The organism is Anaerolentibacter hominis, from assembly GCF_032380675.1.
Taxonomy (GTDB): Bacteria; Bacillota; Clostridia; order Lachnospirales; family Lachnospiraceae; genus Anaerolentibacter; species Anaerolentibacter hominis.
Map to the genome: position 1 here is coordinate 1,384,117 of NZ_JAWDIX010000001.1, position 230,686 is coordinate 1,614,802.

Genomic DNA, 230,686 nt, shown 5'->3' on the forward strand with positions numbered 1-230,686 from the left:
TGCCTGCTGGCTTGCAAAGAAAAAGAATGTGGAGAAGAAGGTTCTTCGTATTGGGATCGGCCATGATTCCAGACTTACTGCTGACAGTCTGATGGAAGGAGCTATGATGGGGCTGATTCATCAGGGCGCTTCTGTGTATGACTGCGGGCTGGTTTCTACGCCGTCGATGTTTATGACCACCGTTTATACAGAAATGCAGTTTGACGGTGCAATTATGATTACCGCCAGTCATCTGCCTTTTAACAGGAATGGACTGAAATTTTTTGACCGGGACGGCGGTCTGGAAAAGGAAAACATAAAGGAACTGCTTGCCATTGCGGCAGAACTGGCGCCGGCCGGAGAGGATATGGAGGATGTAGAGAGGGTGGACAGTCTGTCCTACTATTGCAATGCCCTCTGCCGGAAAATCAGGGAAGGTGTAAAGGCTGAGGATTACAATCATCCGCTGACCGGGCTGAAGGTTGTCGTGGACGCGGGAAACGGAGCCGGCGGCTTCTTCGTGAAAAAGGTGCTAAAGCCTCTGGGAGCAGATACCGCGGGGAGCCAGTTTCTGGAGCCGGACGGCATGTTCCCCAACCACATACCGAACCCTGAGAATAAAGAAGCGATGGAGTCCATACAGAAGGCGGTTATTGACAATGCCGCTGATTTAGGTATCATTTTTGATACGGACGTGGATCGTATGTCGGCTGTGCTGCCGGATGGAACTGCGGTAAACAGGGATAAAATTATTGCCCTGATGGCGGCTATTATAGCGAAAGACTACCCCGGAGGAACGGTGGTAACCGATTCCGTTACTTCGGACCGGCTGACCAGGTTTATCGAGGGCAAGCTTGGTATGAAGCATCTGCGCTACAAACGAGGATATAAAAACGTCATAGATAAACAGATTGAGTTAAATAAGAACCATGTCGTTACACCCCTTGCGATCGAGACCTCCGGTCACGGTGCAATGAGTGAAAACTATTTTCTGGATGACGGCGCCTATATGGCAGTGAAGCTGCTGATTGCCGCCGCTCTTGCAAAGCGTGAAGGGGCTGATTTGGCTTCCTGCATTGCTGATATGCCGGACGGATTTGAGGAAAGAGAATACCGGTTCCGGATTGACGGAGATAATTATAAGGAATATGGAGATAGAGTTCTGGCTGAATTCGAGCAGAAAGCCAGAGCACGGGGATTATATGTGGTTCCGGAATCCTATGAGGGAATCCGGATTTCATTCCGCACGGAAGAAATCAGAGGGTGGCTTTTGCTTCGCATGTCGCTTCATGAACCGCTTATGCCCCTTAATATGGAAGGAGAACGGGAAGGAGACTGTGACCGGATGGTCGGTCTGGTCAGAGAACTGCTGGAGGATTATGAACAGCTCACCCTTCCGTTTTGAAAATAAGAAAGGGCCCGGGAGCTCACCCAGGGCGAAATGTGCCGGTCTGAAAGAACCGGTGCGGGAGGTTGACTATGGAAATAAAATTATGGCGTGAATTGCTGGAACCATACAGTATGGCAGTGGATGAGCTTGTACTGAAATTCCGTCATATTATGGAAAGCTATCACAGAAGGGGGCAGTACTCCCCCATTGAACAGGTGGATGGAAGAGTGAAAACGATTTCCAGTATCCTGGAGAAAGTACAGAGAAAGAAATTTGAACTGGATGAATTTGAAGAAAAGCTGGACGATATCGCGGGTATTCGTATCATCTGCCAATTTGTGGAGGATATTGACAAGGTTGTGGAGATTATCCGGAACCGGGATGATTTAAGCATAAAGAATGAGAAGGATTATGTAAAGCACAGCAAGGAAAGCGGATACCGCAGCTATCATTTGAATGTTTTGTATAAGGTTCAGACGGTCGACGGACCGAAGGAGATCAAGGCGGAGATCCAGATACGGACGCTGGCTATGAATTTCTGGGCGACGATTGAACACTCCCTGCAATATAAATACAAACAGGATATGCCGGAGGAAATCAAGGAGCGCCTGACAAATGCAGCAGAGGCGATTGTGGTTCTGGATAAGGAGATGTCTTACATAAGAGGTGAGATTATGGATGCACAGAACTCATTTCTGATTAAGGCAAATATTGTCTCCGATATCCTGACTAATATACAGAATCTTTATAAAGTTTCCAACAAACGGGAAGTTGTTAAAATACAGGATGAATTTTTCCGCATTTACAAAAAAGGTAATCTGGACGAATTGGAACGGTTCAACAAGGAACTGGATATTATTTCGGAAGGATATCGGGCACAGAGCCTGGGATAGACGATTGCGGGCCGTCAGAACTTACATTTTGGCGGCATAGATACCAGAGAAGGAAAGAAAAACATGATGAGAAGGCTGCCGGAACAGTTTGTAAAAAATATGAAAGCGCTTTTGGGAGAGGAATTTGAAGCCTTTTGGGAGTCCTTTAATAAGGACTCCTTTTCGGGTTTACGGATCAACGGAATGAAGATATCTCCCAAAGAATTTTATGATAAACAGCTCTTTGACTTAAATCCGGTTCCCTGGACAAAAGACGGCTTTTACTATGTAAAAGGCAGTGCAGAGGAAAGGATACCCTCTGCTCATCCTTATTATTATGCCGGTTTATATTATATTCAGGAACCGAGTGCGATGGCTCCGGCGGGTATCCTGCCGGTGGAAAAGGGAGACCGGGTTCTGGATATGTGCGCGGCGCCCGGCGGAAAGACCACGGAACTGGCCTCCAAACTATCAGGAACAGGTGTTCTGGTATCCAATGATATCAGCCCGTCGCGGGTGAAAGCCCTGCAGAAAAATATCGAAGTATTCGGTATTAAAAACGCTGTGGTATTAAGCGAGAATCCTGCCAGGCTGGTGCCGGTCTTTCGGGAGTATTTTGATAAAATACTGATTGATGCCCCCTGTTCCGGGGAAGGGATGTTCCGCAAAAAGCCTGCGGTGGCCAACTACTGGGAGGAACACGGACCGGACTATTATTCCGCTATCCAGAAAGAAATCATTCTCTATGGCGCGGATATGTTAAGACCGGGCGGTAAGATGCTGTTTTCCACCTGTACCTTTTCTCCGCTGGAGGATGAAGGGACCATTCAGTATCTGCTGGATAACCGTCCCGAGATGAGGGTGATCCCCATACCGCAGTATGAGGGATTTTCAGGAGGAAGGCCGGAATGGACGGAACATGGCAGCGAGTCGTTAAAGCAGTGTGTACGTATCTGGCCTCACCGGGCAAAAGGCGAAGGCCATTTTCTGGCATTGCTGCAGAAAGCAGAGGGGGATTGTATTCCCTGTGAAACGGCCCGAAGAACAGATACGAACCGGCTTCCGGAGGATGCCGATGCCTTTTTATCACAGCTTATCGGCTGGGACAGGAACCGGTTTCGGGTAAAGCGAGATATCGTTTCCTATCGGCCGGAAGAACTGCCGGATCTGCCCGGATTGCGGGTGTCACGGGAGGGACTCTTTGCCGGGGTGATGAAAAAGAACCGGTTTGAACCGACCCAGGCACTGGCGATGGCGCTGAAACCGGAGGAATATCCGCGGGTGGTTGATCTGGGGAGCACAGACCCTAACGTTATAAGGTATTTAAAATGTGAAACGCTCGATGTCCCCACGAAGGAGAAGGGCTGGTATCTGATCTGCACGGACGGGTATCCTCTGGGCTGGGGTAAAAGCGATGGAAACCGGATTAAAAATAAATATAATCCAAACTGGAGAATGATGTAAATGGGCGCAATAATGCGACTGGATAAATTTCTGGCCGAGTCAGGCATGGGAAGCCGCAGCCAGGTAAAGAAGATTTTAAAACAGGGACTGGTTACGGTGAATGAAGAAACCATAACGGGTGCTGAACGGAAAATAGACGTGGAGACAGACTGTGTTCGGTACAATGGACGCAAGATTGTCTATGAAAAGTATGTTTATTACATGTTAAATAAACCGGCTGGAGTGGTCTCCGCTACCAGAGATAATAATGAGAAAACGGTGCTGGATTGTCTGAAGCAGGGCCTGGGCGCTGCTCCGGGCCAGGATTTATTTCCGGCAGGACGACTGGATAAAGATACGGAAGGGCTGATGCTGATCACCAATGACGGCGGTCTGGCCCACTCGCTGCTCTCCCCCAGAAAGCATGTGGACAAGTGCTACTATGCCAGGGTTGACGGCAGGATCGGAGAGGAAGAGTGCAGGCTTTTTGAAAATGGGATTGTGCTTAAGGACGGTACAAAGTGTCTGCCAGCCCATCTGACAGTTCTGGAATCAGGCTGTGAATCTGATGTGCAGGTAATCATCCAGGAGGGAAAATTTCATCAGGTAAAACGGATGTTCCTGGCAGTCGGGAGAGAAGTACTGTATTTGAAAAGGCTTCGGATCGGAAGTCTTAAACTGGATGAGACGTTGGACGCAGGAGAGTTCCGCCTGCTGACACCAGAGGAAATAGCGGCTTTAAAACAGGAAAATAAAACAGATAGGATGAAGGAAGATTGAAAAAAGAACTGCTTAAGGATACGAGGGGCGTCATTTTTGACATGGATGGCACACTCATTGACTCTATGTGGATGTGGCGTGATATTGATATTGAATATCTGGGCCGTTTCGGCAGGAAATACGAAGAAACTCTGCAGAATGAAATTGAAGGGATGAGTTTTTCCGAGACAGCCTGTTACATAAAGGATAAATATAATATTCCGGACGCATTGGATAAAATAAAGCAGGACTGGAATGAGATGGCGATGGACAAGTATATGAACGAAGTCACCCTGAAAGAGGGGGCGCTGGATTTTCTGAACTACCTTTCCGAACATGGGATTCCGGCAGGGATTGCAACCAGCAATTCCAGAGAACTGACGGATGCCGTCTTAAAGCGGCTGGGCGTGCAGAAGTTTTTCAAGTCGGTGCGGACAGCCTGCGAAGTAGAAAGAGGAAAGCCGGCCCCGGATATTTACCTTTTAGTTGCCGGGGATCTGGGAGTAGCACCAAAACACTGTCTTGTGTTTGAGGATGTTCCTCAGGGAATTCTGGCAGGAAAGAGCGCGGGAATGAGAGTATGTGCTGTTTACGATGCGTTTAGTTCGGATATGGATACAGAAAAGCGCAGACTGGCGGACTATTATGTGAAGAGTATGAATGAACTGTGACGGGAGACAGAAGGTAACTGATGAGATATGACAGAGAAAGGCGGCAGGCAGAATCCGAATGAAACAGGACTTTTTACCGATTAGCAGAGAAGATATGGATCAGAGAGGCTGGGATGCCTGTGACTTTGTTTATATTACAGGAGATGCCTATGTGGATCATCCTTCCTTTGGACCGGCTATTATCAGCCGTGTACTGGAATCCCACGGTTACCGTGTGGGGATCATTGCCCAGCCCGACTGGAAGAGGGAAGAGAGTATTCAGATCCTTGGCAGGCCGAGGCTGGGTTTTCTGGTTTCCGGCGGTAATATGGATACAATGGTCAACCACTATACTGTGGCGAAAAAGCACCGGAGCAAAGACGCCTATACCCCGGGCGGTGAGATGGGAAAACGGCCTGACCGGGCGGTGATCGTGTACAGCAATCTGATCCGTAAAGTTTATAAAGGGGTGCCGGTTATTATCGGAGGCATCGAAGCGAGTCTTAGAAGAATGGCCCACTATGATTACTGGTCGGATAAAGTGCGCCGGTCGATTCTGCTGGATTCCCAGGCAGATCTGCTCTCCTATGGGATGGGCGAGCATACGATACTGGAAATAGCGGAGGCCCTGGAGGGCGGTATAAAGGCGGATCAGCTGACCTATATCAGGGGAACGGTGTGCCGGGTCAAAAACCTCGAGGGGCTCTACGATTATATCAGTCTGCCCTCCTATGAAGAGATTACGGCAGACAAAAAGACGTTTGCCAGAAGCTTTGCCATACAGTACCGGAATACGGACCCTTATGTGGGAAAGATTCTGGTGGAGCCTTATGAGGCAAGGTCGGAGTATATTGTGCAGAACCCTGCCGCCTATCCGCTCAGCACACAGGAGATGGATGACATATATGATCTGCCCTATATGCGTACCTATCACCCTTCCTATGAGAAGGACGGGGGAATTCCGGCAGTCTCTGAACTGAAATTTAGTCTGACCAGCAACCGGGGATGCTTTGGAGCATGCAGCTTCTGTGCGCTGACCTTTCATCAGGGCCGTATTGTCCAGGTAAGAAGCCACGAATCTATTTTAAAAGAGGCTGAATGGATGACAAAACAGCCGGATTTCAAAGGCTATATCCACGATGTGGGGGGACCTACCGCAAATTTCAGGTTTCCATCCTGTGAGAAGCAGCTGAATAAGGGAACCTGTCCCGGCAGACAGTGTCTTTATCCGGAACCCTGCAAGAACCTTCATGTGGATCATTCGGATTATCTGAGACTGCTGGAGGAGATAAGACACCTTCCCGGAGTAAAGAAAGTGTTTATCCGTTCGGGAATCCGGTTCGACTACCTGATGTGCGACAAAAGCACGGATTTTATAAAGAAGCTGTTTGAGAACCATGTGAGCGGTCAGCTTCGGGTGGCGCCGGAGCATATCAACAATAAGGTCCTGTCCCTGATGGGCAAGCCAAGGCATGAAGTATATGAGAGTTTTGTAAAAACATATAAAGAAGTAAATGAACGGACCGGCAAAGAACAGTATGTGGTGCCTTATCTGATTTCTTCCCATCCTGGGTCCACGCTGAAGGAAGCGGTGGAGCTGGCGGAGTATGTGAGGGATATGGGCTATATGCCGGAGCAGGTGCAGGATTTCTATCCGACGCCTTCTACCATCTCAACCTGTATGTATTATACCGGCTATGATCCCAGGACAATGGAACCGGTCTATGTTCCCGACAATCCAAGAGAAAAAGCCATGCAGAGAGCTTTGATTCAGTATCGGAAGCCGGAGAATTATGAGCTGGTAAAGGCGGCGCTGTTAAAAAGCGGGAGAAGCGACCTGATCGGTTTCGGCCCCAAATGCCTGATCCGGCCCAGGAAGCAGAAGAGTGCAGAGCCGGCAGCCGGACAGAAGGGGGCACGCCCGGACAAAAAGGATGTTCCGCGAAAAAAGAAGACAGCAATACGGAATGTGCACAAGAAAAAGAACCGGTAGCAGAATATTGCGCACAAGATATGCAAAACAGGACAGGAGGGTATTAGATTGAAGAATCATTCAGTTCAAAAAGGAGAATTTCAGTATCTGAAACAGGTAAAACGCAGAAAATGGCTCTTGATGATTGTATTACTGGCTGCCGCACTGACGGTATTTATCGCAGGATATTATATCTCCGGCCAGGATAAGGCTAACATATGGACGATATTTGCCGTATTGATGATGCTGCCGGCAGCAAAACAAATCGTGTCTGTCATTGTTACCTTTCCGTACCACTCACCGGAAAAGGCAGAGTATGACAGGCTGAAACAGACCGCGGGCGATTCCTGCACTGTCCTCTCGGATATGCTGATCTCCTCCCGGGAAAAGATGATGTACATGGATTTTATGGTACTGGGCGGAAAGGAAATCGTCTGTTATACGGATAATAAGAAAAATCAGGAGAAAGATATCTTTAACTATCTGGTGACCTGCATGAAGGAAAGAAGACTCAATTACAGAGTCAAGGTCATGACAGATTTTGATAAATTCTTAAGCTATGTAAAGGGAATTGACACTGAGGATCGGAATGAACCGGGAGAAGAGAAGGAAGCACTGGATTTTATAGAGTCTTTGATTTACCGGTAGGAAAGGAACCTGGACGTTGAGAGAATTAATGATAGGCCGGAATGAAGAGGGCCAGAGGCTGGATAAATATCTTTCCAAATATATGGACGGGGCGCCGAAGAGTTTCTTTTATAAGATGCTGCGCAAAAAGAATATTACACTGAACGGGAAAAAGGCAGAGGGCAAGGAAATCCTGAAAAACGGAGATATTGTCAAGCTGTTTCTGGCGGAGGATACCATAGGTTCCTTCCAGAAAAAAAGCAGAGCAGCAACCTATCCGGTAACGGAACTCTCCATTCTATATGAGAATGACCAGATTGCCTTTCTGAATAAGCCTGCCGGTATGCTGTCCCAAAAAAGCAAGCCGGAGGATCTATCTTTAAATGAATATTTTATCGGATATCTGCTGTCGGACGGCCAGCTGGCGCCGGAGGATCTGACTACGTTCCGGCCTTCCATCTGCAACCGGCTGGACCGGAATACCAGCGGGGTGGTAGCCGCGGGTAAATCACTGGCCGGACTCCAGTCTATGGCAGAACTTCTCCGGTCACGGAAGATCGACAAGTATTATTACGCGATTGTAGGAGGAAAGATGGAACAAAGCGGCATCAAGGATGCCTGGATTTTAAAGGATGAGTCAAATAATCAGGTGCTGGTTTTAAACCAGGAGCAGGAGGGAGCGCAGCGTATCCGTACCGGATATCGGCCGATTTGTTCCGATGGCAGGTTTACCTTTCTGGAGATTCAGCTGATAACAGGAAAAACCCATCAAATCCGGGCACATCTGGCCTCGATGGGACATCCGGTCGCCGGAGATTTTAAATATGGAGATACCATGGTAAACCGATTCTTCCGGGATCGCTTTCATGTGAGAAATCAGCTGCTGCATGCCCAGAGAATGGAATTCGGAGAACTGACAGGGCCTCTCGCAGAACTTTCCGGCAGGACGATAGCCGCCCCGGCCCCTCCGGTTTTTGCCCGGGCGGTGAAGGCATTATTCGGTACAGAGATTGAAACATATGAGGAAAGCGGGAAATAGATATGGCTTGGAAAACAAGGGGACTGAGAGGTTCCACGCTGGAGGAACTGGTTAATTTCACGAATGAAAAGTACAGGGCCAACAAACTGGCGTTGATTCAGAAGATACCCACACCGATCAAACCGATCAACATTGATAAGGATCACAGGCATATTACGCTGGCTTACTTTGAACAGAAAAGTACGGTGGATTACATAGGGGTTGTGCAGGGCATTCCGGTCTGTTTCGATGCAAAAGAATGTACAGCGGACAGCTTCCGGCTGCAGAACGTACATACTCACCAGATGGACTTTATGGAGCAGTTTGAACGGCAGGGCGGAGTCTCCTTCCTGTTGATTTATTATACCAATAAAGATATCTTTTACTATCTCACCTTCCGGAAATTGAAGGAATTCTGGGACCGCGCCCAGGAGGGAGGCCGCAAAAGTTTTCAGTTTACGGAGCTGGACCCCTATTTTCAGATTTCTTCCCATGACGGAGTCTTTGTTCATTATCTGGAGATGATCAATAAAGACCTGGGGGAGAGGGAGGAATGAGGAAGGGCAATGAAGAGTGAAGAATGAAGAAGGAAGAAGGGCAAGGAAGAAGGAATAGTGAATAGTGAGGAATGAAGAACGACGAAGAAGAAGGAAGAGGGAAGAGGGAAGAAGGGATAACGGGGTAAGAGTGAGTTAAATAACAGGGTTAGGTCCTTTTGTTGCTGTGTTCTTCGTTATTCCTTATTCATTTTTCATTACGTTCTCTTTGGTTGACATCTTTGTGCTTTTTGTATATAATATTTTAAGTTTTATGTGCTAGCAAGATATTACTGTGAAGATTTAGCGAGTTAAAGCAACGGAAGGTATGAGAATATGGGACAGTTTAGGATGGAGCAGGAGCTTTTGCATATCCCGGAGGGTGTCCGGGATATTTATGATACGGAATGTGCAAGGAAGAGGATGATTCAGGAACGGATGCACGGTGTTATGGAGTTGTATGGTTTTAAGGATATCCAAACGCCGATGTTTGAGTTTTTTAATGTGTTCAACAGGGAGAGAGGTACTGTTTCTTCCAAGAATATGTTTAAGTTTATAGACCGGGATGGAAGCACTCTGGTGCTGCGGCCGGATATTACCCCTCCCATTGCGCGCTGCGTGGCGAAATATTACGCGGAGGAAGAGTTCCCGATCCGTCTCTGTTATATTGGTGATACCTTTGTTAATACGGACAGCTATCAGGGAAAACTCAGGGAGACGACCCAGCTGGGTGTCGAGCTGATTAATGATTCTTCCGTGGACGCGGATGCGGAGATGATTGCACTGGTGATCGACAGTCTGCTCCAGGCGGGCTTATCGGAGTTTCAGGTGGAGATCGGCCATGCGGATTATTTTAACGGCCTTGTGGAGGAAGCGGGCTTAAATCAGGAGGAAGCAGAGGAACTGCGTTCTCTGATTGAGCGAAAGAATATTTTCGGCGTGGAGGAAATGGTTGGCCGAAAAGAGATTTCCGATGATTTGAAGGAATTGTTCCGAAGGCTCCCGGAGATGTTCGGCAATATGGAATCTCTGACGGAAATTAAGAGTAAAACCCAGAACGAGAGAGCCAGAAAGGCGATTGAACGCCTGGAAAAGCTCTATGATATTCTGGCGTCCTATGGATTTCAGAGTTATATTACGGTGGATCTTGGGATGTTAAGCAAATACAATTACTATACCGGCATCATATTCCGGGCCTATACTTACGGGACAGGCGATGCGATTGTAACAGGAGGACGCTACGATAATCTGCTGGAGCAGTTTGGCAAGCAGGCGCCTTCCATTGGATTTGCGGTGGTGATTGATCAGCTGATGGCGGCTCTTTCCAGACAGAAGGCAGGACTGCCGCCGGAAGAACCTATGACTATGATTCTATATCGCAGCCAGGACCGGAAAATCGCGATTGACTTGGGAAATCAGTTCCGGGCCCAGGGAATCAAGATTGAACTGGTGAGGATGAGCAGGGAGAGAAGCCTTAAAGAGTATATGGAATATGCGGCAAGGACAGGGGCCGGCGGTATCTTGTTTCTGGAGGATTCTGATACGATACAGGTGATTGATCTTGCAACCGGTGAAGCGAATGTGGCGAAGATCAGCGAAATACTGAAATTACAGGAGGACGCAACATGAGATATCTGACATTTGCGCTGGCCAAAGGCCGGCTGGCCAGAAGGGCCATGGAAATCCTGGAAGAGATTGGCATTACCTGTGAGGAAATGAAGGACAAAGATTCCAGGAAGCTTATTTTTGTCAATGAAAAGCTGAAACTGAAATTTTTCCTGTCCAAGGCCAGCGATGTGCCCACCTATGTAGAGTATGGGGCTGCCGATATTGGAATTGTGGGCAAGGATACGATCCTGGAAGAAGGGCGCAAGCTGTATGAAGTGATTGATCTTGGCATCGGCAGATGCAGGATGTGTGTCTGCGGGCCGGAGGAAGCGGCGGAGCTGCTGCGACATGGAGAATTGATCCGGGTGGCGACCAAGTATCCGGCGATCGCCAAGGACTATTTTTATAATAAGAAGCATCAGACGGTAGAGATCATTAAATTAAACGGTTCTGTGGAACTGGCGCCGATCGTTGGCCTTTCCGAGGTGATCGTGGATATTGTGGAGACAGGCACTACGCTGAAAGAGAACGGGCTTAATGTCCTGGAGGACATCTGTGAGCTCTCCGCCCGCGTGGTAGTCAACGAAGTAAGTATGAAAATGGAACACGAGAGAATTTCTGAACTGATCAGCCGGCTGCGGTCTTATCTAGCCGGGAGTCAGATTACGAATTGACATATAACAGGAGAAAGGATAGTGTATGTGCCTGCAGCATATACCGGTGGCTGATATGAGAATTGTAGAACTGACAGAGGAAACAAGAACAAATCTGCTGAACGACCTGTTAAAGAGAAGTCCTAGTAATTATGAAGGATATACAGAACGGGTGAATGCAATCCTGGAGCAGGTGCGGCGTAAGGGTGATCAGGCTGTCTTCGGTTACACGAAACAGTTTGATAAAGCGGACATTACTGCCGGGAACGTATTGGTTTCTGAGGAGGAAATAGAAGAGGCTTACAGCCAGGTGAATCCGGAGCTTCTGGATGTGATCCGCAAAGCCCTGGTCAATATCCGGAGCTATCATGAAAAACAGAAAAAATGCAGCTGGTTTGACAGCACCGGCAAAGGAACCATACTGGGACAGAAAATAACGCCGTTAGCCTCGGTGGGAGTGTATGTTCCGGGCGGAAAAGCGGCATATCCTTCTTCTGTGCTGATGAATGTGGTTCCGGCCCAGGTGGCGGGCGTGGAAAATATTATTATGACGACGCCTCCCGACCGGGAGGGAAAGATTACACCGGCTACGCTGGTAGCGGCAAAAGAAGCGGGAGTTACCCATATTTACAAGGTGGGAGGCGCCCAGGCAATCGGAGCGCTGGCGTTTGGAACGGAAAGTATTCCTAAGGTTGACAAAATTGTGGGACCGGGGAATATTTATGTGGCGCTGGCTAAAAAGGCAGTGTATGGACACGTGAGTATAGACTCGATCGCGGGACCCAGCGAGATTTTGGTGCTGGCGGATCAGACCGCCAACCCCAGATATGTGGCTGCGGACCTCCTGTCCCAGGCGGAGCATGATGAGCTGGCATCTGCTATTTTAGTCACGACCAGCAGGCAGCTGGCAGAAGAGGTGTCCGCGCAGGTGGATGTATTTGTCTCCCAGCTCTCCAGAAAGGAAATATTAGAGAAATCACTGGAGAACTACGGCTATATTCTGATCGCTGAGAATGTGGAAGAAGCCATTGAGACAGCAAACGAAATCGCATCGGAACACCTGGAAATTATGATGGAAAATCCCTTTGAGGTGATGACGAAAATAAAGAATGCAGGTGCTATTTTTATCGGAGAGTACAGCAGCGAGCCGCTGGGAGACTATTTCGCCGGCCCGAATCATGTGCTTCCCACCAATGGGACCGCTAAATTTTTCTCTCCGCTCAGTGTGGATGACTATGTAAAGAAATCCAGCATCATTTCCTATTCCAGGGAGGCGCTTAAGGAGATCCATGAGGATATTATCCGGTTTGCCAACGCAGAGCATCTCACCGCTCATGCCAATTCCATAGCAGTGCGTTTTGAAGAGAAGGAGTGATGAGAATGGAAAAGCGAACAGCCGCCGTAGAGCGAAAGACGAAAGAGACCGAGATCAGCATGACCTTTTCCCTGGATGGAGAAGGTAAAACCAGTATACAAACCGGAGTCGGCTTTTTTGATCATATGCTGAACAGTTTTGCACGTCACGGCTTCTTTGACCTGGACTTAAAGGTGAAGGGTGATCTGTATGTGGACGGACACCACACCGTTGAAGATGCGGGGATTGTACTGGGGCAGGCGATCAAAGAGGCTCTGGGGGATAAGGCGGGAATCCGCAGGTTTGGTTCTTTTCTGATTCCCATGGACGAGGCGCTGGTGCTTTGTGCAGTGGACCTGTCCGGACGCCCTTATTATGCCAGTGACGCAGAGTTTACCTGTGACCGTGTGGGATATATGGATACGGAACTGGTGAAGGAGTTCTTTTATTCCATTACATATGCGTGCGGCATGAATTTACATTTTAAGGTACTTTCCGGCACAAACAATCATCATATTATAGAAGCTATGTTTAAGGCATTTGGAAAAGCGCTGGACGAGGCAGTCAGCTTTGACCCCAGAATCCAGGGCGTTTTATCGACGAAAGGGTCGTTATAGAAAGGAATGAGCACAATGGCATATATCAGTATGATTCCGTCGTATGACGCGGGAGGAACTGAGATAGAAAACTTAAGTAAACTGGCCAAAGAAGCATCCTATCAGGGAGCGGACGAGCTTTATTTTTATCAGTACTCCGAGGATGAAAAGGTATTTGAGAGCTTTCTCCATGAGATGAAGGAGGTCTCCAAGCAGGTCGACATTCCATTTATGATCGGTATCTATGTGAGACGCTTCGAGGATGTTAAAAAGGCCTTTTATACCGGTGCTTCAAAGGTAGTATTAAATGCCAGAAAGTGCCAGAATACCGAGGTGATTCTGGAGGCGGTGGAGCGGTTCGGCGGCAGCCATATCGTGGTTGATGTTACCGAAATAGAGGTGACGGAGAGAATAGCCCAGGAGCTGACCCAGTTTGGTGTGAAATATCTTCTTTTGTCGGAGGAGAGTTTGAGCAAGGCGCAGGATCTGCTGGACGCAGGATTTTCTCTGTATCAGTTCCTGTGGGACTTTGATGAGAGGACTCTGGATCTGATCCGCGATGAGGGAATGGCCGGAATCTGTCTGAAAAATCCGGAGGGTGAATTGATGGGCCGCAAACAGGCTCTGAAAGCCCAGGGAATCCAGGTCAATACTTTTGACAGCTGTATGAAATTTTCAGAGCTGAAAACAAATACAGATGGTCTGGTGCCGTGCATTGTACAGGATTTTAAGACAGATGAAGTGCTGATGATGGCGTATATGAATCAGGAAGCGTTCGAAAAGACGGTTGCTTCCGGCAGAATGACATATTATAGCAGAAGCAGGGAATGTCTCTGGATAAAGGGCGAAACATCCGGGCATTATCAGTATGTAAAGGAATTAAAAATTGACTGTGACAACGATACGCTGCTGGCCAAAGTGGTACAGATCGGCGCGGCCTGCCATACGGGAAACAGAAGCTGTTTTTACCGGGACCTGATTGTGAAGGAATACAGCAAGGTGAATCCGCTGACGGTGCTGACGGATGTATATGATACGATCATTGACCGGCGGCTCCATCCCAAGGAAGGCTCTTATACAAACTATCTCTTTGACAAAGGGATAGATAAAATACTGAAAAAGTGCGGAGAAGAGGCGACGGAAATTGTGATCGCGGCCAAAAATCCAGATGCGGAAGAATTGAAATACGAAATTTCTGATTTTCTGTACCATATGATGGTTCTGATGGCGGAATGCGGACTTGACTGGAACGATATTATCAAGGAGCTTTCCCACAGAAGATAATCTTGTCATCCGGAGAATTTTCAGTTATAATACAACCATTGAGCAATGGGCTGATTTTGGCGTATATTCCCGGACGGTGTCATTGCCCGGATGAATTTGTTTGTAAAAGCCGAAGCGTTTTTTTGCGTTTCGGCTTTCAGACGGTACAAGGCCAGGGATCTCAGACACAAAATGGATGGTCCCGGAACAAAAATATGCAGCTGTTTGGAGGTGCTTTTTAATGTCATTCCTGCTGGGTTTTATTCAATATCTGATCAAGTACATTTTCTTTCTGGCGGTGGCCTTTGGCGGTATTATGCTGGGCAAGAAGGTGAAAGACGTCAGAACCGCCAGAAAAAGCGGACAAGATTAATGGGGAGGCTATGGTTTGAAAGCGTATGGTGTAAATGAGCTCAGGGAAATGTTCCTGAAGTTCTTTGAAAGTAAAGGACATTTGAGGATGAAAAGTTTTTCTCTGATTCCTCAGAATGATAATAGTTTGTTATTGATTAATTCGGGTATGGCCCCGTTAAAACCATTTTTTACCGGTCAGGAGATTCCGCCGTGCAAGCGTGTGACGACCTGTCAGAAGTGTATTCGTACCGGCGACATTGAGAATGTGGGAAAGACCGCCAGACACGGTACTTTTTTTGAGATGCTGGGGAACTTTTCCTTCGGCGATTATTTTAAGAATGAAGCGATTGCCTGGTCCTGGGAGTTTTTAACCGAGGTGATCGGGATGGACCCGGACAGGCTGTATCCGTCCATCTACCTGGATGACGACGAGGCCTTTGATATCTGGAATAAAGAGATCGGCATTGCGCCGGAGCGGATTTTCCGCTTTGGAAAGGAAGATAATTTCTGGGAGCACGGCGCAGGTCCCTGCGGCCCCTGTTCAGAGATTTATTACGACAGAGGAGAGAAGTACGGTTGCGGAAGTCCGGACTGTACGGTGGGCTGTGAGTGCGACCGGTATATTGAGATCTGGAATAATGTATTTACGCAGTTTGAGAATGACGGCAACGGAAATTATGAGGAACTGAGCCATAAAAATATTGATACCGGCATGGGATTAGAGAGACTGGCTGTTGTCTGTCAGGACGTGGACTCTATCTTTGATGTGGATACGATCAAAGCGCTCAGGGACAAGGTATGTGAGATAGCCGGAGTTACTTATATGACAGATGCAGAGAAGGATGTGTCCATCCGTCTGATCACGGATCATATCCGTTCCGTTACGTTTATGACCTCCGACGGTATCATACCTTCCAACGAGGGAAGAGGTTATGTGCTGCGCCGGCTTCTGAGAAGAGCGGCAAGACACGGAAGGCTGCTGGGAATTCAGGGACGTTTTCTGGCCAAACTTGCGGAGACCGTAATCGTGGAATCGAAGGACGGTTATCCGGAATTAGAAGAAAAACGGGATTATATCCTAAAGTTAATCACGATTGAGGAAGATAATTTTAATAAAACGATAGATCAGGGCCTGTCTATTCTGGCGGATATGGAGGCATCTCTGGTTCAGAACAAAGAAAAGACGCTGAACGGGGATGACGCCTTTAAGCTGTATGATACTTACGGTTTCCCTCTGGATCTCACGAAGGAAATACTTTCGGAAAAAGGCTTTGCCGTGGATGAAGACGGCTTTAAGAAAGCCATGGATGTACAGAGAAGGACGGCTAGGGAAGCCCGTGCCGTTACCAATTATATGGGCGCGGATGAGACGATTTATCAGTCTATTGATCCGGCTGTCACCTCAGAATTTGTGGGCTATGACCGTCTGACCCATACCTCTTCTATTCTTGTAATGACCACTGAGACAGAGATCGTGGAAGAGCTTAATGCGGATCAGAGTGGTACCATTATTGTGGCTCAGACTCCGTTCTACGGCACGATGGGCGGTCAGACCGGCGATGTGGGTGTTATTACAACGCCTTCGGCTATATTCGAGGTGGAAGATACGATACATCTCCAGGGCGGCAAGATCGGCCATGTGGGTTACGTGAAGGAAGGCGTTTTCAAAACCGGTGAAAACGTTACTCTCACTGTGGATGAAGCCGTTCGCAATGCAACCTGCAAGAACCACAGCGCGACCCATCTGCTGCAGAAAGCACTGCGCATGGTTCTGGGCAGCCATGTAGAACAGGCGGGTTCTCTGGTTGATAAAGACCATCTGCGTTTTGACTTTACTCATTTCTCCGCTATGACACCGGAAGAGATTGAGAAGGTCGAGGCTATCGTTAACGAAGAAATCGCCAGGGCACTTCCGGTCATGACACAGGAAATGACGATGGAGGAAGCCAAAAAGACCGGTGCGATGGCGCTCTTTGGAGAAAAATACGGCGATGTGGTGCGAGTGGTCCGTATGGGAGATTTCAGCACGGAGCTCTGTGGCGGTACACATGTGGCTAATACGGCTGCCGTAACCGCGTTTAAGGTTGTTTCTGAGACGGGCATCGCGGCTGGTGTGAGACGTATTGAGGCTCTGACCAGCGCAGGTGTATTCGCTTATTATAAAAAGGCTGAGGCTGAGTTAAATGAAGCGGCCCGCGCGGTAAAGGCAGAACCGGCTATGCTGGTGAGAAAGATTGAGGCGCTTCAGGAAGAGTTAAAGGGTTTGAAATCCGAGAACGAAAAGCTGAAGAGCAAACTGGCCGGAAGCGCGGCAGGAGATGCGTTGAGCCAGGTAAAAGAGATCAAAAATGTGAAATTCCTGGCGCTGAAGGTGCAGGATGTGGACATGAACAGTCTGCGTACGTTGGGAGACCAGCTTAAAGATAAACTGGGCGATGGGGTCATTTTACTGGCTTCTGCGGTAAATGGCAAGGTCAATCTGATGGCAATGGCTACGGAAGCGGCAGTGAAGCAGGGTGCCCATGCGGGGAACCTGATTAAAGGAGTTGCCGGCTTTGTGGGCGGCGGCGGCGGCGGCCGGCCGAATATGGCTCAGGCAGGCGGAAAAGATCCGTCCGGCATTGATAAAGCGCTGGCTGAAGCTGAAACTGTTCTGGCAGCACAGCTGTAATAAAATTTGAATAAATGATATTCAAGCGGAAGAGAGCCGCAAAGCCTTGTGTGATCAGGCTTTGCGGCTCAAAGTTTTTATCTTATAGGAAACTTAGAGTGATGCCCTCAGGCAGTCAGCGGTAAGTGTTTTGGCATGCCGTATCATGTCCGCAGGCGTTCCGGTAAAGACCACCTCTCCGCCGTTTTTACCGCCGTCAGGGCCGATATCTATGATCCAGTCGGCTTGTTTCATCACGTCAAGGTTGTGCTCAATCACCACGAGGGTATTTCCCTGAGAAACAATATGATCAAACAGCTTCAGCAGATTTTGAATATCCGACATATGCAGGCCGGTAGTCGGCTCATCCATCACGATGATGCCGCCCTTTTTTTCGAGATTTTTAGACAGTTTCATTCTCTGGCGCTCGCCGCCGGAGAGTGTGCTAAGAGGCTGTCCTAATGTGAGATAGGATAATCCAACCTGCTGCATCAATTTAAGCTTCTTTACTATCTTGCTGTCATCGAACAGCTCCAGTGCCTGAGAGGCGGTAAGCCGAAGCAGTTCTACTATATTTTTTCCTTTGTAAGTACAGGAGAGTGCTTCATTGTTATACCGGACTCCGTCGCAGGCCTCACATACAGTGACGATCGGGTCCATGAATGCCAGCTCTGTCACGATGACACCCTTGCCGCCGCATACGGGGCAGGCGCCGGCGGAATTAAAACTGAACAGGCTGTCCGGTTTGCCGTTCTCCCGTGCCATCAGCCTCCGTATTCCATCAAAAAAACCAAGGTAGGAAGCCGGGGTAGAACGGTTTGTGGCTGTGATGGGCCCCTGATCCACCATCACAATCTCGTTTTTATACTGTCCGGCAAATACCCGGGAAATCAATGTGCTCTTTCCCGAACCGGCCACTCCGGTTACGACAGTCATAATCCCCAGAGGAATATCTACATCCACATGCTTTAAATTGTGCAGATTTGCGCCCCGTACCGGCAGACTGGCAGATGAGGGACGAGGATTATATTTGACCGGCAGAGAATGAAGCATTGCTTTTCCGGTCAGTGTATCGGATTGAAGCAGTTCCTGGTAACTGCCTGTAAACATAATTTCCCCTCCGTGCTGGCCTGCCCGGGGGCCCACATCGACCACGTAGTCTGCGATGGAAATAACGTCCCTGTCATGTTCCACCACAAGCACGGTATTGCCCCTGTCCCGAAGCTGCTTCAGCAGGCTATTCATTCGGCAGACATCCCGGGGGTGCATACCGGCGCTGGGCTCATCAAAGATATAGGTCATGCCGGTCAGGCTGCTGCCCATGTAACGGACTAGTTTCAGCCTCTGTGCCTCGCCGCCGGACAGGGACGGCGTATCCCGGTTCAGATGGAGATAGGGCAAACCGATCTCGATCATTCTGTCCAGACCCTCTATAATCGTCTGAACAAGTATAGCCACTGTTTTATCTGTTATCTGCATTAGAATATCGCGAAGCTGGGTCAGTTCCATCCTGCACATGTCTGCAATGGAATATCCGGCAATTTTACACTGCAGGACAGCTGCATTTAACCGTTTTCCGTGGCAGTCAGGACATTCCATCTCAGCGATGAGATTTTGTGATTTTTCTTTGGTGTGTTTGCTTTTGGAGCTGATATCCCGATTAAGAAGAGTTTGCGTATATTTATGAAATATTCCGGTTACTTTTGGATTTTCCTGGCTCCCTTTGCCGTCCCTGGAACCGTAAAGAAGGAGATTATATTCCTCTGCGGAGTATTCTTTCACCGGTTTGTCAAGATCGAACAGTCCTGACTGCGCGTACTGTCTCCAGTACCAGGAACCCGGGCGATACAGGGAGTCTTTGATGCAGCCTTCCCTCCAGGATTTACTGGGATCTATTATGGCTTCTATATCCACTTTTGTGATCTTGCCAAGACCGGAACAGGTTTTGCACATCCCGTCTGGATCATTGAAGGAGAAGCAGGATGCTGTTCCGGCATAGGGTTTGCCGATTCTGGAATACAGCAGCCGCAGACTGGAATACAGGCCGCTTATCGTTCCCACCGTGGAGCGTGCGTTTCCGCCCAGAGGGGACTGGTCCACGATGACCGAAGGCGTTAAATTGTCGATCCGTTCCACCGCCGGCTTGGGATACTTGGGCAGCCGTGAACGCACGTATGCCGGATAGGTAGCATTCATCTGTCTCTGGGATTCGGCGGCGATGGTATCAAAGACAATGCTGGATTTGCCGGAGCCGGACACTCCGGTAAAGACTGTTATTTTTTCCTTTGGAATTTGAAACGTGACGTGTTTTAAATTATTTTGAGTCAGTCCCTGGACAATAATATCTGTCATTTGTTTATACCTTTTAACCTTTCCTGACTGTTTTTACTTCCATCTGCAGCAATGCATTACAGTATAGCACGGACATCCGTCCTATTCCTGACATTTTTTGCTTTCTTTTGTCTGTAGAGAGAGCATTGGTTATATGGTATAATTTTTAACAAAAAGGATAAATACTGCCTTGAGTCGATTATCACCAATAGAACGGGCAATTGAATATATCGAAGGCCATCTGCATGAAAATATCGGTTTAGACGATGTGTCGAGAGAGGTTGGATATTCTTATTATCACATGACGAGGCTTTTTTCGTCTGTATTAGGGGAGTCTGTCGGCCGATACATTAATAGACGCAGGTTATATAACGCCTCAGGGGAATTGCTCCATTCCAGCCGGCGGATTCTTGACATCGCGCTGGAAAGCGGGTTTGAATCACCGGAGGCATTTTGCAGGGCGTTTAAGGCTGCGTTTGGAAGTAGTCCTATTGAGTACCGTAAAGCAGGACTTGATCTGGTTGTGAGTGCTAAAAAGCAACTGGCCTCTGAGGATGTGGCTCATATCGCGAATAATATTTCGCGCACGCCTGAAATCCTTGTATTAAAAGAGACGAGGGTGGCAGGCATCAGGGGGACAGCCTCGCTTTTCAATAACCAGCTCCCTCAATTGTGGGAGCAATTTCTGCATCGTTACAAGAAAATATATGATACCGCGGGTATTGGATATAGTATTTGCGAGACACGTCGAACCGCATATAATGAGGAGGGGGATGTTTCTTTTGGGGTATTGGCGGGCTGTCCTGTGGGGGAGAACGACAGTATTCCTGAGGCATTGACCGAAAAAACACTGAGCGCGGGGAGATATGCTGTTTTTACACACCGGGGAACGCTGGCAAACCTGTTTAAAACTTATCAGTATATCTATGGGATATGGCTGACTGCGGCGAAAGAGGAACTGGATGACCGTGAGGATTTTGAAGTGTATGAACATGCGGTGCTGTCTTTAGATGATCCGGACAATGAAGTTAAAATATATATTCCTGTAAAATAGTATGGTCACTTTAGTTTGCTGACAGCCTGTAAGCAAGCTTTCTGTCGGTCACTATAATTTATTGGCACCCTGCAAGCTCGCAAATGCGCTGCATTTACTCGCTTTGTGGCTTGCGCCACATAAATCAAAAAACAGCAATAACCGCCCTGGAAGCAAGCTTTCTGTCGATCACTATAGTTTATTGGCACCATGCAAGCTCGCAAATGCGTTGCATTTACTCGCTTTGTGGCTTGCGCCACATAAGTCTAAAAAATGAATAATGCCCTCGGTGAACAAATTCCCCAATGCATCATTCATTTTTCATCCTTGCATGGTGCCAAGTTATAAAAAGTGGTTGACGAAATGGATTATTGTGATATAATTATCTACAGTGCTATTCAAATTACCCAAACAGTTGTATAGGCACAATACACAACTGGAGGGAGGTTAGGTGTGAGACTATGTCAAATGTAATCGTAAAAGAGAACGAGACTCTTGACAGCGCACTCCGCAGATTCAAAAGAAACTGTGCGAAGGCGGGTATTCAGCAAGAGATTCGTAAGAGGGAACATTACGAGAAACCAAGCGTAAGACGTAAAAAGAAATCCGAAGCTGCTAGAAAACGTAAGTTTAAATAAGTTCGTCATTCTAGTTAAGAGGGAGAAGCCCAAAGACTCAGGTCTTTGGGCTTTATTTTTTTGTTACATAGGAACGTTCTCTAAAGGTTCTTATGTAACAAAAAATATCCTACGCGCTGATCTGTCATTGACATTTGACCATGCCTAGCATACAATAAGAAAAAAGAGACCGAACAGTCGCTTTTGGAGGCGGAAGATGGGAAACAAAGGAGAAAATACCAGAAATCGTATTAGAGAGACGGCTTTAGGGCTGTTTTCAGAAAGAGGATATCTTGCAGTTTCCATGCAGGATATCTGCGCAGCCTGCGGGCTGAGTAAGGGAGGACTCTACCGTCATTATGAGTCCAAAGAGCAGTTGTTTATCGACTTACTTTATGAAATGCAGTCGGAAGAAATGGAACGGGAGAAAAACCGCATTTTGGAAAACGAATCTGCTATTTCTATTTTGAAGGCGCTTTTGGAACATACGAAAGCAGAATTGATGTCAGATATTCCAACCATCAATTTCGCACTTTACGAATTTTGCATGGATAAGAGAGGGGCTGGCACAGAATTCATCAGACAGCAGTTTGAACGAGGCAGGGAGTGCCTGGCACAGGTGATTGATTATGGCAGAAATCATGGTGAATTTCAAACCTCAGAGCCGGAAGAAGCGGCTGAGACCATTCTGATCCTGCTGGAAGGATTAAAGCTGATCCATGAGGCGGCTCCTTTTAAAACCGGTACAATGGAAGCCGTATTCAGCCAAATTTGGAGAATCGTGGGGGCTAAGGAGCTATGACTGGAAAAACCAGAATGTTACGAAGGATTCTTATCTTATTTCTGCTGTGCAGCGCCATCGAGTATACGGAATTTTTGTTTATCAAGACCGATCAGACTGTTCTGGGGGAAAATGTAATCTGTAAACTGGCTGTTATAGCCGTTATTGCCATATCTCTGTTCCGGCAGAAAAAGGGCTGGGGGGATCTGGGCTTTCGCAGAACCGGGATATTCAAAGGCATGCTGTATGGCTTTTTACTGGGTGCCGTCACCTTCTTCTTTTCTTATCTGATTGAATTTATCGTTTTATTTTCCATGGGAAGGCAGCCCCATCTGGAACTGTTCGTGACCAATTTTGCCCTGACAGGACAGAATGTCACCGGTCTGTCGGCAGGCGCGTTCCTTATCTGCATCGGCGGCAATATCCTCAATGTGTGGGCAGAGGAGGGCCTGTTCCGCGGACTTTTTTTCAAGCTGGGCAAAGAATCCTGTTCCCAGACTGGCGCTAACTTTCTGCAGGCCCTGCTGTTTGGTGTCTGGCATATCGTAATGGTGGTTCAGTGGTCAGCCGAAGGTCAGCTGGATATGGGACAGGCGCTGATCATGGCGGCGGGGTATGTGCTTCTCGCCGGGATACTGGGATATGAGTGGGGGCTGTGCGCCGCACTGACCGGAACACTCTGGACCGGTGTTTTTGAACATTTCTTTAATAACTTGATTGGCAACAGCCTTCACATGGTGACAGCGGGAGGGATTGACGAACTGCAGATTCTGCGCATTGTGCTTTCCAATATTCTTTCACTCGCCATTGTTCTGATTTTTGCCCGGAGGAAGTTTGAAACAAAAGCGGTTTCAAACTGCTTATGAATGCAATATCGCAGGTGAACCATATTGCACGGGTATAAGAAGGATAAATTCACTTTTTCACCTTTCAATCATATGATAAAGAAAACCCGAAAAACGTCATAAACGGCAGAAGGAGGGTTATGGAGGACCAATACCGGGAGCGGATGCTGAAACGGCTTCACTTGCCCGCCGACGTGATGGAGGGGGCACCGATTTTGACGATGATGGGAAAAAACCAGATTTATCTGGAAAATTACAGAGGAATTCTGGAGTACGACGACAAGCTGGTGAAGGTGCAGACGAAAATGGGAGTTCTGGTGATCAGCGGCAAAAATATCTGTATCGACAGTTTCGATGTGGACGAAATGGAGATAACGGGTACATTTCATGATATCTGCTATCAATAAAAGGTTGGCGGAAAAGTTTCCGGCGGGGATGCATATACTGTTCTGAGAAGATGATGAGGAGAGAGCAGATTGCGCGTTGAGGCTGTTCCATTCGGGGAAGGCTCAAAACGGAAATTGCAGAAATTTGTTTATGCTGAAACGGCTGTATTATTTTCTGTGCGGATATGTAACAGTCAGGGTCTGGGGCGGATACGGAGAACGATTCCTGAATTTGTGCTCTGGTAAAAATATAAAACTGTGGAAATTAAAAAGAAACCGGAAATACTTTGAATTTAGTATGAAAGCGGCACAGGTCAAGTCTCTGAAGCCTCTTCTGAAAAAAACCGGAATGAGGCTTAAAATACTGAAAAAAGCCGGGCTTCCCTTCCTGCTTCACCGATACCGGAAAAGGAAGGCTTTTTTTGTTGGATTTCTTGGCTTTTTTGCGGTTATTTATGGACTGTCCCTATTTTTATGGAACATAGAAATTCTGGGCAACTATCGTTACAGCAGTGAATTTCTTATGAAATATTTTGTTTCCGAGGGCTATTGTATCGGGCGGCGTCTTTCCGATATTGACTGCAACAGCCTGGAGCAGCAGATGAGAAAAGACTACAGTGATATTGGCTGGGTGTCGGCGGAAATAAAGGGTGCCAGACTGATTGTAAAGGTACAGGAAACCAATAAAACGGCAGAGGGAAAAACAGAAGGAGAACCATCTCATCTGGCCTCCAGTGTAACCGGAAAAGTCGTTTCAATTATAACCAGAAAAGGAACGCCACAGGTAAAAATGGGAGACGAAGTAAATCCGGATGATGTGCTCATCTCCGGCGTGGTAAACATTATTGGTGATAATGAGACGGAGGTTGGCACAGAACTTGTGGAGGCTGACGGAGACGTGTACATAGAAACTTCTGTCCGTTATTTTGATCATTTTCCGATGGATCATACCGTCAAACAGTTCACCGGCAAAAAGAAATATGCACTGCGCATAACCGCCTGGAATCAGCATTTATGGATTCCACTTTTTGTCAATCCGTATGAAAGCTGCGATATTGTAACAGACTATAAAAATGTGCCGGAAGAATTTAAGAATTTATTTCCGGTTGGCCTGTCGGTGTCAAAATATAGAGAGTATACGGAAGAAACGGTTCATTACACAGAGGAGGAAGCCAGAAGTCTGGCGGAGAAACGACTGGATCTCTACCTCCAAAAATTAATAGAAAAAGGGGTTTCAATTATTAAAAATAATGTTAAAATAGTTATGGACGAGACGACCTGTATCGCGGAAGGGGAAGTTATCGTGCAAGAAAAAATGGAGAAGCGGAAGGTGATAGCAGCGGATGAGTATCATAGAGACCTTGATTGATATTCCGGCCGAACACGAAAAGAATGTTTTTGGTGAGCTGGATGCTTATATAAAACTGATTGAAAAGACATTGAATGTGACTATTGTAATACGAAGCGGCGAGATCAAGCTGATTGGCGAGGAAGCGAACGTTGCAAAGGCCAAACGGGTATTTACCCGTCTGGTGGATTCATCCAAAAGAGGCGAAGAGATTACCGAACAGAAGGTGAGTTATGCAATCTCTTTGAATATGGAGGAAGGGGACGACGCCCTGGCACAGATTGACTCCGATCTGATCTGCCACACCATTCAGGGCAAGCCGATCAAGCCCAAAACCCTGGGCCAGAAGAAGTATGTGGATCAGATCAGGAAGAAGATGATTGTGTTCGGCATCGGGCCGGCCGGTACAGGAAAGACTTACCTGGCAATGGCGATGGCCATCCATGCGTTTAAGAACGATGAGGTAAGCCGGATTATTCTCACCAGACCGGCAATTGAGGCCGGAGAAAAGCTGGGTTTTCTGCCTGGTGATCTTCAGAGCAAAGTAGATCCGTACCTGAGACCTCTCTATGATGCCCTGTATCAGATTATGGGGCCTGAGAGCTATCTGAGAAATACGGAGAAGGGCCTCATTGAGGTGGCGCCTCTTGCCTATATGAGAGGGCGTACACTGGATAATGCATTTATCATACTGGATGAGGCGCAGAATACCACACCGGCACAGATGAAGATGTTCCTGACCAGAATCGGGTTTGGATCTAAAGTTATTGTGACCGGCGATCTGACCCAGAAGGATCTTCCTACCGGTACGAACTCCGGGCTTGACGAAGCGGTACGGGTTCTTGGCAAGGTCGACGATATCGGTTTTTCTTATCTGACCAGCCAGGATGTAGTAAGACATCCTCTGGTACAGAAGATTGTAAAAGCCTATGACGAATATGAATCGAGAAAGACAAGGCCGCAGCCGGCGGTTTATGACGGAAGAAAAAAGAAAACCGGCGGACCCGGCAGGAGAAAATAATGACAGTTCATGTAGAGTGGGAAGTAGAGGACGAGTTCGGTTTTGATGTGGAAGAACTGGCGGACCGGGTGGTGGAAGCGGTTCTGGATGCGGAGAACTGCCCTTATGAAGCGGAAGTCAATGTTGTAATTACAGATAATGAAGCGATCCGGGAAGTAAACCGGGAATACCGGAACCTGGATGCAGCGACAGATGTTCTTTCTTTTCCCATGGTGGAATACAAGCAAACAGCTGATTTTTCCGGTCTGGAGGAGGAACAGGCGGACTGTTTTCATCCGGATACGGGCGAGCTGATACTGGGGGATATCATGATATCCCAGGAGAGAGCCTTTTCCCAGGCACAGGAGTATGGACATTCTCCCTACCGGGAACTGGCTTTTCTGCTTGTACACAGTATGCTCCATCTGTGCGGATATGACCACATGGAGGAGGAAGAACGCAGGATTATGGAGAAGAGACAGGATGATTTGCTGGACATGCTCTCGATCCATCGCTGAACTTAGAAGGGGACATAAGATATGAAGAAATTTGGATATATCGTATTAGTATGCATTATGATGGCAGGACTGTTATCCGGCTGCAAGAAGAAGGAAGAGCCGCCTGTGCAGGATCAGGTTCAGGTGCCTGAGCCGGAACCCACACCCACACCCGTACCGGAGCCGGAGCCGGTACCGGAGGAACCAAAGCTTCCGGAGGGGATGGTATACAGCCAGCTCACCGGTGAACCGGTAAAGGAAGAACTGGCGAAGAAAAGGCCTTATGCCATTGTATTTAATAACATTTCCTATGCTAATCCCCAGAGCGGAACCTCTCAGGCTTCTATTCTTTACGAGGCGCTGGCGGAGGGAGGCATTACCAGGATGCTAGGCATCTATGAGGATATCGGGGGTCTGGAGCGGATCGGTTCCATCCGGAGTGCGAGACATTATTTTGTCAGCTTTGCGGACGAATACGATGCTATTTTTGTGCATTACGGTCATACTAAATACGCGACAGCGAAAATTTCAGATTTAAAAGTGAACAATTTAAGCGGTCTGTCCGGAATCGGGACAACTGTATTCTACAGAGATAATTCCATCAAGGCGCCTCACAATGCCTTTGCCAGCGAGAAGGGCATCCTTGCCGGTACCGAGAAGCTGAAATACCGCACGGACCGGAAGGAAGACTGGGAGAATCATTTTTCTTTCCACGAGGAGGATACGGAACTGACCGGAGGCAAGAAGGCAGAGAAGGTTACGCTGGGATTTTCTTCCTATACTTCGCCGTATTTTACATATGACAGCGAAAATAAAGTATATCAGCGCTTCCAGTTTAAAAAAGCTCATGTAGATGCAAATACAGGAAAACAGCTTACGTTTAAGAACATTATTATACAGCTGGTAAAAGAGTGGAATATTGATAAAAACGGCTACCAGACCATGGATCTTGAAAATTCCAAGGGAAAGGGCTACTATATCACAGACGGAAAATATGTTCCGATTACCTGGCAGAAGAACGAATCTACGAAAAAGATGAATTATTATGATGAGTCGGGAGAGCGTCTGACGATCAATCCTGGAAAGACGTTTATCGCAGTATATCCCAATAATCGGACGGAACAGCTTAAGATGGAAGGGGCGTCCGAAAAGTAGAAACGTCTGTACGGGGAATGTAATGAAGAGAAAAGCGGAAAGCGCACTGATCTCAATTTGATCTGTGCGGGAGCAGAAACATTATGAGTCAACGTAAAGAAAAAACAAATTTCCTGGCCCAGGGGTCGATTCTGGCGGTGTCCGGAATCATTGTCCGGCTGATCGGCCTGCTGTATCGGATTCCGGTAGTCAATATCATCGGTGAGGAGGGCAGCGGCTACTATACCATTGCCTTTGACATCTATAATATTGCCCTGATTCTATCTTCCTACAGCCTTCCGTTAGCGGTCTCAAAGCTGATGGCGGCCAGGGAAGTGAAGAGAAAGTACCGGGAATCTTTCCGGGTATTTGCCTGCGCCTTTTTGTTCGCAGCGGGCAGCGGCCTGGCTATGGCAGCCGTTATATTTTTCGGCGCGGACTGGATAGCCGCTAAGTTTTATAATCTTCCGGGAGTTGCAATCCCGCTGAAAATCCTGGCTCCGACGATTTTTGTCTGTGCTATACTGGGTGTCCTCCGGGGACTCTATCAGGGAAAACGGACCATGATCCCCACTGCGCTTTCTCAGATTCTGGAGCAGGTTGTCAATGCGGCGGTCAGTATCGGCATGGCAAGCTGGCTGATGAAGAAATATGCAGGGCAGGAGCTGGCGGCCTCCTATGGCGCCTCAGGCTCCACAATCGGCACAGGGGCGGGAGCTCTGGTTGCACTCCTTTTTCTTCTGTTTGTATTTGCAGTATACTGGCCGGTTTTAAACCGGCAGATGCGCCGGGACAGAAGCAGTACCACCCAGTCTTACAGCGGTATCTTCAAAGTGCTGGTCTGGACCATCATACCGGTTATACTGAGCCAGACGATCTATCAGGTCAGCGGTGTGATTGATAACTCCCTGTTCAGCAAAATCATGGAAGGGCGGGGGATGGCCTATGAACTGCGAAGTTCTCTGGTGGGTGTCTACGGTTCCAAATACCGTACGCTGATCAATGTGCCGATCGCCATTTCCCAGGCTGTTTCCACCGCTATGGTGCCGAGCATGGTGGCCTCCTGTGTGAGAAACGACATGAAGGATGTGGCTTCCAAGATAAAAAGCGCTATTAAATTTAACATGATGATTGCCATTCCTGCCGCGGTGGGCATGGGCGTGCTGGCAAAGCCCATTATCTCTATGCTGTTTGCAGGTTCCAGCGATATTGCCTATCAGATTATGGCGGCGGGGGCTCTGGCGGTTGTTTTTTATGCCCTTTCTACCGTAACCAACGGGGTACTGCAGGGAATCAACCGGATGAAGCTGCCGGTCATCCATTCTGCCATCGCCCTGGTGATTCATCTGGTGCTGGTGGTAGTGCTGCTTAAATTTACTGATCTGGGTATTTTTGCCCTGGTGATCGGGAATATGGTATTTCCACTGGTAGTTGCGATTCTGAACTGGATCGCGATTGACCGGGAACTTCCCTATCATCAGGAAATTTATACAACGTTTGTTGTGCCTTTTCTGTCGTCGATTGTTATGGGCGCAGCCGCTTATTTCTCGTATAAGGGGCTGTATGCACTGATTAAGAGCAATACGGCAGCCACGCTGCTGGCGATTGTGATTGCGGTGCTGATTTACGGCATCGGTATTATTTTACTGAAAGGATTTGAGAGAGAAGAGCTCAGCGCTGTCCCAGGAGGGCGGACTTTAGTCTCTCTGCTGGAAAAACTGCACTTGATGTAACGGATTCACCGGCCATGCATGGTGCCTTCCTTATGACTATGGAATAAACTAGTAATAAGTCGTCCATACTATAGCCATAAGGAGGTTTTGCGTATGAAAAGGACTTATATTGCTGTCCTCGGTGCTCTTGCTTGTCTTGCGCTGCTGGTAACCATTCTGCTGGTTACAGCGGATACAGACAGTGCGCAACAGGATCAGGCCGTACTGCCGGAACCGATTCCCGCACCGGCCACGCCGCTGGGAAATGCAAATGAAGAGATAAATGAAGCGGATCAGGATCAGGAACTGCCGGAAGGCGCTTATTATATACGGATGCAGGATGGATTTGTAACTGTTTTTTATAGTGACGGGAATACCATATATGAGGAGACTGGTATCCGGGTGGATACCCTGCCATTGCAGGAACAGGAAAAGATTAAAGCGGGTTTTTCGGTCTCTTCCGAGGAAGAACTATACAGCATTTTGGAGACATATTCCAGTTAGGAGTACGATAGGGATGCAAGCGGATACCATTGTCATCGGAGGCGGCGCTTCCGGTCTGATGGCTGCTCTGTCATGCGGAAAGCATGGGGAAAATATTTCGGGCAAAAGAAATATTTTGATATTAGAGCACAAAGATAAAATAGGTAAAAAGATACTGGCAACCGGCAACGGAAAATGTAATTATACCAATCTGGTGCAGAAGCCGGACTGTTATCACAGTCAGGACCCGGCTTTTGTGCAGAGGGTGCTGTCTGCGTTTGATGAACAGCAGACGATAGAGTTTTTTAAAGAAATGGGTTTGTTTCCGAAGGTGAAAAATGGGTATGTATATCCCATGTCGGAGCAGGCCCGTTCTGTCGTTGTGCTGCTGGAGACAGAGCTGAAACGCCTTGGTGTACGGATACAAACGGGTGTACATGTATCCGGAATCAGGAAAAAGAAAGGACTTTTTTCTGTTGAAACAGAGAAGGGTACTTATAAGGCAGGCCAGGTGATACTGGCAGCCGGCGGAATGGCATATCCGTCCCTGGGATCTGACGGGAGCGGATACAAGCTGGCCGAATCACTTGGACATCATATTACGCCGCTTGTACCTGCGCTGACCGGTTTTCAGTGTGCGGGAGGGTTTTTTAAGAAAACGGCAGGGGTAAGAACGGGAGGCAGAATTACATTTTTCCTTCCGGATCATAAATGTGTCTCTTCCCAGGGAGAGCTGCAGCTGACCTCTTATGGGATATCCGGGATACCGGTCTTTGAGGTTTCCTCCGAGGCGGGCAGGGCCATGGCCCATGGCGGAAAACTGCGGGCAGAGATCGACTTTCTGCCGGAATTTTCCCGGGAAGAGCTGACGGAACAATTAATAAAGCTGAACAGTGTATATCCCGGCAGGAATACCGAGATACTCTTAACCGGACTTCTCAATCAGAAGCTGGCCTGGGGGATTCTAAACGAAGCAGGACTTCTGAATGCAGACGGACTGACAGAGGATCAGGCCGGACTGCTGAGCAGATGGATCAAGCGCTTTCCGGTACAGGTACTGAAGGTAAATGACTTTGCCCAGGCCCAGGTGACGGCAGGGGGAATACATACGTCGGAGATAGATCCGGACACGATGGAATCCCGGCTGGTGAAGGGACTTTATCTGACCGGAGAACTGGTGGATGTGGACGGGACCTGCGGAGGCTATAATCTGCAGTGGGCCTGGAGCAGCGGATTTGTGGCCGGCAGGGCTGCAGGGAGGAACGAGATAATTTGATTCAGATTGCACAGCTTAAATTGCCTGTTTCTCATACAGAGGAAGATTTAAAGAAGGAACTATGCCGGATGCTGTCCGTGCGCACAGAGGCGTTGGTATCCTATGAAATAAAGAAAAAATCCATTGATGCAAGGAAAAAACCGGATATTTATTATGTGTACAGCCTTCTGGTGAAGGTACGGCAGGAAAAACAGGTGCTACATAAAATAAAAGATAAGACAGTCATTAAGGCAGAGCGCAGGGAATACCGGTTTGTGCCGTCCGGGGAAACACCTCTTTCCCATCGCCCGGTAGTGATCGGCAGCGGTCCTGCCGGACTTTTCTGTGGGCTTTTCCTGGCCAGGGCCGGCTTTCATCCGCTGATTCTGGAACGAGGGGAGAATATCGACGCCAGAACCCGCAGCGTAGAGGAATTCTGGAAGACAGGTATACTGCGTACGGACTCCAATGTGCAGTTCGGAGAGGGCGGAGCCGGAACCTTTTCTGACGGAAAGCTTAATACACTCGTGAAAGATCCCTATTTAAGGGGCAGAAAGGTTTTAAAGACATTCGTGGAATTCGGAGCCCCGTCTGAAATCCTGTATTTGAATAAACCTCACATCGGGACAGACCGGCTTCGGGAAGTGATTAAGAATATGCGGCAGGAGATTCAGTCCCTGGGGGGAGAGATCCGGTTTGGCGAGCAGGTAACCGGCTTCCTCATCCAGGCTGGCAGGCTGCAGGGGGTATTGGTAAATCAGGGGCAGAAAAAATATGACTGCGAGGCGGCGGTGCTGGCCGTAGGCCACAGTGCAAGGGATACCTTTGCGCTGTTAAGGGATATGAAGTTAGAGATGGAAGCAAAATCCTTTGCCATCGGGCTTCGGATTGAACATTTACAATCCATGATCGGCAAATCCCAATATGGAAGCGCGTACAATATGCTCCCCGCGGCGGATTATAAGGTGAGCTGCTCTGTGCCCGGAGGCAGGAGCGTGTATTCTTTCTGTATGTGCCCGGGAGGCTTTGTCGTGAATGCTTCCTCAGAACAGGGGATGACCGCGGTGAACGGCATGAGCAATTATGCGAGGTCGGAGAAAAATGCGAACAGTGCCCTGATTGTAACGGTTACTCCCAGTGATTTCCCCTCGGACGACGTGCTCGCCGGGGTGGAGTTTCAGCGTATGTGGGAGCGAAGAGCCTATGAGGAAGGGCAGGGCAGTATCCCGGTCCAGCTTTTGGAAGACTTTCGTCAAAACCGCCTGTCCACCGGATTTGGCCAGGTGCAGCCAAACTGCAGGGGCGGATACCGGTTTGGAAATATAAGAACTTGCCTACCGGGCTATGTATCTGATACAATAATACAAGGTGTGGCTGATTTTGGCCGGAAAATACCTGGCTTTGATCAGGAGGACGCTGTACTCTCCGGAGTGGAGACGAGAACGTCATCCCCGGTAAGAGTGAAGCGAAACGAGAGATTCGAGAGCAGTGTGGCGGGCATATATCCCTGTGGGGAGGGAGCCGGCTATGCAGGCGGCATTACTTCTGCCGCTATGGATGGCATCAAGGTGTTTGAAGCGATTGCCGGCGTTTACCGTCCGGCGTGATAGGAGTCGGGAGAATGAGAAGTACATTAAAGGACAAAAAGAGAATTGTAATTAAGATTGGAACATCCACGATTACCCATGAAAAGACAGGTAACTTGAATCTGGATAAAATGGAGAAGCTGATCCGGGTGCTGACCGATCTGCGTAACCAGGGGAAAGAAATTATTTTGGTGTCCTCCGGGGCAATCGGCCAGGGGCGTGCGGCTCTGGGGCTGAAAGAAAAGCCATCGGATACCGCCTTAAAGCAGGCCTGTGCGGCAATTGGCCAGGGCCGGCTGATGATGATCTATGAAAAGCTGTTCGCGGAGTATAATCAGATTCCGGCACAGGTTTTGATTACCAAGGATACCATGGTATATGATGTTAGCCGGGTCAATGCGCAGAATACTTTCCGTGAGCTTCTGCAGCTGGGAGTGATCCCGATTGTGAATGAAAACGATACGGTTGCCACAGAAGAGCTGATGTACGGCGACTTCGGGGACAATGATACCCTTTCGGCAATTGTATCGGCGCTGGTAGGGGCAGATCTTTTGATTCTGCTGTCTGATATTGACGGGCTCTATACCGACGACCCGCACAGCAATAAGGACGCGGAATTTATTGAGCTTGTTGAGCGTATTGACGACCGATTGTTTCAGATGGGGAAAGATACGAAAGGTTCCATGGGTACCGGCGGCATGGCCACTAAGTTAAGCGCGGCCAAAATCGCTACCGATTCTGGCGCGGATATGGTGATTGCCAATGGGGAGAACGTGGCGGTAATCAATGAGATTATCCAGGGGAAAAATCTGGGAACACTGTTTTTGGCTCATAAATCCGAGGATTTTGACCTGATGGACTATATTATGAATTCGCATAAATAAGACAATCCGGCCTGCCGGATCGTTTGTATGAATAAAATGCCGGCCCGTCAACCGGACCGCAATGACTGGAGAAACCGTATGGATGAAAAGAAGATCGCACGTATTAATGAGTTATACCACAAGTCAAAACAGATCGGCCTGTCTGAGGAAGAGGCAAGAGAGCAGCTGGATCTCAGAGCAGAATATCTGGCCGCGGTCAGAAACAATCTGAGAGGGCACCTGGACCGGATTTCTATTCTAAATCCGGACGGCACCGTGACTGATCTGTCAAAAGAGAAAAATTAACGGCAGGAGGCCGGCAGATATGACAGTTCCCGGGAAAAATGAAATTCGTATACAGATGAAGGAACAGAGAAGAAAGCTAACCCCGGAGGATGCCGCAGAGTTGAGCAGTTTCATGACAGAAGCTGTGCTTTCACATCCGGAGTATAAGAAACGCAGGGTTCTGCTTCTATTTTCCTCCATACGCAGAGAACCGGATACCAGAAACCTGGCGGTGCAGGCACTTGAGGATGGCCATGTGGCAGCATTCCCAAGAGTAGAAGGCAGGGAGATACGCTTTTACCGGGTCAGAGAGTTAAATGAACTCGTACCGGGAACGATGGGAATTCTGGAGCCGGACCCCAGGGAACTGGTTCAAGGGGAGAAGGCACTGATGATACTGCCGGGGCTTGCCTTTGACCTGTCCGGCAACCGGATCGGCTATGGCGGCGGGTATTACGACCGTTATCTGGCAGAACACGCAAACGATTTATATCTGCTGGCGCTTGCCTATGATTTTCAGGTTCTGGATCGTATTCCTGCGGAGGACACAGACTGGCAGATGGATGAAATTATAACACCGACGCGTCATATTGTGCCGCGGGAAGGGAGTAAGCGATGAATCATGAGTTAATTGCTATGGGGGAGCGTGCCAGAAGGGCCGCTGCGAAGCTGAATATACTCGGGCAGAATGAGAAAAACAGAGGACTTTCTGCTGTGGCAGACTGCCTGAAGAAGAACAAAGAGACTTTACTCCGGGCCAACGAAAAAGATATCATCGAGGCCCGAAAGCAGGGTATGAAAGAGGCCATGATTGACCGTCTCCGTCTCACGGAGGAGAGAATTGACGGGATTGCGGAGGGGCTTATGCAGGTCATCCTATTAAATGATCCCGTGGGTGAAATCCTGTCTATGGAAAAGCGACCTAACGGCCTCATGATTGGACAGAGAAGGGTCCCGATCGGTGTGGTTGGAATCATCTATGAATCCAGGCCGAATGTGACCGCAGACGCCTTCGGGCTTTGCTTTAAGACCGGTAATGCGGTGATCTTACGGGGAGGCAGTGATGCCATAAACTCCAACATGGAGATTGTGCGCCTGATTCGGGAGGGGCTTTTATCAGAAGGGCTTCCGGAAGATTCCATCTCGCTGATCACAGATACAAGCAGGGAGACGGCAGCGGAATTTATGAAGCTGAACAAATATGTGGATGTTCTGATTCCCAGAGGCGGAGCCGGGCTTATCCAGGCTGCTGTGCAGCAGAGTACGATTCCGGTCATTGAAACCGGGACCGGGAACTGCCATATTTATGTGGATCAGTATGCGGACTATGACAAGGCGCTGTCTATTCTGATCAATGCCAAAACCCAGCGGTACGGTGTGTGCAATGCCTGCGAGTCTCTGGTGGTGCACGAAGCCGTGGCTTCTTCTTTCCTGCCCCTGGCATATGAGGCGCTCCGCAGTGCGGGGGTCGCAGTGAGAGGAGATGAAAAATCCCGCGCCGTGTGCCCTGAGATGGAGCATGCCGCAGAGGCGGATTTTGGTACAGAATATTTGGACGCCATTATATCGGTGAAAGTTGTTTCTGATTTAACAGAAGCAATTGAACATATCAATTATTACAATACGAAACATTCTGATGCGATTATAACAGAAAACTATGATCATGCCATGCGTTTTCTGAATGAAATTGATGCTGCCTGCGTCTATGTAAATGCATCTACCCGCTTTACCGATGGATTTGAATTTGGATTTGGAGCGGAGATCGGCATCAGCACACAGAAATTACATGCGAGGGGGCCAATGGGTCTTAAGGCTCTGACCACAACAAAATACATTATTCTGGGTAATGGGCAGATCCGGAAATAGGAGGAAGAATCAACAATGCGCAATTATAATTACCGGCCTCAGAAACCGAAAAAACAAATCGACTTTAATCCAAAACATGTCGTGATCGGACTTCTGGTCCTCACAGTACTAAACATCTTTTTCATGACGGTAACAGGGGTGGACTGGCTTTCTATCATTTCCCTGGCGGCCTGTATCATCGGCCTTGTCTATGCGCTTCTGAAGTTCAGAAAGCCAAAGGAAAAAGGAGATTCTGCACCGAAGGAAAGAAAAAGAAAGTAAGCCCAGAATGTCAGCCGGCCATTTACATGTGCAGGCTGACATTCTTTCGCGGCAACGGCCGGATGGAGAGAAGATACAGGAGGAACACATGACACATAGAGAAGAAATGGAATTCCAGATGGAGCAGATTGATATAACAAAGCCAGTTCCGGCGGAGGAACCGTCCCGTCAATATTATTATGTTAAAAAATGCAGGGAATGGCTCTCGCAGAAACAGAAAGAGCTGGGCAGGCCGCTCACCTGTGCCACAATTACGTTTGGATGCCAGATGAATGCCAGGGATTCGGAAAAGCTGGAAGGGCTCCTGGAGGAAATCGGGTTCTGTCCGGTGGAGACGGAGGACGCGGATTTTGTGATCTACAATACCTGTACAGTGCGGGAAAACGCTAATGAGCGGGTGTATGGACGTCTGGGTGTGCTGAAAAACTACAAAAAGAAGAATCCACATATGCTGATTGCCCTCTGCGGCTGTATGATGCAGGAACCTGCGGTGGTGGAAAAGATCAGGAAGAGCTATTCCTTTGTTGATATTATTTTCGGAACACACAATGTGTTCAAGCTGGCGGAGCTGCTTTACAGCCGTATTCTGTCGGAAAAGATGGTTCTGGATATCTGGGAGGATACGAAAGCAATCGTGGAGGATCTGCCGGCACAGCGAAAATATCCGTTTAAATCAGGTGTGAATATCATGTTCGGCTGCAATAATTTCTGCAGTTACTGCATTGTTCCCTATGTGAGAGGCCGGGAGCGGAGCAGGGCGCCCGAGGATATCGTACAGGAAATAAAAAACCTGGTGGCAGACGGGGTAGTTGAGGTGATGCTCCTGGGCCAGAATGTAAATTCCTACGGGAAGACATTGGAAAATCCGGTTACTTTTGCCGAGCTTCTGCGGAAAGTAGATCAAATAGAAGGATTAAAACGAATTCGCTTTATGACGTCTCACCCCAAAGACCTTTCCGATGATCTGATCCGCGTTATGAGTGAATCAGATAAAATCTGTACTCACCTTCATCTCCCTGTTCAGTCGGGAAGCTCAGAAATATTGCAAAAGATGAACCGGCATTATACGAAGGAACAATACCTTGTGCTGGTTGATAAGCTCCGTAAGGCGGTGCCGGATATCTCTCTTACCACAGATATCATCGTTGGCTTTCCGGGGGAGACAGAAGACGACTTTCTGGAGACGATGGATGTGGTAAGACAGGTGGAGTATGACAGTGCTTACACATTCATCTATTCGAAGAGAACGGGTACACCTGCCGCGGCTATGGAAGATCAGATCCCACCGGAAGTAGTAAAAGACCGTTTTGACCGCCTGCTGGCTCTGGTGCAGGAAAAAGCGGCCGCAAGAGCGGCTCTGCACACAGGCAGGGTGATGGATGTACTTGTGGAGGGACAAAATGATCACGATCCGGAGATGGTGACGGGCCGCCTTTCCAATAACCTGCTGGTGCATTTTAAGGGGAGTGCGCAGCTGATCGGGCAGATTATTCCGGTGCGGCTGAAGGAGTGCCGGGGATTTTACTACATTGGCGAGGCTGTTTCCTGAAACGAAACAAAATAAGAAAATATGTGTGCTTAAAAAAAACAAGCTTCTGGGACAATATGTATAAATGAAACATTTCATTTTGTGGTAGAATGTACTATAGTGACAAACCTCATGAAATGGTTTCATTTTGCGGCTGAAAAGACTTGAAAAATGTTAGGGGTATTGTACAATAATCATGTAATAATCTTATCAGGAGGAAAAAAGAATGAATTACGATGAAAAAGCATTACAGCTGCGCAGAGACATTATCGAAATGCTTCATGCAGCAGGTTCCGGTCATCCGGGCGGATCTCTGTCCTGCGTTGAAATATTGATGTCTCTTTATTACAATGTGGCAAATGTAGATCCGAAGGACCCGAAGAAAGCAGACCGTGACCGGATTGTGATGAGTAAAGGACATGCCTGCCCTGCTCTCTATGCAATCCTTGCAGATAAAGGGTATTTTCCGAAGGAGGATTTAAGGACACTGCGTAAGATCGACAGCCATCTCCAGGGCCATCCGGATATGAAAAAAACACCAGGTGTGGATCTGAATACAGGTTCACTGGGCCAGGGCGTTTCCGTAGCCGCCGGTATGGCTTTGGCAGCGAAACATCTGAAAGCAGATTACAAGGTGTATGCCGTAATCGGTGACGGTGAGAGCCAGGAGGGACTGGTATGGGAAGCAGCTATGTCAGCCGCTCACTATAAACTGGACAATTTCACGGTTATGCTGGATCACAACGGTCTTCAGATCGACGGTTCCAACGATGAGGTAATGGGCCTTGGCAATATTGTGGACAAGTTCAAAGCGTTTGGCTTCGAGTGCTTCAAGGTGGACGGCCATGATATTAATGCTATTGTGGAAGCTCTGAATACGCCGGTTTCCGGTAAGCCTAAATTTATTTGCTGTGAGACAGTAAAGGGCAAAGGTGTTTCCTTTATGGAGAACAATCCAAATTGGCACGGTACACCGGTAGGGGATAAAGATTACGAGGCCGCCATGGCAGAATTGGGGGTAAACTAATATGGGAAAATCATTGAGAATTGCCTATGGTGAGGCGTTAAAAGAATATGCTGCAACAAACGATAAGATCGTGGTAATGGATGCAGATCTGGCACACGCGACGATGACCGGCATCTTTAAAGAAGCGTATCCGGACCGTTTCTATAATTTTGGTATCGCAGAGGCCAATATGGTCTGCGAGGCAACCGGTTTTGCCCATGCGGGACTGATTCCTTTTGTAAGTACATTTGCTCTGTTTGGGGCAGGACGGGCTTATGAGCAGATCCGTAACTCTGTGTGCTATGTAAATGCCAATGTTAAATTCGGACTGACTCATTCCGGTCTGTGCGTGGGTGAGGACGGCGGAAGCCATCAGTCCATCGAGGATATCGCCTTGATGCGTGTGCTCCCAAATATGACAGTATTTGTACCCTGCGATCCGATCGAGACGAAGAAAGCAGTAAAAGCTGCCATTGAAATTGACGGACCGGTCTACATTCGTGTGGCACGTCCTGTTGTGGATGATATCACCACAGAAGACGCTCCATTTGTTCCGGGCAAGGCCAATGTGCTGAAGGACGGAGAAGATGTGTGTATTATGGCTACCGGCCTTATGGTGAAGGAAGCTCTGGCTGCCGCTAAACTTCTGGAAGCAGACGGCATCAGCGCCGCTGTTGTAAACATCCATACCATCAAACCGATCGACAAGGAGACCATCCTGAACTATCATGCAAAATGCAAAGGTATCGTTACCGCGGAAGAGCATTCTGTTATCGGTGGTCTGGGAAGTGCCGTCGCTGAGGTGATCGCGGGTGTTTCCGGCGGAAAATTTGCTCAGGTAGGAGTGGAAGATAAGTTTGGCAAATCCGGAGCTCCGGATCTGCTCTTTAAGGCTTATGGGCTGACTCCTGAGAATATCGCAGCAAAAGCGAAAGCAATGCTGTAATATAAATATAATGTGATATGTGATAAAAGAAACAGCCGGAAGAGAACTCTTCCGGCTGTTTTTGTATGATCGATCTTACGTATCTATTTCAATGTTGATATCATAGAACTCTTCGGCGAGTTCTTCCAGAAAGGCATCTTCCTCATCAGGAAAATGTTCTTTCAGTTTCTCACCGATAAAATTAATCTTGTTCATCACAATAATTTCTTCACTCAGCTCTTCATCCTCGAAAGAGGTGAGCATATCCGGCAGGATATTTTCCGCCAGCCAGGCATGGATCTCATCGGTAATGGAATTTTCTTCTGTGATTTCTCCCTTGATGCGGGAGGCTCTTGACAGCGAGCTGACTCCTGCAAGAATAAACCCAAGCGCCATGGCAGACATCACAAGGAAGGGGAGCAGGCCTCCGAAGATGGGGAGTATTCCCGCATAATTCAATACGATCAGAATAACAGCCAAGACACCTACCCCGATCAAGGTATAACCGGACGATTTATAATCGTTATATTTCTCACCGGCAGATACATAGACGGTGGATTTTCGCTCCTGTGCCGCCTCTTTCTTTTCTTTTTCCTTTACCTCTTTTGCCTTTGCGTCTTCTTTTGCCATCCGAAACCCTACATAGAGCTTGCGAACCTGTTTTTCATCCTCCGGCCGGACATAAAACGGATATAAACCTGTCGTGGGATTTTCTTCAAAATAAGTATCTTCTATACCGGAATAAGAGACAAATTCCTGAAATTTGTCAGCATCTTCCTGATTATCCAGCTTAACATTTGTGACAAGCTGATACTTTTTACCATCTTCCATGGTGAAAATAAGAGCAGTGGCACAGTCGGGACAAATTTTCAGATGTTTCTCATCAACCTCTTTTTTACATTTTGGGCACCAGGGCATTGTCATCCTCCTTCCTGAAAGAACGGTCTATCCGATCAGCTGACAGTAAATTTGTGATAGCTTTTCTTGCCCTTCTTTACCAGAAGGCAGTCATCATCGTTAAAGTCGGAGGGTGTAAAGACTCTCTCAAAGTCCGTTACCTTTTCCTCGTTGACCGAAACGCCGCCCTGCTGGATATTTCTGCGGCCGTCGGAACGGGAGGAAACCATTTTCGCATCTACCAGAAGGGTGATCAGATCAATACCTGCCTCAAACTGCTCTTTCGTGTAGGAGGTTGTAGGCATATTTTCAGAAACAGCTTTGCTTGAGAAGAGTGCTCTGGCCGCTTCCTGGGCTTTCCCTGCTTCCTCTTCGCCGTGTACAATCTTGGTAATCTCATAGGCCAGAACTTCTTTCGCCTGGTTAATCTCAGAACCCTGAAGCGCACCGAGGCGGCGGACTTCATCCATCGGCAGGAACGTAAGCAGTCCAAGACATTCTTCCACCTTAACGTCCTCAATATTGCGCCAATACTGATAAAACTCATAGGGAGAAGTCTTGGCAGGGTCCAGCCATACAGCGCCCTTCATGGTTTTACCCATCTTAATTCCTTCGCTGGTGGTCAGAAGCTTGAAGGTCAGGCCGTAAGCCGGCTTCTGTTCCTTCCTGCGGATCAGGTCCACGCCGCCCAGAATATTGGACCACTGATCGTTGCCGCCCATCTCCAGCGTACAGCCATATTTCTTGTTGAGTACCCAGAAATCATAAGACTGCATCAGCATATAGTTAAATTCAAAGAAGGTGAGCCCCTTCTCCATTCTCTGCTTGTAGCACTCGGCGGTAAGCATTTTATTAACAGAGAAATGAACCCCGATCTCTCTTAAAAACTCCACATAATTTAAGTCCAGCAGCCAATCTGCGTTGTTTGCGATAATGGCGCCGTCATTGTCAAAGTTAATAAAGCGGGAGAGCTGCTGATAGAAGCAGTCCGCATTGTGCTGAATGGTCTCCCTGGTCATGATGGTACGCATATCCGATTTGCCGGAAGGATCTCCGATCATGGTAGTTCCGCCGCCTAACAGGGCGATAGGGCGGTGACCGGCCTTCTGCATGTGCATCATAGCCATAATGGTCAGAAAGTGGCCGGCAGTCAGACTGTCCGCGGTAGCATCAAAACCTATATAAAAAGTGACTTTTTCTTTGCCAAGCAATTCTCTGATTTCCTGTTCGTGGGTAGCTTGCTCAATAAAGCCTCTCTCCACTAAAATGTCATAAACATTTTCAGACATTTTCTCTTGTTCCTCCTTTAGTTAATTTCCTGTAACCCGGGCAGAACCCTTTTATTCAGGCCGTCCGTGAACTTTTTTAATCTTACCATAGGGATAGGAGAAAAGCAATTCTAAACTGGCATTTCACCGATCAGGCTGCGCATGGCAAGTATGGTTTTTTCAAACAGCTCATCCAGTTCCATCCCCATCATTTCCGCTCCATTTTTGATTACATCGCGGGAGCATCCGGCGGCAAAGCTGGGAGTCTTAAATTTCTTCTTAAGAGATTTTACTTCCAGATCAGATACGCTTTTAGAAGGGCGCATTCTGGCAACAGCGCCGATTAAGCCGGTCAGCTCGTCCGTGGCATAGAGAACCTTCTCCATCATCAGCTCTGGTTTTATATCGACGGTGAGCTGATAGCCATGACTGGCCGTGGCACGGATGATTCCTTCGTCAATATCCAGCTCCCTCATGATTTCCTGACTCTTCATGCAGTGCTCTTCCGGGTACTGCTCATAGTCCAGATCGTGGAGCATTCCGACTGTCTTCCAGTAATCCACCCGTTCCGGATCATATTCCCCGGCAAACCATCCCATAACGCCGGAAACAATTTTACCGTGCTGGATGTGAAAGTCTTCCTTATTATATTGTTTTAAAATTTCCTCTGCCTCTGATACGGTTGGTATGTAACTCACTTAAATTCCTCCTGTTCTATCCTTTGTAGTTTTGTCCTGAAACAAGCATATTTTCCTCATTTCCATTATAAACATTTACAAATGAAAGTCAAAGGAGGGACAGTTATGGATCGAAGTGAAAAGATCAGACTGGCCAGAGAAGGGATACAGGAACCGGGAATAAGAAGAAGCGATACGGGGCATCTGCCGGAGGTGCCTTATGCAAAACGGCTGCTGTTAAGATTCGTCTGTGCAGCTGTCTTATTTTTATGCGCGTGGGGAGGCGCCCGTTTCCTGCCGGCGGACGGGCCTGTCACCGAAACGAAGGTGAGAGAGGTCATTGCCTACAATGAGACCTTCGACAGCCTGGAAGAAAAGATTGCAGCCTTTGCCAACACAAAAATCATACCAGTATTTCAGAAGCTCAACGGAAGCGGAGAGACGAAAGAGTAATTGTGTTTTTCAGCCCCGCTGTTATACTTAAGCTATATTAGTAAGGCAACGTATTTCATGAGCGGAGGTGACTTTCATGAAGAATTTATCAATGAAAACATCAATAAGACTGACAGAGGTTTACTGGGAGATCCAGCCGGCTCCCGACAGCGGATACTGGCCGTTTGCAGACGAAAATGGGACGGAATACATACTTTTTACGATGCCGGACGGCAGTATCGGGTACTACAAGGAGGAGGACGGGGACAATCACTATTCAAGTCATACTCTGGGCATCCGCGGGACAATTGAAAGCATGGCAGGTCTGCCTCTGTCCTGGCAGGGGAAGGATGACGGACTGGCCTATATCTGTGTCCGGTCCATGGAGGGTAAAAGAGCCTTTTATCTGCTGCATATTAAGGGAGGCAGTCTGAACTGCTCTGCGCTCCGTTTCCGGGACGGTTGTGATATGGTTTCTGCGGCCGGAGGAATCCGGGCAGATAAGAAGGCAGGAATTGCAATATGTCTGTCACAGACTTCCGGCCCTCTATCGGAAAATACAATACTTTATGTAGATGAGCTGACACTGAAAGATGGAAAGATTCAGACTTATGCCTGTTCACCTGCTCTGAAGCAGTTTGGATACAAACCGATCGGCCCTGTAATGGTACCGGGAGATCCTCCCAGCGGTGATATGGATGTGTTCCTTCTCTGCCCTGAGATCAGCAATATTGCCGAAAAGAAGGGAGTACGGGCGGCAATCATGAGATCCGGGAGAATGGGCTGGGGTATTTGGGAGGTTCCGGACGCGATGTATCCTTCGAAGATTATTCAAACCATACAGGTGAATCTGTCGGAAACAGAAAGCTATAATTTGATGCTGATCGATCAGAATGGAAGCAGAAGCTTGTGGATGTCGTCGTTTAACGCCGCTCATCCTGTACGGTATTATCCGCTGATTCCGCCTGGCCATCTTGATCTTAAATCTTTTTCTGTGCAGGGAGTACGCAGAAATAATCAGGATATTTTGTCTGTTACCGGTATTGCGTGCAACCACCCAGGTACAATCTTTCACGACTTTCTAGAGCCGGGTATTCCCAGAGAGCTGAATATGATCCCGATCGCGGAGAACGTAATATCTTACAGAGAATGTGTGAACACGCAGAAGGAACATCTTCTGTATTATTCGACTCAAAATTCCGGGACGCGGGAGACGCAGCTGCACCGCCTCTGTTATGATGCATCAGACGATGAGTGGGAAGAAGAAATGATAGCGGGGGGAACTACGCAGCAATTCCGGGCGGTTCCGGTTTATGAGCACCGCGTCCGGGTGACGGATGAACATGGCCTGCCTGCCCCGGGGATTCAGGTAAAAGTCAGCGCAGACACTCACATGATTCTGGAGTCGGGAGGAAAATTTTGGCCGACAGATCCGAAAACTCCGGTTATGCTGCGAACCGATGAGGCAGGCTGCCTGGCTGTCTACCATGAGACACACAGCTTAAGTGACGGGGATATCCGGATGGAACTCTATCCCAATGCGCAAACCTTATACCATGTATTCAGCCCGGCCCAAATGCAAAGAAAGCGTTTTGCAGAATTACAACGACCCAGCCTTCAAAATGCGAAGGGGCCGGAGGGAAAGTATATTCTGACACCCGCCCGCCGTCAGGATACCAAGTCGCTTGACAACATTTGTACGTCTGTAAGAGATATTGCAGGGAGCAAGAAGGAAGGCCTCTTTGCCTCGGGCTGTGCGGCATTTGTCCTGGAGAAGAAAAAGGACGGATCGATAGAACGGAGGAAATTGACTTCAGAGGAATTTGAAGCAATGCGGCAGGAGATGCTTCAGCCGTTCAATAATTTCTGGACCGATCTGGCGGATTTTTTCCGCAGTGTTGCCAGAGGGATTGCCAAAGTGGTGAAGGCGGCCGTGAAAGCGATTGGGGATGCTGTCCGTGCGGTTGTAAACTTTATTATTGATGGGGTGGAGCATGTCATTGATTTTATAACAGATACGGTACACCATATCATGGATACGGTTGAGAGTGTTCTGGGTATGGTTCTGGAGGCATTTGACCCCCTGTTTTTATGGCTGGGAGAAATTATTGGGATCGACAGTATCCTAAGAACCCAAAAGGCCGTTAAGTTTCTTTATGAGGAGTCATTTTCCGTTCTGAAAGATCAGGCGGATAAGGGCATCCGTTTTCTGCGAGAGAATGTACAGGAAATAAGCAGCAAGCTGGACCAAACCATTGATCAGCTCTGCAGGTCGATCGGCGCCGATACGCCTTCTGCCTGCAATGCCAGGGTGGAGAGGGTAACGGGCGCCTATGGCGATATATCCGGCAATTATGTGACGGATATTCTGCTTGGTCAGGTGAACCGGAGCATCAAACTGCCAAAAGACTTTATGGAACCTCTCAGGGACCCGGCACAGGAACTTCTGGCTTACCTGCAGAGCATTCCGGACAAAATTCTGAATGAGCCGGATTTTCTTGAGGCGAAGCAGTATCTCCTGAGTATTTCAACCAGTCAGGGAAACTTTATGAACTATACCCTGGCGGCAATGTTAAAAGGGCTTTCGGGCCTGATGAAGCTGGTTCTCTCCATGACGGTTGATCTGTGTGAAACCGTAGTCAGGCTGGGAATTCAGTGCCTGGATGCGTTAAAAAGGATAGCAGAACAGAAAATATCCATTCCTGTCATTGGAATACTGTTCAAGAAAATATTCCGTCAGGATCTGACCCTGCTTAATTTGATCAGCATGCTGATCGCTCTGCCCGCCCATGCTGCCAAAAAGCTTGTGACAGATACGGTGCCATTTGAAAGTGAGAGTGCGCTTCTGCAATTTGAAAGAGAATACCATTCTATTCTTACGCAAAAGGGCGGTAATGATCGTGTGGCATCAGAAGAAACGCAGAATACGCTGACTGTTCTCTGCTGTGCTTCACAGTGCGTGGTGGCGCTGGGGGTGGGAATCAATGATGTCAGACAGAAAACCGGAACAGAGGAAGAATACGGCCCGGATCTGGTTAATTGGGGTACGATCTGGGATTTCACCGCCGTTCTGGGCAATATATGCTGGACAGCCTGTGGTATCCCGATGTTTAGTAAGGAAAATCCTTCTGTCGGGGCATACGGCGCCTGGATTGTCTGCTGTGTTAATATCATAATCGATTTGGGTATGATTAAAATATCTAATATGGGAACAGAAAGCTCTTCTACAGATTACATTGCCCCGGTTGTTGGGTGTATTATGGGAGTGGTATATACTGTTTTCGATATCTTAAATTGGGTTTCAGATGGAATCGAGGATGGGCTGCTCTTTGCAAATGAGATTTTTGTCTGTCTGCAGTCTGTATGCCGCATTCTGATGTTCCCGCCGTTAGTCAAGGTCAGCAAAGGAATTACAAAAGTTGTTGAATGCTGTATAGACAGCTTGATGGGTCTGATGGGTCTGATCACCGTCATTGTAAAAGCAACTGGTAATGAGGACGATATGATTTGTCTTTCACAGGCTTAATTCCGGAATCAGAAGTATATTTACTTGAAGTTTTTCCTCAAAATGTATATGATAAATAGGATTATATAAACCTGCCGCGCTTGCGGGAGGAAAGGAAATCCTGCATGGAGGAAAACATGAGAAAACTGGCGTTAAGTGATGATATACTGCTGAGTGTTGAGAAACCGGCCCGGTATATTGGAAATGAAATAAATATGATAAAGAAAAATCCCTCTGAGGCAGACATCCGGTTCTGTATGTGCTTTCCGGACGTATATGAAATCGGCATGTCTCATCTGGGGATTCAGATCCTTTATGATATGCTGAATCTGCGGGAGGATACCTACTGTGAACGGGTCTATTCCCCCTGGGTGGATCTGGACCGTGTGATGCGGGAGAAGAACATACCTTTGTTTGCGCTGGAATCCCAGGACCCGGTTAAAGAGTTCGATTTTTTGGGTATTACACTGCAGTATGAGATGTGTTATACCAATGTGCTGCAGATACTGGAGCTATCAGGGATACCCATCTATGCCGCGGACCGGTCGGAAGAGGACCCGATTGTCATGGGCGGCGGTCCCTGTGCCTACAATCCGGAGCCGCTGGCAGACTTCTTTGACCTCTTTTATATTGGGGAGGGGGAAACCGTTTACAATGAGCTGCTGGATATCTATAAAGAGAACAAAAGCAGCGGCGGAACGAGAAAGGACTTTTTAAAAAAAGCTTCCCGGCTTCCCGGCATCTACGCACCTGGGTTTTACCAGGTGACTTATCATGAGGATGGAACGATTGCTTCCTTTGAACCAACGGAAGAGGAAGCCAGCCCTGTTATCCTGAAACAGGTTCAGATGGATATGAGCGATACCTATTATCCGAAAAAGCCCCTGGTTCCTTATATTAAGGTGACTCAGGACCGGGTGGTGCTGGAGATCCAGCGGGGCTGTATCCGGGGCTGCCGGTTCTGCCAGGCGGGAATGATATACCGGCCGATCAGAGAGCGGAATATTGAGTTCTTAAAACAGCGCGCGGATGAAATGCTGCGCAGCACCGGACAGGAGGAAATTTCCTTAAGCTCCTTAAGTTCCAGCGACTATACCCATCTGCAGGAGCTGGTCTATTATTTAATTGACGAGTTTGGAAGCCGGGGCGTAAATATTTCACTCCCTTCTCTGCGGATTGATGCGTTTGCCCTGGATGTAATGAGCAAGGTGCAGGATATTAAGAAGAGCAGTCTTACCTTTGCGCCGGAAGCGGGTTCCCAGAGACTTCGGGATGTTATCAATAAGGGCCTGACGGAGGAGGTTATTTTGCAGGGGGCCTCGGATGCGTTTCACAGCGGCTGGAACCGTGTAAAACTGTATTTCATGCTTGGACAGCCTACGGAAAACCTGGAAGATATAGAGGGTATCGCGGTATTGTCCGATCTCATAGCCAGAGAGTACTATAAAATTCCCAAGGATCAGAGAAATGGCAAGGTGAGTATCGTGGCGAGTACTTCTTTCTTTGTACCCAAGCCTTTTACACCGTTTCAGTGGACAAGGATGAATTCGGCAGAAGAATTCCTGGACAAGCAGCGCTTCCTCAATCAGAAAATGAAGGAGCAGCTTAACTCTAAGAGCATTAAATATAACTGGCATGAGGCAGAGGTTACCATGTTGGAAGGAGTCTTCGCAAGAGGCGACCGAAAGCTCTCCAAGGTAATCTACGACGCATATAAACTGGGCTGCCTTTACGATGCATGGTCTGAGTATTACCGGGACGACCTGTGGCATGAGGCCTTCCGGAAGAATCAGATTGATCCGGATTTTTATACGGTAAGAGAACGGGAATACGAGGAAATCCTGCCCTGGGATTTCATTGACTGCGGTGTAACGAAACGTTTCCTCTGGAAGGAGTACGAACGGGCGAAAGAAGCGGAGATAACGCCGAACTGCCGGATGAAATGCTCCGGCTGCGGGGCAAAACGGTTTGGAGGAGGTGTCTGTTATGAAGGCCAGGCTTAAATTTACCAAGACAGGCTCTATGAAGTTTATCGGCCATCTGGACGTGATGCGGTATTTTCAGAAGGCACTCCGCCGCTGCGATTTTCCGGTGGCTTATTCCCAGGGTTTCAGCCCTCATCAGATGATTTCTTTCGCCGCGCCACTGGGAGTCGGCCTGACAAGCGACGGTGAATATATGGATCTGACCCTGACGGAGTGGCCGGGATCAACAGAAGAAATCCTGCAGCGTTTGAACGGTGAGATGAATGAAGAGATCCGTGTGACTGGCTTTGTCCGGATACCGGATGACGCAAAGCCATCCATGGCTCTGGTCTGTGCGGCAGATTATCTGGTGTCCTTAAAAGAAGGGGAGCTCAGGGATTTTGAAAAAAGTTTCGCTGAATTTATGGCCCAAAAGGAAATTATGGTACGGAAAAAGACAAAACGAAGTGAGGTTTTGATGGACATCCGGCCCTTTATCTATCAATTTGCGTTTGAACCCTTTTCCCCCATGGAAGACTCTGTGGCGGAATATCAGGAGGTACCGGCTAAGGTCTGGCTTAAGCTGTGTACCGGCAGTGTCACAAATATTAAGCCGGATCTGGTTATGGAAGCCTATTATAATTTTATGGACCTTTCTTATCCGCCCTTTGCATGGCAGGTCCACCGGCTGGAAGTATACACGGATATCGCGGAAGCGGAGACGGAACATGAATTTATCCCTCTGCTTCAATTTACGGCAGACAGTCCGGAGGGTGCTGTGCCGGGGGAAGTGACAGAATGAATCAGCAGCTCGTCATAACAGAACAGAATCAAATAATCTACTCTGCCTTATTTTCCGGTAAAGACCTGGTTCAGATCAATGTAACCGGGAAAGAGAAGGAAAATCAGATCGGAACTATTTATGTGGGCCGGGTAGCGAATATTGTAAAGAATATTAACGCTGCTTTTATTGAAATCGGTGAGGGCGTTATGTGCTATTATTCCATTAAGAATAATCCCTCTCCTATTTTCTGTAAAAAGCAGGGAAAGAAACCGCTTTGCATCGGGGATGAGCTTCTGGTCCAGATTGCCAAGGAAGGGACCAGGTTAAAAGAGGCGGTTGTGACTTCCTGCCTGAATCTGACCGGCAAGTACCTGGTTTTAACCCACGGAAAATGTTCCATCGGAGTGTCCGGGAAGATAACAGATGCGGCAGAACGGAGCCGGCTGAGATACATTATGGAGCCGTATCGGAATGAGGACTATGGTTTTATTATCCGCACGAATGCAAAAAATGTTTCAGAAGAATTGCTTCGGGATGAGCAGAAGCGCCTGACTGCACTCTATCAGAAACTGCGGACAGAAGATATCCATAAAACGGCATTTACCCAGGTGCATCGGTGTCCGCCCTCCTATATCTGTGACATCAGAGACGGCTATTCGGAAAATATAGAAAAAATCGTAACCGATTCGCCGGAAATCTATAGTGAAATATGTGAAATGCTGAAGGTGATCTCCTGGGAGGATGAGAAAAAGTTCTGCCTTTATGAAGATACCGAGCTGTCCTTAAGCCGCCTTTACGGCATCGAGACCAAGCTTGAGAAAGCGCTTGCAGAGCGGGTGTGGCTTAATTCCGGAGGCTTTCTGGTCATACAGCCCACCGAAGCCTTAACCGTTGTGGATGTAAATACCGGCAAGGCGGTCAAAGGAAGCCGTGATACGGAAGAAACATTTTTCAGGCTGAATATGGAGGCTGCGAAAGAAATTGCCCGTCAGCTCAGGCTGCGCAATCTTTCCGGTATCATTATCATTGATTTTATTGATATGGAGGAAGAAGCGCACAGGACAGAACTTCTGGAAAGTCTGCGCCGGTATGTATCCTTCGATCCAATCAAGACGACTGTAGTAGATATCACTGCGTTAAATCTGGTGGAGGTAACCAGAAGGAAGATACGCAGGCCCCTCTTTGAACAGGTGCGGGAAGCGTCCGCAGCGAAATAAGCAGAGACGTCAGGAGAGCAGAGGTATGGCTAAGAAAGATAAAACAAATGTAATGAGACTGCTGGACAAGGCAAACATACCTTACCGCACCGCTGAGTATGAGGCGGATGAGACAGATCTTTCCGGTGTGCATGCGGCAGAGCAGATCGGAATGCCAAAAGAACAGGTTTTTAAAACCCTGGTATCCAGAGGGGAGCACAAGGGAATACTGGTTTTCTGCATCCCGGTGGCAGAAGAGCTGAATCTGAAAAAGGCGGCGGCTCTGGCAGGCGATAAAAAAATCGAAATGCTTCCCCTGAAGGAGCTTTTAGCCGTCACCGGCTACATCAGGGGCGGATGTTCCCCAATCGGCATGAAGAAAAAATATCCTACCTGGCTGGATGAATCGGCATTTTCTTACGATGAGATTGCCGTGAGCGCCGGACAGAGAGGGCATCAGGTGATAGTAAATCCAGGAGAGCTGGCGGAGTACATCGGAGCGGAGAGCGGAAAGATTACGAAGAAGGAATAATGAAAAGTGAAGAGTGAAGAATGCAGTGAAGTAGGAAGAGGGAAGTTAAATCTAAAAAGCTGCAGTCCACCTTTCACTTTCCGTTTTTCATTCTTCCCTATTCATTTTTATTTCTCTTGACACCCTTTTATCGGTGTGATAAAATTCAATAGTGTGCCGCACAATGAGGTTTGTAAGTATTTTCCTGTACGATCCGGGGAGATCACCGTAGTTGGCGAGTAATGATAATAGGAGGTGCCGTATGTACGCAATTATTGCGACTGGTGGAAAACAGTACAAAGTGTCAGAAGGCGATATCATTAGAGTAGAAAAACTTGGCGTTGCAGCAGATGAGACCGTTACTTTTGAAAATGTACTAGCTGTAAATGATGGTTCTATGAAGGTAGGGAATCCTACTGTGGCCGGTGCGTCTGTTACTGCAACTGTAGTAAAAGAAGGCAAAGCGAAAAAAGTTATTGTTTACAGATATAAAAGAAAAACCGGTTACCATAAGAAAAATGGTCACAGGCAGCCGTTTACTCAGGTTAAGATTGACAAGATCAACGCATAATAACCAGAGGCGGGCTTTATGATTACGGTAACGATGTTCCGAAACAGTGATCAGGTTTTTACCGGATTTCAGGCGGAAGGTCATGCGGGATATGAGGACTACGGTTCTGATATCGTGTGCGCGGCTGTTTCCGTATTGACGATCAATGCGGTTAATTCGATTGAGGCTTTGACGGAGGATTCCTTTCAGGTGAAAAACCGGGAGGATGGTTTCTTGTATCTTCGGTTGGATGACGGCTTTGGTGAGAAGTCAGAATTATTATTGAATTCTTTGTATCTTGGTCTTCAGGATGTGGAGAGTTCCTATGGGAATGAATTTATTCGGCTTATGCTCAAGGAGGTGTAAGGTTATGTTGAACATGAATCTTCAGTTATTTGCTCATAAAAAAGGTGTTGGTTCTACAAAGAACGGCAGAGATTCCGAGTCAAAAAGACTTGGTGCAAAACGTGCTGACGGACAGTTCGTATTGGCCGGCAATATTCTTTACAGACAGCGCGGGACCAAAATTCATCCGGGCATCAATGTAGGACGCGGAAATGATGATACATTATTCGCACTTGTTGACGGAGTTCTTCGTTTCGAAAGAAAAGGAAGAGATAAAAAACAGGCTTCTGTTTATCCGGTGGATGCAGAATAAGATGAAAGACAAGCCCCAATCTTTATGAATTGGGGCTTTTTTTCAATTTAAGGGAATAATCCTGTCAGCAAGTATGCCTCGGCGTACTTGAAAAAAACAGAACTTTTGTTCCTTCATGGAGAAAATTATTTCTGTGAAGATTTTGAAAGGAAAATAATATGTTTGCAGATCGTGCAAAAATTTATATAAGATCAGGAAACGGCGGAGATGGACATGTATCCTTCCGCCGGGAACTCTATGTACCGGCAGGCGGGCCGGACGGCGGAGACGGCGGAAAAGGCGGAGACCTTATTTTTGAGGTGGACGAGGGGATCAATACCCTGAATGAATTCCGCCATATCCGCAAGTACTGTGCGGGAAATGGTGAGTCCGGGGGCAAGCGCCGCTGTCACGGCGCGAATGGCGCGGATATGATAGTAAAGGTTCCTCCGGGGACCGTTGTAAAAGAGGCGGAGAGCGGCAAGGTAATCGTGGATATGTCCCATGAAAATAACCGTGTGGTTCTGTTAAGAGGCGGAAGAGGCGGAAAAGGTAATATGAATTACGCCACTCCGACCATGCAGGCGCCCAAATATGCCCAGCCAGGACAGCCCGGCGTGGAGCTGAACGTGATGCTGGAATTGAAGGTGATCGCCGATGTGGGTCTGGTTGGTTTTCCAAATGTGGGAAAATCCACATTCCTCTCGTCGGTGTCCAATGCCAGACCGAAGGTTGCCAACTATCATTTTACCACCCTCAATCCCAATCTTGGTGTGGTGGATCTGGACGGTACGGATGGATTTGTCATTGCGGATATTCCCGGCCTAATTGAAGGCGCAGCGGAAGGAATCGGTCTGGGGCACGAGTTTCTGCGTCATATAGAACGTACCAGGGTTATCATTCACATGGTGGATGCGGCATCCTCAGAGGGTAGGGACCCGATTGAAGATATTAAGATCATCAACCAGGAGCTGGCTTCTTATGATCCGGAATTGCTGAAGCGTCCCCAGGTAATCGCGGCAAATAAAACAGATCTGTTCTTCGGGACAGAGGAGGATACGGTTGTTACCCTTCTGAAAGAAGAATTCGAACCCCAGGGGATTCGTGTATTTCCCATTTCGGCAGTAAGCAAAAAGGGGATTAAGGAGCTTCTGTACTATGTAAATGATCTGTTAAAGACGCTGGACCCGGACCCGGTTGTATTTGAACCGGAATTCACTCCGGACGATATTATCATGAATTCAAATGAGCCGTTCAGTGTAGTGAAGGAAGCGGAGGGGCTCTATGCGGTGGAAGGACCCAGGGTTGACCGTATGCTTGGCTATACGAATCTGGAGTCGGAAAAAGGGTTTGAATTTTTCCAGCGCTTTATGAGAGAAAACGGTATTCTGGACCAGCTGGAAGAACTGGGAATCCAGGATGGCGATACCGTCCGGGTTTATGGACTTCAGTTTGATTATTATAAATCATAAGAGAAGAGAGTATGGAGGATACTATGACGAGTAAGCAGAGAGCTTATTTAAAGGGTTTGGCGATGACGATGGACCCTATTTTTCAGATCGGAAAAGGCAGTTTGTCTCCGGAAATGACGGAGGGGGTTAGTCAGGCGCTGGAGGCAAGAGAGCTTATTAAGGTCAGCGTACTTCAGAACTGTACGGACGATCCGGGGGAGCTGGCCGGTATTCTGGCTGAGAGAACCAAATCACAGGTTGTGCAGGTGATCGGCAAGAAGATCGTACTGTATCGTCCTGCAAAGCAGGAAGAGAAACGTAAAATTAAGCTGCCGGAGGCAAAAAACAGGTAAGGTGTATCGTGAAGAAAAGAATCGGGATTATGGGCGGTACTTTCAATCCGATCCATACAGGGCATTTAATCCTGGCGGAGAATGCATATGAGCAGTTTGATCTGGAGACTGTTTATTTCATGCCATCCAAGCATCCTCCCCACAAAATCAATATTGATATACTGCCGGATAGGCTGCGCAGAGATATGGTCGAACTGGCGATTGCCGGAAACAGTCATTTCAGGCTTTCGGATTATGAGCTGAAGCGGAAGGGGACTACCTATACGGTGGATACTCTTGCCTCGCTGAAAGCGGAGCGCCCGGATGAACAGATTTATTTCCTGGCAGGCGCGGACTCCCTCTTTCAGATCGAAAGCTGGCGGGAACCGGGCAGGATTCTTTCTATGTGCCACCTGCTGGTTGCCAGAAGAGACTCTCTTTTATATGAGAATCTGGAAAAGCAGGCGGAATATCTGAAAGAAAAATATCACTGTGAAATCAGTCTTGTGGACATTCCGGAGGTGGATATCTCATCACAGGGTATCCGGGAGCGGCTGCGCAATGGAATGTCGATCCGGTATCTGGTCCCGGAAAAGGTGGAAGAGTATATCCGGAAAGAAAAGCTTTATCGTTCCTAAGTATGGCAATTGGAGGCAAGGATTATGGCGGCACTGACTCAGCTGCAGGAAAAGGTGAAAAATAAGATTACGGATAAGCGGTTCCGGCATACGCTGGGGGTTCGGTACACGGCTGCTAATATCGCCATGCGCTACGGCGCAGATCTGATAAAGGCACAGACCGCCGCTCTTTTGCACGACTACGCAAAATGTCTGACGGACAAGGAATTATTGTCGGAGTGCCGTCGGTATGGTTTGTCCATATCGGATATTGAGAGGAGAAATCCCTATCTGCTTCATGGAAAGCTGGCTGCCTGTTATGGGGCAGAAGAATTTTCTATAGAGGATGAGGAAATTTTATCGGCGGTCACGTGGCATACGACCGGCAGGCCGGGCATGAGCCTGATGGAAAAGATTATTTTTGTAGCAGACTATATGGAACCGGAACGCAAGATGATCCCGGGGCTTGTCCGTGTCCGTTCCATGACCTATCTGGATCTGGATGAAACGGTGTATCTGATTTATGAAAATATGCTGAACTATTTAAGCGGAAATGAGAATGGGCAGGAAAAAGAGATCGACCCCATCTCAATCGAAGCATATGATTATTATAGAAAGATTCATGACAAAAGGAAGGAATAAAAAGCAGGGAGGCAAGATGCGGATGAATGATTCGAAGAAAATGGTTAGACTGGCGTATGATGCGCTGGAGGAAAGAAAAGCAGAAGATATCAGGGTGATTGAAATAGGAGATATCTCCACAATCGCCGATTATTTCCTGATTGCCAACGGCACAAACCCCAACCAGGTTTCTGCCATGGTTGACAGTGTAAAAGATGTATTGGGCCGGGAAGGCTTTGACCCTAAGCGTATTGAAGGTCTGGGAAATGCCAGCTGGATTCTCATGGACTACGGTGACATCATTATTCATGTATTTTCCAAAGAAGACAGAGCCTTCTATGATCTGGAGAGAATCTGGAGGGACGGCAAAATGGTAGAGAAAAGTGAACTGGACGCAGAATAGTCTTTCAGGAAAAATTTGAGAAAAAAGACGAACAAAGGTTTGCATTTCATGTACAGGTATGCTATACTTTAAGAAAAAGAACGGAGGTTCTGGTATGGCGTACGGCAAGATCAGCAATAAGCAAAGAGAAATACTGGAATTTATTAAGCAGGAAATATTGAATAAGGGATATCCGCCGTCAGTCCGGGAAATTTGCGATGCGGTTCATCTAAAGTCTACCTCGTCCGTCCATTCCCATCTGGAAACGATGGAACGGAACGGTTATATTCGCCGTGACCCAACGAAACCCAGAGCTATTGAAGTGCTGGATGAAGAATTTGCGTCACTCAGACGAAGCGTGGTCAATGTGCCGATCGTAGGCACGGTGACAGCGGGCCAGCCGATTCTGGCTGTGGAGAATATTGAGGGATATTTTCCTGTTATGCGGGAGGCTTTACCGGAAGAGAATACGTTTATGCTCAGGGTTAAGGGTGAAAGTATGATTAACAAGGGTATTTTTGACGGTGATTTCATTATGGTAGAGCAGAAGCAGTCTGCTGACAACGGAGAAGTTGTAGTAGCGCTTCTGGACGATTCTGTGACTGTAAAAACCTTTTACAAGGAAGACGGACATTTCCGCCTTCAGCCGGAGAACGACTTTATGGCTCCGATCATTGTGGATGATGTGGCGATCCTGGGCAAAGTAATCGGCCTTTACCGAAGACTGCAGTAATATATTAACATAGGAAAGTTCTCCAAACTTTCCTATGTAATAAAACAAAAATGGTTCCGCAGCAGACCTGTGTTTGGTCTGTTACAGAGCCATTTTGTTGTTTTAAGAAGCAGTAGAGTACATTAGAGCGTCCGGCTGGTGAGCCTCTTCTGGAATATCAGATAGTCCTTTTTCAATTTTTTATAATAAAGCCGGCTGACCGGATGAATTTCTCTCCAGTTTTTTACCCCGATGGTAAGCTGGTATGCTTTCATGGATTTCACGTAGTATAAATTAACGATCAGACAGCCGCTTACCTGAAAAAACAGATTTTTTGGAAGCTTGGTCATCATCTTTTTCACCGTGTCATAGGTTACATATTCTATACCGTCCATCATCCGTATCGTGAGCCGGTTTTGGGATTTGATCATGTAGACAATTTTGGTCAGCTCCAATGGTATTGTTTTATAATCAGAGATCACCTCAATAAATCTCTTCTGGATTAACTGTTCTGCCTGTCTTCCGCGGATCAATGTCATCGCATTGTGAAGGACCCGGAACATTTTGTCATGGTCAATCGGTTTGACGATATAATACATAGCCTCAAGGTTGGCTGCGTCCATGCTGAAGGAATCGTGTATGGTGATATAGACCAGAACCACATCCGGATTTTCTTCTCTCAGTTTTTTGCCGATGGTAATGCCATCCATACCGGGCATCTCAATGTCCAGAAAAATAATGTCGAAGTGTTTCGCCGTGTCTGACGCGATCAGCGCTTCCCCCTCGGTGAAAACAGCCACTTCAATTTGTGCAGAAATCTGTTTTGCATATTCTTCAGCATAACTTTTAATAATATCAATATAAAAATTAATATCATCACAAATTGCGATACGATATTGCATAACCCTCTCCCCATTTCCCAGAATTTACCATTACTATTATTTTATTGTTTCTTGTCGAAATAATCAAGATAAGTTGTCTGAAAGATACGGTAATCTGTGACATGCTACAGTTTTTTTCTGTTTGTCTGTGTGACAATGTTACTGCTTTTTTGCCTCAGATCAGTTATAATAAACTTAAATCAAAAAGAGGTTTGCTTATTGCTTCTGGTTATTCGGGAAAGAAGGGCATTCAGAAGTTCTTCTTCCTGTTTCATTGTACATTCTGAAAGGAGTATAACGTTATGAAAGTAATTATTATAGGGGGCGTTGCCGGAGGTGCTTCCGCGGCTGCCAGACTGAGAAGGCTGAATGAGGAATGTGAGATTATTGTACTGGAAAAAGGCGATTACATTTCCTATGCGAACTGCGGCCTTCCGTATTATATCGGCGGTGTTATCACCAATAAGGACGCCCTGACGCTGCAGACGCCGGAGAGCTTCTTCAGCCGGTTCCGCATTGATGTAAGAGTCAGAAGTGAAGCTGTTAAAATCGACAAAGAGCAGAAAAAAGTAGTGGTCAGAAAACAGGATGGAGAAACCTATGAGGAGTCATATGATAAATTGATTCTCTCTCCCGGTGCATCGCCGATCCGTCCGGGCTTTGCAAGGATTGAGGACAGCCGGATATTCACCCTGCGCAATATTCCCGATACCTATGCCATCAGAGAATTCGTTGATACACAGAAACCGTCCAATGTACTGATTGCAGGCGGCGGATATATCGGAGTGGAGATGGCGGAGAATCTGAAAAAATGCGGCCTTGAGGTGACGATTGCGGAGATGGCGGATCATCTGATCGCTTCTCTGGACTATGATGTGGCCTGTGACGTTCACCATTATCTGCGCTCGAACGGGATCAAGTTAAAACTGAATACTCCGGTTGAGCGCCTGCAGCCGGAGACAGACGGAATACACGCCAGGATCGGGGAGGAAGAGATCATCTATGATATGGTTCTTTTATCCCTGGGGGTTGTTCCTGATACAGAGCTGGCGAAGGACTGTGATCTGGAGCGAAATAAAAGAGGCGCGATACTGGTGGATGAATCTATGCGGACATCCGACCCGGACATTTATGCTGTGGGTGACGCGATCGCGATACGCAATTATCTAACCGGACAGGAGGGGTATATACCTCTTGCGGGTCCGGCCAATAAGCAGGGCCGTATTGCCGCGGATCATATCTGCGGTTTGAATTCAACATACAACGGGACGCAGGGTTCATCCGTACTCCGGCTGTTTGATATGACGGTAGCCTCCACTGGATTAAACGAAACCGCCGCAAAGAGCGCGGGCATCGACTATGAGAAGATATATACATTTTCCGCCGCTCATGCCGGGTACTATCCTGGTACCACGAATATGGCTGTAAAAATGCTGTACCGGGCAAGTGACGGCCTTGTCCTGGGAGCTCAGATTGTGGGGTTTGAAGGCGTTGATAAGCGCTGCGATGTGATTGCCACAGCGATCAGAGGGAAGATGACGGTATTCGATCTGACCGGCCTGGAACTGTGCTACGCACCGCCGTTTTCATCCGCGAAAGATCCTGTTAATATGATCGGATTTATCGGGGAAAATATTATGACCGGCAAAGTGAAACAGTTTTACTGGAATGATATACCCTCGATTGAGGAGGGGGCAGTGAAGCTGGATGTAAGGACAGCCGCAGAGTATGGCAGAGGCCATATTCCGGGAACGATTAATATTCCCCTTGACAGCTTAAGGGACCATCTGGATGAACTGAATAAGGATAAGACGATTTATGTAAACTGTCAGAGCGGTCTGAGAAGTTATATTGCCTGCCGTATCTTAAAGCAGCATGGATTCGACTGCTATAATCTGGCCGGCGGATTCCGGCTCTATGAAACGGTGACAAAAGAGGTGGAATTTGATCCTTCTCCCCGTTACGACTGTGGTCTCACCATAGAAAAATAACTTCTCCTGGACGGGATTTCTGAGGAATATCCCGGTTATGTGATATTGTTACTGACATTGTATATAATAAATGATATAGTAAATGCAACAACGAGGAAAAAATAAATGGAGGTGCTTTCTTATGGCATTAAAGATAACGAAGGAAAATTTTGAGAGTGTTGTAGTAAATTCTGATAAACCTGTTCTGGTTGATTTCTGGGCAGAATGGTGCGGTCCCTGCAGAATGCTGGGTCCGGTAGTAGAGCAGCTTGCGGATGAGTTAAAAGACAGTGTGGTTGTGGGTAAAATCAATATAGATGAAGAACCGGATCTTGCCGCACAGTTTAGAGTACTTACCATTCCTACGGTGATTGCGTTTAAGAATGGTTCTGAAGTTAAACGCAGCGTTGGGGTTCAGCCGAAAGAGGCTTTAAAACAACTCTTAGACTAATGAATGCAGTATAATTATAATGAAAAAGCAGAGCCTCCGGTTTGAAACGGAGGCTCTGCTTTTTTGCCAATCTACTTTTCTTTTCTAAGCCGTACTACATTAGCCGCGCTGCGGCGGCGGCTGTCCTCGATGGCCGCATAGTGCTTTCGGGTCGTATTAACATCTTTATGCCCCAGAACGTCCGCTACCAGGTATATATCACCCGTTTCACGGTAGAGGTTTGTCCCGTATGTACTCCTTAGTTTATGGGGGGTAATCTTCTTTACTGTAGTAACCAGGCGAGAGTACTTTTTGACAAGATTTTCAACCGCCTTCACCGTCAGCCTGGTATTCTGCATAGAGAGAAAGAGGGCATTCTCATGCCCGGACTTGGCAGCAATTTTTCTTCTTTGATCCATATATTGCTTCAACGCGTCTGCGGCCTCATCTCCAAAATAGACGATGGTCTCAGATCCGCCTTTCCGGCGGATTTTTATACCATTATTCTTAAAGTCCACATCATTCAGATCCAGGCCCACACACTCGGAAACACGGATTCCCGTGCCAAGCAGGAGCGTCATCAGCGCCAGATCCCTTGCTTTTGTTTTCTCATGATACGCTTTCTGCCGCTCTGTCAGATTCTCACCGCTCTCTACCTGATCCAGCAGTTCAGCCACCTCATCCACATCCAGACGGACAATTTCTTTCTGATGCAGCTTGGGAATGTCCACCAGAGCAACAGGATTGGTCGTAATCCGCTCTTTCTTGTAAAAATAGTTGTAAAAACTGCGCAGGGCGATCAGCTTTCTTTTCTTGCCGCACTCGTCGTTAATATGTTCCCTGCCGTCCTTCTGGTAGTAGTTTAAGTAGGCCAGATATTCTTCGATATCAATCGCTTTAATCTGATCCAGAACCGATACTTTCAGATCCTGAACTTCCGTATTTTTCAGGGAAGGATTATTCTGCTTTAAATAGTTGAAAAAAACAATCAGATCGTAGGCATAGGCAATCCGGGTCCGGGAAGAAGTAGTGGGTTCAATACCGCGGAAAAATTCTCCCGCGAACCGGGGCAGATCCTTTTGTAGTTCGCGCAGCTTCAATTCATTCTTAATAGTAACCTGATCATGATAATTCCGTTCCAATGCTTTCCCTCTTTTCTTCCCAAACCGGTTTATAAGTATCCAGAATACCGTGGAAAATCCGTTCTCTGGTACCGGGATTTTCTGCCTCCAGCCGTTTTACCAGTTCCTTGATATATTCCCGCTTGGTATGTCCATCCACGGGACAGGGATTTTTCTGCACAGGGAGCTGATAGTTCTTCTTAAAGTTTATAATATCTGTCTCATGCAAATAGAAGAGAGGGCGGATCAATGTGATATCCATCCGGTCCAGGTACGTGACAGGTGAATAGGTATGAAAACGCCCCTCAAAGATCATAGACATCAGCATTGTTTCCACCATATCATCCATATGATGGGCATAGGCAATTTTATTGCAGCCCAGTTCAACTGCCCTGCGGTTAAAGGCACCCTTTCTCATCTTGGCACAGAGAGAACAGGGATTGGACTCCTGCCTCCGTTCAAATACGATGGATGCAATCTGTGTTTCAACCACATAAAACGGAACCTGAAGCTCTTCACACAGAGCGGCCACAGGGGCCAGATCCAGTCCCTCAAATCCCAGATGAACAGCGATAGCCACCAGCTCAAAGGAGTTGGGATAAAAGCGTTTCAGACCGGAAAGGGCATGGAGCAGCGTCAGACTGTCTTTTCCCCCCGAGATGCCTACCGCAATCTTATCACCTGCCTGTATCATTTGAAAGTCGTCCACGGCGCACCGTGTCAGACTGAGAAGTCTTTGTAATTTCATGTTGTTTATCAAACCCTTCATAGAATAGACGATAAAGTTACAATATAGTTATTCTAGCGAATCACAGGTAAAAGTGCAAGCAATTGTGGGGTTGACCGGCCTTCATAATAATTAAGAATAATTTCTTTGCTTTCTCTGGTATTCTATGTTAAGTTCAAAAGGCTGGCATATGTGGCCGGAAAAAATAATATTTTTGACTAATTTGTGACATGTTTGATTTATAAGATACTGATAGTGAATTCCTGAACCACGGTTCGTGAAAACGACCGTTTTTTTCTGGGATATCTTTTAAGCAGAACCTCGGCGCGGGAATGTGCTTCTGCTACATTCTTTGTTCCGTTCTGCCGGTCGGAAAAGACAACATCTGAGTATGACGTTACCGTTCGAGCGTCATAAATCACACCAAGGAGAGAGTGAAAATGAAGAACTGGAAGAAACCATTGCTAATCCTGTCACTGCTTTTTATTTGTGTTCTGCCGGTCGCTACCGCATCGGCGGCAACTCTGAAAATAAAATACGACGGCAAGAAGCAGGATTACAAAGGGACGCAGATTAAGTATCAGGTAAACGGAAAGAGCAAGAAGTATAACACGCCCGGCCTGCTGGTTAACGGCACGGCAATGGTGGGTGCAAAGGATGTATTCCAGAAAGCACTGGGCGGAACGTACAAATATACCAGCTCCAGCGGTAAAATTGTCATTAAGTTCAATGATAATACGGTGGAACTGAAGGTTGGAAGCAAGACTGCTTACATAAATGGAAAGAAGGATACACTTTCCGTAGCTCCCATGAAGATTTATTTTTACAGTACAAAGACGACGAAAATCTATGTGCCTTCCCGCTTTGTATCTGAGGGGCTCGGGGTGGACTATAAATGGAACGCCGGCAGCGGCACGGTCTCCTTATCAGGAAAGAAACAGGCCGCCAGCCTTAAGATTTATTATGACGGCGCCTGGAAGACCTATACCGGCACCCAGGGCCAGGTCAGCGTATTCGGCAAGGTACAGTCCACAAAGGCTCTGCCTCTGCTGATTATAGACAATACGACTATGATCCGGGCGAACCAGATATTTAAAGGAGCCCTGAAGTTGACCTATGAGTATGATTCTTCTGAGAAAACGCTGCTGTTAACAGATGGAGCGACTACAGTTGAATTTACCATGGACAGCAAAACGGCCTATGTTGACGGTGAGAAACAGACGATGTCAACGGAGGCGAGAGTTATTAAGAATGCAGACGGGGACGGATATGTTATGGTTCCCGGTGAATTTACCTGCGAGGCATTTGGATTAAATTACAAGTGGGACAGCAGTAAGAAGACGGCCTATATCACAGAAAACACAGGGGAAGAACCGCCGGAAGATCCGGAAGAAGAGGACCCGGAATACGAGGGACTTAAGATTTATTATGACGGCTCCTGGAAGGATTATACCGGAACCCGGGGGAAGGTAAGTGTATTTGGCAAAAAGCTTTCAACGGGGGCTATGCCTTCTATTATCATTGACAACACGGCTTTGCTTCGCGCTAAACAAGTATTTGCCACCGCAATGGGAGCGGACTATAATTATAACTCAGCCTCGAAGGTGCTCACACTGACGCTGAACGGCAATACAGTTATCTTTACCATGAACAGCGATACCGCTTATGTGAACGGTATTGCCAAAACGATGGATACCAAAGCCAGGGTGATCAAGAATGAGGAAGGAACAGGCTATGTCATGGTGCCTGGAAGATTTACGGCTAATAGTTTGGGCTATGAGTATGAGTGGAATGCCTCCTCAGGACTTTCTACTATCACAAAGCCGGGTTCTGATAATGGCGGCGGCGACATCACCGTAATTCCTACTACCGTTTATCTGACCGCCTCACCGGAACTTTCCTTCGCGGCCGAAGTCAATAAGATTAAGGGCCTGAAAGATACGGCAGAGATTGCCTCTGCTAATACGCAGACCGCTTCCATCATAAATGTGACGGAAGGGGCATCCGGACAGAAGAGTGAGCAGTATATCATTCGTACAAGTATGCCTATGGGAAATATATCGGCCACTGCAAACGCAAATGGTATCTTATCCATTAATCTGGCGAATACAACAACATCGGATGAAGTCTATAACTATAACAATACGCTGATTAAATATGTCAATACAGCCGGCGTGTCCACATCCAATTCGTCTGTTGTATATATCAATGCCAATGAGGCCGGGAAACTTACGTATGAACTGTCATTGTCACCGGACCGCTGCAGCCTTACCGTGACCGTTTACAGGGATTATCTCACAGAAGCCAGCGCAGGCGCCACATCCACCTACGAGTACGTCCGGCTGAACGGTATAAGCTCCTTTGATTATGATATAACCAATGATTCTTCCCATGTTTATGTAACCCTGAAAAATACGGTTAATGCCCTGGGGAATGTGAATCAGATCATTAACTCTCAGTATTATCTGAACAACCTTATGATCATTCAAAATGGGAATAACACGGTTATTACAATAACAAAGAAGGATGGAGTGCCATTTAAGGCAACGGCAATGTCCGACGGGCTGTTAATCAGCTTTTATGAGGATACGAAAAAATCGGTTATTCCTCTTCCGACAGGAGTGAGTTACTCCAGTATAACCGACGAAGATTTATACCTGAAGAAAAGAATACAGATTAAGATACCGGGAGACTATCTGAGCTTTTACAATGCCAATCCGGTCACGGTACTGGGTGAGAATGTTACGAATACATTCATGAGCTTCGACGGTTATAATACGGTTATCAATATAGACTGTTCCAGGGTGCAGGGATACCGTCTGAGCCAGACTGATAATGGGATCGGCATTACAATCGGTGACCCCGATGAAATATTTGACAAGATCATCGTTCTGGATGCCGGCCACGGCGGAACCGATCCGGGAAGTGTAAAAGGCGGCGTAAATGAAAAAGATGTCGTCCAGAATATCCTATATACTTACGGAAAGGAGATCTTCAACAGTTCCGACATTAAGGCATACTGGACCAGAACTACCGATGTTAAAGTAGATCTGTACGAACGTGCTGCTTTTACGGAGGAAGTAAACGCTGACTACTTCATCAGCCTGCACTTGAATTCCTATACCGGATCAGCCGCTGTCAACGGTTTGGAGGTATATTACTCCAGCAACAATAATTCACCTATTTATAACGGTCTGACCAGCAAGAAGATGGCTGAATTTATTGAAGAACGGCTTCCGGACATGATCGATATTAATCACCGGACCAATCCGATCCGTCAGGCTGGCTATGTGGTGACAAAATATAATTCGGTACCTGCTGTTCTGATCGAACTGGGATATATGACCAACTCCTCGGATCTGGCTAAATTCAAGAAGGAATCCTTCCAGAGAACGACAGCACAGGCATTGTTTGATGTGGTAGAACAGTTATTTGCAGCATATCCGACACAACGTTAATAAGATAGTAAAACAACAGGGAGGCAGGCACAATATGAAACGACACAGCATGAAGTGGCTTCTGCTTATGGCTCTTTGTATCTTTACGCTGCTCGGCCAGGGAAAAACGGCCGACGCAGCAAAGAAGGATACCAAAAAACCTACAGTGAAGGTCACAATGAGTAAAGAAACCCCTACGAATAAGAGTATTAAAATCACTCTTAAGGTTACGGATGCATCCGGAATCAGCAAAGTAAAATGGGCCAGCGGGTCCAGGACAGCTTCCTATTTTTCCAAGGAAGGTACAACGCTGAAATTATCCAAATCAACAGCCAGCGTTACTATTAAGAAAAACGGTACATATACATTTTATGCAAAGGATAAAGCCGGGAATGTAACGACGAAGAAGGTGACGGTTTCCAATATTGATAAAACCGTGCCTGAGATCACTATCAAGGCAAATAAAACCGCTTATACCAACGGCAGTGTAAAGCTGACGGTTACAGCAGGCGACGCCGATTCCGGCATAAAAGAAGTGAAATATCTGACCAGTAAAAAAGATGCGGCAGCGGTGGAAAAAGACGGCAAGGTCCTGAACCTGAAGGACGGAAGCGGTTCAGTGACTGTAAAGAAAAATGCCGTATATTCCTTCCTGGCAACGGATAAGGCGGGCAATCAGACATTAAAAACATTTCAGGTTAAAAATATCGATAAAACAGAACCTGTTGTAAATTCAGCAGATTACACCGTTATGAATCAGAAAGGAACGCTGACGATCGATGCGGAGGATTCCGATTCTGGTATAGCCAAACTTCTGTTAACCCCAGGAACGGTTGATAAGGCCACAGACAAACAGTGGGAGAGCGCTCAGGATGTGACAGCCGGCAGCGCTGAGATTACAGAATCCGGAGAGTATACGATACTGGCGGAGGATGAAGCGGGCAATACAACACTGTATCCCTTCCAGGTACAGCTGGAACTGAGAGCCGTCTGGATCTCTTACCTTGAGTTCTCAAAGAACGGCTATGAGGAAAAGGCGTTTAAAGATAAAATTGATACCATGTTTGACCGGGTCGTCGATCTGAACATGAACGCAGTTATCGTCCAGGTGAGACCGTTCAGCGATGCCCTGTATCAGTCGGAGTATTATCCCTGGTCCCGCTTTGTATCAGGAACACAGGGTGTAGATCCAGGGTATGATCCTCTGGAATATATGGTAGAAGCTGCCCATGAGCGCGGATTAGAGCTTCACGCATGGGTAAATCCGTTTCGTGTAACAGACGGCGGTTATATGACGTATGATGATCTGTCCGATGACAATCAGGCGAAAATCTGGAGTGAAGGCAAGAAAACAGCCAGAAACGTACTGCAGTATGGCGGTAAGCACTATTTGAATCCGGCTTCCGCCGATGCGCAGAAGCTGATTATAAATGGTATCAAAGAGATCGTTCAGAATTATGATGTAGACGGTATTCACATGGATGATTATTTTTATCCTAACCTGGGAACCGCCTATAAGAGCAATTTTGATGCTACGGAGTATAAAGCCTATCAGAAGGAATGTGAAGAAAAAGGCACAGCTGCAAAATCCATTGTCAACTGGCGCCGCGGCAATATCAACACTTTAATTAAAAAAATATATAAAGAAATTAAAGATATTGATTCCTCCGTTGTATTCGGAATCAGCCCGGCCGGTAATATTGATAACTTATATTCCAACAGCAGTTATTATGCAGATGTTAAGACCTGGATGGCTTCTTCCAGCTATATTGATTATATCTGCCCTCAGGTTTACTGGGATTTCAGTCATTCGGTCTGCCCTTACGATGAAACGGTTGACCGCTGGCTGAGTATCAGGACCAGTGAAACGGTTAATGTATACATTGGAATTGCCACATACCGGGCAGGAGAGAAGAGTGTGGGCGGTGAATGGGCAACCGATACCGATCAGCTGAAACGCCAGGTTCTGTATGGGAGAGGGACCGGAGAGGTAGACGGATACATGTTCTTCCGTTATGACAGCTTTAACCGTACGGGAACAAATGCAAAAAAAGAAGTGAAAAACTTACTCAGTGTTTTAGATTGATTCTAAACTTCGGGTTTGGTTTTGCCTCTCTGAAAAGATTAATTCTTTTCAGAGAGGCTTTTTTTCGATATTTAGCAAAACGCTACAGACTGGCTATCAAAGCCCAGATCACAGCCACCACAATAGACGGCAGCATATTAACCACTTTAAATTTCTTTTCCCAAATTAAATTGACGCCTACGCAGAAAATCAGAATGGAACCCACAAAAGACAGATTGTCAAGAGCTGCCGGAATCATCAGCGGTTCAATCAATCTTGCCAGAAGGGTGACGGAACCCTGAAAAACTGCAACTGGTATGGCAGCAAAGATGCAGCCTTTTCCCAACGAGGAGGTCATGATCAATATAATAATCAAATCCAGCACAGCCTTCAGGGCAAGGACGGAATACTCCCCTGTAAGACCATCCTGAATAGAACCTACAACCGCCATAGCTCCAATACAAATAGTAAGAGAAGCTGTGACAAAGCCCTCCACAAATTTCGCATCCCCGCTGTTGCCGGTTTTAATCTTCAGCCATTCCCCAAACTGCTCCATACGAAGATCAATATTGAGCCATTCTCCCAGGAGTGAACCAATGGCCAGGCTGCCGATCATCATCAGAGCGCCCCCGGATGTAAGCCGGTCTCCGCTGACAGCCAGCATTTTTTCCATCACGCCGCCCATCCCTACAAACATAACACAGACGCCGGTGGCTTTCATCAATGTATCCTGAAACCGTTTCGTTATAAACCGGCCAAACAGTAACCCGATCAGTCCGCCTATGATAATTCCGGCAGTATTAATTATCGTTCCTAAACCTATCATTTGTTATTAACACCTTCATTTAATTATTTTGTGACTGTGTCCATCGACGCTGCCCTAAAAAAATAATTCTGTGGGCAGAAAGAAGAAATACGGAGCGGTAAAAACAGCCAGGGAAAGAGCAATCTTTTTTCTGGACGCAATATCAAATTCTACTTGATTGAGTACCAGCTTTAAGTTAAAAAAATAAATACAGAGGCCTGCGATTAAAACAGATAAAGCAGTCCACAGGAATGAAAAAAGATTATCCAGAGGATTATATGTATTCCAGTTAAATATAGTTCGAAAAGCATCTACATTGTCCGCCACAAACATCATTCCGGTACCGGCAAAATCAGCCAGAAAACCATATCCCCAGGCGGGAAACAATATTTTCCCTGTCAGCCGGGAGCGATCAGGTAAATGCAGGCGCCTCATGGTGAGAATAATGACAACAAAATCAATGAACAGATTCGCCGGCAGTACCACAAGCCATGCTGCAGGAATCAGCCATAAGATCCATAGGGGAAAAATCAGATTGTATAATTTCAGTCCCTTCGTTTTTTTCATAACGTGTACCTCAAATAAAATATCACAGCAATACAATCATACAGTGACTGGCGGCTGATGACAAGTAGTATTTCAATGAAAGAAAGGAATTACAAAGAACAGCCTTCCGTGGCCTAAGATTTAATATAGGCCGGGACAAAAGCCCCGGCCTATATAAGGAAAAACAAATATAATAAAAGATGAAGAAACTCAATGTTAAATAGCAGGAAGTCTTCGTTAAACTTGTGTTTTGCGAATAGATAGAACAATAACTATAACGAAGAATACCTGTACTCACCTGCCTGCCGGCCAATGATCCAAACGTTTAAAACTTCTGTTCACTGATGATCTGCTCCAGCTGCAATATTGCTGCAGGTGATAAATCCTGAAATCTGAGATACTGCTGAATGAAATTCTCAACGGAGCCATTATACATTTTGGATATCAGCGCATCCGTCTCAATTCTCTGAACCGCCTGCTTATTGACCGCGGCCTTGCACATAAATCCCGGGTCCTCACGAATAACCGCACCCTTTTCGATTAATCGTTTAATTACGGTATAGGTCGTATTCTTTTCCCATCCGATGTATTCTTTGATTATCTTTGCAATGTCTCTGGCTGCTAAAACCTTGTTGGACCAAAGCAGCTCCATTACATTCAATTCGCCTTCGTGCAGCCTCAATTCCTTCACCGTCAGTACCCCACAAATACTTTACTCTATCTGTAGAAAATTGTCGAATTCATTCCTTTATTTTTTATATTCCTGTAGTAACAAATGTAAATGCTATACAAAAAAATACAAGATAAAATGGTGATTTTCAACTCTTCTCTGCAGGCATACTACACCCCTATAATAACGTGTATGCCTCTATACTACACGGCTAGAATGACTTTGTCAAGACTTTTGCCCGGAAATTGTAACATCTCCGGGCAAAAGTCTTACTAACCTCGTAAAATTCGTAATAAATTTGTAAAATATTCCGGCAAAGGGGCTTCAAACTCCATATATTGCTGCGTTGTGGGATGGATAAAGCCCAATATTCTTGCATGCAGCACCTGACCCTGGAGGGAATACGGCAGTCTGGCCCTTCCGGAAGCATATAACTCATCACCCAGCAGCGGATGATGAATACTGGCCATATGAACTCTGATCTGGTGAGTACGGCCCGTTTCCAGCTGACATTCGATATAAGAATACCTGCCGCCCAGATTTTCTACTACGTGATAATGAGTAACTGCCTCCTTGCCATTGCTGTAGTTCACGGCCATTTTTTTTCTGTCGGTGGGATGCCGCCCGATTGGAGCATTGACCGTCCCGTCTTCCGAGAGAATATTATATACAATTGCATTGTATTTTCTAGTAATTGAATGTTCTTTCAGCTGAGCCGCCAGGCTGTGATGGGCTCTGTCATTTTTGCAGGCCACCAGAACTCCGGTGGTATCCATGTCAATGCGGTGGACAATGCCGGGCCGCAGAATGCCGTTTATGCCGGACAGACTGTCCTTGCAGTGATACAACAGCGCGTTTACCAGAGTATGGCTGTAATGTCCCGCCGCAGGGTGGACAACCATGCCTTTGGGCTTATTTATGACGATAACATCCCCATCCTCGTACAAAATGTCTAAAGGGATATCCTCCGGCAGGATCTCCGGTTCCCGAATTTCCGGCATGGTAAAAGAAACGGCTTCACCGGCTTGTATCCGGTAATTTGCTTTCACCGGCTTACGATCTACGGTGACCATACCGTCCTTAAACTGTTTCTGAATAAAACTGCGGGATAAATCGGCCAGCTGATCGGCCAGATAGCGGTCAATCCGGTTTCCGGCCTGCTCCTCTTCTACGGTCAGTGTTATTTCATTCATCTTTTAGTTCCTGCTTGTGGTCTGTCTGTTCCTTTTTGGAAAACAAAACGTCAATGTCCGCTTCTTTATATTTAAATATCATCAGAATAACAAGTACGGCTATGGACATCGTCACGTAACAGTCCGCCAGATTGAAAATCGGAAAATCAATCAGCTCCAGATACAAAAAATCCACCACGTAATGATAAGACACCCGGTCAATCAAATTGCCGACCGCCCCTGACACAATAAACAACAGGATAATCTGTATCGGGACAAATTTCCGTTGTGCGGGAAGGCGGAAATATATAATGCCCAGCAGCACCAGAGCCGCCAGTGTAATCAATACAAAAAGCCAGATCCGATCTTCCAGCATGCCCCAGGCCGCGCCGGAATTGGTGTGATACCGGAACTGAAATACCCCTTTGATAACCGTAACCGGACCGTGCTCCTGGAGATAGGTTTTTGCATATAGTTTGGTCAGCTGATCAATCAGGACCAGGAGAGGAATCAAGAGTAAACCCAGTTTCTTTTTCATGGATCAAATACCTGCCTTTCCTTTATGGAACCGATATAAAATCGATTGCCGCCAACAGTTCCTGATCCGTAATATCCTTCATCATAACTGCTCTTCCGACCTGTTTGAGAAGAATAAATTTGATATGGCCGGCCTCCATTTTTTTATCGCTTTTGGACACAGCCAGAATGTCTGCCGGTTTTAAACCCGAGATACTGACAGGCAGCTTATAATTACGAAATGTTTCTATGATATCTTCCAGTGCGTTTTCTGTTATCATACCCCGTCTCATGGATAGATAGGCTGCGGCAACCGTACCGATGGAAACACATTCACCGTGAAGCAATTTAAAATCCATCAGTTTTTCAATGGAATGTCCCAGTGTATGCCCCAGGTTCAGCAAAGCACGCTCTGCCTTTTCCAGGGGATCAACTTCCACGATCCGCTTTTTGTCCAGACAGCTCCGATGGATCATTTCTTCCAGAGCGGACAGGTCTCTGTCCATAAGAGCCGCCCGATTTTCTTTCATCCAGTTATAAAGAGGCGCATCTTCCAGAAGACCATGCTTGATTACCTCTGCAAAGCCTGAATTAAACTGCTTTTCACTGAGCGTAAGCAGAGCGGACAGATTCATATAAACGGCTTTGGGCTGATGAAAAGCTCCAACCATGTTTTTATAAGCATTGAAATCCACCCCGGTTTTACCGCCGATACTGCTGTCTACCATGGCCAGAAGGGAGGTAGGAATCTGCACTACTCTCACACCTCTCAAATAAGTAGAGGCGGTGAATCCAGCCAAATCTCCTGTCACACCTCCGCCCAGAGCGATAATGACATCATTTCTGTCGTATTTATGCTGGATCAGGAACTCATATGCATCCATCACTGTATTTAAATTTTTGGATTCTTCGCCTGCCGGAAAAACAAAAGTATTCACTTCTGAAACAGCCGGAAGAAGCGTTTTTCCCGCCTCGCCGGCATACTGTTTTGCCACGTTTGAGTCCGCAATAATACAGACTTTGCAGGTCTTTAACTCCAGCCCCTTTAAAGACTCTGCCAGAGCATGAAAATCTTTTTCTATCGTAATATCATAAATCGGCGCTTCCTTGTAATGAATGGTTATTGTTTTACTCATACATGTCCTCCCTGCCTGTTATCCGTGAAAAGAATCTTAGCTCCCGTGTTCCTGGAACTAAGATTCCGGTATCTGGAATGAATCAAGCCATCATCCAGTCTGATATGTAATTTAATGTTCCTCTTCTGTTTTCTCAACCGCTTCCGCATCGGAAGGCTCCTCATCGTCCAGCTTATGCAGCATATTCATAATAGCCGCAGCATCTGCCTGTAGCCCCTGCTCTATCTCCCTTTCACCGGAAACTTCCTGCTCTGGGGCCGGCTCCTCCTGGTGATGCTCCCCGCGGAACCCATCTAATAATTCTTTAATGGAGATTTCTCCCTCTTCTTTCTCCTCTTCCTCCTCAGAAACGTCTGAAAAGTCATCCTCTCTCGCTGCACTTTCCTCATCCTCTTCGGCAATCTGTGCAGGTTCCGGCTCTTCCTCGTTCAAATCCTCATGAGCCAGAGCCACTTCGGTCAGAGCCTGTTCCTCCAGACGGGAAAAGGTATCCGTCATAGAGTACAGTTTATAATTGTCACTTTCCAGCAGCTCTAACTGCGTCTTTAATAAATGCTTGAAATTTAAACGGTAATGCTCGTACTCCTGGATTAATTTCTGAGACTTCGTTTCAAGTGATTTCAATTCATTCTTTGCATCTGCTATAATCATTCTGGCACGGTTTGTGGCATTTTCAATGATTCCCGCAGCCTTATCATCTGCAGATTTCCTGCTTTCCTCCGCTGTCTTTTCAGCCAAAAGAAGGGCTCCCTGCATGGTCTTTTCCATCGTCTTGTAGTACTGAATCCCCTCTGAGAGCACAGAAATTTTGTCTTTTTGCTCCAGATTCTTTTTATACAGTGCTTCGTAGTCCTGAAACAATTCCGCGATAAAGGAATCCACATCTTTTTTCTTGTAGCCCCGTCCAGCTTTCAAAGACTTGTTTTGAATGTCGATTGGCGTTAACATGGTATCTACCTCCAGATTTTATCCCACATATTTTTGTATTTCGATACCGAGCCTCCCCTTCCTGGTCTGCCCGGTAACCCCTCTGTATATAAACTTGCCAAGTCCCCGGACGGATACAACATCGTCCGTTTTCAACTGGAAACTGTTAGAATCAATCTGTTTCCCATTCACAAAAACTTTTCCGCTGCTGATATAAGAAGCAAGCAGTGTACGCGCACCATGATAGACGGCGGCCAGCACCGCGTCCAGACGGGCGGAAGCGACCGTTACGGTAATGATCTCCGTCTCAGGAGTATAATCAGCTTCTGTAAATTCAACCGTATGACAGGAAACGCATGTATGGCGGATTCGAAGCAGATTTTCTTCCAGAAACGCTGATAATTTAGCGGTACAGAATATATAACCGCACTTCTCCATAACGAGAATATCGCCGATACCGCTGCGATCCAGGCCAAGATTCAATATAGCCCCCAGATAATCCCTGTGGGTCAGCTTCTCCCCAAACTTGGCGTCCAGAGTGCTTACCAGCACCGTGTGTATGGGAAAATCCGGTTCAATCCCCGTATCCTCATTATAAAAACACACCATCTGTCTCTCGGCCTGTCCATATCCCCCGAACAGACGGAAACGGACTGGCGGGCGTATCTCATGCTCTGCCGAATGAAACAGGCTCTGTTCATGCAGCCCAAGAAATCCGGTGTAAAATGGAATTCCCTTACGGTCCGTAAATGCTGTCAATTCCCTCAGTCTGTTTAAAAACAGCTGATCTTCTTTTCCTATATTCAATCTCTGCCTCTGCTCATCTCTCTGTTTGTCTGTACGAATTAGAATTCTTTATTAAAGGTAGGTACTCCAAATCCGGACTCCTGGAAAAACTCGGCGAAATCTCCTGAAATATCTACAGAAGCCGGTGAGAAAATGAAAATATACTTTGCTACGGAATGCAGCTTTCCATTCATTGCATACACACTGCCGCACACAAAATCAATAATACGCTGTGCTTCGCCTGGATCAAAACCCTCCAGATTTACAATAACAGCTCGTCCGTTTAACAGCATGTCACAAATATCCTGTGAATCGCCAAAGGTAGTTGGCTTGATGATGCAGACTTCCATGCCGTGGGAAGTAGTACGGATCGGAACGATCTTATTATTGGTTGTACGTTCCATTCTGGTACTGCCCCTGCGGCTTGTCCGCTCTTCTGCCTCCTGCTGTCTGCCGCGCTGTTCTGCCCGGGAGGAAGTACGCTCCCCTGCGGCTGCCCTGGCATCCCGGTCGGCAGTTCGGGTATCTCTATCTCTGGAAGAATAATTACGATTATAATCCCTGTCTCTCCGCTCTCTTCTGGGTTCTTCTCTCTCATACCGGTCCTCATCCTCGTACCGGTCGCGTTTTCTCTGGGAACGCTGTGCCGCCCTGGCCCTGCGCTCTTCCAGCTCTCTCTCTCTGTTTACCTCATCTTCGTATTCATCATAATCATCAAATTCATCTTCATCGTTTAACCGTAAATAGTTCAAAAACTTATTAAACATGTTAACCATGCCATCCTCTCTTCAAAGACTCGGCCCCGTTAAGACCATAATACCACATATAGAAACCAGCCATACTGTCCCGGGGCCTTGCTCCGGGACAAGGGAAAATTTATCGTCCGTAACGTTTCATACCAGCTGCACACTATGAGATGCAGTACATATTATGTACATAAAAATAGGACGAGGGATTATTACTTATGATAGTCTCTCTCGCCGAAAATGCCTGTCCCTACCCGGACCATCGTAGCACCTTCTTCAATTGCCACTTCAAAATCACCGGTCATACCCATGGACAAAACATTCATATTAATATTATCAATGTTTTTACTTTTTATGTCAACATATAAATTGTGTAAATTTCGGAAATTCTCCCGATTTTCCTCAGCATCTTGTACATAAGGCGCAATTGTCATCAAACCAGTAACCTTAATATGGGAAAGTCTGGAAATATCTTCCAAAAGCCCGTAGATATTGTCTCTGGTCACACCGAACTTGGATTCTTCCTCCGCTATGTTGACCTCGATCAAAACCGGGCAGACCAGATTACGTTTTGCTGCCTCTTCATTGATCTGTTCGGCCAGACGCAGAGAATCAACGGAATGAATCAGGCATACTTTATCAATGATCATCTTTACTTTATTCCGCTGGAGATGGCCGATCTGGTGCCAGCGCACTGCTTCCGTGACAGCTTCGGCTTTCTGCTTCAGCTCCTGGGGATAGTTTTCACCAAAATCCCGAATCCCGCAATCCATCGCTTCCTGAATCATATTCAAAGGTTTTGTCTTGCTGACGGCGATCAGAGTCACCTCACTTCTGTCTCTTCCGGCCCGCCTGCACGCCATTTCAATTCTCTGTTCAATCTGCTTTAAATTCTCCGTAACCATACTGATTTTCCTGCCTTTCTATGCAATGTATCACCAAAAACAGCAGACAGCCCGAGAGCTGTCCTGTCCGTTAATATATGAAAGAGTCCTCATTGGCCATCTGTGCATCCACAACGATGTGATCATAAGCAGAGAGGCCATAGGGCGTATCATCCCTGACAATATAGTATTCTTCATTCTGGTATAGAATTTCCACCTGCCGGAAAACATAATAACCTTTGTTGACATTAAAGGCACCCTGGAGAGAATCCGACTGGTTGACCTGGAATTTTTCGCCGCTTTCCGGATGGATCACCCATTTTCCGGCCTCTATATAAGTAGTGTCAATATAGGCCATGGAAGTCTCTTCATTGATATCAAATATCTCCGTCTGAATGAATTCCGTGGAGGCCGCCCCGGTGTCCTGATCGTATACTTCTGTCAGTACCCCTGTATTGCCATTGTCATCTGTGGCAATGTAATCGGAAGGAACCAGATAGAACTTCTTATCCGTTACAGAAGTAACCGGAATCTTCAGCCCCTGGGCCGAATTGATATTCAGTTCCACCTCAATAAACCGGTCCTCCGTATAGCGGACAACATAACGGTTCAGGGACAGTTCCGCGTAATAAGCGCCTTCCTTTTCAAAAAGCTCCAGACCTGCATTAGCTGACACATTATCCTTGGTAAAGGTAATCCGGACAGTCGTTTTATCTTCCAGATTTTTATACTGCTCTTCCGTAAGAGGCACGACGACAGACCAGTTTTCGTCGGTTATCAGCTTGTAGGCCGGACTGTCCACCGCCACCGCTTCTGTGGTGCGTACAGAATGGGCTGCGGCCTGATAGGCCTCTTTGTCAAAAGACGCAGCCGTAATATCATCTTTCTTAAGATTTTCCATCCCGTCGACGATATAGCTGATAATGCCGCTTTTCGCTGCCGCCACCGTATAAAAGGAACCGGCATTTCCTGAATTTTCAAGATAATCATCCAGCTGGTCCATCATACTGGTATTGGCAATATCCAGCACCCGGTTATTCATGCTGGACTTGAAGTCGTACAGATTATAGTATCCGGAATCCGTATAGTTTGTCCGATAATCTGAAATATCAGAACGGATACCGGCTATTTCCTCCTCGGTCAGCTTGGAGTTGTAGTCCATGGAAGCCAGCGCATCGTAAATTTTACCGCTCTCATCGACCGCATAAACTTTTGAACTTTTGGCTATGCGGCTTCCTTCACGGTAAAAATAGTTAATGTAACCTGCCCGCTCCGTTTTATATACTTTTTCGGAACGGAGAGCGATACCGGTCACCCGGTTGTCATCCGCTATCTTTTTTTCCAATACCTCATAAATCGCAATATGGTCTTTACCCATGTAAATGACTACATTGACAATCAGATAGATAAATATAATTAAAAATATAACAGCCCCGATATTTATACGGATGGGCTTTCTATATTTTACTACTTTTTGACTGTTTCGTCTCAAGGTTGGTGCCTCCCAATTTCATTCACTGTGTCCTATTATACTTATTCTGTTCTTGATTTTAAACCCTTTTTTCAGATTTACGCAAAGAATTGTAAAAAAAGAAAGGACGGTGAGAAAGCAAACTTTCTCCTGCCCCTTCCTTTTTGTTATGTATGATATCAAAAAGCTAAGACACCAGCAATGTTTCCATTACTGATGTCCTGTATTCTAAACTATGTATTACAATGCTACGATTACCTTATCATGACAGCTGGCCGGCAGATCTTCTTTATTTCTCGAAACGCTCATAATCATATCCACATGGAACATATCAGAAATCTTACTCAGCTTCTCGAGAGCTGCACTCAGCATGTCGGCGTCTTTATCTTCCAAACAGGCGATATTCAGAAAACTATCAAGGTAAATTTCTTCCAGATCATGATCCTGAGAAATAATCCCGCAGATAAATCCAATAAACTCACTGGTATTTGTTACATAATAATCTTTGCAGTTAATGAGACGAACCTTGGTATTCAGTTCATACATATGCTTGACACTCTTGTCAAGATAGACAATGTTTCCATATTTTTCCTTTACCGAAGCATTTACTTTATCAAGAAGTACTTTTGTCTTTCCTTTTCCTTTTTCGCCTGCAATAATCTGTATCATGGCAATCTCCTCCTTGCGTGTTACGTATTTGTAGTATATGCATAAAAAACATATATCATTTTCTTAATTATAGTATAATATATACGAAAATACAACTCCTAAAATCAGAAAACTTATGGCATTTTTATCAATTATCTTTCCAACGCATTTCAGGCCGTCTTTCCAAAACGGATGAGCCCTGCCGCCTATTGGGATGCGGTTTTCTCCAGCAGATATGTCATTTGCGAATAAAGCATATCATTGGTTGGTTCCCGGAGCAGCAAAGAAATATAATGATTTCTGTCCTGATCCTTACTGTAAACGATCAGACAGGAACCCGCTTTATCTGTAGTGCCGGTTTTTCCGCCCAGCACGGTAATTCCCTCCGGAGCTTTCGTTGTGCGCAGAAAATAACGGTTTGTAGTTTCAAACTCCCGCTCAACCGTCTTGCCGCTGCTGTCCTTATAGGACGCATGAACCAGACTCGTCTGAATGATATCCGTAAATAAATCATATTTCAGCAATTCGTTAAATATGAGATAGATATCATATGCTGTGGTATAGTGGTCGTCGGAATGAAGTCCATGGGAATTGGTAAAATGAGTATCTACCGCCCCCAGAGCCTTCAACTCTTCGTTCATCTGCTCGCAAAAAGCCTCCTCTGTTCCCGATATATGCTCTGCTACCGCTATTCCGGCATCATTTCCGGAATAAACCAGCAGTACGGTCAGAAGTGTCTTTAAGTCGATCTTATCCCCTTCTTTAAACCGGCAGAGTTTGGCACCCGGCTCGGTAATATGGGAAGCATTGTAGCTTATGGTGACAATGTCGGACAAATTGCCGTATTTCAGCGCCATATAAGCTGTACCCAGCTTAGTTATGCTGGCGGGATAGAGCCTGTCAAAGGCATGAGAAGCATAGAGGGCTTCTCCATCCTCCACATGCACCAGCATGGCCGCCGCCGCTTTGATCGTATCATCCGCCTCTGTGCCCTCTCCGTCTGCGGGAATTACACACAGATCCTCGGCAAATAAAGGAAGGGTCTCCGGCGCATCCTCCATCTCAACCGATGAGAGCGCCGCGGAAGATGAAAATCCAAGCAGATAACCGGTTTCTTTTTTGCTGCAGCCGGTCAGCAGAAAACAGGCCAGCATGAGCAGTCCAACACTTATTATGATCGTATGTCTTTTTACTGTTTTAGTATTTCCCGCCAATCCAAGTCTCCTCTGTCCAGTGCTCTGATTAATAATTCTGCCGTAGCAAGATTGGTAGCCAACGGAATATTATAAGTGTCACAAAGATGTACTACCGTATTCACATCCGGTTCATGGGATTTGGGGGATAGAGGATCTCTCAAAAATATGACCAGATCAATCTGATTGTGCTCGATCTGAGCCGCCAGCTGCTGCTCTCCGCCCAGGTGTCCCGCCAGATATTTATGGACGGATAAATTCGTCGCTTCCTCAATCAGCCTTCCGGTTGTTCCGGTTGCGAAAATCTCATTTTTGCTCAATATTCCCCGATAGGCGATACAGAAATTCTGCATCAGTTTCTTTTTGGCATCGTGGGCCACCAAACCTATGTTCATGAATAAAGTCCTCCTATCTCTTTCTCTGCAATCCTATATTAATTACCATACCTAGTGCAATCATACTGCTTATCATGGAACTGAGGCCGTAGCTCAAAAATGGCAGCGGCAGTCCGGTATTGGGAAGCAGAGATGTGGCAACACCGATATTGACAAAAACCTGAAAAGCGAACATGGCGGATACGCCGATCGCAATCATATAGCCCAGGAAATCCCTGGACTTCTTGGCAATCACCAGGCACTCAACGATGAGGATAGCAAGTAAAATAATTAAAATACAGCAGCCTATAAAACCAAACTCCTCTCCTGCAATGGAGAAGATAAAATCACTCTCACTAACATAAACAGCCATGTGATTGCGGTAAGCATCCAAATTTCCGGATATAAATTTACCATACACCCCTCCGGATGAAATCGCCTGAACGGATTTAATCTGCTGATACATGTAAGAGGACGAATACAATTCCGGATTAAAAAATCCCAACACCCTCTCCTGCTGTTTCCCTGAAAGCAATATCTGGTATGGCTGCTGAACATACCAAACCAACACGGCAAATGACGGCAGCCCCACCGCCAGAATAGGTACAATGATTTTGTACGACAATCCGGCCACAAACATCATAACTGCAAAGATAAATACCATGACCATACTGGAAGAAAGGTCGGTCTGGATCAAAATTAAAAACGTCGGAAAAGCCATAACGGCACAGGCAATCAAAAAGGTGGCAAACCGATCCATCTTATGCCGGTACTTCTGGCAGAATACTGCCATAATTATAATCAGCGCAATCTTCGCCAGCTCCGAAACCTGCAGGTCCAGAGGCCCCAGCGAGAGCCATCTGTACGCGCCTGTGGTATGATCCTCACCCAAAGGAGAAAAACGCACCAGGGCCAGCATAATTATGACAACAGCGTAATATAATATTGCAAGCTTGCACACAAAGTGATAATCCAGCAATGAGACCACAGCCAATACAGCCAGTCCCAGAAGAAATCCCATAATCTGACGTTTCATCAGAGAATGATCACCGGAAAGATAAAGCATCAGAGAGCTTGCCATCGCCAGTATAGTTACAATCACTACCATAGAAATGCGATAGTGCTTCCATGTGTAGTTTTTGAAGTTAAACATAAAAATACCTCGTATGTCCGGCAGAACGTTTCCGAATTGTCCGCTATCCTTTCACCATGATCTCCTGTTCAAACATCAGCTGCGCTTGGTATTGAATTTGCGGATCGGTATGTTGGCAAACAATACCGGTATTGTACTGCTCTCTATCTTAATTTCCATTTTGTCTTTGTCTATTTCAACATATTTTGAGATGGTGTGCAGAATATCTTTCTTCATCTGTTCCATCATTTCCGGGGAACAATTGGTACGATCGGAAACCAGAACCAATTTCAGCCTGTCTTTGGCAACTTTACCTGAAGTTCTCTTTTGTATAAGATTACGAAACATCATATTGCTGCCTCCTCTTATTCATGACAAACATTCGACCCGATAAGCTGCTTCTGCCCTAAACAACACCCGACGGCTAATTGTGACAAAAGCATCCGCTTTTACGCGGCGAGCCCGTTGTTTAGTGTTTATTTGGTCTTTTTTCTTCCGAATAACCGCTGAAAGAATCCCGGCTTTTCGCTCAGGTCCAGATCGGGCACTTCCTCGCCCAGAATTCTTCTGCAGATATTGGCATATGCTTGTCCGGCCAGAGAATCATTTCCCACGACAGGCTCCCCCTGATTCGTAGACACCACGATATCCTCGTCGTCCGGTATCACTCCCAGCAGGTCAACAGCCAGAATCTCCACCACATCCTCCGAAGACATCATATCGCCCCGTTTTACCATATCCGGCCTGAGGCGGTTGATTACAAGACGCACATCCTTTATTTCGGCAGCCTCCAAAAGTCCTATGATACGGTCGGCATCCCGCACGGCGGATACTTCAGGAGTAGTCACTACAATGGCGCGGCCTGCACCTGCAATGGCATTTTTAAATCCCTGTTCAATACCTGCCGGGCAGTCCAGAAGCACAAAATCAAACTCTTCCTTTAATTCATCGGACAACTTCTTCATCTGCTCCGGGGTAACCGCATTTTTATCCCTCGTCTGAGCCGAAGGAAGAAGATAAAGTCCGGGATAACGCTTGTCCCGTATCAGTGCTTGCTTCAAACGGCAGTTTCCTTCAATTACATCCACAAGATTATAGACAATGCGGTTTTCCAGTCCCATCACCACATCCAGATTACGCAGACCGATATCGGTATCAATCAGTACAACCTTGTTGTCCAGCTTTGACAGCCCGCAGCCCAGATTGGCAGTCGTTGTTGTTTTTCCCACTCCGCCCTTGCCGGATGTAACTACAATTACCTCACCCATTTAATAAACCTCCATAAGCTTTGTTTAAGGCATTTCGGGAAAGGACCTCAATATGTATTTCGCCTTCCTCAGCAAATGCGATCTTTGTCTTCTTCGACAGGTTTATCTTTCGTTTCTGAGGGGTATGCCATTTCAAATCGCCGATGCGCAGCCGCTGCGGCTGCATATCCATGGCGACAATAAAGGCACCGTGATTGCCGGAGGCGCCGGCAAATGCTTCGCCCTCCAGTGATCCCAGGATGACAATATTTCCTTTTGAAATGATTTTGGCGTCGGGATAAACATCACCCAGAAAAATAACACTGGTATCGAATTCCGCGACTTGTCCCTTTCGCAGGTTTCCTTTGAAAAACTGTCCTGAATTGGTTCCCAGCTCCATGAGCTTGTCCTCCAGCGTTTTTTTGAACAGCCTCTCATTTTCTTCTTTTGCATCTACAATGCAGACAATGCGTAAATCTGAATTGTTCTCAATGGTATCCAGTACGTCTCTTTGTTCCTCATTTGTTAATCGTCTGCCCTCAAAGCTCAAAACCACCTGGGCATTTCCAAAAAACCTGGCAGCTTCGGCAAATTTGGCGGCTATGTTCTCTTTCAGTATTTCAAAATCGGTATCCTCATCCAATACCAGGATGATGCCTGATTTTGTTCCTTTGATCATGACTGAATTATCCATTTTTACCCCCATGCATATCACAGGACTGCGGTACTGCAACAGGAAAGATGTTCCCATTCCACACATGATTTTCAAAATGCAGATCATTCAAACCGATATGCCGCCTGTCCGGAAATTCCGATAAAAACAGGCAAAACGGCACATCTTTTGCGTAAACTTTCCGCAAACCGCGAAGTTCCATCTACTAATTATACAATTGATATTTTAAAATTTCAAGGAATCTATACATAATATCCAAAACATCTAATATTACGACAGATTCCTTTTTCTTCCGGCACAATCGCCCTCTGCTATTCGGGAAATTCCCCCACTAATCGCTGCGGGCGGATGATTTCGGCTTCGTCGCATCCCCGTTAATCAGTTTTTTCGTGTCGCCTACTTTGTAATAATATTGGTAAACATAGCTGACTAACTCCGCCGCATTGGTAGAGCTGTATCCATTCGGTATCGTTACCTGAACCGCAATCTCCGGATTGTCATAAGGCGCATAGGAGACAAACTGGGCGTGATCCGGATGGAACGTATTCTGCTGGGCGGTACCCGTCTTGCCGGCCACCGCCACACCGCCGTCCAGAAGGCTCTTAAACAGCCCGGAGACCGAGCTTCTGCTGCCGTTGCACACTTTCCACATACCGTTATGGATCAGCCGCCAGGTCGTAGGCGAAAAATCCGCTTCGGATGAGACAACCGGTTCTTTTTTCATTATGACATTTCCATTCAGATCCCTGATGCTGTCAATCAAAGTCATATCATAGCAGGTTCCGCTGTTGGCAACGGTAGAAACATAACGGCACAGCTGAACCGGGGTATATGCGTTATTGCCCTGCCCGATCGCGGAACGGATGGAATCCTGTGTGGATATCTTCGGCTCCGCCTCCCCGATCTCCACGCCGGTGGTGGAATCCAGACCAAACAGCTTCGCATATTTCCTAAGCTTTCTAAGGCCCACATCCGAATTATATACTCCGGATTTCTGGCTCATCTGCCAGCCCATCTCATAGAAGAAATAGTTGCAGGATACCTCCAGCGCGGTGGTAATATCTATAGTACCGTGGCTGGACGGTGAAATCCAGCATTTTGGAGGCATGGGAATTTTATTAAATACAACCTGATCCTTCACCCGTGTGCCTTCCTGCGCCACCCCCTCCTCCAGCGCCGCCGCTGAAGTAAGCATCTTGTAGGTGGACCCGGGTGCCAGCTGCGTCTGGGTTGCCCGGTTTAAGAAAGGTTTGGAATTGTTGTTGACCAGATAGGTGTAATACTCGGAGTCAATTGTATTGGCCATCTTATTGTTGTCATAGCTGGGATAGGTAACCATAGCCAGAACCTGCCCGGTGTTCACATCATTTACGACAATCGCGCCGGAACACGGGTCCAGGGCCAGCTGATCAGGCGTAATTTCCAGCTTCTTGATTTTATTTATAATAAATGAATAGGGCGACATGGCGCCGGATTCCAGCTTCGCTATTGTATCCTTGTCCTTTTTCAAAACACCCTGTTCATAGAGAAGCAGACAGACTTCTTTTCCGGACAGCTCATAAGAATAGACCATATCACTATAAATCATCTTGGTAAACCGGCTGTCTTTTTTCAGCAGTTCTTCTATATAATCCAGAAGCATCCCGTAGAGCTCATCGGTGCTGTAGTAGGAATCGTCTATTTCCAGAACAGACAGATCAATCCAGGTGTTTGCAAGCGCATGCTGCAAAAAGGCGCTGAGGCTTAATTTATCCTTGGTATACTGAATATATTTGCTGTCTTCTTCGTCAATTTTATCCTGGATCAGGACGCCCTGCTCCAGCAGAAGCTCATAAATGTGGCTTAAGTACTCCTGCATGGAGTTGCTCAGCTCATTTCCCGCCGCCGTACTGTTTAATCCCATCTTCTGACGGATATTGGACAGCACACTCTTCTGCTTGTCAAGATATCTGTTATAAATACTTTTTTCCAGGCTGCTGGCTTTCTTATTGTTAAACTGAGTGACATCAATGACGTTATTGTCGATTAAGGCAAAATACACCTCATAGATCGGGATCAGGATACCGCCGGCACGCTCTCCCTTTGTACCTTCGCTTGTTCCGGGGTGGATCTTGTCCAGCAGAATACCGGCAATTCTCCGCTCCAGCAGCTTATAGCAGGCCTCCTGCAGGTCCGCGTCTATCGTCAGATAGACATCATTGCCGGCGGTGGCCTCCACGAATTCCGACTCTTCAACGACCTGCTGCCGGTTATTGACTTTAACCGTCTTATGCCCCTTTTCTCCCCGGAGATAGGATTCGAATTCTTTTTCCAGACCAGTCTTCCCGATCTGATCGGTGGAAGAATAAAAATCATCTCCCGCCTCCATGGTCTCCGCCAGGGTTTCCTGGGATATTAAGCCTGTATAGCCCAGAATATGCGCAAAATACTCGCTGTAATTATAAACTCTTCTGGTTTCCTCCACCACTTCCACGCCGGGCAGATCCGCGCTGCTCTCCTTGATTGCCACGACAACCTGGTCGGACACATCACTGGCGACGGTGATCGGCATATAATCTTTCATGTAGCGGTAGCGGTTAACATAAAGTGCAAAGCGCACCGACATAATCTCCAGAGCCTCTTCGTCGGTGTACTCTTCTGAGATATTAAATTTGGGGCTGTCCACTCCCGTATCGTAGCGCAGGAACCTGAAAATCTCTTCCGCCGTGGAATTCTGCTGTTCTTCCGACAGGTTTTCCGTAGAATAGGCATCCTTGCGGAAACGCAGCAAAGTGCTTCCCTCCGCGGTGAAATAAAACTGCCCGTTTTCGTCCATTGCAATGTAGAACTCCGTAGCCGGCTTACAGTCGTATTTTTCCAGAATTCCGATCAGAGTTGCAATCATCGTATTCTTTTCCTGAGAGGTGGTAAGGGAACCGTTATCCTCAATGGTAACTGAATAGCACAGCTCATTGTAGGCAAGGAGTTTCCCGTTCCGGTCATAAAAATTTCCTCTGGTGCTTTTGATCTCACGGGTACGTTCGTCAATCGCGTCTTCAGAGGAAGCCAGAGTATCCTTGTCCACAATCTGAATCTGAAACAATCCGTGTATCAGCAGAAAAAATAAAACTGTATAGATAATACAGATCGGAACAAAACGGGATTTCAATATCTTTTTCAGGTGTTCCAGGAAAACATCAAACAAATCTTATTCCTCCTTGTATTCGAAACGGAGCAGAAAATTGTTCATGGCATTCAGGGCATGATAAAGGACCACCCCTGCCAGCAGTGTATAGATCAGTTCCGGAATCATCACGGACCGGAAATAGTTGCCCAGGTCCAGTTTGCTCCGGAGCAGAAATTCAAACAGGTAAAATAAAAAATTATAAAACAGATCGCTTATCCCAACCAGAAACAGGGAAAAGGTAAAATCATTCTGATAATAAATCCGGTTGCAGTATCCAATCAGATATCCCACCAGCATATATAAAAAGGCATTCAGCCCGATCAGGCTTCCAAATAAGATATCATAGAGAAGCCCGGATAAGAACCCGGTAAAGATGCCGAACTTCCTGCCCCGGATATAAGCCATGGATACGGTTACAACCAGAAGCAGATTGGGGACAACATCGGCCAGCGCAAGGGCCTTGAATACCGTACTCTGCAAAATAATACTTAAAAATATAACCACAACGGTGGCCAGATAAATCATGCTTACACCAATGCCTTTCCCGTTTCAGGCGCTCCTGCCGGAGCATGACCGCGGCCCGGCCTTATGCCTTATCGCCAGGTTTTCAAACGTTTTATTCTTCATTCAGCATCTGATTCAGTTCTTCCGAGTCCTTCACCACAGTAATAACGAGCACCGTGTCCAGGTTGGAAAAATCCACCGCCGGTGTCACATGTCCGGACATCGTCATATTGGAAGAGTCCACAGTAAAGTCGGACAGATAGCCGATCAGGATACCCGGAAGGAATTTGTCACTGATATTGGATGTGACCAGCTCATACCCCTCTTTGATCTCGGCATCCTTGTCGATCATCTCCACTTCCAGCTCCATAACGCCCTGCTCCCGCAGAGACAGGTTTCCATAAACCATACACCGGTCCTGTGTCTTCTGGAAGGAAGCGCCCACATAACTTTTATCATCAATAATAGAACGGACTCTGGAATAGTGTTCGCTCACATTCGTGATGATCCCCACCAATCCGTTCCCCGCTATTACATTCATTCCCTCTGTCAATCCGTCGCTGCTGCCCTTGTCAATCAGGAAACTGTTGAACCAGTTGTCCATGTTGTTGCCCACCACGCGGGCGGCAACCTTGGGATAATCCCCATACGTCTGATCCAGTTTGTACAGCTTTCTCAGACTTTCCAATTCATATTTTTCCTGAATCAGAATCTGATTTTGCGCCGACATCTCGTCCAGCTGCTGCTGCAGCGTTTCATTTTCCTTCAGAACCGTGTCCAGTTTCTGAAAATACTGGACCTTGCCGCTGAAAAATTCACCGATGTTGTGGATTCCTTTCTGCACAGGAGCAAAAACCTCCTCCACCGCACTGCGGACGGAATCAAATTTCTGTTCGTATTTAAAAGAAACCACAATCAGAATCACACAGAGCACAGAGCAGGCAATAAACAGATATTTCGCCGTGATAGAAAACTTCGATAATTTCTTTCTGCGTTTCATATTGTGCTGACATCCTAACTATATTTGTGTTTTTTGCTGGCCTTAAAAAACTTTGTTAACTCTTTGGATTCCATAATTCTGCCCAGGCCTTCCACTGCACTTGTGTCACAGTTGGAGGCAATCACAGTATCCAGGCCGGTCTGTATTTTCAGAAGTTCCTTCAGATCCGGTATGCGGGCAGATCCCCCGGTAAGATGAATCCCGGTACGTTTAATATCTGAGGAGATCTCCGGAGGCGTCTTTTCCAGAATAATACGGATTGCATCGACGATCGTCATGAGCTGATCAATGATGGCGTCCATCAGAACCTGCTCTTCCACCTCGATTTCCGTAGGCAGTCCGGTAAGTACATGACGGCCATAAGAAACAAAGCGCTCGGTGCCGGAACCTTCGGTTCTCCCTAAATCTATTTTTAACTGTTCCGCGGTTTTCATACCAATATGGACATTATAATGTTTTTTTACCTGGCTGCGGATCGCCTCGTCCAGGTTCGTACCCCCTACCGGAATCATCTTGCTCAGCACGATCCCGCCCAGACTCAAGACGGATACCTCTGTGGTCTGCGCTCCGATGTCCACCACCAGCAGACCCTTGGTCCCAATCACATTCAGCCCCATGCCCACAGCGTCCGCAATGGACTTCTCGATAAGCAAAACAGAGCCCGGACGCAGGGTGGAACTCTCAATCACGTCATAGAAGGCTCTTTTTTCCACTTCTGTTATATCAAACGGCACCGCAACATAAAACGCAGGGCGCATGGTCGGCAAAGGTATGGACAGCACTTTCATATCCTTGAAAATCCGGTTGAACATATACTGCATATTGTCTATATCTGTGATAACGCCATTCCGGACCGGATTGGTGATCACAATATTCTCAGGGGCCTTTTCCTGCATTTCATAAGCTTCATCCCCATAGGCTACCACGGTCTTTTTGTTCTTCCTTGCTATAATGTTCTTTTGATGATATATAATTCCCTTGCCGTCACGGTATACCTTAAAGGTATTGCTGCCGAAATCTATGCCGAATATGTTTGCCATTTTCTCATTTCCTCCTCAGAGAATGCCCTGTTCCTTCAGGCTGATGTATCTGTTATCCCCGATAATGATGTGGTCCACTAATTTTATCCCGATCAGGCTGCCGATTTCGCTCAGACGCCTTGTGACCATAATATCCTCCTTGCTGGGAGCGGGATCACCGCTGGGATGGTTATGGACCAGAAAAATAGAGACCGCTTCATGTTTAAAAGCACATAGAAATACCTCCCTGGGTGAAACCACAGAGAAATTCACAGTGCCCGCCGATAATTTCATATCTTTTGTCAGCCGGTTCCTGGAGTCCAGCATTCCCACCAGAAGTTCCTCCCTGGTCAGAAAACGCATTGATTCCATGTAATATCCGGCTATTTGTTCCGGAGACTGAAAACAGATTCCCTCCGGCCGCACTGCCGCTGCCATCCGCTTGGACAGCTCGGCAACCGCCGACAGCTGAATCGCCTTCACCCTCCCTATTCCATCAATTGATTTTAATTCTTCCAATGTCAGATAATTCAGTCCCACAAGCCCCGGATACTGTTCGTGCCGGGCCAATACGGCATGCGCCACGTCAAGGGCGCGGCTGCCTCTGCTGCCGGTCCGGATAATCACTGCAAGAAGTTCTCCGTCCGTCAGGCTGGTAATTCCGTTCTGCTCAGCCTTCTCGTACGGCTGCTCTGTGGGAGGCAGTTCTTTCTGGGTAAAACGTATCTTTCTGTTCTTCATTGCTCTCTTTTCCGTTTCCCCACAAACCGGCAGAACAAAAAAAGAAAGAATTCCCTTATCCGACAAAAAGCTGTCCGATTCAGGCCTTTCATGCCAATATCCCCAAAAAGTGTAGATTAGTATACCATATTTTACATGGAATTACAACGCAATCAAATTCTTTTCATATAACTTTTCCAGAGACATCAGGATTCCAAGTTTGGCATGGTACCAGGTCAGGCCGCCCTGAAAATAGACCGCATAGGGCGGTTCAATCGGAGCGTCAGCGCTCAGCTCGATAGAGGAACCGGAGACAAAAGCTCCGGCGGCCATGATCACATCCGAATGATAACCGGGCATCGGCCATGGCTCCGGACGGACGTAGCTGTCCACAGGAGCAGCCGCCTGAATCCCCTCACAGAAGGCAATGACCGCCTCCGGAGAACCAAGTACAACGGACTGGATGATATCATGCCGGTCCTCACTGCCCCCCGGCACAACCGCAAAACCCAGATGTTCATAGCAGCTGGCGGCGAAGACGGCTCCTTTCAGAGCGCCTGCCGTAACGGTCGGCGCCAGAAATAATCCTTGAAAAAACGGCTGATTAAGGCCCAGCGTTGCTCCTACTTCTTTCCCCAGGCCCGGCGCGGTCAAACGATATGCACACTGCTCCACCAGTTTTTCTTTTCCCACAATATATCCGCCGATGGGGGCCAGTCCGCCTCCGGGATTTTTAATCAGAGAACCCACACACAGATCGGCCCCGACCTGAGAGGGCTCGGTCAGTTCTACAAATTCTCCGTAACAATTATCTACCATGCAGATCAGATCCGGTTTTATACTCTTTACAAAAGCAATCAGTTCTCCGATCTGCGCCACGGAAAAGGTGGGGCGTGTGGCATAACCCTTGGAGCGCTGGATCGTTACCATTTTGGTATTTTCATGAATCAGCGTCCGAATCGTATCATAGTCAAAACTGCCATCCGGCAGAAGATCCGCCTGGGCATAGCTGACACCATATTCCTTCAGCGAACCGGGACATTCCCTGATCCCGATTACCCCTTCCAGCGTATCATAGGGCTTTCCGCAGGGGGACAAAAGTTCATCTCCCGGCCGCAGCATCGCAGAGAGCGCTACCGTCAGAGCATGGGTGCCGCAGGTAAGCTGAGGCCGTACCAGAGCCGATTCGGCGCCGAATACAGAAGCATAGACAGCCTCCAGCGTATCCCTTCCTATATCGTTATATCCATAGCCGGTGGTGGCGGCAAAATGGGCTTCGCTCAAACGGTTCTCCTGCATGGCGCGTATGACCTTCATCTGATTGTACTCTGCCGTCCGGTCAATTTCCGCGAAGTGTTCCTTTAACGAATCCTCTATCTTTCTGCCGAATTCCAGCACCTCTTTTTGTATTGTCAATTCTCCATATAACTGGTCTAATTGTTCCATATTCAGTATTCCCCGAATTTCCCCGTTTAGAAATCCGTTACTATTCCTTTCTCTTTTAATACGGCGGCCATGCGGGCCAATATTTCATCTTCTGACCGGTAGTCTTCTCTATTCAGCCAGGTGACGTCCCGCTCCCGTTTAAACCAGGTCAGCTGCCGCTTTGCAAAGTGCCTGGTATCCCGTTTCAATATATAGACAGCCTCTTCCAGCGTACATTCACCCGCCAGATAGGCAGCGATTTCCTTATAGCCAAGTCCCTGCATGGAAGTCAGATTCCGGTCAAGGCCTTCATCCAGGAGTGACCGGACTTCCTGTACCAGCCCATCGGACAGCATCTGATCCACACGCCTGTCGATCCGCTCATACAGCTTTGTCCGATCGTCGGACAATACAAAGTAGACAAACCGGTAAGGAGATTCTTTCTCCCTCTGTTCACAGTTATGGGCAGAAATAGGTCTGCCGTTGATCCGGAAATACTCCAGTGCACGGATGACACGCTTTCTGTTGTGCGGATGAATGATCTTAGCCGAGTCCGGGTCCGCTTCCACTAACATCTCATAGAGGTACTGTTCGCCCTTTTCCCCGGCCAGGGTTTCCAGCTCTGCGCGGATCTCGTTTTCCGGTTCCTCAGAGAAGTCAATGTCATAGAGCAGCGCCTGAATATAAAACCCCGTGCCGCCTGCAATAATGGGTATCTTCCCTCGGGCATGGATGCTGCGGACAGCGTCTTTGGCATCCTGCTGAAAACGCGCGACATTATATTCCCGGGAGGGTTCCAGCACATCAATCAGATAGTGGGCGATCCCGCCCATCTCTTCCGGCCTGATTTTCGCAGTTCCGATATCCATCCTTTTATAAACCTGCATGGAATCGGCGGAGACAATCTCTGCGCCGATCAGCTGTGCCAGTCTGACGGAGAGAGCCGTTTTCCCCACAGCTGTAGGTCCTGTCAAAATAATTAATGGTTCCTTTCTCATAGATTCAAATTATCCTCTTAAACTTTTTCTCCAGCTCATATTTACTCATGGAAATAATGACCGGCCTTCCATGGGGGCAGTGATATGGATTTTCCAGTTCCAGCAGTTCGTCAATCAAAGCAAACGCTTCTGTGTAAGAAAGCGTCTGATTGCCCTTTACCGCCGCCTTGCAGGACAGGGCAGCCAGCTTCGCCAGGACGGATTCCGGTGTCTCCGGCTTTGTGCCGTCCCCCTCTGCCAGAGTATCGATCAGCTCGGTTAGAATATCCGTACTGTTAAGGCCCAGCATATCTGCAGGGATTGCTCTGATCTGGTATTCTCTCCCGCCGAAGGATTCGATCTCAAAGCCCATTCCGGTCAGCATCTTACGATAGCGTGCCAGTACCTCTTCTTCCCGCATGGAGAGAGACAGCAGGACAGGCGGAGCCAGAAGCTGGGAGGCATATTCTTTGTTTTTCTGTCGCTGTACCGCTTTCTCATATAATATTTTTTCATGTGCGGCATGCTGGTCAATAATAAACAGATTGTCCTCATACTGGACAAGCCAATAGGTAGCAAAGAGCTGTCCAATAATCTGGAAGCGGTCTCTTGCTTTCTTCGACAGCAGCTTTTCCTCAAACAGCCCGATCTGTTCTGTTTTCTGCGGCGCCGGTGTTTCCGGGACTTTCCTGTCGTCGGTATGAAGTCCGTTCGCTGCCATATAAACCCTGCCGATTTCCGTATCCGCAATCGGTTTTAACTGTTCCGGATCTGGGAGTCTTAAATCGGTCTTTCTCTCCTCTTTCCGGGGAGCGGCATGATAGTCCGGCTTTCGCTCTGCGACAAAATTCCGCTCTCTGCGGGTTTCGAAAGGCTCCACATGCTCTTCTCTTATCGGCGCTTTCTTCTCCGGCTGGTCCTCGCCCGCGTCTACAATATATTCTTTGCCTGCCAGAATCTCTTTTAAACCCTGGTAAACCAGATCATACAGCTTTACATTATCGTCAAACCGCACTTCCTGTTTGGTGGGATGAACATTCACGTCTACGATGGCTCCGTCCACGGTAAAATGAAGGGCACTAAACGGATACCTGTGATTCATCAGATACGGGCGGAAGGCTTCTTCAATTGCCTTGCTGATGATATTGCTGCGCACATAGCGGCCGTTCACAAAATAGTTTTCAAAGCCACGGTTACCCCTGGAAACCACAGGCTTTCCCACAAAGCCGTCAATGGTGATCCCCTCTCCCTCCACATGGACAGGAAGGATATTCTTAGCAGTTTCCCTCCCGTAAATATGATATATGATACTCTGCAGATCATCGTTTCCCGTGGTATGCAGTTTCAGCTGATTATTATTCATGAATTTGAAGGAAATCTCCGGATGGGACAGAGCCGCCCTCTCCATCAGTTCCCCGATGTAGCTGCCCTCTGTCACGGGAGTTTTCAGAAATTTCTTTCTGGCAGGTGTATTAAAAAACAGATTCCGTACCAGAAAAGTAGTACCCTCCGGGCATCCGATCTCGTCCAGGCCCTTTTCTTTTCCCCCGTCAATCAGATAACGGATTCCGGTCAGCGACTCCCTGGTCTTGGTGATGACCTCAACCATTCCCACCGCCGCGATGCTGGAAAGAGCCTCGCCGCGGAAGCCCAGACTTTTCACCCCGGTTAAGTCGGCTGCCGTGCGGATTTTACTGGTGGCATGGCGGAGAAAGGCCTTGGGGATCTCATCTTTCGGGATACCGCTTCCGTTGTCTGTGACACGGATAAAGCTGATACCGCCCTCCTTTATTTCCACTGTGACCATCGTAGCACCTGCGTCTACAGCATTTTCCACCAGTTCTTTTACAACGGCGCTTGGGCGCTCGATTACTTCTCCTGCAGCTATCTTATTGACTGTAGCTTCATCTAACAGTTCTATTTCTCTCACGATACAGCCTCCTTATTATCAGCTGTTGCTCTTTTCACGGATTTTATGTAATGTCCCGCTGAGCAGGTTCAACGCCTGCATAGGCGTGGTATTATTCAGGTCAATTTCCAGAAGCTCGTCGATAATTTCGCCCTTCCAGTCTATTTGATGGAGATAGGAGACATCCGGAGCATAGTCCGGATCAAACAGAGAGAGCTGCTGCTCCTCCTGCAGCTGTATTTTACGGGCTTTTTCCATCACGTCATTTTCACTGAGCTTTTTTGCGATCTCTCCCGCCCGGATCAGCACATTTTCTGGGACGCCGGCCAGCCTTGCCACCTGAATGCCATAGCTTTTATCTGCCCCGCCCTTCATGATTTTGCGCAGGAATACAATATCATCGCCCTGCTCTTTGACGGCTATACAGTAATTATTCACACTGTCCAGTTTGCCCTCCAGCTCGGTCAGCTCGTGATAATGAGTGGCAAAAAGTGCTTTTGCCCCCAGAAGTCTGGGATTGGCGATATGTTCCACCACCGCCCAGGCAATGCTCAGTCCGTCGAAGGTGCTGGTGCCTCTTCCGATTTCATCCAGAATAAGCAGGCTGTTTCTGGTGGCATTCCGCAGGATATTGGCCACCTCCGTCATCTCAACCATAAAGGTACTCTGCCCGGATGCCAGATCGTCCGAAGCCCCCACTCTGGTAAATATCCGGTCCACGATTCCTACGCAAGCCGAGGAGGCAGGCACAAAGGAACCGATCTGGGCCATGAGAACAATCAGGGCAGTCTGGCGCATATAAGTGGATTTTCCGGCCATATTGGGTCCTGTAATAATAGACACCCGATTGGCTTCCCCGTCCAGATAAGTATCATTCGCCACAAACATATCGTTTGGAATCATCAGCTCGACAACCGGATGGCGGCCGTCCTTGATATCTATAATACCTTCTTCATTGATCTGTGGACGGACAAATTGATTGTGTTCCGCCACATAGGCCAGGGATACCAGGACATCCAGGTTCGCGAGTGCCCTGGCCGTATCCTGTATCCGTTTCATGTGGGAAGCCACACTGTCACGCAGCTTCTGAAACAGATCATATTCCAGGGCGTAGAGTTTATCCTCCGCGCCCAGAATCATATCTTCCAGTTCTTTCAATTCCGGCGTTATGTACCGCTCCGCATTGGCCAGCGTCTGTTTGCGCATCCAGGTCTCCGGCACCAGATCCTGGTAAGAATTCGTAACTTCCAGGTAATAGCCAAACACCTTATTATAGCGGATTCTAAGATTCTTGATGCCGGTATTTTCCCGCTCTTTCGCTTCCAGTTCGGACAGCCAGGTCTTTCCATCCGTCTTAGCCTTCCGGAACTTATCCACATTCTCGTCATAGCCTTCCTTGATGAAGCCGCCCTCACGGATCGTAATAGGAGGTTCTTCCTCAATGGCACTGTCGATTTTCCTGTATACATCCTCCAGGGTATCCATCTGTCGGAATAAGTCTGTCAGCAGGCTGCATTTAAAATTACCAAGGATATCCTGTATATAGGGAAGCATGGAAAGAGAGGATTTCAACGCGATGAAATCCCTGGGGTTTACGGTTCTCAGGCTGACCTTGCCGATGAGCCGCTCCAGATCATAGATGGGATTTAGATATTCCCGCAGTTCTTCCCGGAGCATCATATTGTTGTTTAAGTCTTCTATAGCATCCAGCCGCTCTTCCATCCGTTCCCGGTTGATCAGAGGTTGTTCGATATAATTGCGCAGAAGTCTGGCGCCCATAGCCGTTTTCGTCTTATCCAGCACCCACAGCAGAGATCCCCGCTTGGTCTTCTCGCGAAGTGTCTCTGTCAGTTCCAGATTTCTTCTCGTGGAGCTGTCCAGAATCATATAGTCGTTGGTCTCATAAGGGACAAGACGGATCAGATGCTCCAGACTGTTTTTCTGTGTCTCCAGCAAATATTGAAGGACAGCTCCGGAGCTTAAAATCCCGGCGGTGTAGTCGGTGAGTCCCAGACCCTGGAGCGCCGCCACACGAAAGTGATCCTTCAGAGCCTTCCGGCACAGATCCCTGTCATAATACCAGGGTTCCAGTTTTGTAAAAGAAATGTTCAGTCTGTACTTCAGATCTTCAAAATCCAGGGAACAATTCAGAAATTCCTCGTTGCAGATGATTTCCGACGGTGTGAACTTATTGATTTCATCCAGGACTTTCTTTTCTTCTTCCACCTCCGTGACCACATAGTCGCCGGTTGTCACGTCGGCGGTGGAGATGCCGAACCGTCCATCCTCCAGGATAATTCCCATCAGATAATTATTCCGTCCTTCATCCAGAGCCTGTGTATTTAAATTGGTTCCGGGAGTAACGATACGGATAACTTCACGTTTCACAATTCCTTTCACCGTCTTGGGATCTTCTGTCTGCTCACAGATGGCCACTTTATACCCCTTCTGAACCAGTTTATTTAAATAGCCCTCCACCGCATGATAGGGGATACCGCACATGGGGGCCCGTTCCTCCTGCCCGCAGTTCTTCCCCGTCAGAGTAATCTCCAGTTCCCGGGAAGCTGTAAGGGCGTCTTCATAAAACATTTCATAGAAATCGCCCAGACGATAAAAAAGAATACAGTCTTCATACTGTTTCTTAATTTCCAGATACTGTTTCATCATTGGTGTTGGTTCGTTCATGTTATACCTCTACTTTATCTTCTATTAAATCGTCCCCATCCGCGGCCGCAGTAGCCAGCTCGTCACAGCGTTCATTCTGCGGATGCCCGTTGTGCCCCCGGACCCAGCAGTACTGAACCTTATGGGGTTCCATCGCCTGAAGAAGCCGCTTCCACAGATCTACATTTTTGACCGGCTCATTTTTGCCCCGCTTCCAGCCCTTTTTTATCCAGCCGTCGATCCAGTGCTCATTAAAGGCTTTCACCAGATACTGGGAGTCCGAATACAGCGTGACAAGACAGGGTCTGGTCAGAGCTTCCAGTCCGGCAATGGCAGCCATAAGCTCCATCCGGTTATTGGTGGTTTTCACATATCCCTGGGAATATTCACGGATATGTTCCGTCCCTCTGGAATCCGTACAGCACAATATTGTACCGTAGCCGCCCGGTCCCTCCGGATTGCCCCTGGCAGAGCCGTCTGTATAAATAGTAACTTCCATCATCGTCTAAACTCCTTGTCACTTCTGAAGAATCCGCCAGGAACCCTCTTTCAGGAAATAATTGGCGTTTTCCCTGGCGTGTTCAATAATTTTAGGATCATATCCCATAATACCCAGCAGCAGAATCGCGTTCTTCTCATTGGAATTGCCCGGATGCAGGATATAATCAAATAAAATATCATTATCGCTGACCTGCTCTTCAAAATGATAATTATCATAGTAAGCAGATAAAATCTGGGTCAGTTCCGTGTCATGGGTGGCCCCAAAGCACAAAACATCAGGTCGCGAAAGGCTTTTCATAATCTCAGAGGACGCGGCAATCCTTTCCAGTGTATTAGTCCCCCGCAGGACTTCATCCACAAAGCACAAAAGCGGAGGGCCGTCCTGCCCGGCTTCATCCAGAATCCGTTTCAGAGAGCGTATCTCCTTCATATAGTAACTCTCTCCGCCAAGCAGATCATCCCGCAGTGCCATAGAAGAATAAATCCGGAACATAGAGGCTTCATAGCTGTCCGCCAGCACCATATAACAGGTCTGTGCCAGCACTGCGTTAATGGCGATTGTCTTTAAGAACGTGGATTTGCCGGAAGCATTGGAGCCGGTAACCAGCACTCCTTTGTCGGCACAGATCGAATTGGCCACAGGTTCGTCCAGATAAGGGTGATAAATCCGGACAGCATTCAAATAAGCGCCTTTATCTTTCGCAAATACTGGTTTGCAGAACGAATCCACCTGCCTCCGGAAGGAGGCAACCGCAATGGAACTGTCCAGCAGACCGATGATCCGGTACATTTCATTTACCTCGTCCCGGTGCGCCATCAGCTGTTTTAGCATGGAATTGAATTTAATCAGATCTATGTGAAAAAGAATTCTCAGATAGTCCATCAGGATATCTTCAATGCTTCCCGCCATACTGCCGCCGCTTAAGACAAGAAAGGACCCCCTCTTATAGGAGGAAAAGGCACGCTGACACCGGCGCATGCTATCCTGGTAACCGGCCAGAATCGGGATATTTTTCTTATCAATCTTTTCCAGAGAATTTAACATCCGGATAATATAGGAGAAGATCTGGAAATAGGGCTCAATGACGCTTTTCCTCTTATAATAGCTGAATACGTTATTGAATAAAAAGAAAGCCGTCAGCGGAATACCCACAGCTGCATTTACAAAACAGAAAAACAGGGATGCCGGCAGACCGAAGAGACAGAGCCAGTGAAACCAGGTACGGTCTTTTTCAACCAGCTCGGAATTCATATACTGATAGATGGAATACTTGGAAAGTTTGCCCATCTGGTGAAAGTTCTTCTGCAAAAACAGCCGTTCATCCTCACGCTCACCGAAGTATTCAATCAGACGGTCCTTCTCAAGAAGAACATCCTCATCAGTCTCAGGACTGCGCAGCATGGCATAAAGATACTCTTCTCCCATCGCACAACCTGTGGCATTCATACGCATATACAGTTCCTTTAACTCCAGATCATTCCAGGTTATATCATCTATAAAAGCAGAAGAAGCTTTTTTGGACAGCCAGAACTGTTTTAAAGCTTCCCACTTGACATCGTTATAGCCTTCATCGGGCACCTCTCCCCAGTTTGCCAGGAGCCGGTTCTCCAGCTGTTTTTCCCGTCGCTTTGCCTCTATTATGCTCTGAATAATCAAAAACAGGAGAACGGCCAGAGCCGCAAGTAAAAATTTCATACGATGTATCCCTTCTATGTCGGACTTTGTCCTTTTTCTACTTTTCATACAGGAGTAAGTATACCATAATCCATTTAAAATGAGAACTAATTAAATAACAAAAACGGGATGTTGTAAGAGAATTTCTCATTACAACACCCCTGAAATAAATTCCTGTTTACATTAATCATTAATGATTTTAACGGCCTTAACCGGCGTACGGTAATAGGCGTTTGAAATCTTAATTCCGCTTCTTGGATTGCTGGCATGTATGATCTGTCCGTTCCCGATATAAATGGCAACATGGCTGATGCCATAGCCGTTTCCATAGAACAGCAGATCGCCCGGTCTGATACTTCCAAGGCTGATGGTCGTTCCCGCTCCGGCCTGTGTGGTGGATGTCCTCGGTATCGAATAGCCGAAATGCTCATACACACGCATCGTGAAACCAGAACAGTCGATACCGCCTGTCAGACTCGTGCCTCCGTATACATAACGGTTGCCCAGGAACTTCTGCGCATAAGCCACAATATCCGCCCGCAGCGATGTGGTCGTATTATTGCTGCCGTCGCCTACTTCTAGTTCCTTGATTGATACTGCTTTATCCAGCTCATAAGAAAGCTTCACATACTCTGCTGAAACCCAGCCTTTATCATTATCTACATAAACCTTAACCCAGCCGTCCTTGATCTTGATGACTTCCAGTTCTTCCTCTTCCGGAACCATGGTCAGGATCTTACAGTCTGTATTGGGTTCTTCTCTTACAAACAATGTTTCGGTGGTGACAATCGCCATCTGGGTACCGACTTTCTTCGCCATAGCCGGAACTTCATCCCCCATGACCAGATAATCGGTGGATACATAGCCGCTTACCTTGCCGGATTTAATCTTGGCCCAGCCATCCTTTGTCACTTCATTGATGTAGCAGCCGGCATTTTTCGGAAGCTTGCCGATAATCTTGCCTTCTTCACTGGGTTTTTCCCGGATATTTAAATAATTATCCACCTTGGCGATTCCCCAGTTCTCCCAGCGGGAATCATCCTCTTCCACGGGTCCTGCGGGCTTTTCTTCTTCTTTCGGCTCTTCCTGCCCCTCTGCCTGACCGGGATCTTCCTCCACCGGCGCAATATCCATCCCTTCTCCTGAAGCGGCTTTTACTTTGTTTTTATCTGATGTTTCTTCCTCTTGGGAAGATTTCGTATCATTTGTCTGATTCTTATCTGCTGTTTCATCTGTACCGTCCAAACCTGTGACGCCGTCTGTTATTCCCAGCAGCTGTGTCTTTGGAGCACCGGCATCTTTAAGATTCAGAAGTTCAATCCCTGAAGCAATCACCTGATTATCCAATGTGAGAGAAATCCCTGCCAGAGGCATCTCACCTGCTAATCTCGCTTCCGCCCCGGCCGCATAAATATCACTGGCCGTAATAGTAAGCAAACCCGCAAGCGTAAGAGATACAATACCAGTAAATTTTCTATTCATAAACATCCTCCTGAAAGGTCAATTGTTACAAAATTATTAAATAACTTTATGTCATTGTAACAATTAACGGTAAATTTGTCAAGAGTATGTTAAAAACCGAAATAATTTCACCAGGCGGGGCCGCAGAGAGAACATTTATTCGAACAAAGCGGGCAGGCTCACTAGAAAAGTTTGGAGAACTTCCCTGTGTATTCAAGTACGCCTCGGCGTACTTGCTGCGAGCCGCACGTCATGCTTTGCATGACATAATACATCTGTGCGGCGTTGCAATCCGCCGGAGTCTTATCTACTTCCATGATAAAAAATGCGGAAAGACATCCGCTGCCCCTCCGCACTCAAATCATTACCCGCAGCGCGTGCCGGTATATTCCAGCATAATTAAATTATAATGCAGACTAATCCGCCGTTATTATCATTTACTACTTTCTGAATCGTATCCTGCAGTTTTGTCTGGCTTTCCTCGTTTAATTTGTAAACTTTATTGCGGATTCCCTCATCAACCAGCTGTTTGATGGATTTACCAAAGATATTGGTGTCCAGTATCCCTTCCGGATTGTTGGCCGCCGTATCTTCAATATAGGTGATCAGATCCGCAGCCTGTTCCTCACTGCCCACAATCGGGGCGATTTCTGTCTCGATGTTTGCCCGGATCATATGAATAGACGGAGCGGTAGCCTTAATCTTGACGCCGAATTTATTACCATGGCGGATGATTTCCGGCTGTTCAATCTGGATCTCATCCTCGCTGGGCGTCACAACGCCGTAACCTTTAAAGCGCACTTCCTCGCAGGCGTCGCTGACTTTCTCGTAGGAGGTCTTGATTTCCACCAGTTCTTTCAGCGCGTTAATGAGCTGATACTCGCTCTCCAGAGGAATACCCACCATCTCGCTGATCGTTTCATAATAATACTTATCATCCAGGTCAATCAGAAAGCTGACATTTCCCTGTTCCATCTGGATGCCGGATAATTTGCAGTTCTTCATATAAGTGGCATTTTCCGGTTTGGGCGCTTCTCTCACATCCTTCATACGGGATACATTGGCAAGAATGGATTTTACAAAGCCGATCAGTTCCTCCTTGATGGGATGCTCCACCGGAAGCATATCTACCCACTGAGGTATGTAAAAATGAACGGATTTCAATGGGAAATTCCACAGAATTTCTTCCATGATTTTAGTAATATCCTCCCGTCTCAGCTGGGAACAGTTCACAGGAAGCACGGTATTTCCGTATTTTTCTTCCAGACTTTTTGCCAGCTCTAATGTTTCCTTCGAATAAGGCTTATCGGTATTCAGAAGGATCAGGAAGGGCTTTCCGATTTTCTTTAACTCGTTAATGGTTTTTTCTTCTGGTTCTACATAGGAGCTTCTCTCAATCTCTCCGAAACTGCCATCCGTGGTAATCACGATTCCGATTGTAGAGTGTTCATTAATTACTTTTCTGGTACCGATCTCCGCCGCTTTTGTAAACGGTATTTCATCGTCAAACCATGGGGTTTTAACCAGACGTTCTTTATCTCCCTCGCTGTGTCCAGCCGCTCCGTCCACCATATAGCCCACGCAGTCAATCAGCCTGAATTTCACCTTGGTGTCCTCATCCATGGCGATTTCGGCCGCTTTTTTTGGTATGAACTTGGGTTCGGTGGTCATAATGGTGCGTCCCGCTGCCGACTGAGGCAGCTCGTCGATCGCCCTCTCCTTCTCATGTACATCCTCAATGCCGGGAATGACAAGCAAGTCCATAAAACGTTTGATAAAAGTCGATTTTCCTGTACGGACAGGGCCCACTACACCGATGTAGATTTCACCGTTGGTCCGGTCGGAAATATCTTTATATACGTTAAAGCTTTCCATAAAAATACCCCTTCCATATAATTTACTTTGACACGAATCTTAGTTAACTATATGAAAGGGGCACAGCCATTATACCTGAGAGAGTGGGGAATTTTAGAAATTATAAGGTTGGCGGATCAATATTTGAGGTATCCAGGGGGTTACCTGTACTATCCTTTGTTCTCGCACTTTGATTACCATCCGACGTTATACTTCCTGACAACAAATTTGCAGAGGAACTATTTGTCCGGGCCCATATTCCAATTGTCCCGAAACTATTGGTGCTGATAGAACCTCCGGATAATTCAAAAGCCCCACCATTCATCAGAATACCCACAGCCTGATAATATTTTGCGGCTGAAGAATCTGTTGTGGCTGATACTCTGGAACCACCTTCCAGTTTGCAGCTTCCTCCGGTGATATAAACTCCGGTTGCGTAGCTGTCATTATTAGTACCTGGAACACTTGGATTTTCACAGAGAACGGATACATCAGAAGAATCCCTTATGGTACAACTGCCACTGGTGGAGATAACACCACCTTTCTGCTCTGCTGCCCATCCACCGGCGATCCCGCTGATTGTGACTTTAGCATGAAGTCCTTCCATTATTAAGTTTCCTGTATTATTCAGCAAAAAGATATTGCCTGTATTATATGATGTTTCAACAGATCCTCCCATTAAAGTAAGTGTTCCCTGATTAATGATAGTTGAATTGGAATCTAAGGTCAGTGTATAACCTGAGAAATCAACACAGGTATTATCGCCATTAAATGTAATTGTTGAATTGCTAATGGCAGCCTCTTTTAAGCGCAGCGTCATTGCGTTGGAGGTTTCTTTGCTGTTTACCTCAATAAGGGCATTTGCAAAGGTATCAAATCCCTTCTCACAGCCATCGACGGTTACCGTAGCCTTCCTGTCTGTTGTTGCAGTTAAAGTCCTCTCTGCCGTTCCGGATATCCCTGAATTATTTAAAATATCATCCAGAGACTTATCCCAACCTGTGAATGTACTTGGCAGTGTAATACCCTCCAGATCCATTGCCGTACCTGGCAAATACTCGTATTCTATACTTCCTGTTGGATCAGTTGGATCAAGGCCGGCCAGATAGAGCATTATATACTCCTCCACTGCATTGCCGGTTATATCGGCCGGATTACCGTCAATTGTTCCGCTTAAGTTCCGGAGTGTGCCACTATTCTGCACCTGGCCGTTATTTGTTAATGTACCTTCCTTTATCTTCATGGTACCGTTATTCTGAAACTGTCCATTGTTCAGCAGTGTACCCTTTTTCACCTCTATGGAACCTGAATTTTGAACCACGTCATTGTTCGTCAACGTGACGCTGGTACCTTCTATTATCATATTACCGGAGTTCTGGATAGAGCCGTTATTAGTCAGCGCCGAACTGGTATCTTCCAGATATAATGCACCGATGTTGACCAATGTCCCTTCATTATTAAAGTTTCCCTGCACATGAAGGGAATTCATCCCCTCATTGCGGATCGTGCCATAATTGGTGAGGCTTGTATCATTATTGCTGAGAAGCGTAACATTCTCGGTAATCGTCAGGGTATGTCCGGAAGGAATGTCAATCGTGCCGTTGAACACCGCCTGACTGCCGGCCGCTCCGACCAGCTTAATATCCGGACACTGGTTAAAACCTTCATCCAGCATATTCTGATTAATTGGGAAAGGATTATCCCTATCCACGCTTTCTATCGTGATCGTATACTCTGTCGGCACTGTCGTACCAGGATAGAATGGCAGAACTTCCGGCTGTTCCGGCTTGCGCTCTTCTCCTAAATCAGCCTCCAGGCCGCTGTTTCCGCTGTAATTTATATTCTTATCATCTTCCAGCCTCTCCGCTTCCTGCTCCTGCAGCAAAAGAAGTTTCTTATCTTCCTCCTTTTCCCGCTCTGCCGCCTTCTTCTGAGCCTTCTTAAGTTCAGCCTCCGTAATGCCTGAACCTTCCTGAACTCTGTTCATCAGAGAAGAATCTCCCAGTATTTCCTGACCTGCAAAGAACGGAATCATATCCGGAGTAAGCTTCCTTGTAACGCCCTCAATCTGCTGCCCGTTTCCAGGGCTTAACATAAACTGTCTGCCTGCTTTCAGAGTGACAGCCTTCTGACCGTTCTTACCCTGATAGGTAATATAACCGCTTCCGTCATAGATTTGTACACACTGTTCGGACCCGGCCTGATAACCATTCTGATTTACCGAAGCCCGTGAAGATACGATTCCGGAGGTGCCCCGAATACCCATGGCCATGTTAGAAGTCCGAACTGTCACGGCTTCATCCGATTTTAACTTTTCTGACACATTAAAAAACAATTCTCCGCTCAAAAGATTGATTTCATTTTTACCGCCCTGCTTCTTGATTTCGACTTCCGTATTTTCATCCAGCTTCACTGCCTTTTTATCATCCAGAGACAGGTAGGCATAGCTTTTAGAGCCGGTCTTGATCGTATAGCCGTCATAAACCCTCATGTTCTTTCTTAGCTTTACCGCCTTGCCTGATTTATTTGCCGCCGAAACACTCTCACCTGAGTATTTGGTAATTTTTATAGAAATTCCTTCTGCTTTTTCTTTCGCCATACTACCTGCCGGAGCAATACCTGCTGTGAGCAGACAGGCCAGAAGCAGGAATACAGACAAGCGCCGCAGCCTGGCAAAAACGTTTCTTTTTTTCATCCGCTGTATCCTCCTATCGCTTTGTGTTCAGACATATCACATGATTTTTAAAACTGTCCGCTACATACAATTTTCCATCCGCCGTGGAAACGAACAGACCAGCGGGATTGACCAAATAGTCATCCCAGCCGGACAGCCGGGAATAGGCCGGGTTGCCGTAACCGGCCAGAGTGGAGACCATCCCGTCCCGCACGGTACGAATCATGCCATTGCCGGAATCCGCGATATAGAGCGTTCCCTTTTCATCTACCGTCACATCCACCGGACCGTTGAACAGAGCCTTTGATGCCTCTCCGTCCTGAAAGCCTCCAAGAAATCCGCCCACAGCATCTTTTTCATCCCCGCTGCCGGCAATTGTAGTGACCTGGCCATTCTCTATCTTCCGAATCCGCTGGTTGCCGGAATCCGCCACATAGAGGATTCCGCCGTCACAGACAACACCCATGGGGCTGCTAAAGAGCGCTTCCGATGCCTTACCGTCTCGATAACCGCCCTCACCCGGCATTCCGGCTAAGGTGGTGACGGTCCCGTTTTTATCTATTTTACGTATGCAGTTGTTCCCGGTGTCCGCGATATAAACGATACCGCTTTTGGAAACGTCCATACCCTGGGGATTATTGAACTGGGCTTCCTGCCGGCGGCCGTTTTTCATACCGGCACTACCCGTGCCCGCATAAGTTTCTACCGTATTCTTTCCGACAGAAATCAAACGTATCGCATGATTCCCCGAATCCGCGGCCAGTACGCCGCCCTTCACACTTCTCACGCTGGAAGGACTGCTAAAAACAGCCTCTTCACAGGGACCGTCCACGTATCCGCCCAGCTGGCCGCCGTTAAAATCAGCCGCCGTCTTTCGACCTGCCAGAACCGAAAGCACGCCGTTTTTGATCTGCTTAATCTGTCCGTTTGCCGTATCGGCCAGGTAGATTACCCCATCCGAAGAACGGGCGATACCCAGCGGCCGTTTCAGTTCTAATCCGTTGACTTTCGTTCCCTCAGGCAAGCCCCCTGCCAGAACTTTAGGTGATGGTTGTTCAAAATGACCGGCCTCCGCACAGGAGCGGATCAGAGAGGCCGCATAAGACCAGGTTACCTTCTTAACCGGTCCGAGCTTTTCATCCGATTCACTTTTCAATATCCCGGCGGCAAGCAGACCAGAAACATAAGGCCGGGTCTTTACAGAAAGGCTGGCAAAATCACGGTAGGATGACAAATCTGCTTCTCTCTCAATTCCGGTCAGACGACCGATATAGTAGGCCGCAATTTGCTTTGTGAGCACCTTGTCAGGCTCTATCTTTTTCTTTTTTCCATCTTTCGATTCAAACAGAATATCAAGGGAAGCCGCAGCCGCGATATAGTTCCGGAAGCTCTTTTTCACCTTACTCTTATCCGTGTAGGTCAATTTATTAAATTGAGCCGTAGTCCCCTTCTGTCCCGCCGCGGACAAAAGCAGAACCAGAAATTCCTGCCTTGTAATAGTACCAGAAGGATTAGCCAGAATTTTATCTGTGTCAAACACTTCGCCTAATATCTTATTTTCCTGCAGCCAGAGAAGATCTTCCGATTGTTTCTGACTGACCGCCATCCTGCCGTTCTGTGGCACAAGCAGCGCCGCTGTCATCGATAAAACGAGAAAAATTACTGCAATGCGATACTGTTTCTTCATGATGTTTTCCTCCATCTTGTCTTAAGTTGACAGTTTCTCTTATACGGGCTGCGGTATGTCACCCACAACCTCCTGCCCGCGTGCCCGGCAGTAGTTTTCCCACATCGTTACCAGTTCTCCGTCCAGTTTACCCTCCCGGACCATTTCATTCAGAATCACAAGCGCCTTTTCTTCCGGAATCGCTTTCTTATAGGGACGGTCGGCGCTGGTAAGCGAGTCGTAGATATCCAGGATACAGATCATCCTGGAACCGTGGCAGAGTTCTTCACTGCTTAGATGCCCCGGATATCCGGAACCATTTAAATACTCATGATGCTGCCCTGCCAGCACGGGAACCAGGCTGTATTTATCACCGAAGTGGATCTGTTCCAGCATTTTAGAAGTCATAACAACATGATTTTCCATGATCCTGCGTTCCGTCTGAGTCAGCGTACCCTTCCGGATGCACAGGTTATCCAGCTCCTTCTCTGTAAGATAATCATGTCTTCTGCCTTCCTGGTCAATATAGAAATGTCCGGCCATTTCCCGTGAAAGGGCAATGCTCTCATCGTCCAGAAAGGGAGCTGTATCCATCCACACAATCTTCTTTTCCATTCTGTCCAGATAAGAATCCTCAGCCTGCCATTTTTCCCGGCTGGTCCTTCCTTCCAGATAGTCAATTTTCCCCCAGGCCCGGATCAGCTCCAGCCTGTTTAAGACAGTTCCCAGCTCCGGGTCCATCCGGGTTGATTTATTAATTACTTCCAGCGGAATAATCAATTTCCCGATATCATGCAGCATGGCGGCCATAACAATCTGTTCTCGTTCCTCTTCCGTAAAGAACAAATCACTTTTTTCCTGCCGGTTCTGTTCATTGATATAATCCACCAGTTCTCCTGCATACTGTGCCACATGCTTCGTATGATTGGCATTGTAAGGAGTCCTCTCGTCGATCGCGGTCGTAAAGGCCGATACCATAGAGTTTAGCAGATCTTTCATATCATCCATATGACGCATGTTAGCCATCGTTACCGCCGCCTCTGATGCCAGAGAATAGATTATGTATTCATACTTTCGCTCAAAGGCAACGATATTCCCGTCCGGGTCCATGGCATTGATCAGCTGAATCACACCCAGGCTTTCTCCCTCGTGATCTTCCAGAGGTATGACCAGCATAGAACGGGTGCGGTACCTGGTAATACTGTCGTAGTATTTCGGCCCCTGAAAATCAAATTCATCACTGCAATAAACGTCAGGAATATTTACTACCTTTCTGTGGAGAGAAGAATAGGCGCACACGTTCTCCACGTGTAACGGAACCTTGGGAAGGACGACCTGCTCCGCACTTTCCTTCTGTCTCTTCTCCATCGTCTTATTGCGCATTACCATAAAACGCAGTCCGTCTTCTTCCCGTACATAGATTGTGCCTGCATCGCAATTGGTGATTTCCATGGATTCCGTTAATATTTGTTCCAGAAGCCGATGGTAATCTTTTTCACTTGTCAGAGCAATCCCAAGGTCCAGAATCTTTTTCAGATCCGGTGTTAACTCCATGCCTTAACCTCCTGTCCATTCACTGCTGTCACTTCATAGATATCAAATGCATTCGCTTTCCCCTTCAGGGTAATACTTCCCAGAGAGTTGGTCCGTATCCGGTCCCCCAGAGCCTCCTTAACCGCCCGGCTGATCAGGATCTGACCGGCCTTCGCGTTGGATTCCAGTCTTGCTGCCGTATTGACGGTGTCCCCGATCGCTGTGTAGTCCATCCTCATCTTAGTTCCTATATTTCCCACTATGGCGCTGCCGCAGTGGACTCCCACACCAAAACTGACAGAACGGCCGCAGCTGTTTTCCAGTTCTTCTTTCAGCCTTTCGGCGCCCTCCACCATATCCCAGGCAGTTTTGACAGCCTTATATATATAATCTTCCAGAGGAAGCGGCGCATTGTAAATCGCCATTGTCGCGTCACCGATAAATTTATCCAAAGTGCCCTCATTTTTGATAATGCAGTCATTCGTCAGGTGTAGATACCGGTTTAATATATCTACTACCTCCGTCGGCTCCAGCTGCTCGGACATGGAAGTAAAGCCGCGTATGTCTACAAAAAGACAGGCAATCTCCGTCATCCTGCCTCCCAGGCCCAGCTGACCGGCATCCATTTTAAATATCTCGTCCACAACCTGAGGTGCAACATAGCGTTTGAATGTATGTACAATCTTTCTCTTCTCCAGCACCTCTTTGCCGTATTTGATCCCGATTTCCGCCAGGAAGAGGACGGTGACAAACAGGGGAACATATAGTACTGGCATAATATAGCCAATATGATACAGCCAGAGGACCAGGCCGGTATAACCCAGACAGAGATATACCCACCACACAAGGGCATAGCTGATCTTCAGACGGTGAAAAAGACAGGCGGCAATGAAAGTCACACAAAACAACAAGAGAAGGAAAATCCAGGACGGCACCTGTTTCTTAAATAGTCCGTCTATCATACTGTCGATCATATTCGCATGTATTTCCACCCCATACATTTTTCTGGAATGATCAATGGAGGTGAAATATCCGTCGTTCATTCCCTCTGTATAGGGGCCTATCAGCACGATACAGTCCGACAGATCCTCACCTGTTAACTCACCGGTAAACAAATCGACGAGGGAATACACTTCATAGCCGCCGGGCGCGGAAGAGAAAGGAATATACCACTGAAAACGTTCATTCATCGGAAGTATATCGTGAAGATCGGCAGGCAGGCCCGCTTTTTTCGCATATAGCTGGTAGAGCTTGTAAGAAAAGCTGTCCAGACGGCTGCCGTCCGCTAACTCAAACTGCAGAATGCCGTGGCGTATGGTCCCGTCCGTATCTGCCATGGTATTCCAGAATCCCTGCAGCGTATTCATTTTTAATTCTTCATAGGGTTCTTCCACCTGAAGCACAGAGTAGTCATTCAGATAGACCCCTTCAGCGTCATCTGAAATTTCGCTGCCCACCACCACATTTTGTGCAACTACTACATTTTCGTATTCCCTGCATGCCTCTGCAAGGTAGAGATCCGTTTCTTCCTCCCCCTCCCCTGCGAACAGCACATCTATACCCACAGCCATCGGCTGCTCATCTTCGGCATATAACAGGTGCAGGGCGTCGGCATAGATATCCCGTGTCCAGGTCTGTATAGGCCCAAAGTAATGAATACTCTTCTCATCAATGCCTAATATAACGATTCGTCTGTCCACACTTCGGCCCCTCTGAAAGAAAAGATCATTCACTCTCAGTCCCGGCGTACTAAGAATGCCGGCGGAGACAAGGATAACAGCAAACACGGAAAACAGAACCGCCGCTAACAGAACTCCGAGCTTTTTATTCAAATCTCCCTCCCCCTTTGAATTGTTGAAAATGAGCCAAATAATAAATTAATTATAACATGTACAAAAAGCCGAATCCACAGGTTTTTCAGAATAAAAAAGAGTGAAATGGAACTATTTTTGATAATTCCATTTCACTCTTTCTGAATTTTTCTTTCTCTATTTCGGACATTCTGCCAGATCAGCGAGAAAATCCATAAAATCGCTTAGCTTAAGAAGCATGTTCTCGATCTCTTGTTCCGAATATCGTTTTACAACCTGTCCTTTGATATGAACCATATCCTGAATCAGCAGGGACGATATCTGCGTTCCTTTTTCCGTCAGGCAGAGTCTTACAATCCGTTCATCTTCCCGGTCTCTGACCCGCTCCAGATAACCCTCCCGCTCCAGACGTTTGCATATCGTGGAAGTGTTTCCGCTGGTCATGGAGAGCTCTTCGGCCAGTGTCCCCACAGTCTTTATCCCCTGCTGATACAGTAACGCAAGTATTTCTGCCTGTATTATCGTCAGTCCATAGCGTCCGGCGATACATTTAAAAATCCGGTTCAGGCGCTCCTCAAAGGTATGCATGGCATTCCAGAGGCTGTGATCATGCAGACAGCACATATCCGAATTTCCTGATTTGATCTGCCTGCTAATCATCTTCTCTCATCCTCTCCCCATATGGTATTCCCATAGAAGGGTCATTAGGCTGGCTGAGGATATGCATAAACTGATCCCCTGTAATCGTCTCTTTTTCCAGCAGGAACTTAGCCAGTTCATGGAGCTTCGGCATATTTTCTTTCAAAATGCGGATGGCCCTTTCGTGGGAATCCTTGATCAGCGATATGACCTTATCGTCCACCCTTGCAGCCGTCTCGGATGAGCACATCAGAGACGTATCGCCTCCCAGATACTGGTTATTCACAGTCTCCAGCGCTACCATATCAAATTCATCGCTCATGCCGTAGCGTGTGATCATCGCTCTTGCCAGACGGGTGGCCTGTTCGATATCATTTGCCGCGCCTGTTGTCACCGAATGGAAAATCACTTCCTCCGCTGCCCGTCCGCCCAGAAACGTGGTGATCTTATTCTCAATTTCCTCCCGGCTCATCAGGTTGCGTTCCTCTTCATCCACCTGCATGGTATAGCCCAGGGCTCCGGACGTTCTGGGGATAATCGTAATCTTGTGAACCGGTGCGGTATGATTCTGCATCGCCGCCACCAGCGCATGACCGACCTCGTGGTAGGATACAATCAGCCGTTCCTTTTCAGAAAGTACTTTATTCTTCCGCTGATAACCTGCGATGATAACCTCCACGCTTTCTTCAATATCACTTTGCTCCACCGTATTTCTGCCCATTCGAACCGCGCGCAGAGCTGCTTCATTCATAATGTTGGCAAGCTCTGCACCGGAAGCGCCGGAGGTTGCCCTTGCCACCGCGTTAAAATCCACATCAGAACGGATTCTTAAGTTCCTGGAATGTACTTTTAAGATCTCTTCCCGGCCGGCCAGATCCGGCAGTTCAACCGGTATCCTCCGGTCAAACCGCCCAGGCCGCAAAAGGGCCGGGTCCAGGGAATCCGGACGGTTGGTCGCCGCCAGAATCACAACTCCTTTTCTGGAATCGAATCCATCCATCTCCGTCAGCAGCTGGTTAAGGGTCTGTTCCCTCTCATCATTGCCGCCGGTAAAGCCGCCGTTATCCCTTTTTTTACCGATGGTATCGATCTCGTCGATAAATACAATACAGGGTGCTTTCTCATCTGCCTGTTTAAACAGATCCCTTACCTTTGCGGCGCCCATGCCGACAAACATTTCTACAAACTCCGAGCCGGAAATAGAGAAGAATGGTACGCCGGCCTCTCCGGCTACTGCCTTGGCAAGGAGTGTCTTGCCGGTTCCCGGAGGGCCTACGAGCAGCGCACCCTTTGGCATGTTCGCTCCGATATCCGCATACTTGCCCGGATGATTCAGGAAATCCACGATTTCCAGCAGCGCCTCCTTCGCTTCCTCTTCCCCGGCAACATCGGCGAAGTTCACGCCTGATTTGGATTCCACATAAATTTTCGCATTGCTCTTGCCAAAGGTCATGGCATTGCCCATGCCGCCTGCTCCGCCCATCTTTTTCGTCATCTGACGGATCAGAAGCTGTCCGAGAGCTACAATTACAATAGTAGGAAGAATCCACGTAAGCAGAAAGCTTAACAGAGGAGACATTTCCTTTACCAGCTCTCTGGAGAACTTCACATCTGCTGCAAGCAGACGGTTGGTCAGATCCGGATCATCCATTTTACCGGTTTTAAACAGCGATATATTTTCACCGTCCCGCTCTGCAAAAACTATCTCGTTTTCATTGACCTGAATTTCAGATACCTTGCCGGCTTCCACATCCTTGATAAAGGTACCGTAGTCTACCTCTACAACCTGTTTTCCCATCATATAGGGAACCAGCAGGGAGTTGACCAGCATCAGAATCACCATGCCGATCAGATAGTAAAATATGATTGGTTTTTTCGGAGGTTTCACTTCTTTCATTCGTATCTCGTACTTCCTTTCTGTATCGAACCTTTTCCATTAAAATCTATTGTACATACATAATATAGATAATTGTTTTTATTATGTAAATACACTTTAGGAAAAGATAAATATAATTCATAAACAGATTAGAAAGTTTAGAAAGTTTTCATACAAACATAAGTAAAAACATGAAAAAAGCCGGCGCTGCCGCCGGCTTATCAACCCTTGTTTATTTATTCTCGAACGGAAATGTAATTCCCCACTGGTGTCTCACATTGGTCATCAGATCCATGACATCTGTAGTAAAGGTAAGGGTAGACTCTTTTCTCTCTCCTGCAATCACCTGATTAACATACTCAACCTCATACTGAAGGGCTTTTTCCGTCTCCCCGGCTGTCAGTGTTTCCACTCTTCCATCCTCTGTCCAGGTTATCGTCGCCTTGTCGGCCCTGGGATAATTCCCCACCGTAATAAAACCATTTTCACAGGCAATGACACCCTGTTTCGGCTGTTTTGCACGCATCGTCAGCGACACAACCGCCATCTCTTCATCCGGATTCTTTAAGATAATGCCGGAACACTCATCCACTCCGGTTTCAAACCGCTTCACCGTGGTTAACACCTCATCAGGCTGGCTCTTTAAGAAAGGCCTTACAAATGAAAGAGCGTAGACGCCGATATCCAGAAGAGCGCCTCCTGCCAGATCCTGATTAAAGAACCGGTTTGTGACATCATATTCCTTGCAGCTTCCGAAATTAACCTGAACCATCTTCACCGGTCCCAATTTTCCTGTTTGCATGACTTCCTGTATTTTATCATAGATCGGCATATGATAGATCGTCTGGGCCTCAGCCACAAAAAGATTCTTCTCGGCGGCCAGTTTCTTCATATCTTCCAGCTGCTCGGAACAGACCGTAATCGCCTTTTCCACGAAAATATTCTTTCCTCTTTTCAGACACTCCATCGCATATTCATAATGATTGCTGTGAGGGGTGGCAATATAGATGACATCAATATCCGGATCATCCATCATAGCCTCATAGGTCGTATAAGCTTTTTTTGCATGATATTTTTCTTTCCAGGCCTCCGCTTTGCCGGGCTTTTCGCTGGCTACGGCATACACTCCGGTCCCCTGGTCACACAGTGCCTGGCTGAAATCGCCGCCGATCCAGCCCAATCCTAAAATTCCCCAGTTAATCTGTCTCATATTGGCCTCCTTACCTGTCCCATTTCAGGGAAGAATACTCTTTCCTTTTATCTCTCTGAACCAACTCTGCCACTGCTTCCAGCGGAGACTTGTTTTCAAACAGCACCTGATTAATTTTTTCCACGATCGGCATCTCGACCTGATATTTCTCGGCCAAAAGCAAGGCGGCCCTGGCGGAATAGACGCCCTCCACCACCTGTTTTACTTCCTTCATTGCTTCTTCCATGGTACAGCCTTTTCCGATCAGGTAACCGGCCTTCCGGTTCCGGCTGTGAAGGCTGGTACAGGTTACAATCAGATCCCCCACGCCGGAGAGTCCGGAGAAGGTCTCCATCTGTCCTCCCATGGCCATACCAAGTCTGGCCATCTCCGCAATTCCGCGGGTCATCAGCGCTGCCTTTGTATTATCGCCGAATCCAAGCCCGTCCGTGATGCCGGCCGCCAGAGCAATGACATTTTTAAGAGAGCCGCCCAGTTCAATACCCTCAATATCGGGGCTTGTATACACCCGGAAGAACTCCTCATTCATAAAGATATCCTGAATATACATTGCCGTTTTTCTGCTCCTGGCTCCCACTACACAGGTTGTAGGGATTCCCCGGCTTACTTCCTCCGCGTGGCTGGGTCCGGAAAGAACGGCCACATCAGCGCCCGGAAGTTCCGATTCCAGTACCTGTGACAGGGTTGACAGCGTGCTCTCCTCAATACCCTTAGCCACATTTACCACAATCTGACCCTCTTTGATATAAGGGGCGGTCAGTTTAGCGGTGGATCTGACATAAGGGGAAGCCACTGCAAATACAACCAGCTCCGGGGCTTCCAAAGCCTCTTTAAGGCTTCCTGTCACCTCCACCTTATCCGGCAGAGGAATGCCGGGCAGCCGTTCCACCTGTTCCCGCTTTTCCTTCAGCATCTTCACTTCATCTTCCAGTACAGACCACAACAGCACGTCATGTCCGTTTTTTCCCAGAAGCATTGCCAGAGCAGTTCCCCAGCTGCCTGCGCCAAGTACCGTCACTCTACTCATTCTTATACCTTTACCTTTCACTTAAGACAAAGATCCGTCTATTATTTTTTCTTTTCACCCAGTTTATTTTCTGTTCCGGCCGCCAGACGTTTCAGGTTGCTCCGGTGCCGGATAAACGCCAGCACAAGCAGGGCAATCCCCAGTCCCAGCATATAGGGAAATTCAGGCGCCTGCCGGTAAAACAGGATAATTCCGATAGGCAGAACAGTTGTAAATACCAGAGAACCAACCGATACATACCGTGTAATGATCACCGGGATCAAAAAGGCGACGGCTGCAATCACAAATACTCTCCAGTCAAAGATCAGCAGAAGGCCTGCCGTGGCGGCAATTCCCTTGCCTCCCTTAAAATGAAGCCAGAACGGGAAATTATGACCCAGAATAACGCCAAGCCCGGTAACAAGTGTAAGAAGCGGTGTGTAAATCCCGCTGTTTCTGCCTATGTAACGGACCAGCAGCACTGCAAGCACTGCTTTGCCCATATCTCCGACCAGGGTAATAACGCCCCCCTTTATCCCCAGGGTACGGAGTGCATTGGTGGTTCCAATGTTGCCGCTTCCCTGGGTGCGGATATCAATGTGTTCATGCTTTCCCAGAAAATATCCGGTAGAAATACAGCCAAATCCATAGCCTATGATAACAGCCAGACAATAAAATAGAATCATTTTACTTTTCCTTCCGTTCCCTCACGAAAAATTTAAGTGATGTACCGGAAAATCCGAAGGCATCCCTGATCCGGTTTTCCAGATAGCGCAAATACGAAAAATGCATCAGCTCCTTGTCGTTGACAAAAAGCACAAAGGTAGGCGGTTTAACCGACACCTGTGTGGAATAGAATATCTTAAGCCTCTTCCCTTTGTCCGAAGGAGGCTGCTGCAGTGCTGCCGCTTCTGCGATAATCTCATTGAGTACACCGGTGGCAATACGCAGCGTCTGATTTTCAATTACAACTTCTATTACTTCAAAGAGCTTATTCATTCGCTGTCCGGTCAGAGCGGAGATGAACACCAGCTGTGCATAAGGCATGAAAGAAAGCGTATTCCGGATCTTTTCCGTATACCGGTAAATCGTTTTATCATCCTTATCCACCGCATCCCACTTATTGACCGCAATAATCATTCCCTTGCCCCGGTCATGGGCCATCCCGGCAATCTTGGCATCCTGCTCCGTGACCCCTTCCTCGGCGTCAATCACAAGCACCACAATATCGGCACGCTCCACCGCCGTCACGGTTCTAACGTTACTGAAACGTTCAATCTCTTCTTTCACCTTGGATTTTCTTCTCAGGCCTGCCGTATCTATAAAAACAAACTCTTTGCCCTGATGCACCACAACGGTGTCGATGGCATCCCTTGTCGTTCCGGCAATGTCAGAGACAATTACCCTGTTTTCGCCCAGCAGACGGTTTATAATAGAGGACTTGCCTACATTCGGCTTTCCGACAATAGCAATACGGGGACGTTCATCCTCCTCTTCTTCCATATCTTCCGGCTTAAAATAACTGGTTACGGTATCCAGCAGCTCCCCAAGGCCCAATTTGGAACTGCCTGAAACAGGAACCGGATCTCCAAGGCCCAGATTATAAAACTCATACACATCCGGCATGAATTTCTCAAAATTGTCCACCTTATTCACAACCAGTACAATTGGCTTATGAGACCGGCGAAGCAGATCGGCGACCTTGAAATCAGCGTCCACCAGCCCTTCTCTTACATCCACAACAAAAAGGATAATATCCGCATGGTCTATGGCGACCTGTGCCTGCTCTCTCATATAAGAAAGCATCTTATCACTGGTCTCAGGCTCAATTCCTCCGGTGTCAATGATGGAAAACTGGTGGTTCAGCCATGTAACATCTGCGTAGATACGGTCTCTGGTCACTCCGGGGGAATCCTTCACAATGGAGATCATCTCACCGGCCAGACTGTTGAATAACGTGGACTTTCCCACATTCGGCCTGCCTACAACAGCAACAATAGGTTTACTCATATATTTATACCTGTTCTTTCTATTTCATTCTTCTTCATTCTACACCCCTGCATAACGCAGACTTGTCTGCGATACTGCACCAATTAAATGTTTGAAACTGCTTTTGTTTCAAACTTATCTCCTATGATACCGGAGACAAAGCTTATCCCGTCTGATTGTACTATACGGACCGGGGTTTGTAAAGCATTCTCAAGCTCTTCCCGGGTCATATCATCCAAAAAAACATCCTCCCCGGAGCGGAACATGACACTCGGTAAAAGCAGCTTATCGCCCAGCTCTTTGTCCCTTAACTGCTTATCCAGATCCTGCCCGGTCAGCAGACCGGCCACGGTAATCATTGTGCCGAAGAACTGATTTTCGACCGGATAAACATGCACGGTGACATTTGGATATTTCCTGTTCACCAGCCCCACCAGTTCTCTCATGACCGGACCTGCAAGCAGGCCGGTAGCCATGGAAACACATCTGTGCCGGTCATCTCCAGGAAGGCTCTCAAGGTACCGGGACACTTCTTCCGTCAGGGAACGGATGACTCCAACGCCGTTTTCCAGCTGAGGGTATCCCTCATAGAAGTTCTCAGACGGTACAGGAAGCTCCGCCGTCAGATACCACTCGTCGCTGGCAAAGACAAATCTGGTTCCGTGTTCCGACAGATACCTCTCCTGGAGCAGTTCAATCTGGTGGATCACCTCTCTGGCCTCGTCCTTTGTAAAAGGGTCCAGAGGCGCCAGGTTCTCCCTGTATTTCGTCAGACCGACCGGCACAACAGAAAGACTTTTCATATAGGGCAGAAATGCCGCCAGATCCTCCACCGTACGGGTCAGCTCCCCACGGTCATTGTACCCTTTGCAGAGCACAATCTGGCTGTTCATCTCAATGTGCCCTTCATATAGCCTGCGGATTTTATCCAGAATATCCCCGGCAAAACGGTTGTTAAGCATTTTGCAGCGAAGCGCTGTATTCGTGGTGTGCACGGATATATTAACAGGGGATAGCTTATACAGAAGTACCCGGTCCAGGTCGTCTTCCGACATATTGGTCATCGTAATGTAATTCCCCTGTAAAAAAGAAAGACGCGCGTCATCGTCTTTAAAATAAAGGGTCTCCCGCATATTAGGGGGCATCTGGTCAATAAAACAGAAAATACATTTATTCCGGCAGGAACGATATTCGTCCATCAGCCCCTGTTCAAATTCAATGCCCAGATCGTCCTCATAATCTTTCTCAATCTCCAGCTCCCACTGTTCCCCGTCCGGCTTCTCAATCAGCACGGTGAGGTAATCGTCATTTACACAGTAATGGTAGTCGAATACATCCTTTATTTCCATATTATTGATCGATAACAGAGTATCGCCCGGTTCGATCTCCATTTCCTCCGCGATACTGCCCGGAACGATCTCTTTTATTAAATGTCCCTTCATCTAATGCTCACCTGTCCGTTCTTCCCCGCCTGACTGCCGTATATTTGTTTCCCCGGCCTTCGGGCTCCCGATTGTTTTCTTATCCAATTATAAATCATATCAATAATTCCCATATTTGTCCACCAGGAAGCGAAAGTGTCCCTTGACGGTCCCTGTCCTGAAATGGTATAAATTAAGAAGATATGTACAACCTGCCGTAACCTGACAGAGCAGGCGGATTCACGGCGGTAAAATAGGTTTCAGAAAGGATATCATACCATGACGGCTAAGAAAATTCAGGAGTGTCTCCCGGTAGCACCGATGCGCTTTATCGCGACCCGGGGTTCAGAAGAGCTGGGCAGTAAAATAAATGAACATCTGGTTGAAATGCGCCAGGAACGGATTGATCATAAAGAGATCATTAACACACACATCGAAGGATATATCCGGGATGATTATCGTGTAAAATACGAATGTCCCCGTTTTGGGTCCGGCGAAGGAAAGGCAACGATCAAAGAGTCCATCCGGGGCACGGACCTTTACATACTTACGGATGTATTCAATCACAGCAATGAATACCGGATCAGCAATAATGTAAATAACACCTCTCCTGACGATATGTATCAGGATCTGAAACGTATTATCGCTGCTACCTGCGGAACGGTGCACCGCATTAATGTAATTATGCCTATGCTCTATGAGGGCCGTCAGCACAGAAGGACCATGCTGGAATCCCTGGACTGCGCCATTATGCTCCAGGAGCTGGAACAGATGGGAATGGAGAACATTATCACCTTCGACGCCCATGATCCCCGGGTTCAGAATGCGATTCCGATCCGCGGCTTTGACAATTTCTTTACATCCTATCAGTTTATGGCTTCTATCCTTGAAAAGTATCCTGATATTGTAACGGACAGCGATCACCTGATGATGATCAGCCCGGATGAAGGCGGCATGAGCCGCTCCGTTTATTATGCCAATATTCTGGGCATTGATATGGGAATGTTCTACAAACGCCGGGACTATTCTGTGGTTGTGGATGGCCGCAATCCCATCGTCGCCCATGAATTTCTGGGCAACAGCGTGGAGGGTAAGGACGTTATTATCGTAGACGACATGATCTCTTCCGGTGAAAGCATGCTGGATGTGGCCTACGAGTTAAAAAAGCGCCGGGCAAAACGTATCTTCGTTGCAACTACCTTCGGACTCTTTAACAAGGGGTTAGAATCCTTTGACCGCTATTATGAGGAGGGTGTGTTCGACCATATTTTCACAACTAATTTAACCTACACTCCGCCTGAAGTACTGGAACGTCCTTATTATACGCAGGTTGATTTAAGCAAATACATTGCATTGATCATTGATACATTAAATCATGATACTTCGGTGAACGATATTATGAATCCGACACAGAGAATCCATGAGATGCTTCAGAAACGGGACTTAAAAAAATAATATATCACAACAAAACGCCGCTTTAAAAGCGGCGTTTTCTGCAATAAGACGGCTCGCGAAGCAAGCCGGCGTTTGCTGTAATAAGACGGCGTTTATGATTCCGGCCTAATGATTTCCAGAAAGGCCATCAGGCTTCCTCTCTGTCCGTGACTGGCACGGTGCGAATATAAAAGCTCAGGATTATGACAGGTACATATCTCTGATATTTTGATCTGCCCTGCCGGCACACCGGCTTCCTCCAGCGTATGTTTACAGGCCAGCCACAGATCCAGCTGATACTTTCCGTCTCCCTTTGCAAATAGCAGTCCTTCCCCGGATTTTCCTGGAAACGCTCTGCGAAACTGTTCGGCCACTTCCTCCCCCACTTCATAGCAGGATGCACAGATGGACGGGCCAATTAAAACGGTGACCTCCTCCGGACGTGTACCGAACTCCCGCGCCATTACTTCCAGCGTCTTCTCTCCGATTTTACCAACGGTCCCTTTCCAGCCCGAATGGCTCAGGCCGATCGCCCTGTGAACCGGATCTACAAAATAAAGAGGAACACAGTCGGCATATGTGGTTGCCAGAACCAGGCCTGGTTCATTTGTCACCAATCCGTCAATCCCTGCCAGCTTTTTCTCCTGCAATACTCCGCTGTGCCGGTCCTGTGCGGTCACTACATGCAGTTTCGTATCATGAACCTGATCAGAAAAGATCAGGTCTTTTGTATCAAAACCGATCGCCTCTCCAATGCGCTTATAATTCTCATTGACGCAGGCATCTTCATCTCCGCGTCCATAGCCCAGATTCATCGACGCAAAAATCCCTTCACTTACTCCCCCAAGGCGGGTTGAGAAGCCGTGGCGCAGAAAGGGAAACGCCTTAAGCGCCGGGAAATATAGATATGGTACTCTGCCGTCCTGCAGACAGGCTTCTTCCTCCATCTCAGGATTATATGTAACAGGATAATATGGATTCTCTTTTATTCTCTTCATAATCTGCCTCATCTAATATAACCAGACTGCCCCGTTTCAAAAGGCATCCCGAATCAGAGAGATATGCTCTCCCAGAATTGCTACTACATCAAAACGGCAGGGCGTATCTTCCGGATATCCATGCTGATGCATATACCACATGGCAGCCAGCCGGATTCTTCCCTGCTTTCGGACAGACACCGCCTCTTCCGGCAGGCCGAAGCGTCCGCTGCTCCTGTATTTTACTTCCAGAAACATAAGAACACCCTGTTCCCTGCAGATGAGATCAATTTCTCCCATCCTGCAGCGATAATTAGCCGTAATAATATGAAATCCCCGTTGTTTTAAATAACCGGCAGCCTTCTGTTCCTTTTCGGCGCCGGTTGTTCTGCTGTTCTCTCCCGTCCTTTGTATCTCCTCTATATAAAGTTGCCGATAAAACTTCTTCTATGTATCGGACACGGTCCCAGACGGCGGATTGCTTCGATATGGGCGGCTGAGCCATAGCCTTTATTCTCTGCAAATCCGTAGCCCGGATAAATCACATCGTATTCTTTCATCATCCGGTCCCTGGTCACCTTCGCCAGAATACTGGCTGCGGCTATGGACGCGCTCTTGGCATCCCCTTTTATAATAGATACCTGTTTAACCCTCAGGTCTGGAATATGTACAGCGTCTACCAGCAAAAGATCCGGTTCCGGTACCAGCCTGGAGACGGAAATGCGCATCGCCTCATAGGTGGCCTGCAGGATATTGATTTCATCGATCCTCTCATGGGATACCACTCCGATGCCAAAGCCGGCGCACTTTTCCACCAGAGTATCGTACAGCGCTTCCCGCTTTGACTCAGACAGCTTCTTGGAATCGTTCAGATATAAAATAACCTCATCCTTCGGCAGAATTGCCGCACAGGTTACCACCGGGCCGGCTAAAGGGCCTCTTCCCACCTCGTCGATCCCGGCAATCCACTCATAGTCACTGTATTTTCGTTCAAACACCAGCATAGCTTCCATTCTGGCCTGTTCTGCCTGGAGAGCCTTCTTCTGCTTTTCATACCTGGAGACCAAACTCTGTACCCCGGTCCGGGTGTCCTCTTTCAGAACCTCCAGCGTTGCCGCCAGCTCTTCCGTCCCAAGACCGGACAGTTCTTCTTTTATCTGTTGTATACTTCTCATGCTTATTCCCCTGCATATCGCAGTGCATATCGCAGGCCTGCCTGCGCTACTGCGTTAATCAGTTATTCCCGTTCAATGAATAATATGGCGTCATGGCAGTTCCAGCGTAATGCGGCCGGTCGCCCCCTTGCGGAAATCATCCATGATCAGCAGGGCTGCCCGGTCCAGATCCGGTGTATTGCCCCTTGCCACACATTTCCGGTACTCTGCGATCCGCTCCATAACAGTAAGAGGATTATCACTGGGCTCTACCGGATATCTCTCATATAGCTTATCCGGATACTGCGCCTGCATAAACTTAATAAATTCATAGGCAAGATCCGTCTGATTGACAATCTCATCCCGAATTGAACCGATAAAGGCCAGCTTTAACCCCACATTTTGATCTTCAAATTTCGGCCACAAAATACCGGGGGTATCCAAGAGTTCTACGTTCTTGCCAAAGCGAATCCACTGTTTTCCCTTTGTCACACCCGGCTTATTGCCGGTCTTTGCACAGGCTTTTCCTGCAAAGCTATTGATAAACGTGGATTTGCCCACATTGGGAATTCCCACTATCATAGCACGGATCGGACGGTTTTTTAGTCCTTTTCGCTGATATTTTTCAATTACCGGCTGACAGGCCTGTGTAATCACGCCTGGAAGCGCTCTTATGCCGCTTCCGGACCTGGAATTTACCTGAGCGGTATAAAAGCCCTGCTTTGCGTACCACTCCTGCCAGAGACGGTTAGCCGCCTCATCGGCAAGATCTGTCTTGTTGAGCAGAATTAATCTGGCCTTATTTTTAGCCAGCTCATCGATATCCGGATTCTTGCTGCTAAGCGGTATCCGGGCATCCACCAGCTCAATGACCAGATCGATCAGCTTTATATCTTCCTGCATCATACGTTTTGCTTTCGTCATATGACCAGGATACCATTGAAACTGCATCTGTTTTTCCTTTCCTTTTACGATTCGGGCGGCAAAAAGCACTATGGCAAAGTACAATACCCCTAATCCTTTAATAAATTCAGTTTACTGACAAAATCAAACTCCGGTTTCACCCGAATCCATGCCTTGCCTACAATCTCGCTTTTTAAAACCAGCCCGACGTTGGCAAAACGGCTGTCCTCACTGTTGTTCCTGTTATCTCCCAGCACAAAATACTCATTGTCTTCCAATATGACAGGCACACCGGCCAGTCCCGGCGTATTCAGCTCTTCTGCCGGAATCTCTTCCACATAAGGATCTCCATTCACATAGACGAGCCCATCCTGGATGACAACCGTATCGCCCGGTACGCCGATCACCCGCTTGATATTATAGTAGTTGTGTTCAGCTTGTCCCTGGCGGAAAACAATAACATCCCCCTGTTTGGGTTTTGATATGAAATAGGAAACTTTATTGACAATTATCTCATCGCCCTGCATCAGCGTATTTTCCATAGAATGGCCGGATACTGAAATTTTCACCAGACAGAAGCGGACTGCCAGAAAAGCCAGCAGCACGGCGGCAGCCGCACAGATCAGATAGATGATCACTTCTTTTAGTATCCTTCCGCCTCTGGTCGGCTCATCGTACAAATTTATTCTGGGATCCATAGAAGCCTCCAAACAATTCCCTAAAAAGCTAAGAAAGGGACATTACATTCTTCTGTAGTGTCCCCTTTTTAGTACTCATTATTTTACTAACTCTTTAACCTTAGCGGCTTTACCCACTCTGTCGCGTAAGTAGTTCAATTTCGCTCTTCTTACTTTACCATGTCTGATGACTTCAATCTTTGTAACGATTGGAGAATGTACAGGCCAGGTTTTCTCAACACCGATACCGTTAGAAGTTTTTCTAACTGTAAAGGTCTCTCTTGCGCCGCCGTTCTGTCTTTTCAGAACAACGCCCTCGAATACCTGGATTCTTTCTCTGGCACCCTCGATTACCTTGGAGGATACTCTTACGGTATCACCAACAGAAAAAGGTGTAACTTCAGCTTTCAACTGAGCATCTTCGATATTTTTAATAATCGCATTCATTGTGTGTGGACCTCCCTTTTTTATTCGATGTTCGTTAATACAGTCCGTAACAGAGGAACATCTCGCTCTCACAACATTAATAACTTTATCATATTTAAAAATCTAATGCAAGTATTTTTTTACCAGCATTTTCTCCGCGTCGCTTAAGACCGCCCCCTCCAGCAGATCCGGCCTCATACAGGCAGTTCGGATCAGAGACTGCTCCCTGCGCCAGAGGTTAATATTTTTGTGATGGCCCGACAGCAGTACTTCCGGAACCTTCCTGCCGTGGAATTCTTCGGGCCGGGTATACTGGGGATACTCCAGCAGATTACCGGAAAAGGATTCTTCCGCGGCCGAACTGTCATTGGTGAGAACGCCCGGAACCATTCTGGAAATGGCATCGATCATCACCATGGCCGGGAGCTCGCCGCCTGTCAGAACATAATCCCCGATCGACACCGGGTCTGTTACAATTTCTTCCAGAATACGTTCATCCACACCCTCATAGTGACCGCACAGGAAGACAAGCTCCTCTTCCTTCGCAAACTCCTGTGCCATCTGCTGATTGAATACCTTGCCCTGAGGCGTCAGGTAAATCACGCGGGGCTTGACCTGCCGGTCCTGAAACAGAGCTTCGAAGGTATTCCAGATCGGTTCCGCCTGCATCACCATCCCGGCTCCGCCGCCATATGGGTAATCGTCTACCCGTTTGTGCTTATCCTCTGTATAGTCCCTTATATTAACCGGTACAATCTCGATCAGGCCCTTCTCGGCAGCTCTGCCCAGAATACTGGTGTGAAGGCCCTCACGTATCATATCCGGAAATAAAGTCATCACATAAAATTTCATGATTAATCTCCATTATCCGATTCCCCGGCGGACTATAAAAGCCCCGGGAGCAAATGTACAGAAATTACCTTTTCTTCTGTATCCACATCCAGAACACAGTCTTCAATCGCCGGAATCAGAATCTCTTTTTTCTCTTCCGTCTCCACCACATACACATCATTGGCATTGGTAGACAGAATTTCTTTCAGTACTCCCAGCTTTGTCCCGTCATCTGTTATGACAGCAGATCCCAGTATATCATAAATAAAGACTTCGTTCTCTTCCAGAGGCACTGCCTGATCTCTGGTGATAAGCAGGTCTTTTCCTTTATACTTTTCAATGTCATTAATGGAATCAATCCCCTTGAATTTCAGTATAACCATATTCTTGAAAAATTTAACATTCTGAATTTCCAGAGGCAGATATTCTTTTCCGGTATCCATGATTACCCGGTCAAGCTCCAGGAAACGCTCCGGATCATCGGTTGTGGGAAATACCTTCACTTCGCCCCGGATTCCATGTGTGGAGCTGATGACTCCCACTCTCAAATAGTCTTCCATCTGCACAGTTCACCTTTCTTTAACTCAGCAAAAGCGCCACATTTAGCGGCGCTTTTGCTGGATTTCACTGTAGTTATTGTGCAATCTCTACGATTACCTTCTTTTCATCTTTCGATGCGGCTGCCTTCACAACGCTGCGAAGCGCTTTCGCGATCCGGCCCTGTTTGCCGATCACCTTACCCATGTCATCTGCAGCAACCTTTAACTCCACCAGAATTGCATTGTCGTTTTCCGTTTCCGTAACCACAACTTCATCCGGATGGTCTACTAATGCCATCGCAATAACCTTAACTAAATCTTTCACGGTTTCTACCTCCTGGACAGGCTAAGCTGACACTAAGTTTACATGATACCAGCTTGTTTCATCAATCTGCTAACCGTATCAGTAGGCTGTGCACCGTTTGATAACCATTTCTTTGCTGCCTCTTCATCAAAGCGGAACGTACTCGGTTCCTGTGTAGGATCATAAGTACCGATTTCCTCGATAAACTTACCGTCTCTCGGGCTTCTTGCATCTGCAACAACGATTCTATAGAAAGGAGCCTTCTTCTGTCCCATTCTCTTTAATCTAATCTTTACTGCCATCTCTTTCACCTCCGTATTATTTTTTCTATGTGAACGGTTCAGCCGCAAAGCTGTAACCCTCACTTACTAAATTGCTTACAGGCCAAAGGGGAGCTTGAATTTCCCGCGTTTCCCCGATTTGCCGTTCATCATGCCGGACATCTGCTTCATCAGCTTCTTTCCGCTCTCATACTGCTTCATCAGCCTGTTTACATCTGTGAGCTCCACACCGGCCCCCGCTGCGATCCGCTTCTTCCGGGAGGGATTGATTAACTCGGGATTCTCCCGTTCCTCCCTGGTCATGGAATAAATCATAGCTTCATTCCTGGCCAGCGCATCCTCCGGTATCTCCACATTCTTCATCTGAGCGCCCATGCCGGGCATCAGATTCAGGAGTTCGCCGATTCCGCCCATATTTTTCATCTGCTGCATCTGCTCCAGATAATCATTGAAATTAAATTCAGCCTTGCGAAGCTTGCGCTCCATCTCTTTGGCCTTCTCGTCATCCATCTCGATCTGGGTCGCTTTATCAATTAAAGTCAGGATATCTCCCATACCTAAAATACGGGATGCCATACGGTCCGGATAAAACTGCTCCAGATCCGACAGCTTTTCACCCATACCGGTATAGAGAATCGGCTTGCCGGTTACCGCACGTATGGAAAGAGCCGCGCCGCCTCTGGTATCACCATCCAGCTTGGTGAGGATAACACCATCAATACCAATTTTATCATTGAACATGGATGCAACATTCACCGCATCCTGTCCGGTCATGGCGTCTACAACCAGAACCGTCTGATCTATCTCAATATTTTCTTTAATTGATATCAGTTCATTCATCATGTCCTCATCGACATGAAGCCGTCCTGCCGTATCCAGGATTACAAGATTGTATCCGTTCTTTGCGGCATGTTCCAGCGCGCCCTTGGCGATATGCACAGGACTGTGTCCCTCACCCATGGAAAAAACGCTGACACCCTGCTTCTCACCGTTGATCTGCAGCTGTTTGATTGCCGCAGGACGGTATACGTCACAGGCTACCAGGAGAGGATTCTTACCCTTCTGCTTAAACTTCCCCGCCAGCTTTGCCGTGGTGGTAGTCTTACCTGCACCCTGAAGGCCGCACATCATGATAACGGTAACAGCATTTCCAGGATTTAGAGCAATCTCAGTGGTCTCATCCCCCATCAGACGGACCATCTCTTCATTAACAATTTTAATTACCTGCTGACCAGGTGTCAGGCTGTTCATCACATCCTGCCCAATGGCCCGCTCCTGAATACTCTTAATAAAATCCTTTACTACCTTAAAATTGACATCGGCCTCCAGCAATGCGATCTTTACTTCCCGAAGAGCAGCCTTTACATCACTTTCCGATAATCGGCCTTTGCCCTTTAAATTTTTAAAAACCCGCTGAAACTTCTCTGATAAGCTGTCAAATGCCACTATAATTCCTCCAATATATCGTCAGCCGCACTTATAATTTCCTCAAGCAGCGCAGCATCTCTTTCGATTCTGATTTGTTCTGCCAGAGAACGGATACGCTCGGCCTTCTCCCTGGTACTGCGGAACTTTTCAACCAGATGAAGACTGGACTCGTAGTTCTTCAGCTGTCTGGAGCAGCGCTTCAGCAGATCGAAAACTCCCTGTCTGCTGATTCCCTGTTCTTCCGCAATTTCACTCAGTGATAAATCATTTAAAATATAATCTTCAAATATGTTCTTCTGATGTTCTTTTAATAACTCTCCATAAAAATCATACAGGTAGGATAATTCTACACGTTCCGTAATTTTGTTTTCCAATTCTTTCTCTATGTCAGACACCACCTGTAAAGTTTTTTTCTTTACAGGTGTTAAGTATACCATAAAATATTCTGTTGTCAAGGAAAAATATTGACAGGATGACAAAAAATTTTACCCCGCAGGAATCAAAAGAGAAACAGCAAACAATAAATGTACCGATTGCCTTCCCCCGGAGGTAAAAACAGCAGCCCGGAAAAACTCCGGACTGCTGTATATTCTGAACTTTTTATACCGGATAAGCCTTGCTGGCTTTATCTGCCATTGTCTCATCCACTTTCGTCTGCTGAGCCTGACGATATTTGAAGAAGTCCATTGCTACCTGCGGGAACAATGCATAGGATAATACATCTTCATCCTGCTGCTTGTAAGATGCAACCTCTTTCTCCAGTTTCTCCAGCTCCGGTTTAAGCAGATCGGCAGGACGGCAGGTAATCACCTTCTCGTTACCGATGCATTTCTTTCTGACTTCATCGTTCATCGGCTTCGCTGTCTGGCCATACTCGCCGCGCAGAAGAGCTTTCGTCTCTTTGGTAGCCACTTTATAGCGCTCACCCATCAGAACGTTGAATACAGCCTGTGTACCAACGATCTGGCTGGACGGAGTAACCAGAGGCGGCTCGCCTACATCTTTACGCACACGCGGGATCTCAGCCAGCACGTCGTAATATTTGTCTTCCGCATTCTGTTCTTTCAGCTGGGATACCATGTTGCTGAGCATACCGCCCGGCACCTGATAAAGCAGCGTCTTGATATCCACACCCAGAATCTTGGGATTTAACAGGCCGCTCTTTAACGCTTCCTGCTGAATCGGTCTGAAGTAGTCTGCGATCTCAGCCAGCAGATTCTGATCAAGGCCGGAATCATAAGGTGTGCCGCGGAACGTCTCAACCATAACTTCTGTTGCCGGCTGGCTGGTACCCATAGCAAATGGGCTCATGGCTGTATCAATGACATCACAGCCTGCTTCCACAGCCTTCATATAGGTCATAGATGCCACACCGCTGGTATAGTGGGTATGCAGCTGGATCGGCAGCTTCGTAGCGGATTTCAATGCAGTTACCAGACGAGTTGCCTCATAAGGAACCAAAAGGCCTGCCATATCCTTAATACAAATGGAATCAGCACCCATATTCTCGATTCTCTTGGCAATATCCATCCAGTAGTCCATCGTATAGGCATCACCCAGAGTATAACAAAGTGCGATCTGTGCATGACCGCCTTCTTTCTTGGTTGCCTTAACAGATGTCTCCAGATTTCTAAGGTCATTCAATGCATCGAAAATACGGATAATATCAATACCATTTGCAACAGATTTCTGTACAAAGTATTCCACTACATCGTCTGCATAATGACGATAACCCAGGATATTCTGCCCGCGAAGGAGCATCTGAAGCTTTGTATTTTTAAAACCTGCTCTTAATTTTCTAAGTCTCTCCCACGGATCTTCTTTCAGGAAACGCAGGGAGGCATCAAACGTAGCACCACCCCAGCACTCTACCGAATGATAACCGACTTTATCCATCTTCTCGATGATCGGGAGCATCTGCTCTGTGGTCATTCTGGTAGCAATCTGAGACTGATGTGCATCACGCAATACTGTCTCGGTAATACCTACCGGTTTTTTAACTTGCTCTGCCATTTTATTTCCTCCTATAAGTTTAACATTCCGGCCGGCCTGCATACCGGCCGCTGTAAAAATTCAAATCTGTTTATACGATGCCGAATATCGCCATGAAGGTACCTGCCGCCACGGCCGTACCGATAACACCGGCCACATTCGGTCCCATAGCATGCATCAGCAGGAAGTTGGAAGGATCTGCTTCCGCACCCACCTTCTGAGATACTCTGGCAGCCATAGGAACGGCGGAAACGCCGGCAGAACCAATCAGCGGATTTACCTTGCCATGCGTAAGCACGCACATCAGCTTTCCTAGCAGCACACCTGCGGCCGTACCAAATGCAAAGGCAACCAGGCCCAGGATAACGATTTTGATCGTAGACCAGTTCAGGAACGCTTCCGCGCTGGTAGTCGCACCAACGGAGGTACCCAGCAGGATAACCACGATATACATCATCGCATTGGAAGCAGTCTCAGTAAGCTGTCTAACCACTCCGCTCTCTTTAAACAGGTTGCCGAGCATTAACATACCAACCAGCGGAGCTGTGGAAGGAAGGATCAGGCAGACAACGATTGTAACAACAACCGGGAACAGAATTCTCTCCAGTTTGGAGACCGGACGCAGCTGCTCCATCTTGATCTTTCTTTCTTTTTCAGTGGTTAACAGTTTCATAATCGGCGGCTGGATAATCGGTACCAGGGACATATACGAATATGCCGCCACGGCAATCGGACCCAGAATATCGGTCTGTCCAAGCTTCGTCGCCAGGAAGATAGAGGTAGGGCCGTCAGCGCCGCCGATGATGGCGATTGCAGCTGCCGCCTTGTCAGAGAATCCCATTGCCATAGCGCCGATATAGGCTACGAAGATACCGAACTGCGCTGCGGCACCTAACAGGAAACTCTTGGGGTTCGCGATCAGAGGACCGAAGTCCGTCATCGCGCCCACACCCATAAAGATCAGGGAAGGCAGAATCGCCCACTCGTCTAACTTAAAGAAATAATACAATAATCCGCCCGCATGCTCTACGGTTGCCCCATTTACAACTTCCGTCCAGGGCGCAGCCATAATGCCGGGATAAATATTAACCAGCAGCATACCAAAGGCGATCGGAATTAACAGTAAGGGTTCATACCCTTTCTTAATCGCTAAATACAGGAAAACACAGGCAACAATGATCATTACATAATTGCCGATTGTCAGATTGGCAAAAGCCGTCTGTTTCAGAAGGTTTCCCAGTGTTTCGATAATATATGACATTTTTCAACCTCCCATTTCACATTGTTTCTACAGAATATTATCCGTTGTTTGTCATCAACAATGGAAATGATTAGTTCATAGTAGCAATCACTGCTCCGGCCTCTACCATATCGCCTACTTTGCAGTCAATGCTGGCTACTGTGCCGTCCTTCGGGGCTACTACCGGGATTTCCATCTTCATGGCTTCCAGGATAATAACAGCGTCGCCGGCCTTTAATGCCTGGCCTACGCTGGCTTCTACTTTATAAATTTTACCAGCTGCGCCTGTTGAAACTTTAACGGAACCTGCGCCGCCTGCCGGAGCTGCTTTCGGGGCAGCCTTCGGTGCTGCGGGAGCCTTGGGAACTGCCTTCGGTGCAGCCGGAGCCGCAGCGGGAACAGAACCTGCTCCACCTTCTTCAACTGTTACATCATATACGTTTCCATTTACAGTAATTGTATAATTTTTCATGATCATTTCCTCCTATTATGCTTTCTTCCAATTGCTTTTCGATCTGCGGATTGATCTGACTACCAATCCTTCCGGATTTGTACCCGCCGCTGCAGCAACTGCTGCGGTGATAACAGCCACTAATTCCAGATCGTCACTTAACTCTTCTTCTACTGCTTCTGCCGGTTCCGGCAAAGTAGGTGTCTCAATGACAGGAGCCACTTCCGCCACATTTTTCTTATTCATCATCTTGGGGATGAAACCGAGGCAGTAGATAATCAGGCTGATAAATATTAATACTACGAATACAGTTCCCATACCGAGAAGCGTATTCAGCAGTGCTCTCTCTAAAACTTCAATGCTCATATGCTCACCTCATTAAACTGTGCCATGCTTTTTGGACGGACGGTTCTCTCTCTTCGTAAACAGCATCTCAAAGGTATAGATAAGCTGTGCTCTTACTTCGTCAGCCTCAATAATGCTGTCCACATATCCTCTCTTTGCAGCCGCCTCCGCACTTTCCTGAAGAGCCGCATATTCAGAAGCCCTGGCATCAATCACGTCCGCAGCTTCACCGCTGTACATAATGCCTGCTGCAAGTTTTGCATCCATCATGCCGATCTGGGCATTCGGAAGGGCAAATACCATATCTGCGCCAATATGTTTGGAATTCATGGAAACATAAGCACTGCCATATGCCTTGCCTGCAATTACATTAACCTTGGGCACGGTTGCATTTGCAAACGCATAGGTCAATTTTGCGACCGCAATAGCAATGGATTTTTCTTCTGCTTTTGTTGCTCTGTAGCCATCCACATTCGTCAGGGTAAGAACCGGAATATTGAACGCGTCACAGAACTCTACAAATTTCTCTGCCTTATAGCATCCCTTGGTGCTCAGGCTGCCGTCAAATGTCTCAACAGCTTTATAATTCTCATCCAGAACGGCTTTACGGTTGCCGACTGCGCCCACTGTAACACCGTTTAAACGGATAAATCCGGTAACCATCTCTTTCGCATACTCTGCCTTCACTTCTACAAACAGATTGTTATCGGAGATATCTTTAAATGCTTCTGCTGCATCATCTGCCTCTGCTGCGAATGCAGGAACCTGTCTGTTCAAATCATCCTGGCATTCATCATAGGAATCATCATCCTCATTGTTATTAGGAAGAATACTAACCAGCTGTCTCATCTGGGCAAATACTTCTGCTTCCTCTTCGCATATGAAGTCCACATTGCCGGCTGCAGCCTGGAACGCCGCTCCTGAAGTGTCTTCCTTCGCAATATGGTTCCCCTCGATTGCATTCGGAGAGTTCACAAATACTCTGGCATCTTTTCCCGCCATGAATGTAAAATCACACAGGGAAGAAGAAACGGCAACGCCGCCGCCGCAGGTTCCGAAAACAGCCATAATCTGAGGAATCACACCGGAAGCCATCGTCTGTTTTACATAAATCTGTCCAAACGCATCCAGAGCGTCCGTAGCCTCCTCCAGTCTCAGACCGGCACAGTCTACCAGGCCGATCACCGGTGCGCCGACCTTGCAGGCCAGATCATAAAGACCACAGATTTTCTTTGCATGCATCTCGCCGACAGAACCGCCCAATGCTGTTCCATCCTGGCTGTATACATAAACAAGACTGCCGTCGATCAAGCCATAGCCTGTAATTACGCCGTCCGCAGGAACTGCTTTCTGCTGTAAGTTAAAATCAGTGTTTCTCTTCGTAATAGCTGCACCGATCTCAACAAAACTATTGTCATCAAGTAAAGCTTCAATCCTACCCCTTGCTGACACTTGTGCTGTGTTACTCATTTTCAGCCCTCCAATTTCCTTTTTTTCTGGTCTCATCTTTCGGATGAGCCGTTTATAGCAGACAAAACAAACCAAAACGGCCGATTTGTCATAAAGTAAAACCAAATTTCTGCCGATTTTAATTGTATCTTATATTCGTTAAAAATTCAACAAATATTTTCCAAAGAATCCCGCTCTTATTCTGCCACATTTTCTTCGTCATAATCCATAAATCCAGTCAGTTCTGCCCGTTCACCTGCCTGAATTGAAAATCAGACAAAAAAAGAGGGAACAGATATTCTTTTCTGTTACCCTCTATTATAACGCTAACTTCTGGAATGAAAAGGGCTTCTTTCATAAAGAAAATTTACCCCGGAATAATCATTCCTTATGCTGTGCTCACCACCTATAAAGGTGGGAGTCTTATCTACTTCCATGATAAAAGCCACCGTGCAACAGTCTGTTTCAGACACCATCCATAGTCAATGGCTTTTACCTCCCCGGCAGTATAGATCGGAAATTCCCGGTAGAGCTCTCCGTTTATGTAGTAACAGGCCCTCCCTACCTGGCTGCCGGCTTCTACCGGAGCCTCCAGGGAAAGAGGAATCTGATAACGCACCTCTGCTGTTTCATCTTTTCGAAGCAGAAGAGAAAGTTCCGCGTCGTCACAGGCAAGTTCCACGCCTTCTTCCTGACCATTCAGTACCAGAACCGGTTCAAACTGTTTATCATGTTCGAAAATATCCGTCATAGTGAAGTTTTCCATTCCGTAGTCCATCAGTTTATCCGTATCCGTCCATTTGTAATTTTTGTTGGGCGGCCAACCGCTTCCCAGGACAGTAGAGACAAGCGTCTTTCCGTCCTTTTTTACCGCACCGGCAAAGCAGTAGCCCGCATTTCCGGTAAAACCGGTTTTGATGCCGATTGCCCCGTCATAAAGATACAGAAATTTATCCTTGTTGGTGACAGAAAAAGAACGGCCCTTGGTCAGCTCCGAAAATTGATAGGACGGAGTATTGGTAATCTCCAGAAACATCTCATTCTGAATGGCATAGCTGCCGATTCGCGCCAGGTCCACCGCTGTCGTATAGTGGTCCTCGTCATCCAGCCCATTCGGCGTTACAAAGTGGGTATCGGTACAGCCGAGTTCGGCTGCTTTCTGGTTCATCAGTTCGGCAAATCCCTCCACAGAGCCTCCCACATGCTCTGCAAGCGCCACCGCCACATCATTATGAGATTCCAGCATCAGAGAATACAGCAGATCCTTCAGCCGGTACTGCTCTCCCTCCACGATATTTAACTGAACATCCGGCATGGTGGATGCGTATTTGGATACCGTAACCACATCCTCCAGATCGGCATGCTCCAGGATTACCGTGCAGGTCATAATCTTGGTGGTGCTGGCCATAGCCATAGGCTCATACCCGTCTTTTTCATACAGCACCCGACCGGAATCCCCGTCCATCAGGCAGGCGGCCCTGGCGTAAAGTTTTTCCGGTTCTTTTATTTCAGTTTGTTCCTGCAATTCCCCGGCAGCATACGCCGTGGGATAGGGAATGACAGAAAACAGTATGATAAAAACAAGACAGAATAGTCCCGGAACACGGGACGAGAATTTTATAGTATTCAAAGAAAACACCCACACAAAAACATCTTAATTTATGTTTATTGTATGGGTGTGAGAATATGCCATAGAACCAGTATGAAGCACTATTTTGACAAGTGGGTATTTTACTTCTCTGATACCGGCCAGGTCAGAGAACGGATCAGCAGATAGGTAAAGCAGACCAGCAGAGCTGTCGGCCTGTTGAAAACCTGAAACATGGAAGATGGAAGTATGCCGGTAAGCGGCGTCAGAATATCCGGCACAACAGATACCGCAACCAATATGGCGGAAATCACAAAAAGCCCCCAGTTAACACAGGTTCTCCCTCTTTCCTTCCCTCTGCGGACAGACAGCAGATGGGGCACCGAGAGCAGCACTCCTGCCGATATGACAAGCAGGCTTAAGTATATATGATAAGGATATACCTGAAAAGAACGTGCCTGATAGACTTCGATGGCAGGAATCCAACGAAGCAGAGCTACCAGCCAGGCTAATAAAATAATTCCGTAAAGCGTCCAGAATAGTTTCTTCTTTGTACTCATAACAACACCTCCCCTGACAGCCGATCAGAACACACAGGATTAACTCCCGGACTGCTGCTCCTCCGGATCGGGCCTGGTACTGCATATGGAACGGCAGAACAGGTAAGAGCAGCACACAATAATGATCGGTGCGAAGTTAAAAGTCCCATTCAGAAATTCCGCAGCCGCGGCCGGCAGCAAATCATTCACCAGCCGGGGAACAAACGGAGCAAATACATAGTAGATCAGCACAAGCAGGCTTAGCAGTAACGAAATCCATTGTACCTGTACGCTCCGGTGACGGATACTGAGGGTATCCGCTTCCGTTCCATTGCCGTACAGTTCCATAACCGCTGACAGAATATCCGGAATGGATAAGAAAAGGCCGATGGACACATAGAGAAGATTAATCGGTATGGCATAAAGTCCTTTAAAGGATTTACTCAGCAGCCCGTTAAAATAGCTGATCCACTGGGAAACCACATACAGATAGAGGATAAAGAAAACACCGTACACTCCCCACAAGATTCTCTTTTTCATCGCCCGCACTCCTTTCCGTCAGACCTCACAACCGGCCGCTATCCCCACATAAACGGTATAATAAAACCAGCCTTTCCCTGAACATCCAGCACAATAGTTGCAAATAATGACAACGCCCTTAATCCTCCTGCAAGGGAAATCAGGGCAATGGACAAACTGGCCACTTTCTCCACCCTTCTGTAACAGTAGAGGAAATAAAATAATATAATCCCATAAAACACCACGAAATAGAACACTTCCAGGGCCAGAGCACCTGCCCCTCCCTGTCTGTACAGCTCCAGAAAATAATTTTCTTTATGTACAAAGAATAAAATCACGGCCAGAATGGTCAGTCCCCACTCGATTAAAACCTGGCGCCGGCCTCTTGGAATTTTATTTTCTCCTTTTGAAGAGATAAAAGCCGGGCTTTTATAACTTTTAGGCCTGTCCTCCTCCTTCGGCTGTTCCCTGTCTTTCACCTCACTTGGCATAAGATATTCTGCCATCTTAGAGCGTTTTTGATTGGGAACCTCTCCGGTTTGAAAGTCATAGCCGCAGGTATAGCACCGGTTAATTCCGGCACTGACTCTGCTGTGACAATTAGGACACTCTTTCCACTCGGACATGATACGTCTTCTCCTCTGCTGCAGTTTTGTATATAACAGACAATATCCGTTTTGTAATTCATATACTTTTGTTCATATTATACAATACTTTCCTACTGTTTGACAATAACCTTACACCTATTTCTCGACACGAATTATTTTCCGCAACAATGCCGGACAAGGCTGTTCCTGCCCTGTCCGGCATTGTTTAATCAATATGATAGATTGTCTGAAGTTAAAACAGACTCTCAAACAGGCTGTAAGGATCATTCAGATACATTTTAAGTACATTCAGACCATTTCTGAGCGAATCCGGCAGATAAAGCGGATAGGTAAAACAAATACACAGCAGAACCGCCAGCGCCACCACAGCCATGCAGATAAAAACAACATAGGGAAGCTGATCGTTGGAAAGGCCGCTCGCAGCCTTCAACGGCACGTTCAGCACACAGCAGGCAAGCAGATAACCGGCGGCAAAAACCACTATTCCCCAAAGGGGATGAATCATTCCGAACAAAGCTGCCAGCACGGTAACCGGAAGAAGTACTGCGCTGCGCACTGCTGTAACATGAATCATATTCACAAAGCCGGCCTTGCTCTTAAGCAGCCTTGCCGCGGCAAAGAACAACAGCGTAAGCATTGAACTGAACAGCAGAGAGAACAGAACCGTCAGAAAAAAGATCCGAAGCAGCGGGAAATCCATCCCGGCCGGCGTCTGTCCGTACCCCGAATAAAAGAAGGAGCTCAGATAGGACATGGCTTTAACGGCAATTCCCTCAAGTCTCCCGAAAACGATGATCATAAAACTGCCGGAGAAAAGGGCCTGTAAAAGAATTAAGATAACCGACGCTGACAGGTCGCCCCGCACCACATAGCGCTTTGTGCCGCTGACAGGAGCATTCAGAATCTCTGTCAGGCTGCTCCAAACCCTGTACAGGAGCCCGCGGGCAGGCCGTTCAGGTTCCGGAAACGGAGCATCCTTCTGTCTGCAGGAGCACTGCTCTCCCTCCGCCAGAGGCTTTCCACAATAGATACAATACTTTTCCATAGCCAAACACTTCCTTCCTGTTGTGCCGCACCGATTCCTGATCAGATATCCAGTTTCAGCTGTATCTCTTCCTCCGCCTCCGCTTTAAAATCTTCCACCTTCTCCGGGTTCAGAATCGGCAGTTCATCCAGCGATTTAAGCCCAAAGCTGCGCAGAAAATCCTCCGTGGTCTCAAATAATATGGGTCTTCCCGGCGCATCCAGCCGTCCGGCTTCCTGTATCAGATTATATTCAATCAGCTTGTTGACCGCATGATCGCTTTTCACACCCCGGATTGCCTCGATCTCACTTCTGGTAATGGGCTGTTTGTAAGCAATAATAGAAAGAGTCTCAAGCATCACTTCCGTCAGCATATGTTTCTTGGGAATATGTATCAGTTTTTTCAGATGGTCATACATCTCTTTCTTGGTACAGAGCTGGAAGGAATCATTCAGTTCAATAATACAGATTCCCCTGTCTTCCTCCTCGTACCGGTCCATCATATTCCGTATCAGTTTTCTCGTTGTGTCTGCGTCCTGCTCAATGGCTGCCGCAATCCGGTTTGCCGGGACCGCCTCGCCCATTGTAAACAGAATTGCTTCAATTACTGCTTCCAGCTTCTTTCGTTCCATATTCTGAATCCTCTGTCTTCTCTGTCCGGTATTCGATGTAGATTTCATCGAATAAATTATTCTGTGCCAGGTAAATCATGCCGCTTTTCATCATTTCCAGAACGCACAGAAAGGTTACCACGACCTCGGTGCGGTTTTGCTGCCGTTCCAGCAATTCCCTGAATTTCAGACGACGGTTTTCCCGGCAGTAATGCACCACATAGTCCATCTTTTCGGCTATATTCACTTCTTCCCGTTCAATTCTTCCGAATTTGCTGCGGACCGGGTCTATTTTGTCCGTCTGCCGCTTCATGATCATATGAAATACATCATAGAGACGCAGAATATCCACATCGCTGTTGGAGATCACTTCCTGCGCGCTGACCGTTTCCTTATTCTCCGCCACTTCCTCAGGAATAGAAGCCCCTTTGTAGAAATGAAAGGACGCTTCCGCCTGCTTGTCCTTCAGCTCATAGGAAATGTATTTATACATTTTATATTCCAGCAGCCGTTCCACCAGCTCCTGGCGGGGATCTTCCAGTTCACCGTCCTCCGTCTCCTGGGCCGGGAGCAGCATCTTCGCCTTAATATTCAGGAGGGTGGCTGCCATGAGCAGAAACTCACTCATCACATCCATATCCTTTCCCTCCATTTGGTTCAGATATTCCATATACTGATCCGTAATCATCGCGATCGGTATATCATAGATATTCACTTTATTTTTATCTATTAAATGCAGTAACAGATCCAGAGGCCCTTCAAAGGCCTCCAGTTTTACCGATATTGCCATTTTGCCGCCTCGTTTCTATCTGGTTTTTTCCTCACGGTCCCGTTCTCACACTCCCGGATCAGGCGTATAAATACCACCTCCGGATTGTTGTGCAAAAAGCGCAGGGACATGGTGTGACTGCCCAGCCCTCTGGAAAGAATCAGGGTAGATTTTCCCTCCTGGAATCTCCCATAATCATATTTTGGAAACGGGATATATTGAGGAGAAATCACACCTCCGATCAGGGGGAGCCGAAACAGTCCGCCGTGCATGTGACCGGACAGAATCAGATCAGCCCCCCACTGTGCATAGGCAGTATGAAAGACTGGATTGTGAGCCAGAAGGATCTGGTATACACCATCCTTTGGAATGCCGGCCAGCCGGTTCAGATAGGAGGGGTCCATCTGTATTTTCTTAAGTCTCTCATAGTATTCCGGTCCGATCTGAACGCCTGTGACCTGAATCTCATCCTCCCCCCGTCTGAGCATGACCGATTCGTTGATCAACAGGCGGATGCCCAGCTGCCGGCACTGGTTTAAAAAATCCCTGAACATTTCCTTCGCCGGGCCGCTGCGCTCCTCCATCTTAAGTTCATGATTGCCCATCCCATAGTAAACCGGATAGCCAGCATCGGTAAGCTTCTCAAACAGCAGCAGAGCATTCTCACGGCTGCACTTTTCACTGCCCACGATCATATCCCCGGCCGCCATGACATAATCCGGACCCACCGAACGCAGCGCATCCATCAGGGTTTCGTGCTCCGGCCCAAGAAGACAATTATGGACATCGGCAATAAGGGCCACCACCGCCCCGTGAAAGTGTTTCGGTATCCTGCTGCTTCTAACTTCATAAAAACTCCGGTCCAGTCTCATGCTGTGGCTGCCATCCTTATTTTTTCTCAAAATCACCGTCCGCCGTCAGCTCAAGTGTAAAATCCGCCTTCTGGCTTCCGGCAAGTGTTCTTCTCACATTCACACCGTCTCCGGTGAGATAAAATGCTTCCGCTTCCTCCCTGGTCAGCCCGCCCTTCATTTTGCGGTCAATCAGCCTGTCCTTTAACATTTCTTCTCTGGCGCTGATAAAGATGGAATAGTCGCATAAGTCCTTGATCCGGTTCCACTCGCCCTCTCCAAAGAGAAGCCAGTTTCCTTCCACCAGGATAATACTGCCGTCCACCAGAATCTGATCCTCCACCACATCATGAAGCTTGCGGCTGTAGATGGGCCACATCACATTTTCTTTTCTAAGTGCCACTATCTTCTTCGCAAACCGGGCCGCATCATAGGTCTCAGGGCTTCCCTTAACGCTCTTCATAGGCAGAACCGTACCGTCCTTTTGCGTCACGGTATGAGACAGGATGTAATCCTGATGATAATGAAACCCATCCAGCCCCACCGCCTGAATCTCCTGAAGCTCCTCATGTTCCCTGGACAGCCAGGTTAAGAAATTGACCAGCGTTGATTTGCCAACCGCGGGAGGCGCCGCCAGAAAGACAATCTGCCGTTCCTCTTTTTCTCTGTACCGGTCCGTCAAATTCCTTAACAACGGTAAAAAAATATCATCTATGTTTTCCTGGGTAAAACGTGCTGTGATATCCAGACCATTCACATCAAACTGAAACTCTTTCCAATGCTTCAAACCAAATCCTCCCTTTCTCTAACCTGCCCCAGCGTCAAAGCCCCGCTGTCGGTATCTGAATTCCTGATTTCTTACTATCTTAAAACATAATAACACATTAAGCAACTTTTAGATGGAAATATAGCAGAAAACAAAACGGGATGTCCCGACGAATCCACATCGAGGCATCCCGCTCTATTTCTATCATTACTTTACCCCTGCATATCGCAGGTTTACCTGCGATACTGCATAACAAACGCCGATAAGCTCCGCATATCGTCTTATTGTAAATAAGTAGTTTGAAACTGCTTTTGTTTCAAATTTTTCCCGCCTAACGTACCAGGAACTTCGTTCCCATCTTCACGATACAGTCGCCGTACGTCATCTCCGGTCTGTCCTCCGCCGCAAGAATATTAACCTTGCCGATGGAAACGCCGTTCAGAAAATATTCCACCGCACCGATGACATCCCCTTTATGGATGGGAGCTGTTAATTCCTCCGGCAGAGTAATTTTCTTGGTTATCTGATCCGGCTTTTCCTCTCCCACGCATACATAGGCGAAGTTTTCTTCGATTGCATAGGGAAGTGTTTCATCCAGCGCCTTTTTTACCTTGACAGGGCTGGCTCCCTCGAGGGCATTCTCATCCGCGTACGGCGTGGCGTTGGCAAAGCCGTAATCCAGCAGTTTGGCAGCTTCCGTAAACCGCACTTTATGATCCGGCGCCGCCATAATGACTGCAATCATATCAATACCGTCCCTAGCCGCCGTAGCGGACAGACAGTATTTTGCTTTGCTGGTGGAACCGGTTTTTAATCCGGTGATGCCGTTGTATGTACGTACCAGTTTGTTGGTATTGGTCAGACCGAATTCACTCTCACCCTTCTTAGTGACATGGGTGATAGAATCCATCCATACCGTCGAATAGTCGCTGATCTGGGGATGCTTTGTAATCAGTTCTCTGGACATCAGGGCCACATCGTATGCACTGGAATAATGGCCTTCTGTGATGTCGTCATCCAGACCGCAGCAATTGAGAAAATGCGTATTCTCCATACCCAGTTCTTTCGCCTTCTCATTCATTGCCGCAACAAAGCTTTCCTCTGAACCGGCGATAAATTCTGCCATAGCTACCGCCGCGTCATTGGCGCTGGCGATACTGATGCATTTGATCATATCATTGACGGTCTGGGTTTCAAAGGGCTCCAGATAGACCTGAGATCCGCCCATAGAAGCAGCATGTTCGCTGACCGCCACCTCATCTGTCAGAGAAATCTTACCGCTCTCCAAAGCTTCAAAAATCAGCAGCAGAGTCATGATCTTGGTAATGCTGGCCGGTATCAGCTGTTCATCCTTATTCTTTTCATACAACACGCGTCCGGTGCTTCCCTCAATCAATACAGCAGCCACTGCTGTTATTTCCATCTGAGGCTGACTGGCAGGAGCGTTTGTATCAGCTTTCGGCGCTTCCTCTGCCAGAACGTGCGCAGGTTCAAGCTGGCAGACATTTCCAAGCATCAGAACACAGACCATACCAATTGAAACTATTCTTTTTCGTATTCTTTTCCACTGTTTCATGCGTCTTTGACCTTCCCGGTGAAAAAACTGTTTTCTTTCACTGAGCTCCTAACTTACGCTGGCTGTTGTTACTATGTATATCAAAATAAGGGAAAGAATATGATTGTCATGCTGCAAAAACCTCTTCCGATGCGCGGTTTCTTTTCCTAGACAGGATTTCTCTTTAAGGTCTCATATAAAAGAGCGTTGCAGATGGCCGCAGCTACATTGCTCCCGCCCTTTCTGCCTTTAGCCACGATGTAGGGAACTCCCGACTGCATGATGATCTTCTTGGCTTCAGCCACATTAACAAAGCCCACCGGAACGCCGATCACCAGCTCCGGCCTGCGCCCCTTCTCCCGGATCAGCTCGTCAAGGCGGAGCAGGGCTGTGGGGGCGTTGCCCACCGCCAGGATAAGCGGACCCGGATATTCCATAGCCTTCTCCATGCTCACACTGGCTCTTGTAATTTCACGCTCCTTTGCCTCCCTGGCCACCTCCGGATCGGCCATATAACAGAGGGCGTTCCCGTGAAGTTTGTGGAGCGCGGCCTTATTGATGCCCGCCAGAGCCATATTCGTATCTGTAATAATGGCTGCGCCGTTTTTCAGTACCCTGACCGCATGAGGAATCACCCCCTCAGAAAAGCAGAGGGAGGATGCATACTCAAAATCAGCGGTTGTATGAATAACCCTCATAATCACCGGTTTTTCATCCGGTTTCAGTTCCCGGGGCAGTTCTTTTTCTATCAATTCAAAGCTGTGCCGTTCAATCTCCTCCGGCCTGCGGTACTCCATCAGTATTCAATCCCCTTTCTGGCCTGTATTCCCTGCTCATAGGGATGTCTTATCTTTTTCATCTCGGTAATATAGTCAGCCATGTCCACAAAGTACGGATCGGGGTCCCGCCCGGTCAGAACCAGTTCCGTCTCACGTTTATGTGCCTCCACAAAGTTCTGAACCAGTTCACGGCTGACCATATCATGCTGATAGGCCGAGAAGATTTCATCCATCACAACCAGAAAAACCGGCATCTTCGCTATCCTCGAAGCAGCCTTTCGGATCGTCTGATCATGCATCTGCCTGGCCTGTTCCCGCTCCTTCTCCCCCATCTCCCAGGAAAATCCAAGATCGGTTGCATTCCTGTAGATATATACATTGGAAAACCGTTTTAAAGCCTCAATCTCCCCGGCAAACCGTCCCTTCATAAATTGCAGCACCAGCACCGGCCTGCCATAACCCGCCATGCGCAGAGCCAGCCCCATCGCCGCCGTCGTCTTTCCTTTTCCATCTCCGCAGTAAACATGAATCATACCTAATCCTCCATTCCTCTCTCTAACACCTGATAGACAAAATCCATATCCAGATTATGCCTTACCAGATCGGCCAGACGGTCGTACTCTTCTTCCTTAAACTGGTTAAAATCAGTGATTTCGCCTAAAACATTCTTCTTGCCTGCGTGTCTGCATACGATAGTCAGAAACCGTTCTGTGAACTCCCTGCTGTCAAATATCCCATGGAGATAAGTGCCCAGCACATTGTCCATGACACAGCCGTCATCCTGGGCAGTACCCTGTTTGGCGGAGGAGAGGATCGCAAACTTTCTGTAATCTCTACGGTATATACTTCGTCCCATATGAATTTCATAGCCGTTTAATCTGGCGCCGGTAAGGGGCTTCCACACTCCGCTTAAGGATGCTACCGTCCCCTCCGACTGAACCCGTATTTTATCCGGATAAAAGCTGGTCTGCACCGGCAGAAATCCCAGGCCCTGTGCAAACTGCTCCCCCTCCGTCTCCGTCGGGTCATTTAACTGCTCCCCAAGCATCTGATAGCCGCCGCAGATTCCCATAATCAATTTGCCGTTCTGATACTGCCGGTACAGTTCTTCCTCCAGGCCGTTCTTCTTCATCCAGTTCAGATCCGCAATGGTACTTTTACTTCCGGGAAGGATTATTAAATCCGCTGTTTTTAAATCCTCCGGCCGGACCGTATAGTGCAGGGAGATTCCTTCCAGCCGTTCCAGCGCCCTGAAATCCGTATAGTTGGCAATTCTGGGAAAACGTATCACTGCAATTATCAGTCCGCCGTCCTCCTCCTTCCGGTCCTTAAGCCTTTCCGAAAGACTGTCCTCCTCGTCCAGATTAAGTCTTTCATAGGGGATCACCCCGGCTACCGGCTTTCCTGCTTTTTCTTCCAGCATGGCAAGTCCTGGTTCCAGAATCGTCTTATCCCCCCGGAATTTATTAATAATAAGTCCCTGCACATAACGCCGTTCTTCCTCCGTGAGCAGGAGCAGGGTACCGCAGAGCTGGGCAAACACGCCGCCCCGGTCGATATCCCCGGCCAGAAGGACCGGTGCATGGGCAAACTTCGCCATCCCCATATTTACGATATCATCCTGCTTTAAATTAATTTCCGCAGGGCTTCCCGCACCCTCTATCACAATAATATCAAACTCGTTCGCAAGAGATTCATAGGCTCTCTTCACTTCCGGGATCAGCTTCTTCTTATAGCCGAAGTACTTCCAGGCTTCCATATTCCCCAGAACACGGCCGTTTACAATCACCTGGGAACCCACGTCTGTGGTGGGCTTTAGGAGGATGGGATTCATTCTCACATCCGGTTCAATCTTACAGGCCTCCGCCTGAACTACCTGAGCGCGCCCCATCTCATGACCGTCCCTTGTGATAAAGGAATTAAGGGCCATATTCTGAGACTTAAACGGTGCGGTGCGGTAGCCATCCTGGGTAAAGATCCGGCAGAGGCCTGCACACAGCAGGCTTTTCCCCACCCCGGACATGGTTCCCTGTATCATAATTGTCTTTGCCATCATTTCCTCCATTCCGAAGTGGTTTCATTGTTTCATATATTCTTCATTGCCCGGAGCAGTATCATATTTTCTTCATGACTGCGCACCGCAATACGGTAATAACCGCAATCCAGATTTCTATAGTTCCCGCACCGCCGGATCAGAATCTTCTGTTTCAGAAGTTCTTCATACAATCCTAACCTGCCCTCGAACAGTATAAAATTACTCACGCCGGGAATGATCCGGTATCCAATTTTCTCAAGCCCTGATACAAGATACGCCCGTTCCTCCCGGATCAGTTTAACCGCCCTTTTCAGATAAGCTTCTTGCTCCATCTCAAGCGCCGCGGTTCCGGCCAGCTGTGCAGGGACTGAGACAGACCACGGGGCCCCTGCAGCTTTTATTTTATCCAGCAGCTCTAAGTTAGAACTCATCAGATAGCCAAGCCTCAGGCCGGCCATCGCATATGTCTTCGTAAAAGCCTTCAGAATAAATAAAACCGAAGAGTCCCTGAGAAATTCCGTCATATCATAATCATTATCATATCCGGTCAACGCCAAAAAGCACTCATCCAGAATCAGGAGAATCTTATTTTCCTCACATACCTTCAGAATTTTTCTCAATTGTTCCCTGGGTATCAAATTACCCACCGGATTGCCTGGCTGGCACAAAAAACAGATCCCGATCTGTTCGGTGAGCTGCTCTGTAAAATCCGCAGGGAGTCTGAACTCATCTTCTCTTTTCAGATCATAATAGTGAATCTGACAGCCTGTCAAATCCAGAGCACGCTCATATTCGGAAAATGTGGGAGCCGTAAGAAGCGCCTGCTTTGGCCTGATACCATAGGCGATCCGGTAGATCAGATCAGCTGCCCCATTCCCGCAGAGAATCCATTCCGGCGGTATACCCTCCCTGCCGGCAATTTTATTTCGAAGAAGCCTGCAGCTGTCGTCCGGGTAACACTCCATCCCGGAAAGCTGTCCGGCAACCGCAGTCTTTACGGCTTCCGGCATACCAAGAGGGTTCAGGTTAACTGAAAAATCATATAAGATTTCATTCTCACCCTTCTCCCCTCCGTGCCGTTCCAACTTTATTGTATCAGAAATTGCCGGAGAGCCGGACATTATTTTTTCCATTGGTTCCTTTCCTTTCTCAAAACAGCACAAAACAAAGGGAGAGACGCAGCAGAAAAAGCAGAATGAGCAGCAGAAAAAATGAAGCATAGAAAAGCCGGTTTGCTCTGCACACATCTTCCGGTTCAATCACTCTTAGCTCATCTCCCAGCCAGGACTTATCTTTCTTACTGCCAAAATAAAAAGCCGGTCCCCCCAGCCGGATTCCCAGCGCTCCCGCGCATACGCTCTCCGTCCGGGCCGAATTAGGGCTTTCATGCTTGCCGCCATCCCTTTTATACGTGCGCAAAGCCCCCTTCCTGTCCAGCTTAAGCAGAGGACAGACCACAATCATAGCCAGCGCCGACAGACGGGAAGGTATGAAATTTAAGATATCATCAAGCCTTGCCGCCGCCCGTCCGAAATACAAATACCGTTCATTTTTATATCCAACCATGGAATCCATGGTGTTCACTGCCTTATAAAAAAACATACCAGGTGCCCCCAAAAGCGCCATATAGAAAACAGGCGCCACAGCCCCGTCCGAGGCATTCTCCGCCACGGTTTCCACCGCTGCACGAAGAACGCCTGCTTCACTGAGATTTTCTGTTTCACGTCCTACAATCATGGACAGCTGCTCCCTCGCGGCCTCAAGCCCGTTTTCTTTTAAGGCCAGCACCACCTTGCTGCTCTCATCTCTCAGGCATCGTGCCGCCAGCAGCTGATAGCAAAAAATGCTTTCCATAGCAAATCCCAACAGCCAGTAAGCCTGATAGGCAAAAAACAGAGCTGCCGCAGGCAGCAAAACCCACGGAATCAGGACAGCAAAAACAAGCAGGATTCCACCTGCAAGCTCTCTGCGGGGAGTCCCGTTCCACATTCGGCGAAGCAGTTTCTCGGATACATGAATCCAGTTCCCCATCAGCCTGACCGGATGAAAGGAATAGACCGGGTCTCCAAACAGAAGGTCCAGGATACTGCCGATCCCCATCGCCAGGGCGGAAGACAAAAGATAGAAACTAAGCATGGAGCCACTCCAACACATGCAGCCGGTCCTCCTCATAATTACAATAGATCACATCTCCATTTTTAACAATCCAGTCATAATAGCTGCTCTCCGGCACCGAGAGGGAGGAAAGAAGCGACATAATCGTTCCCCCATGCACTACGAAGCCGATCTGCTCTGCATCACCCGCCTGAGATATAGCCTCCTGAAACCCTTTTACAGAGCGGGCCAGAAAACATTCTCTGCTCTCGCCGCCCGGAATAGGAAGAAGGCCGCCGGAATCAACCCAGTTCTGATAATCCGGACAATCCGCCAGTTCCTCCGCGTTTTTATTCTCGAATATGCCAAAATCAAGCTCCCTTAAATCTTCGATCACAGTTCCGGTAATCTGAGGGTATAAAAGATTTGCCGTCTCCAGACAGCGCTTCATGGGACTGACAAACAGCCGGTCAGGTACCGGGTAAATCCCTGCTAGCAGCCCTTTTTTTAACATCTTTATTCCCGGTTCTGACAGCGTCTCATCGGTTCTCCCGATATACCGGTGAGCCTGGTTTCCTTCTGTACGTCCATGGCGTATAAAAAAAACATGTTTCATTTTATCCTGACTCCTATCCCGCAGAAGATTCTGACTACCTCATCCGCCCTCCTGGCCAGTTCGGTGCAGAGGCGTCCCGTTCTTTCCCGATAGTCCCGCTCTTCTTTTGATAGCGGAACGATACCGCAGCCCACTTCATCACAGATCAGTATAAGCTCTGGATTGTTCCGCTGCAACTCCTGCGCCGTTTCAGCCGGATCGCGGTCAGAGAATACCGACCGCTTTACCATCAGATGAAGATGGTTGATCCCCTTTTTCGAAAGCAGATCTTCCCTCTGACAGTCCGCGCCGTCACAAAAATCCATCTCCTTAAGACCGCATTCTGCCATGACATAGTGGAGTTTATTCTGTCCGCATCCCCCGATATATAATTTCATCACGATATTCCCTCCCTAAAGCAATGATCTGGTCAGTACAAGTACAATCGTCATGACTAACTCACAGACCTGCAAAAACCAGCCTTCCGTATCGCCGGTGACGCCCCCGAATTTCTTCTTGGAGAAAAAATAGTAAAAAAGAAAGACCGCCGCCCCTGACGCATACATCACCGTTCCGGTCAGCGGTTCGGCAAGAATCATGAAAAGCAGGCAGAGCGCTGCCATACACCCCAGGACAATCCGCACCGTCCTCCCTTTTACCGCCGAGGTAAACGCATAGAGTGTTCCTTCTCGTTTCGCGGCCGGAAAGCAGACGGCCGCCAGACCGCTGAGTACTCTGGAACAGATTGCAGCCAGTCCCGCAAGCAGCCAGTCCTTCCATCCAAGAAGCTCGGAAAACGCACCGAAATAAAGTATAAAATAAGTCAGGGCCCCGATGACAGCAAATGCTCCAAGGTGGGGGTCTTTCATGATTTCCAGACATTTTTCGCTGCTCTGGTGGGAGGCACAGGCATCTGTTGTGTCCAGAAATCCATCCATATGAATCCCTCCCGTAATCAGAAACGGAATAGCACAGGCTACGGATGTATAAAAGATCCGTCCTATGAAAAGCCGGTTTCCAAGTATATTCCATCCCAGGAAAAGCGCGGTGATCACGCCTCCTACCAATGGGAAGAAACACAGGCTGTACTCCATATCTTCTTCCTTCCAGGGAAGTGACGGGACAGGGATTGCAGAATACATTGAAAATGCAATCAAACAGGAGCGAATCCATCTCATGGCAGTTCTCCTTTCCAGACGCAGGGAATGCCGCACACAACTTCCACCACACATTCCGCATGTTCTGCAAGCGCTCGGTTCATCTGCCCCAGGCAGCTGATATACTGCATCGTCTCCTCCTCATAACATTCACCGGAAGAAAAGACGTCGCCGGAGACAACCACCAATTCCCGGCACCTGTCATTCAGCCGCAGAATATCTTCCACCAGGCAGGCACAAAGCCTATCTGCCGGCAGATGTTCTTTCTCGCCGAACATTTCATTCGCAAGAAGGTTGGAGACACATTCCAGCAAAACACCGGCTCCGGCGGGAAGAGACAGTACGGATAGATGTTCCGGCGCTTCCAGAGTGGTAAATCCTTTGTCCCTTCTCATCATCCTGTGTCGTACAATCCGCGCTTCGGCCTCTCGCCCCTCCGGCCGCATCGTAGCCACATAATAGCGCCTCTGTTCGGCGCGTTTTATTAACACCTGTTCGGCATACTCCGATTTCCCGCTGCCGCTTCCTCCAACGATCAGTATCATTCTTTTTTCCTCATCTTCTGACTTATCCCCTGCACACGCTCCGACAGACAATCTGAAACTGCTTAAGTTTCAAACTTTACATAGGCCGGGATATGAAATTCCTCAAAGGTCGTATTCATCGTATAGATGGATAACGCCATATCCAACAGGGGAAATAACATCGCCGCCCCGCTTCCCTCGCCCAGAGCCAGGTCTGCCTGTATCACCGGTTCCAGTCCCAGCTCGTCCAGGACCGCTCTGCTGGCTGGCTCCTTACCCAGATGGGATGGAATCATAAACTCCTTTATCCCCGGTTTCATTCGCTCCGCCAAAAGAGCGGCCGTCCCGGAGATCAGCCCGTCTATGACAATGGGGACATGATAGATCCCGCCTCCTAAAAAAACACCGGTAAGCCCTGCAATATCCAGCCCTCCCAGAGTCCGCAGCACCGCAAACGGCTGTTCTCTCAGCGGGTGATTTATCTCAATCGCCTTTGCGATGACAGCCAGCTTGCGTTTTAGCCCCTTCGAATCAAGCCCTGCTCCCCGTCCGGTCACCTGTTCCGGGGCCAGAGAAAGAAGAACCGAAAGGATAGCACTGCTTGTGGTTGTATTCCCGATTCCCATTTCTCCGGTTCCAAGCAGGGTAACCCCTTTCTCCCGGCAGTCTCTGACCAGATCAATACCGGTCTGTATAGCCCGGTATACTTCCTCCTGCGTCATGGCCGGCCCCCTGCTGATGTCCTCCGTTCCGCGGGCGATCCTGCGGTCCAGAACTCCGGGGCTTACAATTTCACCTGCCACACCGATATTAACCGGTATTACCTCCGCCCCGGAAACGGCGGCAATCCGGCTGATGCTGGCCCGTCTCTCACCCATATTATTGGTGACAACCGCCGTAACTCCCTGGCCGGTCTGGGTAACTCCGTTTGACACAACTCCATTGTCCCCGCACATCACAATGATTGCCCGGTTCCCGATATTCACATCTGTTGTGCCGAGAATTCCGGCTATTTTTACAATCAGCTCCTCCAGTTTTCCCAGAGCGCCGATTGGCTTAAAGGACGCATCCCATTTTTCCTGTGCTTTTCTTCTTACCGCCTCACTGGGTCTTTCAATCCGGCACAGCTGCCTTTCCAACTCTTTTTGCATACGAATTCTCCACTCCACTATTTCTTCTTTTCCCTCTGATATGTAAGACATGCCTTTGCAAACCGATTTGCCGCCGTACGGCTGGACGAAAAATGAATATGGGGAAATCCGGCATAGACCCGCCGGTTCCCATAGCCTTCCCTCCAGGCTTCCTCTCTTCCCGCCTTCTTTACCGAAAAATGCTCTCCCGGCCTGGTATCGGACCAGTAGTGAAATTCATGGGAGCGGATGGTTTCCCCTTTGTCCAGTAACAGGGTATCCTCCCGGGCAGTCACCTCCACATAGCCAAAATGCTGAAGTTGATTTGTCCGAAAGGCAGTCCCCGGAATGTATCCCGCCATGGGATAAGTACGGCCGTCCGCTCCTTCCAGGTTTTCATGCAGGTACAAAAAGCCGCCGCATTCTCCGATTACCGGCATTCCCGTCTGGATTTTATGCAGAATATCCAGACGCAGGCTCTCATTTTCAGACAGCGCCCTAGCGTACAGCTCCGGATATCCGCCCCACAGGATCAGTCCGTCGCTCCCGGGAGGCAGGAGTGCATCTTTCGTCGGCTTAAACCACAGGATTTCACAGCCCAGTTCTTCCAGTATCCTCAGATTGTCCCTGTAATGAAAGCAGAAGGCCTCGTCTTTTGCCACGGCCACGCAGGCTTTTCCCCGGGAAGGCTTTCGTTCCCTCCGGGGCTGCGGCAGAGGTTCTGCCTCTGCCGCCAGAGAAAGGATTCCTTCTATATCCACGGTCTCCTCCATCCGGTCCGCCAGCCTGCTGAGCTTTTCCTGGATATCAGCCTGTTCCCCTGCCGGTATCAGTCCCAGGTAGCGGCTCTTAAAAGCAATGTCCTTCTGCGGCGGTATGTATCCAAATGGACGTACGCCCAGCTGTTTTGCCAGATCCGCGGCCCCGGCATAAAGTTTCCCCGGCAGCCGGTTGAAAATAACTCCCCCGATCCGATTGTTCCTGTAATCCAGAAATCCTTTCAGGAGAGCCCCGATACCCGCCCCCATCCCCTGACAATCCAGGATCAGGATAACCGGCGTGCGGGTAAGCTCCGAGATCTCCCAGGTGCTGCCTCTGCCGGTCATACCAATACCGTCATAAAAGCCCATCACCCCTTCGATCACCCCTATATCCCTCTTGGTCTCCCCAGCCGTCAACTGGTTTAGAAGGGCAGGCTCATCCATCAGATAACTGTCCAGATTCCCGGAACGGATACCCAAAACAGCCCCATGAAACATAGGATCGATATAATCCGGGCCGCATTTAAATGACTCTGCTATCAAGCCCCTCCGTAAAAGCAGCTTCAACAGCCCGCAGGTAATGGTTGTTTTACCGGAGCCGCTCTTCGTCCCGGTGAGCAATATCCGTTTTCCCATCTTCGGCCTCCTTCCCGGCGCCAAACCATCCGCTTATAATAGTAACCGGATTTTGACCCATCATCAGATGCATCGTTCCGGCCTGTCTGCCCCTTGCGGTAAACACCTGGGCAATCTCCCAGTCACAGGACAGTTCTGTTCTCTCATGAAAGTACCGGACCGCCTCGCTCACTCCTTCCAGCGTAATCAGATTCAAAACCAAATGAAAGCCGCTGTAGCGGGTGAACAGATCATCCAATATCTCGGTCAGGTGTCCGCCGCTGCCTCCGATAAATACCGCATCAGGGGAGGGAAGTCCCTGCAGTGCCGCCGGAGCGCTGCCCTCCACGATCCGTATATTATCCGTACAGAATTTCTGCCGGTTGGCAAAAAGCAGTTCTGCCGCCTCCGGATTTTTCTCGACGGCAAAGACGGTCCCCCGGTCCGCGATCCACGCGGCCTCCACTGAGACCGACCCGGTGCCGGCTCCGATATCAAACACACAGGAATCCTTCTTAAGATGCAGTTTAGCCAGCGTGACGGCCCGCACTTCTTCCTTTGTAACCGGCACATGCCCCCGCACCAGGCTTTCTTCCGACAGTCCCAGCATGACCTCGTCTCCGGCATGTGGATTCTCTATACAGAGAACCGACAGCGGGGAAAATGTTTTTCCGACCAATTCGGACGGCCTGCCCGCAGTAATATGTTCATCCGGCAGTCCCAGGTTCTCCCCGATCGTAACCGTGACATCAGAAAGGCCGAATTCTGCCAGATGACGGCAGAGTTCCGAAGGGTCTCTCCCTGCCAGACAGAATAACTTTGGATTTTTTGCAGTCAATAGGGCCAGATTGCCTTCCTTCCCATGCAGGCTTAAGAGAACAGCATCTTCCCAGGAAACCCCTATCCTGGAACTGAAATAGGATATAGAGGGAATACCAGGGATAAGAATAACCTCACAATCGGTGAGAAGGGGCCAAAGCCCGGAAGCTGCGCTGTAAAAGCCGGTATCCCCGGAAAAAAGCACCGCAAACCGCTCCTTGTTCGAGCTGAGAATGAACGCTCTGATCTCCTCCTTCTGATAGCTGCAGAATACCTCCCTTTCCCCTGGATTTACCTGCCTCAGCATTCTGGACGACCCGATCAGCACCTGGGCTTTCTCTATGTACTTAGACGCATCTGCTGTCAGCGTATGGCTGCCATCCATTCCAGTTCCGATCAGCGCTACTTTCTTCTTATCAGACACCGTTTTCTTCCTCCTTCCCCAAAAGTTCTTCTGCTCTCTCTTTTATTTCTTCCAGCGTAAACCCTACCGATTCCGCCGGCCTTCTCACCGCCACCACCGATATACCGGCCTGAAGGGCGGCCTGAAGCTTCTCCTGAAAACCTCCGGCAGCCCCGGATTCTTTTGTCAGCAGAAAGGAAATCTCATACTGCCGGATCAGCGCCAGATTCAGTTCTGTGGAAAATGGTCCCTGCATACCGATAATCTGCCCGGGAGCAAGTCCTGCCCGAGTACAGCAAAGAAGGGATTGTTCCGAGGGCAGAACTCGGGCAATCAGCCGTTTCGTCTCAATTCCGCTCTGCGACAGTTCCAGAAGCTCCTGACATCCGGTTGTAACCAGAATCCTGCCTCGCTGCTTCTCCAGGAAGCGGGACGCTTCCTCCAGCGTGTCATAAGAATAATACGAAAGGTTCTCCGGTATCTGTATGGTCTTCTCCTTTTCCCGCAGGACGCGAAGACAGCGGATGCCAAGTCCGTCACAGGCTTCTTTCAGATATTTGGTTATCCTTACCGCATAGGGATGGGTGGCATCCAGGACAAGAGCAGGCCGATGCCCGCGCAGGAAAGCGGAAAGCTCCTCCTCATCAAGGCGTCCTGTATAAATGGTCAGCCCCGCCTGATCCCTCAGCATACACTCACCGTATCCGGTGGCCACACAGGCAGATACCTGGTATCCTCCTTCAAGCAGCCACCGGCACAGCAGCCGCCCTTCCGTCGTACCGGCAAAAACAATAATATCTTTATTTTCCATCTGTCAGATATCCTCTGGGAGTAACAAGCTTATTTTGTATCACCCTTGTACTTTCATTGCCGATAAATACCGTTGTAAACATATCCGCCGGGTATCCTGACAGCTCTCTAAGCGTCATGATCCGGCATTCTTCCCCGCTCCGGCCCACATTCCGGGCCACGCCGCAGGGAGTATCCGGACTCAGAATGGTCAGCAGTACGTCACAGGCCCGTCTTAAGTGATCCGGACGCATACGGCTGGCCGGATTATACAGGCTGATCACCAGTCCGGCTTCGGCGCTTCGAAGAAGCTTCCTCTCGATACGGCTCCAGGGGGTGAGATGATCGCTCAGGCTGATCACCGCAAAATCACAGGTAAGAGGTGCTCCAAGGAGCGCTCCCGCACTCAGTGCACAGGTCACGCCCGGGATCACTTTTATTTCCGGTTCCCCGGCCTCCCCGCTTAATTCCAGCAGAAGGCCGGCCATACCGTAAACCTGCCCATCCCCGCTGCATACCACCGCCACGCTTTTCCCTGACCTGGCCTGGGAGATTGCATATTCACACCGCTTCTTTTCTCCCGTCATACCGGTCGTATAGAATTCTTTGTCCGGAAACCACTCCCGGATCAGATCTACATAAACCGTATATCCCACGATCAACTCACACTGCTCCAGACAGGAAAAAGCTTTGTACGTAATTTCATCTCTGGAACCAGGCCCCAGCCCGACCACATATACTATCATCATTCAACCTTCTTCTTTTAAGTTTAGTGTATAGGCAGATTCATAGACAGAGAGCGTCATGCCCTCTTTTTTCTGCTTTGGAATCAGACAGACGCCAAATCCGCTGCCAAGCCATGCGCTTCTCTCACACACATTGTCCGCCCCCACCGTCTGCCTGACAAATTCTGAAGCCGCAAAGACAGGATGTCCCGGTTTGTCATCCAGGAGATTCAGATCGTTAGCTGCGTACGTCATAAACGGAACCCCCAGACTTTCTGCCAGGGACACAAGTCCTGGTTCCTCTTTTTTATCCTCTATGGAGACCAGAAACACGGTTCTCTCTATCGTAAGGCCGTATTGCCGGTATATCTCCCGCACAAAGGTCTCAAGAGCAGACCTGTCCGTTCCCTTTCGGCAGCCCATGCCAAGTGTCAGGTTCTTAGGAGGCAGATATAAGGTGCGGTCAAATTCCGTCTGCACCGTCTGCTCCCCCACACAGATTCCAAGCTCTGCTTTACCCGTGCAAAAGCCCTCGGGCATACATCCTTCACAGGGATAGCCGCAGGAAAATCCCACAGGCTTCTCCTTAAGGACAGCCGCAGAGACGGCCTTTGCAAGGGCAGAATCTGTCACAGCCAGACCGTGTTCTGCTGCCCACACATCCACCGCAAATTTATAATTCACATCGGTGGCTGTGGTAATCACCGGAACCGCCCCGCACAGCCTGCCCACCAGTCTTGCCAGTTTATTCGCTCCCCCTGTATGGCCGCTTAGGAGCGATATTACATGAAGCCCGGCATCGTCCATAACCAGTACCGCCGGATCTTCCCACTTATTCTGTATACAAGGGGCCACTGCACGTACCGCGATGCCGCAGGCAGACAGAAAGATAAGCGCATCCTGGGTAGAAAACAGTCTGCAGGTCAGAACTCCTAAATCTGAAAAGGGGGTCAGCCCGGCCAAATCAGAACTTTCATAAGCAAACCCTTCTGTCTGATGGCCCATGCCGGACAGCGCATCACAGAGCTTTTTATTGAGGACGCCGCCCTGAGTTGTAAACGAAAGTATTGAAATTTTCATTATTCTGTTCCCTTTCTGAATCCGGTGGAAAAGGAAGCGTCATAAAGCTTTGAGAGCTCATAGTCATTGCCGAGACAATCGCCTACCACGATCAGGGCAGTCTTTCGAATGTCATTTTGCTGTGCCAGCTGATTTAACTGCCCCAGCACGCCCCTGACTACCTTCTCTTCGGGCCAGGTTGCCTTATAGACCAGGGCTGCCGGAGTATCTTCACTGTAGCCGCCTTCACAGAGAAGTTCTTTTTGTACCTGGCCGGTCAGGCCGGCGCTCAGGAACAAAATCAGGGTAGCACGGTGCTTCGCCAGATCCTTAAGCTTCTCCTTATCCGGCACAGGGGTTCTTCCCTCCATACGGGTGATGATAACAGTCTGAGATACACCCGGAAGTGTATACTCGGCCTGAAGAGCTGCCGCCGCACCGCAGAAACTGCTGACTCCCGGACAGACCTCATAGGGAATACGCCGTTCTTTCAGAGCATCTATCTGTTCCCGAACAGCACCGAATATGCTCGGATCGCCTGTGTGCAGACGCACCGTCATTTGCCCTTCCTCTTCCGCCGTCTCCATCACCCTTATCACCTGTTCCAGGTTCATATAGGCGCTGTTGTAAATCTCACAATTTTCTTTTGCCTCTTCCAACAGCGCGGGATTCACCAGAGAGCCCGCATAGATGATCACATCCGCTTCCCGCAGCAGTCTCTGCCCTCTGACCGTAATCAGATCAGGAGCGCCGCTTCCGGCGCCTACAAAATAAACCATTATATCCTCTCCCTCTCTCCGATCTCTTTCAGAATTTGCTCTGCCTTTGCCGTCATGCCCAGCGTTCCGTGTTCTTTCGAGAAGAGAATCACTCCCGCAGGCACCTCCCCGGCTCTCTGTCTTAAATGAAAGTCGATTTTTGAGAGAAGCTGCTCCATCACAGAAGGAAGCATCCCCTTTTCTTTTATCCGGGCTAACGCCTCGTCTGTCGTTACGCTGGCATATAGTTCCTTCAGCAGCCCGCAGTCCGCTCCTGCAAGAAGGGCGGCGCAGGTAAGAGCCTCCATCCGGCCGTCAGCCATACGGGAATGGGTATTCATGATACCGCAGGCCAATTTGCACAGCTTGCCAATATGCCCCACCAGCAGTATCTGCTCAAACCCTGTATCGCAGGCTCCGTCAACCGCCTCGCCGATGAAATTGCTGCACTTGACCCATGTTCCGGGGTCCAGCCCCAGCGTCATCCGCAGGTATTCCTCCCCGTAATTGCCCGGTGTTAGAACCGCACACTTGACTTGTCCGGCTGCCAGTACTCTTAATTCCGTCAAGATTGTGTCTATAATTGCCCTCTCGCTCATTGGCTCAACGATCCCGCTGGTCCCAAGAATTGAGATTCCTCCCTCTATTCCAAGCCGGGGATTAAAGGTCTTCCCGGAACGATTTTTCCCTTCCGGCGCAAAGATAAGAATCGAGATACCGGCGTCATACCCGGCCTCCTCGCAGGCCGCCTCCGTTTCCCTGCGTATCATCTGCCTGGGCACAGAATTGATGGCGGCAGCCCCGACCGGCTGATCCAGCCCTTTTCTCGTTACCCGTCCGATTCCCTCTCCGCCTTCTATACTGACCCCAACCCTGCTTTTTTCAGCCCTTGCACAGATTGCCATACCGTCTGTGACATCCGCGTCATCGCCCGCATCCTTGATCACAGAACAAACCGCATAGCCTTCTCCCCTCTCCCAGCTGTGTACAGGCAGAGTCAGAATATCCCCCTTCGGCGCCGTAAGCGTTACAGACGGGACCCTCTCCCCGCTCAGAAGCAGGAGGACAGCCGCTTTTGCCGCTGCGGCAGCACAGCTTCCCGTCGTATAGCCGTACCGCAGCTTCCTGTGGTTTTTTGTGATGTATCGTTCCTGCACGCTGTCTATCGCTCCATTTCTGTCTGTTAGATTTTCTATTCCTGTTCCGCCGCTTTGGCGTGGACGACAAACAGATCCCGGACTGCCTTATATTCACCCAGCCCCTTGATCACGCAATCCACCTCGTAACCGGCCTTTATCAACTGATTTTTCCAGGAATCTTCCTCTTCTCCTGCCATATCGTTTCTGGCATGATCTCCGGCCGCCACCATAAATGGATAGAGAACCACCTTCCGTGCGCCATAATTATTCACCTGAGACATCACATCAGAAAGTCCCGGAAAGCTCTCTACCGTTCCCACAAAAACATTCTGATATCCCAGGCTCCGGAACATATATTCCAGTTCACAGTAAGCAGCATTGGCAAAATGCCCGGTGCCGTGTCCCATAAATACCACAGCGGTATTCCCATCCCGCTGCTCCGGGATTTCTTCCATCAGGCTCTTAGCCGCTTTTCTAAAGTCCTCCGTGGAGGTCAGGAGCGGCTTACCATAAGAAATTCTCACAAACGCTCCTTCATAGGGTTTCAGCGCCGCTCTCATCTTATCGTACTCGATTCCGTTCATCACATGGGTCGGCTGCACGGTCAGCAGACTATATCCGGCCTTCACTATTTTTTCTGCCGCCTGTGTTACGTTATCAACTTCCAGCCCGTCTCTGCTTTTTAACTTATTAATTACCATCTGGCTGGTGTATGCACGGAAAAACCCGCAGCCCTCAAAGGCCCCGGCGATCTCTTTTTCAATTGCTCCGATTGATTTTTCTCTGGTATCCTGATAGCTGGTTCCGAAGCTTACCACCAGGACGGCTTTCTTATTCTCCTGCACAGTGATTTTCCTTTCTGTTTCAGAATAAAGAATCCCTCTTGTAGGATTCCCCGCTGTGATTACAAAACGCCCGGTCCATGCCGGACCGGGCGCTTCACAGTACGTAATGACAGACGGATGCCTGTAAATTCACCGGCTCTTACGCCGGCTTCCGTCAATCCTTATGTAATGATACATAACGCTAAACTCCGGTGATCCGCAGAGTCAACGAAAAATACAGGCAAGTATTCTGGCTTATAGCTCATTGTAATAAACCGCCTTCCCGGAGAAGTCACCCCAGTGGCATCTGGTTTTTACCAGCTAAATACAGCAACGGCCTTGCGCGGGATTCACACCCGTCTTCCTTTTATACACATGCCGTAAGGCATGGGAACCTATATTTTGTATACCGTTTATAATTGTGCTTTATTTATGATACAGCTTCTTGGTCTGATATTTTGGTTCACAGGTTAAATTAATGCCCAGTTTGCGGAAGGTAGACTCGTCCACCTGGGAAAGAATAACCGATGAATGTGCCTCGCAGCCCCGCAGTTTGGGAAGCTGCTTTAACGCCAGCTCCGCAGTGGGATTGGTGGCCGCACAGATGGAAAGTGCAATCAGAATTTCATCTGTGTGAAGTCTCGGGTTATGATTGCCCAGATGTTTGAGCTTCAGATTCTGAATCGGTTCAATAACAATCGGAGAAATCAGCGGAATACCGTGCTGAATCCCGCCCAGTGCCTTTAACGCATTTAAAAGTACGGCTGCGCTGGCTCCAAGCAGAGATGAAGTCTTGCCGGTAATTATCTCACCGTTTTCCAGCTGGAGCGCAGCTGCCGGCATGCCGGTCGCTTCCGCCCGCTTTAACGCCGGTTCCACCACCGCCCTGTCCGTTGTAGTCACTCCGGCCTGGTTCATCAGAAGCTCTTCTTTATAGACAGATTCCTCATCCAGCCTGCCCAGGCGATGATCGCACAGCGTATGATAATATCTTCTGATAATCTCCTGTCTGGATGCTTCCTCACATACTTCATTGTCGATAATACAATTGCCTACCATATTAACCCCCATATCCGTAGGTGACTTATACGGACTTTTTCCTGCAATCTTCTCAAATATTGCGTTCAGAACCGGGAAAACTTCCACATCCCGGTTGTAATTGATCGCCGTCGTACCATAAGCCTCCAGATGAAAGGGGTCAATCATATTCACGTCATTCAAATCAGCTGTGGCTGCCTCATAAGCAAGGTTGACCGGATGTTTTAAAGGCAGATTCCAGATAGGAAACGTCTCAAACTTGGCATATCCGGCCTTTACCCCATGGTGATATTCATGATACAGCTGGGACAGACAGGTCGCCATCTTCCCGCTGCCCGGTCCAGGCGCCGTCACCACCACCAGGGGCCTCGATGTCTCTACGTATTCATTCTTTCCAAAGCCTTCGTCGCTTACGATATGGGAAATGTTGGAGGGATAACCTTCGATTGTATAATGCATAAATACCTTAACCCCCAGATTGGTGAGCCGCTTTTTAAAGTTGTCCACCACCAGCTGCCCGGAATACTGGGTGATCACCACACTCCCTACATAAAGGCCGATCCCCCGGAATGCATCAATCAGCCGGAGAACATCGGCATCATAGGTTATCCCGATATCTCCGCGCACCTTGCTTTTTTCAATGTCCGACGCATTGATTACAATTACAATTTCCACCTCATCGGCCAGATTTAAAAGCATCTTCATCTTACTGTCCGGCATGAAGCCGGGCAGTACACGGGAAGCGTGGAAATCGTCAAAGAGCTTTCCTCCCATCTCCAGATAAAGCTTGTTGTCAAACTGCGCAATCCGTTCCGCTATATGCCTGGACTGTGTCTCCAGATATTTATCATTGTCAAATCCCAAGGCTTTCATCTTCTACCCTCACTTATTGTATATCATGCTCTTATACCGCAGCTGCCCAGTATAAGCATTTCTAATTCAGTAAAATTCATAACAAAAATATTATAGTCAATAAACATATTTTTTACAATTGTTTCTGTGCTGATTTCCCAAGAAATTTGTCGGACCGCAGTTTTGCCTAGTCAATCACCTTCACCCTGCAGTACAATTTTGATCCTCCCACTTTCACCGTTATGACCGTGTGCCCCTTCCTGACCGCCTTAATCCGTCCGCTGCGGTTTACCCTGGCCACTTTGAAATCACCGGAGGTAAATGTGGCCCTTTTGTTCAGCTTCAGCACTTTAAGACGAAAGGTCTCCCCCACCCGCAGAGTGACGCTGTTGGTATTTAACCTGGGGAAATATCCCTGCGTGACAGGCTTGACCGCAAAAAATTTGGACTGTACCGTGCAGACGATCAGGAATGCAAGGAACAGTCCAATTATGACGAGGGAACACTTCTTCTCAGAACGCATCGGTCTCCTCTGGTAATTCAGTCATTATTATTTTATGCAGTCAGTCCACCAAATATGTCTCGGTATCTGTCATGACGTGATAGCCGGCCTGGCTGAGCATACGGGAAGCCTCTGAAATATCGGTTACTTTCAGCACCATGGCCGCGTCCGACACATTGGTAACCAGGGCATACAGATACTCGATGTTATCGCCTGAGAGTACTTTCAGCATATCGCTTAAACTGCCGATCTTATGAGGCACCCGCACACAGACTACATCGGTCAGCATGACAGAGAGGCCCTCGTTTTTCAGCACGGCTTTTGCATCGTCCGGCTTATCTACAATCATACGCACCAGGCCGTAATCGGAAGAATCGGCCAGACTGAGGGAAACGATGTTAATCCCATTCTCCTTCAGAACTTCCGTCACCTTCTCCAGACGTCCTGCTCGGTTTTCTAAAAATACGGAAACTTGTTTTGCCATATGAATCCCTATCCTTTCCTATACCAGCTTTCGGTTGTCGATTACTCGTTTTGCCTTGCCTTCGCTTCTGGCCAGCGTCTTCGGCTCCACCAACTTCACCTTCACAGCCAGACCCAGGGCACTCTGCAGCACAGAGGCAATCTTTCTCGTCAGGTTCTCCAGCTCACGGATCTCATCGGAGAAGAACCGCTCCTCCACCTCAACCTGCACTTCCAGTGTATCCAGATTGTTGATACGGTCTACGGTCAGCAGATAGTTCGGGCTGGTTTCTCCTATTTCCAGAAGAGCAGCTTCTACCTGGGACGGGAACACATTCACACCGCGGATAATCAGCATGTCATCGGTCCGTCCGGTAAAGCGGGAAATCCGTGCAAGGGTTCTTCCGCACTCGCATTTATCGTATGTAATGCTGGTCAGATCCTTGGTCCGGTACCGGAACAGAGGCAGGGCCTCCTTCGTCACCGTTGTAAATACCAGCTCGCCCGTCTCTCCAGGCCCAATCGGCTTTAACGTTTCAGGATTGATGATCTCTGGAATAAAATGATCTTCGTATACGTGCAGACCGTTGTGATACTGACAGTCCGCCGCTACGCCAGGTCCCATAATCTCGCTTAAGCCATAAATATCAAACGCGTTGATATGAAGCCGTCGCTCGATTTCCCTGCGCATGTTTTCTGTCCAGGGCTCTGCACCGCAGAAAGCTGCTTTTAATTTGATCTGATCAATACGACCTGAATCCTCCAGTGCTTCTGTCAGATACATCAAATAGGACGGCGTACAGGCAATAGCCGTCACGCCGAAATCAATCATCATATTCAGCTGTTTCTTCGTATTGCCGGAAGAAAGGGGAACTACAGTCGCCCCCAGATTTTCCGCACCGTAATGGGCTCCAAGCCCTCCGGTGAACAGTCCGTAACCATAGGATACCTGAACCTTGTCATTTTTGCCGATGCCGCCCATGCTGAATACCCGGGCCACACATTCCGCCCAGATCTCAATGTCTTTTCTGGTATAAGCTACAACGGTAGGCTTTCCGGTCGTACCGGAGGAAGCATGCACACGCACCACCTCAGAGTCCGGCACTGCCAGCAGACCGAAGGGATAATTATCTCTTAAATCATCCTTCGTGGTAAACGGAAGCTTGTCCAGGTCCTCGATTCCTCTGATATCCCCGGGCTCCAGACCCAGCTGCTGCATTTTTTTGCGGTAAAATTCCACACTGTGATAGACGCGGTTTACCATTTTAACAAGCCGGCTGCTCTGTAAATGTGTGATCTCGTCCCGGCTCATGCACTCTTTTGTTTCGTTCCAAATCATCGTTTGCTCCTGCCCTTCCCTCAATTTATACAGTCGATAACCTTGACCTGATTCTGTTTCAGAATTTCCTCTGCTTCCTGCATCTTATCCACATTGATGACCATGAGAGGCTCATCCTTTTTGCGAAGCACAAAGGAATAGATATAATTTACATTGATGGAGGCATCGGCCAGAATCTGCAGGACACGGTCCAGATCCCCCGGTTGATCCATCAGTTCTACGGAAATCACTTCAGAAGTGGTGACGGAATATCCCTTCCCGCGCAAAATCTGTTTCGCCTCATCCGCCTTGTCCAGAACAAGCCGCAGAATCGAATACTCCGGCGAATCAAAGGTGGAGATTGCACGGATATTAATGGTATTCTCCTTTAAAATGTGCGTTACTCTGGCCAGACTTCCCGGCTCATTTTCCACAATGACAGAAAGCTGCTTTAACATAGTACCACTCCTTCCTACTGCATATTGTAGCCGGCTTCAAATGCTTTTTTATTGATCTCTATCGTTTTCTTCGGAACGGTATTCTCAATGACCTTAATCCAGTCTTCCCTGGAAAAATCCATATGTCTGGCAGCCATACCCAGAACGATAATATTAAATACCCTGGAGTTGCCCAGTTTCTTTGCTTCGCTCATAGCATCCACTACCATAACGTTATATTTATCAGACAATCCCTCAATAATATTCTCAGGGTACTCCGCCGCGCCGATGACAACCGGCATCGGATCAATACGCTGATCATTTACGATCAGATTGCCGCCCTTTTTGAGAAAATGTGCGTAACGCAGCGCCTCCAGCCGCTCGAATGCAATTAATACATCCGCCTGGCCTTCCTCCACGATCGGTTCCGTCACTTTATCCCCATAGCGGACAAATGTTACCACGCTGCCGCCCCTCTGAGCCATTCCATGTACCTCGGAAAGCTTTACATCAAAACCTGCCTGCAATGTAATACCGCCTAAAATACGGCTGGTAAGCAGCGTTCCCTGGCCGCCCACGCCTACAATCATAATGTTTTTCGTTACCATATCCCGCTACCTCCTATACTGTCACTTTGGTGATGGCCCCAAATTTACACAGGGACATACAAAGTCCGCATCCGTTGCACATTGTGTCGTTGATTACAATTGTACCGTCTGCATTTTTCGTCAGTGCCGGACATCCAGGCTGCATACAGGCGTTGCATTTCTTACATTTATCAGGCACCGCCAAACACTGTTCGGTCACCGGTGCTTTATTCAAAAGGACACATGGTGACTGGGCGATAATTACAGAAATCTCGTCTCTTGCCACTTCTTCTTTGATCACCTGAGTCAGTTTTTCCACGTCAAACGCGTCCACCCTGGTCACATGTTCGATGCCGATTCCGTGACAGAACTTCACGAAATCAATCGCATTGGTCGGCTCGCCTTTCAGCGTCTTTCCGGTAGCCGCATGATCCTGATGGCCGGTCATAGCCGTCGTGGAGTTATCCAGTATCATAACGGTTCCGGTTCCCTTGTTGTATACCATATTCATCAGAGAGTTAACCCCGGTATGCATAAAGGTGGAATCGCCGATTACAGCCACCCAGTTCTTTATGTATTCCGGTCCCTTTGCTTTTTCCATTCCGTGAAGGGAGCTGATGCTGGCGCCCATGCAGATAACGGAATCAATGACATTTAACGGCGCAACCGCACCTAATGTATAACAGCCGATATCCCCGGCCGCGTGAATTTTCAATTTCTTTAATACGGAGAAGATGCTTCTGTGAGGACATCCCGGACAGAGAATAGGCGGTCTCACCGGTGCTTTGGCCGGCTCTTCCAGATCCAGATTCTCTTTTAAAATGCCCTTGCGCAGCATATTGGCGCTGTACTCGCCTACAACTGTGAAAATTTCTTTGCCGATCGCCGGAATCCCCCAGGATTTCACCTGCTCTTCGATCACCGGGTCCAGCTCCTCCACTATATAGAGAGTCTCCACCTTAGACGCAAATTCCTCAATCAGCTTTCTGGGGAGAGGATTCACCATGCCCAGCTTCAGGACAGATGCTTGCGGAAGGGCTTCTTTTACGTACTGATAAGGAATACCGGAGGTGATGACACCAATCTTAGTATCTCCCATCTCCACACGGTTGATAGGGAACTCACAGCCATCCTTCATCATTTGCTCTGTGCGGGCCACTACAACCGGATGGCGCAGCTTGGCGTTGCCCGGCATCATAACATTTTTCTGGGGATTTCTCACATATGGCTTATCCTCCGGCTCCACTCTCTCCTCCAAAGCAACCATTCCCTGGGAGTGGGATAATCTGGTGGTAAGACGCACGATAACCGGGGTGTCATAGGTCTCGCTCATATCAAAGGCAAATTTCATGAAATCCTTTGCTTCCTGGCTGTCAGAAGGCTCCAGAACCGGAACATGCGCCGCTCTGGCCACACTTCTGGTATCCTGCTCATTCTGAGAGCTGTAAAGACCCGGATCATCCGCCACAACCGCTACCAGCCCGCCGTTTACACCCATATAGGACGCGGTATAAAGAGGGTCTGCCGCAACGTTAAGCCCCACATGCTTCATGGACGCCATCGCACGCACTCCGCTGATGGAAGCACCGATTGCGGCCTCCATTGCCACTTTCTCATTGGGTGACCATTCTGCATATATCTCATCGTACTGTACAATATTTTCACTGATTTCCGTACTCGGCGTGCCCGGGTATGCGGCTGAAACCTTTACACCGGCTTCGTACGCTCCTCTTGCCACAGCGGCATTGCCAAGCATTATTTTTTTCTCTGCCACGGTTCTCTTCATCCTTTCTTTTCATTTGCATATCATAAGTATGCCATAAGGGGGTTCTATTTTCAACAGACTAAATTTTTCTCAGATCGGTCACACGCTTTGCTTTTCCCTCAAACCGCTGCAGTGTTCCGGGTGCCACCAGCTTAATTCCCGCGTCCAGTCCCAGAATCGTCTTTAACTGGGCTCTTATTTTCTTTTCCAGATTTTCCATTTTTCCGTAGGAGTCCAGAATTGCCTCATCCTTTAATTCCACGCTGATCTTCATCGTGTCCAGATGGTTGATCCGATCCACCACGATTTCATAGTGGGGAGCAATCTCTTCTATCTTTAACAGTACTTCCTCAATCTGCGTCGGGAACACATTGACCCCGCGGATGATCAGCATGTCATCGGAACGGCCGGAGAGATTTTCCATTCTGCAGGTCGTTCTGCCGCAGCTGCAGGGTTCATAGAACAGACGGGTCAGATCCTTTGTCCGATAGCGGATCAGAGGGAGTGCCTCCTTGCCGAGGCAGGTGATAACCAGCTCGCCCAGCTCCCCTTCCGGAAGGACTTCACCGGTCTTAGGATCGATCACCTCCGGGATAAACCAGTCCTCGTTCACATGCATACCGCACAGCTCGGAACATTCGCCGGACACACCCGGTCCGCACAGTTCACTCATACCGTAATTCTGTGTGCAGTTAAAGTCTTCGCCCCAGATTTTCTTCATCTCCGCGCGCATGGACTCGGTCATTCCCTCGCCGCCGAACAGGCCTGTCTTAACCTTTAAGTCTTTGGCCGGATCGATTCCCATCGACCGGGCCACCTCGCCGATATGTAGCGCATAGGACGGTGTCGCCACCAAAAGAGTGGTTCCCATATCCTGCATAAACATAATCTGCTTTTTCGTATTTCCCGAGGATGTCGGCATCACCGCCGCGCCGATATTCTCCAGGCCTGCGTGAAGCCCCAGCGCACCGGTAAACATACCGTAGCCAAAGGCAATCTGCACCACATCGTCCGGCATGGCGCCGCCCATACACGCGATCCGGGATACATTGTTAATCCACATATTCAGATCGTTTCTGGTATAGCCCACAACCGTGGGTTTTCCGGTGGTACCGGAAGAAGCATGGATTCGAACCAGTTCATCCTTCTGTACGGCAAAAAGCCCCATGGGATAGTGATCACGAAAATCCGATTTATTGGTAAATGGTAATTTCTGCAGGTCCTTCAAAGACCGGATGTCCGACGGCTTTACACCTGCTTCATCCATTTTCCTGCGGTAGGGCTCTACCTTCTCATAAATATAAGCTGTTGTTTCCTTCAGTTTTTTCAGCTGAATCGCTTCAATTTCACTTCGAGACAACGTTTCTTCTTTTGCCCAGATCATACTCTTTTCCTCCAAAATCCTGTCATTCGGTCAGATTGTTTCGATTTTACGCAAAACATATCAGCGCTTTAACGCATTAAATACCATGATAATCATTTCCATACTATTTGTCAAGCTGGGAAATGCTTCTCCAATCAGATGCCCAAACCACAGACTGCTTTCTCAAAACAGCTGTGACTCTCTTATAACCTTCACTTGACTTTGATTTTCTATGACGTTAAAATAAGGGATTGAGTGGATGACACACAGAGAGGAGAAGTAAAATGGCTGGAATTTTCATCAAAAAAGTAATATCCCCCACTGAATTAAAAGAATTATGTCCTCTGCCGGATGAGTTGAAAAAGGTAAAGCAGCTCCGGGACGAAGAAATCAAAAAAGTCTTTACCGGCGAGTCTGATAAATTTCTCGTAATCATTGGTCCCTGTTCGGCGGATAATGAAGACGCCGTATGTGACTATATTACACGTTTAAAAGAGGTTTCAGATAAAGTATCCGACAAGCTGATTCTGATCCCCCGTATCTATACGAACAAACCCCGTACAACCGGTGTCGGATACAAGGGTATCGTGCATCAGCCCAACCCTGAGAAAAAGACAGATTTCCTGGAGGGGCTACGGGTCATGCGCCATATGCATCTGAGGGCAATCGAGGAAACCGGCCTGACCGCCGCGGACGAGATGCTCTACCCTGAGAACTGGCCCTATCTGGAGGATATTTTGTCCTATGTTGCAATCGGTGCCCGCTCCGTAGAAAATCAGCAGCACCGCCTGACCGCCAGCGGTCTGGATGTACCGGTGGGCATGAAGAATCCTACCAGCGGTGATTTTTCGGTTATGCTGAATTCCTGTATCGCCGCCCAATGCTCCCATACTTACATGTACCGGGGATATGAGGTCCGCACCGACGGCAATCCGCTGGCCCATACCGTGCTGCGTGGCGCAGTGAATAAGCATGGACAGGCTATCCCGAACTATCACTACGAAGACCTTATGCGTCTGATGGATATGTATCAGCAGCTGGATCTGGAAAACCCTGCATGCATTATCGACTCCAATCACGCTAACTCCAACAAGCAGTATGCAGAGCAGACCAGAATTGTGAAAGAAGTTCTTCACAGCCGCAGTGTCTCCCCGGATATCGCCAAACTGGTCAAGGGCGTCATGATCGAAAGCTACATCGAACCAGGCAGTCAGAAGGTCGGCGAACATGTTTACGGCAAATCAATCACCGATCCATGCCTTGGCTGGGAGGATTCCAAACGTCTGATTTATTACATCGCAGAGCATGTATAACTCGCTCTATACGCTCATGGAAAAGGAATAATATAGAAGGGGATTCCCATAGGCTTCCAGGAAGCACCCCGCTACCATAAGAATGAAAAGCAGAAGGATTGCAGGCACTTCCTCAATCCATCTGCTTTTTCTTTTGTTGAACCGTATTCCTCTTCCAAACAGGAAATAGATAAAAGGAATATAAATCAAATAGTGGGGGAAAATCAGCAGCAGAAACTGCACAATCCCCTTAAATCCCAGAATCAGTATTTCCCCGCCCAGCACAAAGCCAAGGCAAAAGCCTTTATAGACGCTCCAGATTCCCAGAAGCGGCGAAAGAAAATGAGTCATGCAAATCAGCCAGAAAATCAGATACCATTTCAGATGATCCACCAGCACCATCCGAAGCAGCACAGGCTGGGAAATGACAGCGCCGCTGTCCTTATCATAGGCCGAGCAAAAAGAAAGAAAGGATTCCAGATAGAACCCTTTCAGCAGATTCGCAGCCACAACTCCCAGAATCAGCGCTCCGCCAAAAAACAAGGCAAATTTTTTTCTGCTGTCCATATCATTCCATCCTTTAGCGGATTTCTTTCTTAAATGTATGACCCGGACATTTGAAACATGCCTGTAACCTTGGAGCTACCTGCCGCGTTCTTTTTCTTTCAGCGTGCGGTATGCCAGGACCGCCGCGATTGTCTTGGCATCCTGGATCGTCCCGTTCAGAACCATGTCGCACAGTTCTTCCAATCCATAGCTTTCCAGAGATACAAATTCGTCCTCGTCCAGATGCTGTCTGGAGGGCTCCAGATTTTCCGTATAATAGATACCAATCTTTTCATTGCAGAAAGCCACTGTGGTAAACAGATCCAGCAGATGGCTGACTTCCCCTTTCGCCCGGTAACCGGTCTCCTCTTCCAGTTCTCTGGCGGCGCAGGTCTTCATATCTTCTCCCTGATTCAGACCGCCGGCCGGTATTTCCAGCGTAAACTTTTCAGGCGCGTTCCGGTACTGTCTCACCATCAGGATTCTGCCGTCCGGCAGGACCGGTACAATAGCCGCCGCACCCTTGTGTTCGATAAAGTCCCACTCTGCCACATGTCCGCTGGGAAGTTTAATATAATCTGTATAAAAATCTACAATTTTACCATGATGGGCCAGTTTACGGTCCACGCGTTCATATTTTTCCATTTTCTCATTACTCCATTCTGAAACATCTAAGCCGGGGAATACACCGTCTTTAGATTAAAAAGGGGCCGGAAAATTTATTCCAGCCCTCTCATCGTGTCTTTACTCTAATGTTTGAATAAATTCTTCAATCCGGTCCAGTCCCTTGCCAATCTGCTCGATGGAAATGGCATAGGAGAGACGGATGTGATCTTCAAAGCCAAAGTCCGCGCAGGGAACTACGGCAACTTTAAAATCTTCGATCAGGATCTCCGCCATTCTGGACGTATCTCCGATTACTTCGCCTTTATATTTCTTGCTCAGAACCTCCGCTACATCCACAAATAAATAGAATGCTCCGTGGGGTTCTATGGCATCCAGGTACGGAATTTCTTTCACACGCTTATACATATAATCCTTGCGGGCTGCAAATTCCTGATTCATAATGGCAACTGTTTCCTGGGGGCCGTTTAATGCTTCCACCGCTGCCTTCTGCGCAATGGAATTGGGATTGGAGGTCTGATGGCTCTGAACGCTTCCCATCAATTTCGCCAGTTCCACGCTGGAACCGGTATAGCCAACCCGCCAGCCCGTCATCGCATAGCTCTTGGAAAGTCCGCTGCAGGTGATGGTTCTGTCATAGATCTCACTGCCAAGCGAAGCAATGCTGACATGCTTATATTCCTCACCGTCATAGGTCAGATATTCATACATCTCATCGGAAACCACATAAAAATCCTTGTCCACAGCAACCTGGGCAATCGCCTCCAGTTCCTCACGGGTATAAACCATGCCGGTAGGATTGTTGGGAGAATTCATTACCAGTGCCTTCGTCTTGTCTGTGCAGGCATCTGCAATCTGCTCAGCCGTCACTTTATATCCATTTGCTTTATCACCGTAAATATAGACAGGAACGCCTCCCGCGAGTTTCACGATCTCCGGATAGCTCAGCCAGTAAGGAGCCGGGATAATAACCTCATCCCCGTCATTGATAATTGCAGTAAATATATTCGTCAGAGAATGTTTTCCGCCGTTGCTGATCACGATCTGATTTTTCGCATAATCCAGATGATTATACTCCTTGAACTTTCTGCTGATTGCTTCTTTCAGCTCTTCTGTTCCGGAAGCCGGGGTATATTTCGTAAAACCGTCGTGAATCGCGTTCACTGCGGCCTCCCCAATATTTTCCGGTGTGTTAAAATCCGGTTCACCTGCACCAAATCCGACCACATCAATACCCTGTGCTTTCAATGCCTTTGCTTTGGCTGTAATCGCCAATGTAGAGGAAGGTTTTACTGCTTTCGCCTTTTCTGAAATCGTCAATGCCATAGTCACAACTCCTCGCTTTTATACTTGTCCCGGAGTAATGGTACCCATAACCCGGAAAACCGTAAAGTAGTTTTTCTTTCTTATTCTCTGTATTTACATCGAATAATATCATAATATAATTTATTTTAAAATGCAACAAGCAATTATGCGCCCTCCCTTTCCGGGCGGCTGCTTGGTCCGGTTGCCTGCCGGCAGCCATATCTGCTGCACAAAAGCCGATACAGCCGCATATACCAAATAAGAAGAGCTAACTATGAGGCTGTCACAATGAATGAATTTGTTTCTTTACCTCTGACCGCGGCCCAGATGCCGGACGAACCGATTGATCCGGGCTTTTCCGTACCGGATACGGAAATAATAGGGCCCGCTCCGGACAATACCATTGATCCCGACTTTTCTGTGGTGCCGCCGGTCTATCCAATTGATCCTGACTTTTCCGTCATGCCGCCCAATGATACCATTGACCCTGACTTTTCTGTTATGCCGCCCAATGAACCGGTTGATCCTGATTTTTCCGTCATGCCGCCGGTCTATCCGGTTGTTCCCTGTCTTTACTGCAATAACAACCAGTGGGTCCGCGGTGCTATCAGGCTGCTTAACGCCGCCACCGGCTACAATGCCTTCAATGTATTAATTGACGGCCGGCTTGCCGCCGCAGGGTTTAATTTCCCGGAGATAACCCGGTACAGACAGTTAACCCAGGGGTGGCATACCTTTACAGTCATGGGAACAAACGGATATATTTTTGTCCGGAAATCCCTTTACGTGGGCGACGGCATGGCAACCGTGGCTATCATCAATGCCCGTACCGGTCTGGACTTAACGATGATCGAGGATACGACATGTCCTGCAAATTATAATTCCGCATGTTTCCGCGTATGCAATCTGGCCTATTACAGCGGTCCGGTCAACGCAGCCATCGGCAACATCTATTATAATGCAGTTAATTTCAAGACTGCCGCCAGCTTCAGCCCTCTTGCAGCCGGAAGCTACACACTGACTGTTGCAAGATCTGCCCGGCCGGAAGTGACATTAGTATCCACTACCGTCAGGTTAAACCCGCGCCGAATCTATACTGCTTATGTACTGAACTGGAATACATCGCCCGATACGATTCAGACCCTGCTGGTCGAGGACCGCAGAAGCTAATCGTGCAGCAGCAGTTTTATCCCATAGGGAACGATGTTTCCTATGGGATAAAAAAATGCCCTAAACCCGCTTGAATCTTAGATTCTCACGTTTTTAGGGCATTTGTCATATTATTTTGAACAATTATTTTGCATAATCTGTTACTCTGGATTCCCTTATCACATTAACTTTAATCTGACCAGGATACTCCAGATCACTTTCAATTCGTTTGGATAAATCTCGAGCAAGCAATACCATATCATCGTCTGAAATCTGATCTGGCACCACCATGACACGGACTTCACGTCCGGCCTGGATGGCAAATGACTTATCAACTCCCTTAAAGCCATTGGCAATATCTTCTAATTGTTTCAACCGGTTTGTATATGTTTCAATCGTTTCTCTTCTTGCTCCCGGACGTGCAGCAGATATGGTATCCGCCGCCTGAACCAGACATGCAATCAGAGTTTCAGGCTCTACATCACCGTGATGGGATTCCACAGCATTGATAACGATCGGGGATTCCTTGTATTTCTTACAAAGGTCCGCGCCGATCTGAATATGTGACCCTTCCACTTCGTGGTCAATTGATTTACCAATGTCATGTAATAACCCGGCTCTCTTTGCCATTCTGACATCAACACCGATTTCTCCTGCTAATAAACCGGCTAACTGAGCCACTTCGATGGAATGCTTCAATGCATTCTGTCCGTAACTTGTCCGGAACTTCATACGTCCAAGTAAACGAACCAACTCAGGATGAATGCCATGTACCCCTGCTTCCAGGGTTGCCGCTTCACCTTCTTCACGGATGATGGTATCCACTTCTTTCTTCGCCTTTTCAACCATTTCCTCAATTCTTGCCGGATGAATTCTTCCATCCACAATCAGTTTTTCCAGAGCGATTCTTGCGATCTCTCTCCGAATCGGATCAAAGCCGGAAAGAATAACTGCTTCCGGTGTATCGTCAATAATCAGATCCACGCCGGTCAGGGTCTCAAGTGTACGGATGTTCCGTCCCTCACGCCCTATAATTCTTCCCTTCATCTCATCATTCGGAAGCTGCACAACTGAAATCGTTGTCTCCGCCACATGATCCGCCGCACATTTCTGAATCGCGGTAACCACATAGTCTTTCGCTTTCTTATCTGCCTCTTCCTTGGCCTTGCTCTCCAATTCTTTTACGAGCATCGCAGTTTCATGTTTCACATCTTCTTCAACCGTTTTTAAAAGATAATCTTTTGCTTGTTCGGAGGTCCAACCTGAAATTTTTTCCAACTCATGCAACTGTTTCTCGTGTAGTTGTTCGACTTCATCACGAATTCTATCCAAATCCGCTTCTTTCGAAGAAAGCTTTGCTTCTTTTTTCTCCAGGGCCTCGGTCTTTCGATCCAGAGTTTCTTCTTTCGTCAGGACACGCTTCTCATAACGCTGTAATTCCGCGCGGCGCTCCTTCGTCTCCTTCTCAAATTCATTCTTTGCCCTCAGAGATTCTTCTTTTGCTTCCAGCAGTGCTTCCCGCTTCTTTGTCTCAGCGGTTTTCAGTGCGTCATCTATAATTTCTCTGGCACGGTCTTCAGCGGTTCCAATCTTGCTCTCTACCACTTTTTTGTGATAAGAAATCGCTGATTTCCAGGAAACCAGAGCAGCTACGATCACAACAACACAAGCAACTCCAATAATCACTGGGATTTGCACAAGAACACCTCCTTATTAAATTTTCATTGTACAACACAACAAATAAATTCTATCCTTTTTTATGAAATATGTCAAGTCCGCTCCAGGGCTTTTTTGTACATATTGTGGAAAAATCAAACAGGTTTATTGTAAGCTCTGTACAAAAAAACGGCGTTGCTTCCAACGCCGTTTTTTCACCGTGAGAAATCTTACTGCGCTCTCACCACTTATTCCTGTTCTTTCTTTAAGCACCTGCATATCTCTTCATAACCAAAGCCGCGGCGTATCAAATAGGCATACAGCTTCTGGAAATCTTTGGGATTCTCTGAATCCATTCCCCGCTGCTTTTTTTCAATCAGCTTCGTCAGAAGTTCCTCCTGGCTGCCGTCCTCCTGTTCCAGAACCTGATCAATGATATCCTGAGAAACCCCTTTTTTCATCAGCTCGCCCCGAATCTGCCTGTAGCTTTTCTTTTCCTTCGCAAAATATACATACCGCTGGGCATAATTCAAATCATTGATATAACCGTAAGAATCCACATACTCAATCGCTGTCTCCACCGCATCGGCGCCGAAACCATTCTGCGTCAGCCTCCGTCTCAGTTCTTCCCTTGTCCTGTCGGCATGTTTCAGCAGCGCCATAGCCTTCTGCTTCGCATGCCGGTAAACGCAGTCATGAAGCAGTTCGGATAGCAGCTCCGGGGAAAGAGGCATGTCCTCCCTCAGGTGATATCTGGCTATCTCATTGCCATAGAGAAAAAAGCGGTCTTCTCCGTCAATAAAGACCCGGTATCTCTTTTTGGTCTCCTGGTGTATCTTCGTGATCGTCATCTCTCATACCTGTGCCTTCATACTAACATGACAGAATAAAACTCCGGTTATTTACCGTCTTTTGCTTTCCCATCTGCCTCTGTTCCTGCTTCGCCTTCGGTTTCTTCGTCTGTAACCAGATTATATTTCACTCTGACCTTCTTCTCAATCTCTGTAAAAATGTCCGGATTTTCCTTTAAAAACTGCTTGGCGTTCTCCCTGCCCTGGCCGATCTTACTGTCATTATAGGCATACCATGCACCGCTTTTCACAACTATGTTCTCCTTCGCGGCCAGATCCAGCACATCGCCCTCTCTGGAAATGCCCTGCCCGAACATAATATCAAATTCCGCTTCCTTAAACGGAGGCGCCACCTTATTCTTCACAACTTTCACACGGGTACGGTTACCCACAATCTCTCCATTCATTTTCAGCGTCTCAATCCTGCGGACATCCAGCCGGATGGAAGAATAAAACTTCAGCGCCCGTCCTCCGGTGGTGGTCTCCGGATTGCCGAACATAACTCCCACTTTCTCACGAAGCTGATTGATGAAAACCACGGTACAGTTAGACTTGCTGATCACCGCAGTCAGCTTACGCAGTGCCTGAGACATCAATCTGGCCTGAAGGCCCACATGACTGTCTCCCATATCACCGTCGATCTCTGCCTTCGGCACCAGCGCCGCAACCGAGTCCACAATAATAATATCTACCGCACCGGAACGCACCATAGTCTCTGTGATCTCCAGCGCCTGTTCACCGCTATCCGGCTGCGAGATATACAGTTCATCAATATCCACCCCTATATTCTTGGCATATACAGGGTCAAGGGCATGCTCTGCATCAATAAATCCAGCAATACCTCCCTGCTTCTGCACTTCCGCAATCATATGAAGAGCTACCGTCGTCTTACCGCTGGATTCCGGACCATATATCTCCACGACCCTTCCTCTCGGTACGCCGCCCAGTCCCAGCGCAATATCCAGGCTGATGGAACCGGTTGGTGTTGTCTCTATATTCATATTAACCCCACTGTCGCCAAGCTTCATAATGGAGCCTTTTCCATACTGTTTCTCAATCTGTGCCAAAGCCGATTCCAGTGCTCTTGTCTTGTTCGAATCTGTTACCATATACTATTTACCTCCGCATGCGAACTTATGTTCTGTTTATTAACATAGTAATACATCTGTTATGAATTGTCAACGAAATATTGTGAATTCTGTTGTCCGAAAGGACAGGATTTGTTTTTTGGTAAAAAAGTGATTAAAAACTGAACTGAATTGGAATAGAACGGTAGTCAGAGCAGAAAGAATGATACAGAGAAGGGCGCAGCATTTGTGCGCCCTGTTATTTATAGTAACATCCCTCAGTAACAAAATCAACAGCAGGCCATAGCCATCTTCAGAATTTTAGCCTCACCGCCGAACCGGGCTATTCTCATATCCCGGGTACACTCCTCAAATTCACGGAAGACATCCATAAAATCTCTCAGTTCATCCGCCCCCTGAAAATATCTTCCATTTTTTATATAAGTTTCAATAAACTCCAACACGTCGGTAACATGCTTATCACTGTAGTCATTTCCAACCATTTCAAGAAAAAGTTCTGATAAATAAGTATTCATTTTGTATTAATCTCCTTATGTGTCTTGTATTTCTTGTTGTCTGCAGCAGATTCATTATAAAGGGCTGTTTCTGAAAGCAGAAAAACCCCCTTACAAAATAAGACAGGTCCAAACGAAAAAACGGCTCAAAAAATAGAAAATAAAATAAAAAAATATTTTAATCCGCCTCAGATCCTCATTAATCTTCTTTATTTTATGCAGCCGGTCTCCGCCGTTCACAGCCTCCTGCACATTCTTAATATGCCTGCATATGATATCCTGTAGTCCGCTTGACTTTCATGCCTGTGCATGATAAATTTTAGGCAGGCACAGGATTTCCCGGGATCGCCGGCTGTATGATTTGCAGATCGGACTTCGGCATTTGATACGGCAAATAACAGAAATGTTATAAAACATTAGCGCCATGTACCTTTCCGGGGCCGTTTCATTGAACGGCAAAGGTCGACGAGGAAAAGAGTTTATCGAAAATTCGGCGGATGCTCTTTACATGTTACCGGACATGATTCTGTCAGCAAACTTCGCGGGTAACCGCGGAACAAATTTGACAGAACCGGCAGCAAGGGGTAATTGCGCCTATTTTTCCTGCACCGCTCACAGAACGGCCTGCCGGGATGTTCCGGTGCAGGAAACGGCGTATGCTCCTTAAGTCAATCGAAAAGGAGAGGTAAATTATGTGTGGAATTATTGGTTTTACCGGAAAACTGGACGCTGTTGAAGTTCTTTTGAATGGTCTTTCGGAGCTTGAATATCGGGGCTATGACAGTGCGGGAATTGCTTATTTTCATGGAAGCCGTGTTGAGACAATCAAGACGGCAGGCAAGGTGAAATGTCTAGCCGACAAAGCGTCTGCCGTTGCTCCGGCCGGGATTCACTGCGGCATCGGCCATACCAGATGGGCGACCCACGGCGGAGTTTCCGATCTGAATTCTCATCCCCATACCTGCGGCCGTGTTACATTGATTCACAACGGCATCATCGAAAACTATCAGACCCTTCAGGCGGAGCTGGCGGAAGCCGGAAAGGAACCCATCTCCCAGACCGACACGGAAATTGCCGCTATGGTGCTGGAGCAGCTTTATGAGGGGAATCCTGTAACTGCCATCAGACAGGCGGTAAAAAGGCTGACGGGCGCCTATGCATTCTGTATTCTTTTTGCAGACCATCCGGATACCATCTATGCAATCCGCAGCGGCAGTCCTCTGGTTGCTTCTCATGTGGGATCTGGTTCTGTTATCGCCTCCGACATGGTGGCTCTTCTCAAGTATTCCAAGGACTATTTTGTTGTGCCTGAAAATCATATAACGATACTTACACCCGAAGAAATACTGGTTACCGATATGGAGGGAAACCAGGTCATACCGGAAATGCTTCATGTCAGCTGGGATGTGAGCGCGGCCAAAAAGGGCGGATTTGAACATTTCATGTTAAAAGAAATATTTGATCAGCCGGATTCCCTGCGCAATACAATCGTTCCCAGAATTGTAGACGGCCTGCCTGATTTCGAACATGACGGGATACCGGATGAACTTTTTACCGGTGCGCGCCGCATTATTATCTCTGCCTGCGGTACGGCGATGCATGCCGGGCTTCTGGGACGTTCTCTCATGGAGCGGCTTCTGCGTATTCCTGTCACCGTTGAAATCGCGTCGGAATTCCGTTATCAGGACCCGATCGTGGATGAACAAACTCTGCTGATTACCGTTTCCCAGTCCGGAGAAACAGCCGACTCTCTGGCCGCTATCCGTCTGGCAAAAGAAAAAGGAGCCAAAACCTTCTCCATCGTGAATGTAAAAGGTTCTTCCATTGCCCGGGAAAGTGATTATGTACTGTACACACACGCCGGACCGGAAATTGCCGTTGCCAGTACGAAAGCCTATTCGGTTCAGGTTGCCTGCCTTTATCTTGTTGCCTTCCGCTGGGCCTATATACTTAAAAAACGGCCGGAGGAGGAAATCCGCCATGCTATGGATCAGATGTTAAAACTGCCGTCCCTGGTGTCGGAGGTACTCTCTCACAAACAGGATATTGAAGAAATCAGCAGGGAATTAAAGACATGTGAAAATCTGTTCTTTATTGGAAGGGGCCTGGATTATGCCCTATCCTGCGAAGGTTCCCTGAAATTAAAAGAAGTCAGCTATATCCATTCTGAAAGCTATGCGGCCGGTGAGTTAAAGCATGGTACGATATCACTGATCACCGACAATGTACCGGTGATCGCGCTGGCAACCCAGTCCGGCGTTTATACGAAAATGGTTTCCAATATCGTTGAAGTCCGCTCCAGGGGAGCTATGGTCATCATGATAACCGGACATAACGCACCAATAGAAAGTACCCTTTGTGATCATCAGATCCGCCTTCCTGAGGTAGATGATTTATTCGCGCCATTCTGTGCGATTCCGATCCTGCAGTTCATCGCCTACTACGCTGCGCTGCAGAGAGGCGTCAATGTAGATCAGCCCAGAAATCTGGCCAAATCAGTAACGGTGGAATAAGAGGACGAAGTTTTTGAGAACTTTCCTATGTAACAAAATAAGCGGCGCTGTTCCTGTCTTGGGATAAGCGCCGTTTTTCATTATTTAGGATTAGGGTGTCAAAAGCACCTTTGGTGCTATGCACTGTTTTGACACCCTAATCTATTTAGATAACTTCTCCGAACTTCCATATAGTAACCAGAATATCTGAAATGAGACGAGACATAATGATAACGAAAAACAGTTTAAAAATTATATCTGGCAGGCGGGTACTGATCCGAGAAGAAAAGTATGCTTACTTATTGCCATGTGAACGGCTTAGAAGTTTAATATCTAATTTCACAATCACCTTCCCCGATCCATCCATCATCTCTGATAATTATACGGTTATGCCCCATGGCAGTGTCACCCTTGTATTCTTTCAGGATTCCGGCGGACTTCACAGCTGGTTATTCGGCCCGGCTTCAAAACCGCAAAAGATCGGCGATATTGCAAATAAATGTGATTATATCTTTATTATCGAATTCCAGCCTGCAGGCTTTTATCCGTTTGGAAAAATGAATCAAAAGGAATTGAAAGACAAAATTATATCTTTTTCATCCATAGATCCCTCACTGGATGCTGTCCTACGACATAGTTTAAGTTCATCTTTAACCCCGGACGATCTGCTGGAGGAATTAGAGAAACAATTGATTCAAAACATTAAATTCCCATATCCAGAAGAACTTGCACAGGCTCTTCTGGCAGCCGTTCAAACGGAGGGTGTGGTAACCGCCGCAGAAATTTCGAATGATGTTCATTATAGCCCCCGGCATTTAAACAGACTGTTCAATTTATATCTCGGTATGAGCAGGAAAGCCTTCTCCCGTCTGGTAAAAATAAACAGATCCTTTAAACTGCTGAACGAAAAATCGAACACCCTGGAATATATATCAGAAAAACTTGGTTATTATGATGTATCTCACTTTGTGAAAGACTTTAAAACGGTATGCGGCATCACACCCCAGACATACAGAGCAAACATGTCCGATTTTTACAGTGAAGTTGCAAAATTTTAATTTTATAATAAAGCCTGTACATCAAATCACAAGAAAGGACGTAATAGAAATGAAATTCAACGAAACAACGATTCGGATTCTGGTACGGAAAAACTATGGAGAATGCTTTGACTTTTATACAGAAAAAATAGGATTAACTGTAGTTTGGGGCGATAGAAACGGACCTTACACGTCCTTTTCCACAGGCAGCGGCAACCCGCCCTGTATGGCCATTTTTGCAGGAGAGGCAATGCCGATGTTCCAGGGATATGTGCAGCCTGAATCCCACACCCAGCCGGACACCATCGCAGCGATCATTCCCACCTCTGACCTTGACGGCGACTATCGGAGGCTGAAAGAAGCAGGAGTCAAATTTCTCGGTGAACCACAATACATCGAAGCATGGGGGATGCGCTGCACCTATTTCAGAGATCCGGAAGGAAATCTGTTTGAATTAACTGATTCCAGTATTTAAACATAAAACGGGCCCAGCCGGGCCCGTTTTTTATCATGAAAGTAGATAAGACTCCCACCTTTATAGGTGGTGTGTAAATAACAAATTCGTCTTGGTGGGAGCCCAGTCTCCTTCCAAGTACGCCGAGGCGTACTTGAATACATGGAAACGCCATTCTATGCGGCTGCACCTCCCCTCTTCCTTCTTCCTTCTTCATTTTTCACTCTTCATTCCCTATCATTCCCCTCGCCCTCAGCCGGCTTAGCAGCTCTTCCTGAGTCTGCCTGCAGTTCAGTTTCTTTCTGCCGCTCTCCGTCTTAATATAAACAGTTCCCTTAGAGGTCTGAAATAACAGTTCGGAGACAAATGGACGCACGGTAATAGCAACCACGTATAAGTCCGGTATGATCTCTCCCTCCGCATCCGTAATATTCTGAAAGGATATCGTATAGAGATCGGGACTGATATAGGGCTCCGCCTGCCCCAGCGCATCTGTTACTCTCCGCCTGATTTTATCCTTCTCACTGTAAGAAAGGAGAACACCCTTTACCGTCCGGTCATCCCTGATTCCCCAGAGAATGGTCCCGCTGCTGCTCACCTGGCTATTCAGAAACGACACCACATAGACCTCAGCATTGGACACAATCGCTTTGCAGGGACTTTCTCCCAGAATTTCCTTAAACTCCGTATTCCGGCATTCCTCCAGAGGCACCTTCTCTCCCAGACGGTAGCTGACAAAGGATATCGTTTTTTCCTCTTCTCTAATAATATCCGGCAGCTGCCGGTTCCTGTAATTAAATGAAATAGGGCTTCTCCGGCGCTGTACTCCTTCCACCGGAATATATGCCACCTGATCCCGCTGCTCCGGCTCAAGCTTATATTCCGTATTCGAGGTGATGATAAACTGAACAGTGTGAACCGCACCCATCACCCTCAAAACACGCTGTACGGTTTCTGCATCCAGAAACGAAAGTATATTGTCTCCTAAAAATACAGTTCCGTCCGGCAGTGAGGAAATGATGCACAGCAGACGTATCAGTGTCTGTTCCCCGCCGGACAGGTACAGATAAGCGCTTTCCTTCGTCAGGCATCGCTCCAGAAGTTCCTGTTCCGGGCAGCCGGTCTCCGTAATAAAGCGGAGGGCATTTCTTACGCCTTCCTCGGAAAAGGACCGGTGTCTGTACATCTCCTCATTGGTATAAAGGTATACATACTTCTTCATAGCTGCCAGATCCGCCGCGTCCTCCAGATTGTCCAGTATAATACGGGTACCGGCTGCATCGTATTCCCTCCGGGCATGATAACTCTGTGTTCTCTCTTCTGCCCGGATATCCACCTGCGCGGTCAGCACAGAATCCGGGTAGTAATTAATAATGCGGTCCCCGTGAAAGAAGGAATATAGGGCTGCCAGCACATTAGTCTTCCCCGATGCATTCCGGCCTTTCAGCAGGCTTATCTTTCCCGGCGTGAAGTCCACCTCAAACCGGCCTAATGGGCCGAAATTATGAATTTTCAAAGATTGAATAAACATTTTCTCTCCCTCCAGTAAGTCCAGCGAGCTTGCTCAGGTAAAAAAGAGAGCCGCCAACGGCAGCCCTCTCTGAACTCTTATAAAAACCATTTTTTATACGGCGACTCCGTATTCAGGAATACCACACCGATTACTCCAGGTCCGGTATGTGCTCCGATGGCACATCCTACATAATTTTCTACAAACCGGGTCACCCCATACAGTTCCCTGACCTTCTCTTCCATATATTTAAGGGTTTCTTTGTCGTCACCATGGACGATACCGACAATCTGATTTTTCAGATCCTCGCCCCGTATGCCTACCAATTCCAGTACACGGTGAAGGGATTTTTTTCTGCCCCTTACCTTTTCAAAGGCAACCAGTGCACCGTCTTTATTCACTTCTATGATAGGCTTGATATCCAGAAGCCCTCCGGCAATCGCCGATGTACGGCTTATTCTGCCGCCTTTCAGCAGATACTCCAGTGTCTCTACTGTTACCATATGCTCTATATGCGCACAGTGGAACTGAATCGCATCTATGATTGTCTGCTTATCTGCCCCGTTTCTCTGCATCAGCAGCGCCATATAGACCACGATACCAAAGCCCGCGGAAGCACATTTGGAATCTATAATGGTCAGATCAAAATCCGGATATTCTTCCAGCAGCTCTGTCTTAGCAAGATTAGCCGCATTGAACGTTCCCGCGATTCCGGTTGAAAAGCAGACGTAGATCACTTCATCCCCATTCTTTGCATAGGGTTCAAAGTTCTCATGAAACATATAAGAATTGATATGATAGGTCTTAATATCTTTGCCTGAACGGAGAATATCATAAAATGTCTCCGGCTGAATGGTTTCACCATCGAAATAGTCTGTCCCGTCAATCACCACAGGCGTGGGAATCACATGGAGATTAAATTCCTCCTTGATACTTTTGGGTATATCTGATGCAGAATCAGTGATAATTTTTAAAGCCACTTAGGTTCCCTCCCTTAAATCTCACGCCCACTCCCCGTACCGGCGTGTAACTACTACTGTCAGTTTACCACCCGCCGTTTACTTTGTCCAGCCATAAGCCCGCCGCAAAAAATTTCTTAGAATTTCTTAAGAATTAATCTGTCTGACTGTTTTCAAATCCTCCAGCCATAAAGACGCGCAGGCATCGCTTGGCATTCTTAAGTCGCCCCTTGGAGAAAGAGCCACACTGCCCACCTTCGGTCCGTCCGGAAGACAGGAGCGTTTAAACTGCTGGCTGAAGAACCGCCTGTAAAACGTCTCAAGCCATTTATAGATTGTGTCTGCTTCATATACATTCTGAAATGCATACACCGCCATACGGTAAATTTTCGAGGGCTCGTACCCGAAGCGCATCACATAGTAAAGGAAGAAGTCATGAAGCTCATAGGGACCCACAATATCTTCCGTCTTCTGGTCAATTTCTCCGTCTTTTGCCGGCAGCAGTTCCGGGCTCACCGGCGTATTCAGCACATCCAGAAGTGTCTGCCTTAGCTCCTCGCTATCCGCAGTCCGGGCATAGTAGGACACCAGATAACGCACCAGTGTTTTAGGAACCGAAGCATTCACCCCGTACATAGACATGTGATCCCCATTATAAGTTGCCCAGCCAAGAGCCAGCTCCGAGAGGTCTCCCGTACCTACTACAAGTCCGTTATACTGATTAGCCACATCCATAAGAATCTGGGTCCGCTCTCTGGCCTGGCTGTTTTCATAGGTCACATCGTGAATATTACCATCATGTCCAATATCCTCAAAATGCTGTTCTACCGCCCGTCCAATGGGAATTTCCTTCAAGGTACATCCAAGCATCCGAATCAGGTCCAACGCATTCTGATAGGTCCGGTCTGTCGTCCCGAATCCGGGCATGGTAATACCCAAAATGTGTTTTCTCTCAATATGGAGGCTGTCGAATGCCTTAACCGTTACCAGCAGCGCAAGTGTAGAGTCCAGGCCCCCTGAGATTCCTACAACTGCACAGCGGCAGCCGGTATGCGCCAGCCTTTTTTTAAGCCCCTGAGACTGTATAGCAAGGATCTCCCTGCATCTGATATCTCTCTCGTCTGCCGCCTGAGGCACGAAGGGAGTCTGCTCAAATTTCCGGGTAAGCACAGTCTTCTCTATATTCAGAGAAAATGGCACTACGGTATATCCGCTCAGCGAGCAGGAGGAAAAGGAAGGAATCCGGCGTCGCTCGCTGACCAGGCGGCCCAGATCCAGTTCTGTCGTCAGAATTCCATTTTCGAATCGGTGTGATTCCGCCAGGATACTGCCGTTCTCTCCTATCATATTGTGTCCTGCGAACACCAAGTCGGTCGTCGACTCTCCCTCCCCTGCATCGGCATAGATATAACCGCAGATAAGGCGTCCGGACTGATTGCTGACCAGCTCCCGTCTGTATTTATGCTTCCCTGTCGTCTCATCACTTGCGGACAAGTTAACTATAACGGTTGCACCTGCCATCGCGTGACGGGATGAGGGCGGAACAGGAACCCACAGATCTTCACAGATCTCGGCGCCCAGAACAAATTCCGACATCTCCCGGCAGGAAAATAATATGTTAGGCCCAAATGGCACCTTCTCGCCGTCCAGTTCAATCCATTCCGTCTCTTCTTCTCCCGGGCTGAACTGTCTGGCTTCATAATATTCCGCATAATTAGGGATATTGCTCTTCGGCACCAGTCCCAGCAGGCATCCGTTCTGCAGCACTGCCGCCGTATTGTAAATCTTACCCCTGTACAGCAGCGGAAAACCCACTACGAGAATCATATCGTAACCTCTGAAAGCTTCTTTCACCTGTTTCAGAGCGGTCTGCGCCCCTCTGAGCAGCGCAGACTGGAGGAACAGGTCTGCGCAGGTATACCCCGTCAAACCCAGTTCGGGGAATACGGCCAGCTTCACACCCTGCTTCATGCACTCTTTTGCAGCCTCTATGGTTTTCTCCGCATTAAAAACACAATCCGCGACCCGAAGCTCCGGTGTCACGGCACTTACTTTTAAAAAGCCCTGTTTCATATGTCGTCCTTTCCTTCCAAATACCGTCTTTCATCATCCGATTACAGGAAAAGGAGCCCGCGCCGATTCCTCCCCGCGGGCATCCCCAAAAGCCGCCGGAAACGGCCTGAATCAATATTTCATATTCTTTAAAACATCACAGAAATCAAACGTTGCAAAATAGTCATGAGGCGTCTCGGCCCTGCGGATCATCTGAACGCTTCCGTCCTCTCTTAACAGCAGCTCCGCGGATCTTAATTTGCCGTTATAATTATATCCCATGGAAAACCCATGTGCACCGGTGTCGTGGATTACCAGGAAATCACCGATATCCACCTTCGGCAGCATCCGGTCCACTGCAAATTTATCATTATTCTCACACAGCGAACCAGTCACATCATACATGTGGTCGCATGGCTCATTTTCTTTGCCAAGCACCGTAATATGATGATAGGCGCCGTACATGGCAGGACGCATCAGATTAACCGCGCTGGCGTCCAGTCCGATATAATCTTTATAGATATGCTTCTCATGAATGGCTGTCGTGACCAGCTCCCCATAGGGCCCCAGCATAAAACGGCCCAGTTCCGTATAAATTGCCACATCCCCCAGGCCGGCGGGAACCATGACTTGCTCAAAGGCTTTCCTGACTCCCTCGCCTATCTCCATAATGTCGTTCCCCTCCTGATCCGGACGGTATGGAATTCCCACTCCGCCTGACAGGTTAATAAAGGTAATATTAGCACCTGTTTTTTCTTTCAGCTCAACAGCCAGCTCAAACAGGATCTTCGCCAGCGTGGGATAATATTCATTTGTTACTGTATTGCTGGCAAGGAAAGAATGTATGCCAAAATTCTTCACTCCCAGTTCTTTCAGCCGGCCAAATCCCTCCAGCATCTGTTCTCTTGTAAATCCATACTTGGCATCTCCCGGGTTGTCCATGATACTTGTACTGATTTTAAACACCCCGCCCGGATTGAATCGGCAGCATATGGTCTCAGGAATCCCGGCACATTCTTTCAGGAAATCAATGTGAGAAATATCGTCCAGATTGATAATAGCGTCTACCTCCCTGGCTTTTACATATTCGCTGGCGGGCGTGGCATTGGAGGAAAACATAATCTCCCCTTCTCCGAACCCCATCGCCTGGGAGAGCATCAGCTCCGTCTGGGAGGCGCAATCCGTACCGCAGCCTTCTTCCTTCAGAATCTTTAATATAAACGGATTCGGAGTTGCCTTAACCGCAAAAAACTCCTTAAATCCCTTATTCCAGGAAAAAGCCTCCTTCATTCTTCTGGCATTCTCCCTGATTCCTTTTTCATCATAGATGTGAAATGGTGTAGGGTATGTTTTTACAATCTCCTGTACCTGTTCTTTTGTAACAAATGGTTTTTTCATTCTTTTCTCCCATACCTTTCTCGTCTTGAGCACTTTCTGCCAAACAAGAATACGGTTTCTCCCAAGCAAATGAACGGCTTAAACAGCCGTAATGCCGTATTCCTATTATGTACTCTACATTATAATCCATTCTATATAGTAAATAAAATAGGAAATTTCTCATTTTGTCAATCGAAAAAGCAAAAAAGGGGAAAATACATTTATTCTTAAGTTGATAATTAGAATAAATTATTATGTGTTTAAATTTAAAACAAGTGATTATATATGTCTGAAATAAAAGAAAATAATATTTAAAGATGTGAATAAACAAAGATTAGACAAATATACAAATTAAAAGACTTGATAGAACTGGTAAAAGATTTATTCCTCTATACCCTCTCTTCTTAGAAACTCTGCAACAGTCATACATTTTGGGCGTTTCAAATTTAGAATTAAAAAATCCTTATTAGCAGTTGCAGATGCGTTGCTTACAACAATCTCTCCATTCTGATTTTGAAAGAACAAAATTTTATCTCCGGATTTAAGTCCAAGCCTGCGCCTTATTTCTACTGGCACTGTAATTTGACCATTTGCAGATATTTTTGCCAAGTTCATAATTATCATCCTTTCTATTCTTTAATACTCAAGAATTCTTTAATATATGTTTATTATACTGCCGATACCTTTAAAAGTAAACCTGCCAGTATGTAAAATGGCCTGCTTTTCCTTGAATAAAAACCCAGATATGGTATACTTATAATAATTATGGCTAAAAAACTACTAGATATAAAGGAGACTGAAAAATGGCACAGTACAACGGAAGTCAAATTGTTGTTCTGGAGGGATTAGAAGCCGTCAGAAAACGTCCGGGCATGTATATCGGCAGCACAGGGAAACGGGGTCTTCACCATCTGATTTGGGAGATCCTGGACAATGGAATCGACGAGCATCTGGCCGGTTTCTGTTCCCAGATTGACATAACTCTTCAAAAGGACGGCGGAATGTCCATAGCGGACAACGGAAGAGGTGTTCCGGTGGATATCCACCCCACCCAGAAGATCCCCACGGTGCGGGTTGTCTATACAATCCTGCATGCCGGCGGAAAATTTGACAACACGGTGTATAAAGTGTCCGGAGGTCTTCACGGCGTGGGCGCATCCGTGGTCAATGCCCTCTCGGAGCGGATGATTGTGGAGGTCAGGAAGGACGGCAGTATTTACCGGGATGAGTACACAAATGGCGGCAAACCCGTAACCAAACTGGAAAACGGCCTGCTTCCGGTGGTAGGTACCTGCAAGAAAAGTGATACCGGTACGAAAGTAACCTTTTATCCGGATTCCACCATATTTGAAACCGTAGAATTCAAGGCAGACATCATCCGCAAAAAGCTGCGGGAGGTTGCCTATCTGAATAAAAACCTGCGTTTGGTTTTTCATGACGAATTAACAGGCGAGACAACCACTTACCAGGAAGAATTCGGAATCGCAAGCTTTATCCGGTATATTAACAGGGAAGCTTCCGTCCTCCACGAGGACCCGGTTTACATTGAAGGGACAAGCGGTGATATCGAGGTGGAGGTAGCTTTTCAATATACGAAGAACTTCGGTGAACAGATCAATGCCTACTGCAACCGGATCAACGTGGTAGACGGCGGAACGCTGGTAACCGGCTTTAAGATGGCTCTCACCCGTGTCATGAACCAATATGCCAGGGAACTGGGTATCCTGAAGGGAAAAGATGATAATTTTGACGGGAAAGATGTCCGCAATGGGCTTGTGGCCATCATTTCGATCAAACATCCCGATCCTCAGTTTGAAGGGCAGACAAAAACAAAGCTTGGCAACACCGATGCCAAAACCGCGGTGGATGATGTGTTTTCCACGGAGGTACAGCTTTATTTTGATAAAAACGTAACGATATTAAAGGATATCCTGGATAACTGCATGAAATCCTATAATGCCAGATGCGCCAGTGACAAGGCCCGCACCGCGGTTTTAAAGCAGCTAAACGATGTGGACACCCGGAGCAAGCTGGCATCCTGTTCTTCCAAAAAGCCGGAGGAATGTGAAGTCTATCTGGTGGAGGGCGATTCGGCCGGCGGCACGGTAAAGACGGCCAGGAACCGGAAAACACAGGCGGTGCTCCCTCTCAGGGGAAAGATTTTAAATGTGGAAAAGGCCTCCCTGGAACGGATTTTAACGAATAACGAAATTAAAACAATGATCGCCGCATTCGGCTGCGGGATCGGCGATGAATTTGATATCAAAAAGCTGCGCTATGATAAAATTATTATATTGACCGATGCGGATGTGGACGGCGCCCATATCAGTACTCTTCTGCTCACCTTCTTCTACCGTTTTATGCCGGAACTGATTATGGCGGGCAAAGTATACCGCGGCCTGCCGCCTCTGTACCGGGTAGAGTATGAAAAAATGGGGAAATCCAAAAAGATAAAGGAGTCCCGCTATCTGTTCAATGACTTTGCGCTGGAACAATTTCGAAAAGAAGGAAAAAATAAGATCCTGAACGTGCAGCGCTACAAAGGCCTGGGTGAGATGGACGCCGATCAGCTCTGGGAGACAACGCTTGACCCGGAGACCCGGACCCTTGCCCAGGTGACCATTACCGATACCGTGGAAGCCGATGAAATTACAACCACACTGATGAGCAGTGAGGTAGCCCCAAGGCGTAATTTTATTATGGAAGAGGCACAGTACGCTAAAATTGATATTTAACAAAGGAAGGACATTCCAATGGCTGAAATAAATAATGACAATATCGTTCAACTGGATTTTTCGGAGGAGATGAAAACTTCTTACCGGGATTACGCGATGAGTGTAATTATCGCCCGTGCTCTTCCGGATGTGAGGGATGGTTTGAAACCGGTACAGCGGCGAATTCTCTTTGCGATGAGTGAACTGGGACTGGCACCGGACAAGCCGCACAGGAAGAGCGCCCGTATCGTCGGTGATACCATGGGTAAATACCATCCTCACGGGGACAGCTCCATCTATGACGCGCTCGTTCATCTGACGGAAAGCTACTCTCTCTCTGTGCCGCTGGTGGACGGACATGGCAACTTTGGCTCCATTGACGGAGACGGGGCCGCCGCCATGCGGTATACGGAAGCCAGACTGTCTCCCGGCGCGATGACATTGCTGAATAATCTGGAAAAGGGTCTTGTGGACTTTATACCCAACTTTGATGAAAGCGAAAAGGAGCCTTCCGTCTTACCCGCCATGCTCCCCAACCTGCTGATCAACGGGACAACCGGTATTGCGGTAGGTATGGCCACGAATATACCGCCCCACAATCTGGGGGAAATGATCGACGCCACGATTGCCTATATGGATCGGCCGTCCATTTCCACGGAGAAGCTGATGGAATATCTGCCCGGTCCGGATTTCCCCACCGGCGGTACGATCATTAATCAGGAGGATCTGCTCTCGATCTATGAACACGGGGAAGGCCGCATCCGTGTCCGTGCAAACACGGAGATAGAAAACGGTGATTACGGCCGAAAAAATATTATTATTACAGAAATCCCCTACACAATCGCCGGAAATAAGACAAAGCTGGTGGAGAGTCTTGTGTCCCTGATGAAGGACAAGGTATTTGACGAAATTTATGATGTCCGGGACGAGTCCTCCAAGGAGGGCATCCGGATTGTAATTGAAGTGAAGAAAGACCGGGATATCAATAATCTTCTAAACGGTCTCTATAAAAAGACATCTATGGAGGATACCTATTCCGTCAACTTCCTTGCGGTCAAGGAAAAACAGCCTTTTACCTTTGGACTCAAGCAGTATCTGGAAGAATTTCTTGTCTTCCAGGAGGAACTCTACACAAGAGAATACCGCTTTCTTCTGAATAAGGCCAGAAGCCGGGAAGAAATCGTATCCGGCCTGATTAAGGCTACCGATATCATTGATCTGATCATCGAGATCCTGCGTGGTTCCTCTTCTGTCAAACAGGCCAAGGGCTGCCTGATCGGCGGGGATATTACCGATATTAAGTTTCGCTCCGATGCCTCCCGCAAAGAGGCCTCTGAGCTTAATTTCACCGAGCGTCAGGCCGATGCGATCCTGGCTATGCCGCTGAGCAGGCTGATCGGTCTGGAAATCCTGAAATTAAAAGAAGAAGAAGAAAGTCTGGCGGAGGAGATCGCAAATTATGAGGCAATTCTTGGAAATCCCAAGGAGCTGCTCCGATCAATCAAAAACAGACTGAAAAACTTCCGTAAGTTATTCGCGTCGGAACGCAGAACGAAAATTGCCAGTATCCAGAATGAAGATTATGTAGAAAAAGTTGTGGTGGAAACGGTCTATGTACTGATCGACCGGTTCGGCTATGTAAAATCTATTGATGATAAGAGCTATGCCCGGCTGGGCGAAGAGACCCTTCAGGAATTCTCACATGTGGTGTCCATGCAGAGCGACGATTCTCTCTGTGTCTTCACTTCGGACGGAAGCCTGTTCCGCATCAAAGCTTCTGCCATCCCAAGGGTTAAGTTAAAGGATAAGGGGGCGTTGATCCAAACTCTGTGTAAAATCGGCAAGGCAGATGCGGTATGCTATGCAGCGTTCGAATCTGTATTTGATTCTGCCCTCTACTTTGCTACAAAAAAAGGATATGTAAAAATCGTCTCCGGGGCTGAATTTGATTCCAACCGGACCCAGATTGCCTCCACGAAACTGGAAGAAGGGGACGAAATCATATCTGTCACTCCTCTTGCGCCTTCTGCTGTCTTATCGGCGGGCTATAAAGTGATCATGCTCACGGAAAAAGGGCTCTCCCTTGGTTATCCGGTCAATGAGATCTCGCTCTTAAAAAAGACCAGCCGGGGTGTGAAAGGCATTGATCTTGGTCCAGGAGACTCGGTGGTTTACTCCACGGTCCTTCCGCTGGAAACAGAAACCTTTACCTGCCGGGACAAAGTATTAAGCGCTAAGAAAGTAAGGAACCGAAAACGGGGAGCAAAAGGCCAGAAGGCCCAATTATAATAAACAAGTTCGGTTAAAACAAATAAAAACGCCATTTTATGGCGTTTTTATTTGTTTTCCTTTATTTGTCTCTAAAGTTGATGGCCAGCTTCGCGTAAAAATCCTCCATCGTCATTCTGGCGTCCAGGGTATGATATACCCGGATCGGCCGGTATTTACCGGTGTGATTGTAGGTCATATCCTCCCGGATCTCCGGCGCCGGCATCATATCATAATTCATTCGTTCCAGTTCATCCAGCAGCACGGTAACCGTGGCCTGATCTCCCAACCCCCAGGTTTCCCCCTGGGGCCAGTGCAGCTTCCAGGCAAACTTATTATTATAATCCACCATCTGCCGGAATAAATACTCTCCCACTTTGCCGCAGGGCTTCACTTTATACTGGAGCTCCGCCAGAGAGACAGCAACCTGTTTATACACATCAATCGGAACCTGCCACAGAGGCATGTCCGATTTAAACACTACGTTCGCCGCCGGGATATCCTGTTTCAGATTAAATTCCTTGCAGCCCTCCGGCCATTTCCCCCCGCCGATCCAGACCGCCGTCATCCGCCCGCATATTTCAGGCTTCTTCAGGATAGCGCAGGCCAGATCTGTGACAGAACCCTGACACACAATATAAAGAGGATGTTCGTCTTCTCTCATGGCCTCCTCAATAATAAAGTCCGCGCCCTCCGATTCGATCATGTCTGTCTCATGTTCCATAGGCACCGGTGCACCCTTTAACACCGGATACTCTCCGGAGAGACCCATCAGATCCAGCATCTTCAAAATTTCCTGAAAGCTAGCATCCATGGTATTGCCCGCTCCATACTCCTGCACATTCTTATCAAAATGAGCGGCTATGATTCCCTTCACCATAAATTTAGGGGTCATAAGATGGTGGGCAAGGGCGTACTGGTCGTCCGCCTCATTCTTGCAGTCCGTATGGATAATCAGTCTTATTTTCTTTGTCTCCGGTACATTAAAATCATATTGAAACATTCTATTCTCCCTTCCGAAGCGTTTTCGCTTCTGTCTGACAAGATATTAACCCAGTGCACGTTCCAGAAAATCGTCCAGCGAATCCCCGTAAAAACGGTGCCCTCCGCGGCAGACCTCATGACGGAATTGATCTTGTGCACGTAGCAGACGGTATGCGCTTTTTATTACGTCCGTCTGTTCCAGGGCATTGATCACTCCCCGGTGTCCGTTTAACGGATCGCTATCCCCGGTCTCAATAAGTAATGGCCTGGGCGCAATGAGGGCTCCCACATCGCCCATATCGGCATGTTCCCAGAGACCCGGAACATAATTGCAGCTGCAGTTATCGTTCATAAGCAGCAGAGAATCGCCGACGCCGTAGCAGTATCCGCTCACCACCCCTGCACGCACCCTGTCATCCAGCGCAGTGAGCCACAGGCTCTGGGCTCCGCCTCCGGAGAAGCCCACACAGGCTATCCGACCGGTATCACAGTCCTCTCTTGTGCAGATATAGTCCAGAAGCCGCATCAGATCCCAGATAAACATCCCCAGAAGGCTCATTCCCATGGAAATAGCCACCTGGTTTAATTCCCGGCAGGAACTTGACAACAGTGAATCCTCCCCCTGCTGTCCGGCTTCTCTCCGTTCTCCAAATCCTCTGGCATCCGGGCAAAAAACCATATAGCCCTGCGTGGCCAGATGCTCTCCGTAGGCATAGTTAAAATTCATCCGGTTTTCTCGCAATTTTTTATTACCCATATCCAGGCCTGCGACCGCAAGTTTTCCTCCGCTTCCATGCCCATGAGTGGCAATAATCACTGGACAGGGACTGCATCTCGGTCTATTGGGTTTCAGAAAAAAACAGGGCATCCCGATTCCCGGCTCCACCGGAATAATGAGATGAATTCTCTCATAGTCCTGAAGCTGCTCTGTCTTTGTGATTCGAACCGGAGCCTGCGGCATTTTCATTTTAGCCAGTCCCAGCAGAGCCGCCAGGGTTTCTCTGGTTTCTTTCTTCCACCTTTGGTATTCTTCCGGGCCGGAAGCCCGGAATGCGCAGCTTTTTTCGGTCTCGTCAAATCTGGCTTTCAGCGCTGTAATGGATGTATAATAAGTATCGTTACCCTCCATATTGCCCCTCCCTGCAGGAAATCATTTATCCAATTGAAAATGTCTCCGACTTAAACTTGCTGTAAAACCGGCCCTCAAATGCGGTAAAACGCAGGACACAATAATCCGGATCTGTGACACCCTCAGGATAATACATGGTATCTCCCTCCTGCCAGATCATTTCTTTGCTCTCCTGATCCTCAAGCACTTCCACCGTTCCCAGCAGCATCACACCCCGGAAGAAACGTTTGTCACAGAAATAAAGGCATGCCTTTGGATTGGCCCGAAACTGGGCCGTACGCATGGCAGAGGTATTCGTCGTCAGATAAAAGGTCTGAATCCCTTCTCTTTTACGGGGAGCCAGCATTGCTTTCGTATTTGGAAAGCCGGCCTCATCCACAGAACTGAGAAAAGCAGTTCCCTGCTTGTCGATCAGATTTCCAATTGTCTTTTCACAATCTCTCATTTTATTTCTTTCCGCCCCTTTCTTAGGCACATTTTCAAGTACGCCTCGGCGTACTTGCTGCGAGCCGCCGGAGGCTTTATCCTGGAAGGAGACTGGGCTCCCACCATGACGAATTTGTTATTTATTCACCACCTATTGAGGTGGGAGTCTTATCTACTTCCATGATAAACCAGGAAAACCTGCAGGTAAACTGCTTTTCTTTATTTCGTTAAAAATTAAATTCTTCCTCCCATGGGAACTCTCCTGACTCCTCGAAACTCTTCGGCCAGTGGGCGCACCACTCCGGTACCTGGGGCGTCCCGATCCGGTCCATGCTCGGGGTATAGGGTTTAATATCCAGAAGAGGAGTTTGATCATAGGCATCCAGATAGGTGACACCGATCACCCCGTTTTTATGGTCAATATAAGTTACCTCTGCGGTACTCAGTGCGATAGGATTTGGGCGGAGCGGTGATCTGGTAGCAAAAATCCCCATCTTATCCGGTGATTTCTTATAGGGCTTCTCGGCTTCCAGAACCGTCCTTGCCTGTGCGTTGTCAAATTCGCTGAACCACCATAACACCTGAATATGGCTGAATCCATCCAGCGCCTGCAGAGCCGGTATGAATTCCGGGTCTACTTTAATATAAGCTTCCTCCTGCTCACAATGAATCGTACCGATAGAATGAAGTTGAAATGTTGTCATCGTATGTTCCTCCTTATTTTTTTGATCTGCAGATTCAATATAGGCCCTCACATCGTGTTAGAGTCAAGGAGAATTATAAATTATCTATCTTTTTCCAATGGAATCTGAAGCTCGGTCAGATAATTTTCGGTATTTTCCTCATTCCATGGGCCGCGGTGCACAATCTGCCGGCTCGGCCCCAGCATATGAAACTGACTGTTCTTCTGCAGCCATCCGGCAAAGCTTTTGTATGCAGGCCCAATATTTGAGAAATCTCCGTATACCATAGTGCAGGCCATTTCCGATACCGGCTCTGTTTTCCGGTAAACAAAATCTCCTGCATTTTTTCCTGCCGTTTGGACGGGAACACACAATTCCACATCCACATTTACTTCTTTGTACTCTTTATCGTGATAGATGGAAAAACTGCTTCCCGATACTTCCACCCGGTTCTTCCTGGCAAAAGCGGACAATTCAAGCCACAGTCCGCCCTCCCCGTAATAGTCTGGAATAACTCTTCTCAGGGAGAGAACCTGACAGGCCGGAACCGCTCTGGTGAAAATCTGTTCATAAAGCCCCTGTCCTCCGCTTGCCGCCGCCTGCTTAGCCTGTTCTATTTTTCTTAGCTTTAATTCTTCTGCCTGTATTGCTTTTTCAATGTCTATCTGCTTATCATACAGCATTTTAATTATCTCGTTTTGATCGCTGACAAGAGCTTTCTTTATCTCTGCAATTTGAAATCCGCTGTCCCTGAGATACAGGATTCGGTTTAAATCAGGAATCTGATCGGCAGAATACAGACGGTAGCCGCTCCGCGGCTCCGTGTGGGCCGGTCTCAAAAGTCCCATCTCGTCGTAATAACGAAGCATTCTGACCGAAACCTGTGTCAGCTTTGAAAATTCTCCTATTCGAAACATGTTTCCTCCTGCCGCCGCTTATTTTCTGACCCTTTTATTATATAAGGTCCGGTCCAATACTACAAGCTGGGAAAAGGGTTGCGGTTATCACACAGAAATTTGCATTGACAACCGCCGGTTCTGGAAGTAAGCTATCTTAAACTTCTTGTGATACATCAGTCTTAATGAAATGATCGGAGGACTCATATGGATCAAAAAAGGACCAGCCGCCTGATGGGTATTCTTAGTATTCTTCTGGTTACCTGCATGTTTACGGTAACCGGATGTTCAGAAAGCAACGCAGACCCCGGTCAGACATCCCCGCCGGACGGCGGCAAAACACAGACTTCTCCCGAACAGGAACTGCCTTCTGCCGAAACACCCGCCTCCATACGGGAAGCAGGACTTGATCTGGACAGTGAATTTGCTGGGATAACCGGCTGTGCGGTTCTCTACAGCCCGGATGATGAGCTGTATTCTTTTTATAATGAGGAACTATGTAAAAAGCAGGTTTCCCCCTTATCTACCTTTAAAATCGTATCAGCACTCATGGGTCTGCACGCCGGCGTGCTTGAAAATGAAACCACAAAAATGGAATACAACGGTACGGTATATCCGATCTCCGGCTGGAATAAAAATGTCACTTTAAAAGAAGCCTTTTCCACGTCCTGTATCTGGTATTTTCGGCAGGTCATTGATCAGGTCGGCAAAGAAGAGGTAAAAGCGCAGCTGGATCAGCTGTCCTATGGAAATTGCGATATCGGCCAGTGGCAGGGGAACGGCGCGAACCCGCTGCCGGAATTGAACGGCTTCTGGCTTAATTCCACCCTTAAAATCTCTCCTCTTGAGCAGGTAAAGGTTCTGTCAGACATTTTTGAAGGACGCAGCGGCTACACGTCTGAGGAGATTACCATATTGAAAAATATAATGCTGGTATCAGAAGAAAACGAAGGGGCAGTCTGCGGGAAAACAGGTTCCGGACCGGGAAAAGCCTGGTTTGTGGGTTTTTATGAAAAGGACTCAGCCAGAAACTATGTTGCAGTTTATCTGGAAGATGAAGATAAAAAAGATTCGATTTCAGGAGAAAATGCAAAAAATATTGCGCTGGAGATTATAAATGAAACCTTCCATGCACCCGCCGCCGCGATTGACACATCCAGGGTTGGGAAGTAAACTTGAAACAACAAACGTCAGTATGCTTTGCCTACTGCCTTATTGCTGGATATACATGGTCAGTTTTATCCTTATGTATAAAAAAGGAGGGGTCCTATGGAAATGATAACAAAAGAGAATGCTTGTGTTCTCGCGCCGCTGTTTGACGGCTGGAATGAGACAATGATCTGGTCCTATTTGCATGGATGCATGGGAAATGGGTGGGCAGACCAAACGTCAGATCCGGAATCTGCCCGGATTATTACCGGAGATTTCTGTTTTCTGGCGGGTAAACCGGATGCAGAGTTTGTGAAACATATACCCTCTGACTTTCCGTCTCCCCAGATTTTGATGGTACCCCGGGATAACGGCTGGAGCCGGCTGATTGAGCGCTGCTACCCTTACAGTTATCGTAAGTTTCTTCGCTATGCGCTGAAAAAAGAGCCCGATGCGTTCGATACAGACAAATTGGCCGGATATGTCGCCACTCTGACAAAGGGTTATCGGATTCACCCCATAGATGAAGCTTATTTTCATGCGGTCCGTAAGGAAGAATGGTCAAAAGATCTATGCTCTCAGTTTTCTTCCTATGAGCAGTATCGGGATCACGGTATGGGATACCTTGTACTGCACGGCGATAAAATTGTAAGCGGTGTCTCTTCTTATACTTACTATGACGGCGGAATTGAAATCGAGATTGATACCAGGAAACCCTACCGGAAAAAGGGACTGGCCCTGGCCTGCGCCGCCCATATGATTCTGGAGTGTCTAAAGCGCGGGCTCTATCCCAGCTGGGATGCCGCCAACAAGGAGTCTTTGCATCTGGCTGAAAAGCTGGGCTATCATCTGGATAGCGCCTATGTGACATATGGGATTAACCTGTCTCTGTCTTCCGCTTCTGATCAATAACGCAAAAGGGAGCTTACGCTCCCTTTTTCAATCAGCCGTTTCCAAACACGGTATCCGGCTTTTTATTTATCTTCTCTTTGTCTTTTCTGACGGAAAATCTCATACATAAACACAGAAGACGCGATTGCCGCATTTAAGGACTCTACTTTGCCCATCATCGGTATCTTCACCAGCGTGTCGGCCATTCCCGCCGCCTCTTCACTCAGGCCCTGTGCTTCGTTTCCAATCATCACACCGCTCCGGTCACTGTAAGAAATTCTGTCATAGTCACTGCTTCCCGCCAGATGAGCGGCATACAAGGTTACATTTTCTTCTTTTAACCTGACCAGCAGCTTCTTAAAATCGGGAACAAACAGAACCGGAACCCGGAAAACAGAACCCATAGTGGAACGAATCACCTTGGGATTGTACAAATCGACAGAAGTATCACTTGCGATAATTCCTGTGACTCCGGCACCCTCCGCGCAGCGGACAATCGTCCCCATATTTCCCGGATCTCTCAGATCTTCCAGAAGAATCAGATTGACCCTTGGTTCCCGCAGCATTTGCTCCAGGCTGTATTTCTGCATCTTTACAAGAGCCAGGATGCCCTGGGGCGTCTTGGTATCCGATATCTGAGCAAACACCCTGTCACTCACCACTTCACAGGGGTAATGATCCGGTGTGCCGTATTTTCCGGCATAACTTTCGGACAGATACGCCCTGATCAGAAGCGGACCAGGAATTTCATCAACCATCCTGATCCCCTCCACAACATACTGCTCCTGTTCCCGACGGTATCTGGCCTTCTTTGCCAGCTGAATAATATGTTTCATCTGTGGATTTGATGTGCTGCTGATCATAGTATTCCCCCGATTTGCCTAGACCGCTTCGTTCATTTTACTGAGCTTCGCCGCCTGATCCGCGGAGATCAGACTGTCTATAATCTCGAACAGATCCCCGTCCAGCACCTCATTTAACCGGTGTGTCGTCAATTTGATACGGTGATCGGTAACACGTCCCTGAGGGAAATTATAGGTTCTGATTTTCTCAGAACGGTCTCCTGTTCCCACCTGGCTTTTTCTGGCCTCCGCCTCTGCATCATGGGCTTTCTGCATCTCCAGATCGTACAGACGGGAACGCAGAACTTTAAGCGCCTTATCCTTGTTTTTCAACTGGGATTTCTCGTCCTGGCAGGAAATCACGATTCCTGTGGGTATATGAGTCAGTCTCACCGCGGAATCCGTCGTATTGACACACTGGCCGCCGTTTCCGGACGCACGGAAGACATCAAATTTGCAATCATTCATATCCAGCTGTACATCCACTTCCTCCGCCTCGGGCATAATTGCCACAGTAGCCGTGGAGGTATGGATTCTGCCTCCGGATTCCGTTACCGGAACCCTCTGAACCCGGTGCACACCGCTTTCATATTTGAGTTTTGAGTAAGCGCCGGTTCCATTGATCATAAAAACGGCTTCCTTAAATCCGCCGATTCCATTTTCATTCAGACTGATCATCTCCGTCTTCCAGCGGTTACGCTCGGCAAAACGGGAATACATGCGGAACAGTTCCGCCGCGAACAATGCGGCCTCGTCTCCTCCGGCGCCGCCGCGGATCTCCACAATAACGTTCTTATCATCGTTAGGGTCCTTGGGCAGAAGCAGTATTTTAATTTCGTCTTCCAGCTCGCTCTGACGCACCCGGCATTCACTCAGTTCTTCTTTCGCCAGTTCCCGCAGTTCTTCATCTTTCTCTTCATCCAGGATCATCAGACTCTCTTCAATGGTCTCTTTGGTCCTTTTATACTCCTTGTATGCCTCCACCAGCGGCATCAGCTCAGTCTGCTCCTTCATAAGCTGGCGGAAACGATTCTGATCCGCCGTAACCTCCGGATCATTCAGTTCATTTACAACTTCTTCATATCGTCTTAAAATGTCTTCTAACTTATCAAACAAGAATATTCCCCTCCAAAAACATTAATCCAGATAAGAACCCGGACGGTCTCCTCGTATTACCCGGTCCATACCGGTATAATCTTTTACGATTTCAATATTGCTGTATCCTGCTTCCTCCATCAGAAGCCTTACCTGATCCCCCTGATCATAACCTATCTCAAAGTAAAGGGCTCCGGCCGCAGTCAGATATCCGTCCGCCTGCCGTATGATCTCACGGTAAAAATGCAGCCCATCCTCCAGGCCATCCAGCGCGATCCGGGGTTCATATTTGCTTACCTCCGGCATCAGCGTCTCCAGCACACCGGTGGGAATATAAGGTGGATTGGAAACAATTATATCAAAAGAATTCTCGATCTTCTCAAACAGATCACTCATCACGAACCGCACCGGTACCTGATTGATAGCTGCGTTTTCTTTGGCCACACTCAGAGCCTCCGCAGAGATATCCGAGGCAGTGACACTGGCACAGCCGCCCAGTTTAGCCAGGCTCACGGCAATACAGCCGGAACCGGTGCACAGATCCAGCACGTGCTTATTCCCGCAGACATGCAAAACCGTCTCCACCAGCACTTCCGTATCCTGTCTGGGCACAAGCACAGACGGATTGACCCGGAAGGGAAGACCCATAAACTCCTGCTTTCCGGTAATATACTGAAGCGGAACACGCTCAATCCGCCGCCTGATGGCAGCCTTATAGGCTTCCTCCTGCTCCCGCGGAACATAATCTTTTTTGTTCGTTAAAAACTCCACATGGGATATATGGCAGCATTCTTCCAGCAGGTATCTTGCATCCAGCTCCGCCTCCGCGACACCGCTTTTTAAAAGAAGTGTCTTTCCCCAGAGAAACAACATTTCATAAGACATTCTATTTCTTTCTGCTCCTTGACGAATATTCTTCCAATATACTCAAAATCTCTTCATCCTGCAAAATATCAGCCGCAGTCTCCTTGCCGGGCTCTTCCTCCTCGGACTCCTGATCATCCGTTACAGAAACTTCCGCTTCACCCATGTCCTGAGGCTGTTCTTCTTCCGCTTCTTCCATGGTTTCATAAGCCTCATCTTCCGCTGCAGGATATGCTTCCTCTAAAGCAACCGCTTCCTCCACATAGGCAGGAACTTCCTCGGTGATCTCCTCCGGACTTAAAATTTCTATGGTATCCGGTACCGCTTCAAATTCTTCTTCCACAGGAATCTCACCCTCTTCGGTCTCGATCCATTCGTCCTGCACGGCTATTTCCTCCACAGGCACTGCCGTATGTCTCTTATGTCCGGAATGAACCGGTTCCTGTTCTTCTTCTGTTATCTGTGCCGGTACTTCCGTCAATGCCGGTTTAGGTTCTCTCTCATTCTTCTCTTCCGGCTGTGTATCACCAGCCTTTTTCCGTTTGCTGCGCTCAGGCCTGAAATCTCCTTCTGCGAGAAAAGCTTTCCAGTCAAAAACCTCATTCACCGATGCGATCGCCACCTCAATCATCTCATCATCCGGCTCCCTCGTGGTAAGTCCCTGCAGCCAGAGGCCCGGCTTGCTTAACACCGCAATAATTCTGGAATTGCTTCTGCCCGCAAAACGGATAAACTCATAGGAGATACCTGATATGACCGGAATCAGCAGCAGCCGGTATAGAATACGAAGCCACGGGGATTCCACCCTGATAAACATAAACAGCAAAATACTGACAAACATCACGACCAGCATAAAACTAGTACCGCAGCGCTTATGCTGTCTGGACTGACCCCTCACATTCTCCACGGTCAGTTCCAGCCCATTCTCAATACAATTGATTGATTTGTGCTCGGCTCCATGGTACATAAAAACACGTTTGATCTCCTTCATAAGTGAGATCAGAAATACATACAGGATAAATATAGTGACACGGATCACGCCTTCAATGATAACCAGCACGGTAGTATTGGTTATGTATCTTCCAAGGAGCGTAGACAGAAAATAAGGCAGCATCATAAAAATAGCAACCGCCAGCAGGATGGAGATAAACACGGTAAATCCCATCATCAGCTTTTCTGCTGCTTTTCCTTTTTTCTTCTCCGCCTGGGTCTTCTCTTCCTCTTCCTCAAAGAAACTGGCTGAAAACGTAAGCGTTCTGGTTCCCAGAACCAGAGACTCCACAAACATAAGCATGCCACGGAATATGGGCAGCTTAAACAACTTTATCTTCTCAGAAGCACTGACGAACGTATCCTTCTGTACTACAATTTCGTTATCTGGTTTCCGGACCGCCACAGCATATTCAGCGCCGTTTTTCATCATGACGCCTTCAATGACTGCCTGTCCGCCGATACCGGATGGTTTCACACGATCACCGCCTTTATTATAATCGGATTCTTTCCTCCGCAGACATCTTCAACTTTTAATGTGAAAAAAATAGGCTGAGATTATAATAACCTCAACCTAAATCCTTGCTATTATTTGTCCTGATTCAAACCATATTTACGGTTGAACTTATCAATCGCACCACGAGCTGCCGCAGCTTTCTGCTGTCCTGTGTAGAACGGATGGCATTTGGAACAAACTTCTACGTGGATATCCTCTTTTGTTGAACCAGTTACAAACTCGTTACCGCAGTTGCAGGTAACCTTAGCCTGGTAGTAATTAGGATGGATTCCTTCTCTCATCTTATTCACCTCTTTGACTATTTTATTACATGAAAATCAATCAAAAATTGATTCAATTCATTGAATTACACAACGCACTAAGTATAGCATACAAACTCTATAAAAGCAAGTCACAAAAAAATATTTTAATCGACTAATTTTACTTTTTTGATCATCTGCACATACTCCCGGTTATTCCGGGTGCGCATGAACATGCCGATAATGCTCTCAAGCGCCTGATCCGCCTTCATGCCTCCCAGAGCCTTGCGCATCAGATAATTTGCCTCTGCTTCTTCCCTTGCCAGCAGAAGATCATCTCTTCTGGTGCTGGATTTATACATGTCGATGGCCGGAAAGATTCTCTTTTCAGAAAGTGCGCGGTCCAGAACCAGCTCCATGTTGCCGGTCCCCTTGAATTCTTCGAAAATAACGTCGTCCATCCGGCTTCCCGTCTCAACCAGCGCCGTCGCCAGAATCGTCAGGCTGCCGCCTTCTCTCATGTTCCTAGCCGCTCCAAAAAAGCGTTTCGGCATGTGCAGCGCCGCCGGATCAAGCCCTCCGGAAAGAGTTCGGCCGCTGGGCTGAATGGACAGATTGTAAGCTCTTGCCAGCCTGGTAATGCTGTCCAGAAGAATAATCACATCTTTTTTGTGCTCCACCAGTCTCTTGGCCCGTTCAATGACCATCTCGGATACACGCCTGTGGTTATCCGGCAGTTCGTCAAACGTTGAATAGATAACCTGAACATTTTTCCCTTCAATGGATTCTTTGATATCCGTAACTTCCTCGGGCCTCTCGTCAATCAGCAGAATAATCAGCTGCATATCCGGATGATTTAAAGTCACCGCCCGCGCCACCTGCTTTAAAAGTGTGGTCTTGCCCGCTTTCGGCGGCGATACAATCATTCCCCTCTGACCTTTTCCAATAGGAGAAATCAAGTCCATCATCCGCATGGCAACCGGACCGCCCTGTGTTTCCAGATGTATTCTCTCATTGGGGAAAATAGGAGTAAGATCCTCAAATTTCTTTCTCCGGGCCGCTTCCACCGGATGCATCCCATTTACGGCTTTCACATACAACAGGGCACTGAACTTTTCACTCTGATTTTTCACCCTCGTATTTCCTGTGACAATATCTCCTGTCTTTAGGTTAAAACGGCGTATCTGAGCAGGTGAGACATAGACGTCATTTTCACCCGGCAGGAAATTATCACAGCGGATAAATCCAAATCCGTCCTGCATCACTTCCAGAATTCCTTCTTTTGTTTCCCCGCTGTCTAACTGTACCATCTCCGGCGACAATTTCCCATCCTCCGTCACTTTTCCGCTCCGGCGTACTTCCTGCCTCTCCTCTGTACCCGAAACTGCTGCGGGCCTGCGGTTTTCGATCTTTACCCGCGGTCTGTTCTGCATTCCTTCCCGGATACCCCTCGTATCTTCCTGTGCCTTCCTGGCCTGGGGCTCCCTTCGGACACCTTCTGAAGCAGCCGGGGCTGTATTCTGTCTCGTCTGCACTGCACTTTGTCCTGCTGCCTGCTCTTCTGTTCTGTTTTCTATGTTATCGGTGCTTGGTTCTGCCTGTACCGAAGACGTTTCCTGGTTCTGGTCAGACGTTTCGCTCAGCCGTTCAATCAGTTCCATTTTACGGAGTGTGGATATAGACTTTATTCCTCTCTCTTTTGCCAGTTCCCTCAGTTGTGCCAGTGATAATTCTTCCAGTCGTTTCTCCATGATACCTCCAACAATTCTTTTCTTTCTATTATGCAAGCTTGGCCCTCAAGGCACGTTCAAAACCCACGCCGGCTGTTAACTGTGCCAGATTTTCTTATTTTATCTAAAGATTTCAGGGAATTTAAATGAATGTCCGGACTCAGACGCCCTCACAGAAACGGGCGGATGAACGTTCGATAAACTGTAAATAGAATAATTTATATATTTGATTTTGTTATACATCATATTATACTCCAAATTTCAGATAAATGTAAATAGCTTTTCCTGTGCGAAATCGAGATATATTCGTGTTATTTCCTATAAATAATACAAAATATACTCTGATGTTTCTTTTTACTTCTCCAATCTGCAATTTTTCAGCCGCCGGCCGCCCGTATCAATGTTCCGGCTGCCTGCCCAGCCATACACATGTCCTTGCGAAATAAAAGGGTTAATGATATCATAAATTCAGACAAAATGATAAGAAACAGGAGGAATCAGCATGACTACATCAGAAAAAGCTCTTGCCCTCCACGCGCAGTGGAATGGTAAGATTTCTACAGAACCGAAGTGCAATGTGAATTCCAGAGAAGACATGGCGCTCGCTTATACTCCAGGCGTGGCAGAGCCCTGCAAAGCCATTGCCAAAAATCCGGAAGAAGCATACCGCTATACCATAAAAGCAAATACTGTGGCTGTTATATCTGACGGAAGCGCCGTACTGGGTCTTGGAAATATCGGCCCCTACGCCGCCATGCCCGTTATGGAAGGCAAGTCCGTTCTCTTTAAATCCTTTGGAGGCGTCAATGCGTTTCCAATCTGTCTGGACACCCAGGATACAGAGGAAATTATTAAAACAATTATCCATATTGCCCCCGCATTCGGCGGAATAAATCTGGAAGACATTGCAGCGCCCAGATGTTTTGAAATCGAGGAACGGTTAAAGGACGCACTGGATATCCCTGTATTTCATGATGACCAGCACGGCACCGCTATTGTTGTACTTGCCGGTGTCATCAATGCACTCAAAGTTGTTAAGAAAGAGAAGGAAAACTGCCGCGTTGTTGTCAACGGCGCCGGTTCTGCCGGGATCGCCATTACAAAACTGCTGCTCTCCTATGGATTTTCTCATGTCACAATGTGTGATATCAATGGTATATTATCTTCAGAAAGTCCGAACCTGAACTGGATGCAGAAGCAGATGGTTGAAGTCACCAATCTGGAAGGTAAAAAAGGGACATTAAAGGACGCTCTCGTGGGAGCTGATATCTTTATCGGCGTTTCGGCCCCTGATATTGTCACAGCACAGATGGTCTCCTCCATGGCTCCGGATTCTATCCTGTTCGCCATGGCGAATCCGGTACCGGAAATCATGCCGGATGTGGCAAAAGCCGCCGGCGCACGTGTTGTGGGTACCGGCCGCTCTGATTTCCCAAACCAGGTGAATAATGTAGTGGCTTTCCCTGGGATTTTCAAGGGAGCCCTGGAGGGAAGGGCCAGACAGATTACAGAAGAGATGAAGCTTGCCGCTGCGCTTGCGATCGCCGGAATGGTGAAGGAGGAAGACTTAAACGAAGATAATATCATGCCTCAGGCCTTCGATCCTGAAGTGGTGGACGCTGTGAGCAATGCCGTCAAATCTCTCATTTAGCAATGAACTATACAAATGGAAGACGCTATTATACATTTGATCAGTATTCACTGGAACTCTTCGGTGAAAAAGTTTATAAAATCAGCATAAACGGCAATATGTCCTGTCCCAACCGGGACGGAACCTGCGGTGACCGGGGCTGTATTTTCTGCAGTGAGGGCGGATCAGGCGAATTTTCCGGGGATGGAATGACCTCCGTCACCAGACAGCTGGATACCGCAATCGGCCGGGCTGCTGTCAGACATCCTGAAATCCGCCGTTATATTGCTTATTTTCAGCCCTTTACCAATACCTATGCGCCGACTGCCTATCTGGAACAGATTTTTACGGAGGCAATCCGACACCCGCTCATCTGCGGCCTCTCAATTGCCACCCGGCCGGACTGCATCAGTGCAGACACTTATGTGCTTCTGGAACAGCTGGGCAGGATCAAACCGGTCTGGATTGAGCTGGGGCTTCAGACGATTCATGAAGATACCGCCCGTTTTATTCGGCGGGGCTACCCTCTTCCTGTGTTTGATGAAGCGGTCACACGCCTTGCTCAGTGCGGTATACCGGTTATTGTCCATACCATACTTGGGCTGCCGGGAGAAGGCAGAACGGAATTGGCCGCAACTATGGCGCATTTAAACCGCCTTCCGGTAAAAGGAATTAAGTTACAGCTTCTTCATATTTTAAAAGGAACCGATCTGGCCGCTTATCTTGGCCGGATACCGATACTGACTCTGGAAGAATATGTCGATCTGGTGGCCCTGTGCATCGGTTCGCTCCGTCCGGACATTGTCATTCACCGGATTACCGGTGACGGTCCCGCAGAGCTTCTGCTGGCCCCCCTCTGGAGCAAGAACAAAAAATATGTCCTGAATCAGATAAATCACGGACTGAAAACCCGGGGTATCACGCAGGGCATCTATTTGGAAGGAATGGAGGTATAACATGGCATCATCTGATACATTTACTCTCTATAAATTGATTATCCTGGATATGTTAAACCGGGTAGACTTCCCGCTGACCAATGCGCAGATCTGCAATTTCATCCTGGAAAAGGACTATACAAACTACTTTACCGTACAGCAGGTGTTATCGGAAATGCTGGAAGCTCAGCTCATTCACGGTGATACAATGCATCATACATCCTATTATAAAATTACGGAGGCGGGGAAAGAGACACTCAGTTTCTTTGGAAGCCAGATACCGGACAGTATCCGTCAGGATATTCTGAAGTTCTTTCAGGATAATAAATACTCTTTGAAGGAAGAGGTTTCTGTACTGTGTGATTACTATAAAGAACACACCGACCTTTATATGGTTCGCTGTAAAATCCTGGAGAACGGCACGGCCCTGATCGAATTGAATCTGACCGTCCCCACCGAGGAAGAGGCTTCCCTGCTGTGCAGCAACTGGAAAAAGAAAAACAAAGAGCTGTATCCGTTAATACTTGCACAGCTTTTGAATGGTTAATAAACAGGACCTGCGGTCCCAATCCGGAAACCGCAGGTCCTTTTCTATCCTATAATAAATTTTTCTGTAGTATGGACATTTTCTTCTAATCCACCCTTTTGTCACCCCAGAAAAAGAGTGCAACTGTACCCGGTCCGGTATGGGAGCCGATCACCGTTCCCACACTGTTAATCATTACTTTTCCATTTAGTCTGGGAAACGTCGCCTCCACCAGATCGGCCACGGCTCTGGCATCTTCATAACAGTCCGAATTAGAGATGAAGCATTTTCCCGTGTAATCCCGTCCATTTTCCGCGTGCTCTTCCATCATATGTACAATTTCCCGAATCACTTTCTTCTTGCCGCGGATCTTACGGCGGGGAATCAATTCCCCCTTATAATTCATATTCATGAGCGGACATATGTTGAGAAGGTTTCCCATCACCGCAGACGTAGCGGAGATACGACCACCTCTCTTGTAGTGGGTGAGATCTGTGGAAAAGAACCAGTGATGCAGGCACAGCTTATGCTCCTCCAGCCATGTATATAGTTCTTCCGCTCCCATACCCTCCTGTTTCTTTTCCCAGGCGGTATCCACAATTAATCCATAGCCTGAGGACGCACCCAGCGTATCCACATAAAAAATCCGGCGTTCCGGATACTTCGCTTCCAGCTCCTCTTTCGCGATTTCAACGGAGTTATTCACCCCGGACAATCCGGAAGAGAGGGAAATATGTAGGACATCCTTCCCTTCTTGTAAGATTGGCTCGAACATCTCCACAAATTCCTCTGCATTTACCTGTGATGTTACAGGCATAGCCCCCTCTTTAATCTGCTTATAAAAATCCGGAAACGATACTGTCTTTCCCAGGTCATCCAGGAAATCTCTGCCATCTATCTGATAATGAAAACAAGCATAGGGTATGCCCTTTGCAACAAAATACTCTGCCGGCATGTCAGCTGTCGAACAGCATGTTATCACATAATTATCCCCCGTCATGTTATTACCTCCCTGCATCGTTTTATGACATAGTTTTAAATACTAGATATAATAGTATCCCTAAGCTTTTATAGTGTCAATAGTGGACGTTCATAATTTTTCTTAAGTTTTTAACATAATGCAAAAAAATGCAGCAAATTTCGCTGCATTTTTGTATATTTCCTATTCTGCTGTCCCGTTCTCCAGTATTTCTCTGATGAACTGCCAGATTTCCTCGCGTCCTTCCTTCGTAGCGGCTGAAAAAGGCAGTATCTTTGTCTCAGTTCCGCAGCCAAGCCCGGTGCGAATCTGCTTTAAGTGCTTTAGCCTCTGATTTCTTGTGATCTTATCCAGCTTTGTGGCGATAATCACCGGCTGATATCCCTGATACAAAATCCATTCATACATTGTTTTATCATTGGCGGATGGCTCATGCCGGATATCAATCAGCAGGAACACCAGCTTCAGCTGTTTGGAGCGGTGCAGATAATTTTCTATCATTTTCCCCCACTGCTCCTTGACAGCTCCCCCCACCTTCGCGTAGCCATAACCGGGCAGATCCACCAGATAAAATTCCTCATTCACATTATAGAAGTTAATTGTCTGGGTTTTTCCCGGCTGCGCGGAAGTTCTGGCCAGCGCCTTCCGGTTCAGAAGACCGTTGATCAAGGAGGATTTCCCCACATTGGATTTCCCGGAAAATGCAATTTCTGGCTTTGTATTTTCCGGCAGCTTACTTGTAATTCCACACACGGTTTCCAGATTGACCGACCGGATCACCATAGCATTTTCCATATTGATATACCATTCCTTTCACACTTAAATCTGCCCGGTCTTACTTAAGTCCTTCCGCAATTGCAGTTTGAAGGACCTCCGGCATCAGATTCACTAATTTAATCTCCAGACCGTCCAAGATCTCCTGGGACATATCGTCCAGATCTCTTTTATTTTTATCCGGCACCAGAACCGTCTTAATCTTAGCGGTCTTAGCCGCCAGAAGCTTTTCTTTCAGTCCGCCGATGGGCAGCACACGTCCGCGGAGCGTAATCTCTCCGGTCATGGCGATATCTGCGCGTACTTTCTTTTCCGTTACAGCAGAAAAGATAGCTGTCGCCAGTGTAATTCCCGCAGAAGGCCCATCCTTCGGCACTGCTCCTTCCGGAATATGAATATGAATATCGTGTTTTTCAAAGAAGTCTTCTGAGATTCCATAGCCGCCGGCAATTGATCTGACATAGGTAAGCGCAATCTCCGCCGATTCTTTCATCACATCGCCTAACTGTCCGGTCAGCTGAACCTCACCCTTGCCCTCCAGCACATTTACTTCTATTTGAAGAGTCTCACCGCCATAGCTGGTCCAGGCCAGTCCGCGCACAATGCCAATATCATCTTTTTCATTCTTTTCATCAAAGGTATACTGGAGTTTCCCCAGATATTTTTCCAGATTCCGCTCTGTCACCTTGATTACTTTTTTTCCGTCTTCCAGGATCTCTCTGGCGGCCTTACGACAGATCGCCCCGATCTTGCGCTCCAGATTTCTCACGCCTGATTCCCTGGTATAACCGTTTATGATTGTTTTCAGAGCCTTGGCAGAGATAGTAAGCTGTCCCTTTAGAATACCGTTCTTTTCCATCTGCTTTGCCACCAGGTGTTCCTTGGCTATATGAAACTTTTCATTTTCCGTATAGCTGTTTACTTCAATCAGCTCCATACGGTCCAGAAGAGGTCTGGGAATTGTCTGCGTCGTATTTGCAGTGGCAATAAATAACACCTCGGACAAATCCACCGGTATCTCGATATAGTGATCCACAAACTTGCTGTTCTGGTCGCTGTCCAGAACCTCAAGCAGTGCCGCCGCCGGGTCCCCTTTGTAGTCGTTGCCCAGCTTGTCCACTTCGTCAAGCAGCATCAGCGGATTTTTTACTCCTGCATTTTTCAGTCCTGTGACAATTCTTCCGGGCATGGCCCCAATATAGGTCCTGCGGTGTCCGCGAATCTCCGCCTCATCCCGCACGCCTCCCAGCGCCATACGCACATACTGTTTATTCAGAGCTTCCGCTACCGTACGCGCAATGGAAGTCTTGCCGGTTCCCGGAGGTCCCACCAGACAGATAATCGGGCTGTCTCCCTTCTTGGTCAGGGCCCGCACAGCCAGAAATTCCAGAATTCTCTCCTTTACCTGGTCCAGTCCGTAATGATCCCGGTCAAGTATCCTGGCCGCCCGCTTCAGGTCTGAGGAATCTTCACTTGCCTTATTCCAGGGCAGTTCCAACAGCGTCTCAATATAACTTCTGGAGACCGTACTCTCAGAAGAATTGCCTGCCACATTCCGAAAGCGGACAATTTCTTTCCGTATTTTACTCTTAACGTCTTCGTCTGCCTCCAGTTCTTCTACCGCTTTGGCAAACGAGTCCGCATCATCCATTGAATTCGTTTCTCCCAGTTCATCCCGGATAACCTTCATCTGTTCCCTTAAAATATATTCCTTCTGATTCTGGTCGATTTCTTCTTTTACCTTGGTCTGGAACTCCCGTCTTATTCTCCCCAGCTCAATTTCTTCCTGAATGATCGCCAGGACTCTCTCATATCTGCCAATCAGCTCCAGTTCCTCTAAAACTCCCTGTTTCGCCTCCTGGCGCACCGGCAGAAATATCGTAATTTCATCCAGCAGCTTCTCCAGATCCCATATCTCACTCAGTGTTTTCAGCGTATTCCGGCTGACCTGCTCATTCTCAGCAGCATACTGACCCAGTATCTCATGCAGATACCGTACCATGCTTCTCTTCTGAAGCTCGCTTAAATCATGGCCGCAGTCCGTATCACAGATTGTTATATTTCCTTTAAAAAACGGCTTCATACTGACTATCTCATCCAGATGTGCCCGCTTGATTCCCAGAACCATTACACGGACCACATCTCCGGGCATTTTCAGTATTTGCTTAATCATGCCCAATGTGCCTATCTCAAATAAATCCGTCTTAGACGGCTGTTCAATCTCTTCCTGTTTTTGTGACACCAGAAATGCCATCTGTTCCGCCGACATCGCTTCCTCAATGGCGGCAAGGGAAATTTTCCGCTTAATGTCAAAATGAATCAGCATTCCCGGCAGCAAGGTTATGCCCCGAAGAGCAATAACAGGTATTCCTTCTCTTCTTTCACCCACATTGTATACCTGTGCAGCCAACTGCACTTTTTCCTTTCTTTTGTATATGAATCCGCTTTCCGAAGCATCTGCACTTTTCTGTATCTAAGCCGAAAAGGCTATCGCGGGCCGGCCTCCCAACAGCGGAAACCATTTACTCATTGCGACAGCCTTCTCAATCTCTTTATGCCCTTTTGCCCTTTTTCTCCGTATAGACAAGAACCGGCTCTTCTTCTCCGTCAATGACCAGCTTTGTAATAATGCATTTCTCCACCTTATCCTCAGAAGGCAGATTATACATGATATCCATCATGGATTTCTCCATAATTGCGCGCAGCCCGCGGGCACCTGTCTTTCTCTCAAATGATTTTCTGGCAATTTCCAGAACTGCCTCCTGCTCAAATTCCAGCCGGATGCCATCCATTTCAAATAATTTCTGATACTGCTTCACCAATGCATTTTTCGGTTCCGTCAGAATCCGGACCAAAGCATTCTCATCCAGCAGATCCAGCCCCACACAAACCGGGACTCTTCCCACAAACTCCGGAATCATGCCGTATTTCACAAAATCCTGGGGCAGAACCTTCTTAAAGAGTTCACCCACATTACGGCGGTTTTTATCTATAATTGTAGCATTGAAACCAATTGACTTCTTTCCAATTCTGGATTCAATTATTTTCTCCAATCCGTCAAACGCTCCGCCGCAGATAAAAAGAATATTCGTTGTATCAATCTGAATAAATTCCTGCTGGGGATGCTTTCTGCCTCCCTGGGGAGGTACATTGGCTTCGGTTCCTTCCAGGATCTTCAGCAGAGCCTGCTGAACACCCTCCCCGGATACATCTCTGGTTATGGATGTATTCTCAGATTTACGGGTTATCTTGTCTATTTCATCGATATAGATAATGCCGTATTCGGCACGCTCCACATCGTAGTCGGCAGCCTGAATTAACTTCAACAGAATGTTCTCCACATCCTCGCCCACATATCCAGCCTCGGTAAGGGCTGTTGCATCTGCTATGGCAAAAGGAACATTCAAAATCTTTGCCAGAGTCTGGGCCAGAAAAGTCTTACCGGAACCGGTAGGTCCCACCATAATAATATTGCTCTTCTGCAATTCCACATCCAGCGTCTTATTTGATTTCACCCGCTTATAGTGATTATAAACGGCAACCGACAGAGCTTTTTTTGCTTCGTCCTGACCGATGACATACTCGTCCAGAAACGCTTTGATCTCCCTCGGTTTCAGGAGGTTGATATCGCTGGTATCCTCTTCCACATCTTCCATTTCTTCTTCCAGGATACCGGCACACAATTCCACACATTCGTCGCAGATATAGACACCCGGGCCCGCAATCAATTTACGTACCCTGTCCTGAGGCTTGTTACAAAAAGAACATCTCAACTGCTTGTCATCTGATTTTGCCACACTTTCTACCTCGCTCTAATAACTTTTAACGAGACACCCGGCAACAGCCAGGTGTCTCTTATCATGTTTTCTGTGTTCAAGAAACGCCAGTACGCTTCGCGAACTGTCTTATTCCAAGAAACGCCAGCACGCTTCACGAGCTGTCTTATTCTAACAAACGCCGGCACGCCCTGCGAACCGTCTTCATGTAACCTTATTTCCGCCTCTACCCACGGAAATCCTTATCTGCTGGTAATAATACTGTCAATAATACCGTAATCTTTCGCTTCCTGGGCCGTCATATAATTATCCCGGTCCGTATCGATTTCAATTCTTTCCAGCGGCTGTCCTGTGTTGGCCGCCAAAATCTCGTTCAATTTCTTCTTTGTCTGAAGAATCTTATCCGCAACGATTCTGATATCGCTGGCCTGTCCCTTGGCTCCGCCGGAAGGCTGATGGATCATCACCTCCGCATTGGGAAGCGCAAGTCTTTTGCCCTTGGCTCCGCCTGCGAGCAGAAAAGCTCCCATGCTGGCCGCCATTCCGATACACATTGTGGAAACATCACATTTCACATAATGCATTGTATCATAAATCGCCATACCGGCTGTTACGGAACCACCAGGGCTGTTGATATACATATGAATATCCTTGCCAGGATCTTCGGATTCCAAAAACAGTAACTGTGCTACAATCAGGCTGGCAGACGCATCTGTCACCTCTTCGCCAAGAAAGATAATTCTTTCTTTCAGCAATCTGGAGAAAATATCATAGGAACGCTCTCCTCTGCTGGTCTGTTCAATGACATAAGGCACTAAACTCATTTCACATACCTCCTAGATTTCTTTTGCTGCCTCCTCGACAAGATCCACTGCACGCTGAACGGCAATGTCCTCTTTCATCTGGGCAATCTCCCTTTCTCCCATATAATTCTTTAACTGATCTTTTTCCATCTGGTACATGGAAGCCATCTTCTCAAGCTCGGCGTCCATATCCTCCTCGGAAACCTGGATATTCTCGGCTTTCGCAATCGCCTCCAGGACAAGTCTGGTCTGGATTCTCTTTAAAGCCTGCGGCTTCATCGTATCCAGGAACTTAGCCGCATCCATGCCGGTAAACTGGAAATACTGCTCCAGAGAAAGACCCTGCTGCTGTATGTTGCGCGCAAAGTCTTCTGCCATCTGACGAACCTGAGTATCCAGCATGGCATCCGGTATTTCCATCGTAGCATTCTCAATAATCTTCGCAATAACCTTATCTTCTTTTTCGGTCTTTGCTTTCTCTTCTTTTCTCTTCTGAATCGTCTCTTTTACAGAATTCTTGTACTCTTCCATGGTCTCAAACTCAGAAACCTCACCGGCAAACTCATCATCCAGCTCCGGAAGCTCCTTCACATGGATCTCTTTTACTTTAACCTTAAACAGCGCAGGCTTTCCGGCAAGTTCTTTTGCATGGTATTCCTCAGGGAATGTCACATTAACTTCCACATCCTCCCCGATGTTCTTTCCAACCAGCTGTTCTTCAAATGTATCAATAAAGGAATGGCTTCCCAGGGTCAGATCGAAATCATCACCCTTGCCGCCTTCAAACGGAGTACCGTCTACAAATCCTTCATAGTCAATCTTTACTGTGTCGCCGTCTAAAGCTGCACGGTCATCCACAGTAATCATTCTGGAATTCTGCTCTCTTACACGGTCCAGTTCTGCATTGATCTCTTCTTCGGTTACTTCCACTTCTGCTTTTTCTACTTCAATGCCCTTATAGTCTCCCAGGACAACTTCCGGCTTAACCGCAACTGTAGCTGTGAAGACAAAAGGCTTGCCGGCCTCGATCTGCTCCACATCAATTTCAGGTCTGGAGACAATGTCCAGTCCGCTTTCTTCCACTGCTTTTTCATAAGCATCCGGGATGATCAGATTGGCTGCGTCTTCATAAAACACTTCCTTGCCGTACATTTTCTCAATCAGCGCACGGGGAGCTTTTCCCTTGCGGAATCCCTGCACATTGATTTTGCCTTTATTTTTCAAATACGTTTTCTGCACAGCGCTTTCAAATTCGTCTGCACCTGCTTCAATTGTAAGTTTTGCCATATTTTTTTCCAGATTTTCTACTTTAACACTCATTTTATTATTTTCCTCCTTATGTACTCCCACATCAAAGCTTTCATTTCTTATCAGATAAACTCTGACGCATCAGACATATATTTTATTTTTTATTTATCAATAAGAGATTTGTCCAGAACAAATCCCATGATCCGGATTTTAAGCCAGCTTACATGGCATCCCTCTTACAGCCATTATATACCATTATAAAATCTGACATTTTATTAGTATAGCACAAGGATTTGTGATAATCAAGCCGTGTATTTGCGAAAAGTAATGCCGGGAAAAGAAGGGATTTTCCTCTTTGCCGGGCTCTCTCTTCCGGCCTTAGGAGCGGGGCTTACCTCTTCGGCAGCTTCGGAGGACAGCCCGTACTCCTTTTATTCACTTATGCCTCGTGTCCCCTGTCCCTGATGACACGGATCACACGGTCTGCATACATCCTGCATAGTTCATCTGTCTTAGCCTCCACCATAACCCGGAGCAGCGGCTCTGTTCCGCTTTCGCGCACTAGAATGCGGCCTTCCTCTCCCAATTCTGCTTCCACTTCACAGATCGCCCGGATCACATCTTCATCCGCCCTGGCCTCCGGTTTGCTTTTGACTCTAATATTTACCAGAAGCTGAGGATATATTTCCAGATCCTTCAGCAAATCCGAAATACGGGATTTCTTCTCCAGCATAACTTCCATTATTTTAATAGAAGTAAGAACTCCATCCCCTGTCGTTGCATATTTGCTGAAAATAATGTGTCCCGACTGCTCGCCGCCCAGCGAATGATTGTTCTTCTGCATATTTTCATAAACATACTTGTCGCCCACATCTGTTTTCTCATAGAGAATGCCCGCCCGGTCGAAGGCATGATAAAGTCCCAGATTGGACATGACAGTTGTGACAACCGTATTGTTATTCAGTTCTCCTTTTTCTTTCAGATAGGTCCCGCACAGATATAAAATACAGTCGCCATCTACAATATTGCCCTTATCATCCACTGCTAAACAGCGATCTGCATCTCCATCATAGGCAAAACCGATATCAAGCCTGTTTTCTAACACATATTTTTGCAGAACTTCAATATGTGTCGAACCGCAGTTTGTATTAATATTCGTGCCGTCCGGCTCATTATGTATCACATAGGTTTTCGCTCCCAGAGCATCAAATACACCCTTCGCCAGCATATAGGCAGAACCGTTGGCGCAGTCCAGGCCCACTCTGACATCTTTGTAGGATCTGGTGGCAGATGACATCAGATAGCCAAGATAGTGGTTTCTTCCCATTGTATAGTCTACAGTCCGCCCAATATGTTCCCCTGTCGCATAGGGTATATCCTGTTCACTGTCGATAAAAGCCTCAATCTGAGCTTCAACCTCAGCTTCCATCTTCTGCCCGCTGCCGTTTATCAGCTTGATCCCGTTATCATAATAAGGATTGTGGCTTGCCGATATCATAATTCCGCAGTCAAATTCTTCCGTTCTCACCACATAGGCAACACTTGGTGTCGTTGTTACATGAAGCAGATAGGCGTCCGCCCCGCTGGCCGTCAGCCCCGCTGCAAGTGCGTCCTCAAACATATAGCTGGATCTGCGAGTATCTTTACCGATCACGATCCGAACCCTCTGCCCGGCTTTATTTTCACCGTAATAATATCCCAGATATCTGCCGACCTTGTATGCATGCATTACTGTCAGATTCACGTTAGCTTCCCCGCGAAATCCGTCTGTACCAAAATATTTTCCCATTTTTTCTCCTCTGATCATCAAACATTCGGCTCATTATATCATATTTTAAACCAAAATAAAATAGAAATACCAAAGCTAAAATATACCGTCCGATGCTCGTTTAATATATGTACGCAAAAAACAGCATCCCCCACAATGAATGTCAAAGTGGGGGATACTGTTTCTATTGCCATGAAAGAACCATGACTCATTCATTTATAAATTCTTAGTTCTGACCAGACTGACCAGACATCTGCTCTTCCTGACGTCTAATCATACGACGAACCATTTCGCCGCCTACGGAACCGTTCTGAGCGCTGGTTAAATCTCCATTGTAACCCTGTTTCAACGGTACACCGATTTCAGATGCAACTTCCATTTTAAAACGATTCAGTGCCTCTTTTGCCTGTGGTACTTCAACTCTGTTGCTTCCACTGTTATTGCTTGCCATAATTGTTTCACCTCCGTGAGTTTCTTTCTTTTCTTTTTCGATAAGTGATTACTCTTCATCACTTATCGAGGGAGTGTAAGATTTACTCATGAGATCAATCACCGGGATTTTCCGACCAGTGTTTGTCTGTCTGATGAAATCTATTTCGGGTCGTAAACGAAAGTTAAGGTAATTTATAATAACTTGCCAAAATCCCGTGTTTACAATCTGTTTCCTTCGCTGTAATGTTTTTCATCACTTATCTTGGTATTATTATGTCTGAACACTCCAATGATTATGTTGGCAACTTATGGTTTTTTTCGAAGCTACGAGCCAGGAGATTGGAAACGAAAACCATCGGTAAAAGCTCGCTTTTATACCGATGGTTTTCGTTTTTAATCTATACGGCGACAGCCGTAATCGAGTAAGCACGCAGTGCTTGCGAGATTCCCTGGCTCGTAGCAAATAATCACTCGACAAAGCTCGCTTTTATACCGATGGTTTTCGTTTTTAATCTATACGGCGACAGCCGTAATCGAGTAAGTGCGCAGCGCTTGCGAGATTCCCTGGCTCGCAGCAAATAATCACTCGACAAAGCTCGCTTTCAAACCTCTCACAGCGCCAGCCCCATATAAATCACATCATCCATCGGATTCTCGTAATACGCTCCAATTTCCCGAAACCCAAAGGCCTCATACAGGCGGATCGCACTTTTCAGCGGTCTGATTGTATCCAGTACCATTTCCCGGTAGCCATCCTCCCGTGCCAATTTGATTATTTTTTCAATAAGCTGCCTGCCAAGATTCAAGTGCCTGTATGCCGTGACGTACAGCCGCTTCATCTCACAGCGGTCTGCCGTATGTCTGCGGAGAGCCACACAGCCGACCACATTTCCTTCATCAGACAGAGCCGCCAGCAATCTCCCGTTCTCACCGGTGTAGCTGTGTTCCAGATCATTTAATTCTTCTGTCAAATGCTGAAAAGACAAGTCTCTCTCCAGCGAATTCGTATATTCTATTATTAAGCCTCTGATTTCGTTTAAATATGCGCTTCCATCTGTAATTTTCATAATGCACCAGGTTCCATTTCATTTCTTATTTATAATAATCGTCTATGCCGTCGGCAATTCCTTTCACCATAGCTTTCTGTCCTTTTTCAGTCTGCATATAGGTATCATCCGATTTATTGGTCATGAAACCCATCTCCAATACAATAACAGGTACCTTGCTCCAATTTGTCCCGGTCAGATCATCTCTGGCCACAAGTCCTCTGTTCCTCCGGCCGGTTTCATCGCAATATGCATCCAATACGCTCTTTCCAAGTTTCATGCTCTCTTTGCTCAACTCTGATACATACTTATTTTTCGTGGATGGATACAGTGCGCTGGCTCCCTTCGCCGACGAGGAAGAGGCTCCGTCCGCATGCAGCCGGATACAGATATCAGCACCGCTGTCATTGATGAGCTCCGCTCTCTCTTTATTGCTGATGTCCACATTGTTTTTGAAACGTGTCAGGACAACATCATAGCCCCGGTCCAGCAGCTCCTCTTTCACTTCCAGGGCGATCTCAAGTGTCAGCTCATATTCCGGAACGCGGGAATAGACCCCGGCAGTACCGCCCGCCACCTTTGCTTTTTTCGATTTAGCTCCCGGCCCAACAGCCTCCAGTTTGGAATTTCCTTTCGACTGGTGACCGGCATCAATTCCGATCAATTTTTTCCCAACCACATTGACCTTATATTTGGCTGTCTGGCCGCCGCAAGCGGCAACGATTGTCACACTGCCTTTCCGCTTTGCTTTAAACAATCCCGTTTTACTGATAGTCCCTATTTTCTTATTGGAGACCGACCAGGTGATATCGGATGTACGTTCTCCCGCTGACGCCTGAAAGCGGAATGATTTCCCTGCAGTAATCGTTTTTTTGCCGGCAGTTATTGTCACTTCTCCGCTGCCGCTGTTTCAGGGCTCCTGCCCGGCAGCAGAAAGAGACCGGCAGCCAAAAAACAGCAGTGCGCAGATAATCTGTTTTTTCCAACTCTTCCTATTAATAGTACAATCCTTCTGACTATGTTTTCCCATTTTCTCTCCCTCTCCCTTGTCTGTTCTATTCTCCCGATTCTTATCATAATTTAATAAAAACTTCTGGAGACGTCCTATGCTGGCCTTTCTGCCTCTTATCCTGCTTCTTTCCATACATATTTATTTTACCTTCCGATCCGGAATCGTACAGCGCAAGCTTCCGTCTGCACTGAAATTAAGCTTTTGCAATACCAGCAGTGAATCAGGTAACGTAACTCCCTTCGGGGCGCTTACAACAATCCTCGCAGCAACACTGGGCACCGGCAATATCATCGGTGTATCGACCGCAATCGCCCTGGGCGGTCCGGGCGCTCTTTTCTGGTGCTGGCTTACAGGGATCTTCGGCATGGCAACCACCTATGCGGAGAGCTTCCTCGGCATTTCCTTCCGGGTAAAAGATAAGACAGGTCAATATCACGGCGGCCCGATGTATGTCCTGAAAAATCAGCTCCACAAAAAAGTCCCGTCGTTTCTTTACGCCGCTTTTTTATTTTGCTCCTCCCTGATACTGGGCTGCGCGATTCAGTCCAATTCCGTCATAACCTCGGCTTCCTATTTATGGAAATTTCCGAAACATTTTGTCAGTCTTGCCATGGCGGTTCTCATCGGAATTATGACGATCGGCGGTCTTAAATCAATCAGCAAAATCTGCATGAAGCTGATTCCGGTTTTAAGCCTGTTTTATCTGGGCGGTTGTCTTGTCCTTCTTCTAAAAAACATAACCTATTTTGTGCCTGCCGTCAAATGGATGTTCACCAGCGCATTTTCTTTCTCCTCGGCTGCCGGAGGACTGGCCGGCGCGGCAGTAACCCAGGCGCTCCGCTATGGAGTCGCAAGAGGCCTTTTTACCAACGAGGCCGGTCTGGGAACCGTGGCTGTCACCAGCGCAACGGCTCAGGCCAGACGTCCCGAGCATCAGGCCCTTGTTACGATGACCGCAACCTTCTGGGATACCGTGGTTCTGTGCATGCTTACCGGCCTGGCGATTCTGACCTGTATGTTAAAAACCCCGCAGAACTTTGTCGGGGCCGCAATTTCCGACTATACGTCCATTGCCTTTGAGCAGATTCCGGTCATAGGTGCGTCAGGACTCACTCTCTCCCTGATCGGTTTTGCCTTTGCCACCATGCTGGGCTGGTCCTATCTGGGCGAGGAAGCCTCCTACTTCCTGTTTGGCAAAAAAAGTGTTTCCATCTATCATCTGATCTTTATTCTGGCCTGTTTCCTGGGCGGGACTTTCTCGGTGGAAGCAATCTGGAATCTGACGGATGTATTGAATGTGTTACTTATGATTCCCGGTCTTCTCACCCTTCTGCTTATGCGAAAGCAGATCCGGTATCCGGGCCGTAAATTATAGATCTGGTACATAAAAGGCGGTATGGCAAATTTACATTTGCCGCACCGCCTTTCCTATTTACTGTTAAATAATAAATTGAGTGGATTTCGCCAGCTTATCTGCCGCGTCCTTTCCTTTAAAATGAGACACGATCTCCAGTCCGAACTCCATCGAAGCACCCATGCCACGGCCGGTGATGACATTCTTATCCACCGTAACTTTCTCTCCGGTATATTCTGCACCCAGCAGCTTCTCCTCGTGCCCCGGGAAACAAGTTGCTCTTTTTCCTTCCAGAATATGATTCATTCCCAGAACTCCCGGCGCCGCACAGATGGCAGCAAGCATCTTGCCCTCTTTATAAAACTGTTTCAGTGCTTTTACCAACCCCTCGTGTTCCGCCAGATGATTGGTTCCCGGCAGGCCGCCCGGCAATATAAGCATATCCGCATCCTCAGGATCAATCTCGGAAAACAGTTTGTCAGCCTGGACTACAATTCCATGAGAACCGGTTATCTTCAAATCACCTTGAATGGAAACCATCGTGATGTCAATTCCAGCACGGCGCAGCAAATCCACCACCGTCAGTCCTTCAATCTCTTCAAAACCGTCCGCTAAAAATAGATAGGTTTTCGCCATATCATCTCCACCTTTCACTAAAGTTCCTGTTTCTGCTGTTTTGGATGTACCATTCCCGGACACTGCATTTCAAAAACAGCGTCAATCATTTTGTGCAGCAGTCTTGCCTCCGGCGTGTTCGCCAGCGTATAGTGCACTTCCTTGCCCACCCGCCGGTTGACGACAAAGCCGGTCTGCCTCAGGATTCTCAGGTGATGGGACACAGCAGGCGCACTCATTCCAACAGCCGCCGATATATCAGCCACACATTCCTCACAGTGGCACAGCAGCCACAATATCCGCAGTCTTGTACTGTCACAAAGCTGGGTAAATAAGTCCGAAGCCGCAATAAACGAGTCTTCCCCAGGCATAATATCAATTAATTCTTCCAGATTTTGTCCGTGATCATGTGGTATCATCCGACCATCTCCTTTGCTATTGCGGATTAACCGCAACTTCACGTACTGCATGTATTCGCATTTCTTCCATTTTATAATTCAGAAGTCTTCTTGTCAACCAGAGCTGATCCGCATAATTCATCCCTTCCGCCGCAATGCGATCCCCCGGAGGGTTTTATCATATAGGGGAAGAAATTACCGATATGAAAGGGATACGGCTTGGCCGTATCCCTTGTTCAAGTACGCCTCGGCGTACTTGCTGCGAGCCGCACGTCATGCTTTGCATGACATAATACATCTGTGCGGCTCTGCAATCCGCCGGAGGCTTTATTTAAAATAAGAAACACCGGATTCAAATATCATCTGGTTCTGGTTGCCATAGATGTTAATAGCCACGCCGTCCCCTCTTCTCTCCGAATGTGCCATTTTACCCAGCACCCTGCCGTCAGGGCTGGTGATACCTTCGATGGCACAGTAAGAACCGTTCGGGTTGAAGTCTTCGTTCATCGTCGGGCTGCCGGACAGGTCCACATATTGAGTTGCCACCTGGCCGTTGGCAAAGAGCTTCTCGATCCACTCCCTGCTTGCGACAAACCGCCCTTCCCCATGAGAGGCCGGAATCGCATAGACGCCTCCCAGTTCTGCTTTCATCAGCCACGGGGATTTATTGGTCACTACTTTTGTATAGACCGACTTGGATATATGGCGTCCGATATGATTGGTCGTTAAGGTGGGTGAATCCGCCTTCTGAGGGGTAATCTTGCCATAAGGCACCAGCCCCAGCTTAATCAGCGCCTGGAAGCCATTGCAGATTCCAAGAGCCAGTCCATCCCGCTCAAGCAGCAGTTTGTCAACTGCCTCCTTCAGGCGCTCATTCCGGAACGCTGTTGCGATGAATTTACCGGACCCATCCGGTTCGTCACCGGCGGAAAAGCCGCCTGGGAACATGAGGATCTGCGCCTGAGAGATTGCCTTTTCAAAAGCTTCCACCGAATCCAGAATATTCTGCTCCGTCAGGTTTTTAAACACAACAATATCGACATCGGCGCCGGCCGCTTCAAACGCCCTCTGGGTGTCATACTCACAGTTTGTACCCGGGAATACAGGAACAAATACCCTGGGTCTGGCAATTTTATGTTTAGCCGTATAGACAGTCTTTGCATCAAACAGCTTTGTCTCAAAGGTCTCTTCTTTTACACCGGAACGGGTTGGGAACACCTTTTCGATGGTCTGGGTCCAGGCTGACAGTGCCTCTTCCATGGAGATTTCACAGTCTCCGCAGACAAACCGGCTCGCTTCGGTTACCTCTCCGATCACCTGGTAGTCTGCATTGATCTGAGCCAGGTCATTTTCTCCCACCTCAGCAATCACAGCTCCGTATTCCGGTGCAAACAGGCTCTCTGCCTCTAATCCGGCACACAGATTCACTCCCAGCTTATTGCCGAATGCCATCTTGCTCACTGCCTCGCAGACACCGCCGATTCCCACCGCATAGGCAGAGATCAGTACTTTTCTTCTCAGCAGATCCGATATTTTATCATATAAATTCATCATCGCCGGATAATCCGGAAGATCATAGGCATCTCTCAGAGCGCTGAATTTAACAATCCTGCTGCCCGCCTTCTTAAATTCCGGGCTGACAACATGATCCGTCTTGGCCACATCCACCGCAAAAGATACCAGAGTAGGCGGCACGTCAATATCGTTAAAACTGCCGGACATACTGTCCTTGCCGCCGATGGAGGCAAGTCCCAGGCGAAGCTGCGCATCATAGGCTCCCAAAAGGGCCGCCAGCGGCTCGCCCCAGCGCTTTGCATCGTCACCCAGGCGTTTAAAATATTCCTGGAACGTAAAACGGATCTTTTTATAGTCTCCACCTGCCGCAACGATCTTGGCTACCGAAGCCAGAACCGAGTAGGCAGCCCCATGGTATGGACTCCAGGAGCACAGATATGGGTCGAATCCATAGCTCATCATGGTAACCGTATCACATTTTCCCCGAAGCACAGGCAGCTTTGCCGTCATCGTCTGAACCGGAGTCAGCTGATACCGTCCGCCATAAGGCATCGTCACGGTTCCGGCGCCGATGGAACTGTCGAACATTTCAACCAGTCCCTTCTGGGAACACACATTTAAATCTTTCAGCGTATCCAGCCATTTCTGCTTCAGATTTGTTACTTCTGCATTTTTGTTAAAATAGTTATCATCCTTCGAAGGCATGGAAACAGTTACATTGGTTTCCTGATGAGCGCCGTTGGTATCCAGGAATGCCCTTGATACATTAACGATCTCCTTCCCTCTCCATTTCATAACCAGACGCGGTTCTTCCGTTACATGGGCAGCTACCACCGCCTCCAGATTTTCCGATTCCGCATAAGCCAGCATTTTATCCACATCAGACGGATCAACAACGACAGCCATTCTCTCCTGGGACTCTGATATAGCCAGTTCTGTGCCGTCCAGACCCGCATATTTTTTCGGGACCTGATCCAGATCAATCACCAGGCCGTCCGCCAGTTCTCCGATGGCGACGGAAACGCCGCCTGCACCGAAATCATTGCATTTTTTAATGATGCGGCTGACTTCTTCCCTGCGGAACAATCTCTGGATTTTCCGTTCCGTCGGCGCATTTCCCTTTTGTACCTCAGCCCCGCACGTATCAATGGATGCCTCGGTATGTGCCTTGGATGAGCCGGTTGCTCCGCCGCAGCCGTCCCGGCCTGTCCTGCCGCCCAGGAGTATAATAATATCCCCCGGATCTGAGGTCTCCCGGATCACATTTTTTCTGGGCGCCGCGCCCATGACCGCGCCGATTTCCATTCGCTTTGCCACATAATTAGGATGGTATACTTCATTTACCAGACCGGTGGCAAGGCCGATTTGGTTGCCGTAGGAGCTGTAGCCCTTGGCTGCACCCGTCGTAATTTTTCTCTGAGGCAGTTTGCCCTTTAAGGTATCTTTCAGAGACGCGGTCGGATCTGCGGCGCCGGTGACACGCATGGCCTGATAAACATAACCTCTGCCGGAGAGAGGATCACGTATCGCTCCGCCAAGACAGGTAGCCGCCCCGCCGAAGGGTTCGATCTCGGTAGGATGATTGTGGGTTTCATTTTTAAAGAAAACAAGCCACTCTTCTGTCACGCCGTCAATTTCCACAGGCACCACGATAGAGCAGGCATTGATTTCATCCGACTCCTCCATATCCTCCAGTCTGCCGTCCGCTTTCAGTTTCTTCATGGCCATCAGGGCCACATCCATCAGGGACACGAATTTATCCGGCCGGTCTTTATAGAGTTCCTCCCGGTTGGAGAGATATTCCTGATAGGATTTTTCGATAGGTGTCCGGTAGTAGCCTTCTTCAAAGCGTACATCCTTTAACTCCGTTAAAAATGTCGTATGACGGCAGTGGTCGGACCAGTAGGTGTCCAGAACCCGGATTTCCGTCATGGATGGATCTCTTTTTTCTTCTGAACTGAAATAGCTCCGGATATGTTTAAAATCGGCAAATGTCATTGCCAGATTCAGGCTGTCATAAAGAGACTTAAATTCAGCCTCCGGCATGGTGCAAAACCCGGTCATTATCTTCACATCGTCCGGTTCCTGGAAGGAGATATGAAGGGTTTCCGGCTTTATCTCATCGGTTTCTCTGGAGTCCACAGGATTGATGCAATATGCTTTCATCCGGTCAAATTCTTCTTCTGATATATCCCCGGAAAATACATATGTGACGGCTGACCGGATAATCGGTTCTTCCTTTTCATTTAAGAGCTTCAAACACTGCTCCGCAGAGTCTGCTCTCTGATCAAATTGTCCGGGCAGGTACTCGACAGAAAAGATCCGGTCTGATTCTCCATAGGGAAAACGTTCCTCATACAGCAGATCAACCGGCGGTTCGGAAAATACGGTTGTCAGAGCGGTATTAACGGTTTCTTCTCTCAAATGTTCCATATCATAGCGAATCAGGATACGGACGTCTTTAAGCCCGCGTATATCCAGATAGCTTTTTAATTCCTCCAGCAGTTCCTTAGCCGCAACTGCATAATCCGGCTTCTTTTCTACATAAATACGTTTTACGCCATAAATCATACTCAAAATGATTTCCTCCCGTCTTTCACAGGCATATTGCCTGACTTCGCCTTCGATTCCATTTGATTTCAGTCTAACACAGAGATACTGATTATTAAAATTAATATATTTTAACGTGTTAATTAGCTGTTCTAATTAGTATCGTGCGGTTTGTTTTGTTCCTTATATGATAAAAGGACATCCAAGCCTGGATGTCCTTTTCCTATATTATCTTGTTCCGATTAATCCTGTGTTTCATCCTGGCCGTTCTCTCCGGAATCGCCACTGTCGGTATTTTCACCGGAATCATCCGTTGTATCATTGGTATCATCCGCAGTATCCGTCTCTGTATCCTTGGTCAGATAACCGATTGTCAGCTTATCCCAATTATAACGGCTGGTCTTAATCTCGCAATTTTCAGCGACTGTCTTAAATTCTTCTTCAAATTTCACGTTCTGGGCATCGTGGAACAATTTGGTCACTTCGTTTTCATATCCCTCATCGGAATTATCATTTTTCATACGGACCAGATAATAGTTCTTATCCCCGGAATAGGTTGTTACATCGTCATTTTTCAGCTTGGAAGAAACCTCATAAAATTCATTTCCGCTGATTTCATTGGCCAGAAAACTTACTGTATAATACTTAATGGAATCCTCGCCAAGGGATTCTGTCAGTTCCTCCAGGTCGTCGCCTTTCTCGGCTTTCTCTTTCAGAGAATCCACTTTCTCCTTCAGAGCATTCTGTTCTTCTTCGCTTAAAACAGTATCATTGCCGTCATCGTCCTGAGTCTCAAAGTTTGCCATAACGTACTCGATATCATACTGTCTGAAATCCTCTTTATTTACCTGGGCTTTATAATCGTCTCTGTTCAGACCATAGCCCTCTACTATCTTAAGATAACATGCTTCCGCAAGCTTGATCTTGGTGAGAACCTTCTCTACCGATTCCACGGTCATGCCTGTGGTCTCTTTCTGCTTGTCGGTCAGTCCGTCAATTAAAATCTTAGCATCTTCCGCAATCTTGGTCTTGGTCTCTTCATCCAGCTCGGCACCGTACTCCGCCGCCTTCTGAGACAGAATAGTATACCATGCAGCCATCGTAACAATCTCGTGCTTAACAAGAGTGGCATTCGGTGTCACACCGTCTGTGCTGGCATCCCAGAAAGAAAATCCATAAAGCGCCTGATACATCTGATCATACATGCCATAGGAATCTTCCTGAATATAGATGTAATACATCATCTCATCCAGATAAAGATCTGTACCATTGATCGTTACTGCTACTTTTTCAGCTGGTGTACCGGAAGAACTGCAGCCGGTCAAAGCCCCCGTACATAAAATCAGCGCCATAAAAAGCGCAACTACTTTCTTCATTCTGTTCACTTTATACTTCCTCCATCCCTTCTCCATACAGCCTGTCCGCCATCTTCCGCGGCTTCCGGCAAAAGAGAAGTCAAATTCACTATTTCTATTTTAAACAATTTTCTTTATAAGTCAAGGACAACAATATAATTTCACAAAATGTACGCAAATTGTTTGCCTTCTTATTATGGATATGCTACTATTAATAAGAATGATTAATAACACTTATAAGTCAGAAGGTAATCATATGGATATTAATTTTGAGCTCTATAAAGTCTTTTACTGTGTGGCGAAAACCCTCAGTTTTTCTGAAGCTGCCAAGGAATTGTTTATATCCCAGTCCGCGGTAAGCCAGTCTGTAAAGCTGCTGGAAAAGCGGTTAGGACAGGCTTTATTTGTGCGCAGCACCAAAAAGGTCCGTCTGACGACAGAAGGAGAAATCCTGCTGCGCCATATTGAACCGGCCATTCAGCTGATTCACCGGGGCGAAAAGCAGATTCTGGAATCGGGAAGCCTGAATGCGGGACAGATCCGCATCGGAGCCAGTGATACGATCTGCCGTTATTTTCTTGTCCCCTATCTGAATGAATTTCATAAGAAACATCCGAATGTAATGATAAAAGTTACCAATGGAACTTCATTTCAGTGTGTGGATCTGCTGGAAAATAATCAGGTAGACTTTATCATTGTAAATTCACCGAATGTGAAGCTGAACCGGATTAAGAATATTGAAGTGATCCATGAATTCTCCGACGTATTTATCGCCAGCAAAAAGGCCTTTCCCGATCTGAAACCGTCCCTTACGCTGGAAGAGCTGCAGCGCTATCCGATATTAATGCTGGAAAAGAATTCTACGACCAGTGAATTTTTATATAACCTGTTCCTCCAGCATCAGCTGGAGCTGGTTCCCTCTGTGGAGCTGAGCAGCAATGATCTTTTGATTGACCTGGCAAGAATTGGCCTTGGGATTGCGTTCGTGCCGGATTTCTGTATCAACGGCAGGGAAGAGGATCTTTCCGTACTCTCCACCTCCGCTAATCTCCCAAAACGCAAGCTGGTGGTCGCAAGCGCGGACCATGTTCCATTATCAACGGCTGTCAAAGCCTTCATTCATACATTAAAGGGGGAAGGTTCCGAATATCCGGAGCCGGAAGAAGTAAAGCTTTAGGAGGGTAGCTTGAAATGAACAAATCAACGATGGAAGAACAATTATCGAAGGGGAAGATACTGCCGCTGCTGCTTAGACTGGCCGCGCCGATTACCATCGCGCAGATCGTAAACGCGCTCTACAATATCGTGGACCGCATCTACATCGGCCAGATGCCGGGAGTAGGCAGCATCTCACTGACCGGACTCGGCCTTACGCTGCCTGTTATCATGATGATAACCGCGTTCAGCAATCTGATCGGCATGGGCGGCGCTCCGCTTTTGTCCATTCGCATGGGGGCGGGCGATAAAGAGACCGCAGGGAAACTGGAAGGAAATTCTCTGACACTGCTGCTGATGATCGGCGCTGCTATCACTGTGATTGGTATTGTATTCTGTGAACCAATTATGGTTTTATTTGGCGCAAGTCCGGACTCGCTGCCCTACGCCGTATCCTATCTGAGAATCTACCTGATTGGTACGATTCCCGTTATGATCAGCCTGGGTATGAATTCGTTTCTGAATGCACAGGGACTTACCTTTCTGGGTACAATGACAATCGCAATCGGCGCCGTCGTCAATATTATCCTGGACCCGATTTTTATCTATGTGTTCCACATGGGAATTGCAGGCGCCGCACTGGCCTCTGTAATCGCTCAGACGATATCGGCTCTCTGGGTATTGTATTCCCTGAACTTTTCGAAAAAGATTACGATTAAACTCAAATGGTCCGATCTGATTGTCACACTGAAAAATGTAAAGGCGATCTGTTCCCTGGGAGTCTCCACATTCATATTCAGCATCAATGAAAGCCTGATTCAGATTTATTTTATCTGGCTTCTGCGTCTGGGCGCGCCGGATATTCCAACCGGGGATGCTTACATAGGAGCTCTGGCGATTATCAGCAGCTTAAACCAGGTGTTTTTCATGCCTTTGAAGGGAATTGTACAGGGTGCCCAGCCGATTGTGGGTTACTGTTACGGGGCGAAAAATTATAAACGGCTGCACAAGGCGATTAACTATGCCAGGGTCTGTTCCATCGTGTGTGCCACGGTGCTCTCCGGCATTATGCTGCTGTTTCCCGGACAGGTGGCCAGGCTGTTTACTTCCGACACGGTGTTGATCGGATTGTGCCACACGACAATTCGGCTCTATTTCTGTATGAACTTCGTAATCGGCATGCAGATGGTCAACCAGAACATGTTTATCGCGATGGGCAATACGAAATACTCCTTCTTCTTCGGCATTTTCCGGAAGGTATTGCTGGGAGCGCCCTTCGCGCTTATCTTTACCCTTATTTTCGGCGTATATGGCGTGTTTATGGCAGAACCGGTTTCCAATACGATTTCCGTCGTTGTCACCTATATTGTATTCAGTAAATTTATGAAGAAGGTAAAAGCAGAATGTGAGGCGGTAAGTCCAGGTTCGGAGGAACCGGGCGCCATTACGGCAAAAGCCGCTTTATAATTTCTCACAGGAAAGGGACCCGTTCATTTGAACCGGTCCCTTTTTATCGTCCGTTTACCCCTATCTGTTACAGCTGCTCTTCGATCGCAGCCTTTAAGTCAGCAATCATCTTTGCATATTCTTCCTCGGACGGATAATATTTATCCGGGAACATCTGGAATACGCCGCCCCACTCATCTTTGTCCTTATACTTAGGAACCAGATGGAAGTGAAGATGATGGCCGGTATCGCCATATGCACCATAATTCACCTTATCCGGATGGTATACCTTATGTATTGCTCTGGATACGATAGCCAGATCATTAAAAAAATCATTTCTCTCTTCATCGGAAAGCTCAATAAATTCTCCCACGTGCTCATGGTGAGCCAGCACACATCTGCCGTATTTACTCTGCTCTTTGAACAGATAAACAATACCCGTTTTCAGTTCACAGATGGGCAGCGCCCAGGTTACCGCTTCTCCCTTTACACAATATCCGCAGTTTGGATCTTTCATATTTTTCTTCCATGCATTTTGCTTTTGTTTTCTGTTGAAAGAATGACAGCATTGCATGGCCTCCATTCTTCTTTTTTTCTTTCAACGCTGACATTTCCGGTATTCCGGTTCCTATATTATACCATAACTAAAAACGTTATGGTACCCCTCCGGGGGGATGTACACTTCGCGCACTGGATAAGGCCTGCGGCCTTATGCGCTCCGGTCACTATCTTTACAACAAAAAAAATAGCCTTCTATGAAAGAAGACTATTTTTTCTATAAAGTGCAGGAAAAGGGACTTGAACCCTCATGATATTGCTATCACACGGACCTGAACCGTGCGCGTCTGCCAATTCCGCCATTCCTGCGTGCTTAATTATACTAACATTAAGACATGCAAATGTCAACACCCTGAACGCAAAAAATTATATTTTTTTCCAAATTACATGCACAATTTAACCAATTAGCAGATCAAGCAGTTCTTCATAGGAATCTACGATATAGTCAGCGCCGTATTCTTCCAGTTCTTCTCTTCCGCCGTAACCGAAGGTAACGCCGATAACATCAATACCGATCAGATGTCCGCCTTCCACATCGTGCTTTCTGTCGCCGACCAGGACCACCTTGTCAAGCTCCGGAATGTCATCGAACATAGCCAGCGTGTCCGCCACTACTTCCGCTTTCTTTAAACGGTTTGTCTCCAGGTTCCCGCCCAGGATATGATGAAAATAACTGGAAATCTGAAAATAGTCCGCGATTCTCTGGACAAATTTGGTGGGCTTGCTGCTGGCCGTGGCCAGGATAAATCCCTCCACCCTCAGATTGGAAAGACACCAGTCCGCCAGAGGATACAGCTTGTTCTCTTTCCATCCCTGCCGGTCATAATACTCTCTGTATAACCGTATGGCATCCGTGATATCTTCCTCTGAAAAGTGGGGCGCTGCCTCGGGGAAAGACTCTTCCAGAGGCGGACCCGCATATTGATACAGCTCCTTGTAATCATCAATGACTACCCCCTTCTCCTTCAGCGCAAACTGCATCGCCTTGGCAATTCCCGCTCCGGAATCACAGATTGTGCCGTCCAGGTCAAATAAAATATAATCATATTGCTTCTTGCTTGTCCCCATATTCTATCTCCGCTATTCGTAATAATAAGCCTTACAGGCTTTACATGATTTTAAGTATACACCACAAAAGCCGCCTGAGGCAACAAAAAGATAGCAGAAAGGATGCCGCCGCGGCGGCATCCTCCTATTATCCACTGAAATTCTTCTATATTATATCTGTATTTATAGTTGGGCAATATCCACCAGGGTAATGTCGGAAGCATCTGTCTCCAGACTGGTCAGCAGCGCGTTTGCCGTATCCAGGGAAGTCAGGCATGTCACTCCCGTCTCTATGGAAACACGGCGGATCAGGAAGCCGTCCCTGGATTTGTCTCTTCCCTGTGTGGGGGTATCAATGACCAGATCAATTTCATGTCCCAGGAGCAAATCCATCAGGTTGGGGGAATCCTGTTCGATTTTATTAACCGGAACAGCATGGACCCCATTTTCTTTCAGGACCCTGGCCGTACTTCTTGTGGCGTATATTTCATAGCCCAGAGCTTCAAACCGCCTTCCCACCTCCACGGCCTCCGGTTTGTCCGCATCCTTCACCGTAATAATCATCTTTTTATGCTTCGGCAGTTTGATCCCCGCTCCCAGGAATGCTTTATAAAGCGCCTCATTAAAGTTCTCCGAGATACCCAGGCATTCACCGGTAGACTTCATTTCCGGTCCCAGAGAAATCTCTGCTCCCCGAAGTTTTTCAAATGAGAATACCGGCATCTTGATCGCTATATACCTAGATACAGGCTGGAGGCCGGGATCATAGCCCATATCCTTTATTTTCCCGCCCAGGATAGCCCTGGAGGCCAGATCTACAATGGGTATACCGGTTACCTTGCTGATATAGGGCACCGTTCTGGAAGACCTGGGATTTACCTCGATGACGTAGACCTCATCCTCATAGACAATAAACTGTATATTAATAAGTCCCACCACATGAAGTGCTCTTGCCAGACTCCTGGTATAGGTTTCAATCACCCTCTGAATCCGGGGCGTCAGACTCTGGGCGGGATACACAGATATACTGTCGCCGGAGTGGATACCAGCCCGCTCCACATGCTCCATAATGCCCGGAATCAAAATCTCTTCCCCGTCACAGACTGCATCCACTTCTACTTCCAGGCCCATCAGATACTTATCGACCAGAATAGGATGCTCCTGTACATTCAAATTAATAATCTCCATAAATTCCCGGATATCATCGTCCGAGATGGCAATCTGCATTCCCTGTCCGCCCAGCACATAAGAGGGACGCACCAGGACCGGATATCCCAGCTCTTTTGCTGCCGCTATGGCTTCCTCCGCAGTAAATACTGTCTTTCCCGCCGGCCTTGGAATACAGCACTGCTCCAGTATCTCATCAAACCGTTCACGGTCCTCGGCTGCGTCCACGTTCTCCGCAGAGGTTCCCAGGATCTTCACGCCCATTTTCAGAAGTGCTTCTGTCAGTTTGATCGCCGTCTGTCCGCCGAACTGTACCACGGCCCCGTCCGGCTTCTCCAGATCCACGATGGATTCCACGTCTTCCGGTGTGAGCGGTTCAAAATACAGCTTATCCGCGATATCAAAGTCTGTACTCACCGTCTCCGGGTTATTATTGACAATGATTGTTTCATATCCGCTTCGTTTCAGAGACCAGGTGCAGTGTACTGAACAATAGTCAAATTCAATCCCCTGTCCGATCCGGATGGGACCAGAACCCAGCACCAGGACTTTTTTCTTTTCCTCGTTCCGTCTGGCTTCACACTCCCCGTCAAAGCAGGAATAATAATACGGGGTGCTTGCGGCAAATTCCGCCGCACAGGTATCCACCATTTTATAAGAAGCAACAATGCCGTTCTCCAGTCTCATTGCCCTTATGTCCCGCTCTGATTTCCCAGTATACCCGGCAATCACCCGGTCCGGATATTCCAGCCTCTTGGCCTCTTTCAGCAGTTCTATCGTCAGCGGTTCCTTCTTTAACCGCTGCTCCATCTCCACCAGAACGGCAATCTTATCCAGAAACCATTCGTCGATCATGGTAATGGCGTGTATCGTTTCGAGGGATGTCCCCCTGCGGAGCGCTTCCGCGATGACAAACAGTCTTCTGTCGTCGATCCGGTATAGATAATCGTGCAGCTTCTCATCCGATATGCCGGAGTAACCGCCGTAATCCAGGCTGTATATGTTCTGCTCCAGAGAACGGACCGCCTTCATGAGCGCTCCCTCAAAACTGGTGCAAATGCTCATCACCTCACCGGTTGCTTTCATCTGGGTGGTCAGCGTTCTCTTCGCCATGATAAATTTGTCAAAGGGCCATTTGGGTATTTTTACAACCACATAGTCAAGAGCCGGCTCAAAGCTTGCATACGTCTTGCCTGTAATGGCATTTTTAATTTCATCCAGCGTATAGCCCAGGGCTATCTTGGCGGCCACCTTTGCAATCGGATATCCGGTTGCCTTGGATGCCAGGGCTGAGGAACGGCTGACCCTGGGATTTACTTCAATGACACAATATTCAAAAGATTCTGGATGTAAGGCATACTGGACATTACAGCCGCCGGTAATATTCAGCTCCGAAATGATATTCATCGCAGAACTGCGCAGCATCTGATATTCTTTGTCCCCCAAAGTCTGGCTGGGGGCAACCACAATGCTGTCGCCCGTGTGCACGCCCACCGGGTCAATATTCTCCATATTGCAGACGGTAATGCAGTTCCCGGCGCTGTCCCGCATCACCTCATACTCGATCTCTTTCCAGCCTGCGATGCAGCGTTCGATCAGACATTGTCCCACGCGGCTCAGGCGCAGCCCATTCGAGCAGATATCCTGCAGCTGTTCTTCGTCCCCGGCGATTCCGCCGCCGCTGCCGCCCAGGGTGTAGGCTGGGCGGACCACAACCGGATAACCGATGGTCCTTGCAAAATCCAGCGCTTCCTCCACAGTAGTTACAACAGTACTGGCAGCCACCGGCTCCCCGATTTTCTCCATAGCCGCTTTAAATTCCTGCCGGTCCTCCGCTTTTCGGATCGTCTCGGCGGTTGTGCCGATCAGCCTCACATGATTGCTCCGCAGAAAGCCTGCTTCCTCCAGTTCCATGGCAATATTAAGGGCTGCCTGCCCTCCCAGAGTGGGCAGCACACTGTCAGGCTTTTCTTTCAGAATCAGCTTCTCCACTACTTCTACCGTGAGCGGTTCAATATATACTTTATCCGCAATGTCCTTATCCGTCATGATAGTGGCAGGATTGGAATTGATCAGTACAACCTCAATCCCCTCTTCCTTCAGGGAACGGCAGGCCTGAGTACCGGCGTAGTCGAACTCCGCCGCCTGCCCAATGATAATCGGGCCGGAACCGATCACCAGCACTTTCTGAATTTCCTTCCTTCTAGGCATTCTTCTTCACCTCCATCATGTGAATGAAACGAT

General features: G+C 47.7%; 215 protein-coding genes, 1 tRNA gene and 1 riboswitch (2 of these 217 running past the window's edge). Of the genes, 72 read left to right on the top strand and 144 right to left on the bottom strand.

Annotated features, from left to right (window positions below):
- The 16 genes from ABCW47_RS06390 to alaS all read left to right on the top strand — a co-directional run.
- Window positions 1-1,384: the 3' portion of a phosphohexomutase domain-containing protein gene (locus ABCW47_RS06390; RefSeq protein WP_343209020.1), read on the top strand. 137 nt of this gene lie to the left of the window's left edge; 1,384 of the gene's 1,521 nt are visible here — the last part of the coding sequence; its start codon lies off the left edge, out of view; the stop codon is at window positions 1,382-1,384.
- 74 nt (window positions 1,385-1,458) lie between these two features.
- Window positions 1,459-2,262 carry a GTP pyrophosphokinase gene (locus ABCW47_RS06395; protein ID WP_343209021.1) on the top strand — a complete coding sequence of 268 codons (804 nt, stop codon included), beginning with the start codon at window positions 1,459-1,461 and terminating at the stop codon, window positions 2,260-2,262.
- Window positions 2,263-2,325: 63 nt separating this feature from the next.
- A complete protein-coding gene (locus ABCW47_RS06400; protein WP_343209022.1) occupies window positions 2,326-3,705 on the top strand; it encodes an RsmF rRNA methyltransferase first C-terminal domain-containing protein in 1,380 nt (459 codons plus the stop codon).
- Complete coding sequence (locus ABCW47_RS06405; protein ID WP_343209023.1) at window positions 3,706-4,464, top strand: pseudouridine synthase; 759 nt, start codon at window positions 3,706-3,708, stop codon at window positions 4,462-4,464. It begins immediately after the preceding gene.
- The gene (locus ABCW47_RS06410) at window positions 4,461-5,114 is read left to right on the top strand and encodes an HAD family hydrolase (protein WP_425516061.1); all 654 of its coding nucleotides are present in this window, start codon (window positions 4,461-4,463) and stop codon (window positions 5,112-5,114) included. Before ABCW47_RS06405 ends, ABCW47_RS06410 begins: the two co-directional genes overlap by 4 nt.
- A 58-nt stretch (window positions 5,115-5,172) precedes the next feature.
- Complete coding sequence (locus tag ABCW47_RS06415; protein WP_343209024.1) at window positions 5,173-7,086, top strand: YgiQ family radical SAM protein; 1,914 nt, start codon at window positions 5,173-5,175, stop codon at window positions 7,084-7,086.
- Between the two features lie 48 nt (window positions 7,087-7,134).
- Window positions 7,135-7,713 carry a hypothetical protein gene (locus ABCW47_RS06420; protein ID WP_343209025.1) on the top strand — a complete coding sequence of 193 codons (579 nt, stop codon included), beginning with the start codon at window positions 7,135-7,137 and terminating at the stop codon, window positions 7,711-7,713.
- Between the two features lie 16 nt (window positions 7,714-7,729).
- Window positions 7,730-8,731 carry a pseudouridine synthase gene (locus tag ABCW47_RS06425; RefSeq protein WP_343209026.1) on the top strand — a complete coding sequence of 334 codons (1,002 nt, stop codon included), beginning with the start codon at window positions 7,730-7,732 and terminating at the stop codon, window positions 8,729-8,731.
- 2 nt (window positions 8,732-8,733) lie between these two features.
- Window positions 8,734-9,267 (top strand): Holliday junction resolvase RecU, encoded by a 534-nt coding sequence (locus ABCW47_RS06430; protein WP_343209027.1) that lies wholly within the window; start codon window positions 8,734-8,736, stop codon window positions 9,265-9,267.
- A 315-nt stretch (window positions 9,268-9,582) separates the two neighbouring features.
- Entirely contained in the window at window positions 9,583-10,875 is a 1,293-nt protein-coding gene (hisZ, locus tag ABCW47_RS06435) for an ATP phosphoribosyltransferase regulatory subunit (RefSeq protein ID WP_343209028.1), read from the top strand.
- Entirely contained in the window at window positions 10,872-11,528 is a 657-nt protein-coding gene (gene hisG / locus ABCW47_RS06440) for an ATP phosphoribosyltransferase (RefSeq protein WP_343209029.1), read from the top strand. The genes hisZ and hisG overlap by 4 nt, the downstream gene beginning before the upstream one ends.
- 55 nt (window positions 11,529-11,583) lie before the next feature.
- Complete coding sequence (gene hisD, locus ABCW47_RS06445; RefSeq protein WP_343209030.1) at window positions 11,584-12,882, top strand: histidinol dehydrogenase; 1,299 nt, start codon at window positions 11,584-11,586, stop codon at window positions 12,880-12,882.
- A gap of 5 nt (window positions 12,883-12,887) precedes the next feature.
- Window positions 12,888-13,478 (top strand): imidazoleglycerol-phosphate dehydratase HisB, encoded by a 591-nt coding sequence (gene hisB, locus ABCW47_RS06450; protein WP_343209031.1) that lies wholly within the window; start codon window positions 12,888-12,890, stop codon window positions 13,476-13,478.
- A gap of 15 nt (window positions 13,479-13,493) precedes the next feature.
- Window positions 13,494-14,741, top strand: a complete 1,248-nt coding sequence (gene hisIE, locus ABCW47_RS06455; RefSeq protein ID WP_343209032.1) for a bifunctional phosphoribosyl-AMP cyclohydrolase/phosphoribosyl-ATP diphosphatase HisIE — start codon at window positions 13,494-13,496, stop codon at window positions 14,739-14,741.
- 220 nt (window positions 14,742-14,961) lie between these two features.
- A complete protein-coding gene (locus ABCW47_RS06460) occupies window positions 14,962-15,093 on the top strand; it encodes a hypothetical protein (protein WP_343209033.1) in 132 nt (43 codons plus the stop codon).
- Between the two features lie 48 nt (window positions 15,094-15,141).
- Window positions 15,142-17,745 (top strand): alanine--tRNA ligase, encoded by a 2,604-nt coding sequence (gene alaS, locus ABCW47_RS06465; RefSeq protein WP_425516067.1) that lies wholly within the window; start codon window positions 15,142-15,144, stop codon window positions 17,743-17,745.
- Window positions 17,746-17,838: 93 nt separating this feature from the next.
- On the opposite strand, the gene ABCW47_RS06470 is transcribed toward alaS, so the two are convergent.
- Window positions 17,839-20,076 carry an ATP-binding cassette domain-containing protein gene (locus ABCW47_RS06470; protein ID WP_343209035.1) on the bottom strand — a complete coding sequence of 746 codons (2,238 nt, stop codon included), beginning with the start codon at window positions 20,074-20,076 and terminating at the stop codon, window positions 17,839-17,841.
- Between the two features lie 169 nt (window positions 20,077-20,245).
- Between ABCW47_RS06470 and ABCW47_RS06475 the strand changes: the two genes are divergently transcribed.
- From ABCW47_RS06475 to ABCW47_RS06575, 21 genes are all read left to right on the top strand, one after another.
- Complete coding sequence (locus tag ABCW47_RS06475; RefSeq protein WP_343209036.1) at window positions 20,246-21,109, top strand: AraC family transcriptional regulator; 864 nt, start codon at window positions 20,246-20,248, stop codon at window positions 21,107-21,109.
- 440 nt (window positions 21,110-21,549) lie between these two features.
- Complete coding sequence (gene rpsU, locus ABCW47_RS06480; RefSeq protein ID WP_021886387.1) at window positions 21,550-21,726, top strand: 30S ribosomal protein S21; 177 nt, start codon at window positions 21,550-21,552, stop codon at window positions 21,724-21,726.
- A 196-nt stretch (window positions 21,727-21,922) separates the two neighbouring features.
- Window positions 21,923-22,507: a TetR/AcrR family transcriptional regulator gene (locus ABCW47_RS06485; protein WP_343209037.1), complete on the top strand. Its 585-nt coding sequence runs from the start codon at window positions 21,923-21,925 to the stop codon at window positions 22,505-22,507.
- 14 nt (window positions 22,508-22,521) lie between these two features.
- Complete coding sequence (locus tag ABCW47_RS06490) at window positions 22,522-23,352, top strand: CPBP family intramembrane glutamic endopeptidase (RefSeq protein WP_343209038.1); 831 nt, start codon at window positions 22,522-22,524, stop codon at window positions 23,350-23,352.
- Between the two features lie 119 nt (window positions 23,353-23,471).
- Complete coding sequence (gene yqfC / locus ABCW47_RS06495; RefSeq protein WP_343209039.1) at window positions 23,472-23,738, top strand: sporulation protein YqfC; 267 nt, start codon at window positions 23,472-23,474, stop codon at window positions 23,736-23,738.
- A 130-nt stretch (window positions 23,739-23,868) separates the two neighbouring features.
- On the top strand, window positions 23,869-25,086 hold the full coding sequence (locus ABCW47_RS06500) for a sporulation protein YqfD (protein ID WP_343209040.1): 1,218 nt from the start codon (window positions 23,869-23,871) through the stop codon (window positions 25,084-25,086).
- Window positions 25,061-26,086, top strand: a complete 1,026-nt coding sequence (locus tag ABCW47_RS06505) for a PhoH family protein (RefSeq protein WP_343209041.1) — start codon at window positions 25,061-25,063, stop codon at window positions 26,084-26,086. Before ABCW47_RS06500 ends, ABCW47_RS06505 begins: the two co-directional genes overlap by 26 nt.
- A complete protein-coding gene (ybeY, locus tag ABCW47_RS06510; RefSeq protein ID WP_343209042.1) occupies window positions 26,086-26,583 on the top strand; it encodes an rRNA maturation RNase YbeY in 498 nt (165 codons plus the stop codon). The genes ABCW47_RS06505 and ybeY overlap by 1 nt, the downstream gene beginning before the upstream one ends.
- A gap of 21 nt (window positions 26,584-26,604) precedes the next feature.
- Window positions 26,605-27,717 (top strand): DUF3048 domain-containing protein, encoded by a 1,113-nt coding sequence (locus ABCW47_RS06515; RefSeq protein WP_343209043.1) that lies wholly within the window; start codon window positions 26,605-26,607, stop codon window positions 27,715-27,717.
- Between the two features lie 83 nt (window positions 27,718-27,800).
- Window positions 27,801-29,429: a putative polysaccharide biosynthesis protein gene (locus ABCW47_RS06520; protein WP_343209044.1), complete on the top strand. Its 1,629-nt coding sequence runs from the start codon at window positions 27,801-27,803 to the stop codon at window positions 29,427-29,429.
- Between the two features lie 93 nt (window positions 29,430-29,522).
- Window positions 29,523-29,912 (top strand): hypothetical protein, encoded by a 390-nt coding sequence (locus ABCW47_RS06525; protein WP_343209045.1) that lies wholly within the window; start codon window positions 29,523-29,525, stop codon window positions 29,910-29,912.
- 13 nt (window positions 29,913-29,925) lie between these two features.
- Window positions 29,926-31,167: a BaiN/RdsA family NAD(P)/FAD-dependent oxidoreductase gene (locus tag ABCW47_RS06530; protein ID WP_343209046.1), complete on the top strand. Its 1,242-nt coding sequence runs from the start codon at window positions 29,926-29,928 to the stop codon at window positions 31,165-31,167.
- On the top strand, window positions 31,164-32,753 hold the full coding sequence (locus ABCW47_RS06535; RefSeq protein ID WP_343209047.1) for an NAD(P)/FAD-dependent oxidoreductase: 1,590 nt from the start codon (window positions 31,164-31,166) through the stop codon (window positions 32,751-32,753). Before ABCW47_RS06530 ends, ABCW47_RS06535 begins: the two co-directional genes overlap by 4 nt.
- A 14-nt stretch (window positions 32,754-32,767) precedes the next feature.
- Window positions 32,768-33,616 (top strand): glutamate 5-kinase, encoded by an 849-nt coding sequence (gene proB / locus ABCW47_RS06540; protein WP_343209048.1) that lies wholly within the window; start codon window positions 32,768-32,770, stop codon window positions 33,614-33,616.
- A 78-nt stretch (window positions 33,617-33,694) separates the two neighbouring features.
- A complete protein-coding gene (locus ABCW47_RS06545) occupies window positions 33,695-33,901 on the top strand; it encodes a DUF896 domain-containing protein (protein WP_343209049.1) in 207 nt (68 codons plus the stop codon).
- 19 nt (window positions 33,902-33,920) lie between these two features.
- On the top strand, window positions 33,921-34,499 hold the full coding sequence (locus ABCW47_RS06550; RefSeq protein ID WP_343209051.1) for a 5-formyltetrahydrofolate cyclo-ligase: 579 nt from the start codon (window positions 33,921-33,923) through the stop codon (window positions 34,497-34,499).
- On the top strand, window positions 34,496-35,746 hold the full coding sequence (locus ABCW47_RS06555) for a glutamate-5-semialdehyde dehydrogenase (protein WP_343209052.1): 1,251 nt from the start codon (window positions 34,496-34,498) through the stop codon (window positions 35,744-35,746). Before ABCW47_RS06550 ends, ABCW47_RS06555 begins: the two co-directional genes overlap by 4 nt.
- A 15-nt stretch (window positions 35,747-35,761) precedes the next feature.
- On the top strand, window positions 35,762-36,007 hold the full coding sequence (locus tag ABCW47_RS06560) for a hypothetical protein (protein ID WP_343209053.1): 246 nt from the start codon (window positions 35,762-35,764) through the stop codon (window positions 36,005-36,007).
- A gap of 88 nt (window positions 36,008-36,095) precedes the next feature.
- On the top strand, window positions 36,096-37,556 hold the full coding sequence (gene miaB, locus ABCW47_RS06565) for a tRNA (N6-isopentenyl adenosine(37)-C2)-methylthiotransferase MiaB (protein WP_343209054.1): 1,461 nt from the start codon (window positions 36,096-36,098) through the stop codon (window positions 37,554-37,556).
- Window positions 37,557-37,761: 205 nt separating this feature from the next.
- Complete coding sequence (locus ABCW47_RS06570) at window positions 37,762-38,562, top strand: transketolase (protein ID WP_343209055.1); 801 nt, start codon at window positions 37,762-37,764, stop codon at window positions 38,560-38,562.
- 1 nt (window position 38,563) lies between these two features.
- Window positions 38,564-39,487, top strand: a complete 924-nt coding sequence (locus ABCW47_RS06575) for a transketolase family protein (protein WP_343209056.1) — start codon at window positions 38,564-38,566, stop codon at window positions 39,485-39,487.
- Between the two features lie 75 nt (window positions 39,488-39,562).
- Here ABCW47_RS06575 and ABCW47_RS06580 read toward each other — a convergent pair whose 3' ends face one another.
- The 3 genes from ABCW47_RS06580 to ABCW47_RS06590 form a co-directional block, all read right to left on the bottom strand.
- Window positions 39,563-40,384, bottom strand: a complete 822-nt coding sequence (locus tag ABCW47_RS06580; RefSeq protein ID WP_343209057.1) for a hypothetical protein — start codon at window positions 40,382-40,384, stop codon at window positions 39,563-39,565.
- A gap of 35 nt (window positions 40,385-40,419) precedes the next feature.
- The gene (tyrS, locus tag ABCW47_RS06585; protein ID WP_343209058.1) at window positions 40,420-41,652 is read right to left on the bottom strand and encodes a tyrosine--tRNA ligase; all 1,233 of its coding nucleotides are present in this window, start codon (window positions 41,650-41,652) and stop codon (window positions 40,420-40,422) included.
- A 110-nt stretch (window positions 41,653-41,762) separates the two neighbouring features.
- Window positions 41,763-42,329, bottom strand: coding sequence for a hydrolase (locus tag ABCW47_RS06590; RefSeq protein ID WP_425516062.1), 567 nt, complete (start codon window positions 42,327-42,329; stop codon window positions 41,763-41,765).
- A gap of 105 nt (window positions 42,330-42,434) precedes the next feature.
- On the opposite strand from ABCW47_RS06590, the gene ABCW47_RS06595 reads away from it, so the two are divergent.
- The 15 genes from ABCW47_RS06595 (at window position 42,435) to lexA (ending at window position 56,023) form a co-directional block, all read left to right on the top strand.
- Complete coding sequence (locus ABCW47_RS06595) at window positions 42,435-42,761, top strand: hypothetical protein (RefSeq protein WP_343209059.1); 327 nt, start codon at window positions 42,435-42,437, stop codon at window positions 42,759-42,761.
- Between the two features lie 76 nt (window positions 42,762-42,837).
- The gene (locus tag ABCW47_RS06600) at window positions 42,838-46,266 is read left to right on the top strand and encodes a hypothetical protein (protein WP_343209060.1); all 3,429 of its coding nucleotides are present in this window, start codon (window positions 42,838-42,840) and stop codon (window positions 46,264-46,266) included.
- Between the two features lie 116 nt (window positions 46,267-46,382).
- Complete coding sequence (locus ABCW47_RS06605; RefSeq protein ID WP_343209061.1) at window positions 46,383-48,248, top strand: TIGR03960 family B12-binding radical SAM protein; 1,866 nt, start codon at window positions 46,383-46,385, stop codon at window positions 48,246-48,248.
- Window positions 48,232-49,011, top strand: a complete 780-nt coding sequence (locus ABCW47_RS06610) for a TIGR03936 family radical SAM-associated protein (RefSeq protein WP_343209062.1) — start codon at window positions 48,232-48,234, stop codon at window positions 49,009-49,011. Before ABCW47_RS06605 ends, ABCW47_RS06610 begins: the two co-directional genes overlap by 17 nt.
- On the top strand, window positions 49,008-50,210 hold the full coding sequence (locus ABCW47_RS06615) for a ribonuclease E/G (protein ID WP_343209063.1): 1,203 nt from the start codon (window positions 49,008-49,010) through the stop codon (window positions 50,208-50,210). The genes ABCW47_RS06610 and ABCW47_RS06615 overlap by 4 nt, the downstream gene beginning before the upstream one ends.
- Window positions 50,211-50,235: 25 nt before the next feature.
- On the top strand, window positions 50,236-50,721 hold the full coding sequence (gene ybaK / locus ABCW47_RS06620) for a Cys-tRNA(Pro) deacylase (protein ID WP_343209064.1): 486 nt from the start codon (window positions 50,236-50,238) through the stop codon (window positions 50,719-50,721).
- Window positions 50,722-50,962: 241 nt separating this feature from the next.
- Window positions 50,963-51,271, top strand: coding sequence for a 50S ribosomal protein L21 (gene rplU / locus ABCW47_RS06625; protein WP_343209065.1), 309 nt, complete (start codon window positions 50,963-50,965; stop codon window positions 51,269-51,271).
- Window positions 51,272-51,289: 18 nt separating this feature from the next.
- Entirely contained in the window at window positions 51,290-51,616 is a 327-nt protein-coding gene (locus ABCW47_RS06630) for a ribosomal-processing cysteine protease Prp (protein ID WP_343209066.1), read from the top strand.
- A 4-nt stretch (window positions 51,617-51,620) separates the two neighbouring features.
- Window positions 51,621-51,908 carry a 50S ribosomal protein L27 gene (rpmA, locus tag ABCW47_RS06635; protein ID WP_343209067.1) on the top strand — a complete coding sequence of 96 codons (288 nt, stop codon included), beginning with the start codon at window positions 51,621-51,623 and terminating at the stop codon, window positions 51,906-51,908.
- Window positions 51,909-52,066: 158 nt separating this feature from the next.
- Window positions 52,067-53,359 (top strand): GTPase ObgE, encoded by a 1,293-nt coding sequence (gene obgE / locus ABCW47_RS06640; RefSeq protein ID WP_343209068.1) that lies wholly within the window; start codon window positions 52,067-52,069, stop codon window positions 53,357-53,359.
- 23 nt (window positions 53,360-53,382) lie between these two features.
- On the top strand, window positions 53,383-53,691 hold the full coding sequence (yhbY, locus tag ABCW47_RS06645) for a ribosome assembly RNA-binding protein YhbY (RefSeq protein ID WP_343209069.1): 309 nt from the start codon (window positions 53,383-53,385) through the stop codon (window positions 53,689-53,691).
- 8 nt (window positions 53,692-53,699) lie between these two features.
- Entirely contained in the window at window positions 53,700-54,308 is a 609-nt protein-coding gene (gene nadD / locus ABCW47_RS06650; protein ID WP_343209070.1) for a nicotinate-nucleotide adenylyltransferase, read from the top strand.
- Window positions 54,309-54,332: 24 nt separating this feature from the next.
- Window positions 54,333-54,929 carry a bis(5'-nucleosyl)-tetraphosphatase (symmetrical) YqeK gene (gene yqeK / locus ABCW47_RS06655; RefSeq protein WP_343209071.1) on the top strand — a complete coding sequence of 199 codons (597 nt, stop codon included), beginning with the start codon at window positions 54,333-54,335 and terminating at the stop codon, window positions 54,927-54,929.
- A gap of 22 nt (window positions 54,930-54,951) precedes the next feature.
- Window positions 54,952-55,311, top strand: coding sequence for a ribosome silencing factor (gene rsfS, locus ABCW47_RS06660; RefSeq protein WP_343209072.1), 360 nt, complete (start codon window positions 54,952-54,954; stop codon window positions 55,309-55,311).
- Window positions 55,312-55,405: 94 nt separating this feature from the next.
- Entirely contained in the window at window positions 55,406-56,023 is a 618-nt protein-coding gene (lexA, locus tag ABCW47_RS06665; protein ID WP_343209073.1) for a transcriptional repressor LexA, read from the top strand.
- Between the two features lie 122 nt (window positions 56,024-56,145).
- Here lexA and ABCW47_RS06670 read toward each other — a convergent pair whose 3' ends face one another.
- On the bottom strand, window positions 56,146-56,904 hold the full coding sequence (locus tag ABCW47_RS06670; RefSeq protein WP_343209074.1) for a LytR/AlgR family response regulator transcription factor: 759 nt from the start codon (window positions 56,902-56,904) through the stop codon (window positions 56,146-56,148).
- Window positions 56,905-57,185: 281 nt separating this feature from the next.
- Between ABCW47_RS06670 and ABCW47_RS06675 the strand changes: the two genes are divergently transcribed.
- Both ABCW47_RS06675 and trxA read left to right on the top strand, forming a co-directional pair.
- Complete coding sequence (locus ABCW47_RS06675; RefSeq protein WP_343209075.1) at window positions 57,186-58,874, top strand: FAD-dependent oxidoreductase; 1,689 nt, start codon at window positions 57,186-57,188, stop codon at window positions 58,872-58,874.
- Between the two features lie 82 nt (window positions 58,875-58,956).
- The gene (gene trxA / locus ABCW47_RS06680; RefSeq protein WP_343209076.1) at window positions 58,957-59,304 is read left to right on the top strand and encodes a thioredoxin; all 348 of its coding nucleotides are present in this window, start codon (window positions 58,957-58,959) and stop codon (window positions 59,302-59,304) included.
- 71 nt (window positions 59,305-59,375) lie between these two features.
- Here trxA and ABCW47_RS06685 read toward each other — a convergent pair whose 3' ends face one another.
- Window positions 59,376-60,425: a tyrosine-type recombinase/integrase gene (locus ABCW47_RS06685; protein ID WP_343209077.1), complete on the bottom strand. Its 1,050-nt coding sequence runs from the start codon at window positions 60,423-60,425 to the stop codon at window positions 59,376-59,378.
- Window positions 60,406-61,152, bottom strand: a complete 747-nt coding sequence (locus ABCW47_RS06690; protein WP_343209078.1) for a tRNA lysidine(34) synthetase — start codon at window positions 61,150-61,152, stop codon at window positions 60,406-60,408. The genes ABCW47_RS06685 and ABCW47_RS06690 overlap by 20 nt, the downstream gene beginning before the upstream one ends.
- Before the next feature lie 419 nt (window positions 61,153-61,571).
- On the opposite strand from ABCW47_RS06690, the gene ABCW47_RS06695 reads away from it, so the two are divergent.
- Both ABCW47_RS06695 and ABCW47_RS06700 read left to right on the top strand, forming a co-directional pair.
- The gene (locus tag ABCW47_RS06695; RefSeq protein WP_343209079.1) at window positions 61,572-64,589 is read left to right on the top strand and encodes an N-acetylmuramoyl-L-alanine amidase; all 3,018 of its coding nucleotides are present in this window, start codon (window positions 61,572-61,574) and stop codon (window positions 64,587-64,589) included.
- A 34-nt stretch (window positions 64,590-64,623) separates the two neighbouring features.
- Window positions 64,624-66,654 (top strand): family 10 glycosylhydrolase, encoded by a 2,031-nt coding sequence (locus ABCW47_RS06700; protein ID WP_343209080.1) that lies wholly within the window; start codon window positions 64,624-64,626, stop codon window positions 66,652-66,654.
- Between the two features lie 82 nt (window positions 66,655-66,736).
- Here ABCW47_RS06700 and ABCW47_RS06705 read toward each other — a convergent pair whose 3' ends face one another.
- The 42 genes from ABCW47_RS06705 to ABCW47_RS06910 form a co-directional block, all read right to left on the bottom strand.
- On the bottom strand, window positions 66,737-67,459 hold the full coding sequence (locus ABCW47_RS06705) for a DUF554 domain-containing protein (RefSeq protein WP_343209081.1): 723 nt from the start codon (window positions 67,457-67,459) through the stop codon (window positions 66,737-66,739).
- Between the two features lie 54 nt (window positions 67,460-67,513).
- A complete protein-coding gene (locus ABCW47_RS06710) occupies window positions 67,514-68,005 on the bottom strand; it encodes a hypothetical protein (protein WP_343209082.1) in 492 nt (163 codons plus the stop codon).
- A gap of 304 nt (window positions 68,006-68,309) precedes the next feature.
- Complete coding sequence (locus ABCW47_RS06715) at window positions 68,310-68,675, bottom strand: BlaI/MecI/CopY family transcriptional regulator (RefSeq protein ID WP_343209083.1); 366 nt, start codon at window positions 68,673-68,675, stop codon at window positions 68,310-68,312.
- A gap of 251 nt (window positions 68,676-68,926) precedes the next feature.
- On the bottom strand, window positions 68,927-69,847 hold the full coding sequence (locus tag ABCW47_RS06720) for an RluA family pseudouridine synthase (RefSeq protein WP_343209084.1): 921 nt from the start codon (window positions 69,845-69,847) through the stop codon (window positions 68,927-68,929).
- Window positions 69,840-70,364, bottom strand: a complete 525-nt coding sequence (gene lspA / locus ABCW47_RS06725) for a signal peptidase II (protein ID WP_343209085.1) — start codon at window positions 70,362-70,364, stop codon at window positions 69,840-69,842. The genes ABCW47_RS06720 and lspA overlap by 8 nt, the downstream gene beginning before the upstream one ends.
- Window positions 70,365-70,386: 22 nt before the next feature.
- Window positions 70,387-71,478, bottom strand: coding sequence for a 3-dehydroquinate synthase (gene aroB, locus ABCW47_RS06730; RefSeq protein ID WP_343209086.1), 1,092 nt, complete (start codon window positions 71,476-71,478; stop codon window positions 70,387-70,389).
- A gap of 111 nt (window positions 71,479-71,589) precedes the next feature.
- Window positions 71,590-72,426 carry a DivIVA domain-containing protein gene (locus ABCW47_RS06735; RefSeq protein ID WP_343209087.1) on the bottom strand — a complete coding sequence of 279 codons (837 nt, stop codon included), beginning with the start codon at window positions 72,424-72,426 and terminating at the stop codon, window positions 71,590-71,592.
- Window positions 72,427-72,444: 18 nt separating this feature from the next.
- A complete protein-coding gene (locus ABCW47_RS06740) occupies window positions 72,445-73,212 on the bottom strand; it encodes a YlmH family RNA-binding protein (protein WP_343209088.1) in 768 nt (255 codons plus the stop codon).
- 38 nt (window positions 73,213-73,250) lie between these two features.
- Window positions 73,251-73,958, bottom strand: a complete 708-nt coding sequence (locus ABCW47_RS06745) for a cell division protein SepF (RefSeq protein WP_343209089.1) — start codon at window positions 73,956-73,958, stop codon at window positions 73,251-73,253.
- A 191-nt stretch (window positions 73,959-74,149) separates the two neighbouring features.
- Window positions 74,150-74,842, bottom strand: a complete 693-nt coding sequence (locus ABCW47_RS06750; RefSeq protein WP_343209090.1) for a YggS family pyridoxal phosphate-dependent enzyme — start codon at window positions 74,840-74,842, stop codon at window positions 74,150-74,152.
- A gap of 70 nt (window positions 74,843-74,912) precedes the next feature.
- Window positions 74,913-76,313, bottom strand: a complete 1,401-nt coding sequence (locus ABCW47_RS06755) for a biotin/lipoyl attachment domain-containing protein (RefSeq protein WP_343209091.1) — start codon at window positions 76,311-76,313, stop codon at window positions 74,913-74,915.
- Between the two features lie 219 nt (window positions 76,314-76,532).
- On the bottom strand, window positions 76,533-76,961 hold the full coding sequence (locus ABCW47_RS06760; RefSeq protein WP_343209092.1) for a twitching motility protein PilT: 429 nt from the start codon (window positions 76,959-76,961) through the stop codon (window positions 76,533-76,535).
- A 185-nt stretch (window positions 76,962-77,146) separates the two neighbouring features.
- Window positions 77,147-78,154 (bottom strand): D-alanyl-D-alanine carboxypeptidase family protein, encoded by a 1,008-nt coding sequence (locus ABCW47_RS06765; RefSeq protein ID WP_343209093.1) that lies wholly within the window; start codon window positions 78,152-78,154, stop codon window positions 77,147-77,149.
- Window positions 78,130-78,528, bottom strand: a complete 399-nt coding sequence (gene mgsA, locus ABCW47_RS06770; RefSeq protein WP_343209094.1) for a methylglyoxal synthase — start codon at window positions 78,526-78,528, stop codon at window positions 78,130-78,132. The genes ABCW47_RS06765 and mgsA overlap by 25 nt, the downstream gene beginning before the upstream one ends.
- A 13-nt stretch (window positions 78,529-78,541) precedes the next feature.
- Window positions 78,542-79,660, bottom strand: a complete 1,119-nt coding sequence (locus tag ABCW47_RS06775; protein WP_343209095.1) for an FtsW/RodA/SpoVE family cell cycle protein — start codon at window positions 79,658-79,660, stop codon at window positions 78,542-78,544.
- 75 nt (window positions 79,661-79,735) lie between these two features.
- A complete protein-coding gene (gene minE / locus ABCW47_RS06780; protein ID WP_343209096.1) occupies window positions 79,736-79,990 on the bottom strand; it encodes a cell division topological specificity factor MinE in 255 nt (84 codons plus the stop codon).
- A 125-nt stretch (window positions 79,991-80,115) separates the two neighbouring features.
- On the bottom strand, window positions 80,116-80,907 hold the full coding sequence (gene minD / locus ABCW47_RS06785; protein ID WP_343209097.1) for a septum site-determining protein MinD: 792 nt from the start codon (window positions 80,905-80,907) through the stop codon (window positions 80,116-80,118).
- On the bottom strand, window positions 80,900-81,580 hold the full coding sequence (locus ABCW47_RS06790; RefSeq protein ID WP_343209098.1) for a septum site-determining protein MinC: 681 nt from the start codon (window positions 81,578-81,580) through the stop codon (window positions 80,900-80,902). The genes minD and ABCW47_RS06790 overlap by 8 nt, the downstream gene beginning before the upstream one ends.
- Before the next feature lie 310 nt (window positions 81,581-81,890).
- The gene (locus ABCW47_RS06795) at window positions 81,891-84,743 is read right to left on the bottom strand and encodes a penicillin-binding transpeptidase domain-containing protein (protein ID WP_343209099.1); all 2,853 of its coding nucleotides are present in this window, start codon (window positions 84,741-84,743) and stop codon (window positions 81,891-81,893) included.
- A gap of 3 nt (window positions 84,744-84,746) precedes the next feature.
- The gene (gene mreD, locus ABCW47_RS06800) at window positions 84,747-85,250 is read right to left on the bottom strand and encodes a rod shape-determining protein MreD (protein ID WP_343209100.1); all 504 of its coding nucleotides are present in this window, start codon (window positions 85,248-85,250) and stop codon (window positions 84,747-84,749) included.
- 91 nt (window positions 85,251-85,341) lie between these two features.
- Window positions 85,342-86,229 carry a rod shape-determining protein MreC gene (gene mreC, locus ABCW47_RS06805; protein ID WP_343209101.1) on the bottom strand — a complete coding sequence of 296 codons (888 nt, stop codon included), beginning with the start codon at window positions 86,227-86,229 and terminating at the stop codon, window positions 85,342-85,344.
- A gap of 14 nt (window positions 86,230-86,243) precedes the next feature.
- Window positions 86,244-87,269: a rod shape-determining protein gene (gene mreB / locus ABCW47_RS06810; protein ID WP_343209102.1), complete on the bottom strand. Its 1,026-nt coding sequence runs from the start codon at window positions 87,267-87,269 to the stop codon at window positions 86,244-86,246.
- Between the two features lie 15 nt (window positions 87,270-87,284).
- The gene (gene radC / locus ABCW47_RS06815) at window positions 87,285-87,989 is read right to left on the bottom strand and encodes a RadC family protein (protein ID WP_343209103.1); all 705 of its coding nucleotides are present in this window, start codon (window positions 87,987-87,989) and stop codon (window positions 87,285-87,287) included.
- Window positions 87,990-88,130: 141 nt separating this feature from the next.
- Window positions 88,131-89,414 (bottom strand): methionine gamma-lyase family protein, encoded by a 1,284-nt coding sequence (locus ABCW47_RS06820; protein WP_343209104.1) that lies wholly within the window; start codon window positions 89,412-89,414, stop codon window positions 88,131-88,133.
- Between the two features lie 26 nt (window positions 89,415-89,440).
- Window positions 89,441-90,391, bottom strand: coding sequence for a tRNA (adenosine(37)-N6)-dimethylallyltransferase MiaA (gene miaA, locus ABCW47_RS06825; RefSeq protein ID WP_343209105.1), 951 nt, complete (start codon window positions 90,389-90,391; stop codon window positions 89,441-89,443).
- A 4-nt stretch (window positions 90,392-90,395) separates the two neighbouring features.
- Window positions 90,396-92,300 carry a DNA mismatch repair endonuclease MutL gene (gene mutL / locus ABCW47_RS06830; RefSeq protein WP_343209106.1) on the bottom strand — a complete coding sequence of 635 codons (1,905 nt, stop codon included), beginning with the start codon at window positions 92,298-92,300 and terminating at the stop codon, window positions 90,396-90,398.
- Window positions 92,301-92,318: 18 nt separating this feature from the next.
- Window positions 92,319-94,964, bottom strand: a complete 2,646-nt coding sequence (mutS, locus tag ABCW47_RS06835) for a DNA mismatch repair protein MutS (protein ID WP_343209107.1) — start codon at window positions 94,962-94,964, stop codon at window positions 92,319-92,321.
- A gap of 1 nt (window position 94,965) precedes the next feature.
- The gene (gene rnhA, locus ABCW47_RS06840; RefSeq protein WP_343209608.1) at window positions 94,966-95,442 is read right to left on the bottom strand and encodes a ribonuclease HI; all 477 of its coding nucleotides are present in this window, start codon (window positions 95,440-95,442) and stop codon (window positions 94,966-94,968) included.
- An 18-nt stretch (window positions 95,443-95,460) separates the two neighbouring features.
- A complete protein-coding gene (locus ABCW47_RS06845) occupies window positions 95,461-97,140 on the bottom strand; it encodes a MutS-related protein (protein WP_343209108.1) in 1,680 nt (559 codons plus the stop codon).
- Window positions 97,141-97,302: 162 nt separating this feature from the next.
- The gene (locus ABCW47_RS06850; protein ID WP_343209110.1) at window positions 97,303-98,601 is read right to left on the bottom strand and encodes a C40 family peptidase; all 1,299 of its coding nucleotides are present in this window, start codon (window positions 98,599-98,601) and stop codon (window positions 97,303-97,305) included.
- A 378-nt stretch (window positions 98,602-98,979) separates the two neighbouring features.
- Window positions 98,980-100,455, bottom strand: coding sequence for a stage IV sporulation protein A (spoIVA, locus tag ABCW47_RS06855; protein ID WP_343209111.1), 1,476 nt, complete (start codon window positions 100,453-100,455; stop codon window positions 98,980-98,982).
- Between the two features lie 100 nt (window positions 100,456-100,555).
- Window positions 100,556-103,129, bottom strand: coding sequence for a FecR domain-containing protein (locus ABCW47_RS06860; protein WP_343209112.1), 2,574 nt, complete (start codon window positions 103,127-103,129; stop codon window positions 100,556-100,558).
- Window positions 103,130-103,142: 13 nt separating this feature from the next.
- On the bottom strand, window positions 103,143-104,795 hold the full coding sequence (locus tag ABCW47_RS06865; RefSeq protein WP_343209113.1) for an NHL domain-containing protein: 1,653 nt from the start codon (window positions 104,793-104,795) through the stop codon (window positions 103,143-103,145).
- 39 nt (window positions 104,796-104,834) lie between these two features.
- Window positions 104,835-106,328, bottom strand: a complete 1,494-nt coding sequence (locus ABCW47_RS06870) for an HD domain-containing phosphohydrolase (protein WP_343209114.1) — start codon at window positions 106,326-106,328, stop codon at window positions 104,835-104,837.
- Entirely contained in the window at window positions 106,319-108,139 is a 1,821-nt protein-coding gene (locus ABCW47_RS06875; protein WP_343209115.1) for a CHASE2 domain-containing protein, read from the bottom strand. Before ABCW47_RS06875 ends, ABCW47_RS06870 begins: the two co-directional genes overlap by 10 nt.
- Window positions 108,140-108,295: 156 nt before the next feature.
- Complete coding sequence (locus ABCW47_RS06880) at window positions 108,296-108,778, bottom strand: MarR family winged helix-turn-helix transcriptional regulator (protein ID WP_343209116.1); 483 nt, start codon at window positions 108,776-108,778, stop codon at window positions 108,296-108,298.
- Window positions 108,771-110,654, bottom strand: a complete 1,884-nt coding sequence (gene ftsH, locus ABCW47_RS06885) for an ATP-dependent zinc metalloprotease FtsH (RefSeq protein ID WP_343209117.1) — start codon at window positions 110,652-110,654, stop codon at window positions 108,771-108,773. The genes ABCW47_RS06880 and ftsH overlap by 8 nt, the downstream gene beginning before the upstream one ends.
- Window positions 110,655-110,865: 211 nt before the next feature.
- Entirely contained in the window at window positions 110,866-111,843 is a 978-nt protein-coding gene (locus tag ABCW47_RS06890; protein WP_343209118.1) for a Gfo/Idh/MocA family protein, read from the bottom strand.
- A gap of 10 nt (window positions 111,844-111,853) precedes the next feature.
- Entirely contained in the window at window positions 111,854-112,870 is a 1,017-nt protein-coding gene (locus ABCW47_RS06895; RefSeq protein ID WP_343209119.1) for an NAD(P)H-dependent glycerol-3-phosphate dehydrogenase, read from the bottom strand.
- Window positions 112,871-112,911: 41 nt separating this feature from the next.
- Window positions 112,912-113,535 carry a glycerol-3-phosphate 1-O-acyltransferase PlsY gene (plsY, locus tag ABCW47_RS06900; protein WP_343209120.1) on the bottom strand — a complete coding sequence of 208 codons (624 nt, stop codon included), beginning with the start codon at window positions 113,533-113,535 and terminating at the stop codon, window positions 112,912-112,914.
- 1 nt (window position 113,536) lies between these two features.
- Entirely contained in the window at window positions 113,537-114,859 is a 1,323-nt protein-coding gene (gene der / locus ABCW47_RS06905) for a ribosome biogenesis GTPase Der (protein WP_343209121.1), read from the bottom strand.
- 83 nt (window positions 114,860-114,942) lie between these two features.
- Window positions 114,943-116,280, bottom strand: coding sequence for a DUF512 domain-containing protein (locus ABCW47_RS06910; protein WP_343209122.1), 1,338 nt, complete (start codon window positions 116,278-116,280; stop codon window positions 114,943-114,945).
- Between the two features lie 258 nt (window positions 116,281-116,538).
- On the opposite strand from ABCW47_RS06910, the gene ABCW47_RS06915 reads away from it, so the two are divergent.
- Window positions 116,539-117,714 carry a ribose-phosphate pyrophosphokinase gene (locus tag ABCW47_RS06915; protein WP_343209123.1) on the top strand — a complete coding sequence of 392 codons (1,176 nt, stop codon included), beginning with the start codon at window positions 116,539-116,541 and terminating at the stop codon, window positions 117,712-117,714.
- A 92-nt stretch (window positions 117,715-117,806) separates the two neighbouring features.
- Here the strand turns inward: ABCW47_RS06915 and pgeF are convergent, their stop codons facing one another.
- The 53 genes from pgeF to ABCW47_RS07180 all read right to left on the bottom strand — a co-directional run bounded on the left by pgeF (window position 117,807) and on the right by ABCW47_RS07180 (window position 164,071).
- Complete coding sequence (gene pgeF, locus ABCW47_RS06920) at window positions 117,807-118,691, bottom strand: peptidoglycan editing factor PgeF (RefSeq protein ID WP_343209124.1); 885 nt, start codon at window positions 118,689-118,691, stop codon at window positions 117,807-117,809.
- Between the two features lie 36 nt (window positions 118,692-118,727).
- Entirely contained in the window at window positions 118,728-119,084 is a 357-nt protein-coding gene (locus tag ABCW47_RS06925; RefSeq protein WP_343209609.1) for a YraN family protein, read from the bottom strand.
- A gap of 5 nt (window positions 119,085-119,089) precedes the next feature.
- Window positions 119,090-119,845, bottom strand: coding sequence for a ribonuclease HII (locus tag ABCW47_RS06930; protein ID WP_343209125.1), 756 nt, complete (start codon window positions 119,843-119,845; stop codon window positions 119,090-119,092).
- A 90-nt stretch (window positions 119,846-119,935) separates the two neighbouring features.
- Entirely contained in the window at window positions 119,936-120,775 is an 840-nt protein-coding gene (gene ylqF / locus ABCW47_RS06935) for a ribosome biogenesis GTPase YlqF (RefSeq protein WP_343209126.1), read from the bottom strand.
- A gap of 62 nt (window positions 120,776-120,837) precedes the next feature.
- Window positions 120,838-121,425, bottom strand: a complete 588-nt coding sequence (gene lepB, locus ABCW47_RS06940) for a signal peptidase I (RefSeq protein ID WP_343209127.1) — start codon at window positions 121,423-121,425, stop codon at window positions 120,838-120,840.
- 78 nt (window positions 121,426-121,503) lie between these two features.
- Complete coding sequence (gene rplS, locus ABCW47_RS06945; protein WP_343209128.1) at window positions 121,504-121,851, bottom strand: 50S ribosomal protein L19; 348 nt, start codon at window positions 121,849-121,851, stop codon at window positions 121,504-121,506.
- A 102-nt stretch (window positions 121,852-121,953) separates the two neighbouring features.
- Window positions 121,954-122,682: a tRNA (guanosine(37)-N1)-methyltransferase TrmD gene (trmD, locus tag ABCW47_RS06950; protein WP_343209129.1), complete on the bottom strand. Its 729-nt coding sequence runs from the start codon at window positions 122,680-122,682 to the stop codon at window positions 121,954-121,956.
- 32 nt (window positions 122,683-122,714) lie between these two features.
- Entirely contained in the window at window positions 122,715-123,221 is a 507-nt protein-coding gene (rimM, locus tag ABCW47_RS06955) for a ribosome maturation factor RimM (protein WP_343209130.1), read from the bottom strand.
- A gap of 73 nt (window positions 123,222-123,294) precedes the next feature.
- On the bottom strand, window positions 123,295-123,525 hold the full coding sequence (locus ABCW47_RS06960; protein WP_343209131.1) for a KH domain-containing protein: 231 nt from the start codon (window positions 123,523-123,525) through the stop codon (window positions 123,295-123,297).
- Between the two features lie 38 nt (window positions 123,526-123,563).
- A complete protein-coding gene (gene rpsP, locus ABCW47_RS06965; RefSeq protein WP_343209132.1) occupies window positions 123,564-123,806 on the bottom strand; it encodes a 30S ribosomal protein S16 in 243 nt (80 codons plus the stop codon).
- A gap of 75 nt (window positions 123,807-123,881) precedes the next feature.
- Window positions 123,882-125,231, bottom strand: a complete 1,350-nt coding sequence (gene ffh / locus ABCW47_RS06970) for a signal recognition particle protein (protein WP_343209133.1) — start codon at window positions 125,229-125,231, stop codon at window positions 123,882-123,884.
- On the bottom strand, window positions 125,231-125,575 hold the full coding sequence (gene ylxM / locus ABCW47_RS06975) for a YlxM family DNA-binding protein (RefSeq protein WP_343209610.1): 345 nt from the start codon (window positions 125,573-125,575) through the stop codon (window positions 125,231-125,233). Before ylxM ends, ffh begins: the two co-directional genes overlap by 1 nt.
- 238 nt (window positions 125,576-125,813) lie before the next feature.
- Window positions 125,814-127,226: an oxaloacetate decarboxylase subunit alpha gene (locus ABCW47_RS06980; protein WP_343209134.1), complete on the bottom strand. Its 1,413-nt coding sequence runs from the start codon at window positions 127,224-127,226 to the stop codon at window positions 125,814-125,816.
- A gap of 70 nt (window positions 127,227-127,296) precedes the next feature.
- On the bottom strand, window positions 127,297-128,466 hold the full coding sequence (locus ABCW47_RS06985) for a sodium ion-translocating decarboxylase subunit beta (protein ID WP_343209135.1): 1,170 nt from the start codon (window positions 128,464-128,466) through the stop codon (window positions 127,297-127,299).
- Window positions 128,467-128,536: 70 nt separating this feature from the next.
- Window positions 128,537-128,917 carry a biotin/lipoyl-containing protein gene (locus ABCW47_RS06990; RefSeq protein ID WP_343209136.1) on the bottom strand — a complete coding sequence of 127 codons (381 nt, stop codon included), beginning with the start codon at window positions 128,915-128,917 and terminating at the stop codon, window positions 128,537-128,539.
- Window positions 128,918-128,932: 15 nt separating this feature from the next.
- Window positions 128,933-129,262 carry an OadG family protein gene (locus ABCW47_RS06995; protein ID WP_343209137.1) on the bottom strand — a complete coding sequence of 110 codons (330 nt, stop codon included), beginning with the start codon at window positions 129,260-129,262 and terminating at the stop codon, window positions 128,933-128,935.
- 12 nt (window positions 129,263-129,274) lie between these two features.
- The gene (locus tag ABCW47_RS07000; RefSeq protein ID WP_343209138.1) at window positions 129,275-130,711 is read right to left on the bottom strand and encodes an acyl-CoA carboxylase subunit beta; all 1,437 of its coding nucleotides are present in this window, start codon (window positions 130,709-130,711) and stop codon (window positions 129,275-129,277) included.
- A gap of 406 nt (window positions 130,712-131,117) precedes the next feature.
- Window positions 131,118-132,320, bottom strand: coding sequence for a D-alanyl-D-alanine carboxypeptidase family protein (locus ABCW47_RS07005; protein ID WP_343209139.1), 1,203 nt, complete (start codon window positions 132,318-132,320; stop codon window positions 131,118-131,120).
- 101 nt (window positions 132,321-132,421) lie between these two features.
- Complete coding sequence (locus ABCW47_RS07010; protein ID WP_343209140.1) at window positions 132,422-132,838, bottom strand: hypothetical protein; 417 nt, start codon at window positions 132,836-132,838, stop codon at window positions 132,422-132,424.
- 39 nt (window positions 132,839-132,877) lie between these two features.
- Complete coding sequence (locus ABCW47_RS07015; RefSeq protein WP_343209141.1) at window positions 132,878-133,357, bottom strand: hypothetical protein; 480 nt, start codon at window positions 133,355-133,357, stop codon at window positions 132,878-132,880.
- Between the two features lie 38 nt (window positions 133,358-133,395).
- A complete protein-coding gene (locus tag ABCW47_RS07020; protein ID WP_343209142.1) occupies window positions 133,396-133,962 on the bottom strand; it encodes an Rcat domain-containing protein in 567 nt (188 codons plus the stop codon).
- Between the two features lie 214 nt (window positions 133,963-134,176).
- Window positions 134,177-134,989 carry a hypothetical protein gene (locus tag ABCW47_RS07025; RefSeq protein ID WP_343209143.1) on the bottom strand — a complete coding sequence of 271 codons (813 nt, stop codon included), beginning with the start codon at window positions 134,987-134,989 and terminating at the stop codon, window positions 134,177-134,179.
- A 41-nt stretch (window positions 134,990-135,030) separates the two neighbouring features.
- Entirely contained in the window at window positions 135,031-135,600 is a 570-nt protein-coding gene (gene scpB, locus ABCW47_RS07030) for an SMC-Scp complex subunit ScpB (RefSeq protein ID WP_343209144.1), read from the bottom strand.
- A complete protein-coding gene (locus tag ABCW47_RS07035; protein WP_343209145.1) occupies window positions 135,569-136,369 on the bottom strand; it encodes a segregation and condensation protein A in 801 nt (266 codons plus the stop codon). Before ABCW47_RS07035 ends, scpB begins: the two co-directional genes overlap by 32 nt.
- Entirely contained in the window at window positions 136,354-137,250 is an 897-nt protein-coding gene (locus tag ABCW47_RS07040) for a metallophosphoesterase (protein WP_343209146.1), read from the bottom strand. Before ABCW47_RS07040 ends, ABCW47_RS07035 begins: the two co-directional genes overlap by 16 nt.
- The gene (locus ABCW47_RS07045; RefSeq protein ID WP_343209147.1) at window positions 137,237-137,986 is read right to left on the bottom strand and encodes a nucleoside/nucleotide kinase family protein; all 750 of its coding nucleotides are present in this window, start codon (window positions 137,984-137,986) and stop codon (window positions 137,237-137,239) included. Before ABCW47_RS07045 ends, ABCW47_RS07040 begins: the two co-directional genes overlap by 14 nt.
- Before the next feature lie 310 nt (window positions 137,987-138,296).
- Window positions 138,297-139,541, bottom strand: a complete 1,245-nt coding sequence (locus tag ABCW47_RS07050) for a D-alanyl-D-alanine carboxypeptidase family protein (protein WP_343209148.1) — start codon at window positions 139,539-139,541, stop codon at window positions 138,297-138,299.
- A gap of 146 nt (window positions 139,542-139,687) precedes the next feature.
- Window positions 139,688-140,317, bottom strand: coding sequence for a precorrin-8X methylmutase (locus tag ABCW47_RS07055; RefSeq protein ID WP_343209149.1), 630 nt, complete (start codon window positions 140,315-140,317; stop codon window positions 139,688-139,690).
- Window positions 140,317-140,832, bottom strand: a complete 516-nt coding sequence (locus ABCW47_RS07060) for a cob(I)yrinic acid a,c-diamide adenosyltransferase (RefSeq protein ID WP_343209150.1) — start codon at window positions 140,830-140,832, stop codon at window positions 140,317-140,319. The genes ABCW47_RS07055 and ABCW47_RS07060 overlap by 1 nt, the downstream gene beginning before the upstream one ends.
- 2 nt (window positions 140,833-140,834) lie before the next feature.
- Window positions 140,835-142,352 carry a cobyric acid synthase gene (locus ABCW47_RS07065; RefSeq protein ID WP_343209151.1) on the bottom strand — a complete coding sequence of 506 codons (1,518 nt, stop codon included), beginning with the start codon at window positions 142,350-142,352 and terminating at the stop codon, window positions 140,835-140,837.
- 32 nt (window positions 142,353-142,384) lie between these two features.
- Entirely contained in the window at window positions 142,385-143,467 is a 1,083-nt protein-coding gene (locus ABCW47_RS07070) for a pyridoxal phosphate-dependent aminotransferase (RefSeq protein WP_343209152.1), read from the bottom strand.
- Between the two features lie 16 nt (window positions 143,468-143,483).
- Window positions 143,484-144,488 (bottom strand): adenosylcobinamide-phosphate synthase CbiB, encoded by a 1,005-nt coding sequence (gene cbiB / locus ABCW47_RS07075; RefSeq protein WP_343209153.1) that lies wholly within the window; start codon window positions 144,486-144,488, stop codon window positions 143,484-143,486.
- Entirely contained in the window at window positions 144,463-145,044 is a 582-nt protein-coding gene (locus ABCW47_RS07080; RefSeq protein ID WP_343209154.1) for a histidine phosphatase family protein, read from the bottom strand. The genes cbiB and ABCW47_RS07080 overlap by 26 nt, the downstream gene beginning before the upstream one ends.
- Complete coding sequence (locus tag ABCW47_RS07085) at window positions 145,041-145,421, bottom strand: bifunctional adenosylcobinamide kinase/adenosylcobinamide-phosphate guanylyltransferase (protein WP_343209611.1); 381 nt, start codon at window positions 145,419-145,421, stop codon at window positions 145,041-145,043. The genes ABCW47_RS07080 and ABCW47_RS07085 overlap by 4 nt, the downstream gene beginning before the upstream one ends.
- A gap of 15 nt (window positions 145,422-145,436) precedes the next feature.
- Window positions 145,437-146,201, bottom strand: coding sequence for an adenosylcobinamide-GDP ribazoletransferase (locus tag ABCW47_RS07090; RefSeq protein ID WP_343209155.1), 765 nt, complete (start codon window positions 146,199-146,201; stop codon window positions 145,437-145,439).
- Window positions 146,198-146,725, bottom strand: coding sequence for a bifunctional adenosylcobinamide kinase/adenosylcobinamide-phosphate guanylyltransferase (locus tag ABCW47_RS07095; RefSeq protein WP_343209156.1), 528 nt, complete (start codon window positions 146,723-146,725; stop codon window positions 146,198-146,200). The genes ABCW47_RS07090 and ABCW47_RS07095 overlap by 4 nt, the downstream gene beginning before the upstream one ends.
- Before the next feature lie 62 nt (window positions 146,726-146,787).
- Complete coding sequence (gene cobT, locus ABCW47_RS07100; RefSeq protein WP_343209157.1) at window positions 146,788-147,855, bottom strand: nicotinate-nucleotide--dimethylbenzimidazole phosphoribosyltransferase; 1,068 nt, start codon at window positions 147,853-147,855, stop codon at window positions 146,788-146,790.
- Between the two features lie 17 nt (window positions 147,856-147,872).
- Complete coding sequence (locus ABCW47_RS07105) at window positions 147,873-149,231, bottom strand: cobyrinic acid a,c-diamide synthase CobB (protein WP_343209158.1); 1,359 nt, start codon at window positions 149,229-149,231, stop codon at window positions 147,873-147,875.
- Window positions 149,185-150,453 (bottom strand): precorrin-6y C5,15-methyltransferase (decarboxylating) subunit CbiE, encoded by a 1,269-nt coding sequence (cbiE, locus tag ABCW47_RS07110; RefSeq protein WP_343209159.1) that lies wholly within the window; start codon window positions 150,451-150,453, stop codon window positions 149,185-149,187. The genes ABCW47_RS07105 and cbiE overlap by 47 nt, the downstream gene beginning before the upstream one ends.
- Window positions 150,446-151,243, bottom strand: coding sequence for a precorrin-6A reductase (gene cobK, locus ABCW47_RS07115; protein ID WP_343209160.1), 798 nt, complete (start codon window positions 151,241-151,243; stop codon window positions 150,446-150,448). Before cobK ends, cbiE begins: the two co-directional genes overlap by 8 nt.
- Window positions 151,233-151,970 (bottom strand): precorrin-3B C(17)-methyltransferase, encoded by a 738-nt coding sequence (gene cobJ / locus ABCW47_RS07120; protein ID WP_343209161.1) that lies wholly within the window; start codon window positions 151,968-151,970, stop codon window positions 151,233-151,235. The genes cobK and cobJ overlap by 11 nt, the downstream gene beginning before the upstream one ends.
- Window positions 151,971-153,026: a cobalt-precorrin 5A hydrolase gene (locus ABCW47_RS07125; protein WP_343209162.1), complete on the bottom strand. Its 1,056-nt coding sequence runs from the start codon at window positions 153,024-153,026 to the stop codon at window positions 151,971-151,973.
- Window positions 153,026-153,784: a precorrin-4 C(11)-methyltransferase gene (gene cobM, locus ABCW47_RS07130; RefSeq protein WP_343209163.1), complete on the bottom strand. Its 759-nt coding sequence runs from the start codon at window positions 153,782-153,784 to the stop codon at window positions 153,026-153,028. Before cobM ends, ABCW47_RS07125 begins: the two co-directional genes overlap by 1 nt.
- On the bottom strand, window positions 153,784-154,920 hold the full coding sequence (gene cbiD / locus ABCW47_RS07135) for a cobalt-precorrin-5B (C(1))-methyltransferase CbiD (RefSeq protein WP_343209164.1): 1,137 nt from the start codon (window positions 154,918-154,920) through the stop codon (window positions 153,784-153,786). Before cbiD ends, cobM begins: the two co-directional genes overlap by 1 nt.
- Window positions 154,921-154,955: 35 nt before the next feature.
- Window positions 154,956-155,747: a sirohydrochlorin cobaltochelatase gene (locus ABCW47_RS07140; RefSeq protein ID WP_343209165.1), complete on the bottom strand. Its 792-nt coding sequence runs from the start codon at window positions 155,745-155,747 to the stop codon at window positions 154,956-154,958.
- Window positions 155,748-155,949: 202 nt separating this feature from the next.
- Window positions 155,950-156,140, bottom strand: a riboswitch (cobalamin riboswitch).
- A gap of 12 nt (window positions 156,141-156,152) precedes the next feature.
- On the bottom strand, window positions 156,153-157,637 hold the full coding sequence (locus tag ABCW47_RS07145) for a DUF1846 domain-containing protein (RefSeq protein WP_343209166.1): 1,485 nt from the start codon (window positions 157,635-157,637) through the stop codon (window positions 156,153-156,155).
- A gap of 166 nt (window positions 157,638-157,803) precedes the next feature.
- Entirely contained in the window at window positions 157,804-158,139 is a 336-nt protein-coding gene (locus ABCW47_RS07150; protein ID WP_343209167.1) for an Ig-like domain-containing protein, read from the bottom strand.
- Window positions 158,140-158,179: 40 nt separating this feature from the next.
- The gene (locus tag ABCW47_RS07155; protein ID WP_343209168.1) at window positions 158,180-158,602 is read right to left on the bottom strand and encodes an ACT domain-containing protein; all 423 of its coding nucleotides are present in this window, start codon (window positions 158,600-158,602) and stop codon (window positions 158,180-158,182) included.
- A gap of 18 nt (window positions 158,603-158,620) precedes the next feature.
- Window positions 158,621-159,919 (bottom strand): phenylacetate--CoA ligase family protein, encoded by a 1,299-nt coding sequence (locus ABCW47_RS07160; RefSeq protein ID WP_343209169.1) that lies wholly within the window; start codon window positions 159,917-159,919, stop codon window positions 158,621-158,623.
- A 20-nt stretch (window positions 159,920-159,939) separates the two neighbouring features.
- Window positions 159,940-160,356: an ACT domain-containing protein gene (locus tag ABCW47_RS07165; protein ID WP_343209170.1), complete on the bottom strand. Its 417-nt coding sequence runs from the start codon at window positions 160,354-160,356 to the stop codon at window positions 159,940-159,942.
- A gap of 14 nt (window positions 160,357-160,370) precedes the next feature.
- Window positions 160,371-160,943, bottom strand: coding sequence for an indolepyruvate oxidoreductase subunit beta (locus ABCW47_RS07170; protein WP_343209171.1), 573 nt, complete (start codon window positions 160,941-160,943; stop codon window positions 160,371-160,373).
- Between the two features lie 13 nt (window positions 160,944-160,956).
- Window positions 160,957-162,696 (bottom strand): indolepyruvate ferredoxin oxidoreductase subunit alpha, encoded by a 1,740-nt coding sequence (gene iorA / locus ABCW47_RS07175; RefSeq protein WP_343209172.1) that lies wholly within the window; start codon window positions 162,694-162,696, stop codon window positions 160,957-160,959.
- 70 nt (window positions 162,697-162,766) lie between these two features.
- The gene (locus ABCW47_RS07180) at window positions 162,767-164,071 is read right to left on the bottom strand and encodes a phenylacetate--CoA ligase family protein (protein ID WP_343209173.1); all 1,305 of its coding nucleotides are present in this window, start codon (window positions 164,069-164,071) and stop codon (window positions 162,767-162,769) included.
- 263 nt (window positions 164,072-164,334) lie between these two features.
- On the opposite strand from ABCW47_RS07180, the gene ABCW47_RS07185 reads away from it, so the two are divergent.
- Window positions 164,335-165,363, top strand: a complete 1,029-nt coding sequence (locus ABCW47_RS07185; RefSeq protein ID WP_343209174.1) for a 3-deoxy-7-phosphoheptulonate synthase — start codon at window positions 164,335-164,337, stop codon at window positions 165,361-165,363.
- A 6-nt stretch (window positions 165,364-165,369) separates the two neighbouring features.
- Here the strand turns inward: ABCW47_RS07185 and ABCW47_RS07190 are convergent, their stop codons facing one another.
- From ABCW47_RS07190 to ABCW47_RS07200, 3 genes are all read right to left on the bottom strand, one after another.
- Window positions 165,370-165,909, bottom strand: coding sequence for a stage II sporulation protein M (locus ABCW47_RS07190; RefSeq protein WP_343209175.1), 540 nt, complete (start codon window positions 165,907-165,909; stop codon window positions 165,370-165,372).
- A gap of 75 nt (window positions 165,910-165,984) precedes the next feature.
- The gene (locus tag ABCW47_RS07195; RefSeq protein WP_343209176.1) at window positions 165,985-166,533 is read right to left on the bottom strand and encodes an NUDIX hydrolase; all 549 of its coding nucleotides are present in this window, start codon (window positions 166,531-166,533) and stop codon (window positions 165,985-165,987) included.
- A gap of 99 nt (window positions 166,534-166,632) precedes the next feature.
- Window positions 166,633-167,838 (bottom strand): pyridoxal phosphate-dependent aminotransferase, encoded by a 1,206-nt coding sequence (locus ABCW47_RS07200; RefSeq protein ID WP_343209177.1) that lies wholly within the window; start codon window positions 167,836-167,838, stop codon window positions 166,633-166,635.
- A gap of 267 nt (window positions 167,839-168,105) precedes the next feature.
- Between ABCW47_RS07200 and ABCW47_RS07205 the strand changes: the two genes are divergently transcribed.
- Entirely contained in the window at window positions 168,106-168,987 is an 882-nt protein-coding gene (locus ABCW47_RS07205) for a DUF4397 domain-containing protein (protein WP_343209178.1), read from the top strand.
- Window positions 168,988-169,110: 123 nt separating this feature from the next.
- Here ABCW47_RS07205 and rny read toward each other — a convergent pair whose 3' ends face one another.
- The 4 genes from rny to ABCW47_RS07225 all read right to left on the bottom strand — a co-directional run bounded on the left by rny (window position 169,111) and on the right by ABCW47_RS07225 (window position 173,076).
- The gene (rny, locus tag ABCW47_RS07210; protein WP_343209612.1) at window positions 169,111-170,658 is read right to left on the bottom strand and encodes a ribonuclease Y; all 1,548 of its coding nucleotides are present in this window, start codon (window positions 170,656-170,658) and stop codon (window positions 169,111-169,113) included.
- 212 nt (window positions 170,659-170,870) lie between these two features.
- Window positions 170,871-171,473, bottom strand: a complete 603-nt coding sequence (locus tag ABCW47_RS07215; protein WP_343209179.1) for a regulatory protein RecX — start codon at window positions 171,471-171,473, stop codon at window positions 170,871-170,873.
- 47 nt (window positions 171,474-171,520) lie between these two features.
- The gene (recA, locus tag ABCW47_RS07220; RefSeq protein ID WP_343209180.1) at window positions 171,521-172,582 is read right to left on the bottom strand and encodes a recombinase RecA; all 1,062 of its coding nucleotides are present in this window, start codon (window positions 172,580-172,582) and stop codon (window positions 171,521-171,523) included.
- Window positions 172,583-172,830: 248 nt separating this feature from the next.
- Window positions 172,831-173,076 carry a hypothetical protein gene (locus ABCW47_RS07225; RefSeq protein WP_343209181.1) on the bottom strand — a complete coding sequence of 82 codons (246 nt, stop codon included), beginning with the start codon at window positions 173,074-173,076 and terminating at the stop codon, window positions 172,831-172,833.
- Window positions 173,077-173,747: 671 nt separating this feature from the next.
- On the opposite strand from ABCW47_RS07225, the gene glmS reads away from it, so the two are divergent.
- The 3 genes from glmS to ABCW47_RS07240 all read left to right on the top strand — a co-directional run bounded on the left by glmS (window position 173,748) and on the right by ABCW47_RS07240 (window position 177,059).
- A complete protein-coding gene (gene glmS, locus ABCW47_RS07230; protein ID WP_343209182.1) occupies window positions 173,748-175,568 on the top strand; it encodes a glutamine--fructose-6-phosphate transaminase (isomerizing) in 1,821 nt (606 codons plus the stop codon).
- Window positions 175,569-175,759: 191 nt separating this feature from the next.
- Entirely contained in the window at window positions 175,760-176,605 is an 846-nt protein-coding gene (locus ABCW47_RS07235; RefSeq protein ID WP_343209183.1) for a helix-turn-helix domain-containing protein, read from the top strand.
- Between the two features lie 49 nt (window positions 176,606-176,654).
- Window positions 176,655-177,059 (top strand): VOC family protein, encoded by a 405-nt coding sequence (locus ABCW47_RS07240; protein ID WP_343209184.1) that lies wholly within the window; start codon window positions 176,655-176,657, stop codon window positions 177,057-177,059.
- A gap of 199 nt (window positions 177,060-177,258) precedes the next feature.
- Here ABCW47_RS07240 and ABCW47_RS07245 read toward each other — a convergent pair whose 3' ends face one another.
- The 5 genes from ABCW47_RS07245 to ABCW47_RS07265 all read right to left on the bottom strand — a co-directional run bounded on the left by ABCW47_RS07245 (window position 177,259) and on the right by ABCW47_RS07265 (window position 183,551).
- Window positions 177,259-178,569, bottom strand: coding sequence for an RNA-binding domain-containing protein (locus ABCW47_RS07245; protein WP_343209185.1), 1,311 nt, complete (start codon window positions 178,567-178,569; stop codon window positions 177,259-177,261).
- 77 nt (window positions 178,570-178,646) lie between these two features.
- On the bottom strand, window positions 178,647-179,528 hold the full coding sequence (locus ABCW47_RS07250; protein ID WP_343209186.1) for a DegV family protein: 882 nt from the start codon (window positions 179,526-179,528) through the stop codon (window positions 178,647-178,649).
- Window positions 179,529-179,654: 126 nt separating this feature from the next.
- On the bottom strand, window positions 179,655-181,580 hold the full coding sequence (locus ABCW47_RS07255) for an NAD(+) synthase (protein WP_343209187.1): 1,926 nt from the start codon (window positions 181,578-181,580) through the stop codon (window positions 179,655-179,657).
- Between the two features lie 111 nt (window positions 181,581-181,691).
- Window positions 181,692-182,957 carry a diaminopimelate decarboxylase gene (locus ABCW47_RS07260; RefSeq protein WP_343209188.1) on the bottom strand — a complete coding sequence of 422 codons (1,266 nt, stop codon included), beginning with the start codon at window positions 182,955-182,957 and terminating at the stop codon, window positions 181,692-181,694.
- A gap of 360 nt (window positions 182,958-183,317) precedes the next feature.
- Window positions 183,318-183,551, bottom strand: a complete 234-nt coding sequence (locus ABCW47_RS07265; RefSeq protein WP_343209189.1) for an AbrB/MazE/SpoVT family DNA-binding domain-containing protein — start codon at window positions 183,549-183,551, stop codon at window positions 183,318-183,320.
- A 188-nt stretch (window positions 183,552-183,739) separates the two neighbouring features.
- On the opposite strand from ABCW47_RS07265, the gene ABCW47_RS07270 reads away from it, so the two are divergent.
- Both ABCW47_RS07270 and ABCW47_RS07275 read left to right on the top strand, forming a co-directional pair.
- Window positions 183,740-185,671, top strand: coding sequence for a DNA gyrase/topoisomerase IV subunit B (locus tag ABCW47_RS07270; RefSeq protein ID WP_343209190.1), 1,932 nt, complete (start codon window positions 183,740-183,742; stop codon window positions 185,669-185,671).
- An 18-nt stretch (window positions 185,672-185,689) separates the two neighbouring features.
- Entirely contained in the window at window positions 185,690-187,939 is a 2,250-nt protein-coding gene (locus ABCW47_RS07275) for a DNA gyrase/topoisomerase IV subunit A (RefSeq protein ID WP_343209191.1), read from the top strand.
- Window positions 187,940-188,000: 61 nt separating this feature from the next.
- Here ABCW47_RS07275 and ABCW47_RS07280 read toward each other — a convergent pair whose 3' ends face one another.
- From ABCW47_RS07280 to ABCW47_RS07300, 5 genes are all read right to left on the bottom strand, one after another.
- Window positions 188,001-188,921 (bottom strand): nucleoside hydrolase, encoded by a 921-nt coding sequence (locus tag ABCW47_RS07280; protein ID WP_343209192.1) that lies wholly within the window; start codon window positions 188,919-188,921, stop codon window positions 188,001-188,003.
- 45 nt (window positions 188,922-188,966) lie between these two features.
- Window positions 188,967-190,031, bottom strand: coding sequence for an alpha/beta hydrolase family protein (locus ABCW47_RS07285; RefSeq protein WP_343209193.1), 1,065 nt, complete (start codon window positions 190,029-190,031; stop codon window positions 188,967-188,969).
- 25 nt (window positions 190,032-190,056) lie between these two features.
- Window positions 190,057-190,476, bottom strand: coding sequence for a pyridoxamine 5'-phosphate oxidase family protein (locus ABCW47_RS07290; protein ID WP_343209194.1), 420 nt, complete (start codon window positions 190,474-190,476; stop codon window positions 190,057-190,059).
- A gap of 208 nt (window positions 190,477-190,684) precedes the next feature.
- Window positions 190,685-191,161 (bottom strand): SAM-dependent methyltransferase, encoded by a 477-nt coding sequence (locus ABCW47_RS07295; protein WP_343209195.1) that lies wholly within the window; start codon window positions 191,159-191,161, stop codon window positions 190,685-190,687.
- A gap of 80 nt (window positions 191,162-191,241) precedes the next feature.
- Window positions 191,242-192,057: a MerR family transcriptional regulator gene (locus ABCW47_RS07300; RefSeq protein WP_343209196.1), complete on the bottom strand. Its 816-nt coding sequence runs from the start codon at window positions 192,055-192,057 to the stop codon at window positions 191,242-191,244.
- Between the two features lie 186 nt (window positions 192,058-192,243).
- On the opposite strand from ABCW47_RS07300, the gene ABCW47_RS07305 reads away from it, so the two are divergent.
- Together ABCW47_RS07305 and ABCW47_RS07310 are read left to right on the top strand one after the other, a co-directional pair.
- The gene (locus tag ABCW47_RS07305; protein ID WP_343209197.1) at window positions 192,244-193,209 is read left to right on the top strand and encodes a penicillin-binding transpeptidase domain-containing protein; all 966 of its coding nucleotides are present in this window, start codon (window positions 192,244-192,246) and stop codon (window positions 193,207-193,209) included.
- A 96-nt stretch (window positions 193,210-193,305) separates the two neighbouring features.
- Entirely contained in the window at window positions 193,306-194,097 is a 792-nt protein-coding gene (locus ABCW47_RS07310) for a GNAT family N-acetyltransferase (RefSeq protein WP_343209198.1), read from the top strand.
- A gap of 62 nt (window positions 194,098-194,159) precedes the next feature.
- Here the strand turns inward: ABCW47_RS07310 and ABCW47_RS07315 are convergent, their stop codons facing one another.
- The 6 genes from ABCW47_RS07315 to rho form a co-directional block, all read right to left on the bottom strand.
- Complete coding sequence (locus ABCW47_RS07315; RefSeq protein WP_343209199.1) at window positions 194,160-194,939, bottom strand: TrmH family RNA methyltransferase; 780 nt, start codon at window positions 194,937-194,939, stop codon at window positions 194,160-194,162.
- 18 nt (window positions 194,940-194,957) lie between these two features.
- A complete protein-coding gene (gene prfA / locus ABCW47_RS07320; RefSeq protein WP_343209200.1) occupies window positions 194,958-196,034 on the bottom strand; it encodes a peptide chain release factor 1 in 1,077 nt (358 codons plus the stop codon).
- Window positions 196,035-196,055: 21 nt separating this feature from the next.
- On the bottom strand, window positions 196,056-196,898 hold the full coding sequence (gene prmC, locus ABCW47_RS07325) for a peptide chain release factor N(5)-glutamine methyltransferase (protein ID WP_343209201.1): 843 nt from the start codon (window positions 196,896-196,898) through the stop codon (window positions 196,056-196,058).
- A gap of 1 nt (window position 196,899) precedes the next feature.
- The gene (locus tag ABCW47_RS07330) at window positions 196,900-198,345 is read right to left on the bottom strand and encodes a DUF1385 domain-containing protein (RefSeq protein ID WP_343209202.1); all 1,446 of its coding nucleotides are present in this window, start codon (window positions 198,343-198,345) and stop codon (window positions 196,900-196,902) included.
- Between the two features lie 110 nt (window positions 198,346-198,455).
- A complete protein-coding gene (gene rpmE / locus ABCW47_RS07335) occupies window positions 198,456-198,665 on the bottom strand; it encodes a 50S ribosomal protein L31 (protein WP_343209203.1) in 210 nt (69 codons plus the stop codon).
- 125 nt (window positions 198,666-198,790) lie between these two features.
- Window positions 198,791-200,374 (bottom strand): transcription termination factor Rho, encoded by a 1,584-nt coding sequence (rho, locus tag ABCW47_RS07340; RefSeq protein WP_343209204.1) that lies wholly within the window; start codon window positions 200,372-200,374, stop codon window positions 198,791-198,793.
- A gap of 481 nt (window positions 200,375-200,855) precedes the next feature.
- On the opposite strand from rho, the gene ABCW47_RS07345 reads away from it, so the two are divergent.
- The 3 genes from ABCW47_RS07345 to ABCW47_RS07355 are packed head-to-tail and all read left to right on the top strand — an operon-like array spanning window position 200,856 to window position 203,465.
- Window positions 200,856-202,004 (top strand): NAD(P)-dependent malic enzyme, encoded by a 1,149-nt coding sequence (locus ABCW47_RS07345; RefSeq protein WP_343209205.1) that lies wholly within the window; start codon window positions 200,856-200,858, stop codon window positions 202,002-202,004.
- 2 nt (window positions 202,005-202,006) lie between these two features.
- Complete coding sequence (mnmL, locus tag ABCW47_RS07350; RefSeq protein ID WP_343209206.1) at window positions 202,007-202,939, top strand: tRNA modification radical SAM protein MnmL/YtqA; 933 nt, start codon at window positions 202,007-202,009, stop codon at window positions 202,937-202,939.
- A gap of 1 nt (window position 202,940) precedes the next feature.
- Window positions 202,941-203,465, top strand: coding sequence for a DUF4364 family protein (locus ABCW47_RS07355; protein ID WP_343209207.1), 525 nt, complete (start codon window positions 202,941-202,943; stop codon window positions 203,463-203,465).
- An 85-nt stretch (window positions 203,466-203,550) separates the two neighbouring features.
- Here the strand turns inward: ABCW47_RS07355 and ABCW47_RS07360 are convergent, their stop codons facing one another.
- The 10 genes from ABCW47_RS07360 to ABCW47_RS07405 form a co-directional block, all read right to left on the bottom strand.
- Window positions 203,551-204,444: a DegV family protein gene (locus ABCW47_RS07360; protein WP_343209208.1), complete on the bottom strand. Its 894-nt coding sequence runs from the start codon at window positions 204,442-204,444 to the stop codon at window positions 203,551-203,553.
- Between the two features lie 162 nt (window positions 204,445-204,606).
- A complete protein-coding gene (yihA, locus tag ABCW47_RS07365) occupies window positions 204,607-205,206 on the bottom strand; it encodes a ribosome biogenesis GTP-binding protein YihA/YsxC (RefSeq protein ID WP_343209613.1) in 600 nt (199 codons plus the stop codon).
- A 52-nt stretch (window positions 205,207-205,258) separates the two neighbouring features.
- Complete coding sequence (gene lon / locus ABCW47_RS07370) at window positions 205,259-207,586, bottom strand: endopeptidase La (protein ID WP_343209614.1); 2,328 nt, start codon at window positions 207,584-207,586, stop codon at window positions 205,259-205,261.
- Between the two features lie 163 nt (window positions 207,587-207,749).
- Window positions 207,750-208,994: an ATP-dependent Clp protease ATP-binding subunit ClpX gene (gene clpX / locus ABCW47_RS07375; protein WP_343209209.1), complete on the bottom strand. Its 1,245-nt coding sequence runs from the start codon at window positions 208,992-208,994 to the stop codon at window positions 207,750-207,752.
- 221 nt (window positions 208,995-209,215) lie between these two features.
- Window positions 209,216-209,797 (bottom strand): ATP-dependent Clp endopeptidase proteolytic subunit ClpP, encoded by a 582-nt coding sequence (gene clpP / locus ABCW47_RS07380; protein ID WP_343209210.1) that lies wholly within the window; start codon window positions 209,795-209,797, stop codon window positions 209,216-209,218.
- A 12-nt stretch (window positions 209,798-209,809) separates the two neighbouring features.
- Window positions 209,810-211,096, bottom strand: a complete 1,287-nt coding sequence (gene tig / locus ABCW47_RS07385; protein ID WP_343209211.1) for a trigger factor — start codon at window positions 211,094-211,096, stop codon at window positions 209,810-209,812.
- A gap of 367 nt (window positions 211,097-211,463) precedes the next feature.
- Window positions 211,464-212,813: a phosphoglucosamine mutase gene (glmM, locus tag ABCW47_RS07390; protein WP_343209212.1), complete on the bottom strand. Its 1,350-nt coding sequence runs from the start codon at window positions 212,811-212,813 to the stop codon at window positions 211,464-211,466.
- A gap of 205 nt (window positions 212,814-213,018) precedes the next feature.
- Window positions 213,019-213,243 (bottom strand): alpha/beta-type small acid-soluble spore protein, encoded by a 225-nt coding sequence (locus ABCW47_RS07395; RefSeq protein WP_343209213.1) that lies wholly within the window; start codon window positions 213,241-213,243, stop codon window positions 213,019-213,021.
- A gap of 592 nt (window positions 213,244-213,835) precedes the next feature.
- The gene (locus tag ABCW47_RS07400) at window positions 213,836-214,291 is read right to left on the bottom strand and encodes a GNAT family N-acetyltransferase (protein ID WP_343209214.1); all 456 of its coding nucleotides are present in this window, start codon (window positions 214,289-214,291) and stop codon (window positions 213,836-213,838) included.
- Window positions 214,292-214,316: 25 nt separating this feature from the next.
- Window positions 214,317-215,162, bottom strand: a complete 846-nt coding sequence (locus tag ABCW47_RS07405; RefSeq protein ID WP_343209215.1) for an N-acetylmuramoyl-L-alanine amidase — start codon at window positions 215,160-215,162, stop codon at window positions 214,317-214,319.
- 214 nt (window positions 215,163-215,376) lie between these two features.
- On the opposite strand from ABCW47_RS07405, the gene ABCW47_RS07410 reads away from it, so the two are divergent.
- Complete coding sequence (locus ABCW47_RS07410; protein WP_343209216.1) at window positions 215,377-216,657, top strand: alanine/glycine:cation symporter family protein; 1,281 nt, start codon at window positions 215,377-215,379, stop codon at window positions 216,655-216,657.
- A gap of 63 nt (window positions 216,658-216,720) precedes the next feature.
- On the opposite strand, the gene ABCW47_RS07415 is transcribed toward ABCW47_RS07410, so the two are convergent.
- The 4 genes from ABCW47_RS07415 to ABCW47_RS07430 form a co-directional block, all read right to left on the bottom strand.
- The gene (locus tag ABCW47_RS07415) at window positions 216,721-217,272 is read right to left on the bottom strand and encodes a DJ-1 family glyoxalase III (RefSeq protein ID WP_343209217.1); all 552 of its coding nucleotides are present in this window, start codon (window positions 217,270-217,272) and stop codon (window positions 216,721-216,723) included.
- Between the two features lie 17 nt (window positions 217,273-217,289).
- Window positions 217,290-217,670, bottom strand: a complete 381-nt coding sequence (locus tag ABCW47_RS07420; RefSeq protein ID WP_343209218.1) for an ArsR/SmtB family transcription factor — start codon at window positions 217,668-217,670, stop codon at window positions 217,290-217,292.
- Between the two features lie 306 nt (window positions 217,671-217,976).
- Window positions 217,977-221,732, bottom strand: a complete 3,756-nt coding sequence (locus tag ABCW47_RS07425) for a phosphoribosylformylglycinamidine synthase (RefSeq protein ID WP_343209615.1) — start codon at window positions 221,730-221,732, stop codon at window positions 217,977-217,979.
- Between the two features lie 224 nt (window positions 221,733-221,956).
- Window positions 221,957-223,099: a hypothetical protein gene (locus ABCW47_RS07430; protein WP_343209219.1), complete on the bottom strand. Its 1,143-nt coding sequence runs from the start codon at window positions 223,097-223,099 to the stop codon at window positions 221,957-221,959.
- A 226-nt stretch (window positions 223,100-223,325) separates the two neighbouring features.
- Here ABCW47_RS07430 and ABCW47_RS07435 point away from each other — a divergent pair, with 226 nt between their 5' ends.
- Both ABCW47_RS07435 and ABCW47_RS07440 read left to right on the top strand, forming a co-directional pair.
- On the top strand, window positions 223,326-224,246 hold the full coding sequence (locus tag ABCW47_RS07435; RefSeq protein WP_343209220.1) for a LysR family transcriptional regulator: 921 nt from the start codon (window positions 223,326-223,328) through the stop codon (window positions 224,244-224,246).
- 14 nt (window positions 224,247-224,260) lie between these two features.
- Window positions 224,261-225,691 (top strand): MATE family efflux transporter, encoded by a 1,431-nt coding sequence (locus ABCW47_RS07440; protein ID WP_343209221.1) that lies wholly within the window; start codon window positions 224,261-224,263, stop codon window positions 225,689-225,691.
- Between the two features lie 67 nt (window positions 225,692-225,758).
- Here the strand turns inward: ABCW47_RS07440 and ABCW47_RS07445 are convergent, their stop codons facing one another.
- The 5 genes from ABCW47_RS07445 to ABCW47_RS07465 form a co-directional block, all read right to left on the bottom strand.
- The gene (locus ABCW47_RS07445; RefSeq protein ID WP_343209222.1) at window positions 225,759-226,187 is read right to left on the bottom strand and encodes an HIT family protein; all 429 of its coding nucleotides are present in this window, start codon (window positions 226,185-226,187) and stop codon (window positions 225,759-225,761) included.
- Window positions 226,188-226,453: 266 nt separating this feature from the next.
- Window positions 226,454-226,537: transfer RNA gene (locus ABCW47_RS07450), tRNA-Leu, on the bottom strand.
- Window positions 226,538-226,624: 87 nt separating this feature from the next.
- Complete coding sequence (locus ABCW47_RS07455) at window positions 226,625-227,296, bottom strand: HAD hydrolase-like protein (protein WP_343209223.1); 672 nt, start codon at window positions 227,294-227,296, stop codon at window positions 226,625-226,627.
- 162 nt (window positions 227,297-227,458) lie between these two features.
- Window positions 227,459-230,653 carry a carbamoyl-phosphate synthase large subunit gene (gene carB / locus ABCW47_RS07460; protein WP_343209224.1) on the bottom strand — a complete coding sequence of 1,065 codons (3,195 nt, stop codon included), beginning with the start codon at window positions 230,651-230,653 and terminating at the stop codon, window positions 227,459-227,461.
- A protein-coding gene (locus ABCW47_RS07465; protein ID WP_343209225.1) for a carbamoyl phosphate synthase small subunit crosses the window boundary here: on the bottom strand, window positions 230,646-230,686 show its final stretch. Its footprint extends 1,069 nt past the window's final position; only the last 41 of its 1,110 coding nucleotides appear in the window; its start codon lies off the right edge, out of view — the gene reads right to left on this strand; the stop codon is at window positions 230,646-230,648. Before ABCW47_RS07465 ends, carB begins: the two co-directional genes overlap by 8 nt.

Excerpts from the sequence above, each read along its gene's own strand:
- ABCW47_RS06395 (WP_343209021.1), top strand. The coding sequence starts at position 1,459 with ATGGAAATAAAATTATGGCGTGAATTGCTGGAACCATACAGTATGGCA.
- ABCW47_RS06400 (WP_343209022.1), top strand. The coding sequence starts at position 2,326 with ATGATGAGAAGGCTGCCGGAACAGTTTGTAAAAAATATGAAAGCGCTT.
- ABCW47_RS06405 (WP_343209023.1), top strand. The coding sequence starts at position 3,706 with ATGGGCGCAATAATGCGACTGGATAAATTTCTGGCCGAGTCAGGCATG.
- ABCW47_RS06415 (WP_343209024.1), top strand. The coding sequence starts at position 5,173 with ATGAAACAGGACTTTTTACCGATTAGCAGAGAAGATATGGATCAGAGA.
- ABCW47_RS06430 (WP_343209027.1), top strand. The coding sequence starts at position 8,734 with ATGGCTTGGAAAACAAGGGGACTGAGAGGTTCCACGCTGGAGGAACTG.
- hisZ (WP_343209028.1), top strand. The coding sequence starts at position 9,583 with ATGGGACAGTTTAGGATGGAGCAGGAGCTTTTGCATATCCCGGAGGGT.
- hisG (WP_343209029.1), top strand. The coding sequence starts at position 10,872 with ATGAGATATCTGACATTTGCGCTGGCCAAAGGCCGGCTGGCCAGAAGG.
- hisD (WP_343209030.1), top strand. The coding sequence starts at position 11,584 with ATGAGAATTGTAGAACTGACAGAGGAAACAAGAACAAATCTGCTGAAC.
- hisB (WP_343209031.1), top strand. The coding sequence starts at position 12,888 with ATGGAAAAGCGAACAGCCGCCGTAGAGCGAAAGACGAAAGAGACCGAG.
- hisIE (WP_343209032.1), top strand. The coding sequence starts at position 13,494 with ATGGCATATATCAGTATGATTCCGTCGTATGACGCGGGAGGAACTGAG.
- ABCW47_RS06460 (WP_343209033.1), top strand. The coding sequence starts at position 14,962 with ATGTCATTCCTGCTGGGTTTTATTCAATATCTGATCAAGTACATTTTC.
- alaS (WP_425516067.1), top strand. The coding sequence starts at position 15,142 with ATGTTCCTGAAGTTCTTTGAAAGTAAAGGACATTTGAGGATGAAAAGT.
- ABCW47_RS06470 (WP_343209035.1), bottom strand. The coding sequence starts at position 20,076 with ATGACAGATATTATTGTCCAGGGACTGACTCAAAATAATTTAAAACAC.
- rpsU (WP_021886387.1), top strand. The coding sequence starts at position 21,550 with ATGTCAAATGTAATCGTAAAAGAGAACGAGACTCTTGACAGCGCACTC.
- ABCW47_RS06485 (WP_343209037.1), top strand. The coding sequence starts at position 21,923 with ATGGGAAACAAAGGAGAAAATACCAGAAATCGTATTAGAGAGACGGCT.
- ABCW47_RS06490 (WP_343209038.1), top strand. The coding sequence starts at position 22,522 with ATGTTACGAAGGATTCTTATCTTATTTCTGCTGTGCAGCGCCATCGAG.
- yqfC (WP_343209039.1), top strand. The coding sequence starts at position 23,472 with ATGGAGGACCAATACCGGGAGCGGATGCTGAAACGGCTTCACTTGCCC.
- ABCW47_RS06500 (WP_343209040.1), top strand. The coding sequence starts at position 23,869 with ATGCTGAAACGGCTGTATTATTTTCTGTGCGGATATGTAACAGTCAGG.
- ABCW47_RS06505 (WP_343209041.1), top strand. The coding sequence starts at position 25,061 with ATGAGTATCATAGAGACCTTGATTGATATTCCGGCCGAACACGAAAAG.
- ybeY (WP_343209042.1), top strand. The coding sequence starts at position 26,086 with ATGACAGTTCATGTAGAGTGGGAAGTAGAGGACGAGTTCGGTTTTGAT.
- ABCW47_RS06515 (WP_343209043.1), top strand. The coding sequence starts at position 26,605 with ATGAAGAAATTTGGATATATCGTATTAGTATGCATTATGATGGCAGGA.
- ABCW47_RS06520 (WP_343209044.1), top strand. The coding sequence starts at position 27,801 with ATGAGTCAACGTAAAGAAAAAACAAATTTCCTGGCCCAGGGGTCGATT.
- ABCW47_RS06525 (WP_343209045.1), top strand. The coding sequence starts at position 29,523 with ATGAAAAGGACTTATATTGCTGTCCTCGGTGCTCTTGCTTGTCTTGCG.
- ABCW47_RS06530 (WP_343209046.1), top strand. The coding sequence starts at position 29,926 with ATGCAAGCGGATACCATTGTCATCGGAGGCGGCGCTTCCGGTCTGATG.
- proB (WP_343209048.1), top strand. The coding sequence starts at position 32,768 with ATGAGAAGTACATTAAAGGACAAAAAGAGAATTGTAATTAAGATTGGA.
- ABCW47_RS06545 (WP_343209049.1), top strand. The coding sequence starts at position 33,695 with ATGGATGAAAAGAAGATCGCACGTATTAATGAGTTATACCACAAGTCA.
- ABCW47_RS06550 (WP_343209051.1), top strand. The coding sequence starts at position 33,921 with ATGACAGTTCCCGGGAAAAATGAAATTCGTATACAGATGAAGGAACAG.
- ABCW47_RS06555 (WP_343209052.1), top strand. The coding sequence starts at position 34,496 with ATGAATCATGAGTTAATTGCTATGGGGGAGCGTGCCAGAAGGGCCGCT.
- ABCW47_RS06560 (WP_343209053.1), top strand. The coding sequence starts at position 35,762 with ATGCGCAATTATAATTACCGGCCTCAGAAACCGAAAAAACAAATCGAC.
- miaB (WP_343209054.1), top strand. The coding sequence starts at position 36,096 with ATGACACATAGAGAAGAAATGGAATTCCAGATGGAGCAGATTGATATA.
- ABCW47_RS06570 (WP_343209055.1), top strand. The coding sequence starts at position 37,762 with ATGAATTACGATGAAAAAGCATTACAGCTGCGCAGAGACATTATCGAA.
- ABCW47_RS06575 (WP_343209056.1), top strand. The coding sequence starts at position 38,564 with ATGGGAAAATCATTGAGAATTGCCTATGGTGAGGCGTTAAAAGAATAT.
- ABCW47_RS06580 (WP_343209057.1), bottom strand. The coding sequence starts at position 40,384 with ATGCCCTGGTGCCCAAAATGTAAAAAAGAGGTTGATGAGAAACATCTG.
- tyrS (WP_343209058.1), bottom strand. The coding sequence starts at position 41,652 with ATGTCTGAAAATGTTTATGACATTTTAGTGGAGAGAGGCTTTATTGAG.
- ABCW47_RS06595 (WP_343209059.1), top strand. The coding sequence starts at position 42,435 with ATGGATCGAAGTGAAAAGATCAGACTGGCCAGAGAAGGGATACAGGAA.
- ABCW47_RS06600 (WP_343209060.1), top strand. The coding sequence starts at position 42,838 with ATGAAGAATTTATCAATGAAAACATCAATAAGACTGACAGAGGTTTAC.
- ABCW47_RS06605 (WP_343209061.1), top strand. The coding sequence starts at position 46,383 with ATGAGAAAACTGGCGTTAAGTGATGATATACTGCTGAGTGTTGAGAAA.
- ABCW47_RS06610 (WP_343209062.1), top strand. The coding sequence starts at position 48,232 with ATGAAGGCCAGGCTTAAATTTACCAAGACAGGCTCTATGAAGTTTATC.
- ABCW47_RS06615 (WP_343209063.1), top strand. The coding sequence starts at position 49,008 with ATGAATCAGCAGCTCGTCATAACAGAACAGAATCAAATAATCTACTCT.
- ybaK (WP_343209064.1), top strand. The coding sequence starts at position 50,236 with ATGGCTAAGAAAGATAAAACAAATGTAATGAGACTGCTGGACAAGGCA.
- rplU (WP_343209065.1), top strand. The coding sequence starts at position 50,963 with ATGTACGCAATTATTGCGACTGGTGGAAAACAGTACAAAGTGTCAGAA.
- ABCW47_RS06630 (WP_343209066.1), top strand. The coding sequence starts at position 51,290 with ATGATTACGGTAACGATGTTCCGAAACAGTGATCAGGTTTTTACCGGA.
- rpmA (WP_343209067.1), top strand. The coding sequence starts at position 51,621 with ATGTTGAACATGAATCTTCAGTTATTTGCTCATAAAAAAGGTGTTGGT.
- obgE (WP_343209068.1), top strand. The coding sequence starts at position 52,067 with ATGTTTGCAGATCGTGCAAAAATTTATATAAGATCAGGAAACGGCGGA.
- yhbY (WP_343209069.1), top strand. The coding sequence starts at position 53,383 with ATGACGAGTAAGCAGAGAGCTTATTTAAAGGGTTTGGCGATGACGATG.
- yqeK (WP_343209071.1), top strand. The coding sequence starts at position 54,333 with ATGGCGGCACTGACTCAGCTGCAGGAAAAGGTGAAAAATAAGATTACG.
- rsfS (WP_343209072.1), top strand. The coding sequence starts at position 54,952 with ATGAATGATTCGAAGAAAATGGTTAGACTGGCGTATGATGCGCTGGAG.
- lexA (WP_343209073.1), top strand. The coding sequence starts at position 55,406 with ATGGCGTACGGCAAGATCAGCAATAAGCAAAGAGAAATACTGGAATTT.
- ABCW47_RS06670 (WP_343209074.1), bottom strand. The coding sequence starts at position 56,904 with ATGCAATATCGTATCGCAATTTGTGATGATATTAATTTTTATATTGAT.
- ABCW47_RS06675 (WP_343209075.1), top strand. The coding sequence starts at position 57,186 with ATGAAAGTAATTATTATAGGGGGCGTTGCCGGAGGTGCTTCCGCGGCT.
- trxA (WP_343209076.1), top strand. The coding sequence starts at position 58,957 with ATGCAACAACGAGGAAAAAATAAATGGAGGTGCTTTCTTATGGCATTA.
- ABCW47_RS06690 (WP_343209078.1), bottom strand. The coding sequence starts at position 61,152 with ATGAAATTACAAAGACTTCTCAGTCTGACACGGTGCGCCGTGGACGAC.
- ABCW47_RS06695 (WP_343209079.1), top strand. The coding sequence starts at position 61,572 with ATGAAGAACTGGAAGAAACCATTGCTAATCCTGTCACTGCTTTTTATT.
- ABCW47_RS06700 (WP_343209080.1), top strand. The coding sequence starts at position 64,624 with ATGAAACGACACAGCATGAAGTGGCTTCTGCTTATGGCTCTTTGTATC.
- ABCW47_RS06705 (WP_343209081.1), bottom strand. The coding sequence starts at position 67,459 with ATGATAGGTTTAGGAACGATAATTAATACTGCCGGAATTATCATAGGC.
- ABCW47_RS06710 (WP_343209082.1), bottom strand. The coding sequence starts at position 68,005 with ATGAAAAAAACGAAGGGACTGAAATTATACAATCTGATTTTTCCCCTA.
- ABCW47_RS06720 (WP_343209084.1), bottom strand. The coding sequence starts at position 69,847 with ATGAATGAAATAACACTGACCGTAGAAGAGGAGCAGGCCGGAAACCGG.
- lspA (WP_343209085.1), bottom strand. The coding sequence starts at position 70,364 with ATGAAAAAGAAACTGGGTTTACTCTTGATTCCTCTCCTGGTCCTGATT.
- aroB (WP_343209086.1), bottom strand. The coding sequence starts at position 71,478 with ATGAGTAAAACAATAACCATTCATTACAAGGAAGCGCCGATTTATGAT.
- ABCW47_RS06735 (WP_343209087.1), bottom strand. The coding sequence starts at position 72,426 with ATGTTAACGCCAATCGACATTCAAAACAAGTCTTTGAAAGCTGGACGG.
- ABCW47_RS06745 (WP_343209089.1), bottom strand. The coding sequence starts at position 73,958 with ATGTTTAATAAGTTTTTGAACTATTTACGGTTAAACGATGAAGATGAA.
- ABCW47_RS06750 (WP_343209090.1), bottom strand. The coding sequence starts at position 74,842 with ATGGTTACGGAGAATTTAAAGCAGATTGAACAGAGAATTGAAATGGCG.
- ABCW47_RS06760 (WP_343209092.1), bottom strand. The coding sequence starts at position 76,961 with ATGATACAGATTATTGCAGGCGAAAAAGGAAAAGGAAAGACAAAAGTA.
- mgsA (WP_343209094.1), bottom strand. The coding sequence starts at position 78,528 with ATGAACATAGGTTTGGTGGCCCACGATGCCAAAAAGAAACTGATGCAG.
- ABCW47_RS06775 (WP_343209095.1), bottom strand. The coding sequence starts at position 79,660 with ATGTTTAACTTCAAAAACTACACATGGAAGCACTATCGCATTTCTATG.
- minE (WP_343209096.1), bottom strand. The coding sequence starts at position 79,990 with ATGATGTTTCGTAATCTTATACAAAAGAGAACTTCAGGTAAAGTTGCC.
- minD (WP_343209097.1), bottom strand. The coding sequence starts at position 80,907 with ATGGGTGAGGTAATTGTAGTTACATCCGGCAAGGGCGGAGTGGGAAAA.
- ABCW47_RS06790 (WP_343209098.1), bottom strand. The coding sequence starts at position 81,580 with ATGGATAATTCAGTCATGATCAAAGGAACAAAATCAGGCATCATCCTG.
- mreD (WP_343209100.1), bottom strand. The coding sequence starts at position 85,250 with ATGATTTATCTGGCCACCGTTGTGGTTATATTTTTAAGTATTATTTTG.
- mreC (WP_343209101.1), bottom strand. The coding sequence starts at position 86,229 with ATGAAACGCAGAAAGAAATTATCGAAGTTTTCTATCACGGCGAAATAT.
- mreB (WP_343209102.1), bottom strand. The coding sequence starts at position 87,269 with ATGGCAAACATATTCGGCATAGATTTCGGCAGCAATACCTTTAAGGTA.
- radC (WP_343209103.1), bottom strand. The coding sequence starts at position 87,989 with ATGAAGAACAGAAAGATACGTTTTACCCAGAAAGAACTGCCTCCCACA.
- ABCW47_RS06820 (WP_343209104.1), bottom strand. The coding sequence starts at position 89,414 with ATGGAACAATTAGACCAGTTATATGGAGAATTGACAATACAAAAAGAG.
- miaA (WP_343209105.1), bottom strand. The coding sequence starts at position 90,391 with ATGAGAAAGGAACCATTAATTATTTTGACAGGACCTACAGCTGTGGGG.
- mutS (WP_343209107.1), bottom strand. The coding sequence starts at position 94,964 with ATGAACGAACCAACACCAATGATGAAACAGTATCTGGAAATTAAGAAA.
- rnhA (WP_343209608.1), bottom strand. The coding sequence starts at position 95,442 with ATGGAAGTTACTATTTATACAGACGGCTCTGCCAGGGGCAATCCGGAG.
- ABCW47_RS06845 (WP_343209108.1), bottom strand. The coding sequence starts at position 97,140 with ATGAAATTTTTACTTGCGGCTCTGGCCGTTCTCCTGTTTTTGATTATT.
- ABCW47_RS06850 (WP_343209110.1), bottom strand. The coding sequence starts at position 98,601 with ATGAATAGAAAATTTACTGGTATTGTATCTCTTACGCTTGCGGGTTTG.
- spoIVA (WP_343209111.1), bottom strand. The coding sequence starts at position 100,455 with ATGGAAAGCTTTAACGTATATAAAGATATTTCCGACCGGACCAACGGT.
- ABCW47_RS06860 (WP_343209112.1), bottom strand. The coding sequence starts at position 103,129 with ATGAAAAAAAGAAACGTTTTTGCCAGGCTGCGGCGCTTGTCTGTATTC.
- ABCW47_RS06865 (WP_343209113.1), bottom strand. The coding sequence starts at position 104,795 with ATGAAGAAACAGTATCGCATTGCAGTAATTTTTCTCGTTTTATCGATG.
- ABCW47_RS06870 (WP_343209114.1), bottom strand. The coding sequence starts at position 106,328 with ATGGAGTTAACACCGGATCTGAAAAAGATTCTGGACCTTGGGATTGCT.
- ABCW47_RS06880 (WP_343209116.1), bottom strand. The coding sequence starts at position 108,778 with ATGATTAGCAGGCAGATCAAATCAGGAAATTCGGATATGTGCTGTCTG.
- ftsH (WP_343209117.1), bottom strand. The coding sequence starts at position 110,654 with ATGAAAGAAGTGAAACCTCCGAAAAAACCAATCATATTTTACTATCTG.
- ABCW47_RS06890 (WP_343209118.1), bottom strand. The coding sequence starts at position 111,843 with ATGAGACAGATTAACTGGGGAATTTTAGGATTGGGCTGGATCGGCGGC.
- ABCW47_RS06895 (WP_343209119.1), bottom strand. The coding sequence starts at position 112,870 with ATGAGTAGAGTGACGGTACTTGGCGCAGGCAGCTGGGGAACTGCTCTG.
- plsY (WP_343209120.1), bottom strand. The coding sequence starts at position 113,535 with ATGATTCTATTTTATTGTCTGGCTGTTATCATAGGCTATGGATTTGGC.
- der (WP_343209121.1), bottom strand. The coding sequence starts at position 114,859 with ATGAGTAAACCTATTGTTGCTGTTGTAGGCAGGCCGAATGTGGGAAAG.
- ABCW47_RS06910 (WP_343209122.1), bottom strand. The coding sequence starts at position 116,280 with ATGAAGGGACATTTAATAAAAGAGATCGTTCCGGGCAGTATCGCGGAG.
- ABCW47_RS06915 (WP_343209123.1), top strand. The coding sequence starts at position 116,539 with ATGACGGCTAAGAAAATTCAGGAGTGTCTCCCGGTAGCACCGATGCGC.
- pgeF (WP_343209124.1), bottom strand. The coding sequence starts at position 118,691 with ATGAAGAGAATAAAAGAGAATCCATATTATCCTGTTACATATAATCCT.
- ABCW47_RS06930 (WP_343209125.1), bottom strand. The coding sequence starts at position 119,845 with ATGAGAAGTATACAACAGATAAAAGAAGAACTGTCCGGTCTTGGGACG.
- ylqF (WP_343209126.1), bottom strand. The coding sequence starts at position 120,775 with ATGCAGTTTCAATGGTATCCTGGTCATATGACGAAAGCAAAACGTATG.
- lepB (WP_343209127.1), bottom strand. The coding sequence starts at position 121,425 with ATGGATCCCAGAATAAATTTGTACGATGAGCCGACCAGAGGCGGAAGG.
- rplS (WP_343209128.1), bottom strand. The coding sequence starts at position 121,851 with ATGAATGCGATTATTAAAAATATCGAAGATGCTCAGTTGAAAGCTGAA.
- trmD (WP_343209129.1), bottom strand. The coding sequence starts at position 122,682 with ATGAAATTTTATGTGATGACTTTATTTCCGGATATGATACGTGAGGGC.
- rimM (WP_343209130.1), bottom strand. The coding sequence starts at position 123,221 with ATGGAAGACTATTTGAGAGTGGGAGTCATCAGCTCCACACATGGAATC.
- rpsP (WP_343209132.1), bottom strand. The coding sequence starts at position 123,806 with ATGGCAGTAAAGATTAGATTAAAGAGAATGGGACAGAAGAAGGCTCCT.
- ABCW47_RS06980 (WP_343209134.1), bottom strand. The coding sequence starts at position 127,226 with ATGGCAGAGCAAGTTAAAAAACCGGTAGGTATTACCGAGACAGTATTG.
- ABCW47_RS06985 (WP_343209135.1), bottom strand. The coding sequence starts at position 128,466 with ATGTCATATATTATCGAAACACTGGGAAACCTTCTGAAACAGACGGCT.
- ABCW47_RS06990 (WP_343209136.1), bottom strand. The coding sequence starts at position 128,917 with ATGAAAAATTATACAATTACTGTAAATGGAAACGTATATGATGTAACA.
- ABCW47_RS06995 (WP_343209137.1), bottom strand. The coding sequence starts at position 129,262 with ATGAGCATTGAAGTTTTAGAGAGAGCACTGCTGAATACGCTTCTCGGT.
- ABCW47_RS07000 (WP_343209138.1), bottom strand. The coding sequence starts at position 130,711 with ATGAGTAACACAGCACAAGTGTCAGCAAGGGGTAGGATTGAAGCTTTA.
- ABCW47_RS07010 (WP_343209140.1), bottom strand. The coding sequence starts at position 132,838 with ATGAGTACAAAGAAGAAACTATTCTGGACGCTTTACGGAATTATTTTA.
- ABCW47_RS07015 (WP_343209141.1), bottom strand. The coding sequence starts at position 133,357 with ATGAAAAAGAGAATCTTGTGGGGAGTGTACGGTGTTTTCTTTATCCTC.
- ABCW47_RS07020 (WP_343209142.1), bottom strand. The coding sequence starts at position 133,962 with ATGTCCGAGTGGAAAGAGTGTCCTAATTGTCACAGCAGAGTCAGTGCC.
- ABCW47_RS07025 (WP_343209143.1), bottom strand. The coding sequence starts at position 134,989 with ATGGAAAAGTATTGTATCTATTGTGGAAAGCCTCTGGCGGAGGGAGAG.
- scpB (WP_343209144.1), bottom strand. The coding sequence starts at position 135,600 with ATGGAACGAAAGAAGCTGGAAGCAGTAATTGAAGCAATTCTGTTTACA.
- ABCW47_RS07035 (WP_343209145.1), bottom strand. The coding sequence starts at position 136,369 with ATGGCAATATCGGTAAAACTGGAGGCCTTTGAAGGGCCTCTGGATCTG.
- ABCW47_RS07050 (WP_343209148.1), bottom strand. The coding sequence starts at position 139,541 with ATGAAACAGTGGAAAAGAATACGAAAAAGAATAGTTTCAATTGGTATG.
- ABCW47_RS07055 (WP_343209149.1), bottom strand. The coding sequence starts at position 140,317 with ATGGAGTACCGCAGGCCGGAGGAGATTGAACGGCACAGCTTTGAATTG.
- ABCW47_RS07060 (WP_343209150.1), bottom strand. The coding sequence starts at position 140,832 with ATGATTCATGTTTACTGCGGAGATGGAAAAGGAAAGACGACGGCGGCG.
- ABCW47_RS07065 (WP_343209151.1), bottom strand. The coding sequence starts at position 142,352 with ATGGCAAAGACAATTATGATACAGGGAACCATGTCCGGGGTGGGGAAA.
- ABCW47_RS07070 (WP_343209152.1), bottom strand. The coding sequence starts at position 143,467 with ATGGAAAAAATAATGTCCGGCTCTCCGGCAATTTCTGATACAATAAAG.
- cbiB (WP_343209153.1), bottom strand. The coding sequence starts at position 144,488 with ATGTGTTGGAGTGGCTCCATGCTTAGTTTCTATCTTTTGTCTTCCGCC.
- ABCW47_RS07080 (WP_343209154.1), bottom strand. The coding sequence starts at position 145,044 with ATGAAACATGTTTTTTTTATACGCCATGGACGTACAGAAGGAAACCAG.
- ABCW47_RS07085 (WP_343209611.1), bottom strand. The coding sequence starts at position 145,421 with ATGAAATTATATATCGGGGGATGCGGACAGAATAAACTCCACTATGTC.
- ABCW47_RS07090 (WP_343209155.1), bottom strand. The coding sequence starts at position 146,201 with ATGAGATGGATTCGCTCCTGTTTGATTGCATTTTCAATGTATTCTGCA.
- ABCW47_RS07095 (WP_343209156.1), bottom strand. The coding sequence starts at position 146,725 with ATGATACTGATCGTTGGAGGAAGCGGCAGCGGGAAATCGGAGTATGCC.
- cobT (WP_343209157.1), bottom strand. The coding sequence starts at position 147,855 with ATGCAAAAAGAGTTGGAAAGGCAGCTGTGCCGGATTGAAAGACCCAGT.
- ABCW47_RS07105 (WP_343209158.1), bottom strand. The coding sequence starts at position 149,231 with ATGGGAAAACGGATATTGCTCACCGGGACGAAGAGCGGCTCCGGTAAA.
- cobK (WP_343209160.1), bottom strand. The coding sequence starts at position 151,243 with ATGGAAAATAAAGATATTATTGTTTTTGCCGGTACGACGGAAGGGCGG.
- cobJ (WP_343209161.1), bottom strand. The coding sequence starts at position 151,970 with ATGATGATAGTATATGTGGTCGGGCTGGGGCCTGGTTCCAGAGATGAA.
- ABCW47_RS07125 (WP_343209162.1), bottom strand. The coding sequence starts at position 153,026 with ATGAAAATTTCAATACTTTCGTTTACAACTCAGGGCGGCGTCCTCAAT.
- cobM (WP_343209163.1), bottom strand. The coding sequence starts at position 153,784 with ATGGTTTATTTTGTAGGCGCCGGAAGCGGCGCTCCTGATCTGATTACG.
- ABCW47_RS07145 (WP_343209166.1), bottom strand. The coding sequence starts at position 157,637 with ATGAAAGCCTTGGGATTTGACAATGATAAATATCTGGAGACACAGTCC.
- ABCW47_RS07150 (WP_343209167.1), bottom strand. The coding sequence starts at position 158,139 with ATGCGTTCTGAGAAGAAGTGTTCCCTCGTCATAATTGGACTGTTCCTT.
- ABCW47_RS07155 (WP_343209168.1), bottom strand. The coding sequence starts at position 158,602 with ATGGCAAAACAAGTTTCCGTATTTTTAGAAAACCGAGCAGGACGTCTG.
- ABCW47_RS07160 (WP_343209169.1), bottom strand. The coding sequence starts at position 159,919 with ATGATTTGGAACGAAACAAAAGAGTGCATGAGCCGGGACGAGATCACA.
- ABCW47_RS07165 (WP_343209170.1), bottom strand. The coding sequence starts at position 160,356 with ATGTTAAAGCAGCTTTCTGTCATTGTGGAAAATGAGCCGGGAAGTCTG.
- ABCW47_RS07170 (WP_343209171.1), bottom strand. The coding sequence starts at position 160,943 with ATGGTAACGAAAAACATTATGATTGTAGGCGTGGGCGGCCAGGGAACG.
- ABCW47_RS07180 (WP_343209173.1), bottom strand. The coding sequence starts at position 164,071 with ATGATCTGGGCAAAAGAAGAAACGTTGTCTCGAAGTGAAATTGAAGCG.
- ABCW47_RS07185 (WP_343209174.1), top strand. The coding sequence starts at position 164,335 with ATGGCTGGAATTTTCATCAAAAAAGTAATATCCCCCACTGAATTAAAA.
- ABCW47_RS07190 (WP_343209175.1), bottom strand. The coding sequence starts at position 165,909 with ATGGACAGCAGAAAAAAATTTGCCTTGTTTTTTGGCGGAGCGCTGATT.
- ABCW47_RS07195 (WP_343209176.1), bottom strand. The coding sequence starts at position 166,533 with ATGGAAAAATATGAACGCGTGGACCGTAAACTGGCCCATCATGGTAAA.
- ABCW47_RS07200 (WP_343209177.1), bottom strand. The coding sequence starts at position 167,838 with ATGGCATTGACGATTTCAGAAAAGGCGAAAGCAGTAAAACCTTCCTCT.
- ABCW47_RS07205 (WP_343209178.1), top strand. The coding sequence starts at position 168,106 with ATGAATGAATTTGTTTCTTTACCTCTGACCGCGGCCCAGATGCCGGAC.
- ABCW47_RS07215 (WP_343209179.1), bottom strand. The coding sequence starts at position 171,473 with ATGACGATCACGAAGATACACCAGGAGACCAAAAAGAGATACCGGGTC.
- recA (WP_343209180.1), bottom strand. The coding sequence starts at position 172,582 with ATGGTAACAGATTCGAACAAGACAAGAGCACTGGAATCGGCTTTGGCA.
- ABCW47_RS07225 (WP_343209181.1), bottom strand. The coding sequence starts at position 173,076 with ATGAATACTTATTTATCAGAACTTTTTCTTGAAATGGTTGGAAATGAC.
- glmS (WP_343209182.1), top strand. The coding sequence starts at position 173,748 with ATGTGTGGAATTATTGGTTTTACCGGAAAACTGGACGCTGTTGAAGTT.
- ABCW47_RS07235 (WP_343209183.1), top strand. The coding sequence starts at position 175,760 with ATGAGACGAGACATAATGATAACGAAAAACAGTTTAAAAATTATATCT.
- ABCW47_RS07240 (WP_343209184.1), top strand. The coding sequence starts at position 176,655 with ATGAAATTCAACGAAACAACGATTCGGATTCTGGTACGGAAAAACTAT.
- ABCW47_RS07245 (WP_343209185.1), bottom strand. The coding sequence starts at position 178,569 with ATGTTTATTCAATCTTTGAAAATTCATAATTTCGGCCCATTAGGCCGG.
- ABCW47_RS07255 (WP_343209187.1), bottom strand. The coding sequence starts at position 181,580 with ATGAAACAGGGCTTTTTAAAAGTAAGTGCCGTGACACCGGAGCTTCGG.
- ABCW47_RS07260 (WP_343209188.1), bottom strand. The coding sequence starts at position 182,957 with ATGAAAAAACCATTTGTTACAAAAGAACAGGTACAGGAGATTGTAAAA.
- ABCW47_RS07265 (WP_343209189.1), bottom strand. The coding sequence starts at position 183,551 with ATGAACTTGGCAAAAATATCTGCAAATGGTCAAATTACAGTGCCAGTA.
- ABCW47_RS07270 (WP_343209190.1), top strand. The coding sequence starts at position 183,740 with ATGGCACAGTACAACGGAAGTCAAATTGTTGTTCTGGAGGGATTAGAA.
- ABCW47_RS07275 (WP_343209191.1), top strand. The coding sequence starts at position 185,690 with ATGGCTGAAATAAATAATGACAATATCGTTCAACTGGATTTTTCGGAG.
- ABCW47_RS07280 (WP_343209192.1), bottom strand. The coding sequence starts at position 188,921 with ATGTTTCAATATGATTTTAATGTACCGGAGACAAAGAAAATAAGACTG.
- ABCW47_RS07285 (WP_343209193.1), bottom strand. The coding sequence starts at position 190,031 with ATGGAGGGTAACGATACTTATTATACATCCATTACAGCGCTGAAAGCC.
- ABCW47_RS07290 (WP_343209194.1), bottom strand. The coding sequence starts at position 190,476 with ATGAGAGATTGTGAAAAGACAATTGGAAATCTGATCGACAAGCAGGGA.
- ABCW47_RS07295 (WP_343209195.1), bottom strand. The coding sequence starts at position 191,161 with ATGACAACATTTCAACTTCATTCTATCGGTACGATTCATTGTGAGCAG.
- ABCW47_RS07300 (WP_343209196.1), bottom strand. The coding sequence starts at position 192,057 with ATGTTTCGAATAGGAGAATTTTCAAAGCTGACACAGGTTTCGGTCAGA.
- ABCW47_RS07305 (WP_343209197.1), top strand. The coding sequence starts at position 192,244 with ATGGATCAAAAAAGGACCAGCCGCCTGATGGGTATTCTTAGTATTCTT.
- ABCW47_RS07310 (WP_343209198.1), top strand. The coding sequence starts at position 193,306 with ATGGAAATGATAACAAAAGAGAATGCTTGTGTTCTCGCGCCGCTGTTT.
- ABCW47_RS07315 (WP_343209199.1), bottom strand. The coding sequence starts at position 194,939 with ATGATCAGCAGCACATCAAATCCACAGATGAAACATATTATTCAGCTG.
- prmC (WP_343209201.1), bottom strand. The coding sequence starts at position 196,898 with ATGTCTTATGAAATGTTGTTTCTCTGGGGAAAGACACTTCTTTTAAAA.
- rpmE (WP_343209203.1), bottom strand. The coding sequence starts at position 198,665 with ATGAGAGAAGGAATCCATCCTAATTACTACCAGGCTAAGGTTACCTGC.
- rho (WP_343209204.1), bottom strand. The coding sequence starts at position 200,374 with ATGGAGAAACGACTGGAAGAATTATCACTGGCACAACTGAGGGAACTG.
- ABCW47_RS07345 (WP_343209205.1), top strand. The coding sequence starts at position 200,856 with ATGACTACATCAGAAAAAGCTCTTGCCCTCCACGCGCAGTGGAATGGT.
- mnmL (WP_343209206.1), top strand. The coding sequence starts at position 202,007 with ATGAACTATACAAATGGAAGACGCTATTATACATTTGATCAGTATTCA.
- ABCW47_RS07355 (WP_343209207.1), top strand. The coding sequence starts at position 202,941 with ATGGCATCATCTGATACATTTACTCTCTATAAATTGATTATCCTGGAT.
- ABCW47_RS07360 (WP_343209208.1), bottom strand. The coding sequence starts at position 204,444 with ATGACGGGGGATAATTATGTGATAACATGCTGTTCGACAGCTGACATG.
- yihA (WP_343209613.1), bottom strand. The coding sequence starts at position 205,206 with ATGGTGATCCGGTCGGTCAATCTGGAAACCGTGTGTGGAATTACAAGT.
- clpP (WP_343209210.1), bottom strand. The coding sequence starts at position 209,797 with ATGAGTTTAGTGCCTTATGTCATTGAACAGACCAGCAGAGGAGAGCGT.
- tig (WP_343209211.1), bottom strand. The coding sequence starts at position 211,096 with ATGAGTGTTAAAGTAGAAAATCTGGAAAAAAATATGGCAAAACTTACA.
- glmM (WP_343209212.1), bottom strand. The coding sequence starts at position 212,813 with ATGGGAAAATATTTTGGTACAGACGGATTTCGCGGGGAAGCTAACGTG.
- ABCW47_RS07395 (WP_343209213.1), bottom strand. The coding sequence starts at position 213,243 with ATGGCAAGCAATAACAGTGGAAGCAACAGAGTTGAAGTACCACAGGCA.
- ABCW47_RS07400 (WP_343209214.1), bottom strand. The coding sequence starts at position 214,291 with ATGAAAATTACAGATGGAAGCGCATATTTAAACGAAATCAGAGGCTTA.
- ABCW47_RS07410 (WP_343209216.1), top strand. The coding sequence starts at position 215,377 with ATGCTGGCCTTTCTGCCTCTTATCCTGCTTCTTTCCATACATATTTAT.
- ABCW47_RS07415 (WP_343209217.1), bottom strand. The coding sequence starts at position 217,272 with ATGGCGAAAACCTATCTATTTTTAGCGGACGGTTTTGAAGAGATTGAA.
- ABCW47_RS07420 (WP_343209218.1), bottom strand. The coding sequence starts at position 217,670 with ATGATACCACATGATCACGGACAAAATCTGGAAGAATTAATTGATATT.
- ABCW47_RS07435 (WP_343209220.1), top strand. The coding sequence starts at position 223,326 with ATGGATATTAATTTTGAGCTCTATAAAGTCTTTTACTGTGTGGCGAAA.
- ABCW47_RS07440 (WP_343209221.1), top strand. The coding sequence starts at position 224,261 with ATGAACAAATCAACGATGGAAGAACAATTATCGAAGGGGAAGATACTG.
- ABCW47_RS07445 (WP_343209222.1), bottom strand. The coding sequence starts at position 226,187 with ATGAAAGATCCAAACTGCGGATATTGTGTAAAGGGAGAAGCGGTAACC.
- ABCW47_RS07455 (WP_343209223.1), bottom strand. The coding sequence starts at position 227,296 with ATGGGGACAAGCAAGAAGCAATATGATTATATTTTATTTGACCTGGAC.
- carB (WP_343209224.1), bottom strand. The coding sequence starts at position 230,653 with ATGCCTAGAAGGAAGGAAATTCAGAAAGTGCTGGTGATCGGTTCCGGC.